We start from the raw sequence: 228,712 nt of genomic DNA on the forward strand, positions 1-228,712 counted from the left end.
TGTCCGCCAGCCGCTCGTCCACCTCGCGCGTCTCGCGCGCGTGCGCCTCGCCCGCCGTGCGCGCCGCCGCCGACTCGGCGTCCAGGACCCGGTGCGCGATGTGCTGTTCCCAGCCCGCCCGGAACTCCGCGATCGCCTCGTTGGCCCACTGCCGCGCCCGTGCCCGCGCGCCCAGGTGCGCGCGGGCACGCACGATCCACCAGGCGACGAGCCCGCCCAGCACCAGCGTCACCGGCCAGGCGAGCGCCGCCCACGGCCCGTCGGCCACCAGTCCGCCCGTCAGTGGACCCGCCGTCACGAGCCGACCGACACCCAGCCCGCCCGACGCGCCCATGAGGATCATCAGCCGGTCCTCCGTGGCACGGCGGCGATGCCCGGGCGGCGCGGGCAGCGCCGGCAGGGGCGCCGCCGCAGACCCCGGGAGGGCGGCGGCGGAGCCGGGAACGGCGGCGGCGATGCGCTGCTCGACCAGGCCCGCGAACTCGTCGCCCATCGCCGCCAGCCGGCGCTCCAGCACCGACGGGTAACGGCCCACCTGTCCCCGATCCGCCAGGTCCAATTCTTCGCGCACGTCCGCGGCGGCCTTGCGGCTGCGGGCGGCGATCTCGTGCCCGAGCTCCACCCGCGCACGCGAGAGCCCCGTGCGCAGGGCCGCCATCCGTGCGGGAAGACCCTCCGTCGTCCGCAGCTCCGCCCTGCGCGCGGCCCACACACGCCGGTGCCCGCGCAGCACCGACGATTCCCGGCGCGCCGCCGCCCCGGCGCGCTCCGCGATGCGGTGGCGGCGTGCGCGCTCCGCCGCGGCCCGGTCGGCGCTGAGCTCGGCGCCCGCGTCGCCGGCCGCCGCCGCGCGCTGCGCCCCTGCCAGCACCGCGCGCACCTCATCGTCCGACGCGGCCGCGGAGACGATCGGGCACTGTGCGTATCCGGGGGCGAACTCGGCCAGCAGCGCGCGGTGCCGGCGCACGGCCTCGTCCGGGTCCGCGCCCGCTCCCACACCGGTCGGCGGGCCCGCCAGCACGAACACCACCGCAGAGTGGGACGCCGCCGCCCGGTCCACCAGATCCAGTTCGTCGACGCCGAGGGGCACCCGTCCGGGCAGCACGATCGCCACCGCCCCGCCTCCGCCGCCGACCGGGGCCATCCCGCGGGCGACGGCGGACACCCACTCCGGCACGGGCGTGCCCGGCACCGCGACGACGTGTACTCCGCACACCGGGGAGTTCTGCTCACCCATCGGCGAGGTCCTCGACGCAGGCGCCGAGCGCCACGGCACGGTCGGTGAACCGGCGGCACCACTCCGCGGCCCGGGCACGCTCGCCGGGCTCCGTGGACACGGCCGCCACAGCGCGCCACTGCGCGGCCTCCCGCAACGCCGCCCGTGGGCCGTCGACCCCCCGGGCCCAATCGCCCGCACCCGCCGCCCGCATGCTCCGGGCGGCGGCCGAACGCAGGTAGCGTTCGGCCGCCTCGCGATCCGGCCCCTCGATCGCGGCACGCAGGAAACGCGAGCGGTGGGCGTCCGCGCGCGACACGAGAATCCGGCCGACGCCGGCGGACAAGCAGTCGGCCAGTTCGTCGATTCCCGTCGGCGTCGCTCCCGGCGGCAGCGAGACGGCCAGCACGGCTTGCGCCCCGGCAGCACCGCATGCCAGGCCATCGGCCTCCGACGGGGTGTCACCGCTTGCCCGGGAGTCACCGCCTGCCCGGTCACCGCCTGCCCGGGAGTCACCCTCTTGGTCGGCGCGCGCCCGCACGAGCACCACGGGGACGCCACGGCTGTGCTGAATCCCGACCGCGCGCAGGTCGGCCGGCGCGGGCGCGCCCAACACCATGTGCACCGCGATGTCGACGGGCACGGCAGACCCGCCCGAGGGTTCGACCGCGCGGCCGACTGCGACCTCCCCCTGCTGCTCCGCAGATTCGGCCTCCCAGGGATCGTTGCAGGCCGGAAGCTCGCCGATGGTGAGCGGGCCGCGCCCTGCCATCCGTTGCGCCAGCGCGTCGACCAGCGTGCTCCGACCGACGCCCGCCCGGCCGCCCACACCGATGCACACCGGTGGGGGCGCCTCCCGCCCCGCACCCGCAGATCCGTCCCCCACTGTGATCCCCCGTCCCCCGTTCCGGCCGGGCCCCGGACCCGGCTTCGGTGCAGCGGCGTGTCCCCCGACACGACCTGCGGCGCAGGATACCCTCCACCGTCCCGGCGGCCGGGCCGGGATGCAGCGGCTGCGGCGGATACGGGACCATGGTGCGGTGGAAACCCCCCAGGACCCGACGCACAGCGCCGTCCCCGGCGCCGATCATGCCGACGACCCCGGCACCGAGGCCGACCGCACCGGCGCCCCCGTCGCGCCGCTGTGGCAGCCCACGGGCGAGGACACCGACGGCGCCGTCGGCGTGGAACGCGACCAGTTCGGCCGCTCGCGCCTGCACCCGCGGGTGACGAGCTTCCGCACGCGCCGCGGCACGCTCACCGACGCGCAGCTGCGCACGTGGGATGAGACGTGGTCGACGCTGGGACGCGACGTCCGCGACGAGATCATCGACACCGGGGAATGGTTCGGCCGCTCGGCGCCCGTCGTCCTGGAGATCGGCTGCGGCACGGGCACCTCCACCGCGGAGATGGCGCTGGCCGAACCCGAGGTGGACGTGCTGGCCGTCGAGGTCTACCGGCCGGGTCTCGCACAGCTGCTGCACCGGATCAAACGCGAGGGGATCACCAACGTCCGGCTGCTGCGCGGCGACGGCGTCGATGTGATGGAGAACATGATCGCTCCCGCCTCCCTCACCGGGGTGCGGGTGTTCTTTCCGGATCCGTGGCCCAAGAAGCGACACCACAAGCGCAGGCTGCTGCAGCCCGCCACGTTCTCGCTGATCGCCTCCCGTCTGCGTCCCGGCGGCGTGCTGCACGTGGCCACCGACCACGCCGATTACGCCGAATGGATCACGGAAGCGGGCGCCACCGAGCCGATGCTGCGTACTCTCGACTCGACTGCCCCTATCAGCCTGGAGCGCCCCGTCACAAAATTCGAGGGCAAGGGTCTCCGTGCGGGCAGCACTATTACCGAAATGATCTGGAGACGAGTCGACTCATGACCGACCACCACGCAACCATTCCGGGCCGGCGGCTCCTGCTGGTGTGGGACGCGCCCAACCTCGACATGGGGCTCGGCGCGATCCTCGGCGGACGTCCCACCTCCGCGCACCGTCCGCGCTTCGACGCGCTGGGCAGGTGGCTGCTGGGTCGCGCCGAGGAGATCGCCGAACTGGAGGCCGAAGCCGTCGAGGAGTCCGGCGCCGCTCCCCCGGCGGAGGACGATCCGATCGTCGCCGAGGCCACCGTGTTCACCAACATCGCGGCCGGTTCGGCGGACGTCGTGCGCCCGTGGGTGGAAGCGCTGCGCAACGTGGGCTTCGCCGTGTTCGCCAAGCCCAAGACCTCGGAGCACAGCGACGTCGATTCCGACATGCTCGACCACATCGCGCTGCGCCGCTCCACCATGGGCCTGGCCGGTGTCGTCGTCGCCTCCGCGGACGGGCAGGCCTTCCGCGAGCCGATGGAACTGCTGGTCGACGCCGGCGTTCCGGTGCAGGTGATCGGGTTCCACGAGCACGCCAGCTGGGCGGTCGCGTCCCCCAAGCTCGAGTTCGTCGACCTCGAAGAGATCCCCGGAGTCTTCCGCGAGCCGCTGCCGCGCATCAGCCTGGAGAACCTGCCGGCCGGCGGTGCGTGGCTGCAGCCGTTCCGGCCCCTCACCTCGCTGCTCGAGGGCAGGTGAGCACCGGCGGACCGATGCCGCAGGCATCCGTACCGATTTCCGAGATCTTCCGGAGGAGCTAGCGTTGTTCAGCAGTTGGGGGCGGTTGGCCTACCGCCATCGTCGTCTCGTGCTGGTGGCGACGACGATCCTGTTGCTCGTCGGCGGCGTCTTCGGGCTGGGGCTCACCGGGCAGCTCAGCCAGAGCGGATACGACGACCCTGGCTCGGAGTCGACGCAGGCCGCGCTGCTGTCGGACGAGACCTTCGGCCGCGACCACATGTCCGACGTGATCGTGCTGTACACCGCGCCCGACGGCCTCACCGTCGACGATCCTGCGTTCGCCGCCAAGGTCGAGGACAGCCTCAACCGGATCAAGGCCGAGTTCCCCGACCAGATCGGCGGGATCACCAGTTACTGGACGGAGTCGTTCGGCAAGGCACTGCTGTCCACCAAGGACAAGCGGCACGCGTTCGCCAGCGTGCAGCTGACCGGTTCCACCGACACCCAGACGCTCGAGCAATACCACGACATCAAGGGCAGTTTCGCGCTGCCCGGCATCAAGGTGGAGGTCTCGGGGCTGCAGCCCATCGGCGACGCCATCGGCGTCGGCACCAACAACGACACCAAGCGTGCCGAGCTGATCGCGCTGCCCGCGGTCGCCGTGCTGCTGTTCTTCGTGTTCGGCGGCGTCGTCGCCGCGCTGCTGCCCGTCATCGTCGGCGTGCTCACCATCGCCGGTGCCACCGGGGCGCTGTGGGTGCTCACGCATTTCATGGACGTCAACACGTTCGCCCAACCCGTCGTCACGCTCATCGGGCTGGGGCTGGCGATCGACTACGCATTGTTCATCGTCAGCAGATTCCGCGAGGAACTGGCCGAGGGGTACGACGTGGGCGCCGCGGTGCGGCGCAGCGTCGCCACGGCGGGGCGCACCGTGGTGTTCTCGGCGACGATGCTCGTGGTGGCGTTCACCGGCCTGCTCATGTTCCCGCAGGGATTCCTCAAGTCGGTGGCCTTCGGCGGGCTGTTCGCCATCGCCATCGCCGCGTTCACCTCGCTGACGGTGCTGCCCGCACTGCTGGGCCTCCTCGGCCGGCGCATCGATTCGCTCAGCCTGCCGTTCCTCAACAAGCCGAAGACCAACGAGCAGATCGAGGCCGGGTTCTGGGGCAAACTCACCGACTGGGTCGGCAAGCACCCCGGCTGGGTGGCCACCCCCATCGTCATCGTGATGCTGCTGCTGATCGTGCCGTTCAAGAACGTCGCGTTCGGCGGCCTCAGCGAGAAGTACCTGCCCCCGGACAATCCCACCCGGGTGGCGCAGGAGCACTTCGACGAGCTGTTCCCCACCTTCCGCACCAACCCGGTCGACGTGGTGATCACCGGCGCGTCCGATTCGCAGGTCGTCGACATCGCCACCGCCGCCAACCAGATCGACGGGTTCACCGGGCCGTTCAAGGTGGACAAGTCCGCCGACGGCGTCACGGTGCTCTCCGCCGGCCTGGTGGACCCGGACCGGCCGGGCAACACCATCACCGAGCTCCGCGAGATCCCCGAGCCCCCGGGCGTCGACGTGCTCGTGGGCGGCGTGCCCGCCATGACGGTGGACACCATCGACGCCCTCGTCGACATGCTGCCGTGGATGATCCTGTTCCTCGTCGTCACGACGACGATATTGATGTTCCTCGCCTTCGGCTCGCTGGTGTTGCCGATCAAGGCCGTCCTCATGAGCGCGCTCGGCCTGGGCTCTACGCTAGGCATCCTCACGTGGATCTTCATCGACGGCAACGGCGCGTCGCTGCTCAACTTCACGCCCGGCCCGCTCATGCCGGCGGTAGTGGTGCTGCTGTTGGCGATCATCTTCGGCCTGTCCACCGACTACGAGGTGTTCCTGATATCGCGGATGGTCGAGGCGCGGGAGCGGGGCGCCACCACCAGAGAGGCCATCCGGATCGGCACCGCCCACACCGGCCGCATCATCACCGCGGCCGCGCTGATCCTCATCGTCGTCACCGGCGCCTTCGGCTTCTCCGAGATCGTGATGATGAAGTACATCGCGTACGGCATGATCTCGGCGCTCATCCTCGACGCCACTGTGATCCGCATGCTGCTGGTCCCCGCGGTGATGACGATGCTGGGCGACGACTGCTGGTGGGCCCCGCAGTGGATGAAGCGCATCCAGCAGCGCATCGGCCTCGGCGAGATCCACCTGCCCGACGAGCGCCCCACGCACATCGCCACGGGGGTGGCCGCCGCGGGCGCCGGTTCCGCGGCCGGCGCGGCCCGTGCCGTCCCCGTCCGGGTCGGCGCCGGTGCACAGCACCATGCAGGCGCCGCCACGACGGTGGGCGCAGCCCTGGCGGACACGCCGCCCGACGCGACCACGGTGATTCCACGGATCACCACGGAACAGACGCCCGCGTTCGCCGCCGAACAGGACGAGGCGCCGACCGTGCAGCGGCCGCAGGCGCGCCCCGCGTCGCCCGCAGCGCCCCCGCGGGCAGAGGCACCACAGGCAGGCGCACCACGGACAGGGGCACCACGGACAGAGGCACCACGGGCAGGGGCACGAACGGCGGGCGATACGGCGCCCGGCGACCGGAGCCGCGCCGTTCCGCCCCGTCCGCGGAGTCCCGGACCCCCCAGGCGACGCGCCCGACAAGCCGCCCGCGCGTCGGCCCGCTCGAGGCCCGTCCGGCTCCGGCGACACGCCTTCCCGGCCCGGAAGAGGACCGCCCGGCGCCCCGCCCCGGCCCAGCCGCCGAGCACAGCCCCCCCGCGGACCCCCCCGGCACCGGCGGCCCCTGCACGGACCCCGGATTCCGCGCCGGCCGCGCCTCCCGCGCACCGGTCCGGCGCCGAGCCGCCCCGGCGCAGCACGCCGGAACCCGCGGTGGGTTCGGACGCCCCCCGCCCCCGGTACCCGTGGGAGGAGCGCCCCACCGCGCCGCGCATGCGTGCGGGCGGAGGCGGGTCCGGCACTGGAACGCCCCGTGAGCGGCCCGGCGCGCATTCGGCACCCGAAGACGCTGCACAGGAAGCGGAATCCGTGCGGCACGGGCAGGATGAATCCGACGAGGCCACCGGCGGCCGGCACCTGCGTCCCGACGCTTCCGGCCAGGTCACCGTGGAGGAACTGCTGCGGCGCCACCGGAAGTAGCCGCGGCCGGAGTACGCCGGTCCCTACCGTGGCACACGTCGCAGGACCGGCCGCCGGTGGTGGCCGCCACCGGCGGCACCCCCGGGCGATACGGTGGGTCCGTGGCCTCCTTCCGCGACATCCTCGCCCGCGGTGTCAAGAACCGTTGGATGCTCTACATCGCGAGCATGGCCGCAGCGAACGTTTTCGCGGGTGTGGTCGCCGCGGTGCTGTTGCTCTGGGTGCTGCCGATCCCGCGGGACGTGCTCAATCTCAATCGTGGCGACGTGATCTTCTACACCGCCCTCACCTACCTCGTGGCCGGCGCCGTGATCAGCATCGGCACCGCCGTGGTGCTGCTGGGCCCGGTGACGCGATGGCGCAAGCGCGGAGGCCCGCCCACCACCGCTGAGCAGTCCGCCGTCATGCTTCTACCGCTGCGCCAGGCCCTGGTGCACACGGTCGTGTGGCTGATCGGAGCCGTCGCCTTCATCGCCTACAACTACTCGGACACGCCGAACCTCGCCATCACCGGCGGCATCGTGCTGGCTCTGGTCTCGGTGGGCACGTTCGGCGCCAGCTACATGCTCGGCGAGCGCATTCTGCGCCCCGTCGCGGCGCGCGCCCTGTCCGACGCCGAGTACGCCCCGCTGTACGCGCCGCCGATCAGCATGCGCCTGCTGCTCACGTGGGGACTGGGCACGCTGGTTCCCACCATCGGGCTGCTCACGCTCGCCATCGGCCAGCTCACCGGCTGGGTGGACGCGAGCAGCACCACCTTCGCCGGCGCCGTCATCGCGATGTGCATCCTCACGGGACTCACCTCGCTGGTGCTCACGCTGCTCGCCAGTGCGCACCTGTCCGATCCGGTGCGGCAACTGCGGGCCGCGCTGCTCGACGTGCGCAACGACGTGCGCGACGCCCGCGTCAACGTCTACGACGGCAGTGAGCTGGGCATGCTGCAGGTCGGCTTCAACCGGATGGTGACCGCAGTGGACGAACGGCGCAGGCTGCGCACGCTGTTCGGCAAGCACGTCGGCGACGACGTCGCGCGGCTCGCGCTGGAGAACGGCACCGAGCTCGGCGGGGAGACCCGCTTCGTGGCCGTGCTGTTCGTCGACATGATCGCCTCCACCCGCATGGCGGCGGCCCGCCCGCCCACCGAGGTCGTCGACGTGCTCAACCGCTTCTTCGAGGTCATCGTGGAGGTGGTGCACCGGCAGGGCGGCTTCATCAACAAGTTCATCGGCGACGAGGTGTTCGCCGTGTTCGGTGCGCCGCTGGAGATGCCCGACCCGTGCACGGCGACGCTGCGGGCGGCGCGCCGGATGCGCGCCGAGCTGGTGGAACGCACCGGCGTCGACGCGGGCATCGGCGTCTCTGCGGGCGTGTGCGTGGCCGGCAACGTGGGCGCCGCCGAACGGCTCGAATACACGGTGATCGGCGACGCCGTCAACGAGGCGGCGCGGCTCACCGAACTGGCGAAGATCCACCCGTCACGGGTATTCGCCTCGCAGCGCACCGTCACCGCGGCCTGCGCCGAGGAACGGGCGCACTGGACTGCGGGCCGCAGCCTGGTGCTGCGTGGCCGCAGGATGCCGACCGAGATCGCATACCCGGCGGACTCGGGCGCGGCCGCGGGCGGAGCCGCCGACGCGTGCGGATCCGCCGCGGCCGCCGGCCGATCCGCAGACACCGACGACCAGGGGCCCGCCACCGCGCCCCAATACCGGCCGCGCCCGGGCGAAACCGGTTGAGCCGCGACGGCGCCGGTGGCGGACCTGGACACGACCCCCACCCGCCCGGTGCGGGGCAGGGGCCGAGGCCACGCCGGTGCCACCTGCGACACGGACATTGCACGGTGGGCAGATAGGCTGGGATGATGCCCGCCCGCGACTCTGCTGCGCCCGCACCCCGGCAGCGCCCCCGGTTCTGGTGGGTACGGTGGGTGCTCGGCGTCGGGCTCGTCGCGTTGCTCACCGCGGAGGGCTTCTACCTGTGGCCGTCGCTGAACAATTCCTGGCACGCGCTCAGCGAGATCCACTGGGGCTGGGTGGCCGCATGCATCCTGGCCCAGGCCGCGTCGATGAGCAGCTTCGGGCGCGTGCAGAAGGTGCTGCTGGGCGCCGCGGGCGTGAAGATCAGCCAGCTCAAGTCGCTGGCCGTGATCTACGCGAGCACCGCGATGAGCCTCACCCTGCCCGCCGGCCAGGTGTTCTCCACCGCGTTCACGTACCGACGCACCCGCCGCTGGGGCGCCAGCCCGGTGGTGGCGTCGTGGCAGGTGGCGATGTCCGGCGTGCTCGCCGCCGCCGGCCTCACCGTTCTGGGGGTGGGCGGTGCGCTGTTCGTCGGCACGGCGGTCAACCCGTTCACCGCCGTGTTCAGCGTGGTCGGCCTGTTCGCGCTGGCCTACGCGGGCCGGTATGTGGCCAACCACCCGGATTCGCTCGAAGACCTCGGCCGGTGGGCGCTGCGCTGGTTCAACTGGGCGCGCAGCAAACCCCGCGAGACCGGGATCGACCGCTGGCGCGGCATCATCGAGCAGCTCAAGTACGTCCAGCTGGGCGCCAAGGACGGCGCGGTCGCCTTCGGCTGGTCGTTCTACAACTGGGTCGCAGACATCGCCTGCCTGGGGTTCGCGTGCTGGGCGGTGGGTGCGGATCCCAGCATCTCGTCGCTGGCCATCGCGTACGCGGCCGCCAAGGCCGTGGGGGCGATCCCCGGCATGCCCGGCGGGCTGGTGTTCGTCGAGGGCACCCTGATCGCCGCGCTCACCGCCGGCGGGCTCACGGGCGGCGAGGCGGTGGCCTCCGTACTCGTCTACCGCATCGTCAGCTTCATCCTGGTCGCGATCGTCGGATGGATCATCTTCCTCGTCCTGTTCCGCAGCCAGGACCACGAGGACCTCGCCGCCGACCGTGACCTGCGCGAACGCGAACTGGCCGCGCTCGAAGACGAACGATCCGGCCCCCACGGCGCTGCCGCGGCCGCGCAGGACGCCGACGACCCGCCCCGCGACGCCCCGCCGTGTGACCCACCGCGCCGTGACTCCCCGCCCCGTGACACCCCGCCCGTGACACCGCCGCGCGCGCAGACCCTGACGCTCAGATGCCGCCCGAGCGCCCCAGGCCCGCGCCGCCACCGGCCGAGCGCCCGCCGTACGACCGCCACCATCCCAGCGCGCGGTTGCGCGACTGACTCTGCTGGTCGTGGGCGGCGCGCGTCACCCCTTCTTGTGCGCCGCGTACCAGTCGATGAGATCCGGCTCGTCCACCGCGGTGCGGTCGACGGCGGTGGACGGATCGGCTCCCAGCAGCAGCCGCTTCACCGGCACCTCGAGCTTCTTGCCAGTGCGCGTGTGCGGCACGCCGGGGGCCGCGATGACCTCGTCGGGCACGTGCCGCGGCGACGCCTTGTCGCGCACCGCCGCCTTGATCCGGCCGGCGAGGGCGTCGTCGAGTTCGGCGCCGTCGCGCAGCACCACGAACAGCGGCATCCAGTATCCGCCGCCCGGCTGCTCCACGCCCAGAACCATCGCCTCGGCCACCTCGGGGATCGACTCGACGGCCTGGTAGATGTCGGCGCTGCCCATGCGGATGCCGTTGCGGTTCAGCGTGGAATCGGAGCGCCCGTGGATCTCCACGCTGCCCCGGTCGGTGACGGTCACCCAGTCGCCGTGCCGCCACACGCCGGGGTAGGTGTCGAAGTACGCATCGTGGTAACGCGCGCCGTCCGGGTCGTTCCAGAACCGCACGGGCATCGACGGCATCGGGCGGGTCACCACCAGCTCGCCGACCTCGCCGACCACCGGCTCGCCCGCCGGGTCGAACGCGGCGAGCGCGACGCCGAGCAGGCGGCAGGACAACTCGCCTGCCCACACCGGCACGTTCGGCGCGGCGCCGACGAAGGCGGTGACGACGTCCGTGCCGCCGCTGATCGAGTTGATCTGCACCCGCGCGCCCACCTCGTCGCGCAGCCACTCCGCGGAGGATGCGGGCAGCGTCGCCCCCGTCACGCCCACCATGCGCAGCGCGGACAGGTCGTGCTCGGCGGCGGGGCGCGCGCCCGCCTTGATGCACGCGAGCACGTAACCGGGGCTGGTGCCCAGGAAGGTCACCGCGTTCTCGGCCGCCATCCGCCACAGCCCGTCCGGACCGGGATGCGCCGGGCTGCCGTCGTAGGTGACGATGGTGGCGCCCGCGAGCAAGCCCGCCACCTGGAAGTTCCACATCATCCAGCTGGGCGAGGTGAACCAGAAGAACGTCTCGCCGGGTCCCAGGTCCGAGTGCAGCACGCCCGCCTTGAGGTGCTCGAGCACCACCCCGCCGTGCCCGTGCACGATCCCCTTGGGCAGTCCGGTGGTGCCCGAGGAGAACACGACCCACAGCGGATGGTCGAACGCCACCCGCTCGGTGACCAGCGCGTGCTCACCCGCGGTGGCGGCGGCCCAGCCCACGACCCTGTCTCCGCCGGGGGCCAGCGAGGACACCGCGTCCTGCTCGTCGCCGCCGGAACGCGCCACCAGCACCGTCAGCGTCAGGCCGGGCAGGCCCGCACGCAGCTCGTCCACTGCGGCGCGCTGGTCACGCGGCTTGCCGCCGTAGTCGTAGCCGTCGGCGGTGATGAGCACCGTCGGCTCCAGCTGGCCCAGCCGGTCCACCGCTGCGGGCGCCGAATAGTCCTGGCCGCACGCGCCCCAGACTGCGCCGACGCTCGCGGCGGCGAGGAACGCGATCACCGTCTCGGAGATGTTCGGCAGGTACCCGACGACGCGGTCGCCGGGGCGCACACCGACCTCGCGGAGCGTGTGCGCCAGCGCGGCCGTCCGCGACCGCAGCTCCGCCCAGGTGACCGCGCGTGCGGCGCGCCCCTCCCCCAGGTCGACGATCGCGGGACGGCCCGCGGCGTCCTGCGCGGCACCGTGCCGGAACACCTGGTCGACGTAATTGATGCGCGCATCCGGGAACCACACCGCCCCCGGCATGCGGTCCTCGGCCAGCGCGGGCCCCGGGTCGGTGTCGGAGACGACGTCGAAGTAGTCCCACACGGCCTGCCAGAACGCGCCCAGGTTCTCCGTGGACCACTGCCACAGCCGGTCGTAGTCGGAGGCGTCGGTGGGCACGCCGGGGCTGTCCGGATTCGCCTGCCGGACCAGATCCGCGAACTCGACCATCGCGCTGACCGCCACCGTGTCCGCGTCCGGTTCCCAGAGCATCGCCGCCGCGCTCTCGCTCGCCTTCGTCACTATCGCCGCCCTCGCTTCGCTGTGGTCCGGGTCTCAGGAAAGGCTATCGCGCGCGATCTCCCCCACCGACGTGAGCCCGGCCAACCCCAAGGTCAGGTCGAACTCGGCGATGATGTTCGCCACCGCGTCGCGCGCGCCGTCGCGGCCGCCGAGCGCCAGACCGTACAGGTGCGGGCGGCCGACGGTCACCGCGTCGGCGCCCAGGGCGAGCGCCTTGAACACGTCGGCGCCGCCGCGCACCCCGCTGTCCAGCAGCACGGCCGCCCGACCGTCGACCACCGGGGCGATCGCCTCGAGCGCGTCGAGCGACCCGATCGCCCCGTCCACCTGACGGCCCCCGTGGTTGGACACGATGATGCCGTCGAGACCCTCGTCCACCGCCCGGCGCGCGTCGTCCGGATGCAGGACGCCCTTGAGCAGCACCGGAAGCCGGGTGCGGCCGCGCAGCGTGGCGATGTCCTCCCAGCTCAACGACGGTCGCGAGTAGATGTCGAGGAACGTCTCCACCGCGGCCCGCGGCTCCGGTGAGCGCAGGTTGGCCGCCAGCGCGCCCGGGTAGCGGCGGCTCATCGCGATCAGCGACCGCACGGCGCCCCACGTCACCTCGACGTCGGGCTTGTTCCCGGCCGCCGCGCGCACCCGGTCCTTGACGATGCGCACGAACCGCGGGTCCGAGGTGTACTGCGCGATGCCCTCACCACGCGCGAACGGCAGCGACCCGATGTTGAGGTCCTGCGGCCGCCAGCCCAGCATCGTCGTATCCAGGGTGACCACGAGCGCGTCGGCGCCGCTGCGCTCGGCCCGGCCGATGAGGCTGTCCACCAGCTGCTCGTCGGTGCTCCAGTACAGCTGGAACCAGTGCGGGGCGCCCCCGGGGCCCGCCGCCCGGTCCATCGCCGCGGCCGCGTCCTCCATCGGCGCGCAGCCCTGGTTGGAGAAGATGTAGGGCACGCCCAGCTCGGCCGCCGCCTCCGCGATCGCCACGTCCGCCTCAGGGTGCACCAGCTCGGCGGCGCCCACCGGGGCGAACAGCACCGGGGCCGGGATGCGGCGCCCGAACAGCTCCACCGAGAGGTCGCGGCGCGAGACGTCCCGCAGCATGCGCGGCACGATCCGATGCCGGTCGAACGCCGCACGGTTGGCGTCCATGGTGGTGCCCGCACCCGCGCCGCCCGCCACGTATGCCCAGGCCCGGCGCGACATCCTGCGCCGGGCCGCCTTCTCCAGGGCGGCGAAGTCGGTGGGGATCGCGGGGCGCCGGCCCAGCACCCCGTCCCGGTAGATGCGGTTCTGGCGCGCCCGGCCCGGGCCGGGCTCGGGGGATGCTGGTGCGGGGGATGCGGGCTCGGAGGATGCGACTGTCATGCCCCGCAGGATAATGGCCCGATGAGCGATTTCCGGCCCGACGGCGCACTCCGCCCGGACGCGCCCTGCCCCTGCGGATTCGGCCCCGCCTACCCCGAGTGCTGCGGACGGTTCCACGCAGCGGAAGGGGCCGCCGCCCCCACCGCCGAGGCCCTCATGCGGTCGCGGTACACGGCGTTCGCCGCCGGTGACGCCGCCTACCTGCTGCGCACCTGGCATCCGGACACCCGGCCGCGGTCGCTCACGCTCGACCCGGACGTGCAGTGGACTCGGCTGACCATCGTCGCCACCACCGGCGGCGGGCTGCTGGAGCAGACGGGCACCGTGGAATTCGTGGCCCAGTACCGCACCCGCGGGCCCGACGGGTCCCTCCACCGCGGACGGCAGCACGAGGACAGCCGGTTCGTCCGGATCGACGGCGCGTGGGTGTATCAGGGCACGGCGTAGGGAGACTCTTGCCCCGAGCTCCCCATTCTCCGCAGCTACTCAGCAGTACGGGCACATTCGGAGCCCCCGGATGTACCCGTACTGCTGAGTAACCTCACAGGAAGTCACGCGCCGAGGTACCCGGTCAGCCGTACATCCACCCGCGCGTGCGCGGCATGCCGCTCTCGCCGCCCGGGCCCGGACGCACCGCCAGAGTCTGGTTGAGCCCCAGCCGGTGCGGATACTCGAAGCCGATGGCGCTGGCCGCAAGGTACATCAGCCAGGTGCGCGCGCGCTCGGCCCCGACCAGCGCCACCGCCCGATCCCACTGCGCGGTCAGGTTCGCCACCCAGGCGCGCAGCGTCAGCGCGTAGTGCTCGCGCAGCGATTCCACGTCGCGCACCTCGAAACCGCCCCGCTCCAGCGCGTCGACGGTGGCGCTGAGCGGCAGGATCTCGCCGTCGGGGAACACGTAGCGGTCGATGAAGGTGCGCGCGGCCCTGTGCCCCGAGGACATCACCCGCGCCCCGCCCTGCACGCGCGCCCGCGCCGAGTGGCCCGGCGGCAGCGGCCGCACCGAGGAGATCTGATGGTTGAGCAGCCGGCCGCCGTCGCACAGCAGTCCGTACAGGTCGTCCGCATACACCCGCAGGTGCTCGAGCCCCACGTGCTCGGCCATCCCGATGGAGCAGATCGCGTCGAACGGCCCGTCGCGGACCTCGCGGTAATCCTGCAGGCGGATCTCCACCAGGTCCTCGACGCCGGCCTCGGCGACCCGCCGGCGCGCCAGGTCCACCTGCTCGCGGCTCACTGTCACACCCACCGCCCGCGCGCCATGCTCGCGCGCGGCGTGGATGGCCATGGTGCCCCAGCCGCAGCCCACGTCGAGCAGCCGCATCCCGGGCCGCAGCCCCAGCTTGCGGCTGATGTGCTCGCACTTGGCCCACTGGGCGTCGTCGACGGAGCCGCACCCTTCGGCCCAGTACCCGCACGAATACACCATGGTCGGCCCCAGGAGCAGCCGATAGAACTCATTGCCGATGTCGTAGTGCGAGGAGACGGTGACGGCGTCGCGATGCGCACTGTGCCGGCCGCCCGTGCGCCTGCGCAGCTCCGTCGCGGGCGGCCGCGGCGGCGGCCCGATGACGCCGTGGCGGATCATGCGCGCGACGCCCCTGCGGATCGAGCGCGCGTCGACGCCGCGCACTCCGTGGCTGGAGACCCTCTCGATGATCTGCGGCATGTCCAGCAGGTCGAAGACGCTGCCCTGCACCTGCAGGTCTCCGGAGACATAGGCGCGCGCCAGGCCCAGCTCGTCCGGCGAGTAGAGGATGCGGCGCAGCGCGCGGCGATTTCGGAACACCACGCGGACCGGGGCGTCCGCCGGTCCCGCTTCGGAGCCGTCCCAGGCCGCCAGCCGCAGCGGCAGCGGCGCCTTGAGCACGTCCTCGAACGTCGCCAGGATGCCCGTCGCTACCGAACCCACAGAGACGATTGTGCTCCGGCGGAGCGCCGTTCGGAGCGGTTCCGGGAAGTCGGGGCATTGTGCTGGAGCAACACGGAACGGTTGACTTCACACCGACGAGACCGTCACGGCAATCTCCGTCGGCAGATGCGATTCGTTGGCACTCACCGCCGACGGCGCCGTGGCCGGGTGGGGTCTCAACAGTTCGGCGCAGATCGGCCCGACGTTGAGCGTGCCGCCGGAACTGTCGGGCGGGAACGACGGTGGGATGCCCGGGGTCGGCAGCCTCAGCGATGCGCTGGGAGACCTGCCCCGAAGCTGACGCGACACTTCCGCACTCCCCCACCGGGCCGTGGGGAAGCGTAAAGGTCGACAACCACACCCTTCGCTACTGTAGATCGCATGTACAAGATCATGCTGGCGCTGCACCTGGTGTTCGCCATCTTCGCCATCGGCCCGCTGATCCACGCGACCACGACCGCCTCGCGCGGGCTGCGCACCGGCGACGCCGGCGCCGTCGCCACGTCGTCCAAGTCCACGCGGATCTACTCGTACGCGTCGTTCCTGGCGGTGATCTTCGGTTTCGGGCTCATGTCGTCGAAGTACCCCTGGAACGATCAGACGGTGGCGTCGTTCTCCGAGCCGTGGATCTGGATCTCGCTGATCCTGTGGTTCGTCGCCATCGTCGTCGCGCTCATCGTGGTGGTGCCCGCGCTCGACTCGGCGGTCGAGAAGCTCAAGGCCGGCGAATCCGCGTCGGCGCTGATCGGCAAGGTCGCCGGATCCGGCGGAGCGATCGCGCTGCTGTTCCTGGCGACGGTGTTCCTCATGGTCTACAAGCCGGGGGCCTGAGCCGGGATTTTCGGCAGGGTCGCTCAGTACGGCCAGCTCGGCACCGCGGGCAGACCCTCGCTGGTGGGGCGCCCGATCAGCCAGGCGAGCAGTTCCGCCTCCGGCAGGTCGGGCGCCTCGCCGTCCCATCCGGTGCCGCGCAGCGCGGGCAGCTCGGTGGCCAGGGTGCGCGTGACGAACGCGGCCGGCCAGTCCGCGGGGGCGTACCCCAGGCCCAGGTCCACATGGTGGATCTCCAGCTCACGCCACCGCAGCACCGGGATCATCCGCGCTGGCACCGTGTGCTTCCAGCGGATGTCCGTGTCCAGCGATGCGGCGTCGATGCTCCCCATCGCCCGGGCCGCCCGCACACCGGAGAATTGCAGGTCCGCCCGCAGCAGCTCCACCGGCCGGTCTGCGCCCTCCTCGATCGCCGCCGCCCGCGCCTCCGGCCCGCCCGGGTACATCTCCGGCGCCGGTGCGCCGTCGATGACGCCGCGCGCGAACCGCCACATCGCGTCCGCATTGCGCGCCAGGTGCGTCACCACGTGCCCCCGCGTCCACCCCGGAAGCCGCGACGCCTCCCGCGCCTGCTGCTCGGTCATGCCGGCGAGTGTGGCCCGCAGCCGCTCCCCCGACGCGCGCACCTCGTCGACCAGTTCGTCGAAGTCGTCGCCCATGCACCGAGGCTATCGCCGGGCGGCGCGTCTTCCGCGGAACCGCCGTCATCGTGAAGCCGTGCCGCGTAATCTGCGCAGTTTCGCCGCAGAATCACTGCAGTCTCGCGTAGCCTGGGAGATATGGAAACCGCATACGAAAGGGGCACGGCGACGACGCGGAAGCGTCGCGCGGCAGCCCCCGATGGCGCGGCCAAGACCAGAATGAAGCCGGGGCAGGCCACCGGGGGCAAGTTCAAGATCACGTCGGCGTCGCCATCCCGCGCGAAGAAAGGCCGCTCTGGTCTTCGCGGCGAGGCTCAGCGAATTGCGGCAGTCCTGCCGGCAGACGTCATCGCCGATGCGGTGGGGGTCAGTACACGCACGGTGCACGCCTGGGTCACGGGCGGCACGACGCCGACGGGTGTGCGTGCGCGGCGCCTGGCTGAGCTCAGCGCTGTCAACGAACGCATCGGCCGTGTCCTCAACGAGGACTACATCCCCGTATGGTTGATCAAGCCGAATGCAGCACTTGACGAGCAGACTCCGGTGGAAGCCATCGCGGCAGGCGAATCCCGGGAAGTGCTGCGGCTGATCAGCAGCCTCGAATCGCCCGGCGCCGCATAACTGCCGGTGCGCTTCGACGTTGAAGCCACCACCGTCTCCGGCGCATGGTGGCGCCACATCCCCGGCTGCGGACGCCCCTCTTACCGTCCGCAGCCGCCGTCGGACAACCGGTGGCAGCGCGGCACCGTGGTCGACGCGCTCTATCTTTCGGGTGACCGGGATGGCATGTGGGCCGAGTGGTATCGGCACCTCGCCGAGCTCGGAATACCGCCGGCCGAGACGCTGCCGAGGGACGTATGGGAGTACAACGTCGCCACGCTCACTGTCGCCGACCTGTCCACAGAGGAACGTCTCGACGGGGTCGACCTCCCGCCGCCGTCCCCAGACCGGAAGGAGTGGCGGCGGTTTCAGCGCGTCGGTGAAAAACTGCACGCACAAGGGTTCTCCGGGCTGGTCACGATCAGCGCCGCTCGCCGGCAAAGCCTCGTCTTGGCCGTATTCCTCGGATCCGGGCTCCCCGCGGGGTTGACGGCGGTGCAGCATACGCGCGTCGACGCCGTCCCGCCCCCGCCGCGCGGAATGGTCACCTGACGGCGCACCTCGTCGACCGGCATCCGGTAATCGGCATCCATGCACCGAGGCTATCGCCGCGCGGTACGTTCTTCGGTGCCCGCGCGCCCCGGATCACCGAAAAACGCACCGCACGATGCTGAACTGGCCGCGCCCGGGTGTCGCCTCTTCCGCTCCACAGGCGAACTCGATACGTTTCAATGGCCGGGCGGACACCCGCCCAATTCACCGCATGCAGGGCCCGCCCGACCCCGAGGAGCGCAGATGACCCAAGACGCCGACGTGATCGTGGTGGGGGCCGGGTTGGCCGGCCTGGTCGCCACCTACGAGCTCACCCGCGCGGGCAAGCGGGTGCTGGTCGTGGACCAGGAGAACGAGGCGAACCTGGGCGGCCAGGCGTTCTGGTCGCTCGGCGGGATCTTCCTGGTCAACAGTCCCGAGCAGCGGCGCATGGGCATCAAGGACTCCTACGACCTGGCGCTGCAGGACTGGAGCGGCTCGGCCGGGTTCGACCGCGACGACCAGGACCGCTGGCCGCGGCAGTGGGCCCAGGCCTACGTGCAGTTCGCGGCGGGAGAGAAACGCGCCTACATGCACGACCTGGGCATGCGGTTCATGCCCACGGTCGGTTGGGCGGAGCGTGGGCGCGGCACCGCCCTGGACCACGGCAACTCGGTGCCCCGCTTCCACATCTCGTGGGGCACCGGCCCCGAGGTGGTGCGCATCTTCGCCGAGCCCGTGATGGCGGCGGCCAAGCGGGGGCTGGTCTCCTTCCGGCACCGGCACCAGGTGGACGAGGTGATCACCTCGGACGGCGCCGCGGTGGGCGTGCGCGGCACCGTCCTGGCCCCGTCCACCGAATCGCGGGGCGTCAAGTCCAACCGGGACCGGGCCGGGGAGTTCGAACTGCGGGCGCAGGCGGTGGTGGTGACCTCCGGCGGCATCGGCGGCAACCAGGAGCTGGTGCGCAAGAACTGGCCCGTCGACCGGCTTGGGCGCATGCCGCAGAACATGATCTGCGGGGTCCCCGCGCACGTCGACGGCCGCATGCTGGAGATCACCGAGAACGCGGGCGGCCACATCGTCAACCGCGACCGCATGTGGCACTACACCGAGGGCATCGTCAACTGGGACCCCGTCTGGCCGGACCACGGCATCCGCATCATCCCCGGGCCGTCGTCACTGTGGCTCGACGCCGAGGGCAAACGCCTGCCGACGCCGCTGTTCCCCGGGTTCGACACGCTCGGCACTCTCAAGCACATCCTGGGCACGGGGCACGACCACACGTGGTTCATCCTCACGCAGTCGATCATCGAGAAGGAATTCGCGCTCTCGGGCTCCGAGCAGAACCCCGACATGACCGGCAAGGACCTCAAGCTGCTGCTGGGGCGCGTGGGCAAGGGCGCCCCGGGCCCGGTGGACAGCTTCATGCGTTACGGCGAGGACTTCGTGGTGCGTGACGACCTGCGCGCGCTCGTCGACGGCATGAACGCCATCGGCTCGGGCCCCACGCTCGACTACGCACAGGTGGAGCGCGAGGTGCTGGCCCGCGACCGCGAGCTCGACAACACCTACTCCAAGGACCTGCAGCTCATGGCCGTGCGCAACGCACGAAGTTACCTGGCGGACAAGGTCACGCGGGTGGCCCGGCCGCACAAGCTGCTCGACCCGGCGCACGGCCCGCTGATCGCGGTGCGGCTGCACCTGCTCACCCGCAAGACGTTGGGCGGCCTCGAGACCAACCTGGATTCGCAGGTCATGCGGTCCGACGGCACAGCTTTCGACGGGCTCTACGCGGCCGGGGAGGTCGCCGGGTTCGGCGGCGGCGGGATGCACGGGTACAACGCGCTGGAGGGGACGTTCCTGGGCGGGTGCATCTTCTCCGGCCGGGCCGCGGGGCGGGCGCTGGCGCGCGACTTGGGATAGCGGCCGAACGCGCCGAGGAATCCGCCTGAACGCCGACCACAGCGGCGGCTACTCAGCAGTAGGGGTACGGCCGCGCCGCGGATCCGTACCCGTACTGCTGAGTAGGCGCGGAAACGGGCGGGGCCCTCACTCCCCTGGCAGCCAGGCCCCGTGCAGCCCCGCCGGCACCCGGTGCGGCAGCCGCACCCGGGCGCGCGGGCCCGCGGCCGGCTCCTCGCCGTCGAACACGTGGAACCAGCTGGTCCGGTCACTGCGATCGGTGACGATGCAGCCCCAGTAGTGCGCCCCATCGTCGGCGGGCAGGTGCACGGGTTCGCCGAACGACAGCGCAGCGTCGCCCCACGTGACGCCCGCACCCGTGTCGAGGTCGTACCACCGGAGCAGGTCCGCGTCGCCGCCGACGAGGTCCGATCCGTCGCTCTCGCCCACCGTCGCCACCTGACGGTGGGGACGCCCGATGAGGCGGTCGTCGATGCGCGGGAACTCCATGGTCCCGCCGGCCACCTCGGTGCGCGTCATCCGCCCCGTCGCCGGGTCCAGCACCGCCCGCACCAGGGCGCTGGCGGCCGGTTCCTGCGCTCCGACCACGATCCCCGGGTGGTCCCACTGGACGTAGTCAAGCACCACCGTGCCGTCACCGGCGTCGTAGGCGTTCGCGGTGTGCCACATCCAGAACGCCTCGTCGGCGCACCAGCGCACCGGCGAGCCGTCGCGGGGGATGAGCGCGATCCGCGCCCCCGCCTCCGGATGCCACTGCAGCACCGACCCGCCCGCCATGGCCGCGGAGATGTCGAACACCAGCGGGCATACCGGCACCACCAGATACGTCGCGGTGAGCGCCATGTCGTGGATCATCACGGGTGCGTCGAGGCCGTCCACCGTCGTCACCGGTCGCGTGGGCACGCCGTCCCGTCCGATGGCCGTCCACGTGAGGTACGGCGCCTCGAGCGAGTAGCAGAACGAGAACATCTCCCCCGTCGCCGGATCCACCTTGGGGTGCGCGGTGAGCCCGGCCGGCACGGCGCCGTCGAAGGTCTCCTTGCACACCGTGCGCAGGTCTGCCGGGTCGAGGCGGAACGGCGGGGCCGATTCGGCGAGAGCCAGCAGCCGCCCGCCGTGCCGGACGACGTTGATGTCCGGCAGGTCGCGGTCGCTGTAGGCCAGGTCGTCGCCGACCAGCTCCGGGCCCGGCCGGTAGGGCGTCATGATCCCCGGCCACAGTGCACGCCCCGCCGCCTCCTCCGCGACCAGCGCCGGGGTGCGGACGAAGGCGTTGCGGTACCGCGCGCGTCCGCCGTCGAGCTCGATGCGGTGCACCATGGCGTCGCCGTCGATCGGGTACAAGTACGACCCGATGGGGTCGAAGCGCATGTTGGGGCCGTTGCGCAGGTAGCTGCCGCGCAGCGTGGTGGGCAGCTCGCCCTGCACCTCGAGCTCCACGGCGTCGATCTCGGCGCGCTGCGGCTCGAAAACCCCCCGCAGGTGCGGGTTCGTGGCCGGGTCCACCGGGGCGGGCAACTCGTCGAATGCGGTCATCGTCTCTCCTCGAAAGGTGCCGTCCGGCGACGTCGGCTCCGATTATGCGCGCGCAACGGCGCCGTCATGCGGGTTCCGGCGATTCCGCGGCGGGCATTTGTCCCACTGATCACATACCGCGCACCCACTGGACACCAGTCCGGCCTAGCATGGCGCGACGGACCGGATATCCGATGACCCCCCACGACCCCGGGAGCAGCGCGTGCGATTCACCTTTGCCGATGCCATGACGGACCCTCAGTACTACGTGCCCTTGGCGCAGGCCGCCGAGGACGCGGGCTACCACTCGTTCGCCGTGGCGGACAGCATCTGCTACCCCGAGGTCTCCGACTCCACCTACCCGTACACCCCGGACGGCAGCCGCGAGTTCCTGGAGAACAAGCCGTTCATCGAGGCGTTCATCCTCATCACGGCGATGGCGCAGGCCACCGAGCGGATCCGCTTCGTCCCGTTCGTGCTCAAGCTGCCGGTGCGTCCGCCCGTGCTCGTCGCCAAGCAGGCCGCGTCCATCGCCGCGCTCTACGACAACCGCTTGAGCCTGGGCGTGGGTCTGAGCCCCTGGCCGGAGGACTTCGACGTGATGGGGGTGCCGTTCCCCAAGCGCGGCAAGCGGATGAACGAGGCCATGCAGATCATCCGCGGGCTGACCTCCGGCGGGTACTTCGAGCACCACGGCGAGATCTACGACCTGCAGTCGATCAAGATCAACCCGGTGCCCACCAAGCCGGTCCCCATGCTGGTCGGCGGCCACAGCGACGCCGCGCTGCGCCGGGCCGTCCGCCTGGGTGACGGATGGATGCACGCCGGCGGCAAGACCGACGAGCTCGACGAGATCCTCACCCGCCTGGCCGCGGTGCGCAAGGCGGAGGGCAAGGAGGACGATCCGTTCGAGATCCACGTGGCGTCCATCGACGCGTTCTCCGTGGACGGGGTCAAGCGTCTCGAAGACAAGGGCGTGACCGATGTGACGGTCGGGTTCCGCATGCCGTACCAGATGGAGCAGGACACCCAGCCGCTGGAGGAGAAGATCACCGCGCTACGGAAGTTCTCCGACAAGGTCATCGCCCGGTGCGGCTGATCCCCCGCCCGGTGGGGCCGACGTGAACGATCCCACCGGTCACGGCGTGGCGGCCGACGCACGCAACCGTTAGCTTGGGTGTATGCAAATGCAAGCATTGCAGGTCCGCGAGCTGGTGCGCCGGCCGGTCCTGGCCTACGCGGCCAAGCTCATGCTTGCACACCTCATCGGCGGCGTCGTGGTGTTCCTCCTGGTGCTGGAGGTGCTGCCGCTGCCCACCGGTGTCACCCCACTGCGCCTCGACCGCGCCAACGCCGTCGTCTTCTTCATCTTCATGCCCATCGCGGCGGTGATGCTCCTCGGTGGCGGGCTCATCGCGGGCCGGCCCATCCTGGCGTGGACGGCCCGCGGCGGGCCGCCCACGCCGCGCGAACGGCGCGCCACCCTGCGACAGCCGATGCGCCAACTGGCCGTGCAGGTGGCCACCTGGGCCGTCGGCCTCGTCGTCTTCCTGGCCACCAACCTCCAGGGCGGCACGCAGCTGGTCACACTGGTGACCGTCACGATCACGATGGGCGCCACCACGGCGTGCGCCATCGCCTACGTGATGGGCGAGCGGGAACTGCGCGGGCTGGTCGCCCTGGCCGCTGCATCCGACCCGGGCGCGACCTGGCGGACGTCCGGCGTCAAGACCCGCGTGATGGTGATCTGGGCTCTCAGCTCCGCGATGCCGGTGTTCGGCATCGTACTGCTCGCATTCCCCGATGCCGTCGGCCTGAGCGACCGGCAGACGGGCTCCATCGGCTCGGCGGTGTTCGCGTTGGGGGTCCTCGCCATCGCGGTCGGCGGCGTGGGCATGCTCTACGTCGTGCGCTCCATCGCCGATCCGGTCCGGCAGGTCAGCGATGCGATGCGCGAGGTCGAGAACGGGTCCACCCATGCGCGGGTGAGCGTGTACGACGGCTCGGAGATCGGCAAGCTGCAGGCCGGCTTCAACCGCATGGTGGCCGGGCTGGCCGAGCGCGAACTGGTGCGCGACCTGCTGAACAAGCATGTCGGCGAGGACGTCGCACGGCACGCCGTGGAGCAGGGCACCGCACTGGGCGGCGAGATCGACGACGTGGCCGTGTTGTTCACCGACATCATCGGCTCCACCGGGCTGGCCACCGTCCACCACCCCGACGAGGTCGTCGGCATGCTCAACGAGTTCTTCCGCGTGGCCGTCGACGTGGTGGACCGCAACGGCGGGTTCATCAACAAGTTCGAGGGCGACGCGGCGCTCGCGATCTTCGGCACCCCCGAGCACCTGGGCGACCCGGCCGGGGCGGCCCTGCGCGCCGCCCGCGAGCTGCGCACCGAGATCATGCGGCTCGGCATCGCCGACGCGGGCATCGGCGTGTCCTCCGGCCCCGTCGTGGCCGGGTACGTGGGGGCGTCGAACCGCTACGAGTACACGGTGATCGGCGACCCGGTCAACGAAGCGGCCCGGCTCACCGACCTGGCGAAGAAGCGCCCGGGCCGGGTGCTCGCGTCGCAGCGCACCATCGACGCCGCGGGCCCGTCGGAACAGTCGCACTGGCGCCTGCGCGAACGGGTGCTCCTGCGCGGGCGCGGGGCCCGCACCCGGCTGGCGACGCCGCGGCGCTCGTCGTACCCGCCGGACCTCGTCGGGCTGCAGGTGCGGTAGCCGCCGAGTCAGCCACCGCGCGTGAACAGCCCACGCACGCCGCGGACCATGCGGCGGAGGAAGCGCTGTATCGCCTCGGTCTGCCGACGGTTGCGCTCGGCGATCATCTGCTCCTCCGCAAGCATCGCGTGCTGCGTCTCCTTGCTGTGCCCCGGGGCCCACTTGGGCCCGCCGCCCATCACCACTGCCCTCGCCCCTTTCTCAACCGTCCCCCTCAACCGTCGCAGACTCCGTCACCGTACCGCCCGCATCGCATCGCACCGTGCGTCCGCAGTGGCGTTCGTCACTACGGGATTACATCGCCGTCCTCTCCGGTTAGCCTTGTTGAAACGTCAATCATTGCGGAGGAAACAAACCATGACGACATCCGTTCGCGACGCGGGACTGACCGCCGGCACCTGGAACCTCGACCCCGTCCACTCCAGCATCGGATTCAGTGTGCGGCACATGATGGTAAGCAAGGTGCGCGGGAACTTCGACGAGTTCACCGGCCAGATCACCATCAGCGACGAGGGCGAGGCCACCGTGGTGGCCGACATCAACGTCGGCTCCATCAACACCGGCAACGACCAGCGCGACGCGCACGTGCGCTCGGCCGACTACTTCGAGGTCGAGACCCACCCCGTCGCCACCTTCCGCTCCACCGGCATCCGCGCCAAGGGCGACGCGCACGTGCTCACCGGCGAGTTCACGCTCCGTGGCGTCACCAAGCCCATCGAGATGGACCTGGAGCTCACCGGCGTCAACCCGGGCACCGGCGACGGCCCCATCGCAGGTTTCGAGGCGTCGACCGTCCTCAACCGCAAGGACTTCGGCATCACGCTCGACATGCCGCTCGACGGCGGCGGCGCGGCCGTGGGCGACAAGATCACCATCAGCATCGACGCCCAGGCCCGGCTGGCCGCCTGACCGGCCCCGACCGTCGGGGGCTCCCATCCCCTCGGCCCCCGACCCCGCCTGCGCGCGGCCCCGGCACCCCGGCGGCCGCGCGCAGGCGTCTGACGAGCACCCCGCCGTCGCCGACTACGGTGGTGCCCGTGAGCGATAACGGAGCACGCACCGGTACTGCGACGCCCGACGGCAAGGCCCCGTGGGGCGCCGTCGTCACCCCCGCGGTCGTCGCAGTCGCCGCCGTGACCGACGCGTGGCTCGTGATCCTGTTCGCCGCGATCGGGCGGCAGTCGCACGACGAGGCGAACGGCGTCGTCGGCGCGCTGTCCACCGCGTGGCCGTTCCTCGTCGGCCTCGCCGTCGGCTGGGTTGTGGTGTACGCCCTGTCCCGCCGCGGCGGACGCACCGTGCGCCCCCAGCGCGCCTGGCCCGCCGGCGTCACCGTGTGGGTCGCGACGGTCCTGTGCGGAATGCTGCTGCGCGCGGTCACCGGAGAGGGCACCGCGTTCGCCTTCGTCATCGTGGCGACCCTGTTCAACCTGCTCACACTGGTGGGCTGGCGGCTGCTGGCGCAGCTCGTCGCGGCGCGCCGACGGTGAGCCCGCGGTGCCCCCGGCGAGCGCATGCGCGCCCCGCCGGATCCGGCGGGGAACCGGCGGTAAGCGCATACGCTCGACCGGCACGCCCGCTCACCGCACGCAGCGCACGCAGCGCCAAGCACCCGCGCAAGCCGGGAATCGCCGCCGCACGGGTCCACATGTCGCGGACATCCGAGGCGTACTCCGGTGCGCGGTGCGCTTCTCGATGGAACGCGGGTAACACTTTCATAACGGTGCACGCCCCGCGCGAACTTGCCGGCAAGGCCCCCGCCGCGCGGCCACCAGTGCCACGCTTGTCCCCATGAGTACCGCGCCCTCGCCCCCGCCCCCGGAGGCCGACCGCTCCGACCGCGCCTTCTTCGGACAGCCGCTGGCGCTGACCAACCTGTTCGGCGTCGAGATGTGGGAACGGTTCTCCTTCTACGGCATGCAGGGGATCCTGCTGATCTACCTGTACTACCAGACCACCGACGGCGGGCTGGGGATCTCGGAGCACACGGCCACCGGCATCGTCGGCGCCTACGGCGGCATGGTCTACATCTCCACGATCGTCGGCGGATGGATCGCGGACCGGGTGCTGGGCTCCGAGCGCACGCTGTTCTACAGCGCCATCCTGGTCATGGGCGGGCACATCGCCCTGTCGGTGCTGCCGGGCCTGCTCGGGGTGGGCGTCGGCCTGGTGCTGGTGGCGTTCGGCAGCGGCGGCGTCAAGGCCACGGCCACCTCCCTCGTCGGCGACCTCTACGACGAGCACGACGAGCGACGCGACGCCGGGTTCTCGCTGTTCTACATGGGCATCAACATCGGCGGACTCGTCGGCCCGCTGCTCACCGGGCTGCTGCGCGACAATGCCGGCTTCCACTGGGGCTTCGGGCTCGCGGCCATCGGCATGGCGCTGGGACTGATCCAGTACACGGTGTTCCGACGCAACCTGCACGGCGTCGGTGCCCGGCCCAGCGACCCGCTCAGCCGCAATCAGCGCCTCGCCTATGCGGGCGGCACCGTCGCCGTCATCGTGATCGTCGCCGTCCTGTCCCTCACCGGAGTCATCACCGCCGACAGGCTCTCGGACATCGTCGTCGGCATCGCCACCGCGGCCACGCTCCTGTACTTCCTCGTCATCCTCGCCAGCCGCCAGGTCACCCGTGTAGAGCGCCGGCGCGTGATCGCGTTCATGCCGATGTTCCTCGCCTCGGTCGTGTTCTGGTCGCTGTTCCAGCAGATCTTCACGGTGCTGACGATCTACAGCGACAAGCGGCTCGACCGCAACCTGTTCGGCTGGGAGTTCCCCGTGTCATGGGTGCAGTCCATCGAACCGGTGTGGGTGGTCGTCGGCGCCGGCGCCTTCGCCGCGATGTGGACGAAGATGGGCGACCGGCAGCCCGCCACACCCATCAAGTTCGCGATGGGCACCGGCGGCATGGGCGTCGCGTTCCTGCTGTTCCTGCTCATGCCGGCGGGACAGAACACCGCGCCGGTGTGGGGGCTCGTGCTCATCCTCGGCATCTTCGCGGCCTCCGAGCTCATGCTCTCCCCCGTCGGCCTGTCGTTGGCGACCAAGCTCGCACCCCGGGCATTCCACACGCAGATGGTGGCGCTGTTCTTCCTCTCGGTGGCGCTCGGCACCGCACTGTCCGGCACTCTGGCCCGCTACTACGACGAGGACAACGAGGCGCCGTACTTCGCCACGCTGGGGCTCGTCGCTGTGGCCGTCGGCGTGGTGCTGGCGGTCGCTTCGCCGTGGATCAAAAAGCTCATGAGCGGGGTGAAGTAGGGGGCGTCACGTCAGGATGAGCACCCCGCCGAGCGCCAGGGCCGCGACGAACACCGTCTGCACCAGGGCGAGGACGAACGGCTTGGGCCCCACCTTCTTCATCGTCGCCACCCGCACGCCGGTGCCCAGCGCGAACATCGCGGCCGTGAGCAGCGCTGTCTCGACGGTCTTGCCCACCGAGAGCACCGGGTCGGGCAGGATCCCCGTCGAGCTGATCGCCACGAACACGATGAACATGACGACGAACAGCGGCACCAGCGGCGGACGCTTCACCGCGGCGGGCGCACCCTCGGCAGCCCCGTCCCCGGCCTCCGCGCCGGCACCTGTGCCCGTATCCACGGAGGCGGCCTGCGCCCTGTCGGCCCGTCGGCGCATGAGCCCGATGGCGGTGAGCACCGGGGCCAGCATGAGCACGCGCCCCAGCTTGACGACGACCGCCACGGCCAGCGCGCCGCCGCCGATCGCCCCACCGGCCGCCACCACCTGGGCCACCTCGTGGATCGACGCGCCCGCCCACAGGCCGCCCTGCTCGTCGGTGATCCCGGTCAGGTCGGTGAGCAGCGGGATCGCCAGGATCATGAGTGTGCCGAAGATGACGACGAGCGCGATGGCGGTGATCGTCTCCTCTTCCTCCGCATCCACCACGCCGTCGGCGGCGGCCACCGCGGCGGCACCGCAGATCGAGAACCCGCAGGCGATGAGCAGGCGCTGGGTCCAAGTGAGGCCCAGCAGCTTTCCCGCCCACATGCCGAAGACGATGCCCAGGCCGACGACCGCCACGATGAGCCCGATGACTCCCCAGCCCAGGTCGAGGATGTCGCCGACCACCAGTTGCAGCCCCAGCAGGGCGACGCCGACGCGCAGCAGCCGCTTGGCCGAGAAGGTCAGCCCCGGCTCGATGCGTTGCGGCAGCGGGACGACGTTGGCGAGCACCGCCCCCAGCACGATGGCGATGAGCAGGGGGCTCACTGTGGGGGTGAACTGACCGATGAGCATCGCCAGGCCGGTGCACACCGCCACGACGGCGAGCCCGGGCAGCGCGTCGCGACCCCACGCCGCGAGGCGCTGCGGCACGGACGGCCTGCCCGCACCTTTCCGGTCGGTGTTCGTGCCCGCGCCACGCGTGGCGCCCGCCGGCTCGCGGGCCCCGGTGTCCACATCTGCTTGCGTCATGCCTCCAGGTTGCTGCGGATCCGCCCCGTCCAGTAGCCCCCGAAACCGGATGGACGCATATCAACACGGCATGTCTCATCCCGGAGGCATACGATCGACGCATGACGAAGGAGTGGCCCGACCTCACGGTGCTCGAGCTGCTCGTCGGCATCGACGACCTCGGCAGCCTGGGCGCCTCGGCCCGTCGCATCGGGATGGCCCAGCCCAATGCCACCCGCCGGCTCCGCGGGCTCGAGCGCAGGCTGGGGCTGCCCCTGCTGGACCGGCAACCCCGCGGTTCCCGCCTCACGCCGCAGGGCACAGTGATCGCGCACTGGGCCCGGGAGCTGCTGGCCGACGCGGAGCGTCTGCTCGACGCCGCATCCGCGCTGCGCGGCGAGCGCGAATCGGAGTTGGGCATCGGCGCGTCGATGACCGTCGCCGAACACCTCGTCCCGTCGTGGCTGGGCGCGTTCCGCGAGCAGCACCCCGACGTGCGCGTACACCTGCGCGTGCAGAACTCCACGGAGGTGGCGGCCGCGGTCCTCGCGGGCGGGCACGACGTGGGCTTCATCGAGTCCCCGCACGTCGCCAAGGGCCTGCACGCGACGGTGGTCGGCCAGGACCGGCTCACCGTGATCGTGCACCCGGATCACCCGTGGGCCCGGCTGCGCCGCCCGCTCACGGTCACCGAGCTGGCCGCGGCCCCGCTGGTGGTGCGCGAGGCCGGTTCGGGCACGCGCACCACGCTGGACGTCGCCCTCGCGGACTTCCCGCGGCCGGCCCCGCTGCTCGAGCTGGGCAGCAGCGCGGCCGTGCGCACCAGCGTGCTCGCGGGCGTGGGCCCCGCGGTCCTGTCGACCCTGGCCACTGCGCCGTGGATCGCCAGCGGCATGCTGCACGAGGTCCAGGTGCAGGACCTGGATCTGCGCAGGACGTTGCGCGCGGTGTGGCGCGCGCCGCGCACCCTGGGCGGCCCCGCCGGCGACTTGGTCAATCAGGCCCGGCGGTCACGGCTGCCGCACTACCTGCCCGAACACTGAGCGCGGGCGACCCGGCGCGGCCTACTCCGACGGCGGCCGCTCCAACCACCGAAGGAACTGGTCGGCCACGATCACCGCGTTGGAGGCGCCGTCGGTGGACGCCACGTAGACGGCGAACGCCAGGTCGCCCTTGATGCCGATGAGCCAGCTGGGCGGGTTGGGCTTGGTGCTGACGACCTGACCGGTCAGCGCGTCGAGCCCCTCATGGCGCCGGAGCGAGGTCAGCGCGCCCGTCTGCACCGATTCGTGCATCAAGGTGCGGTACTTGTCGCGCAGTTCGCCGGGCAGCGCCGGCGGGTCGCCCTGCGGGGCGCCCGCGTCGCCGGCGAACAGCACCGGGTGCGGCAGCGCGCCCACCGAGATGGTCGCGGCCGCCACCGCCATGCCGTACGTGGTGGCGGTGACGCCGTCGTCGCCCGCGTTCCCGGTGCTCACCTCGAGCCCGGGCACCGGAATGTCGACGCCGATGCCGAGCTGGCGCGCCGCCTTCGTGACCGCGTCCTCGTCGTTCTGGTCCACCCCCGCGGCGTCGAGGAACGCCTGGAAGATCACGCCCGGCTCATCGGCCTGTTCGAGCGCGACGATGCCCTCCTCCTGCTGCGCCTGGTTGTTCTGCGCCACGGCCACCAACTGTCCGGTGGACGGCCGGAACGCCACGAGCGCCGCGGGCGGGGCCACCCCCACCACCCCGTTGCGCGCGGCGATCTGCACGTGCGGGTCCACGGAGGTGGCCAGGTCCGGCGGCGGGGGCCCCTGCTCCCCGGCGACGCGGTGGCGGGTGCCGTCCGGGTCGTTGATGGTGACTTCCCACCCCGCGGTGGCGTCGCGGCTGGCCTGCCACCGCGCGGCGATCGCCGAGGTGACCGGCGAGGAGGCCAGCCTGTTGACCAGCACCAGCTGCGGTTCCTCCGCCACCACGACGCCCGGGATCGAGTCCAGGGTGCTCTTGAGCACCGCGTAGTCGCCGTCGCGCAGCGCCACCACGTCCACCGTCTTGCCCTGCGCGTCCGCGAGCTTGGAGGTGAGCGAGGCGTCGGTGACCAGCGGCGCCACCGGGGCGAGCGCCGCGGCGAGCCGCCGGGCGGTCTCCGCCGGATCGCGCACCTGCGCCGGGTCGAGGCGCACCTCGTGCACGTTCTGTTCCTGCATGTAGGGCGCACCCGCGGCGTCGAGCACCGTGGGCGGCGCGGCGTCGGTGCGGTTCAGGTGCACCGTCTGGCCCACACCCAGATTGGGCACCATCAGGCTCGGCGACCACACGATCCGCCAGCCGATCGAGAGCTGGGTGAGCTGCCCGTCGGTGGTGTACCGCCAGGTCCGGCCGTCGCCGAAGTCCCACTTGGCCTCGAGGCTGACGTTGCCGGACCGGCCGCCGGTGGTCGCCACCTGTTCGATCGAATAGTCGATGTCCTCGGCCGGAAGGTCGGCGAGCATCTGCTCGATCACCGGGCGCGCGGCCGCGGGGTTGTCGGTGAGATTGGCGGCCGACGCCGCATTGCGGCTGTTCATCGACGCAGTGAACTGCCGGACGATGTTCTCCGCCGACGACGGGGTGTCCGCACACGCGACGAGGCCCGCCACCAGCGCCGCCGCCACCGCCAGTACCGCGAGTGCGCGGCGCCTGCTCCCCCGGGTTCCCACCGTCGATGTCCTCCTCACGCCACGATTGTCCTATGCCCGTGCCCTTCTGCAGGTGCAGGGTGCCCGGGCGGTGTGCAGAACACCATCGTCACCTGCATGTTCCCCCGCCCGACGGCGTGGCGCGGCGTGTTTCGCGGTATGCGCGTCCGGTTCAGGCCCCGAAGGTGGCGTCCAGCGCGTGGCGGATGTCCTCCACCAGGTCCTCGGTGTCCTCGATCCCGGCGGAAAACCGCAGGTGACCGTACTTCCGAAACTCCTCCGGGTACGGCGCCGTGCGCGGCCCGTCGCCGGAGACGTGCACGATCAGCGACTCGTCGTGGCCCAGCGACACCGCCGAGGTGACGATACGCAGGTGGGAGACGAACCGGTTCTGCGCGTCGGAGTCGCCGTCGACCGCGAAGGCCAGCATGCCGCCGAATCCGCCGCGCATCTGCCGCGCGGCCAACTCGTGCTGCGGGTGCGACGCCAGCCCCGGGTAGTACACGTAGGCGACCCGCTCGTCCGCCTCGAGCAGCTCCGCCACCGCCTGCGCGTTGGCGCAGTGCTGCCGCATGCGCAGCGGCAGGGTGGTCGCCCCGCGTCCGATCAGCCACGCGTTGAACGGGCTGATCACGCCGCCGACGTCGACCATCGCGTCCGCCTTGATCGGTTCGATCAGCTCACGCGACCCCAGCACCGCGCCGCCCATCGCGTCGCCGTGCCCGTTGATGTACTTGGTGAGCGAGTGCACCGCGAAGTCGGCGCCCAGTTCCAGCGGCCGCAGCAGCAGCGGCGTGGCGAACGTGGAATCGACGGAGACGAGCGCGCCGGCCTCGTGCGCGATGGCCGACACCGCCGCGACGTCGGTGATCTTGGTGGTGGGGTTGGCGGGCGTCTCCAGGTGCACGAGCCGCGTGTTCGGCCGGATCGCCGACCGCACCGCCTCCGGGTCTGCGATGTCGACGAAGTCGGCCTCGATGCCGTACTTGCGCGGCAGCAGGTCGGAGAACAGCCGGAAGATCGCCTCGTAGCTCACGTCCGCCACCACCACGTGGTCGCCTGCCTGCAGGTGCGTGAAGAAGATCCCGTGCAGCGCGGCGACGCCGCTGGCGAGCACCACCGCGTCCTCCGCCCCCTCGAGTGCGGCCAGCTTGCGCTGCAGCGCCAGCTGGTTGACACCGCTGTTGCGGGTGTAGAACGGCACGTCGGTGCCCGACCAGCTCATCTGCGACGGGTCGTAGGGCAGGGCGTACGAGTTGGCCAGCACCAGCGGGGTGCGCACCGCGCCCGTGCCGCCGTCGATCTCGTTGCCCACGTGCACGGCCGTGGTCATCGGCCCGGCCTGCGCGCCCGGCGGCATCGTCCCGGATCCGTAGCACCGCGCCGCGGCGGGAGAATCGGGGCCGGAGCCGGCAGCGGTATCGGGGGCGGCGGATGCATGCGTGTCAGGGTCGTCGGCGTTCACGCGACCAATCTATGCCCGGCCGCCGTGCGGACGTGCGGGCCCGGGGGCCGCGGCGGACATGGCGGACGTCCAAGTCCGGGTCCGCCGGCCCTGCGGGCGGGCGCGCGATGTGTCGTCTATTACAGAACCCGAATCGCTACCGGCGGGTACGCCGCCGGATACCCGTCGGTAGCGATTCCCGTACCTACCGGTAACAATTCCACTACCCATTGGTAGGCGATTTCGAAACACGTCGGACCCAGCTGAAACGGCAGTTCACAGACATTCTTGACACAGCCTGAGGCGCCCGCCCCGCGCCCATATCGAACGTGTTGCGGCGCCGATTGCGCAATCGGACTCAGATATGACACGCGCCACGGGAATGTGCATTATTGATGTGGTCTCCCGCGCCGGCGGCCCGGTCCGGCCGCATCGCGGTGCCCGGGCGCACCGGCTCTCTGGCCCGCCCGGGGCCCCTGCGGGGGCCGATACGCCGTCGACGGCGGGCGGATCCCCGACAATGGCGGGAGCGCGCGGACCGCCGGGGGTGCGGCCACCGGCGGGCCCGCAGGCGATCCTGCGGAACACGGCGGGGGACGCCGACGGGGACGGGCACAGCACACCCGCCATGCGGGACCAGGACAGGGCGACGACGAGAGCGATGGTTCAGATGACGACGATGTTCAAGCGGATTGCGGTAGTGAACCGAGGCGAGTCTGCAGTACGCCTCATCCGCGCCGTGCGCGAGCTCAACGCCGAGCACGGTTACGGCATCCAGTCGATCGCCATGCACACCGACGCCGAGCGCCGCGCGATGTTCGTCCGCCAGGCGGACGACGCCGTCTGCATCCGCCCCACCGGCACCGGCAACGCCTACCTGGACCACGAGGCCCTCGCCGACGCGCTGCGCCGCTGCGGGGCCGACGCCGTCTGGGTGGGCTGGGGCTTCGTCGCCGAGGACCCGGCCTTCGCCGAGCTGGTCCGGTCCATGGGCATCACGTTCATCGGCCCTTCGCCGGAGGCGATGAAGCTCCTCGGCGACAAGGTCGAGGCCAAGCTGCTCGCCGAGAAGGTCGGCGTCCCCGTCGCCCCGTGGAGCGGCGGCCCCGTCGACACGCGCGCGGACGCCCGCCGTCACGCCCAGGCCATCGGCTACCCGCTGATCATCAAGGCGCGCAGCGGCGGCGGCGGCCGCGGCATCCGCAAGGTCTACGCCGAGGACGAGCTGGAGCTGGCCCTCGAGCGCACCCAGGGCGAGGCAGAGCGGTCCTTCGGCGACCCGGTCGTGTTCATCGAGCGCCTGGTCACCGACGCCCGCCACGTCGAGGTGCAGGTGATCGCGGACAAGCACGGGTCCGTGTGGGCGCCGGGCGTGCGCGACTGCTTCCATCCAGCGCCGCAACCAGAAGGTCATCGAGGAATCCAGCTCGGTGCTCATGACCGAGGAGCAGAAGGACCACCTGCGCACGGTGTCCGCCGACCTCGTCCACGCCGCCGGCTACCACGGCGCGGCCACCGTCGAGTACCTCTACCAGCCCAGCCAGCAGATCTTCACGTTCCTCGAGGTGAACACCCGCCTGCAGGTGGAGCACCCGATCACCGAGATCACCACCGGCCTCGACCTGGTCAAGATGCAGATCCTCACCGCCGCGGGCGAGCCGCTCGAAGGCGACTGCCCGCCCGAGTTCGGGCACGCCGTCGAGGCCCGGCTCAACGCGGAGGACGCGGAGAACGGCTTCGCCCCCGCACCCGGCACGGTCAAGCTGTGCAAGTTCCCGCTGGGATCCGGCCTGCGCGTGGACACCGGCATCGCCCAGGGCGACGTCATCCCGCCCGACTACGATTCGATGGTCGCCAAGATCATCGCCTGGGGACACGACCGCGACGAGGCCCTCGCACGCCTGCGCACCGCGCTGCGCGAGACCACGGTGGTCCTCGACGGCGGCACCACCACCAAGTCGTTCCTGCTGGCCCTGCTCGACGAGCCCGACCTGCTCAGCGGCGCGGCCGACACCGGCTGGCTGGACAAGACAGGCGCCGGCGTGGGCGGCGAGCCCGGCGCGACCGCCGAGGTGGCGCTGCTCGCCGCCGCCGTGCACGCCTACGACGTCGAGGAGTCCGTCGAGCGCACCAACTTCCTGTCGTCGGCCCGCGGCGGCCGCCCCCGCGCCTCGCACACCATCGGCCGCACCGTGGAGCTGAGCTACCTGGGGGCCGGCTACAAGCTCACCGTCGGCCAGATCAGCCCGCGCACCTACCTGATCGAGGGCGAACACGGCGAGGTCGAGGTGGGTGTGGACCGGCTGGGGCTCTACGAGTCGCGTCTGGACGTGCACGGACGCCGCCACCAGGTGGTCACCGTGGCCGGGCCCGCCCAGTACCTCGTGGAGGTCGACGGCGTCAGCCACCAGATCAGCCAGGACGAAGCCGGCGTCGTCCGCGCGCCCGCGCCGGCCGTCGTCGTCGCCGTGCCCGTCGCGGCGGGCGACCTGGTCGAGGCCGGCGACCAGCTCGTCGTCCTCGAGGCGATGAAGATGGAGACTTCCGTGCGCGCGCCCATCGCCGGTCGCGTCGGCGAGGTCGTCGCCACCGTCAACTCGCAGGTCGACGCCGGCGCGCCCCTGATCCGCATCGAACCGGAAGGCGAGGAGGGCGCTGCGGCCGCCGCGGCCCCGCGCATCGCGTTCACCCCGTCCGCCGTCGACTCCGCCGCGCACGACCCCCGCGAACGCGCCCTGCACCTCATCGATGTCATGGCCTCGATGATCACCGGCTACGACGTGCCCGGCGAACGCGCGCAGGCGCTGCTGGACGAGTACCAGCGGCTGCGCGCGGGGCTGGCCGCCGACGACTCCGCCATCGTCGACGCGGAGCTCAACCTGCTCACCACGTTCGCCGACGTGTGCGAACTGTCCCGCAACCGGCCCACCTACGAGGAGGAGTCCGGCGACGAGTCGGTCCACAGCCCCCGCGAGCACTTCCACACGTTCCTGTACTCGCTGGACGCCGAGCGCGAGGGCCTGCCCCCGTCGTTCCAGGACAACCTGGCCCGCGCGCTGCGCCACTACGGCGTGACGCCCAAGGAGGTCGAAAGCGACGCGTCCGACCGCCAGGGGCAGACCCTCGAAGAGGCCGTCTACCGCGTGTTCCTCTCGCTGCAGCGCACCGAGAACCAGATCCCGGTGGTCGCGGCGCTGCTCGAGCGCTGGCTCAGCGACGCCGCGGGTTCGGCCCGCCCGGCCGATTCGGGCGCCGCCCACGACGCCGCCGACCCGCTGGCCCCGGCCGACGCGGACGCTGCCGCCACCGCGCCCGAGCAGCTGGCCGAGGTGCTCGACCGCCTCATCGTCGCCACGCAGCTGCGCTACCCCGTCATCGGCGACGCGGCGCGCAACCTGCGGTTCCGGCTGTACGACCAGCCGCGCATCGCGCAGACCCGGCAGGATTCGTTCGACCGCATCCGCGGCGTGCTCGCCCGGCTCGCGGAGAACCCGCGCGCCACCGACTACACCCGCCGCATCGCGCGCCTGATCTCCACGCCCGAGCCGCTGACGGACCTGCTCGCCGCGCACGTGGCGCGCGACGCCGCCGAGGCCGGCCCGCTGCTCGACGTCATCACCCGGCGCTACTACGACATCCGCCACCTGACCGGGGTGGAGCTCACCAGCCGCGGCAGCCACCACTTCGTCACCGGCTCCTACACGCTGCAGGGCGACACCCTGCGTCTGGTGTCGGCGCTCGGCTCGCACGACACGATCACCGAGCTGCTCGACGAGGTCGACGGGATCACCGCCGGGATGTACCAGGACGGCGAGGACGGCGCCCGCACGGACACCCTCGTCACCGACCTCTACCTCACCTGGCCGGAGCCCATCACCGATCCGGACGCCGTGGGCGAGGAGCTCCGCGGCCTGCTGGCGTCGCGGCGGACCACCGGCGACTGCCGGCGCGTCACCTTCACCGTGTGCTCCGACGCGGGCCCCAACCACCAGTACACGTTCCGCCCCGACGCCGACGGCGCCCCGCAGGAGGAGGCCGTCATCCGCGACCTGCACCCGCTCACGGCGCAGCGGCTGGACCTGTGGCGGCTGAAGAACTTCGTGGGCACTCGCATGGCCGCCGCCCCCGGGACCTACCTGTACCACCTGGAGGGGCGCGAGAACCCCAGCGACGAGCGGCTCATCGCCCTCGCCGAGGTCCGCGACGCCACGCCCGAGCTCGACGCCGCCGGCGAGGTCGTCGGCATGCCGGAGATCGAGCGCACGCTCACCGCGTGCCTGGACGGCATCCGCCGGGCTCAGGGCGCGCGGGCCGGCAAGCGCCGGCTCGACGCCAACCGCGTGGTCCTCTACATCTGGCCCACCATCACCCTGGCCCCCGACCGCATCGAGAAGATCGCCCGCAACATCGCGCCCATCACCCAGGGCGCGGGCATCGAGCAGATCATCCTCATGGCGTCGATCAGCGACGCCACCGACGCCGGCGCCGGGCAGGCCGGAACGCGCGACGTCGCCGTCCGGTTCTCCTACCGTTCCGGCGCGGGCGTGGTCATGTCCATCACCGAGCCGCCCGCCGCGCCCATGCAGCCGGTGTCCTCCTACACCCAGAAGGTGCAGCGCTCCCGGGCGCGCGGCACGGTGTACCCGTACGAGCTGATCCCGCTGCTCACCGGCCCCGACGGCAGCTTCGTCGAACACGACCTGGCCGACGACGGCACGCTCACGCTGGTGCCCGTGGACCGCCCGTACGGCGAGAACAAGGCCGGCGTCATCACCGGCGTCGTCACCACCCCCACCGCGCGGTACCCGGAGGGCGTCCGGCGTGTCGCCCTGTTCGGCGACCCCACCCGGGCACTCGGCACCGTCGCGGAGGCCGAATGCGCCCGCGTGGTCGCGGCGCTGACACTCGCCGAGGAACTGGGCGCCCCCGTCGAGTGGTTCACCCTGTCCTCCGGCGCCACGATCGCCATGGACTCGGGCACCGAGAACATGGACTGGGTGTCGCGGGCGCTGCGCAAGATCGTCACCTTCACCCAGAACGGCGGCGAGATCAACGTCGTCGTCGCCGGCATCAACGTGGGCGCCCAGCCGTACTGGAACGCCGAGGCCACGATGCTCATGCACACCAAGGGCATCCTGGTGATGACCCCGGACAGCGCCATGGTGCTCACCGGCAAGCAGTCGCTGGACTACTCCGGCGGCGTGTCCGCCGAGGACAACTTCGGCATCGGCGGCTACGACCGCGTGATGGGGCCCAACGGCCAGGCCCAGTACTGGGCGCCCAACCTCAGCGCGGCCTGCGAGGTGCTCGCCGCCCACTACGCGCACTCCTACACCGCGCCCGGCGAACGCTTCCCCCGGCGCGCCGCCAGCACCGACCCGGCGGACCGCGACGTGCGCAGCTATCCGCACGTGCACCCGGGCAGCGACTTCGCCACCGTCGGCGAGATCTTCTCCGCAGAGAAGAACCTCGAGCGCAAGAAGCCGTTCGACATCCGCACGGTCATGCGCGCCGTCGTCGACCAGGACCACGCGCCGCTCGAACGCTGGGCCGACATGAAGGACGCCGACACGTCCGTCGTGTTCGACGCACACCTCGACGGCAACCCGGTGAGCGTGATCGGCATCGAGTCGCGGGCCATCCCCCGCAAGGGCTGGTTCCCCGCCGACGGGCCCGACACCTGGACCGCCGGCACCCTGTTCCCCGCCTCTTCGTGGAAGACGGCGCGCGCCATCAACGCGGCGTCGGGCGTGCGGCCCATCGTCGTGCTGGCCAACCTGTCCGGATTCGACGGCTCGCCCGAGTCGCTGCGCAACCTGCAGCTGCAGTACGGCGCCGAGATCGGCCGGGCCATCGTCAACTTCGACGGGCCCATCGTGTTCTGCGTGGTCTCCCGGTACCACGGCGGTGCCTTCGTCGTGTTCTCCGGCGCGCTGAACGACAACATGGAGGTGCTCGCCGTCGAGGGCTCCTACGCTTCGGTGCTCGGCGGCGCCCCCGCCGCGGCCGTGGTGTTCACCCGCGAGGTCAACAAGCGCACCAAGGCCGACGAGACCGTGCGCCGGCTGGAGGCCGAGCTGGAATCGGCCACCACCGAGGCCGAGCAGGCACGGATCGGCGTCGAGCTGTCCGCCGCCTGGGCCGAGGTGCGCTCCGCCAAGCTCGGCGAGGTGGCCTCCGAGTTCGAGGCCGTGCACAACATCGAGCGGGCCCGCGAGGTGGGCTCGGTGCACACCATCGTCACCGCCGAGCAGCTGCGGCCGCAACTCATCGCGGCCGTCGAACGCGGCATGAAGCGGGCCGGCGAGCAGTAGCGGCGTCCGCATAGCGGCGGCCCCGGGGACCTCGGTTCCCGGGGCCGTTGCCGTCAGTCGGGCACCGCAAGGTCGACCAGCAGCACCTCGTTCCGCACGGCCGAGGTGTCTTCGCCGGGGGGCCGATAGTGATGCAGTGTCGGCGGCGGCTCCGCGAGCTCATAGATCCATTCCGCGCCCGGCGCCGGCTCCATCCGGATCCAGCCCTCGCGCTTGAGCTCCCAGTCGATGAGCATCGACACGAGGCGCAGCCGCGTCACCTCGCCGAACGTCGCGAACCCGGGGGTCGGTGGGAGTGCGTCACGCCTGCCCGGCCGGGGGTTCGTCGTGGCCAGCACCCGCACCGCGCCGTGCATCGTCAACGACAGGGGGACGGGGGCCGCCGTCTCATACCGGACCCGCAGGCCGCCGCTGGACGCGATCGACGGTTGCACCGCGACGCGCTCCTGCATGTCGCGGCCACCCAGCATCATCACCGGATCCTCGTCCGCGGGCCGCAATGCCGTGGTGATGCGCCACCCCGGCTGCAGCGCGCTCCACCACCGTCCCATCGACTCATTCCAGACCAGTTCCCAGCACACGCGCTCACCCACGGCCGGGGGCAGCGAGTACGAGTACTGCACGGCGTCGAACACCGCGGGGACGATCATCGCTGCAGTCTGTCAGAAGTCTGCCGGAACCGCTTTTCTCACAGGTTGCTCACAGCCTGCGCACAGTCGGTTGCGAATTCCCCGCGTTATCGTTCCGGCATCGGCCGCATACGCCGCAGGACCGGGCTCGGCGACTCGCGTGCACAGAGCGCCCGCCTCGATGTTTCACGGGGAACATCGCCGCCCCCGGTCCCGGAGTCGGCGCGCGGCGACGGACCGGAAGGAGTGCCGATGCCGAAGCCCGGCCATCACCGCCGCGGGGTGGACCCCCGCTCAACCGCGCCGGGTGCGCGGTTCACCCGGCCCGCGCGCTCGGGCTCAGCGGCTGCTCGGGGCGACGGGCCTGCTCGCGGCGTGCGGCTCGCAGACTGCGCCCCAGGCCGATGCCACGGCCCCCGCACCGTCCGGCGCGGCCACAGGCGGCATCGATGAACAGCTGACGGCGATGCTCGCCTCCGCGCCGCAGTGCGTGATGACCACCGAGGAGACGCAGGGGCCGTACTGGTTCGACGTCGACGCGATCCGCAGCGACATCCGCGAGGACCGCACCGGGATGCCGATGGAGCTCGCGCTGCGGGTGCAGGACCTCGCCCAGTGCACCGCCGACCCGGCGTCCGGCGGGGTCGCGAACGCCGTGGTCGAGGTCTGGCACTGCGACGCTATGGGCGTGTACTCGGGGTTTCGCAACGGGTTCGGCGCGCCGGGCTCCGGCGCTCCCCCGGGACCGCCACGGGAGGCGAGGGTGCGGGCCCCGGGCCGTCCGGAGCGCCGCCCGGCCCGCCCGCCTTCGACTCCAGCGGCGCGCCCACCTCGGGCGAGACCTCGGACGGGAGCTACAGCGCAGGCGATGTGGAGTCGACGCCGTCGGGCACCGCCACGTTTCTGCGCGGCGCCCAGGTGACGGACGCGGACGGCGTCGTCCGGTTCACCTCGATCTTCCCCGGCTGGTACAGCGGGCGGGCCGTGCACGTGCACATCAAGGTGCACATCGACAGGAAGACCGTGCTCACCACGCAGCTGTACTTCGACGACGGCCTCACCGACGCCGTCTACAGCGACACCGCGCCGTACTCGCTGCGCGGTGAGCGCGACACCCGCAACGGCACGGACGCGATCTACGACCCCACCGGGCTGTCCGTGAGCAGGCGGTCCGACGGCACCATGCTCACGGCGCTGAACCTCGGCATCGACACCTGAGCCGGCGTCACGCGCGCCGCCCGTGCGCGATCCGCCGCCCCGATGGAAGTATGGGTCCCATGAGCGATTCGCAGCGCCCCGCAGACCGCCCGTCGGGCATCGACCTGTCGTTCCGGAACCCGGACGTGCGCCCCCAGGACGACTTGTTCGCCCACGTCAACGGCACGTGGCTGGACGAGCACACGATCCCGGCAGACCGCGCCGTGGACGGGGCGTTCCGCACCCTCTACGACCAGGCCGAGAAGGACGTGCGCGTCATCATCGAGGAGGCCGTGGCGGCGGCGCGCGCCGGCGCCGAGGACTCGGACCAGCGCAAGATCGGCGACATCTACCGCAGCTTCATGGATTCCGACGCCGTCGCGCGCGCCGGAACGGCCCCGCTGGCGCAGGAGGCCGCCGGGATCCGCTCCGCGGCCACCCCCACCGAGTTGGCCGTGGCCGTCGCGCGCCTGCAGGCCGGCGGCGTGCGCGGCGTCGTCGGCCTCTTCGTCGACACCGACGCCAAGGATTCGAGCCGGTACCTGCTGCACCTCAACCAGTCGGGGCTCGGCCTGCCGGACGAGTCGTACTACCGGGGCGACGAGCATGCCGAGACCCGTGCCGCGTACACCGCGCACGTCGGCCGGATGCTGGAGTTGACGGGTCTCGCCGCCGGCACCGACGCGGCGGCCGCCGCCGCGCGCATCGTCGACCTCGAAACGGCGATCGCGGCCGCACATTGGGACCGCGTGCGCAACCGGGATGCCGACCTCACCTACAACGCGTCCTCCGTCGCCGAGCTGGCCGCGCAGCACCCGGGCTTCCCCTGGCAGCAGTGGCTGGCCGCGACCGTCGAGGCCGCCGGGGCGGACGCCGCGGCGCATCCCGAGCAGCTCATCGTCCGGCAGCCGAGCTTCCTCGCAGGGCTGGCCGAGCTGTGGTCGCAGCGCCCGCTGGAACAGTGGCGCGAGTGGGCGCTCTGGCAGCTGGCCCACGCGCGGGCGCCATATCTGACCGACGAGGTCGTCGACGAGAACTTCGACTTCTACGGCCGCACCCTCACCGGCGCCGAGGAACTGCGCGACCGGTGGAAGCGCGCGGTATCCCTGGTCGAGGAGCTGATGGGCGAGGCCGTGGGGCGGCTGTACGTGGAGCGCCACTTCCCCCCGCGGGCCAAGGAGCGCATGCAGGTTCTCGTCGAGGACCTGCTGGAGGCCTACCGCCGCAACATCGCCGAGCTGGAGTGGATGACACCGGCTACACGCGGTAAGGCGCTGGCCAAGCTGGAGAAGTTCACGCCCAAGATCGGGTATCCGGCCCGGTGGCGCGACTACTCCGCGGTGACGGTGACGGCCGACGACCTGCTCGGCAACGTGCGCAGCGGCAACCTGGCCGAGTCGCGCCGCGAGCTGGACAAGCTGGGCGGGCCGGTGGACCGGGACGAGTGGTTCATGACGCCGCAGACGGTCAACGCCTACTACAACCCGGGCATGAATGAGATCGTCTTCCCCGCAGCCATCCTCCAGCCGCCGTTCTTCGACCCGGACGCCGACGACGCCGCCAACTACGGTGGCATCGGCGCGGTGATCGGGCACGAGATCGGCCACGGCTTCGACGACCAGGGCGCGAAGTACGACGGCGACGGCAACCTGGTCGACTGGTGGACCGACGACGACCGCGCCGAGTTCGGCGTGCGCACCCGGGCGCTGATCGAGCAGTACGGCAAACTGTCGCCGCGCGGCCTGCCCGAGCACAAAGTCAACGGCGAGCTGACGATCGGCGAGAACATCGGCGACCTCGGCGGGCTGTCCATCGCGCTGGCCGCCTACCGGATCGCCCTCGAGCGCACGGGCGGCGCGGCCCCGGAGATCGACGGGCTCACCGGAGTGCAGCGCGTGTTCTTCGGCTGGGCGCAGGTGTGGCGCACCAAGGTCCGCGATTCCGAGGCGATCCGCCGCCTGACCATCGACCCGCACTCGCCGCCGGACCTGCGCTGCAACGGCGTGATCCGCAACATCGACGCGTTCTACGAGGCGTTCGGGGTGTCCGAGGACGACGCGCTGTACCTGCCGCCGGACGAGCGGGTCGGCATCTGGTGAGCGGCCCGGACGGCATGCCCGGCGGGCACGCCCCGCCGCCGCCCGCCGATCCGGGCGTGCACAGGCTCGACCGCCACACGCGTCTGTGCATCTCGCTGGCGGCGCGGCCCAGCGACGTCGGCACCCGGTTCCACAACTTCCTCTATGCGGAGCTGGGGCTGAACTTCGTCTACAAAGCGTTCACGACGGGCGACCTCGCCGGCGCCGTGACGGGGATCCGCGCGCTCGGCATCCGCGGGTGCGGGGTGTCGATGCCCTACAAGCAGGACGTCCTGCCGATGCTCGACCAGGTGCACGCGTCGGCCGGGGCGATCGGTGCGGTGAACACCATCGTCAACGACGACGGCAGGCTCACCGGCTACAACACCGACGTGCTCGCCGTGCAGGCGCTGCTGCCCGACGGCGCCGGACGCAGCGCGCTCGTCGCGGGCAGCGGGGGCATGGCGGCGGCCGTGGTGGCGGCGCTGCGCCGCGCCGGGTTCGACGACGTCGTCATCGCCGCTCGCAACGAGGGGACGGGCCGGGCGCTGGCCGCGCGCTTTTCCGCCCGATGGATCCCCGACAGCGACGAGCACCGGGCGGACGTGCTCGTCAACGCCACGCCCATCGGCATGGCCGCGGCGGACGGGGCTGCGCAGGATCCGGCATTCCCACGCGCCGCGGTGTCGGCCGCGCATACCGTGGTGGACGTGGTGGCGTCGCCGCCGCGCACCCCGCTGATCGCGCTGGCCGAGCGGTGCGGCGCGGAAACGGTCACAGGCGACGCGGTGATGGCGCTGCAGGCGGCCGAGCAGTTCCGGCTGTACACGGGCATCCGCCCAGGCGACGAGCAGGTACGCCGCGCGCGGGAGTACTCGCGCCGCACGTGATCCTGGCGGTGCACCGTGCGACGGGCTCGCTCCTGCAGGCGGACGCCGAGCGGACCGGCGTGAAAGGAGCGGGCAATGGTCGACACGCCGCGCGACGATGAGCAGGACGGCAGCGACACGGACCGCGGCAAGCAGGACGGCACCGGCGCCGAACATGGCGGGGCGGCCGCGCGTCCGACGCCGCCCGCCACCCCCGTCGTCGCCCCGCACTGGCTGCCCCGGGTGAACCGGCGGTTCACCAACCGGATCCAGGGCGCGTGGGCGCCGTATCTGCCACCATGGGCGGTGATCCTGCATGTCGGCCGCCGCAGCGGGCGGTCCTACGAGACGCCGGTGCTGGCGTTTCGCCACCACGGGTCGGTCAGCGTGGCCCTCCCGTACGGTGCGCGGGCGGACTGGGTGCGCAACGTCGTCGCGGCACAGGGCTGCCGGATGCGGCGCCGCGGCAAGATCGTCGAGCTGACGCACCCCCGCATCGTCACCGACGGCGCCGGCAGTGACCTGCCGCGGCCGGTGCGCATGGTCGCCGGCCGCGTCGCCGTCCTGGTGTTGGACGAGACGGCCCCGCCCAACTGATCCGCACCGCCCGCTCGGCTCGCACCGATCGAACGGGCCGCGCCGCCGAGCGGCCGCATCGGGCCGCGCGGCGCCCCGGCCGATTATCATCGGGGCATGGCAGAAGGGGACAAACGACGCCCTACCCTGGGCGAGCTCATCCGCACCCAGCGCGAGATGGCCTCGCTTCCCATGCGCCGCCTGGCGGAGATGGTGGGCATTTCCAACCCGTATCTTTCGCAGATCGAGCGGAACCTGCGCGCGCCCAGCGACAAGGTGCTCGAGGCCATCGCCGAGAACCTCAAGTTGTCCTCGGAGCTGCTGTTCAGCACGGCCCGCCCCTCCGACCCCGAGGGCCAGCCCGAGGTGGTGGCGGCGATCCGGCGCGACCCCGACCTCACGCACGCCCAGCGCGCCACGCTCGAGGAGATGTACTCGACGTTCCGGCACGTCACCGTCGAGAATCGCCGCCGCGGCCGCGGCACCGGACGGGACGCCGGCGACGTCGGCTTCCCCGCGAAGGCCGCCACCGCACGCGACGGTGCCGCATCCGGAGACGACTGAACCGGCGCGGCACCCGCGATGATCGCGGGCCCCGCGCCGGTGCAGCGCCAGCTCAGGGGTGCGTCAGGAAAGGACCCCGCGCAGCAGGTTGGTGGCAGCGCCGCTCACGCCCATGACCACCTTCTCCTGCGTCTCGACGAGCGTGCCGTACGGCTTGACGCCGGTGATGCCCGCGATCTTCTTCTGGAACCCGAAGCTGCGCTCGAGCGACTTCTCGTAGGTCTCCACGCCGTAGAGCCCCGCCTGCTTGACGACGGACACGATGCGGCCGGCGACGTTCGCATCGGAGTCGACGGAGCCGTCGATGACGGTGGTGTTCTTGCCGGTGTCTGCCATGGGTGCTCCTCAGCTCAGGTGACGCGGTAGGTCGCGCGCGGTAGCGCGGCCCTCCGCCGCATGGTTAACAGATTAGCATACTGACTGCTAACGCGCATCGGCCTCGCCGCCCCGCGTGTCCCGGCCCCGGCCCGCACCCGCTCCCATCCGGGTCGCGCGGGATGGATCACGTCTCGACGAAGGCGTCCTGCAGTGCGGCGATCCCTGCCCGCACGGTCGGCCGGTCGTTGTCGCGTCGCGACAGCGCGAACACCTCGCGGTAGAGCTCCGGCTCCGTATGCACCACGCGGACGCCCTCGGGGGTCGGCAGGTGTGCCAGGCGGGGGATGAGCGCCGCCGCCAGCCCGCGCGCCACGAACTCCAGGTGCGTCGCGAACTCGGCCACCCGGAAGTCGATCCGCGGCTCGACGCCCTGGCCGCGCAACGATTGCACCAGCCAATCGTGGAATCCCGTCCCCTCACTCCAGGCGGCCCATGGCACCCCGGAAAGGTCGGCCAGGCGCACCACCGTCCGCTCCGCCAGTGGATGGTCGGCGGGCAGCGCCAGGTCCGCCACATCGCGGTGCAGGAAGTGGATGGAGACGTCCTGCGGGATCTCCAGCGGAAGCGTGGACCAGCTGTCCACCACGGCGAGGTCCAGCTGCCTGCGCAGCACGTGCGGTATCAGCCACTCCGCCTCCCCCTCCGCGAGCGTGACCTCCAGGTGCGGGTGGTGCGCCTGGAGCGACGCGACGGCTCGCGGGAGCACGGTGCGGCTGGCGGAGACGAACGCCCCCAACCGCAGCGCGCCCACCACGTCGCCGTGCATCGAGGCCACCTCGGATTCCGCCCGCTCCAGCAGCGACAGGATCCGGTGCCCTCGGCGTGCCAGCAGTGCGCCGGCGTCGGTGAGCCGCACCCCGCGCCCCTGCCGCTCGACCACCGCCACGCCCAGTTCCTTCTCCAGCCGCCCGAGCTGCTGGGAGACCCCCGACGCCGAGACGTGCAGCGCATCGGCCGCCGCCGCCAGCGATCCCAGGTCTGCCACGCTGCACAACGCCCGCAACCGTTCCACGTTCAGCATGTGATCGATGATACATGACAGTTATTGATGCAAATCGGTGAAAACACGTCACTTGTGCTGGATTGTTCACGGCGACATCATTGACGCATGGCCTTCCGTTCCCCGTCGCGCACGCTCGCCCCGCACACCCCGGCAACCCCGACCTCCGCGACGGGGGCACCCACCGTCCGCCCCGGGCTCGACCCGCGTCTCATCGCCGCCGCCGGTGCGGCCTCGATCTCACTCACCGCGGTGTTCACCAAGCTCGTGGACGCCTCCACGGCCACGGTCGTGTTCTACCGTTGCCTGCTCGCGGTGCTGCCACTCGCGTTCCTCGCCTACGCCGAGATCCGCCGGAACGGCACGCCGTCGCGCCGCACCGTCGCCTTGCATGCCCTCGGCGGAGTGTTCCTCGGTCTCGATTTCGCGCTGTGGACGCAGTCGATCGCGATGATCGGCGCAGGCATCGCGACCATCCTCAACAACGTGCAGGTGCTCGTCGTGCCGCTGCTGGCCTGGGCGTTCTTCCGGGACAAGATCCCGATGCGGTTCGTCATCTCGGTTCCGGTGATGTTCCTCGGCATCGCACTGGCAGGCGGGGTGCTCGGCGGCGAATCCGCCGCGGGCTCCGATCCGCTCGCCGGCACCGCGCTGGGCCTGCTCTCCGGCGTCGCGTTCGCCGGGTACATCATCATCATCGGCCGCACGGGCAAGGCGAGCGGCGGCGGGGCCAACTCGCAGGTGCTCGTCGCCACGATCACCGCCGGCATGGTCGGCACCGCGTTCGGCACCGCGTGGGGCGGCATCGATTTCACGCCCGGCTGGGGCGCCATCGGCTGGCTCGCCGCGCTGGCCCTGGTCGGCCAGGTGCTCGGCTGGGTGCTGCTGGGCGCGTCGTTGCCCAAGCTGCCGTCGCAAGTGGGCGCGTCGATGCTGCTGCTCCAGCCCGCCCTCGCCGTCGTGTTCGCCATGATCATCCTGGGCGAGCGGCCCACGTCCGCCCAGCTGCTCGGCTGCGTCGTCGTGATCGCGGCGGTGGCGGTGGTGGCCTTCGAGCCGCGGCGCCTCGGAACCCGCAGCTCCGGGTCCGGGCCCACCCCCGTCGACGTCGGGGACGACGCCCGTACCGCCCGCTGGCGCCGTCTGCGGGGCCGCCGCGCCACCGGCATCCGGCCCGTCGAGATCATCGAATCGGACAGCGCCGCCCCGGCGAAGAGGCTCTGAACCTCCGTTGCCGACCGCTCCGCCGACCAAGCGGAATATGCACACCAGCGGGCCAGAACGTGCCAGAAACGCTTGCTCGGCGGGCCCGCTACGAACAAGCGCGCCGGCCACCCGGAGATCCCGGGTGGCCGGCGCGCAACGGCAGGATCGGCGCTCGGCGGCGCCCTGGCGGGTCAGCCCGCCCAGGTCCCCCACGGCATCGAGAAGTCGGTCAAGCCGTCGTGCCCGTTCAGCTGGCCGCCCTGCGTGTTGACGACGATCACCGGGTCGCCGGGCTTGGCGTTCTCGAAGAACCACTTGGCGTCGGCGGTGCTCACATTGAGGCAGCCGTGGCTCACGTTCGTGTTGCCCTGGGCGCCTACCGACCACGGTGCCGCGTGCAGGAAGATGCCGCTGTTGGACATCCGCGTGGCGTACTCGACCTCGAGCCGGTAACCCTCCGGCGAGTCGATCGGCACACCGTAGGTGGACGAGTCCATGATCATCGTCCGGAAGCTCTCACCCACGGTGTAGATGCCGTTGGGGGTCTCGTGGCCGGGCTTGCCCATGGACGTGGGCATGGTGCGCACCACCTGGCCGTCGCGGGTGACGGTGATCGTCTTCGTCGCGTCGTCGGCGGTGGCGATGAGGGCGTCGCCGATGGTGAAGTGCCGGACCGCGTCGCCCGCCTCCACGGTGACCTGTGTGTGCGCGGGCCACAGGTTCTCGGGACGCCAGCGCACCTGCGAGTCGCCGAACCAGTGGAACGCGCCGGTCACGCCGTTGTCGGTGGTCACGCGCATCGCCCGCTCCGCTGCGGCGCGGTCGCCCACCGGCGCGGGGAAGTTGATGATGATCGGCTGCGCGACGCCCACCACGGCGCCCTCCGACGGCGTGATCTGCGGTGTGGCGAAGTTGGCCGGTTCCAGCGGCGCCGGGCCGGTCTGGCCGACGGTGGCGCCGTCGGGCCCGTGCGCGACGGGCACGCCGACCTGCTCGAGCACGCCGGCGAGGTTCTGCCCGCGGGCAGGGGGACGTCGGGCACCGGGACGGGCGGAACCTGCGGCAGCTCGGGCGCGGGGATCTGCGGCAGCTCCACGGAGCCCGGCGCGCCGCCGAACAGCGGCTGCGCGGTCGCCGTGCCGCCTGCCAGCGCGAGGCCCGCGCCCAGCCCCACGGCCGCCGCGAGTGCGACGCCTGTGCGCAGCACGCCGGCGCGCACGCGGCGCAGCGGGCCCCGCCCCGTTCCCGCGCGGGAACGGCGGCGGTCGGGTCCGGTCGGTTGTGTCGGCATTCTCATCCACCTCGGTCGGTCCGGCCGTCTACGATTTCCGCGGGCCGCAGCCGCGGCCGATCACGTGCACGACATTGTCCCACTTCCGGGCCCGACGCGCGCGACACCCCCTTCCGGACACCGTCTCCGAGCGCGCCCCCGGCCTGCGGTCCACGGCCCGCGCTGTGTAGCGTCCTGCCGCGGCGGGGCGATAGTCCTCCATACAGGTCGTGAACGCCTGTCAAACAATTTGATAACGATGTGATGCAGAACACGTGTCAGTGTGGCATTGTTTGCTCGCGGCCCCGGAACGACGCCCGACCCACGCCCTCAAGGTACGACGCCTTACAGGTACGACAAGGTACATCGCCATACAGGTACGACGCAGTATCCCGCGGTCGCCTCCGCAGTCCGGAGGCGACGACGCAGTCCGACGTTGCAGGAGGAGGACGCCATGACTCGCAGTAACGTTCTGCGGCTCATCGAGCCCGGCCGGGGTTCTGCGCGCCGCTCGGATCCCGCCGTGCGCACGCCGTCGTCGGCCGGCGGTGCCGCCCCCGCCGCGGGTGTCGCCACCACCGTCCGCCGCCAGCACATGCGCGGAGTCAGCCTCCAGTCGCAACTCGTCTCGCGCGCGCTCAGCGTCACGGCCCGCCCCACGTTCTCGCTCTGGTCCTACACGAGCCGCCTGGCCTGGCCGGTGGGGATGCTCGACGCCGCCGCCACCGCCCTGCCCGCCGTCGACGGCACGCAACACCAGCCCGTGCGGCTGCAGAACTGCGACGCCGAGTGGATCCAGGGCCCCGGCGCCACCACCGACCACGTGGTCCTCTACCTGCACGGCGGCGCCTTCCTGTGCTGCGGGCTGCGCACCCATCGGCGCATGGTGTCGCGCATCTCCGCGGTCAGCCGGTCGTCGGTGCTGGCCGTCGACTACCGCATGCTGCCGCACCACACCATCAGCGATGCGATCGCCGACGGCGTCGACGCCTACAAATGGTTGCTGGCCAACGGCTACAGCGCCGAGGACATCGTCGTGGCCGGAGACTCCGCCGGCGGATATCTGGCCTTCGAAGTGCCGCTCGCCATCGCCGAGGCCGGCCTGCCGGGGCCCGCCGGCATCGTCGCGATGTCGCCGCTGACGGAGATGGACCCCACACGCAAGCTGGCCCACCGGAACTCGCGGCACTGTGCGATGTTCCCGCGGCGCGCCGTCCCCGCCCTGTCCAGGCTGTCCGACCGGCTGGACGAACAGGCGATGACCAACCGGGGCCAGCTCCCGCGCGTGTGCCCCGTGGACGCGGACCTCACGCAGCTGCCGCCCACGCTCATCCAGGTGGGTTCGCACGAGATGCTCTACCCGGATTCGGCGCTCATGGCCGAGCGTCTCGCCGCTGCGGGGGTGCCGTGCGAGCTGCAGGTGTGGGACCACCAGCCGCACGTGTTCCAGGTGTTCGCGGACGTCATCCCCGAGGGGCACGACGCGATCGCCGAGATCGGCCGCTTCCTCCGCTCGTCCTGGGGCCCGCTGCTCACCGCCGTCGAGTAGCCCGAGAACACCGCCGCGGCGGCCTACAGTGGGCGTCGAAACCCGCCCTCCGACCGGGAGCAGCCCCATGTCCACCGCCCACAACGCCGCCCCGGCCGTCGCGTCGCCGGCGCTTCTCGACGCGCTCGCCGCCCAGCTGCCCGCCGGGGCGCTGCTCACCGACCCCGACACGACGGCCGGCTACCGCCAGGACTGGGCCCAGCAGCCGGACGCCGGTTCCCCCGTCGCCGTGGTCCGCGCCACCTGCACCGAGGACGTCCAGGCCGTCATGCGCTGGTCGGACGCGCACGGGGTGCCCGTGGTGCCCCGCGGCGCCGGCACCGGCCTGTCCGGCGGGTCCAGCGCTGTCGACGGCTGCGTAGTGCTCAGCCTGGAGAGGATGCGCGCCATCACCGTCGACCCGGCCACCCGCACCGCCGTGGTGCAGCCGGGCCTGCTCAACGCGGAGGTCAAGAAGGCCGTCGCCGAGTACGGGCTGTGGTATCCGCCGGACCCGTCGTCGTACGAGATCTGCTCCATCGGCGGCAACATCGCCACCAACGCGGGCGGGCTGTGCTGCGTCAAGTACGGCGTCACCACCGACTACGTCCTGGGCCTGCACGTGGTGCTGGCGGACGGCACGCTGGTGCGGCTCGGCGGGCCGCGGCTCAAGGACGTGGCGGGGCTGTCGCTGACCAAGCTGTTCGTGGGCTCCGAGGGCACGCTCGGAGTGGTCACGGAGATCACGGTCCGCCTCATCCCCCGTCAGGATCCGGCCGTGACGATGGTCGCGACGTTCGCGTCGCTACGCGCGGCCGCGGACGCGGTGCTGGCGATCACCCGGTCGATGCGCCCCGCGATGCTCGAGTTCATGGACAAGGTGTCGATAGGCGCCTGCGAGGACTACCTGAGGATGGACCTCGACCGCGACGCCGAGGCCATGCTCATCGCCCAATCCGACGCGCCCGGCGGGCATGCGGCCGCCGAACTCGACCGGATGGTGGCCGCGTGCACGGACTCCGGCGCCACCGAGGTGTTCCACACCGACGACGCCGACGAGGGCGAGGCGTTCTGCGCCGCCCGGCGCGCCGCGTTCCCCGCAGTGGCGGCGCTGGGCGATCTGCTGTTCGAGGACGTGGGCGTGCCGATGACCCGGCTTCCCGAGCTGGTCACCGGCATCGCGGACATCGCCGCCCGGCGCGACGTGACGATCGCCGTCGTCGCCCACGCCGGCGACGGCAACACGCATCCGCTGATCGTGTCCGACGCGCACGACTCCGCCGTGGCCGCACGCGCCGAGCAGGCCTTCGGCGAGGTGATCGAGCTGGCACTGTCGATGGGCGGCACGATCACCGGCGAGCACGGCATCGGGCGCATGAAGAAGGCGTGGCTGCCGCAGTACCTGGGCGCGGACGAGATGGAGCTCAACCGCCGCATCAAGACGGCGCTCGACCCTCAAGGCCTGCTCAACCCCGGCGCGGTGTTCTGAGCGTACCCGCCGTTGGGGCTTGTCACAGCGCGCCGCGGGGCGCGCCGCTCCGGGGAATGTCGCCGCCACCCGTTATGTTGTGCGGTGGTGAGGGCGCGACCCCGCCACGGCGACCCCCGAGGTCGGCGCGGCCCGGGCCGCGCCGAGTGCAACCGACCCGCTCACGGCGGGAAACCCGATTGGAGCGGCCATGGCCACCCAGGACCTCACTGCCGACACCTTCGAGCAGACCATCACCGACAACGACATCGTCTTCGTCGACTTCTGGGCCGATTGGTGCGGCCCGTGCAAGCAGTTCGCGCCCACCTACCAGTCCGTGGCCGAGCAGAACCCGGACGTCGTGTTCGGCAAGGTGGACACCGAGGCGGAGCAGCAGCTCGCCGCGGCCGCGCAGATCTCGTCGATCCCCATGCTCATGGCGTTCCGCGAGGGCCAGCTCGTGTTCGCCCAGCCGGGCGCGCTGCCCAAGCAGGCCTTCGAGCAGCTCGTCCAGCAGGTCAAGGACCTCGACATGGAGCAGGTCCGGGCCCAGATGGCCCAGGAGGGCTGAGCCGGCCGGGGCGCCGGCCCGATCATGCAGCACCGCAGACGAGGCGGGGCGCCGGAGACGGCGCCCCGCCTCTTCGCACGCCCGCCCCGTCGTGCGTCGGTCCCGCCTTCGCTGTGCACCGCGCAGTGCGCGTTTCCCCGGCGGGCCTTGCCGACCACCGCGTGCTCCGGGTTATGTAGTGGGCAGTGAGTGTTGGTGCTGTCAACCGATAGGGGAGCACGATGGCAGAGCAGAACGCGGCCCAGGAGTCCACACCTGGGGCCACGGCGACGCACGACGTCAAGCCGCGCAGCCGCGACGTCACCGACGGGCTGGAGAAGACGGCCGCCCGCGGCATGCTCCGCGCCGTCGGCATGGGCGACGAGGATTGGGGCAAGTCGCAGGTGGGCGTCGGCTCGTCGTGGAACGAGATCACCCCGTGCAACCTGTCGCTGGACAGGCTGGCCCAGGCCGTCAAGGACGGGGTGCACGCGGCCGGCGGATATCCGCTGGAGTTCGGCACCATCTCGGTGTCCGACGGCATCTCCATGGGCCACGAGGGCATGCACTTCTCGCTGGTCTCGCGCGAGGTCATCGCGGACAGCGTCGAAACGGTCATGAACGCCGAGCGGCTCGACGGCTCCGTGCTGCTCGCCGGGTGCGACAAGTCGCTGCCGGGCATGCTCATGGCCGCCGCCCGACTGGACCTGGCGAACGTCTTCCTCTACGCCGGCTCCACCCTGCCCGGGGTGGCCAAGCTGTCCGACGGCAGCGAGCGCGAGGTCACCATCATCGACGCGTTCGAGGCGGTGGGCGCCTGCTCGCGCGGCCTGATGAGCCGCGCCGACGTCGACACCATCGAGCGCACCTTCTGCCCCGGCGAGGGCGCGTGCGGCGGGATGTACACCGCGAACACGATGGCGTGCGTGTCCGAGGCCCTGGGCATGTCACTGCCGGGCAGCGCCGCCCCGCCCGCATCCGACCGCCGCCGCGACGGGTACGCACGCCGCAGCGGCGAGGCGGTCGTCCGGCTCATCGCGGACGGCATCACCGCGCGCGACATCATGACCAAGGAGGCCTTCGAGAACGCCATCGCGGTGGTCATGGCCTACGGCGGGTCCACCAACGCGGTGCTGCACCTGCTGGCCATCGCGAACGAGGCCGAGGTGGAGCTCACCCTCGACGACTTCGTGCGGGTGGGGGCGCGGGTGCCGCACCTGGCCGACGTCAAGCCCTTCGGCAAGCACGTCATGCTCGATGTGGACCGCGAGGGCGGCGTCCCCGTGCTCATGAAGGCGCTGCTCGACGCGGGCCTGCTGCACGGCGACTGCCTCACCGTCACCGGCCGGACCGTCGCCGAGAACCTCGCGGACATCAACCCGCCGGACCCCGATGGCCAGGTGCTGCGCGCCCTCGACGACCCCATCCACCCCTCCGGCGGTCTGACCATCCTCAAGGGCACCCTCGCCCCGGGCGGTGCCGTGGTGAAATCGGCGGGTTTCGACGATTCGGTGATACGCGGAACGGCGCGCGTGTTCGACCGTGAGCGGGCCGCCTTGGACGCCCTCGAGGACGGCACGATCCAGGCGGGCGACGCGGTGGTGATCCGCTACGAGGGCCCCAAGGGCGGGCCCGGCATGCGCGAGATGCTCGCGATCACCGCGGCCATCAAGGGCGCCGGGCTGGGCAAGGACGTGCTGCTGCTCACCGACGGCCGGTTCTCCGGGGGCACCACCGGCCTGTGCGTAGGCCACGTGGCGCCCGAGGCCGTCGACGCCGGACCCATCGCCTTCATCCGCGACGGCGACCGGATCACGCTCGACGTCTCCGGCGGCACCCTCGACCTGGAGGTCGACGATGCCGAGATGGCCCGCCGGCAGGAAGGCTGGCAGCCCCTTCCCCCGCGGTACACCCGCGGGGTGCTGGCCAAATACGCGAAGCTCGTGCAATCGGCCTCCGTGGGCGCTGTCTGCGGGTAGCGGGAGGCGGTGGAGCCGGGGCCTGTTGTGTGCCGCGCGCCTGTTGCCGCGACACGCCGGGACGATGCGCGCGCGGTGGGATGAGGGGCGCGCGGTGGGATGGGGGGGCACGCGGGCGCGGGCCCGCCCGCTACGAGCCCAGGGAGCGCAGGGTCTTCTTGGCCTCGGCCAGCTCGCGCGCGAGCTCCTCGACCCGCCGTTCCGCCTGCGCCCGCGCCGACACCAGCACGGCGTCCACCGCCTTCGACGCCGCCGGAACCCCCAGCGCATCGACCGCCTGCACCACGGACTCGGCACGCACCGGAACCGGCTTGCCGGACCGTGCGCCGCCGCCGACCACGGTGACCGCCCACTCGTGCGGAGCGCCCGAGGCGGCGCCTTCGATGGTCACGGTCACCGACGCGGGCCCGCGGCCGCGCGGCCTGCGCCGGGGCTCCGCCGCAGCGGGGGCCTTCGCCCGGCCGGACCCCGCCGGCGCGGACGGCTCCCGCTCCGGCGCAGAGGATTTCGCCGGGGCCGCTGTTCTCGCCGGCGCAGCGGGTGTGGCCGGCGCGGTGGCCGCCTTCTTCGCCGGGGCCCGTTGCGCGGGCGCCTTCTTCGCCGGGGCCCGTTGCGCGGGCGCCTTCTTCGCCGGGGCCGCAGGCGCTGTGCGCGTCATGCGGAGCTCGTCGGCCTCGTAGGGCAGCTCGTCGTCTATCCGGCGCGGCTTGACGGTCACGGTCTTGCCGTCGATCGATTGCACCTTGGCCGAGGCGCCGGCCGGTACGTCGAGGCTGGGAATGGGGTCCCGCAGATACACCGTCGGCCTCTTGCCGTCCGCCAACGCCGCACGAAGCGCGTCGAGGTCGCCGTCGGTGAGCGAGGCCGCCGCGGTGGCGGCCGAGCGCGTTGCCATTGTGCCTGTTCCTTCCGATGCCGGGGTCGGTGCCGGTGCCCGCGATATGCGGCGTCCGTCTCCGTGGTGCAGCCCGAGCCATGATAGGCATCCGAAGCGACATCCTCGTCCGCCGCAGGCGGTCATCGACGGTGGTCGGCCGAAATCGGCGTGGCCTCGGCGATAGGATCGAACGGCCCGGAGCCGAATGGACCGACAGCGCGGAAGGGAACGCAGTGGCACGTCAACAAGGCCCTTCGCGGTCCGGCGATGCATCAGGCCCGCCCGGGCCGGCCCCCGACGCGCCTGCGTCCGGTATGCCCGATCCCGACGAGCCCGCCGGGTCCGACAGCAGCCGCGCCCTGTCGCGTGAGGCCGCCCGCGCCCGCGCCCGCGCCGCCGAATCGTTGGCGCCGCCCAGCGTCGTCGACGCCACCCGCAAGGCCATCGAGGTGTCGCTGCTGGGCGGCGAACGCAAGTACGACCGCTACGAGGTCGCCGAGTTGGCCGACGTGCCGGTGGAGCGCTGCACCGAGCTGTGGACCGCCATGGGCTTCGCGATCCCCTCCGACCCGGACGCCGCGAACTACACCGACTCCGACGTCGCCGCGCTGCGCGTGCTCAAGCGCCTCACCGACTCCGGCGTGCTCCGGTCCGACGTGATCGCGCCGATCTCCCGCGCCACCGGCCAGGCCATGTCCCGGCTCGCCGAGTGGCAGGTGTCGTTGGTGACCGAGTTCGTGCTCCACGCGCTGATGGAGAACCGTCGCTATCCGGGCAAATGGCCCGGTGCCCCCGCGTCCGATTCGGCACGCACCCCGGAGACGGACCCCGGAACGGAACCGTTCGACGAGGAGACCGTCACCTCCATCGTGGTGCAGACGGCGGATGCGCTCCTGCCGATGATCCGCGACTTGCAGGACCATGTGTGGCGGCGGCATCTGGCCGCCACCTCCGAGCGCATCCTGCTGCGCACCCGCGAGGGCGACGACAGCCGTCCGTTCGCCGTCGGCTTCGCCGACATGGTCGGCTACACGCACCTGACCCGGCGGATCGACATCACCGACCTGGCGGCGCTGCTGGACGAGTTCGAGTCGATCTGCGCACGGGTCATCGCCGAGCACCACGGGCGCATCATCAAGAACGTCGGCGACGAGGTCATGTTCACAGCCGACGACGCCGACACCGCCGCGCTCATCGGCGTCGCGCTCCAGGACGCCATCGGCGAGGCCCGTACGCTGCCGAAGATCCGCGTGGGCATGGCCTACGGCGACGTGCTGGTGCGCTACGGCGACGCCTACGGCGCCGTGGTGAACATCGCCGCCCGCCTCACCGGGGCGGCGCGGCCGGGCACCGTGCTGGTCGACGAGTCGCTGGCGCAGCAGCTCACCCCGCCGAACGGCCTGTCCACCCGCATGATCCGGCCGGTGAAGGTGCACGGATACTCACGGCTGCGCGCACGGCAACTGCGCAGGAAGACCCGGTGGGTGCGTTCCGACGGCGAGCGTTCCGCGCGCGGCGGCCGATCCGACGACGACAGCGACGAATGATCACCGGACAGTCGGCGGGTTGCCGCCGGATAGTCTCGGCGCATGACCCAACCTGTTGCTGTGGCCTCCGGGAGCATCGAGTGGTCGCTGGGGGTGGACGCCAAGGTCACTCTGCTGTGCGCAGGGTTGATCTTCCTGTGGGCGCTGGCCCTCGGGGTGTGGAAGTACCGGCAGATGGCCGTATCGCCCACCCACCTGGCCCACCCCTACGTCGACATCGCCCATCGCGCGGCACTGATGTACTCGTTCGCGACGTTGCTGCTGGCGGTGTTCGCCGAGCTCAGCGCATGGCCGACCGCGGTGAATCTCGTCGCCGCGCTGGTCGTCATCGCCTTCTTCGTGGCCGCGATCGGCAGCTACGTGGTCCACGGCGTCCTGCGGGACACCGACAACCAGTTCTCCCACCCCGTCCGCGGCACGCACGCGTTCATGCTGGCGCTCATCGTCGGCGAGATCGGCGGCACCGCAGTGCTGGTCGCGGGGTTCGTCGCCGACTGGGCGTGATCACGCGGCCGCCTCAGTCGCCGTCGGTCTCGAGCCCGCCCTTCTCCGTGATGGGCTGGTCGATCCGGGAGTTGTCGGCGACCTCGGTGATCACCCGGCGTGCCTCGTCGACGGTCGCGTCGTCCGGCGCCTTGAGCGTGGATTGCAGCAGCATGCCGACGCAGTGGGTGGAGCTGAGCTGGATGCTCGAGTAGTACTGGACGTACCGGTATTCGACACCGTCGATCTCGCGCGTGGATTCTCCGAGCTTGCGGTGGTCGCCCAGGCCGCTGCCGGCGTCGTCGATGGAGTCGAAGTCGATGGGGTCGCGCTGCGCCTTGAGCATCGATTCCACCTTGTCGCACGGGGTGATCTCGGTGAACTGCGCGGTGATGGCCGCGCCCTGCTGCGCCTGGGCGGCGAAGGTCGACCGCGCCGCGTCGTCGCCCGCGACCTTGCCGCCCAGTTCCTCCGGGATGCGCGAGCGGTCCAGCAGTGCGTAGGTGACGCCGCTCTGTCCGGTGGCCTCGGCCGGGTCCGACGGCAGGAAGTCGTTCTGATTGATCATGCTCCAGCCCTGCGGCACGAACATCTCGATCCGCTTGTCGGTGCCGAAGCCGAGGGGCCGGTACTCGCCGTCCGGCGCGGGCGCATCCCCGCCGGACCCGCAGCCCGCCAGCACCGCCGCGGCGAGGACACCACCTAGTGCGGCGACGCTCCGTTTCACGGCGATCCTTCCTGCAGGGGCTGCACCCGCGGGCCGGCCGTCGCGGACGCGCCGCACCGACCGCCCGGGCTCGGGTATCCAGGCTAGAACAGGGTGAGCTCTTCGTTCTCGGGGGCGGCGAACAACGCCGGCTGGTCGGGCTGGTCGATGCGCGCCGGGGCCACAGCCTCGGTGGTCTCGGGCTCGGGCAGGGCCGTCTCGGCGGTCTCGGGCTCGGGCGTCTCGGTGGACTCGGGCTCGGGCGCGGCCGCAGCGTCACCGAATCGATCCGCCCCGGGGGCGGGCGTCGCCACGATCTTGCCGTCACGCGCAGCCCGGGCCGCCTTGCCGGCCAGCGAATCCGCCATTTCGTTGAACTCGTTGCCCACGTGGCCGCGCACCCAGCGGAACCGCACCGGGCCCGGGCGTTCCGCGATGGCGGCGTCGATGGCCCGCACCAGCTCGACGTTCTTGACCGGGGTTCCGCCGGCGGTCTTCCATCCGCGGCGCTTCCATCCGGGCAGCCACTCGGTGGAACACTTGATGGCGTACTGCGAGTCCGACTCGATCATCAGCGGCTCATCACCGGGGTGTGCACTGATCGCCTCGAGGACCGCGCGCAACTCGGCGATCTGATTGGTGCCCTCCGCGGCCCCGCCGGAATGCGCACCGCCGCGATGGTCCACCCATGCCCAGCCGATGGCGCCACCAGGGTTCTTCAGGCAGGACCCGTCCGTGCTGACCATGATCACGCACCAGACCATACGTTCGCATCCCGCGTGTGGCCACCCCTCCACGCCGCAACCCTCCGCGACATGCATCACAGCGAGGCACACGCGTTTCGGTTCGACGACACCCTGCCGGGGTTCGCGCCCGAAGTTCGAGCGCGAAGCCAAGTGCCCCGCCCTCAAGAATGGCCGAGGCGCGGCCCGGTGACCCGGGCCGCGCCTCGGCATGCTGCGCAGAGAGCCGGCTACTGCGTGGTGACCACCCGCGTGCCGCCTGCCATCTCGTCGTGCTTGCCCTGCTTGGTGGGGCTGCTGTTGATCGTCACCGCGATGATGATGACGATGACGAGCATGGCGATGTCGATGATCCAACTGATGATCGTGCCGATGATCGGAATGATGCCGATGATCATCCCGATCGACCCGAGCACCACATAACCATTGCGGCGCAGCGACTCCTGTGTCGTCGGATTGCCACCGGACGCCCCCACCACTCTCAGGTGCAGGAGCTGCTTGCCCAGGGTCTGCCCCTTCGTCGTCTCGAACCACACGAAGTAGGCGGTCCATGCGAAGGCGAAGACGATCGCGATGATGGCGGAGACAACCCAGTAGCCGATGCCCGGGGAAGTGTTGTCGAGCAAGGCCTGCCCCACGCCGAATGCGGCACCGACGATCATCTGGACGATGAGCATCGGGATGCCGATGATCAGGCTGTCGATGATGCGCGCACCGAACCGCGGCGCCAGCCCGCCCGGCGTGCCGCCGCCGCTCATCTGGTTGGCGCCGGTGGGATAGGCCTGGTAGCCGCCGGCCGGCGGGGGCGGCGGATAGGCGTTGCCGTACCCGGACGGCGAACCGTAGTCCGGGGAACCGTAAGGCTGGGAACCGTATGGTTGGGCGCCGTAGTCCGGGGAGCCGTATTCGGGTGCACCGTACGGCGCGGCCCCGTACTGGCCGCCCCCGTATTGCCCGCCGTCGGCGCCGCCCGGGTCACGCGTCCCGTCGTCGCCTTCCGGCCGCTGGTCGCCGGGTCCTGTCGTCATCGGCAGCATCCTTCCGCAATGTGTCCCTCAGCACAGGGAGTTGCTGAGGACACTACCGGCAGCGCGGGGCCGATGCCATGGAGGACACACCGCGACGGTCCTGCTCACCCGCGCGGACGCAACCCCCGCAGCGTCCGCGAGCAGAGGACGCCCACCAGCAGTGCCGCCCCGAGCCCGGTCATCACCAGGCCGACGCGGTGGAATCCGGCGTCGTCGATGGCGCCGCCCATGCAGATCTCGATGATGACGGCCGCGATGTTGGCCGCGATGTACTGCAGCGTCCGGTACATTCCGAGCGCCACCCCCACCTCTTCCGTGGTGGTGACGGCGTTGACGATGTTCTGGTTGCCGATGTTGTTGAACGAGTTGGGTACGCCGAGGATCATGGCGATGCCAATGATGGCCGCGATCGTCACCGTCGAATCCGCCACCGTCGCCAGCAGCGCACCACCGACGACGAGGCCCACGGTGCCGATGAGCAGCGCCGGCCGCGGTCCGTGGTCGGTGTAGACGCGGGTGGCCGTGACGGTGGAGGCGATGCTCACGAGCGCCAGCGGCAGCATGATCAGCCCCGCGTGACCGGCGTCCATGCCTCGCCCGCCCTGCAGCCACTGCGGCAGCCCGAAGTACACCAGGTAGAAGGCGGTATAGGTGACGGTGGTGCGGCCGAGGGTCATCGCCAGCGGCCGGTTGCGGAGCATGGCGCGCACGTCGATGAAGGGTTCGGGCGCCCGCAGCTCCCGCCACACCAGCAGCCCGCCCGACACCAGCGCCACCGGCAGGAACGCCCACTGCGGCCGCTCCGCCAGCGACAGCAGGAACACCATCGTCGTGGTGATGCAGACGAGGAACAACGCCGTGCCGGGCAGGTCCATCCGGCGCAGTACGGCGCGCGCCCCGGGGTGCTCGCGGGGCACGTCCGGCGGGGCGACGCGCAACACCCACAGCCCGGTCAGCGCCGCCATCGGCAGGTTGACCCACATGATCGCCTGCCAGCCGAAGACGGTGGTGAGCAGCCCGCCCAGGGTGGGCCCCAATGCCACCATCGACTGCGAGCACACCGTGAGCACCGCGAGCGCCGTCCGCGTCTCCGCGCTCTTCTCCGCCGCCACCCGGCGCACGATCATCATGGCGGTGGGGTACTGCGTGGCGGTGCCGACGCCGAGCAGCGCCCGCGCCACGATCAGCCAGGTCAGCGAGGGGGCCAGCGCGCCGAACACCGACGACGCCGCGATGATCGCCAGCCCCGTCAGATACATCCTGCGGGGGCCGAACAGCGCGCCGAGCCTGCCGGCCGCCGGCGAGACCACCGCGGTGGCGATGTACATCCCGGAGATCACCCAGGCGGTGCCCTCGAAGGTGCCGAAGTCGTGGGCGATGGCGATGACGGCGACCGCGATCATCGACGAGTTCAGCGGCTGCAGCATCGAGCCGGTGCCGAGCCCCGTCGAAAGGGGCAGGGGCACCCGCGTGCGTTCCGGCGCCGTGGTGGCGCGCGAAGAGTTCCGCTTCATCACACTCCCAGGGCACCGATGCTGCGCAGGGTCAGCACTTCGCGGCGTGCGCGCGCCGCCCTGCGCGTGCCACGATCTCCACTATGACCCACGGTTCCCGCAGCGGATGGTCCGCCCCGTCGTCGCGGGGGCTCGGCACGCTGATCGTCATGGGCGTGTCGGGGTCGGGCAAGACGACGGTGGCCGCGCTGCTGGCCGAGCACCTGGGCCGGCCGATGCTGGAGGGCGACGACCTGCATTCGGACGATGCGGTGACGAAGATGGGTTCGGGGCACGCGCTCACCGACGCCGACCGGTGGCCGTGGCTGCGGCGGGTCCGCGCCTGGATCCTCGCCTCCGCCGCCGACGGCGCGCCCGGCGTGGTGGCCTGCTCCGCTCTCCGGCGCACCTATCGGGACCTGCTGCGCGGCGCGGACGGCGGGCGTGAGCCGGGGCCGGCCCCTGTGCTCTTCGTCCACCTGCACGTCGGCCGCGCGGAGCTGCACCGGCGACTCGAGGCACGCGAGGGGCACTACATGAAGGCCCCGATGCTCGACTCGCAGCTCGCCACGCTCGAGCCGCCGACCGCCGACGAGCCCGCGATCACCGTCGACGCCGCAGGCACTCCCGGGCGGATCGTCGACGAGATCCTCCGGCGGCTCGACGCGCGGTGACCGCCTGAGCGCACCAATCCCGTGGGCGCGCCGTCAGCCCGCGGGCGGCTCCCCAGCGCGCGGGCCGACTGGCCGCCCGGTCGCGAGCCGATCCGCCACCAGCGCGCCCGTCAACAGCCCACCCGCGAGCGGCGCGACTTCCAGCGAATCGGTCATCCGCAAAGCCCAGGTGAAACAGCCCGCGCGGCGCTGATCGGCCCGCGAGCTCTCCAAGCGCCCGCGAAGCGCAGACCGGCTCGCGCACGACACCCGTCCGCCGCTCACCACCCGGGCACCGGCGGTTTGACCCACATGATCCGTTCTTCGGGGTGGGCGCGCGCCGCCTCGTCACGGCCCGGATTGCGCTCGGCCCAGTCCTGCTTGCGCTCGAGCAGCTCCACCGTCGCGTCCCACGTGGCGCGCGAGCTCGGCGGGTGCACGCCGGCGGCCCGCGCGAAGCGGCGCAGCGTCGCCTCGTCCAGAGCGGCCAGCTCCCCGGCCGCGATGCGCCGGTCCCACGCGTACCGCGCGAGCGCGACGGCCTTCTCGTGCCGGCGGCGCCGGGCGAGCTCACTGTGCGCGAAGCCGTCCGGATCATCCACGCGTCCACACTATCCTCGACTGCCCGGCGATGTCGCTGATCACACCACTCACCTGGCCTTTGTCGGTACTTGTCGGTGGCGGGGCGCAGGGTGGAGCAAACTGATGTTCGCATCGCGCGCAACCCGCTCCGCGATACGCACCGACGGGCGGCCCGCCGGTACCGGCAGCTGCACCGCGCAATGTTCCACCGCTCACGGAAGAGGCCCCATGAACACCTGGTCCGACCAGCCCGTCTGCGCGTTCGATCTGGAGACCACGGGCCCCGATCCCCTGTCGGCGCGGATCGTGACGGCGTGTGTCGCCATGCTCTCGCCCGCGCCCCGCACAGGGCCCGCCGCGAGCGTCCCGGCCCCGGATTCGGTCCGGACGTGGCTGGTCGACCCGGGCATTCCGATCCCGGCGGGCGCCACCGCCGTCCACGGGGTCAGCACCGAGGCCGCCCGGGCCGGCGGGGCCGAATACCGTTCCGGCTACACCGAGATCCGCGACGTGCTGCAGCAGGCATGGGAGGCGGGCGCGGTGGTGGTGGCGTTCAACGCCAGCTTCGACCTCACCCTGATGGACGCCGAGGGTCGCCGCCAGGGGTTCCCGCCGCTCGCGCCCGCCCTGGTCGCGGATCCGTACGTGATCGACCGTGAGATGGACCGGTACCGCAAGGGCAAGCGGACCCTCGGCGACGTGTGCCGGCACTACGGGGTGCGGCTGGACAATTCGCACGAGGCCCGGGCGGACGCCGTCGCCGCCGCGCATCTGCTGACCGCGCTGGTGCACAAGTATCCGGACCTGCGCACCCTCGACATCGTCGCCGAGCAGACCCGCTGGCACGCCGAACGCCAGCGGAGCTTCGCCGAGTACCTGGTGCGCGTCGGCCGCGACGCCGCCGACGTCAACGGCGAGTGGCCGATCCGCCGCGCCGCCTGACGGCATCCGGCCCGCCCCGCCTGCCCGCCGCTACCCCAGCAGGTGCGTGTACCGCGGCGCGTGCTCGGGCACGATCAGCCCGCCCAGCAGCAGGCGCAGCTGGGCGGCGCAGTATTCGCCGAGAGTCCACCGGGGCGAGAAGTGCCAGCGCTTGAGCGCCCACGCGTGGGCGAGCATCATCGCGTCGAAGGTCACCAGGTCCACGTCGACGTCGGCGACGGCGCCGGCCCGAATCGCGTCGGCCAGCGCGCCGCGCAGCGGTGCCGCCGTGGAGATCTCGAGCTCCTTGATGCGGGCGCGCCCCGCGGGGGTGAGCGTGCGGCTCTCCCGGTAGGTGAGCACCACGGCGTCCAGGTTCTCGTCGACGATCTCCACATACCGGCGGAATCCGGCGGCGAACCGCTCCACCGGGTCGTCGCCGGCGCCGGCCATGGCGGGTTCGAGCATGTCCTGGAACGCGTCGAGGATGCCGACGATGGTGCCCAGCAGCACGTCCTCCTTGCCGCCGAAGTATTTGTAGATCAGCCCCACGCTGACCTGCGCTTCGTCGGCGAGCGCCTGCATGGACATCTGGTGGAACCCGGTGCGTTCCATCACCCGCACCGCGGCGTCGAGGATCTGCCGGCGCCGCGAGCTCACCCGCACGGCGCGCACCGCCTCATCGACGGCCGCCGGACCGGTCTCCGTCGTGCGTGCCATCGCCTCCGCGCCTCCTTCCACCGCTCACTGTGTTTCCGCCGCTCACCGCGTCGCTCCCGCCCCGCTATAGTCCCAGGTCCTTGGCGACGATCGTCTTCATGATCTCGGTGGTGCCACCGTAGATGGTCTGGATGCGGGCATCGACGAACGCCCGGGACACGGGGTATTCGCGCATGTACCCGTAGCCGCCGTGCAGTTGGAGGCAGCGGTCGGCGACGCGCACCTGCAGCTCGGTGGTCCACCATTTGAGCCGCGCCGCCCGCCCCGCGGTGAGCTCGCCGCGCACGTGGGCGGCGATGCAGTCGTCGAGGTAGGTGCGCGCCAGGTCCAGCTCGGTGGCCAGTTCGGCCAGCACGAACCGCGTGTTCTGGAACCGCGCGATCGGCGCGCCGAAGGCGGTGCGTTCCTGCACGTAGTCGAGGGTCTGCTGCAACACCCCCTCCGCGGCGGCCACCGCGCCGACGGACAGGGACAGCCTCTCCTGCGGCAGGTTGTGCACGAGCATCCCGAAGCCGTCGCCCTCGGCACCCAGACGGTTGGCCGCAGGCACCCGCATGTTCTCGAACGCCAGCTCGCTGGTGTCCTGCGCGTGCAGCCCGATCTTGTCCAGGTTGCGGCCGCGCACCAGGCCCGGCGTGTCGCCGTCGACGACGAGCAGGGTGAGCCCGCCGTGGCGGTCGTCGCCGGTGCGCACCGCCACGACGAACAGGTCGCCGTTCTGCCCGTTGGAGATGAACGTCTTCGCCCCGTCCACCACGTAATCGTCGCCGTCGCGGACCGCGCTGGTGCGGATGCCGGCCAGGTCGCTGCCGGCGCCGGGTTCGGTCATCGCGATGCCGAGGATGGTCTCGCCGGTGACGACGCCCGGCAGCCAGCGGGCCTGCTGCGCGGCGTCGGCCTGGTCGGTCAGATACGGCAGCACCACATCGTTCTGCAGGGACAGCCCGATGGCGCAGGCCGCCGCGCCCACCCGGGCCACCTCGTCGATGACGATGGCGTTGTAGCGGTAGTCGCGGACGCCGGGGCCGCCGCAGGACTCGGGCACGGAGAACCCGAGCATGCCCTGCCCGCCTGCCCCGGTGAAGAACTCCCGGGGCAGGGTGGCGGCGTCCTCCCACGCCTCCTGCCGGCCGGCCACCGCGTCGCGCACGTATCCGCGGACGGCCGCCCGGAAGTCGCGGTGCTCGTCCGCCTCGCCCAGCCGTGTCGACGGAATCGACTGCGCCGCAGCCGGGTCGGTGATCGTGCCCATCACGCGTCTCCGTCTCCGCCGCCGGTCCGGGTGAAAAGCCCCTGTGCCATGTCGTCGCGAGCCGTGGCAGTCGCCTTGTAGTGCAGCTTCTTTCCGGTGGCCGACACCGGCAGCGCGTCCACCATCCGGTACGCCCGGGGCCGCTTGAACCGCGAGAGCATCGGGTGCGTGCGGCAGTGCGCATCCAGCGCGTCGGCCGCCGCCCGCCCGTCCTCCGGCAGGCCCGCGCCCGCGCGGGGGACGATGTAGGCGACGACCAGCTGGCCCCACGTGTCGTCGGGCACGCCCACCACGAGCGCGTCGGCGACGCCCGGGTGCTCGCACAGCGCGGCTTCGACGCCCACCGGGTGCACGTTCTCTCCGCCGGAGAGCAGCATGTCGTCGCGGCGGCCGACGATCGTCACGTATTCGCCGTCGTCCCAGGTGGCCAGGTCGCCGATGTGCAGCCAGCCGTCGTGGAACTTGGCCGCGTCCTGCTCGGGGTTGGCCGAGTACTGGCCGGCGCTCTTGGGCGAGCGGACGATCACCTCGCCCACCTCCCGGCCGTCCCGGGCCACGGTCTCGTGCGGCTGGGCGGGCCGGTCGTCGAACAGCTTGACGACGGCCACGTCGTCGTCGATGCACGCCCGTCCCGCCGTGCCCGCCATCTCCGGCAGGTCGACGGGCCGCAGGAAGGTGTTCCAGAAGCCCTCGGTGCTGCCGTAGCCGTTGAAGATCCGCGGGTGCAGCAGACGCTGGTACCGAAGGGCCGCCTCGCGGTCCAGCGGGGAGCCCATCGTGACCACCCCGCGCAGGGTGGACAGGTCGCGGGCCCTGGCCTCCTGCGCGTCGGAGAGCATCGCCAGGTTGGTCGGCGCGCCGATGAGGAACGTGAGCCCCCGTGATGCGACAAGGTCCAGCACCGTATCGGCGTCGAAGGTGCGCAGCGGCACCACGGAGCCGCCCACGTAGAACGACGGGTTGGGGCCCGCGCAGTACAGCCCGCCGCGGTGGAACCACGGCGACATGTTCAGCGTCGCGTCCTCGGGCGCGAGGGGGAACTGCATGATCACGTCGTGCGCGCTGAAGATCTCGATGGCGCTGTTCATCGGCACCCCCTTGGGCATGCCGGTGGTGCCGGAGGTGTAGAGCCGCGTCGTCTCCTCCCAGATCGTCCGGTCCACCTGCGGCACAGGGCCCGTCGATGCGGCGACGTCGTCGAAGCGCACCACGCGTGCGCCGTCGGGGGCCGCGATCGGCTCGCCGGGCCCCACCGCCACGATGGTCTCGGGGACGTGGCCGCTGCGGTTCAGCGCTTCCGCCGACATGGCGGCGTTCGCGCTGTCGTAGAAGAACACCCGCGGCCGGTTGTGGGTGAGGATGTAGGAGGTCTCGCCGGAGGCCAGGCGGAAGTTCATCGGTGAGCCGACGGCGCCGGCGACCTGGGTGGCCAGGTAGAGCTGCGCGAACTCGGGGCCGTTGAACAGCTGGTAGGCCACCACGTCGCCGCGGCCCACGCCCAGCTCGGCCAGGCCCGCCGCCAGCGCGTCCACCGCCGCGCCCAGTTCGCGGTAGGTCCACGTGCGGCCCGACGCGGGATCGTCGATGGCGGTCCTGCCCGCGAACCGCCGGACGTTGCGCCGGAACCCGTTGATGTAGGTGAACGCGTTCTCGAAATAGGTGCGGTACGCCAGCGCGTCGTATGCTCCGTCCCCCGCCGACTGTGACTGTGACTGTTGCGCGGTTGCCATCGTGCTCGCCTCTCTCTACCCGGCCATGGTGAGGCCGCCGCTGACGCTCAGCGTCTGGCCTGTGATGTAGGAGGTCTCGGGCGAGACGAAGAACGTCGCCGCGGCCGCGACCTCCTCCGGCTGCGCGAGCCGGCGGAACGGGATCGCCTTGACCAACGCTCCCTGCAGCTTCTCCGGCAGCGACCCGAACAGCGGGGTGTCCGTGGGGCCGGGGCACACGCAGTTGACGGTGATGCCGGCACGCGCCATCTCGCGGGCCAGCGACTTGGTCAGCGCGATGACCCCGCCCTTGGCGCCCGCGTAGATGGTTTCGCCCGCGCTGCCGACGCGCCCGGCGTCGCTGGCCAGGTTGACGACGCGGCCGTGGCCGGCCTCGGACATGGTGGGCAGGAACGCGCTGCACATGTTGACCGGGCCCAGGTAGTTGATGGCCGTGACCTTCTGCGCGAACTCCGCGTCCGCCTCGAGGAACGGCGCGATACGGTCCCAGCCGGCGGCGTTGATGAGGATCGTGGGCACGCCCACCTCGGCGAGCACCCTGTCCCGCAGGGCGTCGACCCGGGCGCGGTCGGCGATGTCCACGCCCATCACCGTGATCCGGTCGGGGTGGTGTTCGGCCGTCGCGGCGGAGCCGGCCTCGTCCAGGTCGGCGGCCACCACGCGGGCGCCCCCGGCCGCGAGCCGCAGCGCGATGGCGCGGCCGATGCCCGAGCCCGCGCCGGTGACGACGGCGATATCGGTGCTGTTCCCCCCGGTGCTGTTCCCGCCGGCCATCACTTCGCCTCCTCGGCATCCGCTGCCGCAGAAGGGAACCGCGGCGCACGCTTTTCGCGCAGCGCGGCGGCGCCCTCGACGACGTCGGGCGTCATGAAGCTGAGCATCTCGTAGGCGGCGGACTGGTCGAAGATGGGACCGGCGTCGCGCACCCAGCTGTTCAGCGCACGCTTGGTCCACCGGATGGCCTTCTGCGAACCGCTGCCGAGCACGTCCGCCACGCGCAGCGCCTCGTCCAGCACCTGGTCGCGCGGGAGCGCCTTGGAGACCAGGCCGATGCGCTCTGCCTCCGCGCCGGTGACCATCTCGCCGGTGAGCAGGTAGTACTTGGCCTTGGCCAGGCTGGCGAGCAGCGGCCAGATGATGGCGGCGTGGTCGCCGGCCGCGACGCCCAGCTTGACGTGGCCGTCGCCGATCTTCGCGTCCTCGGCGACGATGGAGATGTCCGCCAGCAGGCCCACCACGGTGCCGGCGCCCACGGCGACGCCGTTGATCGCGGAGACCACCGGCTTGTCGCAGTTGACGATGCCGTAGACCATCTCGCTCATCTCGTCGAGCATGTGCGCGACGGCGTCGTGGTCGCCGGCCATGCGCTCGACCATCGCCAGGTCGCCGCCCGCCGAGAACGCCTTGCCCGCACCGGTGACCACGACGGCGCGCGTCTGCGGGTCCTTCGCGACGTCGTGCCACACCCGGGCGAGCTCGCCGTGCATCTCCTCGTCGGTGGCGTTGTACTTCTCCGGCCTGTTGAGGGTGATGAGCAGGACGCCGTTGTCCCGTCGCTCGAAGGTGAGCTGCTGATAGTCGGTGTAGTCCATGGTGTCCCTTCCTGGTCCGCCGATCTCCGACCCGTTGCGCGGCCGGAGCAGCTGACGTGAATATCGACTCATTTGTAATGAATAGTCATTCACCCCTTCTCAGTGAACCCCGTCACGTCCGATCCGTCAAGGGGTGCACGCCTGCGCGCTGCGGGTCGACGCCCGGCGGCCGCGCGAACATCTACGCTGGCCGGGTGCCCCGCCGTCCCCGTTCACAGCGCCGCAGACCGCCCCTGCCCGTGCGCGACGGGGTGGGCCCCAGCCGGGTGCGGGTCCCGCACGGAATCAGCGAGCGCGCACGCGACGGTTCCGCAGCCGACACCCCCGCGACCATCGCCGGGTACCTCACGGCCCGCTTCCCCGCCGGCGCGCTGCGCATCGCGGAGAAGATCGCCGCCGGCGAGGTGGTCGACGCCGACGGCGCGCCGATCACCGCGGGGACGCCGTGCACCCCGGGCGCGGAGGTCTTCTACTACCGCGACCCGCCACGCGAGGAACCGGTGCCGTTCGCGCTGCAGATCCTGCACCGGGACGCGCGGCTGCTCGTGGTGGACAAGCCGCACTTCCTGGCGTCGATGCCGCGCGGGCGGCACATCACGGAGACTGCGCTGGTGCGGCTGCGGCGCAGCACCGGGATCGGCGCGCTGGCCCCGGCGCACCGGCTGGACAGGCTCACCGCCGGGGTGCTCGTCTTCACCGTGGACCCCGGCGCGCGGCGCGCCTACCAGGAGCTCTTCGCAGCGGGCGCGGTGCGCAAGACTTACGAGGCGGTGTGCTCGGCGCCGCCGTCCCTCGCGTTGCCGACGGTGCTGCGCAGCCGCATCGTCAAGGAGCGCGGCGTGCACCGCGCCTACGAGACCCCGGGAACACCGAACGCCGAGACCGCCGTGGAGCGCGTCCCCGGCGGGGCACACGTTCGCATGCGGGTGCGCCCGGCGACGGGCAAGACGCACCAGATCCGGGTGCACCTGGCGTCCATCGGCGCGCCGATCATGTGGGATCCGCTATACGGCGCGGGCCCGGCTCCTGGCACCGGAGCCAGGGATGGCTCCGTGCAACACGACTTTTCACGTCCGCTGCAGCTGCTGGCGCGGTCGCTGGAGTTCACCGACCCCTACACCGGGGCCCGGCGGCGGTTCGTCAGCGCACGCGCGCTGGAGCGGTGGTAGCGACGAACCCCGCAATCGCCTCCCTCATGGGTGCGGGCCGGACACACGGCAGCGCACCTCAGTGATCTCACTATTCACACTGGTCACGCGCGTGTTGTTACCATGCGACCATGGACGCCCTGACCGAGCTGCTGCAGACTTCCACGACGTTGTGGGCGGCAGGGTTGATCGGCATCGTCGTCGGACTGCTCGTGGGCGTCCTGCTGGGGATCGTGTTCGGCGGACGCCGGGGCCGCTCCGCCCGGGGCTCGGCGGGCCATGCCACGCCGGGCGACACGAACCCGGGTGTCGACATCACGGGGGCGACGGTGCGCTTCATCGACGCGGCCGATACCGCGCACAACGCCCTGCTCGCCGTGGACCAGAAGGAGCTGGCGGACACCGAACTCGAAGACGCACTGCAGTCCGGGCAGCCGGCCATGCGGCGGCTGGCCGAGTCGATCATGACACTCGCGGGCATCCACAACGAGCTGCGCGTGCGGGCCCCCGGGGACGTGCTCGCGGCGGCCGAATCCGTCTTCACCCACGTCACCTACAGCGCCATGGACGGCGTGTCCGACGCGGAGGCCTTCAGTTCCACCTATCAGGAGCGCAAAACCGCGCTGGTGAAGGCGGCGCGCGCGGAGGCCCGAGCCTGAGCCGCACCCGAGGTCGCAGGAGGAGCACAGCATGTCCGAGTATCTGACCGGCCTCGACGACGAAGAGCGGATGCTCGTCGACACCGTGCGCCGGTTCATCGACCGCGACGTCAAGCCCTCCGTGCGCGCGGTGGAGCACGCGGACGAGTACCCCGAGCGCTGGATCGAGCAGATGAAGGCGCTGGGCGTCTACGGGCTCGCGGTGCCCGAAGAGTACGGCGGCACCCCCGTCTCCATGCCGTGCTACGTGCGGGTCACCGAGGAGCTCGCCCGCGGCTGGATGAGCCTGGCCGGCGCGATGGGCGGCCACACCGTGGTGGCGAAGCTCCTCAGCCTCTTCGGCACCGAGGAGCAGCGCCGCCGCTACCTGCCGCGCATGGCCACAGGCGCGCTGCGCGCGACGATGGCGCTCACCGAGCCGGGCGGCGGATCCGACCTGCAGGCCATGACCACGGTCGCGCGTGCCGAGGGCGACGATCTGGTGATCTCCGGCGCCAAGACGTGGATCTCCAATGCCCGACGCTCCGGGCTCATCGCGCTGTTGTGCAAGACCGATCCCGCGGCAGTGCCGCGGCACACCGGCATCTCGGTGGTGCTCGTCGAACACGGACCGGGCCTCACCGTGTCGCGGGAGCTGCCGAAGCTGGGCTACAAGGGCGTCGAGACGTGCGAGCTCGTGTTCGACGGCTACCGCACGTCCGCCTCGTCCGTGCTCGGCGGCGAGCCCGGCCACGGGTTCGGGCAGATGATGAAAGGCCTCGAGACCGGGCGCCTGCAGGTGGCCGCGCGGGCGCTCGGGGTGGCGTCGGCCGCGCTCGAGGACTCGCTGGCCTACGCGCAGCAGCGCGAAAGCTTCGGCGTGCCCATCCACAAGCACCAGGCCGTCGGGAACCTCCTCGCCGACATGGCCACCAGGCTCACCGCAGCCCGCCAACTCACCCGCTTCGCCGCCGAGAAGTACGACGCCGGCGAGCGCTGCGACATGGAGGCGGGCATGGCCAAGCTGTTCGCCTCCGAGGCCGCCATGGAGATCGCGCTGTCCGCCGTCCGCGTCCACGGCGGCTACGGGTACTCCGCCGAGTACGACGTGGAACGCTACTTCCGCGACGCGCCGCTGATGATCGTCGGCGAGGGCACCAACGAGATCCAGCGCAACGTCATCACCGCACAACTGGTGGCACGCGGAGAGCTGTAGGCGGTCGACGGGCCAGCGCTGCTGCGCCGGGCCGGGCCACACCGCGAACGCGCGCCTATAATCGCAGGTGACGCCCCCTTGCAACGGGGCCCCTTGGGAGGTGCCCCGATGAGTGCACAGCACCCCGTCTCCGCCCGACGGTTTCTCGAGTGCGTCGAGACGGCGCTCGAGCCGCCCCTCCGCGCGCTCGACAGGGTGGGCATCATCCACGTCTCCTGGGCCGACGCCGCGCGCATTGCCGTCCCCACCACTCCTGCGGAGCTGCAGCCGCCCGAGGCGGCCCTCGTCGCCGGGCACATGGTGGACGACGACGTGCTCGGGCGGCTCGGCGACCGCGAGTACGCGTTGCTCACCGTCGCGCGGCCGGCCACGATCATCGCGCGTGCGGCCCAGCTGGCGTCCGCGCTGCAAGGCCGCCCGGGAGTGACGGCCACCGTCGACGTCGCCATCTCCACCGGCGGATACGAGCCGGCGCGGCTGCTCCTCGCCCGCGCCCGGGCAGCGACCCCACCGGACGACGCCGGGCCGTCCACTGCGCCGATCCCCGTGGCGCGGTAGCCGCTGTGCCCCGCAAGCGCTTCGCGGCAATGTTTGCCGGCTCCGCACCTGCGTTCGCCTGCGGCCGGGCCGGGCGTGGTGCTTGACTGATTCCTGTCGAATCTGCCGTCCGATAGGTGGTGACCATGGCCTCGTCCGATACGGAAGCGCTGCGCAATCGCATCGACGTGCTCGCCGCCGAGGTCGAGCGCAAGGTCATCGACTGGCGCCACCACCTGCACGCGCATCCGGAGTTGTCGAACCGGGAGACGCGCACCGCCGCTTATGTCGCCGAGCATCTTCGAGCCCTCGGACTCGACGAGGTACGCACCGGCATCGCCGACCACGGGGTGGTGGGGGTGCTGCGCGGGCGGCGGCCCGGCCACCGGGTCATGGCGTTGCGGGCGGACATCGACGCGCTGCCCGTGAAGGAAGCGTCGGGGGTGGACTTCGCGTCGACCGTGGTGGACGAGGACTATCCGGGCGGGCCGTTCCCGGTGGCGCACTCCTGCGGGCACGACACGCACACCGCGATGCTGATGGGCGCGGCCGAGGTCCTCTCCGCGGTCCGCGACGAGGTGACGGGCACCGTGCTGTTCGTGTTCCAGCCGGCGGAGGAGGGCCCGCCGCTCGACGAGGACGGCGGCGCCCGGGCGATGCTCGCCGCGGGAGCGCTGGACGATCCGTCTCCGTCGATGGTGTTCGGCATGCACATCGGCCCCACGCCCCTCAACACCGTCGCCTACCGGCCGGGCGTGCAGTACGCGGCGTCGTCGGTCCTCAAGATCACCGTGACGGGCCGGCAGGTGCACGGGTCGACCCCGTGGTTGGGTGTGGACCCCATGCCGGTGGCCGCCGCCATCATCACCGCGATGGGCCAGCTGTACCGCCAGGTGCCGGCCACCGACCCGTTGACGATCAGCATCGGGCACGTCGAGGACGTGGGCCGGTTCAACATCATCGGGGGCACAGTGACGCTGATGGGCACCATCAGGTGCCTGAGCCCCGCGGCCATGGAGAAGGTCTCCGCACTGGTCGAGCGCACCGTCGACCACCTGGCGCAGGCCTACGAGGCGAGCGCCACCACCGAGCTGCTGCAGCCCGTGCCCGCAGTGTTCAACGCGCCCGAGTGGGTGGACGCGGCGATACCCACGCTCCGGCGCGTGGCCGGTGAGGACAGGGTGTTCGAGGTGCAGCCGAACCTTGGCTACGACGACGTCTCCGAGTTCGTCAACAAGTACGGCGGGCTGTATGTGATGCTCGGCGCGCAGGATTCGCAGTTCAACGCGGAGGGCACCGGGCTGGAGCCGGTGCCCGGCGGGCGCGGCATCGTGCCCAACCACAACCCCGCATTCTACGCCGACGACGCGGCGCTGGTGACCGGAGTGCGGCTGCATGCGCACACGACGGTGGAGCACCTGGCGGGGCGGTTGAGCGTAGAGGATGGCGGGTAGTCGACGCCCGCATTACCGGAACAGAGTCGGCCCGCGTCGACGCGATGCGCCGCGGCCCTCAACATGTGGCTGACTTCCGGATCTGCTCGGCGAGGCCCCCGAAGTCGGTTTCGACGGGGCGGATCCTCGCCAGCAGCGATCCGAGGGTGATCGACGCCTGCGATCCGAGGACGGCGTCGAGGCGTGTGGTCAGCGCAACATAGAACCTGAGTTGCACAGGTCAACATTGTTGTAGCGATTGTGGCGGGTAACTGTGCTGGTAGGGGCGGTGCAGGTGCTGGATTCGGGGCACTAATAGGCCGGTAGAATCCGGGGTCGTGGCTGCTTACATCCGCAAGGTGCGCACCGCCTCGGGGGCGACGGCCGTGCAGATCGCGGAGAAGACCGGGGGCCGGCGCAGGATTGTCGAGCATCTCGGCTCCGCCCACACCGACAGCGAGCTCGCCGCCCTGCTCCACACCGCCCGCGGCAGGCTCGAGGCCGGTCAACTGCAGTTGGGTCTGGACTTCGCCGCGCCGACCGATGCGCCCATGCCGGCGGGCGCGCCGTCGGTGATCACCGGCAAACGCGCCCGGTGGCTGATCGCGGTGATCGAATCGGCGTGGCAGCGGCTCGGCTTCGACGTGGTCGACGACGCCGCGTTCTTCCAGCTGGTCCTGGCCCGCATCGTGGAGCCGACGTCGAAGTCGGACTCGGTGCGCGTGCTCGGCGACCTCGGCGTCGCCGCCGCCCACCGCAACACCTTCGCCGCGGCGCTGCGCCGGTGCGCCGCCCGCGGCTACCGCGACCGGATCGCCTTCCGGTGCTTCGACTACGCCGCCGCCACCGGCGGGCTGTCGCTGGTCTTGTTCGACGTGACCACCTTGTACTTCGAGGCGGAGAAGGAAGACGGGTTGCGCAAGGTCGGCTACTCGAAAGAGCGGCGCGTCGACCCGCAGATCGTCGTCGCCCTGCTGGTCGATCGGTACGGGTTCCCCCTCGAGATCAGCTGCCACGAGGGCAACCACGCCGAGACCCGCACGATCGTGCCGGTAGTGCGGCAGTTCCTCGCCCGCCACGACCTCGAAGGCACCGAGCTGGTCATCGCCGCCGACGCGGGCATGCTCTCCGCGTCGAACCTGAAAGACCTCGACGCTGCGGGACTGAAGTTCATCGTCGGCTCGCGGATGACGAAAGCACCCGCGGATTTGGCCAGCCACTTCCACTGGCACGGCAACGCGTTCACCGACGGGCAGATCATCGACACTGTCACGCCGCGCAACGCCCGCTCCGCCGTCAACGACATGAAGAAGAGGGCGGAGCCGGTGTGGGACCCGGCCGACGAGAAGGCGTGGCGGGCGATCTGGCAGTACCGCCGGAAACGGGCCCTGCGTGACGATCAGACGCTCAACGCCCAGGAGGCCCGGGCCCGGGAGGTCGTCGACGGGAAGCGGGCGGGCAAGCAGGTGCGGTTCGTCAAGGCCAAGGGCAGCGCGAAGAGCCTGGATGCGGCGAGTCTGCAACGCGCCCGGGACCTGGCCGGGCTCAAGGGATACGTCACGAATGTTCCTGTGGCCCTGATGGATCCGGGTGAGGTGATCAGCAAGTACCACGACCTGTGGCATGTGGAGCAGTCGTTCCGCATGTCGAAGACCGACCTGCGGGCGCGGCCGATCTTCCACCGCACCCGTGACGCGATCGAGGCGCACCTGACGATCGTATTTACCGCCCTGGCGGTCTCCCGCTACCTGCAGGACCACGCCGGCGTGTCGATACGGCAGCTCGTGCAGGTGCTGCGGCCCCTGCAGGAGATCACCGTGGTGATCGCGGGCCACGAACACACCGCGGCCGATCCGATCGGCCCCGAGGCCGCCGAGATCCTGCACAAACTCCAGATCCCGGCTGACTCGCCAGGGCACTAAACCTGTGCAACTCAGGTGATCGACGCCTGCGATCCGAGGACGGCGTCGAGGCGTGTGGTCAGCGCAACATAGAACGTCCATTGGTCGGTGTTCAACGGATCGACGGTGGACTTCTCCAGGTGGTGCAGCAGGCAGAACACGTAGACGTCGGCCTGCCGCCGACGCTCGGTCGAGTAGGCGTTGGTGCGCGCGCCCCACCCGAACGTCGGCCCGACGCCGAAGGACACTCGTGTCGGCTCGGATTGATGCCACGACCGCAGGTGGGACGCGGACTTGACCTCCACGGTGATGCCGTCGATAGCGCGGAGATCGTAGGCGTCCCATTCGGTACGTACGATCCCTTCCACGCAATCGAGTGCGGTGCCGACCAGGAACTCGGCCACAACGCCTCGCGTCGCATTGTCGAGCAAGTTCGAGACGTACCAACGCCAGAAGTCGAAGAGCGTCGGACCCACCGGCCGGCCGCCAGCGGTGACCGGCTCACCACGTAATAGATCATGCCCAGTTCGACGAGGACCTTCCGTCGTCATTTCCCTACGCTGGTTTTGATAGCGATAGCTGATCCGTCAGGGGGGAACCCGCATCAACTCAAACAGGTGTTCTTTTTCTACCGAAACACCCGAACGGTGCGCTTCTGAGTACGATAACAAAATTGATAGCGCGACGTTGACATTTACATCCGCCTGCATAGGCGCAAGTCTCCACCCACCTGGCATCCGCCGCGAGGCGATTCCAAACTTCGTTTCTACACCATGGGATTCGCAACTTGAATTGAAATACAATTCGAACCACGGGATAGATCCTACAAAATTCTCTACCTGATAGAACCCACTAATACTCTACATAGTCGTCCATGACGCCGTACTCGAATATCGACGACGCGGCGTAGCCCAATGCGTCGCCACAAATCGTACTCCAGATTTAGAGACGACTAGCGCAGAATTCGGTATCTGAAATAGCACGAATATTGCCACCGCACCGAGAGGAATGCTGATGACCCAACAGTAGGAGAGAATCAGGGTAAATCCGTAATCTGCAACCGCGTCCGTAAAGACAATTACAGATGCAGCCGTCATTGCGCCAGCTATAAGTACCGCGATACCATACATGCAACGCATCCTCGATGCATTTGCGTTGATGCTCACTATCGCCGACCCATCCTCATCGTCGTCAATGCGTGGTGGTAGCGACAACGAGGGGATGTGCATCCCGACTGACATTCTCACTGTCAGGCATAAAAGAACGAATATTGCCGCAAGCGCCGCAAAGACTAAAGCTATCGCAACGCCATCTTTATACGCCCAAGCAGATAGCACTACGCACATTGCAGCGAGGGCTACGCACCCGAATCCCGCCACTATCTGACGCGGAACCAAACTAGCCGACAAGTGCTGCACCCACAGCGGATACTCACTGGATCCGTTTGTATTCATTCCTGCATCACCGGTAACTACCCATTCACAGTTCGCGTTTATCTGACGCGCTTTGAGCGGCTGCGAGTCAAACTCACGGAGCCCCAGCCACCCGGCGTTACATCTATGGGAAAATTCACCCATCAATCTACTATTTTGCCGAATAGCCAGGTAGCTCCATATGCAACGACGGCAGCGCCAGCGACACCGCCGCCCACGAGAAGCCAGACTGGCGCAGTTACGGCAGCAGCTCCAGTAGGAGCCCCCATTGCCGCAGTCCCCAGCACAGTTCCTCCAGCTGCACCGGCCACACGTGCCGCGCCTTTCGCCACCGCGTATGGCACCAACCGCCCATTTTGCAGATCAATGACGACGCCCGGCACCGCGCCCAAAGGTCCCAGTGCCTTACCGAAACGCCCCACGATCCGCAACGCCGCCATATCACCACTCGCCCTGGCCGCGCCCTCCAGCGGTTTTGCTATCGCTTGGCCCGCACCGTCGATGACCACCCCGGCGATAAAAGAGCGCCAGCCATCGGTCATCTGCAGGCCACCATCCTTGTCCACGACGATGTGGCCCTTCATGATGCCCCGGTCGATCATCTCCTGAGTCGGTTCCATCCACTGCCCCCGATACGGGTCCCAGTACGACAGAGGTGTCGGTGGCTCCCCCACCGGCTGCAGCACGAACCGGCGCCACACTCCCTCGTCGGCGTCATACTGAAGATCCCGCGTCCCGAATCGGTTGTCCGCCGACACAGGCACATGGTCCTCATCGATGGCGATGGAATCGCCGTCCGGCCCGACGACCCGCCTGCCATCCTCATCCTCGATCAGCGTATGCACCTGCCCGCCAGCGTTCCTGGCGGATTGGGCCGTGCTGCGACTGCCATCCGGGTTCTCCACCGCCAACAGGTACTCGTTGCCGTCCGTACGGGAGTACTCGCCGGTCGAGTCGGTGCCGCCAGGGCTATGCGCCGTCACCGTCCCCCGCGAGTTCGTCGCATCTCCCTCGGAAGTCACTGCAGGCGCATCCGCACCGGGCGTCTGACCGCGGCTGAAATGCTCGGTGCGCCAGCCACCCGCAGCTCCGTCCTGCGCGGCGTACCCCTGCGACCCGTCCGAGTTGTCCGTCCACGTCTGCGAGCCACCCCGGCCATCGTCGACCGACCGGATATCAGTGGACGTTCCGTCCGGCCGCAGCGCGTATGTGTCCACAGTCTGCCCGCCCGTCCCCTCCGGGATCGTGTGAACGAGTACCTCACCGTCCGGCCGCGTCTGCGTCCACGTGTCGCCGTCGTTCCCCTGAAATGACCAGCCCGCCCCCCTACGAGGCGGAACACCGGCAACGAACCTAACGGCCGGGGACAGCGTGAAACAAATCCAAGGAAGGCGACCGGCTCTCTCCGGGGCCCGAGGATTTCGACTTCAAGACGTGATAGCGGACCACCGCCTACCGAACCAGCGCTGTTCCCCATCAGCCTCTGCCGCAATTTCTTTGAGCGGGCAGCCGCGCTTGACCGCGACCATTCGCTGACGTCGCGTAGACTCCAGCACCGCCCAGTCCCCCTCGTCCAGCTGAGTCGGCTTTGTGCGAACTCAACTCGGATCCCGGGACATGTGAGTGAGGAATCAGACCTCGCTGATCGCGCAGATCGGGTGGTGCTCTTGAGGTCCGATCGCGTCACAGCAATCGGACCTCAAGAGGTAATGGGCTTCGGTGTCTCGGGCGCGTCGATCGTCATCAGAACCGGACAGCCCGCTCGACATCGAAGAACCCTCATCCCCCCACGTCCGCGCTGCAGGTGGCCACCGCGAAGACGCCCTGTGCGGTGTTTTCGGCGAGCACGTCCCCGCCGTCGCTGAGGATCCGGCAGGTGACGCCTCCGCCGTCAGGCCCCGCCATCACGGAAAGATAGGCGCCGAAGAGGTTCGACGCATTCGCGCCCTTCTTCCACGGAGTCTGCACGTCATTGCTCAGCGATGTTCCGCCGCTGGAACCGATGTCGTAGCTGACGGTCGCCTGGCCGCCGGTCGACTCGGCCTCGTAGGTGACCGCCGTCGTCCCGCTGACGCTGTTCACCGCGGAGTTGATCACGAGGAACAGCAGCAGCGAGGTGATGATGCCGGCGACGATGGCCAGCGCGGACAGCACGATGCCTGCGATTGAGACGCCACGGTTGTCCGCGGTGCCGCTGCGCACCTTCGACAGTGCCACGATGCCCAGGACGAGGCCGATGATGCCGAGCACGATCCCGCCCGGACCGATGAACGGGATGATCCCGAAGAGCAGCGCAATGATGCCGACGATGAGCGCGGCGATACCGAAGCCGTTACGCGGCGGAGTCGATTGCGGCCCACCGGGATACCCGTACTGGCCATACCCCGGGGGTGCGGGCGGCACAGCCCCCGGCGGTGGCGGATACCCCGGCTGACCCGGCGGGGGATAGCCCTGCCCGCCCTGCGGCGGATACGGCTGCCGACCTCGCCCCGCGTATGCGGGCCCCACGGGTGGCGGGTATCCCTGCCCTGCCGGCGGCGGGTACCCCTGCTGACCGGAGTGCGGCGGATAGCCGCCGCCCGCGGGCGGATAGCCGGCGTTTCCCGGCGGTGGGTATCCGGCACCGCCGCCCACCGGGCCGCCGCGACCTTGTGCATCCTCCGGGTGGTCCCCGCCCTGCGGTTGCCCGGGCCGGCCGCCCTGCGGTTGCCCGGACTGCCCTTCGTGCGGATCCTGTTCGTCACTCATCGCCGACCCTTCCCTCCCATGCCGCAAATGGCCGGCGCCGCAGACGGCGCGCCGACCCCGTCCCCTCAAGGATCGGGGCCCGGTAGACATTCGCAACCGCAGTTACCGAATCGTTACGGCCGCCCCGTTTTTCGCGGGCGCACCGGCGTCGGTACTCGGAGGAAGAGCCGTCACGCCCCGTTCCCTCGCCGCCCGATCAACACCGGGCACGCGGCGTTGCGCAGCACCCGGGCCGCCGTGGCCCCCAATTGAAGTCCCGGCACCCCGCCGCGCCCGCGCGCCCCCAGCACCAGCAGCTGTGCGATCTCACCCCACTGGATGAGCACCTCCTGCGGGCTGTCCTGCACCACCACCCGCTGCACCTCGACGTCCGGAAAGTCGGCGCCGAACCCGGCCAGCCTTTCCCCCAGAACCGCCTGGGCGATGGAGGTCTCGTCGTACCAACTTGTCACGTCGGCGGCCGAGAACACCGACAGCGGAACGTCGCTCCACGAGTGCACCGCCACCAGCGGCACCTTCCGCAGCGACGCCTCGATGAACGCCGCCTCCACCGCGGTGGCACCGTTCTCCGATCCATCCACCCCGACGACCACCGGCCGCGCATCGCGATACAGGTCACCGTCCCTGGCACGCACCACGACCACCTGGCAGGTCGCCAGCCGCACCAGCATCGAGCTCAACGAGCCCAGCAGCCCGCGGGCGACGCCGCCCCGGCCGCTCTCTCCGACGACGATGGTTCCGGCGCCCTGCGCGTACTCGAACATGGTGTGCCCCACAGGACCAGACCTCACCTCGGCGGCCACCTCGAGGCCGGGGGCGGATTCAAGCGCCTGTGCGACGGCGGAGTCGGCGACCTCCTGCGCCGGCCGGTCGAGCGAATCGACCGCATTGCGCAGCAGCCGCCCCGTGAACCCCACGCCCAGCGGGGTGGGAATGACGACCACGATCTGCAACGGTACCCCGTGCAGCCGCGCGAAATCCGCGGCCCACCGCACGGCACCCTCGGCATGATCCGAACCGTCCGTCCCGACGATCACGGGCCCGGAGGTCCTCATCTACGGCCCCTTCCACGCGCTTGGTGTGCAGCGTTCGTGCTCCACTGCTTCGACCCTAAAGCCCTTGCACGCCCCCCACTGGCCTTTGCGCACTGCTGTGCCAGGTCGGCTACCCGTAGACCCGCGCGTCGTCCTCGTGCGCCAGGGCGTCGGCATCGTGCGCCAGGGCGTCGGCATCGTGCGCCGGGGCCTCAGCGTCACTTCCGCCGTCGTGCACGCACGCCGCGAGGCGCTTCTCGAGCTTGGCCACCCACCGCGCCGGCAGCACATCCGCCGCCGTCAACACGTGCTCGATCCCCGCCGCATCCTGCTTGTCCACGTTCATCACGCGGTTCACCTCGAACGCTGTCACCCCGTGCCGCGCCCGCTCCACCACCTGCACCGCATCCCCGGCGCGCACCTCGCCCGGCTCGAGCACTGCCAGGTAGAACCCGGTGCGACCGGTGGCCTGCACCCGCACCGGCATCTGCGTGTGCCCGTGCGCGAGGCCCAGCTTGTAGCAGGGGCGCCGCGGCGCCGTCACCCGCACGAGCGCGGTGCCGACGCGGTAGACGTCCCCCGGCATCACCGCGCGCTCGTCCCATGCGACGCCGCCGACGCCCGAGACGCGCAGGTTCTCGCCCAGCCCCCGATCACTGATGTCCCTGCCCAGCTCGCGCTCCCACTCCGGGTAGTGCTCGGCCGGATACACCAGCACCGCCTTCTCTGTGCCGCCGTGGTTCTCGCGGTCGGCCTGCGCGTCGCCGCCGAATCCGAGCTCCTCCAGCCGCACCGCGCCGGCCCGCGGGCGCTTGCCCAGCGCCGAGTCGACGGTGCCGCTGCGCCCCACCGTGGCCCGGTCCAGCGTTCCGATTCCGCCGGTGCGCACCTGCAGCACCCGCGCCACGACGGCCGCCTCCGCTCTGCTCATCCCGGACTTCCCCTTCCCCGACCGATCACGCCGGCACCGCAGACGTGCCAGGTCGCGTCCTCGCCACGTCCCGCAGTTTATCGCCGGACTCGTCCGGCTCAGCGTGCGACGGTGCCGCCGGTGCGCTCCGCGAGCACCCGCGCGCGCCGGTCGAGCGCCTCCCAGCGCTCGGGCGGTGCGACGGCCCGCACCTCCGCGAGCATCGCGGCGATGCGCACGTGCACGCTGCGGATCGAGCGCATCCCGTCGAACAGCTCGTCCACCGCGTAGCCGACGAACTCGTCCCAGGTGGGCGGGTCGAACACCAGTCGGACCTCGCCGTCGGCGTCGCACAGCTCGCCGATGCGCAGTTCTCGGGTGGCCAGCGCACGCAGCAGCGCCTCGATCTCGTCGATCGCCTGGACTGCGGTGTACGGGTCGTTGATCGCCGACGACAGGGCGCGCAGGGCGATGTCGTTGAGCAGACGGAACCCGAACACGGGGTCCTGGTCGAAGTTCCGTTCCAGGCCCACCTCGAGGTGTTCGAGCAGCCCTTCCGCTATCCGGCCGCCGCCATCGCCATACACCTCGACAACGACGTCGCCTTCCCGCAGTAATCGCCCCGGCGCCGTCACCAGCCGGGCCCGGCAGCCGCTGTCGGCGAGGGCGCGGACCATCGCCGGAAAGTCCGCCTGACGCAGCCGCGCCGTCCTGTTGTGCCACCGCACCTCGCACCGCGGCGCGTCGTCGAAGCCCTCCGTCCGCGGCACGGCGACGGTCCCGGCCTCGGGATACAGCGCGTCGATCACGTCCCGCGCCCGCGCGCCCACCGCCTCGAGGATCGGCGCCAGCTGCACCGCTCTGATCGCGGCCACCTGCACGATGCGCAGCAGCAGCAACGACACGATAAGCAAAACGACGACCACCGCGGGAACGGCCACCGAGACCGTCTGCTTCTGGTACACCATCGCCCCGGCGACCACCGCAGTGACCAGCACACCCAGCATCAGCGCGTACAGGTGCGTGTTCAGCGGATTGTCGCGGAACAGGTTCAGGCGCGGGGACTGCGCCGTCACGGCGAACTGCACCACGAGGAACAGCAGGGAGATGACGATGCCGATGAGCGTGAGCAGGCCGCCGGCGACGGCCGCCAGCAGCTGCACGACGGGTTGGACCTGCACCATCGGCCCGGTGCGCAGACTCCCGGCGGCGACGCCGATCCCGGCGCCCACAGCCACGTAGGCCACGGTGACCACGCCCGCGCGGATGCGGCGGCGCCGCTCGATCATCCGCAGGACGGGGCGCCTCCTCCGAGGCACGCGCTGCACTCCGGCCGTCCTACGGCGTGACGATCGCGAAGTCCGGGTCCGGGGAGTCGAGGTACCCGACGAGTTCGGCGAGCGTGCTCACGTCGCCGTCGGCCGTCACCCGCCCGTCCGCGATCATCCGCTCCAGATCCGCGCCGCCGACGACCGCGCCGGTCAGATCGGCTTTCGTCATGGCGAACGTCGCATCGGCCGCAGGGAGCCGAGCGCCGGCGTCGACGTCGAAGTGCACGAGCAGGCCGTTGCGCAGCTCGGTGCGGTGCACCGCACCGGTGTCGGTGAGCCGCCAGTCGATGGTCACGTGCGCGTCCCACGCCAGCGGGCCGTCGACGCGCAGGGCTGCCGCGTCGAAGACCTGCTCCACGCTCAGCGCCGCGGCGATGTCCGGCGACGCTGCCACCGTCGGCGTGCCGACGGGGCCGTGGCGCAACTCGTAGGCGCCCGTCAGGAAGAAATTGCGCCACGTGCCGTTCTCGGACCCGAACCCGAGTTGCTCGAGGGTGTCCGCCTGCAGCGCCTTCGCCTCGGCATTGCTCGGGTCGGCGAAGATCACGTAGTTGAGCACCTGGGCCACCCACCGGAAGTCGCCGGCGGCGAACGACTCGCGGGCCTTGGCGATCACCGCGTCGGCCCCGCCCATGAACTCGACGTGCCGCGTGGCGGATTCCACCGGCGGATGCTGCCACAGCGACGCCGGATTGCCGTCGAACCAGCCCATGTAGCGCTGGTAGACGGCCTTCACGTTGTGGCTGACCGACCCGTAGTAGCCGTGGGTGTGCCAGGCCTGCTCGATGGCGGGCGGCAGCGCGAAGTCCTCGGCGATCTCCATCCCCGTCGACCCCTTGTTCAGCGCGCGCAGCGTCTGGTCGTGCAGGTAGCCGTACAGGTCGCGCTGCAGCGCAAGGAACTCGGTGAGCCGCTCGGTGCCCCACGTGGGCCAGTGGTGCGAGGCGAACAGCACGTCCGATCGTGAGGCGAAGGTGTTGATCGACTCGGTGAGGTACTTGGACCACACGTGCGGGTCGCGCACCAGCGCGCCGCGCAGCGTGAGCAGATTGTGCAGGGTGTGCGTGGCGTTCTCCGCCATGCACAGCGCACGCTTGCCGGGGAAGTAGAAGTTCATCTCCGACGGCGCCTCGGTGCCCGGCGTCATCTGGAATTCGATCTCCACGCCGTCCACCGTCTCTGTCTGCCCGGTGTGGTCGATGTGCACGGTGGGCGAGATGAGCGTCGGCGTACCTGTTGACGTGGTGGGCCCCAGGCCCGCGCCGACGCTGCCCCTCGGCCCGCGCGGCAGCGCCGCGCCGTACATGTAGGCCGCGCGGCGCGCCATGGCCGTTCCGGCGTAGACGTTCTCCGCCACCGCGTGCTCGACGAAACCGACGGGGGCGAGGATGGGGCAGCGGCCCGCCGCCACGTCCGCCTCGGTGACAACCCCCTTGACCCCGCCGAAGTGGTCGATGTGCGAATGCGTGAAGATCACGGCCGTGACGGGCCGCTCCCCGCGGTGCCGGCGGTACAGCTCCAGGCCGGCCGCCGCCGTCTCCGCGGAGATGAGCGGGTCGATCACCACCACGCCGGTGTCGCCCTCGACGAGCGTCATGTTCGACAGATCCAGACCGCGCACCTGGTAGATGCCGTCGGTCACCGCGAACAGGCCCTGCATCGTGCACAGCCGCGACTGCCGCCACAGGCTCGGATGCACCGATTCCGGGCAGTCCTCTTCGAGGAAGGCGAAGCCGTCGCTGTCCCACACCACATCACCTGCGCCGTTGCGCACCACGCCGGGGTCGAGGGTCGCGACGAAGCCGCGCCGCGCATCGGCGAAATCCTCGTCGTCGGCGAAGGGCATCTCCCGCGCCGCACGGACGTGCGCGGCGCGGACCGTATCCGACACCGGTGCCTGCTCGACCATGTGCCCTGACCTCCCTGCGGGCCGGCGCAGCGCCGGCGGCGGACGCACCTCCGGATGCGCGGCCTCATCGACTCCGCCCCGACGCTCCCACCGCCGCCGGGCACGCCGCATCACCCGGCGAGGGTGAACGTGCGGAGCCGCGGGTGGGAATACGCCGGATCAGAGCAGGCCAGTCGACCGCGCGGCGTCGACGGCGTCGCGCCGCGACCCCACGTCGAGCTTGCGGTAGATGCTGCGCAGGTGCGTCTTGACCGTGTTCACCGAGACGTACAGCGACGCGGCGATCTCCTCGGTGGTCCGCATCGACGGAAGTTCGACGAGCAGCTCCAGCTCACGCCGGGTGAGCGGCACGGCGCTCCCCACTGTCGCCCTGCCGAGCCTGTCCAGCACCAGCTGCGCGAAGCCGTCCCGGTGCCCATAGCGCCCGATCCCCTCGGCGAGGAGCCGCGCCGCCACCGGGCCCCCGTCGCGAAACGGCCGCACGAGAGTCTCCGGCATCGCCTTCGCCAAGGCCTGCGTCATGGCGCCGTGCGCCCGGGCGGCGTCACCGTCGTCCGCAGCGAGCGTCGCGGCGACGACCAGCGCATCGACGGGCACGCGTCGGGTCAGCCCCGGCGCCCCGTCCCGCAGCGCATCCTCGAGCCGCTCCCGCGCCGCACCGTGACGACCGTGCTGGAGCTGCATCCCGACGCGCGCAAGGACCGCCTCCATCGTGCCGGGGACGATCCGCTCGGCGTGCGCTGCGCTCTCCGCCGCCCAGGCGACCTCACCCACGCGCAGGGCTGTGCGCACGTGGATGAGCAGCCCGCATCCGCTGGCGCGCAAGGGCATCCGCGACCAATCCACCTCGCGCACCACCTCGTGCAACGCGCACGCGGCCCGGTACGGGCGCGCGGCGCCGTCCAGCTCGATCACCGACCGGATTCCGCGGGTCAACCCCTGCAGCGCCGGGGGAACCCCGGGCCCGCAGGCGCGCACCGCCGCGGCGATCCGCTCCTCCGCGGTCGCGCACTCGCACCGCTGATAGGCGACCCAGGCGGCCACCACATGCGCCGTCACCGCGGCCGGATCGTCGTGCAACCCGTTCCCGTGCGCATAGTCGAGAGCGGCGCGGCTGCGCCGGTCCATGGCCACGACGGTGTCGGAGGCAAGCGCCGCCATCGACAACGCCGACAACGCGGAAAGCGCCACCCGCGCGACGCCTGCCGACCCGGCGAGCGCGACGGACCGTTCGAGTTCCGCGGTGGCTCCGGGCGGGTCGCCGCGGATCAGCAGCAGCCATCCCCGGCACAGCAGCCTGTGCGCGTCGAGGAGCTCGTGCCGGCCCGGGCCGGGCCCGGGGGCGGGCGGAGGGACCTCCGTACGTGAGAGTGCAGGGCCGCTCCACAACGCACGTTGCAGCCGTATCGAATCCGCAATGCCACGCACCGCCCGGGACGCGTCCTGCTCCACGTACTTGTCCAGGGACACGTCGGCGGCCGCCGTGTCCCCGCACCCCAGATGCGCGGCCGCCTGTGCAAGAACCGAACCCGGCAGGGACATCATCTCCGCCGGCAGCGTGGCGAGAAAGGTGCGCACCGCCGACGCGTGCCCGTCCATCACGGCACCGACCCCCGCGCACGCGAGCATCTCCGACAGCCGCACCGCGGGGAACCCGGCCGCCACCGCGTGTTCGAGCACCCGCAGCGGCGCCCCCTCGGCGGTGAACCAGTCGACGGCGCGGGCGTGGATCGCCGCGCGCACCGCGTGCGGTTGCCGCTCCATCTCCGCCACGAGATAGCTGCGCAGCAACGGATGCAGGCAGAACACGGGTTCCGGCCCCTCGTACCGGGTGACCAGGCAATTGCGGCCGGCGAGCCGGTCGAGCATGCCGCCGGCATCGCGCTCCCCGCTCAAGGCCTCGGCACAGCGGACGGAGATGCTCTCCTCGTGCGCGGTGGAGAGCAGGACGCGCCGGACGTCCGCGGGCAACGCGGCGAGGATCTCGCCGGTCAGATAGTCGGCCACGGCGCGGGTGTCGCCCGAGAACTCGGCGAGGCGCGTGCCCACATCGTCGCACCCCGCCAACATCACCGCAGCCATGCGCACGCCCGCCGCCCACCCCGCGGTGCGGGTCATGAGGCGGTCGAGGTCGTCGTCCGCCAGCTCCAGCGCGTGCTGCGCGAGGACCGCGCGCGCCTCCGCGCTGGTGAAGGCGAGGTCGGCCGTGTCGAGTGCGGTCAGCGTCCCGTCCAGTGCCAGCCTGTGCAGTCCGACGGCCGGTTGAAAGCGGCCGGACAACACGAGGGTCACCTGCTCGGGAAGGAACCGGCCCATGTGCACGAGCAGGTCGAGCGCCGCACGCTCGTGGAGCTGCTGGACGTCGTCGACCACGATGAACAGGCGCCCCGCTCCACGGTGAACCGCGTCAGTGGTGGCGGCGAAGACCTCGTCCGGGGCCGCTCCGGCCGCCCGCGCCCGCCCGGGCCCCGTTCCGTCCAGCACCGCGCACAGCTCGCCGGCCAGGAGGTGCGGGTCGTTGTCCGCCGGCGCCAGCGTCAGCCACACCATGCGCTCGCCACGCCCGGAGGCGCCCGCCGCCCACCGCACCAGCGCCGCGGTCTTGCCCGCGCCGGCGGGCGCCGTCACGGTCACCACCATCGGTCCGCGCGCCCCATCGCGGGACGCGAGCGCGCCCTCGACCCGAGTGCGAGGAATGAGCCCGCAGCCGAAACTCGGCGGGCGAGAACGCGCAGCGACCGGCACCGGCACGGCCGGATCGCGGACGGCCCGGATTCCGGACGGAACGGTCATATCCACCCCCGACGGTGAATGGTCGTGTCCGGATCGTTACACGAGTCTTCTCCGCACGTCAGCGGATCGGATCAATTCCCGGCGGCTTCGGGCCGACCGGAGGAGGCCGACGGCAACTGCCGCACCTCGATGAGCTCGAACCCCATAGTGTCCAAGCGCGCCATGATGCTGCGCAGATGACTCCGGTCGTCGACGGTGCCGAACAGCGAGGTCGTGTCCCGCGCCCGGGAGTACTCGGCGACGAGCTCCGGGAAGGCCGCCGCCGCGCGGTCCGACATGCACGCGGCGACGACGAACATGTACTCCACGCCGACCACCCCCTGCTCCCTCGGACGGCTTCGCGTTGTGCGGACAGCCTGGCCCGGACGCCGCAGCCGTTCATCACCCGCGGCGGATGAGGTCCCCGCCACCGGCATGACGGCACGATGACCGTGGTGGTCGGCGCCACGGGCGCCGCGCACCACGCTCACGCAGCACGACCCCAACATCGCACAGCCGAATGACCGTATAAGGCGAAGGGAGTCACGTCATGACGACAGGGCAGCATGTCGGAACCGGGGGTGGCGGCGTTCGACAGGGGTTCGCCGCGTTCGGGACGATAGCCGCGGGCGTAGTCCTCGTGGCGAACGGCACCTTGCAGTTGCTCGAGGGGATCTCCGCGATCGCCGCGGATGACCTCGTCGTGGTCGGCAGGGAGTACACCTACCAGTGGAACACCACCGGGTGGGGATGGGTGCACGTCGTCATCGGCGCACTGGTGATCATCGCCGGCGCCGCCCTGATGACGGGCGCGACGTGGGCGCGGATCCTCGCGGTGATCCTGGCGACGATCGCGATCATCGCGAACTTCCTGTGGCTGCCCTACTACCCGTGGTGGTCGCTGATCCTCATCGCGCTGTACCTCTACGTGATCTGGGCCGTCGCAAACTGGGCGCCGCGGGACCAGTCCTGAGCCCGTCCCGCACCCGTGCGCCCGCGATCAGTGCCCCCGGTCGATCCATTCCTGCAGGTGCGGGGCCTCGGCGCCGATCGACGTGCCCTCGCCGTGCCCGGTGTACACCTGCACCTCGCCGGGCAGCGTGAGCAGCCGCTCGCTGATCGACTGGATGATCGTGGGGAAATCCGAGTAGGACCGCCCCGTCGCTCCGGGGCCTCCCTGGAACAGCGTGTCGCCGCTGAACAGCGCGGCCTTCGCCGGCTGGTACAGGCACACCGAGCCGGGCGAGTGGCCCGGGGTGTGCATGACCTCCAGCGACGTGCCGGCCACGGGGATCCGCTGGCCGTCGTGCAGCGGCTTGTACTCCACGCCCGGGTGGGTCTTGCGCCACAGCACGTCGTCGTCGGGGTGCAGCAGGATCGGGGCGCCGAAGCGCCGCGCCAGCTCGGGGGCCACGGTGACGTGATCGTTGTGCGCGTGCGTGCACAGCACTCCCACGACCGTGCGGTTGCCGACGGCCGCGGCGATGGGCGCGGCGTCGTGCGCGGCGTCGATGACGAGCACCTCGTGGCCGTCGCCCACCAGCCAGATGTTGTTGTCGACGTCCCAGCAGCCGCCGTCCAGGCAGAACTGCCCGGACGTGACCACACGGTCGATGCGCAGCGCGCTCACAGGACCACCACCGATCGCAATACGGAGCCCTCGTGCACCGCAGCGAAGGCCTGTTCCACGTCGCCGAGCCCGATGCGCTCGGTGACGAACTTGTCCAGCGGCAGGCGCCCCTGCAGGTGCAGGTCCACGTACCGGGGGAAGTCGCGCTCGGGCAGGCAGTCGCCGTACCAGGCGGATTTCAGCGCGCCGCCGCGCGAGAAGAAATCCACCAGCGGCATGTCCAGGCGCATGTCCGGGGTGGGAACGCCCACCAGCACCACGGTGCCGGCCAGGTCGCGCGCGTAGAAGGCCTGCTCGTAGGTCTCCGGCCGGCCGACCGCCTCGACGACGACGTCCGCCCCGAATCCGCCGGTGAGATCCTGCACGCCCTGCACCACGTCGGCGGTCGAGGCGTCGATGGTGTGCGTGGCGCCGAGGCCCTTCGCCCACTCGAGCTTCTTGGCGTCGCGGTCGACGGCGATGATCGTCGACGCGCCCGCCAGCCGTGCCCCCATCACCGCCGCGTCGCCCACGCCGCCGCAGCCGATGACGGCCACCGTGTCGCCCAGCGAGACGCCGCCGGTGTTGACGGCGGCGCCGAGCCCGGCCATGACGCCGCAGCCCAGCAGGCCCGCCACCGCGGGATCGGCCTGCGGGTCCACCTTGGTGCACTGGCCCTCGTGCACCAGAGTCTTGTCCGCGAAGGCGCCGATGCCCAGCGCCGGCGTCAACTCCGTGCCGTCCTCGAGGGTCATCGCCTTCGACGCGTTGAAGGTGTCGAAGCAGTACCAGGGGCGTCCGCGCTTGCAGGCCCGGCACTCGCCGCACACCGCGCGCCAGTTGAGCACGACGAAATCGCCGACGGCCACGTGCCCCACCGCGGAGCCGACCGTCTCCACGATCCCGGCGGCCTCGTGCCCCAGCAGGAACGGGAACTCGTCGTTGATGCCGCCGTCGCGGTAGGTCACGTCCGTGTGGCACACCCCGCACGCCTGGACGCGCACCACCACGTCATGCGGCCCCGGATCGGGGATGGTGATGGGGACGAGCTCGACGGGCGCATCCTTGGCGCGCGCGATGACTCCCTGAACCTGCTGCGACACTGGCGTGGACCTCCAAGACGGTCGGACGGGGCCGGCCGCGGGGCATGCCCGGGCCGCTGATCGTCATCGTCTCATCACCGGAGGGTCCGCGCCACGGCCTTGCGGCACCACACCCCGCGGGCTAGAGTGCCGCGCCACCGACGGCGGAGGAGATCAGGCCGCGCCCTCGTCCCGCTTGTCGCTGAGGCTGAGCACGGCGATCAACAGCGGCACCAGCACGTCCGTCACCTCGCCGATCGGCGCCCGCGGCTCCCCCTTCGCCCAGTCGGCCACCACGGCATTGACTGCGCCGGCATAGGCGACCATGGCCGTGTGGAAGCCGCCCAGCGGCGCGCTCCCCTCCGGGAGGAGCTCGCGGCCGGCCGTCTCGATGAGCACCGTCCACTCCGCGCGCTGCCGCCCGCGCTCCTGGTCCACGTTGCGGTTGACTCCCACAGCCTCGGTGAGGGCCAGGCGGGCGCGGCGCGGGTCGTCGCCCATCGCGTGGATGTACGCGGTGACACCGGCGCGCACGTGCGCCCGCACGTCCTCGCCGTCCACCTGACGCATCGCCTGCAAGACCAGGCTGCGGGCGTCCTCGTTGATCCGCTGGTACAGATCGAGCAGCAGGCCCTCCCGCGAGGTGAACTCCTCGTAGAACTGGCGGGTGGACAGCCCTGCGACACGGCAGATCTCCGGCACCGACGAGCTCATGTAGCCGATGTCGGAGAAGACGTCGAGCCCCGCCTCCCGGAAGCGTCGTCGCCGGTCCGCCTGACGCACCTCAGGCGGCAGCCCACGATATCGACGCTCGGAAAGACGCTCGGTCATGGCACCAGGTTACGGCACAAACCGGACAAAGTCAGCACATAAAGAGACGGACGTCCAACCCATTATCGGCGTCCGCCGCGCCGCGAACCCGTGCGCGGCGCGGCGCGGCGGATGCCCGGCCCGCAGCGTCAGGCCAGCAGACCCTTGGCGATGTGCGTCACCTGAATCTCGTTGCTGCCCGCGTAGATCATCAGCGACTTGGCGTCGCGCGCGAGCTGCTCCACCTTGTACTCACTCATGTAGCCGTTGCCGCCGAAGAGCTGCACGGCCTCCATGGCCACCTCGGTGGCGGCGCGCGACGCGTACAGCTTCATCGCCGACGCCTCCGCCAGCGTGATCTTGTGGCCGTCGTTGATCCGCTCGATCGCGCTGAACACCATGTTCTGCACGTTGATGCGGGCGATCTCCATCTCCGCCAGCTTGAGCTGGATGAGCTGGAAGCTGCCGATGGGGTTGCCCCACAGCGTGCGGTTCTTGGCGTAGTCGACGCACAGCGCGTGGCACTCCTCGATGATGCCGAGGCCCAGCGACGCGATGCCCACCCGCTCGGCGACGAAGCTGTCCTTCGCCGACTCCTTGCCCGACTTCTTGGCGGTCTCCTCGCTCTCGCCCAGCAGGCGGTCGGGCGTCAGGCGCACGTTGTCGAAGAACAGCTCGCCCGTGGGCGAGGAGTTCATGCCCATCTTCTTCATCGGCTTGGACTGCGTGAGCCCCTCCATGCCCGCGTCGAGCACGAACGTGAGCACCTTGCGGTCACGCGGGTCGACGGCCCCCTCTGCGTCTTCCACGAGCTTGGCGAACACCACCATCGTGTCGGCGTACGGGCCGTTGGTGATGAAGGTCTTCTGGCCGCGCAGGATGTAGTCGTCGCCGTCGCGGCGCACTGTCGACTTCATGCCGCCGAAGGCGTCGGAGCCGGAATCAGGCTCGGTGATCGCCCACGCGCCCACCTTCTCGAAGGTGACGAGCTCCGGCAGCCAGCGCTTCTTCTGCGCCAGCGTGCCGCGGCTGCGGATGGTGCCCACCGCCAGGCCCACCGACACGCCCATCGACGCCACGAGCCCCAGGCTCACCTTGGCGAGCTCGCTGTTGAGGATCATCGACATGCTGCTCGCGCCGCCGTATCCGGAGGACTTGTCGTCGCCGTCCGTCTCGGGCACCGCCTCGCCGGCCTCCTTGGCCAGGGCGCGCTCGAGCGATTCGCGTGCCATGTCCGCCATGCCGAACGTGGAGTAGAGCTTGCGGAGCACGTCGAAGGGCGGGATCTCGCCGCTCTCGAGCTGGTCGGAGATCGGCTTGATCTCCTTGTCGATGAAGCCGCGCACCGCATCGCGCACCATCAGATCGGTCTCGGACCACTCGTACATCTGCATCCGCTCCGCTCGCCGAGGGCCGGGCGCACAGCACCCGGCGTGAACACCGTCACCCCGGATTAGAACATGTTCACCTTGGTGTGCGCACCCTGCGACCCCCCGCCGAAACGCCGGCGGGGACGGCGCGGCGCCCCGGAGGGCCCGCCCATCCCTCGTCGTTCACCCCTCGTCGCGCGGCGGGAAGCCCGCGACGAGGGGAGTGTCGACCCCCGTCGGGCCCGTCTTGGCGGCGCCGCCGGGCGAGCCCAACGGCGCCTCGCGCCCGGAGAGCGGCTCCTCGAAGAAGCGGCCGTTGTCCGCAACGTAGCCGGACCACTCGTCGGGCACGTCGTCCTCGTAGAAGATGGCCTCCACCGGGCACACCGGCTCGCACGCGCCGCAATCGACGCACTCGTCCGGGTGGATGTAGAGCGATCGACCGCCCTCGTAGATGCAGTCGACGGGGCACTCTTCGACACAGGCGCGGTCCATCACGTCGATGCACGGCTCTGCGATGACGTATGCCATGGGACGTCCCTCCTTCGGGGCCGACTGGACAGGCGACCCGCCACGCATTTTATTTGATAAAAACCATATTTAATAGTTATGGTGCAGAATAAACACATGGCTGCTTCATCACGCGCCAAGACCCACTCGGCGCTCGCATCGCCGAGCCGCGTTGCGCTGCTCGATCACATCCGCGGGGCCGACGAGCCGCTCGACGCGCACCGCCTCGCCGACGAGTGCGAACTGCACGTCACCACGGTGCGGTTCCACCTCGACGCGCTCATCGGCGCCGGGCTCATCACGTCGCGCCCCGCCCCCAGCAACGGCCGCGGGCGGCCGCGGCTCATCTACTCGCCGGTGGCGCAGGCGCGGCCCGAGGAGGAAGACCCGTACATCGAGCTGTCGCGGCTGCTGCTCATCGCGCTCGACGCCGAAGACGGCGCCACCGCCGCGGAGAAGGCCGAGATCGCCGGGTACCGGTGGGCCGAGCAGAGCCTCAACGGCAGCGCGCCCGACGACCTCCGCGCAGACCTGCCCACCGCGGCCGGCAAGATCAACGCGCTGTTCACCGAGCTGGGGTTCGAGGCCGACTACACGACCGACGACGACGCGCGCACCGCCGAGATCACACTGAACGACTGCCCCTTCGGCGCGGTGGCGCGGGAGAAGCCCGGCATCGTGTGCCGGATCCACATGGGGCTGCTGCGCGGCGCGCTCGACCGCCTCGGGGTCGACGGCCACACCGAGGAGATCGAACCGTGGGTCACCCCCACCACGTGCCGGGCCGTCATCCGCGACGGCGGCGCCGCCCCCGCGTAGGCCGCCGCACGCCGGCAGGCCGCATCACACCAGCCGCGCTCCCCACACGCTCGTGAACTCCTGGCCCGGTTCCAGCCGCACCAGCGCCTCGCCGCTGGCGAGGGCGTTCGGCGGGGCGGTCATCGGCTCGGCGGCGAGGGCGGTGCGCCGCCGCGCGGGCGCCAACGTGTCACCGCTGAACAGCTGCAGGTAGCCGAAGCTCCGGTCCGCCCACTGCTCGACGGTGCGGCCGTCGCCCCCTGTCAGCCGCACCCACGACAGGCCGCGCCCGTCCCGCCGCAGGCCGGTGAACGGATCGTCCAGCCGCAGCCCGCCGAGGATCCGGCCCCCGCGGAAGTCGTAGTCCGTGCATTCGGTGGGCGCGGTTCCGGACGGCAACGCACGCTCGCCGTCGACGAGGATGCGCGTGCCCGCGTCGAACTCGAGCACGCACCGGTCCAGCATGCCGGCGCCCGCGGACAGGTAGGGGTGCTGCCCGTGCGCGTAGGGCAGCGCGTCCGCGCCCACGTTGCGGGCGGTGGTCGCCACCGTCAGTCCGTCGTCGTCCAGCCGGTACTCGATCTCCACGTCGAGCGCGAAGGGGTATCCGGGCGAGGGGTGGACGACCGCGCCCACCGTCACCGCGTCCGCGGCCGCACGACGCAGCGCGTACGGCCGCCAGCGCAACAGCCCGTGGATCGCATTGCCGCGGGCCGGCTCGGTGAGCGCCGTCCGGTGCTCCGCGCCGTCGAAGGTGTAGCGCCCGCCGTCCAGTCTGTTGGGCCATGGGATCAGCGGCGCCCCGTGCGCCCCGTCGCACATCGCCCCCACCGGATAGCTCTCGAGCACCTCACGCTCGCCGCAGGTGAAGGTGCGGATGCCGCCGCCGACCTCCACGATCACCGCGCGCAGGCCACCGTGGCGGATCTCCCACTGCCGGCCGGACGGCACGAACCGCGGCAGCGCCCCGGCGTCATCGGACATCGTTCACACCAGCCTGTGGGAGGGGCTCTTGGTCTTCGCCGGGTCGCGCTCGATCACCTGCGTGCCGTCGAGCTCCAGTGCCCGGTCGACGGCCGCGAGCACCTCGTCGGTGAGCTTCAGCTCGGCGGCCTTGACGTTCTCGGCGATCTGCCCCGGCCGGGACGCACCGACCAGTGCCGACGTCACATTGTCGTTGGCCAGCACCCACGCGACCGCCAGCTGCGACATCGTGACGCCCAGGTCGTCGGCGACGGGCTGCAAGCGCTGCACCGCACTGAGCACGTGCGGCTCCATGAAGTGGGCGATCATGTCGCGGCCGCCTTTGTCGTCGGTGGCGCGCGAACCCGCCGGCGGCGGGGCGTCCGGCCGGTACTTGCCGGTGAGCACGCCCTGCGCCATCGGCGACCACACCACCTGCGAGATCCCGAGCGCGCGCGAAACGGGCACGACCCGGTCTTCGATCACCCGCCAGAGCATCGAGTATTGCGGCTGGTTGGACACGATGCGGAAGCCGGCCTGCCGCGCCAGCTCCTGACCGGCGCTGAGCTGCTCGGCCGACCATTCCGACACCCCGATGTAGAGCGCCTTTCCGGAACGGACGACGTGTGCGAACGCCTCGATCGTCTCCTCCAACGGCGTCTCGTGGTCGTAGCGGTGCGCCTGATACAGATCCACGTAGTCCATGCCCAGCCGGCGCAGCGACCCGTCGATGCCCTCGAGGATGTGCTTGCGCGACAGCCCCGTGTCGTTGGGTCCGCCCTCCCCCACCGGGAAGTAGACCTTGGTGAACACTTCGAGCGACTCGCGACGCTGCCCCGCCAGGGCCGTGCCGAGAACCTCCTCCGCACGTCCCGCGGCATAGACGTCGGCGGTGTCGAACGTCGTGATACCCGCGTCGAGTGCCGCGTGCACGCACTCGGTGGCCACCTCGTTCTCCACCTGGGAGCCATGCGTGAGCCAGTTGCCGTACACGATCTCCGAAACCTTCAGCCCGCTGTCGCCCAAGAACCGGTAACCCATCGCTCCCTCTCCGTTCGCCGCTGCGGTCCTGCTCCCCGCGTGTATGCCTCCCCGCCGACCACAGTAATCACGGAACCCGCCGCCGGACTGCGCTCCGTCCCGTCCGAATCGGACAGTGTGCGGCATGCTGGACCTCATGCAGATCTTGCCGATGTTCCCGCTCGGCGGTGTGGCACTCCCCGGGGAACGCCTGCCGCTGCACATCTTCGAGCCGCGCTACCGGCAGTTGCTCGAAGACTGCCTCGACGCCCCGGACGGCCCGCTGTTCGGCAGCGTGCTGATCGAACGCGGGTCCGAGGTGGGCGGCGGCGACGCGCGCACCGCCATCGGGTCGCGGATGCGCATCACCGGACATCGCGGCATCGCGCCCGGGCGGCACCTGGTCGAATGCATCGCCGAATCCCGCATCACCGTGGTCCGCTGGCTCGACGACGACCCGTATCCGCGCGCGGAGGTGCGGGACTGGCCCGACGAGCCCGGCCCGCCCGACGTGGACATGAGCGCCCTCGTCTCCGACATCGCCGACCTCTACAGCGCCATCGACCGGCTCGCCGAGAAGCAGGAGGCCGACTCGCCCCCGCCGCCCCGGTTCGACGAGCTGCCGATGGACCCGGGCGATCGCCTCTACGCCCTGGCCGCGCAGGTGCCGATGGGGCAGTCGGACCGGCAGTCGGTACTCGCCGCGCCCGGCATCCTGGAGCGCCGCGACGCGCTGCGTGAGGCCATCGCCGGCGTGCAGTCCATCGTCGACTTCCAGCTGGCCTGACAGCGCGAACCCTCGCGGAGGGTCTGAATTCTCCGGCGAATCAGCGCAAACCCTTCCCTCGACGGCCCAGGTGCGCCATAATTCAATCGGGATAACGTTCAGGCGACGAGTCAGCAGTCAACCACTCACCCTCCGACCGACACACGGGGGCCTTATGAGTTCCGAACCCGAGGTCGCCGGATCCGCAGCCAGTGATGCGCCCGGCCACGCCGAGCACACACTCCGCAGCCGGCTGGATCGGGCCCTGTCCGGCCCCTTCGTCGGGATGGTGCCGTGGATCATCCTCGGCATCTTCGAGGGCCCCGGCCGCACCCAGTGGGCGGTGCTCGTCGGCCTGCTGTTCGCCCTCGGATTCCTCGCACTCGACCGGGTCCAGGGGCGATCGCTCAAGCTGCTCAACGCGGTGAGCGCGCTGTACTTCCTGATCCTGCTCATCGTCGTGTTCACCGTCAGCGACCAGGCCGTGGACTGGCTGGAAGTCTGGCTGGGCGAGATCTCCAACATCTCGCTGACCGCCATCGTCCTGTGCTCGATGGCGGTCCGCCTGCCGTTCACCCTGCAGTACGCGCGTGAGCAGGCGCCCCGCGAGTTCTGGGAAAACCCCGTCTTCCTGCGCATCAACTACGTGATCTCCGGGGTGTGGGCGCTGGCGTTCCTCATTTCGTCCGCGGCGGGGTTCTACGGCGACTACGTGCTGGGCGACAACAACAACCTGTGGACCGGCTGGATCATCCAGGTCGGCGCCATGCTGGTGGCCGTCGAGTTCACCGCCTGGTATCCGGACTTCGCAAGCGCCCACGCGGTGACGCGGGCCGGCGGCACCCCCGACGCGCCGGCACCCCCGGTGAGCGAGCTGTTCGCGCCGCTCACCGTATGGTTCGTGCCCATCGGCATCATCAGCCTCGTGGCCGACGCCGCACCGATGTGGCTCGGCATCGCGTTCATCGCCGTCGGCGTGGTGCTGTTCCGTGTGCTGCGCCGCGACGTCGAGAAGGAGCGCGCCCCGACCGGTGACGGCCGCTGACGGTCCTGGCCGCCGCTCCCGCCGACCAAGCGGTTTCTGCACCCCCGGCGGCGGGATCGTGCACTTTCCACTTGGTCGGCGGAATCCGGCAGCCGCCCCCGCGCTCTTACGCCTGCACGAAATCGCGCGAGCGGATGAGGACGATCGCGAGCACGGCCCCCACCAGCGCCACGATCCCGCCGGTGAGCAGCAGGTCGTCCATCGAGCCGGCGAACCCGGCGAGCAGCTCGTGCGCCAGCGACGCCTGCTGCTCCGGGGGCGCGGATCCGACGATCGAGGCGACGCTGCCGTGCTGCACGGCGCCCGCCAGCTGCGCACCCTGCCCCGTCGCGCCCGCTCCCTCGAGCGCGCCGCGCATGGAGGTGGCGAAGATCGTGCCGTACACCGCGGTGCCCACCGCGATGCCGACCTGCCGACACGTGTTGTTGATGCCCGAGGCCATGCCCGAGCGCTGCGGGGCGACGACCCCGATCGCCGTCGACGCCAGCGGCGGGTTGACCAGGCCCGCGCCCAGGCCCGCCACCACGAACCCGGCGATGAAGTGGGTCCAGTCGCTGCCCGCGTCGAGCCCCATCATCAGGAACAGGCCCACCGCCACCAGGGCCAGGCCGGGGCCGATGAGCCACTTGGTGGACACGTGCGCCGACGCACGGCCCGCCACGGTGGCCGCCACCAGCGTCATGCCCGAGACCAGGAGCATGCGCACCCCCGTCTCCAGCGCCGAGTAGCCGAGGCCGTTCTGCAGGTAGATGACGACGTAGAGGAACATCGCGAACAGCGACCCGTTCATCGCGAACGCCGCGATGGAGCCGCCGAGGAAGGTGGGGATGCGCAGCAGCGACAGGTCGAACATCGGGTGGGCGACGCGTCGTTCCACCACGACGAACGCCGCCAGCAGCACCACGGCCGCCGCGAAACAGCCGAGCACGGCCCCGTCGGTCCAGCCCTCCTGCCCGGCCCGGATGAGCCCGTAGACCAGCGCCACGAGTCCCGCGGTGAATGTGGCGGCGCCCGTCCAGTCGGGCCGCGCCGCGTGCGGGCTCTTGGATTCGGCCACGTAGCGCAGCGTCGCCACGACGGCGATGACGCCGATGGGGATGTTGATCCAGAAGATCGCCCGCCAGCTGACCCCCGTGGTGAGCGCCCCGCCCAGGATGGGGCCCAGCGAGGTGGCGACCCCGGTGACCGCACCCCACACTCCGAACGCCATGCCGCGGGCCTTGCCGTGGAAGTTCACCGCCAGCAGCGCCAGCGACGTGGCGAACAGGATCGCGCCGCCGATGCCCTGCACGGCCCGCGAGAGCACGAGCATCGTCGCGTCCTGCGCCCCCGCGCACAGCGCCGAACCCGCCGTGAACACGACCAGGCCCACGGTGAACACCAGCCGCAGCCCGAAGCGGTCGGCGAGCGAGCCGGACACCAGCAGCAGTGCCGCCAGAGTGAGCGCGTAGGCGTCGATCACCCACTGCACCGCGGTGAAGCTCGCGGAGAGCTCGTGCTGGATGTCCGGCAGCGCCACCGTCACGATGGTCACGTCCAGCAGCAGCATGAACGTGGCGGCGCAGACGACGAGCAGGGTCCAGATGTTGTGCCGCCCGATCGAGCCCGCGCCCGCCGCAGCCGTTCCTTCGGCAGCGTTGCGACCGGCCACCGCAGCGTCCGCGGCGTCTCCCGGCTCGCGCGTCGTCTCGTCCACCGTCGTATTGTCCACCTGCCGGCTCCTCCTCCACTGCCGTCCGCGCGCGGCCGCACACCGCGCGTTCCGGCCTTCCAGTGTCCGCCGCGCCCGCCGATCCGCCCGCATCGGCCCGCGTTCTGCGAAGATTTCCTCCATGACGAGCGACCGGACGCAGTTCTCCCCGAATCTGGACACCGTGGACAAACAGATCGTGCGCGCACTGCAGCTCCGCCCGCGCGCGCCGTTCAGCCTGATCGGCAGCGTGCTGGGGCTTTCCGAGCAGACGGTGGCGCGCCGGTTCCGCCGGCTGCAGCGCGATGGCCTGGTGCGCGTGACCGCCGGTTTCCATGCGCGTGCGTTCGGCTTCACCTCGTGGATGGTGCGCGTCCGCTGCCGTCCGGAAGGCGCGCCCGCCGTGGCCGACGCATTGGCGCGGCGCGACGACGTCTCCTGGGTGACGATCATGTCCGGCGGCTGGGAGGTGACGTTCAACCTCAGCGCGCACAGCGACCGCGACGCGGAGGAATTGCTGGTGCGCCTACTGCCCAAGGCCACCACCGTCATCGACGTGTCCGCCGCCGCCGTCCTGCACTCGTTCGCCGGCGAGGACCCCGCGGACTGGCAGGGATGGCGGGACGTGCTCGACGCGGACCAGACGGACCGCATCCGGACGCCGCCGGCGGCCGCGCGCCCGCCCGCGCCGCCGCGCACAGCCTGGTCACCGCGCGACGGCGACCAGGCGATACTCGACGCGCTGGTACTCGACGGGCGCACGGAGTACGCGGCGCTCGCCCGCGCCGCGGGGACCACGCTGGGCAGGGTGCGCCGGCGCGTCGGCGCGCTGCTGGCCGCGGGCGTGATCTACCTGGACGTGGACATCGCCCCGGCCGCCACCGGCAACACCGCCCCGGTGGTGCTCTGGCTGACGGTGACGCCCGGACGGCTCGACGCGGTGGGCCAGGCCGTCGCCGCCCACCCCGCCGTGCCGTTCGCCGCGGCCCTCACCGGACCCGCGAACATCATGGCCTCGGTCACCACCGCCACGCTGGACGACGCCTACCGGTTCATCACCGACGCGCTGGGTCCGCTCGACGGCATCACCGGTTACGAGGTGACGCCGATCCTCCGCCGGGTCAAGCACGCCGGCACCTACCTGGTGGACGGGCGGCTGTCGGTCAGTCCGGCGCCCCGGGCTCGCCCAGCCACGGCTCCTGCCAGGAGGGGTGGCCGCTGACCAGCCCCTCGGCCTCCGCAGGGCCCCAGCTGCCGGGTGCGTACCCGATGACGGGCGGCGGGGCGTCGATGAGCGGCTCGAGCACCCGCCACGTCTCCTCCACGGCATCCTGGCGGGCGAAGAGGCGGTGGTCCCCGGTGAGCGCCGCGTGCAGCAGCCGCTCGTAGGGTTCCAGCGGCTCGCCGAGCTCCCGCGCGAACGCCGTCTCCAGGGGCACCTTCTTCCAGGTGTCGTCGTCGTAGGCCACCAGCTCGATGCGCATCGCCGCGTCCGGGTCGATGCGCAGCACCACCTGGTTGTCGGCCGCCGCGTCGAGGCCCGGCATGAACGGCAGTCGCGGGGTGTTGCGCAGGAACAGGCGCACCTCGGTGGCGGTGGCGGCCAGGCGTTTGCCCGCGCGGAGGAACACCGGCACCCCCTCCCAGCGCCAGTTGTCGATCGCCAGTTCCAGCGCGACGAACGTCTCGGTGGTCGAGCCGTCCGCCACGCCGTCGATCCCGCGGTAGCCCGTGTACTGGCCGCGCACCACCTTCGACGCCTCGACCGCGGGCATCGCTCGGAACACCTCGCTCTTCTTGTCGCGCAGATCATCTGCGGACGGTCCGGACGGCGGATCCATTGTCACCAGGGCCAGCACCTGCATCAGGTGGTTCTGCACCACGTCGCGCAGCGCACCCACGGGATCGTAGAAGTGCCCGCGATCCTCCACCCCGAACGTCTCGCCCAGCGTGATCTGGATGCAGGTCACCGAGTCGCGGTCCCACAGCCGCGACAGGGCCAGGTTGGCGAAACGCATGAACTCGAGCTCGATCACCGGTTCTTTGCCCAGAAAATGGTCGACGCGCAGCAGTTGTCCCTCGTCCACCACCCTGTGCAAGCGCTCGTTCAGTGCGCGCGCCGACGCCAGGTCGTGGCCGAAGGGCTTCTCCACCGCGATCGACGCGCCCTCGGTGAGGCCGGCCTGTCCCAGGTGCTCGACGATGGTGCCGAACAGGCTCGGCGGCATCTCCAGGTAGAACAGCGCGCCGGGCCGGGTCTGGTCCCGCACGCGCGCCATCTGTTCGCCCAGGCGCCAGTACACGTCGGGGTCGGTCACATCGCCGGAGAGGTAGCTCCAGCGGGCGGCGAAGCGCGCGAAGACGTCCTCGTCGAGCTGTTCGCCGGTGTCGACGATGGCCGCGCGGGCGCGCTCCATCAGCCCGTCCACCGTCAGCTCCTCGGACGCCACGCCGATGAGTGGATAGTCCAGCAGCCTCCTGCGCTCCAGCCGGTACAGCGAGCGGAAAGTCATCTTCTTCGCCAGGTCTCCGGTGATGCCGAAGATGACGAACACCCCCGCCCGGTCACGCCGCCCCTCGACTGGATCCGCTGGCTCCGACACGCTGACCTCCGCATGCAGCTCGACTGCCGCCCACACTAATCAGCGGGCCGGATCCGCGCAGGCGCTCGCGCCGGTTCCCTGCCGCCGCGCGCGCCGCCTACCCGACGACCCCGCCGATCGCGAGCCCCAGGCCGTAGGTGACCAGCGCCGCCGCGAGCCCGATCGCCAGCTGCCGCATGCCCCGGCGCAGCGGCGGACCGCCGGAGAGCATCCCGCCGATGGCGCCGGTCATCATCAGCGCCAGCGAGGCCAGCACCACCCCGACGGCGATCGCGGTCCAGCCGGCCAACCCGAACAGGAAGGGCACCACGGGGACGAGCGCGCCCAAGCCGAAGGCGCAGAAACTCGACAGCGCGGCCCCGCCTGCCGAGCCCACCACATCCGGCTCATCGTCGCCGTCCTGTGCGACCGCGTCTCCGGGCTTGCCCCCGCGCAGCAGCCGCAGGGCCGTCGACCTGCTGATCTGACCGGCACGCGTGCCGCCGGGGCGCTTGCGTCCCGCACCGTGCAGCCGTGCGAGCACGTCGTCGGCGTGCGCCTGCGCCTCGTCCGGGTCCATGCCGCGGGCGCGGTACACCAGCGGCAGCTCGTTGGCGTCCACGTCGAGGTGCTCGAGCACGTCGACGGTGTCGTAGTTGGGCTGCGACGCCTCGATGAGCTCGCGCTGCGACCGGATGGACAAGAACTCGCCGGCCGCCATCGACAGCGCGCCGGACAGCAGCCCGGCGATGCCGGTGAGCAGCACCGTCCCCGCGGCCACGCCGCCCGCGCTCACCCCCAGGATGAGCGCCAGGTTGCTCACCAGGCCGTCGTTGGCGCCGAACACCAGGGCCCGGAAGGTGCCGGACACCTGCGCCCGGCCGCGCGCGGCGAGCCCGCGCAGCACTTCCTCGTGCACGCGTTCGTCGGCGGCCATCGCGGGCGTGGCGTCGGGGTCCACGTCGTAGGGCGAGCGGTTCTCGGCCCGCTGCGCCAGCGCCAGGATGAACACGGACCCGAACCACTGGGCCAGCCACCCCAGCATGCGCAGCCGCACGCCCCCGCGGCCGACGGGCCCGGCCTCGTCGCCCAGCAGCCCTTCCCAGTGCGCGATGTGCCGCTCTTCCGCCTCGGCGAGCGCGTTGAGGATCTCACGATCGTTGCCGTCACGCCGCTGCGCCAATTTGCGGTAGAGGCGGGCCTCCGCCCGCTCGTCGGCCAGCCGTTTGCGCCGGCGCTTGATCTGGGCCGGCGAGGCGCTGATCTGCTGCCCCGTCACCGCGCGTCGCCTCCCGCAGACCCGGGGCGCCGGATGCTCGTCGTCCTGCCCGGTGCGTCCATGATCGCCGACGCTACCGCCCGCGCTCCAGGTCAGGACGACCGTTCACCGGCGTCGATGCATCCGGCCGTGCGTCGCGGCGAGTTCGGGCGGCCGAAACCCGCGAGCACCGCACGCCCGGCGCTCAGTCGGCCTGGGCGCGCAGATACCGGCCGAAGTGCGGCACGGTGAACCCGATGGCGCCGCGCTCGGCGGAGTAGATGAGCCCCTTCTTGATCAGTCCGTCGCGCGCGGGGGACAGCGACGCGGGCTTGCGGTCGAGTTCCTTGGCGATCAGCGCCGTGGCCACCTGCCCGTCGTCGCCGGCCACGTCGGCCATCGCCCGCATGTATTCGCGCTCGGCGGGCGTGGCGCGCTCGTAGCGGGAGCCGAAGAATCCCACCGCCAGCTCGTCCTCCGCCAGCGGCGACGCGACCCGGACGTCGTCGGTGGTGATGGGGCTGGCCGCCGCCTGGTCCCACACCACCTTGCCGTAGGCCTGCACGAAGTACGGGTATCCGTCGGCGGCGGCGTAGAGGGCGTCGAGCGCGTCCTGTTCGAACTCCACGTCCTCCCACTCCGCGGGCACGGTGAGCGCGCGGTCGGCCGACTCGCGGTCGAGCCGGTCGATACGGTGGTAGGCGAACAGCCGCTCCGAGTAGCTGCGCGACGCCGAGAGCACCGCGGGCAGGTGCGGCAGCCCCGCGCCGACGACGATGAGCGGGGCCCCGTCCTGGCTGAGCTCGTGGCACGCGCCGCAGATGGCGGAGACGTCGTCCGGCGCCAGATCCTGCATCTCGTCGATGAACACCGCGATGCCCACGCCCACGTCCCGCGCCAGCTCCGCGGCGTCGAGCAGCAGCTCGACCAGGTCGATCTCGATGTCGCCGGAGTCCGCGCGCCCCTTCACCGCCGGGACGTCGATGCCGGGCTGCCAGCGCTCGCGCATGGACTTGTCCGCCGTGGCGCGCAGCGCGAAGGACTTCAGCACGCCCAGGAACCGCTCGACCCGCTCGGGGTCGCGGTGCGCCGGCGCCACCTCACGCACGGCCATGTGCAGGGCCGACGACAGCGGTCGGCGCAGATCCTGGCCCGGCCGCGCCTCGATTTTGCCCGTGCCCCACTTGCGCGCGATCGCCGCCGACCGCAGCTTGTTGAGCAGCACCGTCTTGCCCACGCCACGCAGACCGGTGAGCATGACGCTGCGCTCGGGCCGTCCGCGGGAGATGCGCTCGAGCACCACGTCGAACGCGTCGATCTGCTTCTCGCGTCCCGCCAGCTCGGGCGGCCGCTGGCCGGCGCCGGGCGCGTAGGGGTTGCGTACCGGGTCCATGAGCAGACGGTAACAACGGCGCTACGCGATTATGCGCCCCTCTTGCGCGTGTCCTAGAAGATTTTAGAAAGGCTGATTGCAGAGAACTCTCAGAGCCGCGCCAGGATCAACCCGATGGGCATGCTGATGAGGATCACCGCCACCACCACGCGGTAGAGGTGCAGCCAGACGCCGCTGCGGGCACCGCGGACCAGGTACAGGAACAGCCCCATCGCCGGTATCAGCGCCACGCCGCCCACGTCGACCAGCGCGACGTTCCAGCCGACGACGCCGTCGAGCCCGGTACCCGTGATCACCAGCGCGCTGCCCGCGTTGAACAGGGCGAAGGCCGACGCCACGACCGCCGCACGCACCGGACGCACCGCCAGCACGCCCGCGGCCAGGCCCAGCGCCACCTGCACGACGCCGACCACGAGCACCAAGTAGGCGTTCGCCCACACGGTGAACTCGCTCGGGCGCGACGCGGTGGCCGCCGCCAGGACGCCCGCCCCCACGATCGCCGCGACGCCGACCACGACGAACGGCAGCGACCAGCGGGGGAACCGCAGCGTCACAGTGTCGCCGCCGTCCGCGACCCCCGCACCGTCGGGCCTCCGCACGTCGCGCTCCACGACCCCGTCACCCCGCATACCTGCAGTCACGGCCACGATTCTAGGTCCGCCGCCGCGAGTGCGCCGTGACGGCGGACACCGGTGCGAGCCCCGGAGCCGGACCGGCGAGACGTAAGGACATCAGCACCCATTGCCCTGCCGCACTTCCCGGCGGTAGGGTTGAGACATGAAGCGACTTCTCGTAGTTCACCGCCGTAGCGGGGTCTGACTCGACCGACCCCTCGCTACGGGTCGTTGAGCTACACCGTCGGTCACCCTTTCTCGCCAAGGAAGACCGCATCATGAACGCTCAGCCCGTCACCGAAGTCCTTTCAGCCTTCGACGCCCGCTCCTCCGCGGACGCTCAGGCCCCGACCGACCGCGAGTCCGGCTGCAGTTCGCGTCCGCTCGGCGAGTTCCGGGCCTTCACGCAAAAGCGCAGCCTCCCGCACCCCGCCACACCGCGCACCGGGGTGGGTCGTGCCCGCTCCCGCTGCGGGTGCCGCACGTCGGGCCTGCGTGACCGGTCCGCAGCGCAGCCCTGCACCGAGTGCCGCGACGCCGGCACCGTCGACTCCTGCCCGGCCGACCCGTTCGCCGCCCGCTACGGCCGCCCCCTGCCCAAGGGGATGCGCGATGCGGCGGCGCACATGGGCTGGGACGAGTTCGCCGCCACCTTCCGCCCCGCGCACGGCCCGCTGGAGCTGCTCGACTTCACCGCACGGCGCGCCGGCTCCGGGTGCAGGACCATCACCGCCCGCCTGCGCATCGACGGCGAGACCCACACGGTGGAGGCCACCGGCGTCGGGACCATCTCCGCGATGACGGCGATCGTCTACGCGGCCGGCCATCCGCTGGAGATCAACGCGTTCCACCAGCAGCGGGCCGGCGCCGCGATCGCGACGTTCGTCGAGTGCTCGCGCGGGTACCAGCGCCGGTGGGCCATGGGCATCGGCGAGAGCACCGCCGCGTCCATCGTCGACGCGTTCATCGCCGCCGCCAACCGGATCAGCGAGGTCGAATAGGCGGCACCGCCCCGCCGCCGACCTGGGCGTGCGCCCGAGCCGCCGCGGCCGGCGCCCGGCCCGACGGCCTTTCCGGGGGATCGCGTTAGGGGATCCACGACGCACCGCGTAGGGTGAGCGGCGAATGTACGGCACGCCGGTGGCCCGCCGCCCGGCTGCGGTACTACCCGCTACTCGGCGCGCGCACCGTCGGCGCCATGTTTATCGGCCGTGGAGGATGAGCTGTGGACGCAACTGAATTCATGTCGGGCCTGGGCACGATCATCATCATCGCGTCCGTCGTGATCGCCGCGCTCACGTCGCTGCTGCTGCTCGTCGTATCCATCAAGCCGGACTTCATGAACAACTGGAAGACACCCGGCGAGTCCCGTAAGGCCGACGTCAAGACCACCGCCGACGTCAAGACCACCCACGCGCACAGCGGGCACAACGAGTAGCCCACGCATTCGATTCTCCCGGCCGGCCGCCTGCACAGGCGGCCGGCCGGGTGTTTCCGGGCCGGCTATCGGCCCCGCCGCCCGCGCAACCGTTCCATCTCGCGGCGGTCGCGCTTGGTCGGCCGGCCGGCGCCGCGGTCGCGCACCGGCACGGCCGCGCGGTGCTCCTTCGGGGGCGGCGGCGGGCTGCGGTCGATCATGCACTCGGCCGCCACCGGCGCCCCGACCCGCTTGCTGATGAGCCGGGTGACCTCCACGATGCGCTCGCGGTCTGCCACGCGTGCGCGGATCTCGTCGCCCACGGCCAGCAGCCGCGCCGGCTTGACGACGGTGCCGTTGACGCGCACGTGTCCCCCCTTGCATGCGGCGGACGCGGCCGCCCGGGTCTTGAACAGCCGTACCGACCAGAGCCAGCTGTCCACCCGGCAGGTGCCGTCGGCCATGCGCCCTCCTCACTTCTCGTACTGCCGCTGACGGCCATTGTCCCCGACGCCCGCACGGTGCCGCCGCCCCGGAGCCGAGGCCCGCCCTCCGGGTGCTTGCTATAGACAGCACCCACTGGAACGTGTTCTACTTCAGGGGATGGTCTCCCGACAGTGAGGGAAGTTTCGTATGAAGGTCGCAGTGACCGGCGCCGCCGGATTCATCGGCACGAACCTGGTGGAGCTGCTCGTGCAGCAGGGCAACGAGGTCGTCGCCATCGATCGCGTGGAATCCGCCCACTGGCCGGAGACCGGGGTGACCTGGGTGCAGGGCGATGTCCTCGACCCGGCCTCCATGGAGTCCGCTTTCGACGGCGCCGAGGTCGTGTACCACCTGGTGGCGATGATCACGCTCAAGCAGACGGACAAGGTCGCCTGGCGCCTCAACACCGCGGGCGTGCGCACGGTCGCGGAGGCGGCGCTGAAGAAGGGCGTGCGCCGGATGGTGCACTGCAGCTCAGTGCACTCGTTCGACCAGTACGACTGCGGCGGCTACCTCGACGAACAGTCGAAGCGGTCCGAGACCGACGACATCCCCGTGTACGACCGCTCCAAGTGGGCCGGCGAGCAGGAGCTGCAGGAGGTCATCGCACAGGGCCTCGACGCGGTGATCTGCAACCCCACCGGCGTCTACGGACCCAAGGACTTCGGCAGCCAGGGGGCGAAGCTCTCCCGTATCAACGACATGCTGCGCGATTCCGCCCGCGGCCGCGTGCCCGCGGTGATCACCGGCGGATTCGACTTCGTCGACGTCCGCGACGTGGTCCAGGGCCTCACCTTGGCCGCGGAGAAGGGCGCCACCGGCGAGAACTATCTGCTCACCGGGCACAACCAGGACATGCTCTCGATGTTCCGGCTGGCCGCCCGCGTCACCGGCCGGCGCGGCCCGCTGTTCGCGTTCCCGCTGTCGATCATCGAGAAGATCCTGCCGGTGGCCGAACCGCTGGCCGCCAAGTTCGGCTCCGACGTCGTCTCGAAGGCCGCGATGGGCGCGCTCATCGCGCAGCCGCAGGTGGACGGCGCGAAGGCGGTGTCCGAGCTGGGCTACGCACCCCGCCCGGCCGCACAGACGGTGCGCGACCTGGTGACGTTCCTCATCGACACCCAGCAGCTCGGCGACTGACCGCCGGCAGGAGCCCGAAGACCGCAGCAGGAGCCTGAAGCCATGGACAAGCGGCCTCCCCGCCTGGACTCTCCAGTGGTCCCGGCCGTCATCAAGGCGATGTCGCGCGCCCAGACCCGGATCTACCGGGCGACGGGCGGGCGCATCGGCGGCACGTGGCGCATCGGGGCGGGCTTCCGCAAACCCGTGCCCACCCTGCTGCTCGAGCACCGGGGCCGCAAGTCCGGCACCACCCACACCGTGCCGCTGCTGTACCTGGTGCTCGGCGCCGACGGCCCCGGCACGGGCGACCCGCTCGCCGACGACCTGGTCGTGGTCGCCTCCCAGGGTGGATTGCCGGCCAATCCGCAGTGGTACCGCAACCTGGTGGCGGACCCGGACGCCGCAGTGCAGATCGGCGGCACCCGCCGCACCGTGCGCGCACACGTGACGGGGGCCGACGAGCGTGCGCGGCTCTGGCCCGCACTGGTGGCCCTGTACGCGGACTTCGACGCATACCAGTCGTGGACGGACCGCACGATTCCGGTGGTGGTGCTCCGCGCGCGTTAGGCGTCGGCGCGGCCCCTCATGCGCGGGCCGCGATGGCCACGGCGTCCGCCCCGTCGGGCAGCGTCCCGTATTCGAACCCGCCGTCGCCGCCCAGCCGTGCCGCGACGAACCCGTCGGCCACCGCTGCCGGCGCCTCCCGCACCAGCAGCGACGCCTGGAACGCCAGCGCCATCGACTCGACCAGGCGCCGCGCCCGTGATTCCGCGCTCGCCGGGTCGGCCGCCGTCGCCGCGATCATCCTGCGCATCGTCGCCAGGTGGGCGTCGAACGCCGGCGACGAGCCGGCCGCCAGCGCCACCTCGGCGTCGAACGCCTCCATCGTCTCCGGTTCGCGCGCCATGGCCCGCAGCACGTCGAGCACGATCACGTTGCCGGATCCCTCCCACACCGCCATCACGGGCTGCTCCCGGTAGCGGCGGGCCAGCGGGAAGTTCTCGATGAAGCCGTTGCCGCCCAGGCACTCGAGCGCCTCGTAGGCGTGATGGGGGCCGCGCTTGCACACCCAGTACTTGGACACCGCCGTGGCCAGCCGGCGCAGCGGCCCCTGCTCGCCGGTCTCGTCGTCGTAGGCGGCGGCCAGGCGCATCGCGGTCCACGTGGCCGCCTCCGCCTCGAGGTGCAGGTCGGCGAGCACGCTCGTCATCGCCGGCTGGTCGATGAGCGTCCGCCCGAAGGCGCTGCGGTGCCGCGCGTGCCACGCGGCTTCCGCCACCGCCTGGCGCATCCCGGCCGCCGATCCGTACACGCAGTCCAGACGGGTGCGCCCGACCATCTCGATGATGGTGCGCACCCCGCGGCCGACCTCGCCGACGAGCCACCCGACGGTGCCGTCCAGCTCGATCTCCGAGGAGGCGTTGGACTTGTTGCCCATCTTGTCCTTGAGCCGCTGGATGCGGAAGACGTTGCGCGTCCCGTCCGGCAGCACCCGCGGCACCAGGAAGCAGGTCAGGCCCGCGTTCGCCTGCGCCAGCACCAGGAACGCGTCCGATTGCGGCGCCGAACAGAACCACTTGTGCCCCGTGAGCGCCCAGGTGCCGTCGGCGAGTTCCTCGGCGCGGGTGGTGTTGGCCCGCACGTCCGAACCGCCCTGCTTCTCCGTCATCGCCATGCCGAAGATCGCTCCCGGCTTGTCGAGGGTCAGACGCGGGTCGTACTCGCGCGAGAAGGTGCGCGGCACCCAGAAATCGGCCAGATCCGGGCTGAAGCGCAGCGACGGCACCGCTGCGTGCGTCATCGACACCGGGCAGGCGTGTCCCGGCTCCACCTGCGAGAACTGCATGAACACGCCGGCGCGGGCCACGTTGGCCCCCGGACCCGGCTCCGCCCAGGCGCTCGTGTGCGCGCCGTGTGCGATCGCCGCGCCCATGATCCGGTGGTAGGAGGGGTGGAAGTCGACCTCGTCGACGCGGTTGCCGTAGCGGTCGTGAGTGCGCAGCTCCGGGGTGAACCGGTGCACCAGCTCCGCGTCGCTCTGGAACTGCGCGCCGCCCACGAGCGCGCCCACCTCGGTCAGATGCTGCGTCGCCCAGCCGCCGCCGTAGCGCTGCACGGCCTCGGCGAGCGCCGCATTGGACGTGTACTCGTTGATGTCCGTGCGCGGCGGCGGCTGGTTGAACACCTCGTGGGTGGGGTGGCCGCGGCGGGCGGTGTCGGCCTGTGCGCCGGCATCGGTCCGCGCCTCGGCGTCGGTTGCGGTCATGTCCTCGCTCCTGCCGTTCGACGCCCCATACCCTCATTGAACCAGCATTCACCGAATGCCGACACCGCCGCGCGATGCGGCTCAGGGGCGCGGGCCCCGCCGCGCCGCGCGCCGATGAGCGTCACACGCGCGCGTTGTCGGAAGTTGTCCAGGCGTGTCGCGGCAATCTGCGCGCGGCGTACCGGCTGGCGTGCGGCGCCACGGCGGGACCGGACCACCCCCGCGGCAGCCCGGACAGGCCGACGGCCCCGCCTGTTCGGGCGGGGCCGCCGGCCTGCGAGTGCGTGCGCCCGGGCTCACACGTCGGCGAAGCTCCCGAAGCCGCCGCGGAAGAACAGCAGCGGGTCCACGTCGCGCCCCGCCTCCAGTGCGGTCACCCGGCAGATCGCGATGGTGTGGTCGCCGGCCTCGTGCTCGAACGCCAGCTCCGCCTCGATGCGCGCCAGCGCCCCGCTGACGGCAGGGGCGCCGTTGCCCCCGCGGTACCACTGAAGGCCGTCGAACTTGTCGCCGCCGCTCACGGCGAACCGCCCGCAGACGTCCTTCTGGTCGGCGGCCAGCACGTTGATGCACACCGTCTGCGCGGCACGCATGGCCGGCCAGCTGGTGGACGTCTTCGCCGGGCAGAACGAGATGTACGGCGGCTCGAGCGACAGCGACGTGACCGACTGGCAGGCGAACCCCAGCGGGCGGTCGCCGTCGTGCGCGGTGATCACGGTGACCCCGGTGCAGAAGTTGCCCAGCACCGTGCGCAGCGTCCGCGGGTCCACCGGCGTATCGGTGGCCTGCTGTGCCACCGCCACGGGGGTCATCGGAGCACCCCCGGCACCGGCTCGCTGCGCATCGAGAACCCGATGAGCCCGTCGCGCGCGGCCTGGTCGATCGTCGAGTGCAGCGCCGGGCACACCGACCCGGCAGCCCCCGCCGCCGCCCCTGTGGGCCGCACCTCGCCCGCCCGCATCAACGGGCAGGCGTCGTGCGCGTCGCCGAGCCACTGGATGCTCGTGTGCTCATCGCTGTACTTCTCGGCCAGCACCGTGGTGCCGCACTGCGAGCAGTCGATCGCCTGCATGATGACCTCCTTACGAGCCGGCCGCGGCCAGGCGCTGCTTCTCGGCGCGCTTGCGCTCGACGTTCTCGGCCACCTCGCGGTCCCAGTACTCGTTGGCCTTGGTGACGTCCACGTCGAACTCGAAGCGGCGCACCATGTCCTCGGTGATGTCGTCGCGATCCACGTAGAACTGCTCGTACCAGCGGCGCAGCTGGTAGACAGGGCCGTCGTCTTCACACAGCAGCGGGTTGTCGATGCGCGCCTTGGTGTCCCAGATCTGCACGTCCTGCTCGAAGGTCTCCATGGTGCCGTTGCCGAACTGCTCGGCCAGCGCCTGGGCCTCCTCGTCGGTCATGCCCGGCAGCTTCGAGACCATCACGCCGTACTGCAGGCGGAACGCGTCGGGACGCACCGGCACGTGGCAGTTGATGAGGATCACCTCGAGTCCGTCCTGCGCCGTCAGCCGGTTGATCATGTAGGACGGACCGAAGTAGGACGCGGTGGATTGGGTGACGGACTCCTCGCCGAAGTTCACGTAGTCCTCGCCCGCCATGTCCGCGCGCGGTTTGAACGACATCTCCTGGGTGGCGATGTGGCCTTCGAAGATGTTGCGGAAGTGCAGCGGCTGGTTGAGGTGCACGTAGAAGAAGTGCGCCATGTCGACGACGTTGTCCACCAGTTCGCGGCAGTTGGTGCCCTCGATGAGCACCGAGTTCCAGCTCCACTCGGTCCACTTGTCGGAGCCGTACCCCTCGATCTCGGGGATCGTCTCCTCCTCGGTGGGCTTGCCGCCCTCCGGGTCGTTCCACACGTACAGCTGGCCGTTGCGCTCGAGCGTGGGCCAGGCCTGGGTGCGGGCCCGCATGGGCACGCGCTTGGCGTAGGGGATGTCCTTGCACTTGCCGTCGCCGCCCCAGCGCCAGTCGTGGAACGGGCAGGCGATCTCGTCGCCCTTGACGGTGCCCTGCGACAGGTCGCCCCCCATGTGCCGGCAGTACGAGTCCAGCACGTTGAGCTCGCCCTGGGTGTCCTGCCAGACGACGAGCTTGCCGCCGAACGCCTCCACCGAGTGCGGCGCGCCGTCGCGGAAGTCCTTGGCCAGGCCCAGGCAGTGCCAGCCGCGGGCGAACCGCTCGGGGTTGCCGCCCGATTCGATCACGCGCACCTCGTCGCCGACGGGCTGCCCTGCCCCGGCCGACGCAGAATCCTTCACATCTCCGCTTACCGTCATGGTTCACTCCGATCTCGAACGTGGTGCCCCTCACAGTGGCCCTGCGCACGATGCGGTCACAGAAGATTCCCGCCCAGGGGGATGCGCGGCCACCGGGGGCCGCGCGGATTGGAAGGCTGCGGTGGGCCGATGGTGGACACTGTCCCTGCCGGACCGGCACCGAGGAAGCGGACGAAACGAAAGGCACAGTTATGAAGATCGGCATCTTCTCGCCGGTGGTGGTGCACCACCCGGCGTCGGCCAGCGCGTGGGAGGCGGAGGCCGGCATCGCCGAGCTCGCCGACATCGCCGCCGAGGCCGACGACCTCGGCTTCCACCACATGACCTGCAGCGAGCACGTGGCCATCCCCACCGACGTCGCCGCCGAGCGCGGCGGCACCTACTGGGATCCGCTGGCCACCTTCGGCTACCTCGCCGCCCGCACACGGCGGATCAAGTTCGCCACCCAGGTGCTGGTGCTCGGCTACCACCACCCGCTCGACGTCGCCAAGCGCTACGGCACGCTCGACGCCGTCAGCGGCGGTCGGCTGATCCTCGGCGTCGGGGTGGGAAGCCTCCAGGAGGAGTTCGAGCTGATCGGCGCGCAGTTCGACGGCCGCGGCGCGGCGGCCGACGACGCCATGCGCGCGCTGCGCGCCTCGCTGGGGCGCACCGCGCCGTCGTACTCGGGCACGCACTTCACCTACGACGACTGGATCGTCTCGCCCGCCGCGGTGCAGGAGCGGGTGCCGATGTGGGTGGGCGGGCGCACCCTGCGGTCGCTGCGCCGTGCCGTCGAGCTCGGCGACGGGTGGGTGCCGTTCGGCCTGCCGCACGCCCGCCTGTCCGAGATGCTGGCGGGCCGCGACCTTCCGGGCGGGTTCGAGGTGGTGCTGTCCGCCGAGTCGGCCGTCGACCCCGCCGGCGATCCGGCCGGATGCCGGGCCGCGCTGGAGGCCACCCGGGACGCGGGCGCGACGATCGCCACGATCACCATCGCCGCGCGCAGCGCCGCGCACTACCGCGAGCAGCTCGCGGCCCTCGCGGAGCGCGCGCGCGAGGCGGGCGCCCAGCTCGGCTGAGCACCCGCCTCGCGCCGGCTTCGGCCTGGCGGCCGCCGGCTACTTCTTGACCCACGCCTCGTCGAACAGCATCACGCTGTCCATCGTCGGCGTCACGCCGTAGACGTTCGGCGACCAGGCGACGAAGTTACTCCCGGAGGCCATCGGCACCATCGGCGCGTGTTCGGTGAACTGCTGCTGCAGCTCGGCGAACGCCGCCCGCTTGGCGTCCTCGTCCGGCGCCTGCTGGATCTTCGCCAGCAGCGCGTCCATCTGCTCGCTGTGATAGCCGGACGAATTGTTGGTGGACGTGCTGCTGAGCGCGCTGTACAGCCGGATGTACGGTGCCGCGTCCGGCAGGCTCAGCGCCGTGTAGCCGATGTCGTAGTCGTGGTCGACGTACAGGCGCCGCACCATGTCGGTGACCGTCGGGACGAAGTCGATGTCCACCGTCAGGCCCACGTTCTCGAGCATCGCCTCCGTCGTCAGGGCGTACTTCTGCGAGCGGTCGTCCTGGACGCTGACGTAGGTCAGCCGGGTGGCCGCCCCGTCCGCCTTGGCCTCCTCGACCAGCGCACGCGCCTTGTCCGGGTCGAAGGTGGGCGCGGCCTGCGCATCGTCGTGCCACTTGGACCATTCCGGGAAGATCTCCGTGCCGGGATCCCCGATCCCGCCGTCCACCCGCTGGTTCACGGCCTCAGGATCGAGCGCATACTGCACCGCCTGGCGGATGCGTTCATCCGCACCGGGCCTGCCGGGCCGGCTGTTGAGCTGGATCTGGTCGGTGAGGCTGTAACGGTGCAGGTAGCCCGGGAACTTCTGCTTAGCCTGCGCCACATAGGTCGGATCGCGCAGGTAGGCCATCTCGATGTCGCCGTTGGCCAGCGAGTCGATCTTCGGCTTCTCGCCTGCGATGGTCACGAACGACAGTCCGTCGAGATGCGGCGCCCCATCCCAGTAGTCCTCACGCGCGACGAGTTTCAGCTCGTTCTGGCCCAGGGACTCCACCGTGAACGGACCCGCGCCGATGGGGGTGAAGTCCGCACCCTCACCGGCGGACGGGGCGACGATCATCCCGTGCCCCAGCGACAGCATCGCCGGGAACTGGTGCCACGGCTGATTCAGCGTATAGACCACCGTCGACGGGTCCTTCGCCTCGACGGAAGCGACGCTATCGGTGAACACCTGGGCGTCCGGCCCGTTGAGCCTGTTGTACCGCTCGGTGCTGGCCACCACGGCGGCGGCGTCGAGCGGCGTCCCGTCGCTGAAGGTGATCCCGTCGCGCAACTTCAGAGTCCAGGTCAGGCCGTCGTCGCTCTCCTCCAGCGACTCGGCCAGGCGCGGCTCGTACTCGTCCTTCACCGCGTCGTACCGCACCAGCACGTCGTACACCGCGGCCAGCTCCGTGCCGCCGGTCGTGCCCGACGCCTGCGTCTTCACCGGGTCGAGGCTGCGCACGGGAGCGTAGGACGCGAAGCGCAGCACGCCGCCGTCCACGGGGTCGCCGCCGTCCGGCTGGTCGCCGATGATGCCGACCGTGACCTCGCCGTCCGACGCCGTCGCCGCGGTGGCACCGCCGTCGGACCCTGCACTCACGCAGCCCGTGAGCACCAGCGCGGCGCCGCAGAACACCGCGGCGGCCTGCGCTCCTCGTCTGATCCCTTGCCGTCTGATCCCTTTGACCATGATCGTTCTCCCTGTTTCCGCATGAAGGCAGGCGTCATCGCCCCCGTGCCCGCCGGATGGTTCCCCTGGCCGGCGGGCCGCCCCGCCGGCCCGCCGCTCCCCCGTCTGCGCCCCGTACTCCTCGTCGCCGCCGCGGCGACAGATCAGCGCATGAGCACCTGCCCGCCGTCCACGGGCAGCGAATGACCGGTGATGTACCCGGCCTCGTCGCCGCACAGGAATGCGACGGCCGCGCCGATGTCGCTCTCGGGATCCCCGAAGCGGTGCAGCGGCACCGTGCTCAGGTAGGCCTCCGCCTCGTCGGGGCGCTGCTCGGCCCAGGTGGCGAGCCCCGGCGAGGTCGACAGCGGCAGGATCGCGTTGACGCGGATGCCGTCGTCGGCCCACTCGCACGCAGCGGTGCGGGTGAGCGCCCGGATAGCCTCCTTGGACGCCGCATAGATCCCGTATCCCGAAGGGTCCCAACGGACTCCCGCGGCTGAGCCCAGGTTGACGATCGCGCCGCCGCCCGACAGGTGCGGGTGGCATGCGCGCATGAGCCGCAGCGTGGCCAGCGGCCCGGAGTCCATCACCATGGCGTAGTCGTCGTCGGTGATGTCGAGCAGCCGGCCGTTGATCACCGTCTGGGCGTTGTTGACCAGGATCGACAGCGAACCGAAGTGGTCCACCACCTTGTCCGCCAGGGTCGCCACCTCGTACTCGTCGGTGACGTCGCAGGTGAACGCCTGCGCGTCGCGCCCGCGTTCACGGATCTCCTTGGCGGTCTGCTCCACCTTCTCGTAGGTGCGGCCCGCCAGCGCCAGCCGCGCACCGCGCTCGGCCAGCGCGAACGCGATGCCCTGCCCGACCCCCTGGCCGGCGCCCGTCACCAGGGCGACCTTGTCCTTGATCGGCATGTCCACCGGTCCTTCCATTGATTCTGTCGATAGTGCAGCGCGTGGGTTCGATACTGCGGCGAGACGGTTCCGCATCGCGGCGCGGTCAGGCGTGTGCGGCCAGGCCGGCGATCGAGGCGGGAGCCGCCGCGGCGGGCGCCTCCGTCGCGGGGCCGAACGCGGACTCCGGGTCCAGCACACAGTGCGTCCGCCCGTAGACCGTGTACATGCACCGGTTGCAGTGTGTGCACAGCGTCTGCTTGTCGCGGTCCTCGCGGACCGCGTTGACGAGGCCGGGCTCACGCAGCAGCGCCCGGCCCATGGCGACGAAGTCGAACCCCTCGCGCATCCCCGCCTCCATGTGGTCACGGTTGGTGATGCCGCCGAGCAGGATCAGCTTGCTGTTCTTCACCACCGGGACGAACTGGCGTGCCGCCTCGAGCATGTAGAGGTCCTCATACGGGAACTCGCCCAGCACCTTCTTGCCGAACAACCGCACCCCGGTCTTCACCGGCTGCTTCATCAGCGCGGCGAAGTCCTCCACCGGCACCTCCCCGCGGAACAGGTACATCTGCCGCACCACCGAGGACCCCTCGGTGAGCAGGATCGCGTCCAGGTTCGCGTCGGCGTCCAGCAGCTGCGCGGTGCGCAGCGACTCCGCCAGCTTGATCCCGCCCGGCACCCCGTCGATCATGCTGATCTTCGCGGTCACGGCGATCGCGTCGCCCACCCGCTCGCGCACGGCCCGGGCGATCTCGCGCACCAGGCGCGACCGGTTGTCGATGCCGCCGCCGTACTCGTCCTTGCGGCGGTTGAGCAGGGGGCTCAGGAACGCGCTCGGCAGGTAGTTGTGGCCGAAGTGCAGCTCCACCGCGTCGAGCCCCGCGTCGACCGCCACCTGGGCGGCCGCGGCGAACTGCTCGGTGACCCGCGCGATCTCCGCCCGGGTGATGGGGCGGCAGTACTCGAACGAGGTGGGGTTGACGAACTTGCTGGGGGCCGTGGGCGTGACGCCGGTGATCTTCTTCGAGCCCACCGGGCCGGCGTGCCCCAGCTGCGCCGACACGGCCGCGCCCTCCGCGTGCACGGCATCGGCCAGCCGGCGCAGCCCCGGCACCGCCTCCGGGCTCATCACGATCTGGCCGGGGGCCGACTTGCCCTCGGGGCTCACGCAACAGTAGGCGATGGTGGTCATGCCCACGCCGCCCCGGACGAAGCCCAGGTGGAAGTCGATCAAGTCCTGCGTGACCAGGCCCTCCGGGGAGCGCCCCTCCGACGTCGCCGCCTTGATGATCCGGTTCGGCACGCGGACGGGCCCCAGCGTGGCCGGGTCGAACGGGCTCGGCGTCGACGACGCGGTGATCGGGATCGTGCGCACGGGACGCGCGTCCGGAGATTGCGGGGTGGAAGACAACAGCGGCACCTCTCTCATAACGTGATGCCACTCACATTGCCTACCTGATGTGGGCCGCGCCGGAAGAATCCCGCCCAGGGGGATGGCCCGTCGCACCGGCGCCGAACCCGCGCCCCGCGCAGGCCCGGCAGGCCGATGCGCACAGGCCCGTGACCGTCAGTCCTTGTCCGCCGGCTCGGTCATGGGGTTGATGCGCGCCGCGTCGATGATCTGCTTCTTCGCCGAGAGCAGCGGCGCCACCAGTCGCACATCCAGCCGGTCGACCGGGACGCACACCGAGATGGCGGCGGTCATGCGGTACGCGTTCACCGAATCGTCGGCGCCCGCCTGCACTGCGGTGGCGTAGCAGCCGACGCCGCGCAACGCCTCGCCGCGGTCCAGGGCGTATCCGCGTCGGCGCACCTCGTCCAGCTCCTGATGCAGGGCGGCCGGGGTGCAGACGGTGCGCTCGGTGGCGGGCGCGAACGGCGCGAGACTGTCGACCATGCCGCGCGGCTGCACTGCCAGCAACGCCTTGCCGAGCGCTGTGGTGTGCGCCGGATTGCGGCCGCCGATCCGTGTCGGCACCGCGGCGCCGAACCGCCCGGGCCCGATCTTCTCCCAGTACACGACCTCGGGCCCGTCGAGATAGGCCATGTGCACCACGAAACCCGTCTGCGCGTGCAGGCGATGCAGCGCGGGCAACGCGCCACGGTAGAACCAGTGGTTGCGCACGCCCTTGGTGCCCAGGTCGAACAGTCGCGGGCCCAGCTCGTAGTTGGAGCCCACCCGGAACAGCCAGCGCTTGCGTTCCAGGTGTGTCAGCAGCCGGTGCGCCGTCGAGCGGGCCAACCCGGTACGTTCGACGACACCGGACAGGGTGAGGAATCCGGCGTCCTCGACCACGTCGAGGATCAAGTCCAGCCTGTCGAGCATCGACAGGCTTCCGGCCTCATCCTTCCGATAGCCCATCGCCGGCCTCCGCTCCCTCCGCAGTCGATACCACTGCGACTGTCATCACCGCCACCATCGCCCTCCGACGTTAACGCGGTCACACGGATCCGTCGGCCCGCGGTCCCACTGCACAGCACGCCGGCCGCCGTCGCCGGGGCTGTACGCTCCGGAAACGGCGGCCGGTGTGCGGCGGGCGCAATCGGCACCGACAGATACTCAGCGCCCCGTCGACTTCGTGCCTCAGCGCCCCATAGACTTCGTGCCCTAGCGCCCCATCATCTGCGCGACCTCGGCGGCCTCGGCGAGCACCTGCTCGTCGCGGGGGAAGCTCGAACGTTCCACGGCCTTGCCGTAGTGGTCCTCGACGATCCAGACCGGGCCGTCGGCGAGGTGCTCCAGGCCCTCGCGGGCCACGTCCGCAGGATCCGACACGTTGAGGCCGGGGGTATCGAACCGCAGACCCGCGCGCTCCATCGCCGGGGTGCGCGTGACGCCCGCTGTCAGGGCGAGCACGTCCACGTCGTACTCCCGCATCTCCAGCCACAGACCCTCGGTGAAGATCCTGCTGAACGCCTTGGCCCCCGAGTACACGCTCATGTGGGTGCAGCCGACGAAGCCGGTGACCGAGCCGAGCAGGATGATCCCGCCGCGGCCTCGTTCACGCATCGGACCGCCGAACAGGTGGGTGATCTCGAGTTTGCGGTCGATGTTCAGCGTCAGCACCTTGCGGAACGCGTCGAGGTCGCTGGTGACGAACTCATGTCCGTAGGTGTTGGCGCCCGCGTTGACCACGAGCAGCCCCACCTCGAGGTCCGCCGTCGCCGCCGCGATCGCCTCGATGGCGCCCGGGTCCACCAGGTCCACGCTGAGCGTGCGGACCTCGGTGCCGTGCGCACGGACGGCCTCCGCGGTCTCCTCGAGCGGGCCCTCCTTGCGGGCGATGAGCAGCAGATTGAGCCCCGCCTTCGCGATCAGGTGCGCGAACTCGGCGCCCACGGCCTCCGAACCGCCGGCGATGACCGCCCACGGTCCGTACTTCCGCGCGTCGAGCTCGACGGCGCTCACGAGATCACCGCCAGCGGTTCGGAGCCGGACCAGTCGTGGCCCCAGTAGCTGTCGGCCGTGATCTCCTCGGCCGTGTAGTGCTCCTCGTCGACCAGCATTCCCTCGCAGCCGAACTCGATGTCCCAGCCGCCCGGTGCCCGCACGTAGAACGACACCATCTTGTCGTTGGTGTGCCGGCCGATCGTCGACGACAGCGAAATCCCCTCGGCCACCACGCGATCCTGTGCCTGGCCCACCGCGTCGAGAGTGTCCACCTCCACCATCACGTGGATCAGCCCCGGCCCCTGCTTGGGCGAGGGCATCATCGCCAGCGAGTGATGGCGCTCGTTGACCCCGAAGAACCGGATCCGCAGAGGGCCATCGCCCGGCGCGGCGTGCTCGGCCGCCGCCAACTCGGCCTCCGTGGGCTCGGACGCGCCCATCCGGTAGGCGCCGCGCGGCAGGAACCCGAGGGTCTTGACGTAGAAGTCGTAGGCGGCACCCTGATCCGGCACCGGGATCACCACATGCCCCAGCCCCTGCGCGCCGGTGACGAACTTCGCCCCGAACGGCGTCACCACCGGGCTGTGATCGAGCAGCGCCCCGTGGAACACCTCGAGTTGCGTGCCGGCCGGGTCGGTGAACGCGATCGCCGCCTCCACCCGGCGCCCATCCGCCTCCTGCTGCGTCAGGTCCCGCACCTCGATGCCCGCGGCGCCGACCTGCTCGCGCACCCGGTCGAGCGCCTCCTGGTCGCGCACCTCCCAACCGACCACCGTCACGCCATCGGTCTCGCCGGGCGTGACGATGATCCGCGCCGCCCGCTCGTCCATCCGCAGGTACAGCGCCCTCTCATCGGGCCCCGCCCCCTCCGCGAAACCCAGCACCCCGAACGCCAGCTTCCGCCAGCGCTCCATGTCGTTCGTCTGGACCTCGATGTAGCCCAGCGCGCGAATCTCGCGCGGGTTCGTCGCGCCGGCTCTGTTCACGTCGGCCATGATGTGCTCCCGTCCTTCCGTGCTGTGTCAGGTCGCCCGTCAGATCATCTTCCGCAGCGGCCCCTGCGGCTCCGCGCCGAGCGCGCTGAGAGTCGCGGCGTGGTAGACGGTGTTCGGCGAGTGGATCGCATGGTGGATGCCCGCCTGCGCATCACGCCAGAACCGCTGCATCGGCTTGTCCATGCGCAGCGCGTTGCCGCCGCAGCGCGCATAGATCGCGTTGGCCGCCTCCACGGCCCGCCACGCGGCACGCACCTGCGTCGCACGGCCCTGCGCGCGCTCGGCGAACGTGGCCTTGCGCCCGCTTTCCGTGACATCCCAGAAGAAGTCGGCGTTGGCCAGCAACTCCGCGCGCGCCGCCCGCAAATCGGCGGTGAGCTCGCCGAACTCGTACATGGTGTACGGGTCGTCCTTGACCTTCGCCCCGTTGGCGTCGATGCGCTCGGCCTGATACTCCTCGGCCAGCCGCAGCAGCCCCTCGCAGATGCCGATCGTGGCCGCGGTGATGCCCATCGGGAACATGGCCGACCATGGCACCTGGTAGAGCGTCTCCGTCCGCCCGGACCGCTCCTGCCCGGTCCCCTCGGAAACGTCCTCCCAGGTCATCGTGCGGTACTCGGGCACCACGGCGTCCTTGATCACCAGATCCTTGCTGCCCGTGCCGCGCAGGCCCACCACGTCCCACGAATCGTCGATGATCTCGTAGTCGCCGCGCGGCACGATCACGTGCACCATCTGCGGCGGCTGCACCATCGCGCCGTTCTCGTCCGCGAGCATGGCCCCCAGGAACGCCCACCTGCAGTGGTCGGTGCCCGACGAGAACGACCAGTTACCGCTGAAGCTGTAGGTGCCGTCGCCGCGGGGCACCAGAAGCCCCCCGGGCATGTACGGCGAGGCCATCCAGATGCTGCTGTCCTCGCCCCACACCTCCTCACGCACCCGCTTGTCGTTGTAGGCCAACTGCCACGGGTGCACCCCGCACACCCCCAGCACCCAGCCCGCCGCCGGATCCAGCGACGCCAGGCGCATCACCGTCTCCGCGAACTGCCGCGGCCGGTATTCCAACCCGCCGTACTCGGCCGGCTGCAGCATCCGCATCGCGTCCGCCTCCACCAGCAACCGCACCGTCTTGTCGGTGAGTTTGCCGATCTTCTCGGCCTCCGCCCCCTGCGCGAACAGCTCGTCCGCGTGCTCCTCGATGTAGTCGAGAACCTTGTTGCCCATTACGCCTCCCGAGGCCGTGTCGTCACCGGTGCCGACGCGGTGGACCACGCGGCGCCTATGCCACAACACTCACAGCGGGCTGTGTCCCCCAACACAAACTTCCCGCCCCACGGGACGGGTTCGTACCACCCTGCGGGACGGCCCGGGCTTCACTCCACCACGCCCTCGCTCGGCCTTCCCCCACCACCACGCAACGCCGGCAGGCAGCCGGGCCTCACTCCACCACGCCCTCGCTGAACTCCGTCGGATCGCCCAGGAACCCCCTATGCGACGGCGGCTGCCCCCCGTCGATGTCGGTCACGCCGAGCTCGCGGGCCACCTCCGCGCCGATCAGCACCTCCCCCGAGCGGTCCATCAGTTGCGGGTCGCGGGCCAGCGCGTCGATCACCCGGCCGGGGAACTCGGCGCTCTCCGCGTGCGCCGCGAACTGCTTGTACGCCTCCGCATTCGCCTCGAACGCCGCGGCGGTGCGCTCGGTCTTGAGCATGCCCATCCACAGCGACAGCGCCGCGACCCCGTACGGCCGCAGGTCGTGCGCCATATCGTGCGCCATCTTGTCCACGGCGGCCTTCCCGGCGCCATAGGCGGGGCCGTGCATGTAGCACCGCGCGCCGAACGACGAGGTGTTGACGATCAGCCCCTCACCGCCCGCCACCATCAGCGGTGCCGCATGCCAGCTCGCGACGTACGTCGAACGCAAGCCCACGTCGAGCACCGCCTGCATCGACAGCGGCTTTTCCCAGAAGGGGCCCTTCTTGGCCAGATCGTCGTGCACCACCAACGCGTTGTTGACCAGGATGTCGAGCCGTCCATGCTCGGCCCGCACGCGTTCGAACAGCGCGGCCACCTGCGCGTCGTCGGCGTGGTCGCAGATCACGGGCACACCCGTGCCGCCGCGGGCGGTGATCTCGTCGGCCGTGGCCTGCACCGTCCCCGGCAATGGAGCGTCGCCCTCGTTGCGCGTGCGGCCGGTGACGTACACGGTGGTCCCCGGCCCCGCGAGTCCCAGCGCGATGCCTTTGCCGGCTCCCCGGCTCGCACCGGTCACCACGATCACCCTGTCCGAAGTCAAGCCCATTCCCCACTCCTTCGCCGTCGGCCGCGCCTGGCGGCCGTGCTGTGCCTGCGATCGATCACGGCCGTGCCAGCGATCACTGCGACTCTGTCACGGGCAGGGGCGACGGCGCGCGGGCTTCTCCGGCCGTGTGGGACGTCGTGACACCCACTTCACATTCTGTGGCCCCCGGACGGTGGTTTCCCACCGTCCGGGGGCCACAGAATGTGAATCTAGTGTCATTCCCGGATCCTCGGTGCCTACAGACGATGCGCATCCGGCCCGCGGGCGGCACCATCGGAGTCATGATCGATTCCGCAGACAGCAACGCAGATCCGCAGATCGCCCTGAACTCGGGCCGGAGCATCCCGCAGCTCGGCTACGGCACCTTCAAGGTGGCCCCCGCCGACGCCGCCGCCGCGGTGGGCGCCGCGCTGGAGACCGGCTACCGGCACATCGACACCGCGCAGATGTACGGCAACGAGGCCGAGGTGGGCGCCGGGATCGCCGCCTCCGGGATAAGCCGCTCGGACCTGTTCCTCACCAGCAAACTCAACAACAACAACCATCGGCCCGACGATGCCCGCCGCTCGTTCGAGGAGTCGCTGGCGAAGCTCGGCACCGACTACCTCGACCTCTTCCTCATCCATTGGCCGCTGCCCACCCGATACGGCGGCGATTTCGTCAGCACGTGGAAGGTGCTCGAGGAGTTCGCCGCGGACGGCCGTGCCCGCAGCATCGGCGTCTCCAACTTCCAGGTGCCGCACCTGCAACGCCTGCTCGGCGACGCCGACACGGCCCCCGCGGTGAACCAGGTGGAGGTGCACCCGCGGTTCGGCAACGAGGAGGTGCGCACGTTCTGCCGCGAACAGGGCATCGCCGTGGAGGCGTGGTCGCCGCTGGCGCAGGGCGCCGTGATGGACGAGCCGGTGGTGCAGGAGCTCGCGGAGTCGCTCGGCCGCACCGCCGCGCAGGTGGTGCTGCGCTGGCACCTGCAGCGCGGCGACATCGTCTTCCCCAAGTCCATGTCACCGGCGCGGATGCGGGAGAACTTCGCCTTGTTCGACTTCGAGCTGGGCGGCGACGCGATGGCCCGGCTCTCCTCGCTCGACCGCGGCGCGGACGGCCGCGTGGGCCCGGACCCGGACACCTTCGACCGGGTCTGACCCGCACCGGGTGCCGGCCGGTCAGGCGGTCACGGCCATGCCCAGCCGGTCCAGGATGCCCGACACCCAGTCCGTGTATCCGATACCGCCGGGCGGGGTCTCGGCCACCTCGACCACCGGGACCCCGGCGGCCTCAGCATCCTGGCGCACCGCGCGCGCGGCCGGGCCGTCCGCCTGCGTGTTGTACACCAGCGCGGCCACCGTCCCCTGCGCCAGGAGCTCCCGCATCCGCGCGATGTCCGCGGGAGCGGGGTCGCTGCCGTGCTCCATGGCCTCGCCGAACCCCGGCGGCGTGAGGTCCTCGACGCCCGCTCGCTCGAGCAGGTAGTGCGCCACCGGTTCGGTGGACAGCACCGGGGCCGGCGCCTGCGCGGCGATCGCGTCGGCCTGCTCTCCGAGTTCCGCCAGGCGCGCGCGCAGCGCCGCGGCCCGCGAGCGGTATCCCGCCGCGTGGTCCGGATCGCGCTCCGCCATGCCCTCGGCCAGGGCGTCCGCCGCGGCACCAACGGTGTCGAAGTCGAACCAGACGTGCTCGTTGACACCGCGCTCGCCGGCACCGTGATCGTGCGCCGCGTGCCCGTCGCTGCCGGCGGCACCTCCGTGGCCGGCGTCCCCGTGCAGCGCGTAGGCGTCGATGATCTGCGCGCCGCCGCCCGCGCTGCGGACCAGGCCTGCGACGAAGTCGTCGTACCCGCCGCCGTTCATGACGACGATGTCCGCGTCGGCCACCGTGAGCACATCCCCGGCGGCGGCCTCGAACTCGTGCGGGTCCGCCCCGGCGGGGATGATCGTCGTGGTCGTCGCCGTGTCTCCGCCCACGGCCGCAGCGATGTCCTGCCACACCCGCGTGGATGCGACGACGGTGACGGCGGCCCCGTCCGCCGCGCCGCCACCGGATCCGGTCCCGGACCCGCATGCCGATGCGCCCAGCGCGGCGACGACGGCCGCCACCGCCAGGCCTGCCCGTCCGGCGCGGCCCACCCTGCACCGCGGTACGCGCCGCGCAGCGGCTCCATCCGTGTCCATCGTCCCGGTTGCACGTACTCGCTTGAACATCCGCATCCTCACGCCCGTGGGCCCGCGGCCGCGGGCCCGTCCGGCATCACTATTGCATATGATAATCATTAACAATAGTGGAGACGCCGGGAACCGGACATGCCCCGGCCCTCCCCTCGTGATGACGACGGGGAGGGCCGGGGGTGTGCGGTGATTCCGGGGGCTACCCGCCCGTGACCTCCTTGCGGATGCGCTCGACCACCGACGAGTCGGCGAGCGTGGTGGAGTCGCCCGGCTCGCGGTTCTCGGCGATGTCGCGCAGCAGGCGGCGCATGATCTTGCCCGAGCGCGTCTTGGGCAGTTCCTCGACCAGCATGATCGAGCGGGGGCTGGCGATCGCGCCGATCTCCTCGCGCACGTGCTGACGCAGGATGGCGACGATGTCGTCGCCGCCGCCTTGCGCGCTCTCCTTGAGGATCACGAACGCCTCGATCGACTGGCCGGTGGTGGCGTCGGCGGCGCCCACCACGGCGGCCTCGGCGACGGCGTCGTGGGAGACCAGCGCCGACTCGATCTCGGTGGTGGACAGGCGGTGGCCCGAGACGTTCATGACGTCGTCGACGCGGCCGATCACCCAGATGTCGCCGTCCTGGTCGCGCTTGGCGCCGTCCCCGGCGAAGTACACGCCCGGGAAGCGATCCCAGTAGGTGCGCTGGAAGCGGTCGTCATCGCCCCACAGGGTGCGCAGCATGCCGGGCCAGGGCTCCGTGACCACCAGGTAGCCGCCCTCGTTGTTGCCGACGGGCTGCCCCTCCTCGTTGTAGACGTCGGCGACGATGCCGGGCAGCGGGCGCATGGCGGCGCCGGGCTTGGTGGCCGTGACGCCGGGCAGCGGGCTGATGAGGATCTGCCCGTTCTCCGTCTGCCACCACGTGTCGACCACCGGGGTGCGGTCGCCGCCGATGTTCTTGCGGTACCAGACCCACGCCTCGGGGTTGATGGGCTCGCCCACCGAGCCGATGAGGCGCAGCGAGGAGAGGTCGTACTCGGCGGGGATCTGGTGGCCCCACTTCATGAACGTGCGGATGGCCGTGGGCGCGCAGTACAGGATGGTGGCCTTGTACTTCTGCACGATCTCCCACCAGCGGCCCTGGTGCGGGGTATCGGGCGTGCCCTCGTACATGATCGAGGTGGTGGCGTTGGCGAGCGGACCGTAGACGATGTACGAGTGCCCGGTGACCCAGCCGATGTCGGCGGCCGTCCAGAAAACGTCCGTCTCGGGCTTGATGTCGAACACCGCGTAGTGCGTGTACGAGGTGCCCACCATGTAGCCGCCGGTGGTGTGCAGGATGCCCTTGGGCTTACCCGTGGTGCCCGACGAGTACATGATGTACAGCGGGTGCTCGGCGTCGAAGGCTTCGGGGGTGTGCTGGGCCGACTGCCCGTCGACGGCGTCCGACCACCACTTGTCGCGCCCCTCGGTCCAGTCGATCTCCTGGCCGGTGCGCTTGACCACCAGCACCGTGTGTACGTCGGGGCAGCTCTTGAGCGCCTCGTCGACGGCCGCCTTGAGCGGCGACGCCTTGCCCTTGCGGTAGCCGCCGTCGGCGGTGATGACGAATTCGACGCCGCAGTCCTGGACGCGGTCGGCGATGGCCTTGGACGAGAAGCCGCCGAAGATGACGGTGTGCGGGGCGCCGATGCGGGCGCACGCGAGCATCGCGAACACCGTCTCGGGGATCATCGGCATGTAGATGGCCACGCGGTCGCCGGTCTTGACGCCCAGCTCGATCAGCGCGTTGGCCGCCTTGCACACCTCGTCCTGCAGGTCGGAGTAGGTGATGGTGCGGGTGTCGCCGCCTTCGCCTTCGAAGTGGTAGGCGACGCGATCGCCCAGGCCGGCCTCCACGTGCCGGTCCACGCAGTTGTAGGTGGCGTTGAGCTTGCCGCCCACATACCACTTGGCATGCGGGGCGCCCGACCAGTCGAGGACGTCGGTGTAGGGCTCGGCCCAGGTGATGCGCTGCGCGGCCTCGTCCCAGAAGCCCAGTCGGTCCTTCTCGGCGAGCTCGTACGCGTCGGCCTTGACGTTGGCGTTCGCCGCGAAATCGGCCGGCGGCGCGAAGGTGCGACTCTCGCGGGCGAGCGCGGCGATTGTCTGCTCTGTGGACACTGTCATCGTCTCCTTAGTGATGTCCGTGCCGGGTACTTTCCATCGTGCTCGCACGGGAGCGGTCTGTGGGACGGAACATGCCGACTGCCGGGCCGAAGGGCCCGGCCCGGCAGTCCGGGGTTCAGCGCGGCCCCACCGGCAGCACCGTCTTCTTGAAGGTCGCGTTGGTCACGACGGCGAAGGACGTGTACCAGGCGGCGATGGCCGTGAGGATGCCGAGCCAGCCGCCCGCGTGCGCCACGGCTTCGCTTCCGGAGAAGTCTCCGGCGGCGAGCACGAAGTAGGTGGGGGCCAGCAGCAGGAGGACCGTGAAGATGGCCCAGTTGGTGCGCAGCGACGCGACGAGCATGTAGGTGGTGAAGATGCCCCATGCGAGCAGATAGACCGCGACGCCGTGTTCGGCACTGTTGCCGGGGAGGCCGGTGAGGTCGGTGTAGCTGGTCAGGTACCAGAACGAGATCCAGAACCCGCCGTACGAGCAGAACGCGGTGGCGCCGAAGGTGTTGCCCTTGGCGAACTCCCACAGCCCCGCCGCGAACTGCACGATGCCGCCGTACGCGAGCGCGAGACCGAAGACCACCGGCTCCGCGTCGACGAGGCCGGCGTTGACGACGCTGAGCACGAAGGTGGTGAGAGCGAACGCGCCCAGGCCCAGCGCCCCGGGATCCGCTATGTGCGCACCCGGGATGCGGCTGGTCGATGGCTGTGTCATGGCCCCTCCTCGATCATTCCTATCCAGTGAACAACTGCACTTCAGCGTAGGCATAGTGACGTGGAGCACAAGGGCCGAAGGCGCGCCTCCCCCCTAACGGGGGTGGGGTTCGGCCCGCTGCCGCGCGCGCCTGAGCATTGCGTGCTCGCGACACCACAACGCAAGCCCCACCAGCGGGAACGCTCCGCCCGCAAGGCAGACGCCGGCCCAACCGAATGCGGGGTAGATCAACGCGGACGCCACCGAGCCCACCGACCCGGCGGTGAAGTACGTGGTCATGTAGGCGGTGTTGAGGCGGCTGCGGGCCTCCGGGCGCAGCGGATAGAACACCGACTGGTTGCTGATGTGCGTCCCCTGGATCCCCAGGTCCAGCAGAGCCACGCCGACGGCCAACAGCACGACATGCGTCCGTCCCGCACCCAGCAGTGCGAACGATGCCACGGTGAGCGCCAGGAAGACGCCGGTCTGAATGTGGGCGAATCCGCGGTCGGCGAGTCGGCCGGCGAATCGCGCGGCCACAGCCCCGGCCACACCGAACAGCGTGAAGAGGCCGATCCGCGCATCGGACCACCCGTAGTCCGGGCCCGCCAGGACGAATCCGATGGACGTCCAGAACACGCCGAACGACGCGTAGGTGGCCATGCCGTAGCCGATGCGCAGCCGCAGCACCGGCTCCTCGGCGACGATGGTGATCACCGAACGCAGAAGCCTGCCGTAGGTCAGCGGGGCCCCGTCCGCATCGCGCGCGGTGCCGGGCGACGACGGCAGCATCCGCACCAGCACGCAGGTGACCAGCATCAGACCCGCAGCGACCACGAAGACGGCGCGCCAGCCCGCCACCGACGCGATGAGCCCCGACACCACCCGCGACAGCAGAATCCCCAGCAGCAGGCCGGTCATGACGTTGCCGATCACCCGGCCGCGTTCGTCCTCCCGCGCCAGTTCGGCGGCCAAAGGCACAAGAACCTGGCCGACCACCGAGCCGAGACCCACCAGCACCGCCGCCGCCGCCAGCACCTGCCAGCCCGGCGCGAAGACCATCGCAAGCAGGCAGGCGAACGTGCCGAGCAGCAGCACGGTGAGCATGCGCCGCCGATCGACAAGGTCGCCGAGCGGCACGAGCAGCGCCAGACCGAGCGCGTACCCCACTTGCGAGGCTGTGACCACCAGCCCGACCGCAGTGGTCGACGCATGCAGGTCGCCGGCGATCGTGTCGACCAGCGGCTGGGCGTAGTAGCTGTTGGCCACCACCAGGCCCGAGGCGAGGGCCATGATCAGCACCAGGCGCGGGTCGAGCCGTCCATGCGGCCGCGCCGGCCCCTGCTGTTGCGGTGCCGACGCCGTCGGGTCCTGCGCCGTCGCCTTCCTGTTCCGTGGTTCCGTCATAGGTCGATCGTCGACGTCCGTGATTGCACTGTCCAACACATCAATGCGATGTGATTAACCACAATCGCTTGTGACTGCAGGTAGGTTGACCGGATGGACCCACGCAAGCTCGAGCACTTCGTGGCCGTGGCGGAATCCGGCAGCTTCACCCGGGCCGCGGCGGAGTCCCGCATCTCCCAGTCCGGGCTCAGCGCGTCGATCCGAGCGCTGGAGGACGAGCTGGGCTTTCTCCTCTTCGAGCGCACCACGCGGCATGTGCTGCTCACATCCGCCGGCGCGGCGCTGCTCCCGCATGCCCGTCGGATCCGGCTCGAAGTCGCGGCGGCGCGTGCCACGGCCGCCGCAGTCCGCAGCGCGGACTCGGGTTCCCTGGCGCTCGGAGCGGTCCAGACGTTCACCGCCGTCGACCTGCCCGCCGCCATCGCCGGCTTCCACGCCGCCCACCCGGCGGTGGAGGTGACGTTGCGCGAGGCGCCCACGCTCGACCTCATGGCCGATGTCATGGCGGGCAGGCTGGACCTGGCATTCGTCGCCCTCGACGCCGCCCCCGTCCCAGCGGGCCTGAGCACGCTCGTCGACTACGCCGAGACGCTCAGCCTCATCGTGGGCGACGATCACCCCCTGGCGGGGCGGGACGAGGTGCGGCTCGACGAACTGGCGCGCGTCCGATTCGTCGACTTCCAGGCGGGCCTCGGGCTGCAGACGTTCGTCGAGTCGCTTTTCGACAACGCCGGTGTCGGCAGGAACATCACCTTCCGCACCTCCGAGATGGACCAGGCGCTGGCGCTGGTGCGGCACGGACTCGGCGCAGCGGTCGTACCCGCGCCCATCGCGCAGCGCAGCGGCCTGCCGTGTATCGCACTCGCACCGGGGCCACCGGCGCGTACTCTCGCCCTCATCGGCCGCGCGGCACTTCCACTCACCAATCCCGCGGCACGCGCTTTCACAGCGATGCTGGGCCTTCCCGCATGATTCCCGCCGCACGGCGCACACCCGTGCACTCCTGGGCTCCAACGACGCATTCAGCACGCTGAACAGCACGTTCGCGGCGTAATCGGGGCTCAAAATCCGTGACGTGATGCACAGATGACCTATGGCCTCCATCACAATTCCGGCGAATTCAGACCGCCGGCTGCGCTCCATTCCCGGCGCCCACCAGCGACGATTCAACCCGCTATGCGGCACGTCACGAATAACGGCGTGTAGATCTGCCCGTGACCTTCTCGTGATCTTCCCCTAGTGTCGTCGGCAGCCCGAACACAGCGGGTGAACGTCGGACCGCCGCCGCATCCTGCCCCGCGATCCGACAGACCGAAAACCTTCGAGGGCAGGGTGCGCACGCGGAATCAGCACAGGCGGGCACAGCGGACCGGGCGATCGCCCCGTCGACGCGGCCCACCACCCGCATCACAGCGGCACGGAGAGGAAAGACTTCACATGACCGGAATCACCATCAAGCGCACGCTCGGCACCGTCGCCGCCGCCGGGATCGTCATCGGCGCCCCCCTGGCCATCGGGGCCGGCACCGCGTCGGCGGCCGACTGGTCCGGCGTCGCCCAGTGCGAGTCCGGCGGCAACTGGTCCACCAACACCGGCAACGGCTATTACGGCGGGCTCCAGTTCAGCCCGTCCACCTGGGCGGCCAATGGCGGCACCGGCAGCCCCGCCAACGCCAGCAAGGCCGAGCAGATCCGCGTGGCGGAGAACGTCCTGCAGACCCAGGGCCCCGGCGCCTGGCCCGTGTGCGGCCAGTACCTCAGCGGCGGCGGCACCGGCGGCGACGGCGGGCAGCAGACCCAGACCACCTCCTACCAGGAGACCTCCTACGACCAGTCGGGCGGCCAGCAGGACACCTCCGACAGCACCTCGTACGAGCAGGCCCCCGCCACCGATACCGGCTCGTCGGCCTCGCAGCTGACCCAGAACGCCGACGGCACCTACACCGTCAAGCTGGGCGACACGCTCTCGCAGATCGCCCTCGCCTTCGACGTTCCGATGGGCGAGCTGGCACCGCAGGTGGCCGACATCAACCTCATCTTCCCCGGCCAGATCATCGACCTGGTGAAGTGACCCCGGCGTCGCCGGTCGCATGACCCGCGCGTCTGCAGCATGAACCACGCGTCTGGGACGCGCACCTGATCGCGGACGATCACACGAGACCCCCGGGCCCCGCCCGGGGGTCTCGCGCGTCCGGTGATGCCCCCGCGCCGTTGCCCGCACTCTTCCCCGGGCGGCGCTCCGGGAAAACCTGGCCGCCGTCCCATCTCTACGTGGGCAATCGGTAATTCAACCTGAACATCCGTCCCATTTTGTACCGCAAGCACAAACCATCACGGAAACTCGGTCACGCGCGCACATGCGCGGATCATGCCTGCGCAAGTACTGTCAAAGGCAGGGCGCCCGACGAGCGGCTCGACTCCCTCATGAGGCGCCCGATGTGCGTGAACCCGCCGGCAGGCACAGCCGCCGCGGGCTCCGGGCAGCGTAACCCCCCGATGCTGCGCGTGAGACGCACACCCCGGCCGCGCCCACCCCTCCCCCCATTGGGGTGCGGCCGGGCCCCAACTTCCCCGCCAGGACGCGACGGGCCGCAGCCACTCCTCAGGCGACGAGCACCTCGGACCCCAGCCAGTAGCAGATCAGCACCGCCAGTTCGATGCTCGACCGGTTCTGCTGCAGAGGCCGCCCCAGCATCTCCTCGGCGCGCCGGATCCGGTACTTCACCGTGTTGGCGTGCAGGTGCAGTGCCGTCGCCGCCGACTTGTGGCTGGCGCCGTGCAGGTAGAACATGCGGATGGTTTCGCGCAGACGCGCGGCCGACTCATCATCGTCCGCAAGCGGTCCCAGCGTCTCCGCCACCCACGAGGACGTCGCGCGCAGGTCGGTGCACAGCATCGCGACCGCGGACAGGCCGGGCTCGTCGTAACCGGTGGCCCTGCCGGCCGGGCGGTCCGCCATCGCCGCCACCGACCGCGCGAGCATCGCGTGCTCGTGCGAACGCCGGAAACCGTCGATCCCCTGACCCACCGTTCCCAGGGCCACGGACACCCGCGGGCCCGGGCGCGGAGAACGGCCGGCGGCGTCGGGCGCGCGGTCCCACGCCGCGCGCACCCGCCCCCCGTCGAGCAGCATCCCGGTGATCTGGTCGAGCGGGTACCACGCCCAGACGCTCAGCTCGTCGGCCGTCACCGCCAGCGGCGCACCCGCCGCGCCCACGATCCCCCCGAGCGAACGCACCGCACGCTCCAGCGTCCCCGGTCCGCCCGCGCGGTCCGCGTCCTCGGGCAGCCACAGCACCGCCGCGATGTGGGCCTGGTCGAGGTCGTAGTGCAGGTACGAGGCGGCATCGCGTTCACCGTCGCCGTCGAGGACCCTGCGCACCTGTTCGACGCGCAGGCTGTTCCCACCTGTGTGCCAACGGTCTCGCTCCTCGCAATAGATCCCGGTGAGTTGCTCGGTGATCGAGTCGATGTACTCGTACGACAGGCGCAGCGTGTGGCGCACCGCGGCGAGGATGACCTCGGGTTCCGCCCGGCGGCCACGCTCGGCGGCGTCTCCCGGCGCGCCCGGACCGGTCAGCAGCACGGTCATGCGCCGCAGGAAGCCGTCCTGCATGGCCGCGAGCCCCATCCGGTACGAGCGGACGAGCACCTCCACGGGGACCTCGTGCTGCGCCATCCGACGGGCGAACTCCGCCGCCGCGGCGGGCGGAGAGATGCCCCCGGCGGGAATCCCGTGCCGCAGCGCATGCAGCACGGTCTCGACATTGCTGGCGATGCTGGCGCGCAGCAGATCGGCCCAGTGCCGGTCGCCGCGCATCTCCGGGAAATGCGACTCCAGCAGCTCTTTCACCTCGGCCGAGTTGGCGTCGAGATCACGCTCCATGTTCGCCGCCACGTCGACGACGACGTCGCCGACCAGATCGCCTGCCGCGTCCGCGTGCGGATCCATCACCGGATGCGCGCGCTCAGAGCGACCGTTGATGGGTACTCCCGCCATGGCTCCCAAGATAGTCGCACGGAGCGCCGCCACGCACCGGCGGCCCGCACGGACGGCAGGCATTCCGCCTCCCTGCGCAGGCGCCGCATGGTACGACCGTTCATGACGAGTGGAGGCACACGTGACGCCCGAACCGACCGCACCCGGACTGCCCCCGGTCACCGGCAGCCTGTATCCGGGCACCGTCGCCGAGTCGACGCCGGACAAGGCCGCGGTGATCCGCCCCGCGACGCAGGAGGTGCTCACCTACCGGGACCTCGAAAGCCGCTCGCGACGGGTCGCCCACTATCTGCGCGGCGCCGGGCTGCGCCCCGGCGACCACGCCGCCATGATGTCCGGCAACGACGTGCGGATGATGGAGGTCTACTGGGGCGCCCTGCGCAGCGGCCTCTACATCACCGCCGTCAACTGGCAGCTGACGGCGGCGGAGGCCGGGTTCGTCATCGACGACTGCGGCGCCCGCGCACTGTTCGTCTCCGCCGAGGCCGCCGCGGCCGTGGACGGTGAGCTTCCCGCAGTACCGCACCGTGTCGCGTTCGGGGGCGCCGTCGCCGGGTACGACGACTACGACACGGTGCTCTCCGCCCAGCCCGACGCACCGCTCGACGGGCAGCCGCGCGGCCAGGACATGCTGTACTCGTCGGGCACCACGGGGCGGCCCAAGGGAATCCGGCCGCCGCTGCCGGAGGGGGCGGTCGATGAGGTACCGGACCCGTACACCGCGGTGTTCAAACCGATCTACGGATTCGACTCCGACTCGGTGTACCTGTGCCCCGCGCCGCTGTATCACGCCGCGCCGCTGCGATTCTGCGGAATGGTGACGTCCATCGGCGGCACCGTGATCCTGATGGACCGCTTCGACGCCGAGGACTCGCTCCGGCTGATCGAGCGCCACCAGGTGACGCACAGCCAGTGGGTGCCCACGATGTTCGTGCGCATGCTCAAACTCGACCCGGCCGTGCGGGAACGCTACGACGTGTCCAGCATGCGCTGCGCGATCCACGCGGCCGCGCCCTGCCCCGCGGAGATCAAACGCCGGATGATCGAGTGGTGGGGGCCCGTCATCAACGAGTACTACGCCGCCACCGAAGGCGTGGGGGCCACCTTCATCGACTCCGCGCAGGCGCTGGCGCATCCGGGATCGGTGGGGGTCAGTGTGCTCGGACCGGCGCACATCTGCGACGAGCAGGGCGTCGAACTGCCGGCCGGCCAGGTGGGCACCGTCTACTTCGAACGCGAAACCGCCACCTTCGAATACCACAACGATCCGGGGAAGACGCAGGCCACCCGGCACCCCGACCACGACAACTGGGCCACCACCGGCGACATCGGGTACCTCGACACCGACGGGTTCCTCTACCTCACCGACCGTGCGGCCTTCACCATCATCTCCGGTGGCGTCAACATCTACCCGCAGGAGTCCGAGAACGTCCTCACCGTGCATCCCGACATCCTCGACGTCGCCGTCATCGGGGTGCCCGACGACGAGCTGGGCGAGGTGCCCCTCGCCGTCGTCGAACCCGCGCCCGGAGTGCGGCCGGGACCCGAACTGGCCGACGCACTGCTCGCCTACGTCCGTGCCGAGATCGCCCACTACAAGGTGCCGCGGTCCGTGGTCTTCGTCGACGAGCTCCCGCGCACCCCCACCGGCAAGCTCGTCAAGCACCGGCTGCGCGAACGGTTCGGTTGACCGGGCCGCGCCCTACCCGCCCGTCTGCGCCCGGTACGCGCCCGGCGGCGTCCCGATGACCGCGGCGAACTCCCGCGCGAAGTGCGCCTGGTCGCTGTACCCGAGCTCCTGCGCCACGTCCGCCAGCGGGGCGTGCGGGTCGTCGCGCAGCACGGTGGCCGCCTCCTGGAGTCGGCGCCGGTTGATGAGCCACTTGGGCGAGTAGCCGATGCGCCGCCGGCAGATCCGTTGCAATCGGCGCTGGTCCAGCGCGAACCGGGCGGCGATGTCCGCGACCCGGACGAGCGTGGCGTCCGATTCCACGGCGTCGACGATCGCGTTGATCAGCAGCCCTTCGTCGTCGATGACGAACTGCCGCAGCCACTCCGCCACCAGAGTCACCACGGCGTCGTCCACTGCGGTGTCCACCGCCGGACCGGGATCGGCAGTCTCACCCGCCATCACCGTCCGGACCGCCGGCACCAGCCGCCCGCTCCCGGGCACGTCGTGCACCGCTCCCGCGATCTCGTCCATGGGGCGGCCGGTGAGGATCGTGCCGGCCGCCGGCCGCAACAGGATCCCCACGCCCCAGGACCTTCCGCGCAGGTCGATCGTGGACAGGCCGCGCTGCGGTCCGTACAGCGCCGCGGCCGCCGGTTCGATGACCACGTTGGCGCCCGGGTATTCCAGGACGGGCTGCGTCAGGACCTCGCCGGCGGGCAGGTCCCACCGCGGGATCCACACGTGCCGGGCCAGCGCCGCGACGTCGTCGGGCACGCTCAGACGCCGCATCGTCACCCGCCGGTCCGGCCGCACGACCCCCTTGCTCAGCGGCGGTCCGCCCGCGGCCCCGCCAGGCTCCTCAGCGGCCCTGTCAGCGCCCCCATACCCCGTCCGGTCCACCCCGCCAAACTACCCCCGGTGCTGTCGCATTAGTTCAAGATCGCGGCCCGCATGCGCTTCTAGCGTGGTTCCCATGAGTACAGCCACGAACAGCACCGCACCTATCGCCGCCGACGGCCCCCACACCGCGAACGGCACGCCGCGCGGTTTCACCGCGCTCACCCCGTTCCTCGTCGTGCCGGGCGCCGCGGCGGCGATCGAGTTCTACGTGGCCGCGTTCGGCGCCACCGAGGTCTCACGGGTCGAGGCGCCCGCACCGGACGGCACGGGCACCGTCGTCGCCCACGCCGAACTCGACTTCGGCGACGGCCGCCTGCAGCTGGGCGACCCCAACCCGCAGTACGGCCTGGTCGCCGACGCGCGCCCGGAGGGTGCGGACGCCGACTGCGTCAGCCACTCGATGGCGCTGTACCGACCGGACGTCGACGCCGTGGTCGAGCGGGCGATCGCCCGCGGCGCGACGCTGCGCGAGCCGGTCGCCGACTTCGTGTCGGGTGACCGGTTCGCCTCGTTGCTCGACCCCTTCGGCCAGCGGTGGAGCGTGATGACCCGCACCGTCGACCTCAGCCAGGAGGAAAGCGCTCGCCGCGTGGACGAGTGGGCCGCGGCGGGCTTCCCCGCGCTGGATTGACGGCGGCGGGGCGGACGCGACGAGGGCGCGGGGCCGGCCGCGCCACCACTCAGCACACCCGGCCCCGCCGCCGCTCGGTCACGCCGCGTCGCGGTCCAATCCCAGGGCATCCGTCATCGTGAAGAAGAGGTCCGTCTGATCGCTCAGACCCACGACGTTCGCCGCACCGGGGCCGTAGGCGGCGACGCGCAGCTGCGTGCCGGTGTGCCCCTGCGACGCGTCGGCTTCGCCTGTGCCGTAGAGGATCCCCATCTCCGCGCCGTCCGCCGTGACGAGCTTCGAGGTCAGCGCCGGCGACTCGGTGCCGGTGGAGACGATCTGGCTGGTGTGGGCATGGTCGGCGGTGACGATCACGAGCGTCTCACCGTCCTTCTCCGCGAACGCGAGCGCCTCCTGCACCGCCTCGTCCAGGTCGACCGTCTCGCCGATCTGCCCGCACGGATCCGCGGCATGGTTCTGCTTGTCGATGGACGCGCCCTCCACCTGCAGGAAAAAGCCGTCCTCATCGCCGGAGAGCAGCTCGATGGCCTTGGCCGTCATGGTTTTCAGGTCCGGCTGGGTATCGGCATCACGGTCCGGGTTGGGTACGCATGTCTGCGCCGGCTTGTCCATTCCGCCCTGCGTCGCCTTCTCGCCCGTCCAGCGCACCTCCATGTTGCCGGGGGCGAAGAGCCCGAGCAGCGGCGCGTCCTGCCCCGCCGTCTGCACCGCGTTCAGCTCGTCGAGAGTGCGGACCACGGCGAAGCCCCGTGCCTCCGCCTGCTCGAACAGAGTCTGCCCCTCGTACTCCCCCGCGTGCGCGCGTTGGTCGAAGGTCTCGGCGCCGCCGCCGAGGACGACGTCCGGCCGGGTTTCCAGCAGCTGCTCGGCGATGGACCCGGCCCCGCCGTTCTCCAGCGCGTTCTCCGGGCACTTCTTCGCCGTTTCGTCGGGGCCGTAGCACTTGCGTTCGGTGACGTGGGAGAACTGCACGGCGGGCGTGGCATCCTCGATCTCCGCCGTGGACACGTTGCCGGTGGCCAGGCCGTTGGCCTGGGCGATCTCCATGATCGAGCGCTGCGGCGTCCCGTGGATGTCGACGGAGACCGCGCCGTTGTAGGTCTTCGTGCCGGTGGACCACGCGGTGCCGGACGCCGAGGAGTCGGTGACGTAGTCCGGCTTCCCGGTCTCCTGGTCCAGCGAGTAGTGCGTGTACTGGCCGGTGAACGGCAGCGCGTCGATTCCTGCGAACATCCCGCCGGCGCCCTCCGCCACGTTCCGCGCCGCGGTGATCTCCGAGTCGCCCATGCCGTCGCCGATCATCAGGATGACGTTCTTGGCTCCGGAGGCGTCGATCGCGCTGCGCAAGGCCTCCGACTGGTCGCCGGACAAGCGCCGCGCGCCGCCGTTCGCGGTGATGTCGCCGTGCGCGGCCCGGGAGTCGGATGCCAACTCCACTGCACCGGAGCCTGATCGGCTCTCTGTGGTGTCGCCGGTCGCCGACGGATCGGCGTTGCCGGCTCCGCATGCGGCGGTGGCCAGCAGCGTGGTCACCGCCGCCGCGACACCGACGACACGCGCCCGGCGGGCCGCGGGGTGGACTCGTGGGGTGGACTGCATGCGTCGAGGCAAAGATCTCTCCCGGTCGGCCCCGCTGTGGACGGGGCGGAATACCCTCCGCCGCAGCGGAGGCCGGTCGCTCTCGTGCGACCACCGGCAGTCTTTCCGCGCGATGTTGCCCGATGGCCACACAGACGCGGAGGGCGCGTGAACCCCGGATGAATACTCCGGGAGATCACGCGCCCTGCCCGAGTCCGCGCCGGCGGCGCCGGCGCGCACGCGGGTTACACGTTGTGGCAGGCCACGAAGTGGTTCTCGCCGATCTCACGCATCTGCGGTTCCTCTTCCTTGCACCGGTCCGTGGCCAGCGGGCAGCGCGTGTGGAACCGGCAGCCGGACGGCGGGTTGAGCGGCGAGGGCATGTCGCCCTCGAGCGCGTCGAACTCGTCGTCGACGCCCCGCTCACGATCCGGGTCGGGAATCGATGCGATGAGCAGCCGCGTGTACGGGTGCTTGGCTGAGTGCTCGACACCGTCGCTGGGCGCGATCTCGCACACCTTGCCCAGGTACATGACCATCATCCGGTCGCTGATGGACTTGACCACCGCGATGTTGTGCGCGATGAACATCATCGTCAGGCCGAACTCCTGCTTGAGCTCCTCGAGCAGGTTGAGGATCTGCGCCTGCACCGAGACGTCGAGGCTCGACACCGGCTCGTCGCAGATGAGCATCTTGGGCTTGAGCATCAGCGCGCGCCCGATGCACACGCGCTGGCACTGCCCGCCGGAGAGTTCACCGGGGGTGCGGTCCCAGACGGCGTCCGGGTCCAGCCCCACGTTGGTGAGCATTTCGCGGCCCAGCGTTTCGAGCCGCTTCTTGTCGTGCACGCCCCAGATCTGCAGGCCCTCGGTGATCAGGTGCTTGACCTTGCGCCGCGGGTTCAGCGACGACACCGGGTCCTGCATGATCATCTGCATGTGGTTGCGGAACTGCCGCAGCGCCTTGGGGCTGAACTTCTGCAGCTCGTACCCGTCGAGGGTGACCGTGCCGCTGGTGGGCGTGGGCAGCTGCAGCACCGCCCGCCCCGCGGTGGACTTGCCGCAGCCGGACTCGCCCACCACGCCCAGCGTCTCTCCGGCCAGCAGGTCGAAGCTGATACCGGACACGGCGTGCACCTTCTGCTTGCCCGCGTCGAACTCCACGACGAGGTCCTCGACGCTGAGCATCGGCTTGTCGTCGGGGCGCAGGTGCGCCTTGCCTGTACCCGCCATCAGACGGCCTCCAACTTCAGCTCGCGGCCGGCCGCGGTGCGTCCGGCCTTCTCGTTGGCGGCGAGCGCCGCATCGCCCTCGGGGGTGCCCACGGGGAAGTGGCACGCCACCCGGTGCGGGTGCTTCGGGTCCGCGCCCGGTTCGCCGTCCGCGGCCTGCGTGACCTCGAGCGCCGGCGCCTCGGTGAGGCACCGCTCCTGTGCGTACCGGCAGCGGTCCGCGAAGGCGCACCCCGGGATGGGCTTGGTCATGTCCGGCAGCCCGCCCTCGATCGACTCGAGGGGAGTGTGCGGCGGGTCCTCCAGGTCGGGGATCGCGGCCAGCAGCGCGGTCGTGTAGGGGTGCCGGGGCCGGGCGAACAGCTGCTTGGTCGGCGCCGTCTCCACGACCCGCCCCGCGTACATCACCGCGACGCGGTCCGTCTGCCCCGCCACGACGCCGAGGTCGTGGCTGACGAGGATCGACGCCATGCCCATCTCGTGGCGCAGATCGTCGAGCAGGTCCAGGATCTGCTTCTGCACCGTCACGTCGAGCGCCGTGGTCGGCTCGTCGGCGATGACCAGCGTGGGATCGCAGGCCAGGGCGATCGCGATGACGACGCGCTGGCGCATGCCGCCGGACAGCTCGTGCGGATACTGGTCGATGCGGCGTGCCGGCTCCGGGATGCGGACCTTGCGCAGCAGGTCGATCGCCCGCTCACGCGCCTTCTTCTTGTCCAGGCCCATGTGCACGCGGATCGACTCGGTCAACTGGGTCCCGATGTGCTTGAGCGGGTTCAGCGCCGTCATCGGGTCCTGGAAGATCATCGCGATGTCGTCGCCCCACAGCTGCCGCTGCTGCTTGCGGCTGAGCGCCTGCATGTCGTGCCCGGCGAAGCGCACCTCGCCGGTGATCTTCGTGGCGGTGTCGCCGGAGATCAGGCCCATGGCCGTCTTGCCCAGCACGGACTTGCCCGAGCCGGACTCGCCGACCAGTCCCAGCGTCTCGCCGGCGTCGAGGGACAGCGACACGCCGTCCACCGCGTGCAGCCACCCCCGCTTGGTGCGGAAGCGGGTGGACAGGTTGTCGATGGACAGCAGCGGCCCGTCCTGCCTCGGCGTGGCGGCCGCCGCACCGGTGCCCGCTCCGGCGAGCCGGTCGGCACCGTCGTTGGTCTCGGCGGTGGTGCTCATCGGTGACCTCCCTGTCCGCGCGGGGCGGAGTCTGACTGGTGTACGGGGGTGGGCCCGCGGCCCGTGGCGATCACAGCTTCACCCCTGCCCGGCCGGCGGTGGCCTTCTGCGCCTTCTCGCCGACGATGTTGAACGCGAACACCGTGAGGAACAGGAACACGCCGGGCACCAGGACGATGAACGGGTGCTGTTCGAACACGCCGCCCTGGCCCTCCGCGATCATGTTGCCCCAGGTGGGGTTCGGCGGCTTGATGCCCAGGCCCAGGAAGCTCAGCGATGCCTCGGCGACGATCATCACCGAGATCATCACCATCCCGAGCGACAGCAGCGGCAGCGCCACGTTGGGCGCGAGCTCGCGCACCATCACGCGCCACCGGCTGGCGCCCATCGCCCGTGCCGCCAGCACGAACTCGCGGGACGCGAACGCGATCGTGTTCGCCCGGGCGATGCGGATCATGCTGGGGATCGCCAGCAGCGCCAGCGCGAACGAGATGTTGCGCAGGTTCGGCTCGAGCACCGAGGCCAACGCGATCAGCAGGATCAGCGCGGGGACGGCCAGCAGCGAGTTGGTGAGCACGCCGATCACCGTGTCCGTCTTGCCGCGGAAGTAGCCGGCGCAGATTCCGATGGCGCCGCCCACGACGATGCCGATGACCACGGCGGCCACCGCGACGATCAGCGACGCCTGCGCGCCGTAGATGCAGCGGGCCAGCAGGTCCAGGCCGAAGTTGTTCGTGCCCAGCGGGTGGTCGGAGAACAGGCTCGGCGGCTGGTAGCCCTTGGCGCCCAGTGTCGCGGTGGTGTCCTTGTACTCGCCCAGCGGCAGCAGCGGGGCGAGGATCGCCGCGAGGATGAGCACCACCAGCCACACCCCGGACAGCACGAAGGTGAGGTCGAAGTCGCCGCCGAACCTGGCCAGGCCGATGCGGCGCAGGCCCGTGTAGATGCCGACCAGCCCCAGCAGCACGGCCGGGACGCGCACGCCCATGACGATGGCGGACGCGGCGAGCCCGAACAGCAGCAGCGCGATGCCGACGACGAGCAGGATTCCGCCGAGCCGGTAGAGCTTCTTGCGCTCGCCGGGATCGTCGCCGATGAAGGGGTCGTCGGGCCCGGAGCCCAGGGGCCCGTCGGGTCCGCCGAGGGACGGTTCGTCGATCAGGATGTCAGACATTTGCGCGTCGGCTCCTCGGGTCGAGGTATCCGTAAGAGATGTCGATGATGCCGTTGATGACCACGTAGATCACGGCGATGACGAGGACCGCGCCCTGCACCATCGGCATGTCGCCCTGCTGGGCGTGACGGACGATCAGCGAGCCCATGCCGGGGAGGGAGAACAGGACCTCCACGATCACGGTGCTGCCGATCATCGAGCCGATCGAGATGCCGAGCATCGTGATCAGCGAGAACGACGACGGTCGGAGCGCGTCGCTCACCAGGAGACGGAAGTTGGACATGCCCTTGGCCTTGGCCACCAGGATGAAGTTCTCCCGCAGAGTGGAGCACAGGTCGCTGCGCAGGATGCGGGTGAACATCGCCATCTCGAGCAGGCTGATGGTGACGGCCGGGAGTATCGCGTGGTACAGGTTCTGCCCCGGGTCTTCGGAGAAGCGCACCCACTGCGAGCGCGGGAACCAGCCGGCGTAGTTGACGAACACGATGATCAGCAGCATGCCGGACAGGAAGCTGGGGATGGACAGCACGCCGAACGTGCACGCGCTGATGGCGCGGTCGACCCAGCCGCCTTCGTGCCGGGCGGACCACATGGCGACGGGGACCGCCACGACCAGCGCGATGATCAGGCCCATCAGCGCCAGCTGCACGCTCACGGGCAGCGCGGCGGAGATCTGCGAGGTCACGGTGCTGTTGGGCGGGAGGAGCGACTTGCCCAGGTCGCCCTGCAGCGCCCCGGAAAGCCAGTCCCAGTAGCGGGTGAGGAACGGGTCGTTCAGCCCCATCTCCTCGCGCGCCGCCGCGTATTCGGCCGGCGTGTGCCCCTCGCCGAGCGAGGCCACGGCGGGGTCGCCGGGTATCAGCTGCACAAGCGAGAATGTGCCGATACTGACGACGAACAACACCACGACGAGCTCGACGATCTTCTTGATCACGACTCGTGCCATCGTCGTTGTCGCCTCCTTTCCGTTCTTGGTTCGTCCGGTTGTCCGCGCACGGTGCTGCGCTCCGGAGCGGATGCCACCGCCGTCCGCCGCCCTCGACGCCCCACAGGGGAATCAAGCTGCGCAAATACGATTGTGACCACTGACTTGTCGCCCCACATCTTGTGATGTCAACCACGTTGAATCGTGGTCCGTCTCACTGGGCGAGACATGCCCCCGGGAGGGTGTGCACAATGCGTCGCCGCAGGCCTCTTGCAGGTCCGATGCGCCGCTCGCGCGGGGCCCCGCAGCCCCTGGACTGCAACGAGGTTCCAGTAATGCGCCGCCGTGGCGTCCGGGTTCGTATACGTTCGCACGGGATGTGACAACAGTCACCGACCCGTCCCGCTCAGCAGGCGGCCTCCGCGCCGCCATCCGCACCCGCCGGCCGGGCCCCGTCCCGCCGCACCCGACCACGCCCCCTGAAGGAGAATCCCGTGACGTCGATGCCCCACCGCACCCGGCGCAGCGCCCGCCGGGCGACCCGACTCGCCGCCGCACTTGCGGCGGGCGCCCTGCTGGTGACGGGGTGCTCGTCCGCGTCGGACACCGCGCCCTCCGCGTCCGGAGGCGGGTCGGGCACCGTCGACCCGGACGCCGTCGCCACCGGATGGGTCGGCGCCGCGCACGGCTCCGTGGGCGGCACCACCGACGGCGGCAGCCTCTCGTACGCCACCTACAGCTCGGTGACCACCCTCGACCCGGCGAACCGCCAGGACGGCGGCGCCACCGGGGGCACCGAGATGGCCGCCATCTACGACGTGCTCATGCGCTACGACAACGCCACCCACGAGTACGTGCCGCAGCTCGCCGCATCGCTCACCCCCGACGCCGACAACAAAGTGTGGACCCTCAAGCTCCGCGACGGCGTCACCTTCTCCGACGGCACCCCGCTCAACGCCGACGCCGTCGTGTGGAGCATCGGCCACTACCTGGAGAAGCGGGGCACGCACTCGCAGATCTGGAACGCCAGCGTGGAATCGACGGTGGCGCAGGACCCCTCGACCGTCGTCTACACGCTCAAGCGCCCCTGGAAGGACTTCCCGGCGATGCTCACCACCGGGCCGGGCATGATCGTGGCCCCGTCCTCGATGGCGGGCGGCGAGTTCACGCCCGTCGGCGCCGGCCCGTTCACCGTGAGCAGCTTCGCCCCGCACGACGAGCTGGTGCTCGCCGCCCGGCAGGACTACTGGGGCGGCACGCCGCACCTGGCCGAGCTGCGCTTCCCCTCGATCGTGCAGGAGCAGGGCAAGGTCGACGCGATCAAGTCCGGCGGCGTGCAGGCCGGCTACATCCGCAACGTCGACGTCATCCACGGGGCGATCACGGGCGGGATGTCCGGCTGGTCGTACGCCGCGAACATGTCCAAGGTGCTGTTGATCAATAACCGCGAGGACCGCGCCGGCGCCGACCCGCGCGTGCGCCAGGCGATCGTCGCCGCGATCGACCCCGAGGTGTTCGACACCCGTGTCGAGGGTGGATTCGGCGCGCCGAACTCGGCGATGTTCCCGCCGTCGTCGCAGTGGAGCCAGGACGGCGACGCGCCCCGGTACGACCCCGACAAGGCCCGGAAGCTGCTCGACGAGGCCAAGGCCGACGGGTTCGACGGCGTCCTGAGCTACGCGGGCGTCAACGAGGCCGCGGCGCAGAAGAGCGCGCTGGCCTTCCAGGCGATGCTGCAGAACGTGGGCTTCACCGTGGAGCTCAACCTGTCGAGCAGCATCAGCGACCTGGTGAAGACGATGTACGCCGAGCACGACTACGACATCGGCTACGCCGCGTTCAACGTGCTCGACGACGCCCCGTTCGTCCGGCTGTTCGGCAACCTCTACAGCACGTCCAGCGCCAACCCGATGGGCTACGCGAACCCGCAGATGGACGACCTCTTGATGCAGCTGCAGTCCGCCCCGGACGACGACGCCAAGCGCGACGTGCTCGCGAAGATGCAGCAGCTCGTCGACGACACCGCGCCGTTCGCCACGCTGGGGGCGGGGCGCGCCTTCATCGCGATGGCCGACTCGGTGCAGGGCGTCAAGCCCAGCATGGACGGCATCATGCTGTTCGACCAGGCGTGGATCAAGGGCGCCTGACCGCACACGACACACCCCGCGCACACGACACACCCCGCGCACACGGCACACCCCGCGCACACGGCGCTCCTGGCGCCCCGGGATCACCGGGGCGCCAGGAGTTCCCGGGCGATGGCGTTCTTCTGGATCTCCGATGAGCCGGTGAGCACCCGGAACATCCGGATCTTCCGCCACAGCCGTTCGACCTCGGAACCGCGCACCATTCCGGCCTTGCCGTGCAGTTGTACGGCGCTGTCGGCGATCTGAAAAGCCTTCTCCGCCACGAACAGCTTGCACATGAACGCCTCCACCTTCGGGGTGCGGCCCGCGTCGAGATCGGCGAGCGCGTCGTAGGTCATGGCACGCGCCGCGTAGTAGTCGGTGGCCATGTCCGCCACCGTGTGCTGGATCGACTGGAGCGCCGCCAGCGGTCTCCCCTGCACCTGGCGCTGCTGGACGAATGCGACCGTCAGGGCCAGTGACCGTCGGGCCATGCCGAGGATCGTCGGGCAGTGCAGCAGCCGGTTGACCGTCACCCGCCCCAGCCCGATGCGCAGGCCCTTGCCCTCCTCGCCCAGCAGCTGCTCCGGGCCCACGTACACCTCGTCGAGGATGATGTCCGCCTCGATGTGCTGCCCGGACATGGGGGTCTCGCCGTCGTCCACGGTCACCCCCGGGGCGTCGAGGTCGATGAGGAACGCGGAGTACGACTCCGGGAACTCCCCGTCGGGTGCGCCGGAGGGCGGGCCCATGCGGGCGATGAGCACCGAGAAGTCCGCGAACGGACCGGCGGAAGAGAACACCTTGTGGCCGGTGATGCGCCAGCCGTCGCCGTCGGGCACCGCCGTCGTGCGCATGCCGCGCACGTCCGAGCCTGCGTTCTCCTCGGTCATCGAGAAGCAGCACGCCCGCTCGCCGCGCAGCAGCGGCAGCAGGTACCGCTCCCGCTGTGCGTCGTCGGCGACGCCGAAGATCGCGCCGGCGCGCAGCGGGCCGCCCATCTCGCCGAGCACCGACGACGCCAGCAACCTCGACGACGCGGCGATCTCCTCCTTGAGCGCCCCCAGCTGCACATTGGTGATCCCCTGCCCGCCGTATTCGGGGCCCAGGTTGATGCCGTAGAAGCCGAGCTCGCGGCTGCGCTTCCACACCGGCTCGAGCATTGCGCGGGTATAGCGCTGCTCGGGCTGCAGGCCCAGCCCGGCCTCGTACTCGGCGAGCTCGCCGTCGAGGTACCCGCGCAGCGCGTCCACCCGGTCCTGCAGGACCGGGTCGTCGTAGTGCGGTGTGAGGGTGAATCCCATCGTTGCTCCTGGTGATCGTGATTGCGTGCGGTCGCGGCGTGGGCGGGGGCGGCGCGGTTCTCAGTGGACGCGGCGCCCCGCGCCCGCCCAGTACCGTTCACGCACGGCCTTGCGGTCGGTCTTGCCGTTGCGGTTGACCGGCAGCGCGTCGACGAAGTCGACCGAGCGCGGCTTCTTGATGCGCGCCAGGTGCTCGGCGCAATGCGCGACGAGTGCGTCCTCCGTCGCCGTGGCCCCGGCGCGGCGGACGACGACGGCCTTGACCGCCTCGCCCCAGGTGTCGTCGGGCACGCCCACCACGCACACGTCGGCGACCGCCGGGTGCGAGGAGAGCGCCGTTTCCACCTCGCTGCAGTAGATGTTGAATCCGCCCGAGACGATCATGTCCTTGACCCGGTCGACGATGAACAGGTAGCCGTCCTTCCGGAAGTAGCCCAGGTCGCCGGTGTGCACCCAGCCGCCGCGGAACGTCTCGGCAGTGAGATCGGGCGCCCGGAAGTACTCGCGCACGCAGTCGGGCCCGCGGGCGGTGATCTCGCCGATCTCCCCCGGCGGCAGCGGCGCCCCGTCGTCACCCACCACCCGCACCTCGGTGTCGAACATCGGCCGCCCGCACGAGCGCAGCAGTTCCTCGTCCTCCGGGGTGGCCGCCGCCGCGCCGCGGGCCACGTCGTCCCGGGTCAGGACGGTGATGCCACTAGTGGTCTCGCCCAGCCCGTAGCCCTGCATGACGATGGGCCCGAAGGCACGCACCGCCTCGCGCAGGCGGGTGGGCGAGACAGGCGCGCCGCCCACCCCGATGGTCCGCAGGCTCGACAGGTCGGCCGCGTGCAGGTCGGGGTGGTCGAGCAGCATCGTCAGCATCGTCGGCACGACGAACGCGGAGGTGATCCGCTCGCGCTCGACGGTGCGCAGGAACCCGCCCGCGTCCCAGCGGGGCAGCACCACCACCGCGGAACCGCGCGACAGTGTCGCCAGGATCGTCATCCCCGAGGCGTGCGTGATGGGCCCGCCCGCCAGGTAGCGGTCGCCGGGGCCGGGCCGCTCGTCCGGGTTCATCAGCCGCTTGCGCATATTGGCCAGCCGGTTGCCCTGCGTCTGCACCGCGGCCTTGAGCCGGCCGGTGGAGCCGGACGTGAAGTTGAGGACGCACGGATCACCGGCGTCCACGTCGACGGCCACCGCCGCGTCCGCCTCGCCCTCGGCCAGCAGCGCCTCGTACTGTCCACCCAGCTCGACCACCGTGCAGTCCAGGCCCGCGTCGGCGACGGCCCGGCGCGCGGTGTCGACGTGCACGGCGTCGACGACGAGCAGGCGCACGCCGGCGTCGCCCAGCACGTGCGCCAGCTCCTCCGCCCCCAGGCGCGCGTTGACGGGCACGCGCACGGCGCCGCACTTGTACAGCGCGAACTCGACCTCGACCAGCTCCGCCCGGTTGTCCGCGTAGGTGCCCACCGCAGCGCCGCGGCCCAGGCCGCGCGCCACCAGGGCCGACGCGAGGCGCCGGCAGTTGCGTTCGAGCTCGTCGAAGGTGCGGCGCTGCTCGCCGCACACCAGCGCTTCGGCGACGGGCCAGTACGCGGCGCTGCGGGTGAGGTGGATGCCGAGGTTCATCTGTGCTCCTTCTCGATCGCGTGCGCGAGGCACGCCGCGGCGGCCGGCGCCGTCGCCGGACGCGGTGTGACGATGGGGAAGTCGGGCCGCAGCACGTCGCACAGCCCGAACAGCGTGGCGACGGCGTCGCCGGATCCGGCCATGACGGCGATCCGCCCGTCGTCGAAGGCGTCGCCCGCGTCCGCCGCGCCGAAGGCGAGCATCGCGAGGTCCGCGCGCGCCAGGCGGATGTGCGCGTCGATACCTGCGTCGCCCGGCGTCGGCGCTGCGCCCGCCACGCGGGCGGTGCGGGTGAGGGCGCCGCGCCGCAGCCGCACCAGGCGGGTCTCGCCCGTGTCCGCCACCTCGAGGAGCAGGGTGATCCTGCGGTCGGCCGCCGCCGGGCCGTCCAGCCGGATCGCCACGTAGTCCAGCAGCATGTCGGTGGTCATCGCGCCGAGCACGTCGCGGGCCGCGGACCCGCGGCCGCGACGTTCGGCCCGCCCGTGCCGCAGTTCCCGCGCGCCGGACAGGTACACGTTGCGCCAGGCGGTGGACTCGGACTGGTAGCCGAGCTGCTCGAACGCGTCGGCCTGCAGGGCCCGAGCGACGGCGTCATCCGGGTCGGCGAACACCACATGGCCCACCACCTCGGCCACCCAGCGGTAGTCGCCCTCGTCGAAGGACCGTCGCGCGCGCTCCAGCACAGCGTCGGCGCCCCCCATGAACTCGACGTACCTGCGCGCCGCGGCCGCCGGCGGATGCCGGTCCAGGTGCGCCGGATTGCCGTCGAACCAGCCGAGGTACCGCTGGTACACCGCCTTGGCGTTGTGCCGCACCGTGCCGTAGTAGCCGCGACCGGGCCAGAAGCGTTCCAGGGCCGCCGGCAGCGTGAGCTCCTCGGCGATCTCCTCCATCGTCAGCCCGTGCGCGGCCAGGCGCAGAGTCTGGTCGTGCAGGTACTTGTACAGGTCCTGCTGGCAGGCCAGGAACTCCGCGATGCGCGCGCTGCCTCGCACCGGCCAGTGATGCTGCAGGAACATCACGTCGGACTCGGCCGCGAACAGCTCTGCCGCCTCGCCCAGATGGAAGCTCCACGCTGCGGCGTCGCGCACGGGGGCGCCGCGGAGCGTGTAGAGGTTGTGCAAGGTGTGGGCGGCGTTCTCGGCCAGGCAGAGCGCGCGCCACCGCGGCAGGTGGAAGTTCATCTCCGCCGGCGCCTCGGTGTCGGGGGTGAACTGGAAGACGAACTCCACACCGTCGAGCACCATGCGGGTACCGGTGGCGTCGACGACGTCGGTGGGTTCGATGAGGCTCACTGTGCCCCGCGACAACCCCATGCCCAGCCCCGCGGACACCTGGCCGCGAGGGCCGGGCGGCACGAGCGCGCCGTACATGTACTGGGCGCGGCGCGACATGGCCGTACCCGCGTGGACGTTCTCGCTCACCGCGTGCTCGAAGAACCCGGCGGGCGCCACCACCGGCACCCGGCCCGATCCGGCCGGGCCCGCCTCCGCGGGATCGACCACGCCGCGCAGTCCGCCGAAGTGGTCGGAGTGGCAGTGCGTGACGATCACCGCGGTGACGGGGCGTTCGCCGAGTTCGCGGCGGACCAGGCCCAGCGCCGCAGCCGCCGTCTCGACGCTCAGCAGCGGGTCGACCACGATGTACCCGCTGTCGCCGACGATGACGGTCATGTTCGCCAGGTCGAACCCGCGCACCTGGTAGATGCGGTCGGCGACCCGGTAGAGGCCGTGCCGCAGGTTGAGCCGCGCCATCCGCCACAGGCTCGGGTCGACGGTGTCCGGGGCGGGGGCGTCGTCCCTGTCGCCGCCTGCTGCACCGCCGCCTTCGAGGAACGCGTACGGGCGCAGGTCCCACACGACGCGGCCGTCCGCGGCGGTGATGACCGGCTCGTCCAGCGTGGCGACGAAGCCGGCCTCGGCGTCGGCGGGCCCGGTGTCCTCGTCGAACGGCAGCCTGCGCCGCACCTCGGCCTGCCTCGCTGCCGTGGCCGCGGTGGCCGGGCGGGGGGCACCCGGATCGGCGGCGCCCGACACGGTGCTCACGGCGCTCACTTCTTCCACGCCGAATCGAGGAGCATGATGCCGTTGTCGGTGGGCACGATGCCGTGCACGTCCGTGTTCCACGAGACGAACGAGCGGTTGGCGCCCCACACCGCGAACGGCTGGTCGGCGTTGACGCGCTGCTGGATCTCTTCCAGCGCCGCCGTCTTGGTCGCCGTGTCCGGTGCGGCCAGCACCTTGTCCAGCAACGCGTCCATCTTCGGGCTCGTGTAGGCGGAGATGTTCGCGGCGGAGTCGCTGCGCAGGGCGCCGTACAGCCTCACGCCGGGCGCCGCCTCCGAGACGTTGTACGACGAGTAGCTGATGTCGAAATCGTGCTCCGCGTACAGGCGCCGCACCAGGTCGGTGGCGTTGTTGACGTAGTCGATGGTCACGTCGAAGCCCACCGCGTCGAGCATCGCCTGCACCGCGACGGCGCGCTGCTGGCCGGAGGGCGCGTTGACCCCCACGTAGGTGAGGTGCCCGTCGTATCCGTCGGCCTTCGCCTGTTCCAGCAGCTCGGCCGCCTCGGCCTCGTCGGGGGTGACGCCCGCGGTCCCGGTGTGCCAGCGCGACCACTGCGGGAACATCGTGGTGCCCGGCAGCCCGGCGCCCGCGTCGACGCGCTCGTCGATGACGGCGGGGTCGACTGCGAGTGCGACGGCCTTGCGCACCCGCGGATCCGCGCCCGGACGGCCGGGGGCGTTGTTGATCTGCCCGACGGATCCGAGCGCGTCCGTGCGCAGGAAACCGGGCGTCTTCGCAGACTGCTCGCCGGCCTCCTTCGGGTGGAACAGGTAGGCCACGTCGGCACCGCCGTTGGCCAGGGTGCTGATTCGCGCGTCGTCGTCCGCGAGCGCCACGAAGTCGATCTTGTCCAGGTGCGGCTTTCCACCCCAGTAGTCCGTCCGCGCCACCAAGGTGAGCTTCTGCTGCGGCGCCAGATGTCCCACGGTGTAGGGGCCGGCGCCGATGGGGGTGAACGTCGCGCCCGCGTACGCGGCGGGGGCGACTATCATGCCGTGACCGTTCGCCAGCAGCGCGGGGAACTCCGGCCAGGGGGCCTTGAGCGTGATGGTGACCGTCGCCGGATCGGTGGCCACGGTGGAGGCCACGCGGTCGGTGTACAGCTCCGCATTGGCGCCGCGCTGGGAGTTGTAGCGCTTGATGCTGGCGACCACGGCCTGCGCGTCCAACGGGGTTCCGTCGGAGAAGGTCACGCCCTCACGCAGTGTCACCGTCCACACCGTCGCGTCGTCGTTGGCGGTGATCGACTCCGCCAACTGGGGAACGAACTTCCCCGACGCGTAGTCGTAGCGGGCCAGCACGTCGTACACCGCTGCCAGTTCGGTGCCGCCGGAGGCGCCGTCCGGCCGCGTGACCGTGGGATCCAGGCTCGCGACCGGCGCGAACGAGGCGAAGGTGAGCGTGCCGCCGTCGACCGGATCGCCGGCACCCCGCTGCACGTTCACCAGACCGGTGGAAACCTCTTGCGCCCCGGATTGCGGTGCACCGCCCGAACCGTCGCCGGCCTGGGATGCGCATCCCGACAGCGCCAAGAGCGCCGCCGCGGCGACCGCCATGACGGGCGCGGCCCACCGGCGGCGGTGGCGCGTGGTGTTCGGCAGCATCGGACCTCCTCAACACTGGCCCGGTAGCCCGGGCGCTTTCGCCGTCCGCACGGGTGGGGTTCCGCACACGCCGACGTTTAAGTGATCTGAATCATCACTGTAAAGCAGTTGGTTTAATCTGACAACGTCTGGCACGATCTGTTGCATGACCACGGCCGCGACATCGACCAGTGAGCGGATCATCCTCACCGCGGAGCGCCTCTTCGGCGAACGCGGACTGGGCTCCGTGTCGCTCCGGGAGATCGCGGTGGCAGCCGGTCAGCGGAACTCCGCCGCGGTCCACTACCACTTCGGAAACAAGGACGCACTGGTCCAGGCGGTGTTCGACCATCGGATGGCGGGCACCAACGCGCACCGGCTGAGCATGCTCGCCGCCATGACAGCCGACGGCCGCGACGCAGACCTGCGCGCCCTGCTGGAGGCGCTCGTCACCCCCCTGGCGGCCGCCACCGGCCACGCGGACAGCCACTTCGGCGCGTTCCTGCTGCAGCTGGCCAGCGTGCCGCCGTACCGGATCAACTGGGACTGGGAGTCCGCCGAGAGCGTCCGACTGGTGTGGCGGGGAATCGCACGGTGCCTCGCACTGTCCGGGCCCGTGGCGGACGAGCGCAAGAAGATGCTCACCAACCTCGTGATCCACACCGTCGCCGACCACGAAAGGTCGGAATCGGACGTGTGGCAACGGCAGCTCATCGACGCCGCGGCCGGGTTGCTCTCCGCCCCTGACAGCACCGGGTGAGTGCGGGCGATCGGTGGGCGCCGGCCGCGGGTGACTGTTGCGTGTGCCGGTCGCGCGGAGGGGTAGCGAGCCTGTCGGCCACCCGAGTGCAGGTCCGCGGCCGACGCGCGAGCCGTTCTGCACCCCGCGTGCCGGTTCACCGCCAGTGCGCGAGCCGCTCCCCCACCCGCGAGCGGATCTGCCGAAACCCCCCGCGAGAACGGCCCGCGCACTCCAGACCGGCTCGCGAGGTGCGGAGCGACCCGCGAAATCCAGACCCGCTCGCGCACGGCGCGGCAGCCCACCGCACGGCGGACTCGTCACGCCCACGCCGCGGCCGGTGATAGAACTGGTTCCCATGAGCACCACGCCCGACGCCTCCGCCCTCGTCGCCACCGTCGAGAGGTCCCCCGCCGCCGTCGCCGCGCACGACCGCGACGGCTGGCTCGGCCTTTTCTCGCACGACGCCGAGGTGTGCGACCCGGTCGGCTCGCGCCCCAACCGCGGGCGCGCCGAGCTCACCGCCTTTTACGAGACCTTCATCGCGCCGAACGACATCACGTTCCGCGTCGAGCACGACACCGTCGCCGGCATGACGGTGTTCCGGGATCTCACGCTCGAGACGGTGATGGGCGGGCGTATGGGCCCCGGCGGGGCGACCGCGCCGGGCGACGTGGCCCTGCAAGTGCCCATGCATCTGCGTTACGACCTGGTCGACATCGCCGGCGAGGGCCGGAGCGCGGACCTGCGCCTGGCGCTGCTGCATGCGCACTGGGAGTTGCCGTCGATGATCGGGCAGCTGCTCGAGCACGGGATCGTCGGCGCCGGGGTCGGCGCCAAGCTGGTCCCGCGCCTGCTGCGCAATCAGCGCGTCGGGGGCACCGTGGGGTTCGGCCGCGCACTGCGCCGTGCCGGCCGGGAAGGCAAGTCGACGGTGGAGGGCCTGCTGGGCGCGCTGTCCTCCGGCGACGCCGCCGGCGCGCGGGAACGCCTCATGCCCGGTGTCTCGATCGAACTGCCCGGCACCGACCGGAGCATGACCATCGAGGAGTTCGCGGGCGCGCCGCGCGGGCTGCGCTGGCGCAAGCTCCTGTCCGCGGGGATGACCGTCACCGCCACCATCGAGTCGGAAGGGGCACGCGGCGTGGGCCTGTTCGAGTTCGACGACCGGCGCGACCGGGTCAGCCGCGCGCGGTTGTACCTTCCCGGCTGACCGAGCCCTCCACCGTCCAACTCGTCGCCGCAGGCGCGTCCCGCAGCACTCGCGCACCGGAGGCGAAACGTCGCACCTGCTCTCCGGCCCACATCCGGGCCGGCACCGCCCCGCGCAGCAGGGCCCGCATCGTGTCGGGCGACTCCCCCAGCGGCGCATCGGATCCCGCGATGACGATGTTTCCGGTGCGGCGCCCCGCCAGCATCGCCGGATCGGAGATCACCACCACGTGCGCGAACGCCTGCAGCATCGTCGCGGTCTCGCGCCGCGCCACCGTGCGATCCGGCGTGTCGCCGCAGTTGACCATGTAGATGCCGCCGGGCGACAGGACGCGGACGGCTTCGGCCGTGCACTCGGCGGTGGTCAGCCGCTCCGGCGTGACGGCCCCGGAGAACACGTCGCGGATGATCACGTCGCGGGTGTCCTCACGCAGGGACTCGAGCACCGTCCGCGCCTCCCCCGCGCGCAGCCGGAGGCGCGGTGCGCGCGGCAGGTCGAACCACCCGCGCACCAGCACCGCCATCGCCGCGTCGATCTCCACGACCACTTGTCGCGCTTCGGGATACCCGGCCGCGAGGTACCGCGCCATCGAGCACGCCCCGCCTCCCAGGTGCAGCACCCGCAACCGGTGGTCGGCCGACCACCGCGGCGCGATCAGCGCCGCGAACCACCGCATGTATTCGAAATCGAGCCGGCGCGGGTCGTCGAGGTCCACGTGCGAGCTTTCCACGCCGTTGACCTTGAGCACCCACCCGTGGGGAGTGAATCGGTCGGGGACGAGCTCACACGTGCCCGTGTCGATCTCGTACACCCCGGCCACCGGTCCGCCGGCATCCGGACCCCGCTCGGTCGGCCGGTCGCCGCGCCGAGACCGGCCCTTGCGTTCACCGCGCCCCATCAGACGCGCTCGCGGAGCTCCCGCTTGAGCAGCTTGCCGCTGGCGTTGCGGGGCAGCTCGTCGACGAAGACCACGCGCTTGGGCACCTTGAACGACGACAGCCGGCCGCTGACGTGGGAGAGGAGGGACTGCTCGGTCACCGGTGCACCGTCACGCAGCACCACCACGGCCGTCACCGCCTCGATCCATTTCTCGTCGGGCATGCCGATCACCGCAGCCTCCGCCACCGACTCGTGCGTGTAGAGGGCGTCCTCCACCTCGCGGGACGCCACGAGCACGCCGCCGGTGTTGATCACGTCCTTGATGCGGTCGACGACGGTGATGTAGCCCTGCGCGTCCCGCGTGACGAGGTCCCCGGAATGGAACCAGCCGTCGCGGAACGCCTCCGCGGTGGCCGGCTCATCGTCCCAATACCCCTCGCACAGCTGCGGCGAGCGGTAGAGCACCTCCCCCGGCTCGCCGTCCGCGGCCTCGTCGCCGTCTGCGTTCACCACCCGGGATTCGACGTAGAACACCGGATGCCCGCAGGATTCGGGCCGCTCGTCGTGGTCCTCGGGCCGCAGCACGGTGGCCAGCGGACCGATCTCCGACTGGCCGAAGCAGTTGTAGAAGCCCAGCTCCGGGTACCGTCCGCGCAGCCGCTGGAGCACCGTCACCGGCATGATCGAGGCGCCGTACTGCGCCTTGGTCAGCGAGGACAGGTCACGGGCCGCCAGGTCCGGGTGGTTCGCCAGCGGCACCCACACCGTGGGCGCCAGGAACAGCGAGCCGATCCGTTCGGCCTCGACCGTCCGCAGGATCTCCGCCACGTCGGGCGCCGGCAGCAGCGTGATCTCCGCGCCCACCGCCAGGTACGGCAGCATGAACACGTGCATCGCCGCCGAATGGTAGAGCGGCATGCAGATCAGCGGCCGGTCCTCCGCGGTGAGGTCCAGCGCCATGATGCAGGAGACGTACTCGCACATCAGCGCGCGCTGCGTCATCATCGCACCCTTGGGCCGGGACGTGGTGCCGGAGGTGAACAGCAGCTGCGCCAGGTCGCCGCCGCCCACGTGCCCCGCCTCGGTGAGCTCCTCGTACGTGGGCACCGCGCCTGCGCGGACCGCGTCGAGCAGGCAGGTTCCGCCGTCGCGCAACAGCAGGATCGTCTCCACGCCGAGATCGCCGCACACCGGGGCGGCCGCGTCCTCCAACCCAGGGTCCACGAGCAGCGCCCGCGTCGCCGTGGTCCGCAGGATGTGCGCGAGTTCCTCGCCGCGCAGCGCGTAGTTGACGGGCACGTGCACCAGCCCCGCGCGTGCGCACGCGAGGAACCCGATCAGGTACGCATCGGAGTTGGTGCCGAACGCCGCCACCCTGTCGCCGATGCGCAGCCCCTTGGACCGGAGCCACCCGACCCCGCGGGACACGGCGTCATCGAGCTCCCGGTAACTCCACCTGCGCCCTTCGAAGACGAGGGCTGTGCGATCAGGGTGGCGCGTCGCGGAGCGGCGCAGCACGCCGTCGACCGTGTTGGCATGCGGGTCCAGGCTCATATTCGCAGATCGTAGCCGGGTTCCGCAGCGGCCGGAACCCGCAGGGTGCGTGGCAGGCCCAAGGCGGGACGGCGGGCCGCTCAGCCGAGCGGCTGGACCCGCGCCCGCGCGTGCTCGACGTCGCCCACCAGGAACCACAGGCCTACGCCGCGGTCGGACGCCGCCGTGCGCACCCGCAGCGCCGCGCCGGGCTCCACCGGCCGCAGATACTCGACGATCACCCGGTGCGGCGCCGTCCGCAGTGCCGGGTCCTGCGCCAGCAGGTCCTCCACCGCGTGCAGGTAGACGGCGTTGTTGAGGTGCCGCATGGGATCGATGTCCGCCGCCCGCAGCGCGAAGTCCCGCTCTTCCGCCCCGTCGGCGAGCGCCGGCGCGGTGCCGGTGAGCATGGGCCGCCAGCGCAGCTGGTGCTCGGTGCTGCGCGCGAGCAGATCGGCCTCCAGCGCGTCGCTGATGCGCATGGGCGCGCCGGTCTCCGGGTTGATGCTGATCCAGAACGCCTCCGTCTCGATCAGGCCGCCGGGGTCGTCCGCATCCCCCTCGCTGGTCAACCGCACCCGCATCGTCGCCCAGCGGGTGGACATCGCCGAACACCAGCGCTGCAGGTGCACCTCGGAGTGCCAGGGGATCGGCCGGAGCACGTCGATGACGCTGCGGCGCACCACCCACACCGGGTTGACGTCGCCGGGCATCTGCGCGATGTGGTCGAACGCGATGTCCTGCAGGAAGCGGGCGACCCCGTCCAGGCGCAGGCGCTCGTCCATGTCCACGTCGCCCGTGCGCACCCGGCGGTGGCACTCGAACATGGGCCCCGACTCCGGCATGGGCTGCAGCGGCTCCACCACGGATCGTTCCGCCGCGCCCGTCATCGCGCCGCCGGGGACATCGTGGAGGCGCCGGGGCGCGGGCGCAGCGGCACGGGCTCGGCCCGGTGCGCCTCGAGCCGCCTGCGCAGCGCGTCGTCGATGGGCTCGGAGCCGGTGAACGCGGCGTCCGTGATGACGACGACGGACTCCGTGCGCACCAGGACCTGCTCGGCCCCGGCGGCGCGGACTTCGGCGTCGAGGGTGAAGCTGGACCGGCCGACGTGGCCGATCCAGAAGTCGAACCGCAGCGGTTCGACGGAATACCGCACCTCCTCCGGGTACTCGATGGTCTGCTGCACGATGAGGTAGACGCGGTCCGCGCCGTCCACGTCGAGGAGCCCGCCGACAGGCGAGCCCGCCGCATCCTCCGCGCCGTAGCGCAGCAGCCGATTGCGGGCCTCCTCGATGAGGCCCAGCACCGCGGCGTTGCTCACGTGCATTGCCGGCGTGATGTCCTCGTAGCGCATGGGCACCCGCACCGTCAGCGCGCAGGACGGCGCGCCCGCCGCACCGTGTCGTCCGGTCATCGGTCCTCCGTCCCGCGCGTCCCGCACCCTGTCGAACACCCCGTCGGCCGCGCATCCGCCGCGCCCGCATGCGATCGTACGCAGCGCCGATGCGGCTACAGCGACGAGGAAAGCTTGTCGCCCAGCAGCTTGGCGAACCCGGCCGGGTCGGACAGCTCGCCCCCCTCGGCCAGTACCGCCATCCCGTAGACCAGGTGTGCGGTGTCCGCCAGGCCGGCGTCGTCGGGGCGTGACTCGTGCGCGGCGCGCAGGCCCGTCACCAGCGGGTGCGTGGGGTTGATCTCGAGGATCCGCTTCATCTGCGGCAGCTCCTGCCCCATGGCCCGGTACATCTTCTCCAGCTGCGGGGTCATGTCGAACGTGTCGCCCACGACGCACGCCGGCGACTCGGTGAGGCGTGTGGACAGCCGCACCTCCTTGACGTCCTCGGAGAGCAGCTCCTGCATCCACCCGGTGAGCCCCGCGAACTCGCCGGAGCGCTTCTCGCGCTCCTCCTCCGCGGCCTTGCGCTCGTCCTCGCTGTCCAGGTCCACCTCGCCCTTGGCGATCGATTGGAAGCGCTTGCCGTCGAACTCCTGGACCGCGTCCACCCAGACCTCGTCGACGGGGTCGGTGAGGATGAGCACCTCGACGCCCTTGGCGCGGAAGGCCTCCATGTGCGGCGAGTTCTCCACGGCCTGCCGCGATTCGCCGGTCATGTAGTAGATGACGTCCTGGTCGGCGCCGGCCCGCTCGATGTATCCGGCGAGCGTGGTGCGCGCCGGCGCGGTGTCGCCCGCGCCCTCCGCGGCATTCTCATCGGCGTCCGCCGTGCCGCCCGCCGTGGTGTGCGTCGACTCGAACGAGGAGACTTCGAGGATCTTCTTCTGATTGTCGACGTCGGAGAGCAGCCCCTCCTTGAGTACGCGGCCGAACTGCTCCCAGAACGTCGCGTAGTCGTCGGGCCGGTTGTCCTTCATCTCGGCGATGGTGGACAGGACCTTGCGCACCAGGCCCTTCTGAATCCGGCGCACCTGGCGGTCCTGTTGAAGGACCTCGCGGGAGACGTTGAGCGACAGGTCCTGCGCGTCCACGACCCCCTTGACGAAGCGCAGATACTCCGGCATGAGCTCTTCGCAGTCGTCCATGATGAACACGCGCTTGACGTACAGCTGCACGCCGCGGCTGTGTTCGCGCTGGAACAGGTCGAACGGCGCCTGCGACGGGATGAACAGCAGCGCCTGGTACTCGAAGGTGCCCTCCGCCTTCATGGGGATGACCTCGAGCGGGGAGTCCCAGCCGTGGCTGACGTGCCGGTAGAACTCGGCGTACTCCTCGTCGGTGACCTCGCTGCGCGGGCGCGTCCACAGCGCCTTCTGCGAGTTGACGGTGACGACCTCACGCGTCGGCTCGCCCTGCTCCTCGCCCTCCTCGGGCGGCGGCGCGGGGACCGTCTTCTCCATGCGGATCGGCCACGCGATGAAGTCCGAGTGACGCTTGATGATGCCGGTCAGCGTCTGCTCGGAGGTGTAGTCGAACAAGTGGTTCTCGTCGTCGGCCGGCTTGAGGTCCAGCGTGACGGACGTGCCCTGCGGCGCGTCGGCCACGTCCGCGATGGTGTAGGTGTCCTCGCCGCGCGACTGCCACTTGGTGCCGGCGTCCTCGCCCGCCTTGCGCGTGACCAGGGTGACCGTGTCGGCCACCATGAAGGTGGAGTAGAACCCGATGCCGAACTGGCCGATCAGCGCCTCGGCCGCCGCGGGGTTGTCCGCGTCCTTGGCCTCCTTGGCGGCGGCGAGCGCCTCGCGCAGCTGCCCGGTGCCGGACTTCGCCAGAGTCCCGATGAGGTCGACGACCTCCTCGCGCGTCATCCCGATGCCGTTGTCGCGGACCGTCAGCGTGCGCGCCCCCGGGTCGGCGATCACCTCGATGTGCAGGTCGGACGTGTCGACGTCCAGATCCTTGTCCTGGAACGCGGCCAGCCGCAGCTTGTCCAGCGCGTCGGAGGAGTTCGAGATGAGCTCCCGCAGGAACGAATCCTTGTTGGTGTAGATCGAGTGGATCATCAGATCCAGCAGCTGACGCGACTGCGCCTGGAACTCGCGGGTTTCCACCGAGGGGGCCACGGGTGTGTCCTTTCGAGCGAACTGTGCTGTCTGCGCGCCGCCGTGCGTGCTGGCTCACGCATGCGTCGACGCCCGGCATGGTAGCGCGCGCCTCCGACACCGCTGCCGCGCGGACCGGCCCTCGTCGTCGGCGAGGCGGCGCCCCTCTGCGGATATCCGCCGATCGACGGCCGCCGGCGGCCGAACCGTCCCGAAAGGCCGACGATTGTGCTTGGATCACATCGGTAACATTCAGTTCGATCGGGGAGTTCTGAACATGTCGTTCTGGGAATCCATCTGGCTCATCATCGTAGTGTTCGCGTTCGTGTGCTACCTGATGGTCCTGTGGACCATCATCACGGACCTGTTCCGCGACCATAAGCTCAGCGGATGGTGGAAGGCCGTCTGGGTGATCTGCATGTTCATCTTCCCGCTGCTCACCGCATTGGTGTACCTGGTGGCCCGTGGCCAGGGCATGGCCGAGCGCCAGCGCGAGGCAATCGCGGCCGCCAAGACCGCGCAGGACGACTACATCCGCAACGTGGTGCAGCAGACCGGCCCCGCCCAGCAGATCGCCGACGCGAAGGCCCTGCTGGACGACGGCACGATCTCCCAGGACGAGTTCGACACGATCAAGAACAAGGCCCTGGCATGACACGCGCAGGCCTGACGCCCGAAACGGCGACGCGATGAAGAACCTGCTCTCCAAGATCAGCTTCGCACAGTGGCTCGGCCTCGTCCTCGCGATCCTCGCCGTCATCTTCGTGTTCACCAACACGAACACGACGAAGATCACGCTGTACGGGCTGCACCTGAGCGGACCCACCTGGCTGATCCTGCTGATCATCCTCGCCATCGGCTGGCTGATCGGTCTACTCACGGGCAGAAAGAGGTACCGGGGCAATTGAGCGGTCCCCGGCGGGCGGCCGTGGACGGGTGAATCGGGAGGTGGCGGCATGCACGACGGCAACGACGGCGCCGGCGACGCCGCCGCGCCCGCGATCGAGGTGGTCCGGGGTGACATCACCCGGGTCCGGGTCGAGGCCGTGGTCAACGCCGCGAACTCGTCGCTGCTCGGCGGCGGAGGTGTCGACGGCGCGATCCACCGCGCGGGCGGGCCACGGATCCTCGCCGCGTGCCGCGAACTGCGTCGCACGTCGCTACCCGACGGGCTCCCCGCGGGGCAGGCCGTGGCCACCACGGCCGGCGACCTGCCCGCGCGGTGGGTGATCCACACGGTGGGCCCCGTCCACGCCTCGGCCGGTGGTGAGCGGCAGGCGGCACTGCTCCGGTCGTGCTACACGGGCAGCCTGGCCGTCGCCGACGGGTTGGGCGCGCGCACGGTGGCGTTCCCGCTGGTCTCAGCGGGCGCCTACGGCTGGCCTCTCGACGATGCGGTGGCGCAGGCGGTCTCGGCGATCCGCGCGGCCACCACCGCCGTCGGGACCGTCACGCTGGTGGCCTTCGACGAGCAGGTGGCGGGGCTGATGCGCCGGGCCGTGGCGTGACGTCCCCGCCCCGCTAGCTCCAATGCCGCGCAGTTAGTTGTCGTGTCTGGTGTCAATGATGCCCGGTAGGTGTGTCGTGATGCGGGTCCGATAGTTCGTGCGGTCGACGTTGCCTTTCGCGCGGTGTTTGGAGATGGCCCGTTTCGTGACTCTGGGGCTCGAGCGTGATCGGCGGGCGGGCATGACCGCTGCCAGTGCTGCTCGCCCGATGCGGCCGGTCAGGTCGGTGCAGGGCCCGGCGAGGATGAGACCCGCATCGTGGATAGCGTCGCGGGCGGTGGTCAGGGCGATGGTGAAGCTGAGCCGGTCGGGAGCGATGTCGCCGGCGGCCAGGGCGGTGTCGGCGATCGCGGTGCGCAGCGCCTGGTGGACGATCAGGACGGCGTAGACCTCCTGGGCGACGCCGGCCGGGGTGCGTGCTCGCAGGACCCGGCCCGCGAGGATCGTCGCTTTGGTCTCCCGGTAGCTGGTCTCGATCTCCCATCGCTGGTGGTAGAGCTGCACGATCTGCCGTGCGGGGTAGCGGTCCGGGTCGGTCAGCGTGGTGATCAGACGGTAGGTGCCGGTGCGCCGGCCGCCGGCCGGGTCGAGATCGACGGTGATCTGGGCGTCGATCAGGCGCACCCGCAGATCGCCGATGGCCACGATCTGGGTGCCGTCGTCCAGGCGCTCGAGGACCTCGAACCTGCGGGCGTTCTTGCACCGTATGAGCAGGTCTGCGCCGGTGGCGGCGAACTGCTCGATCAGGGCGGCGGCGGCGAAGTTGCGGTCGCCCAGCAGCAGCATGCCGGGGCGCAGACTGTTCGTCAGGGCGGGGGCGTAGGTGGTCTCCCCGGCCCGGTAGGAGCCGAACACGGCGTCGATGACCGTGCGGGTGCCGCATGCGACGATGCTCACCAGCCGCAGCATCGGGTATCCGGCCGGTGCGTCAGGGCGGCCGGACTGGCGGCCGAACGCGCCGGTGTTGGCGCCGGTGTCCGCCACGAACATCGTGGTGCCGTCGATCGCGCACACCAGCAGGCCCCGCCAGCGCGAGGACCCGGCCGCCGGGCCGCGGACCAGGTCGAACAGTTCGGCAAGCGGGCCGGTGCCGATCCGCCGGAACGCCTGGGACAACGCCGAGCTACCGGGCGTGGTCAGGCTCAGGCCGGCGCCGCGGGCCAGGCGCGCCAGTACCTGCTGGTAGCCCACGCCAGTGAACAGCACCCCCGCGAGCAGCACGTACATCACCACCCGGGTGGGCAGGCGGCGCACCCGTTTCTGCGCCGCTCCGGCAGCCTCGATCGCCGCGTCGACCAGATCGAATGACACGATCCGGGTCAACTCGCCGAGATGACCCGCGGCGAAGGGATCCGCCGGCGCGGGCAGCGGGGCAGGGATGACAGACTGGGACGGCAACGGAACTCCTTTGGTAGCAGGGCGTCTTGTGAGGACACCCCTTGCCTACCGTGGAGTTCCGTTGCTCTTCGCCCGACACGCCGCAGTCACACTTGCCACACCAGCCACACCACTAACTGCGCGGCATTGCCGCTAGCTCTGGCCGGTCCCCCCGCCCCGCTGCTCCTGGATCGACTCCTCCCGGCTGCGTTCATGCTCGTCCTCGCGCGCCCGCCGCGCCGCGTCGCGCAGCTCCAGGCCGTCGGTGAGCATGTCCCCCACCTCCCGCGCCACGTCACGGACGCATGTGGTGATGATGGTGGCGATCCGCCCCACCCGTACCGCCGTCGATTCGGTCAGCTCCTGCGCGATGTCCTTACGCGATTCGAACTTTCCGACCATCACGCGCCCCTCCCGTCGTTCCGCATCCCGCCGGCCGGCGGCTTCGCGGGCCTGTCCGCACCATCATGCCGCACGCGCGGACCGCTCGATCACCACCTCAGGCACCTTCGGCCGCCCGACCAGCGTATTCGGCAGCGCGAAGCGGAAGATCTTGCCCCACACGGAGCCGACCTGCCGGAAGAACCCTCCGGTGTTGTAGGGCAGCCCGTAGCGGCGGCAGATGTCCTCCACGCGCGGGGCCAGCTCGGGATAGCGGTGCGCGGGGAGGTCGGGGAACAGGTGGTGCTCGATCTGGTGCGACAGGTTGCCGGACAGGATGTGGAACAGGGGGCTGCCGGAGATGTTGGCGGAGCCGAGCATCTGCCGCACGTACCACTCGCCCTTGCTCTCGTCCGCCGTCTCCTCCTCGCTGAACGACGCGACACCCGTGGGGAAGTGGCCGCAGAAGATGATCGAGTACGCCCACAGGTTGCGGACGAGGTTGGCGGCGCCGTTGCCCACCAGCGTGGTGACGAAGAACGGGCCCGACAGCGCGGGGAAGACCACATAGTCCTTGAGCACTTGGCGGCCGGCCTTGCGCCACCAGCCCACCGCCAGCGGCTTGACGTCCACCCAGCCGCGCTTGCCCTGCACCACGTTCTCGATCTCCAGGTCGTGCAGCATCACGCCCCACTCGAACAGCACCATGAGCAACGTGGCCCACACCGGGTTGCCCAGGTAGTAGGGGTTCCACTTCTGGTCGGGGTCCATGCGCAGGATGCCGTAGCCGATGTCGCGGTCCTTGCCCACGATGTTGGTGAACGTGTGGTGCATGTAGTTGTGCGAGTGGCGCCACTGGTCCGCCGGGCAGACGGTGTCCCACTCGAACTCCCGGGAGCTCAGGCCGCGCTCGCGCATCCAGTCGTACTGGCCGTGCATGACGTTGTGGCCGATCTCCATGTTGTCGAGAATCTTCGACAGGCTCAGCGCGCCCACGCCCGCCAGCCACACCGGCGGCAGGAACGGCACGTACATCGCCGCGCGGCCGGCCACTTCGAGCCCGCGCTGCGCCTTGATGACGTTGTAGATGTACTCGCGGTCCTCGGCGCCGAGCTTGGCGACCGTCTCGGCGCGCAGCGCGTCGAGCTCGCGGCCGATGGCCTCGATGTCGTCGCGGGTGAGGACGACCGGATCGGCCGTGCCCGGCCGCGGCGCGCCTGCGTGCAGGGCCGCGTCGCGGCGGGTGATCGTCCGGCCCAGCGGGCCTGAGAGTGCGAACATGTCTTCTCCTCGTCGATGGTCGAGCGGGTTGGATGGCCGTCGCGTCACGCGGACCCGGCGTCAGACGACGATGTCGACGTCGCCGACGGGCCTGTTGATGCACAGCTGGATCGGCTGGTCGGGCTCCGCGTCCGCCTCGCCGGTGAGCGCGTTGCGCGTGCAGCCTGAGCGGCGGACCGCGGTGCAGGAGAAGCAGATGCCCATGCGGCAGCCGTGCTCGGGGCTCAGCCCCGCCGCCTCGGCCTGTTCCAGCAGCACGTCGCCGGTGTTCGCGGCGTCGATGCCCGACGCGGAGAAGGTCACGGTGCCGTGCACCTCGTCGTCGGACGGGACGGCCGCGGGCGCCGCGTCGAACGCCTCGGTGTGCAGGCGCGCCCCGAGGCCCATGCCGTCGTAGACCTCGCGCACCGCTGCCATCATCCGTGCCGGTCCGCACAGGTACGCCTGCGCACCGCGCACCCAGGGCGCGGCCAGCGCCAGGTGCCCGGCGCTGAAGTGCCCGTCCACGTCGCCGGCCCCGTCCGCCGCCGTGCAGCCCACGATCACGGCCACCCCGCGCGCCGCCGCCAGCCTGCGCAGCTCCTGCGCGTGCACGAGCTCCTCCGGCCGGCGGACGTAGTGCAGGAAGGCCACGCGGCCGTCGTGCCGTTCGTCGACCAACGTCCGCAGCATCGCGAGCACCGGGGTGATCCCGCTGCCGGCGCTGATGAGGACGATGTCCCGTGGACGGGGCATGGGCAGGTGGAACTCACCGGCGGCCTGGGCCAGGTCCACCATGAGGCCGGGCCGCGCCCGCTCGAGCAGCTCCTGCGAGACGAGCCCCGACGGGTGCGCCTTCACCGTGAGTTCCAGCCGGCCGTCTGCCCCGTGTTCGGAGCCGCACGGGGAGAAGCAGCGCGTGTGCCGCACCCCGTCGACCACCACCCCCACCCGCACGAACTGCCCGGCGCGGAAACCCCGCCACTGCCGCGTGGGCCGTAGGCTCAACGTCACCGAACGATCACCCTCCCGGCGAACAGCTGTCACCTGTGCGCGCAGGTCGTTCACCGTCACCGTCGGCGCGATCAGTTCGGTGTACCGGTCGACGCCATGCGGCGTGGCCATCGCTTCCGCCAGGCCCACGAACCGCCGAAGCAGGGGAACTCTGCGCTTGCCACCTGCGATAATATCCGTCATGCCACACCCTCCTGCCGCCCCTCGCGACGTCTCGTCACCGCACACCTGCACGGGTCATCGGCTGCACCGTGCCACCAGCGGGATGTGATCATCAACTTTCAGTGCACATCCGTACACTGGGTATTGTGACAGTAGAAGCGACGGCGGGGTCAAGGGTGACGCCCTGTGATCTGCGCTACGGACATAGACTCGGCGCCATGGTCGAGCCCCTCGGTGCGGCGCGGGTCTCGCGCGCGGAACGCAAGCAGCTCACCCGCCGTGCGCTGCTGGACGCGACGCTCGACCTGCTCGAAGACCGCAGCTTCTCCGGCCTGAGCCTGCGCGAGGTCGCTCGGGCTGCCGGGATCGTGCCGACCGCCTTCTACCGGCACTTCGCCTCGCTCGACGACCTGGGCGTGACGCTCGTGGAGGAGTCGATGCGCGTGGCCAGGCAGGCGCTGCGGGACGCGCGGTGCGGCGGCGGCCCGCCCACCATCGACGCCGCGCTGGGGGCGCTCGACGCGAAGGTGCGCGATCACCCCCGCGAGTTCCGGTTCCTCGTCCGTGAACGCCACGGCGGTACGGCGGAGATCCGGGACGCCATCGGAGCCGAGCTGCGGGCGCTCGTCGGCGAACTGGCCATCGACCTCGCGCGCACGCCGGCGCTCGACGCGTGGTCGCCCGCGGAGCTGGACACTGCTGCGGACCTGCTCACGGTGACCGCCCTCGAATCCGTCCCCGGCCTGCTGGGGACGCCACGCGACCATGCCGCGGCGCTCGGGCGTGCGGGACGGCAGCTGCGGATCATCGCGGCCGGATTATCGGCCCGGCCGCCAAGCGCCTGAGTCGGCACCGCACCGTCTCAAGTTGAGGCGCGGCTCCTTGTGTCCTAGCGTCGGGCGGATACCGGCATACGCGCCAGACCGACACCGACACTCCGTCCCGGCACCCTGCGCGGGGCCGGGACGGCGCAGGGAGAGGCCTCCGTGAAAACCATCCAAGACGCCTGGCGGGGCATCCGCAAACCCGTCTTCATCCCGGCGTCGCTCATCATCTTCGGGATGATCGCCTTCGCCGTCATCTATTCCGGCACAGCAGAAGACGCCTTCACTTCGCTGAAGGACGGCATCGCCGACGGCGTCGGCTGGTGGTACATCCTCTCCGCCACCGGCTTCGTCCTGTTCGCCGTGTACTGCGTGTTCAGCCGCGTCGGCAGCATCCGCCTGGGCCGCGACGACGAGAGGCCGGAGTTCGGCGTGTTCTCGTGGTTCGCCATGCTGTTCAGCGCCGGCATGGGCATCGGCCTTGTCTTCTACGGCGTGGCGGAGTCGCTGTCGCACTACATCATCCCGCCGGAGTCGGGCGGGATCGAGGGCGGTACCGACGCCGCGGCCAATCAGGCGATGCAGCTGACCATGTATCACTGGGGGCTGCACGCGTGGGCCATCTACGTGGTCGTCGGACTGGGTCTGGCGTACATGACCTACCGCAAGGGGCGTCCCATGTCGGTGCGGTGGCTTCTCGAGCCGCTGCTGGGGCGCAAGCGGATCGAGGGCCCCATCGGTCATGCCATCGACGTCGTCGCCGTCGTCGGCACGCTCTTCGGCATCGCCACGTCGCTGGGCTTCGGCGTCCAGCAGATCTCGGCGGGCCTGGAGTACCTGGGCTGGCTCACCGTGGACAACCCGGTGAAGATCATCATCATCGTCGTCGTCACGGCGATGGCCACCTTCTCCGTCGTATCGGGTGTGACCAAGGGCCTCAAGTGGCTGTCGAACATCAACATGGTCCTCGCCGCACTGCTGGCACTGTTCGTGCTGGCATTGGGCCCCACGCTGTTCCTGGCGCAGGCCTGGGTGCAGAACCTCGGCGGCTACGTCCAGGCGCTGCCGCAGATGATGCTGCGCACCGCGCCGTTCTCCGACGACTCGTGGCTGGCCGACTGGACCATCTTCTACTGGGGCTGGTGGATGAGCTGGGCGCCGTTCGTCGGCATGTTCATCGCGCGGATCTCGCGCGGGCGCACCATCCGCGAGTTCATCGCCGGCGTGATCCTGGCGCCCACCATCATCGCGTAGCTGTGGTTCACGATCTTCGGCGATTCCGGGATCCTGCGGCAGCGCGACGACGGCGACATGCTCGTCGACGGCGCGGTCGACACCAACACCACGCTCTTCCACATGCTCGACGGCCTGCCACTGGGCATCATCACGAGCGTGCTGGCGATCGCCGTGGTGGTGTTCTTCTTCGTCACCTCCTCCGACTCCGGTTCGCTGGTGATCGACATGCTCTCCACCGGCGGCGACATGAACACGCCCAAGATCACGCGCGTGTACTGGTCGGTGCTCGAGGGCGTCGCCGCCGCGATCCTGCTGGTGGTGGGCGGCGCCGGGTCGTTGACGGCCCTGCAGACCGCGTCCATCGCCACGGCGGTGCCGTTCTCGATCGTCCTCGTGCTGGCGTGCGTCTCGATGCTCAAGGCGTTCCGGTTCGACCTGGCGCACCGCCCGCGGTACATCCACGTGTCGACTCCCGGCGGCGGCGGTTCCACCGTGCTCGCCACCTCCGACAGGCCGGGACCGGACACGGCCGCGCAGGCGTCGACACCGCCGGAGCGCGAGCTCGTCGGGGCCGCACCGGCCGGGGAGGGCGCCGCGTCCGAGCACTGGTGGCGCCGGTCCAAGGTCTCCGCGACCTTCGCAGGGTTGTCGCCGTCGGACCGGCCGACGCCCGAGCCGCAGGACGACTCGATCGTGGTGCGTGTGCACGAGATTCCGGTCAGTGCACTCGAGGTGGACCCGGAGACCGGCGCCGTCGGCTTCGACAGATCCGCAGGACCGTCGGACCCGCTGGGCGGCGAGGTGTTCGACACCCAGGAGTTCGCCGAGTCCGCCATCGGCGCCGAGATGCTGGGCAACGGCAACGGGGGCAATGGCAACGGCGCCGGCCCCGCGCCCGGCCACGATGACGGAGGCGCCGGGGACCGTCCCGACGGCCCCGCCCCGCGAGGCTGACGCTCCCGCTGCCCCGACCACGACCGCGGCCCGCCGACCACACACGTCGGCGGGCCGCGGTCTTTCGCGTCCTTGGGTCCGTGCACCGCCCGCTGGGTCGACTCGCGAGAGACGGAGAGGGAACCCACAACGCCCTCGCGCTTGTGCTCTGACTCACCAGTAACTATGGTCGTCTGCGACATTGCAAACGTACGTCCAATGCGTACGTCCGTCTCATAACTCAAGGAGTTTTACAATGGGTTCACTTCCGGGCCTCATCGACCTGCTGCCGATGATCAACATCCTCAACGGCTTCGACACGATGTCGCTCAACGGCATCGGGTCGGCACAGACCCAGTCGCTCGACGCCGTCGGCTCGCTCGAGGGCCTCATCGGCGGCAAGTAGCCACACCCCCTCACCGGCCGGGCGCCGGCCGTCAGTCTCAAAGCACAGATCCAGGAGAAACACATGCTCACGCAGTCCCTCACCGACGTTTTCGGCGTCTTCAACACCAGCATCGAGAACGGCACCGGCTCCATCAGCAAGCTCGGCGGCGAAGGCATCGGCAGCCTCGGCGACATCCTCAAGCCCTTCTTCGCCGGCCTCGAGACCATGAGCGGCGCGGCCAAGTAGGACCGCCTGCACCCGCGGGGCGCCCACCGACCGGTGGGCGCCCCGCAGTGTTCGTCCGTGCCACTTCACTTGCACTGCCGTACGGTATTTTCAATACGGCTGAAGTCATCCACCGCGATCCTCCGAACTGCGGCGCCAACCTCGTGCGGACACCTGTCCGGCCGCTGCTCTAGGCTGACGCTTGCGGTGCAGGCACCGGCCTCACCGGCCTGGCCGCAACCGGAGAACCCGCGAGAAGCGAGGAGCCGCCGTGCGTTTCGGAGTCACCCTGTTCACCAGCGACAGGGGCATCACCCCCGCCGCCGCCGCCCGCGCCGCCGAGGACGCGGGTTTCGACGCGTTCTACGTGCCCGAGCACACCCACATCCCCGCCCGCCGCGAGGCCGCGCACCCCGCCACCGGCGACGCCTCGCTGCCGGACGACCGCTACATGCGCACGCTCGACCCGTGGGTGGCGCTGGGCACCGCGATTCCGGTGACGTCGACGATCCGCCTGGGCACGTGCGTGGCACTGCCCGTGGAGCATGATCCGCTCACCCTCGCGAAGACCATCGCCACGGTCGACCACCTCGCGGGCGGGCGGGTGACCCTGGGCGTGGGCTTCGGCTGGAACCTGGACGAGCTGCGCGACCACGGCGTGCCCATCGGGCGCCGGCGGACGATGCTGCGCGAGTATCTCGAGGCCATGAAGACACTGTGGGACGACGAGGAGGCCGAGTACCACGGCGAGTTCGTCGAGTTCGACGCCGCGTGGGCCTGGCCCAAGCCCGTGCAATCGCGGGTGCCGGTGATCGTGGGTTGCGCGGGCAACGAGAAGAACTTCCGGTGGATCGCCCGCAACGCCGACGGATGGATGACCACCCCGCGCGAGGACGGGGTCGACGCCGGGATCGCAGGCCTGCGCAGGGCGTGGGCGGAGGCCGGCCGCGACGGCGCGCCGCTGATCCACGCCCTGGTTCCGGGGCGCCCGGACCCCGACGAACTCGCCCGCTGGCGCGATCTGGGCGTCACCGAGGCGATCTGCGGCATGCCCGACGCGGACGAACCGACCGTCGCCGCCTACCTCCAGCACCTCGCCGGGCGCGTCGCGCACCTGCGCGGCTGAGGCCCGGAGGCCGGCCGGAACCGCCGCCGGCCGCTGCTCACTCCTCGCGCGCCGCGGCCTTCTCGTGTTGGTGGACGACCTTGCCGACAAGCTGGTCGAACTTGGTGCCGATGGGCCAGCCCACGTAGTGGCACAGGAAGATCGCGACCTCGCGCAGCTGCCGTTCGTCGAGCTCGCCGTTGCGCAGGGCCGCGCTGATCTGGATCTCGGCGATGTCGAGCACTCCCTGCGCGGCGATCGAGCCGAGCAGGATCAGGCGCCTGTCGCGCACGCTGAGTCCGTCGCGCTCCCAGATGTCGGCGAAGAGGTGGTCGACGGTGATCCCGTAGAAGTCGCCGGGCAGGTCGCCCAGCTCGAAGCCGTAGACCTCGCTCATCCTGGCCAGCCCCCGCGCCCGGCGCGCGGTGCCGGGGCCGCCCTGGTCTTCCGGGTCCGTACTCTGCTGTCCGCTCATACGTTTCCCTTCCGTTCGTCGTCGGCCGCCTCGGCGAGGAAGCCCGGCCCCACGCCCAGCCCCGCGCCGAGCCCGGCGAGCGCACAGCGGGCCAGCGGCAGGTCGACATGCTCGCGCCCGCCGAGGCCCAGGGCCAGGTCGAGGTCCTTTTCGCCCAGGTCGCGCACGTGCACGAGGATCGGGTGCAGCGGATCGCCGGGGTCGACCGGCACCGTGCTGCCGCGCAGCATGATGGCGCCCGGCCCGCCGGTGACGGCGTCGGAGTGGCGCACCACCGCGCCGAGCGCGGCCACGTCGAGCCCGCAGGCCTCGGCCAAGCGCTGCGCCTCGGCCGCCCGCGGTGAACGAGACGAAGTGCAGCAGGTTGCGGGCGAGTTTCATCCGCGTGCCCGCGCCGACCGCACCCGCGTGCACCACCAGCCCCGCGAACAGCGCGAACGGGCCGCGCACCGCCGCGAAGGCCGCGTCGGTGCCGCCCACCATCACCGCCAGTTCCCCACTGCGGGCGCCGGCCGCGCCGCCGCTGATGGGCGCGTCCACCAGCTCCACCCCGGCGGCCCGGCACTGCGCCGCCAGTTCGGCGGCGGCGGTGTCGGAGATCGTCGAGTGCACGGCCACCACGGCGGGCGGCCGCGCGGCCGCCAGGATGCCGTCGGGGCCGGCGACGACCCGGCGCACCTGCGCGTCGTCGAGCACGGTGACGCAGACGATCCCCGCCCCGTGCGCCGCCTCGGCCGGGGTGTCCGCCAGGTGCGCACCGGCCGCGGCGAACTGCTCCATGGCCTCGGCGCGCACGTCGCACACCGTCAGTCCACCCGGGTGCGCCAGCAGCCGCCGCGCCATGGGCGCCCCCATCGAGCCCAGGCCGATGCACCCGATACGGGTCGACTGCGCGTCCGCGGCCGCGGGAACGCCTCCGTCCGGCCCGGTCTCACCGCTCGGCATACGCCACCGCCTTCGTCTCCAGATACTCCTCGAAGCCGGCCACGCCCATCTCCCGGCCGATCCCCGACTGCTTGTAGCCGCCGAACGGCACGTCGGGCGAGTACCAGAGCCCGCCATTGACGCCCAGCGTGCCGGTGCGGACGCCGCGCACCACGCGGTCGACGCGGGCCGGGTCGTCGCCCCACACCGCGCCGGAGAGCCCGTAGGGCGAGTCGTTGGCGATGCGGACGGCGTCGTCGTCGCCGTCGTGCGGGATGATCGCCAGCACCGGGCCGAAGATCTCCTCGCGCGCGGCGCGGGCCGTGTTGTCGAGGCCCGCGATGAGGGTGGGTTCGAGGAAGCATCCGCGCTCGCGCCCCGGCGGCCGCCGCCCGCCGCACACCACGGTGCCGCCTTCCTCCACCGCGAGAGCCAGATACGACTCGACCCGCTCGCGCTGGCGCTCGGAGATCAGCGGCCCGCACACCGTGCCCGGGTCGGCCGGGTCGCCTGGCGGCAGGCCGGTGAGAGCGGCGGCCGTGGCGGCGGTGGCCTCGTCGAGCCGGTGGCGCGGCACCAGCAGCCGGGTGGTGATGGCGCAGCCCTGGCCCGCGTGGGTGGCCACCGTGAACGCGGCGGTGGCGCAGGCGGCGCGCAGCCGGTCGGCGTCGAGGCAGTCGAGCACGACGAACGCCGACTTGCCTCCGAGCTCGAGGAACACCTTGGTGAGGTTCTCCGACGCCGCCACCATGACGGCGCGGCCGGTGGCGGAGGAGCCGGTGAACGAGACCACGTCCACGCGCGGGTCGGCGGCGAGCTGCGCGCCCACGCCGTGGTCCGACGAGGTGACGACGCCCAGCACTCCGGGCGGCAGGTCGGTCTCCTCGGCCGCGATCCTGCCCACGAGCGCCGCGCACCAGGGGGTGTCGGGCGCGGGCTTGAGCACCGCGGTGCAGCCCGCGGCCAGGGCGGGGCCGATCTTGGCGAGGGTGATCTGGTGCGGGAAGTTCCACGGCGTGATGGCGGCGACCACACCCGCCGCCTCGCGCAGCAGCGTGCGGCGGGTGGGTATTCCCATGGGCGTGGCGGGCCCCAGATCGGTGCTCCAACGGTAGCTTTCGGCGAGGTCGGCGAAGTAGCCGAGATCGGCGACGGGCCCCTCGAGCTGAGGTCCCGCGGTGAGCAGCGCGGGCGCGCCGGCCTCGGCGATGGTCACCTCGCGCAGCTCCTCGACATGCCGCTGCAGCCCGTCCCGCAGCTGACGCAGGCACCGGGCACGGAACGCGTGGTCGCCCGACCAGCCGGTGGTGTCGAAAGCGCGGCGCGCCGCGCGGATGGCGGCATCCATGTCGTCGCCGCCGCCATCGGCCGCGCGCCCGATCGGCTCCTCGGTGGCCGGGTTGAAGGTGGCGAAGGTGGCGCCCGATGCTGCGGGCACGAGTGTGCCGTCGATCAAGAGGTCGGTGCTGGCGTCGGGGCGCAGCGGCATGTCTCACCGGCTTCCGGGGGGAGAGCGGGTGGCCCCGCTCGAGGTCGTTCGGACAGGTGTCTGGACTCTAGTGCGCCGTGCGTCGTACCGCACCGGCTTTCGACCGGATGACCTCTTCCCGGACATCTGTCTGGTCACCTGTCGACATTCCACGCGCACCGGTCTACGGTGGGCGGCACGCGGTCGCGCCGGGCGGCCGCCGGACAGCGAAAGGCGCGGTGATGGTGCACTCCACTCCCGGCCTCGGCACCCCCGGTGCCGTAGCGTCCGGACACATGTCCGCTGATGACCGGTTCGAATCCACCCGTCGCCGCCTCACCGCCCACCAGGCCGAGACGGTCGCCCGCCTCGCCGACGCCGCCGTGACGGTGCTGCGTGAACGCGGGCATGCCGCCCTCACAGTGCGTCTGGTCGCGGCCGAGGCCGGCGTCGCGCCCGCCACCGCCTACACCTACTTCTCGTCGAAATCCCACCTGCTGGCCGAGGTCTTCTGGCGCCGGCTCGCCGCGCTGCCGCAGCCCGAGAGCCGGGACGGCACCCCGGTCGCGCGTGTCACCGAGGTGATGCGCGCGGTGGCTCTGCTTGTGGCCGACGAGCCCGAGCTGGCCTCCGGGGTCACCGCTGCCCTGCTCGACGACGACCCGGAGGTGGCCCACCTGCGCGTGCGCATCGGCACCCGCATCCACGAGCGCCTGTCGCACGCCCTCGGCCCCGGCACCCGGCCCGAGGTGCTCGAGGCGCTCGAGGTGATGTGGGACGGCGCGCTGCTGCGCGCCGGCATGGGCCACCAGTCGTACGCCCGCATCGCTGATCGCCTCGAGACCTACGCCCGCCTCATATTGGAGTAGCCGATGCCCCAGCCCGCGCAGCCGCCCACCCCTGGTGAGACGATCCCGGTCCCGTACCCGCTGGACCCGTACAGCTATGTCCTGCACGAGGACCCGTACCCGGCCTACCGGTGGCTGCGCGAACACGAGCCCGTGCACCACTCGCCAGAGCTGGGCTTCTGGGCGGTGTCGCGCCATGCCGATGTGCGCGCGGCGTTCCTGGACAAAGAGCGCTTCTCGAGCGCGAACGGCGTCACACTCGACCCGGCCGCATACGGCCCGCATGCGCACCGCACCATGTCGTTCCTGGCGATGGACGACCCGAAACACCTGCGCATGCGCTCGCTGGTGTCGCGCCGGTTCAATCCCCGATTCATCGCGCCGATGCGCGGGCGGATCACCGAGATCACCCACGAGCACCTGGACCCGGCGCTGCGCCGCGGGGAGTTCGACTTCATCGGCGACGTCGCCGCCCGCATCCCCATGGACGTCATCTCTGAGATGATGGGCGTGCCGCCCCCCGACCGGGTCGAGATCCGCCGCCTGGCCGACGCTGTGGTGCACCGCGAGGACGGCTCCACCGATCTGCCGCAAGCGGCAGTCGAGGCGGCGATGACGCTGCTGTCGTACTACGTCGACCTGCTGGCCCGCCGCCGCGCGCACCCGCAGGACGACCTGACCTCCGAGCTGGCGCAGACGGAGGTCGACGGCGACGCGCTCACCGACGCCGAGATCATCGGGTTCCTGTTCCTCATGGTGGTGGCGGGCAACGAGACCACCACCAAGCTGCTGGGCAACGCCGCATACTGGGGGCACCGCCACCCCGGCCAGCTCGCGATGCCGTTCGCCGACGCCGCGCACGTGCCCGGCTGGGTGGAGGAGACTCTGCGCTACGACACCTCCAGCCAGATGCTGCTGCGCACCACCGCCGCCGACGTGACGATGCACGGCGTGACGATCCCCGCCGGCCAGAAGGTGCTGGTGCTGGTGGGCTCGGCCAACCGCGATGAGCGGGTGTTCGATGCTCCCGACGCCTACCGGATCGAGCGCGACAGCAGTGCCGGCCTGCTCAGCTTCGGCGTGGGCACGCACTACTGCCTGGGAGTGCACCTGGCCCGGCTCGAAGCGACGGTGGTGCTCACCGCGCTGCGCGACGCCGCGAGCGGGTTCGCCCTCGACGAGGCCGGCTGCGCGCGCGTGCACTCGTCCAACGTGCGCGGCTTCGCGTCGATGCCGATGCGCGTCACCCTGCGCTGAGCGACCCCGCGCCCCACCCTCCCCTCGCCGGCCAGGCCCCGCCCGCAGCAGGAAGGTTGACCATGCCCCGTTTCGCCCCGCACCCCGCCCGTCGCCCCGCGATCATCAGCGGCGCCTCATCCGGCATCGGCGCCGCCACCGCACAGACCCTCGCGGCTCTCGGCCACCCGGTGGCGTTGGGCGCCCGGCGCGCCGACGAGTGCGAGCGGCTCGCGCAGAAGATCCGCGACGCGGGCGGCGAGGCCTGCGCCGGATTCCTCGATGTCACCGACACCGCCGCCGTGGACGCGTTCGCCACCGCCGCCGAACGCACGCTTGGGCCCGCCGAGATCCTCGTCTCGGGCGCGGGGAGCCTGCAGGTGGGCCGGGTGCACGAGACCGACCCGGACGTGTTCGCCGCACAGCTCGACGTGCACCTGGCCGGTGCGCAGCGCCTGGTGGCACGGGTGGCGCCCGGGATGGTGGAGCGCCGCCGGGGCGACGTGGTGCTCATCGGCTCGGACGTGGCGGGCGCGCCCAGGCCCCGGTCCGGTGCCTACACCGCCGCCAAGTCCGGGCTCGAGGCGCTGGGCCGGCAGATGCAGATGGAACTCGAGGGCACCGGGGTGCGCACCACGGTGGTGCGGCCCGGGCAGACGCTCACCGGCATGGGCATGGACCTCGCCCCCGAGGACATCGGCCCGCTGCTCGAGGACTGGCGACGCTGGGGCCTCACCCGGCACCCGCACTTCCTGCGCGCCTCCGACATCGCCGACGCCGTGGCCGCCTGCGTGTCGACGCCCCGGGGAGCACACGTGACGCTGATCGAGGTCGAGCCGGAGGCTCCCGTGAAGGAATGATCCGGAAGTGCCCGCCCGCCGGCACGCCGGGCGGGCGGGCGCTGCGTCACCGGATGTCGGTGGCGATGATGCGTTCCATGTTGCGCTCGGCGAGCGCGGTGATCGTGACGAAGGGGTTGACGCCCACGTTGCCGGGCACGAGCGCGCCGTCCACGACGTACAGGCCCGGGTACTCCGGCAGGCGGCCGTAGTTGTCGGTGGCCTTGTCCAGCAGGGCGCCGCCCAGCGGGTGGTAGGTGAAGTCGTCGCCCCACGTCTTGTACACGCCGAACAGGTCGGTCCGGTAGATCGTTCCCTCCTTCCTGTTGATCTTGTCGAAGAGCGCCTTGGCCATGTCGATGCCCGTCTGGTTCTGCGACTGCGACCAGGTGAGATCGACCTTCCCTGCGGCCGGATCGAACCGGAAGCGCGCACGCTCGGGGTTCTTCGTGATCGCCAGGTACAGGCTCACGTAGGTCTCGAGCCCGGCCGGCAGCGGCGCGATCTCCGCGAACACCGGCGCGACCGGATCGCCCCAGTTGTCGATGCCCATCGTCGGGATCGTGGCCTGCTTGGCGCCGGTCGCGTCCCACATGTGGTTGGCCCGGCCCACCATGATGTTGCCGTTGTTGCCCCAGCCCTCACCGACCTGCGGGGACAGGTTCGGCAGGTGCCCTTGCCCCTTCATCGACACGAGCAGCTTGCTGGTGCCGACGCTGCCGGCGGCGAAGAACACCCGGTCGGCCGTGACGGCCGTGGTGGCGACGACCCCGCCCTGCTCATCGATCTGTTCCATCGTCACGCTATAGCCGCCGCCGGCGGCCGGCGCGACCGCGGTGACACGGTGCAGGGGCGTGACCGTCAGCAACCCGGTGGCCGCGGCCTGCGCCAGGTAGGTCTTGTCGAGCGACTTCTTGCCGGCGTTGTTGCCGTAGATGACCTCGCCGTCGAGCGCCGACCGCGTGACGGCGCCCGCGGCCTCCTGCTCCATGTACTCGAAATCGTAGACGTTGGGGACGAACTCGGTGGTGTACCCGGAGCGGTGCGCGGTCTTGCGGGCCGTGCGCGTGAACTGATACCAGGGCGTCGATTCGAACCAGTCCTTGTCGATGGTGTTCACGCCCAGCGCGGCGTTGGCGCGCGGGAAGTAGGTCCCGTACATCTCGTTCGCATCGACCGACGGCAGGATCTCCTCGAACCAGGCGCGCTTGGGCGTCACCGCCATGCCGCCGTTGACGAGCGATCCACCGCCGACGCCGCGCCCCTGGTAGACGCTGATGCCGGAGAAACGCTCGCAGTCGAGGACACCGGTGTACTTCTCGATGTCTTTGTCGATGCCGAAACCCATGAAGTTGCTGACCGGCTGGGCCGTCCTGTCGGACAGCCACATCGAGCGCTTGTCGGGCTGGAGCATCCCGCAGAAGATCTTCCCGTCGGGGCCGGGGGTGTCCCACCGGCGGCCCATCTCGACGATCCGTGTGGGGATGCCGGCCTGCGTCAGGCGCAGGGCCGCGACGGCGCCGCCGTACCCGCTGCCGATGACGAGGGCGGGGATGCGGCCGCCTTCGCCGCCGGCGGCGCGGCCGGGGGCCGCCGAGGCCGTGCCCGACATCGACGAGAGCGCGGCGGCCCCCACGGTCAGCCCTGCGCCCGCGAGGAAGCGGCGGCGGGAGACGGATGCGGCCCCTCGGATCGCATCGTCGGCTCGGCGTGCCCGGCTATCGGTCATGGATCTCCTTCAGTCAGCGGTGGGATCCGTCAGTCGACGGGGGATTCGTCGGCGATGACGCGGGTGGTCCACGTCACGACCGACTGCCAGAATTCATACAGCCTGCTGAGCAGTTCGTGGCGCGATTTCGCAGATACCCGCACACGCCTCACACCCGCGCCCATGATCGGACCCGCCCCCGGCCCGCCCTTGACGCCCGGGACACACCGCAGGAGCCCGAGCTATTTCATCATCTTTCGTTATTTGATCGTTATATACCGGCGGGAAAAAGTACGTCAATTGGCGGATACTTTTCACATCCGTTCGGTCTATCGTCGTATCCGCATCGACTAACGACCGCCCCGGAGCAGACCATGAGCCCACTTTCCCCTGTCACGGCACCGGCGACCTTCCCCTCCGTTGTGCACACCGGACATCCCGACATCCACGTCGCCGACTTCACCGGTGCCGGGATCATCACCGCCCGCTTCACCGACGGGACCCCGCACACCGCACGCACACCCGCGTCCGGGCAGCCGCTGTCGGCGGCCGCGGCCGGCGACGACCTCTACTTCACGACCTGGAGCTCACCCCTGGGCGACGGCGCCCTCCGGAGGATGCCGCGCGCAGGGGGGCAGGCGGAGACCGTCGCGACCGGACTCCGCTGTCCCGTCGGAGTCGCCGCCGACGACCGCGCCGTCTACGTGGCGACCTTCTACGGCATGCTGCACGTGCTCCCCCACGCGGCGGCGCCCTTCCGGATCGACCTGACAGAACGCCTCACCAGCCCCAATGGCGTCGCATTGCACGACAGCACGCTGTACCTGGTCGACTGGGACGCCGGGTCCGTCGCCGCTCTCGACACCGGCGCGCTGACCGGCCCCGGGGCGGCGCCCGTCGTCCGCACCGTCGTCCGCCCCGGCGGCCTGACCCAACCCGGGCACATCACCGCAGGCGACGGCGCCCTCTACGTCACCCAGGCCGGCAACGCGCGGGGCCTCGACGGCACCATCGAGCGCATCGACCTGGACACGGAATCGCCGCGGCCCGAGACCCTCGCCGATCGCCTGCCGTATCCCACCGGAATCGCGCTGCACGACGGCACGCTCTACACGTCGGCGGTCGACGGCCGCTGCGTGCTGGGGATCGGCGTCGACGGCACGGTGGCCGCCGACCCGGTAATCACCGGGCTGGAGACGCCGTGGGGGCTCGCCCTCTGAGCGCCGGGGCCCGCCGGCGTTGAAGACGGGCGTTGTCCGGACACGTGTCCGGCGTCTAGGATCACTCTGCATAGAACACGTTTCACCGCCGAGGCGATCAGGCCGCCGCAGCGGTCCCGGCCTGCGACGCGCCGAAGGAGCCCCATGAGCAACCCCAGCACCGCGCCGGTCCCGGCGCAGTCCGTCACCGCGTACTCCGACGAGGTCGACGTCCTGGTGATCGGCTTCGGCATCGCCGGCGGCTCGGCCGCGGTGGGTGCCGCCGAGCGGGGCGCGAAGGTGCTGGTGCTCGAGCGCGCGGCCGAGGCCGGCGGCACCACCGCGATGGCCGGCGGCCACTTCTACCTGGGCGGCGGCACCGCGGTGCAGCGCGAGACCGGCCACGACGACTCGCCCGAAGAGATGGCCAAATACCTCATCGCCGTCTCGCGTGAGCCCGACGAGGCCAAGATCCGCGCCTACTGCGACGGCTCCGTCGCCCACTTCGACTGGATCGAGTCGCTGGGCCTGAAGTTCGAGCGCAGCTACTACCCCGAGAAGGCCGTGATCCAGCCCGGCACCGAGGGCCTGATGTTCACCGGCAACGAGAAAGTGTGGCCGTTCAAGGACCAGGCCGTCCCCGCGCCGCGCGGCCACAAGGTTCCCCAGCCGGGCGACACCGGCGGCGCGAAGATGGCCGTCGACGTGCTGCTGCGCCGCGCCGAGGAACTCGGAGTGCAGATCCGCTACGAGACCGGCGCCACCGCGCTGGTCACCGACGGCGGGCGGGTCGTCGGCGCCGCGTGGAAACGCTTCGGCGACACCGGCGCGATCAAGGCGAAGTCCGTGGTGATCGCCGCCGGCGGGTTCGTCATGAACAAGGAGATGGTGGCCGAGCACGTCCCGCAGCTGGCCAAGAAGCCGTTCACACTGGGCAGCACCTACGACGACGGCCTGGGCATCACGTTGGGCGAGTCGGTGGGCGCCGCCACCGAGCACATGGACCAGGCCTTCATCACCGCGCCCGTCTACCCGCCATCGATCCTGCTCACGGGGCTGATCGTCAACGCCGAGGGCCGGCGCTTCGTCGCCGAGGACTCGTACCACTCGCGCACCTCCGGCTTCGTCATGGACCAGCCGGGGCAGAAGGCCTTTCTCATCGTCGACGAGGCGCACATGCAGCGCCCCGAGTTCCCGCTGTGCCCGTTCATCGACGGCTGGGAGACGGTGCCGGAGATGGCGGACGCGCTGGGCGTCCCCGCGGACGCCCTCGTCGCCACGCTGGACCGCTACAACACGCACGCCGCCCGCGGTGAGGACCCCGACTTCCACAAGTCGCCCGAGTGGCTGGCGCCGCAGGACCACGGGCCGTGGGCCGCGTTCGACATGACCCTGGGCACGGCCCTGTACGCGGGGTTCACGATGGGCGGGCTGCGCACCTCCGTCGACGCGCAGGTGCTGCGCCGCGACGGCAGCGTCGTCGACGGCCTGTACGCGGCGGGAGCCTGCGCCTCGAACATCGCCCAGGACGGCAAAGGCTATGCCAGCGGCACGCAGCTGGGCGAGGGGTCGTTCTTCGGCCGGCGGGCCGGGCACCACGCCGCCGGCGTGCATGACCGGTGAGCGATTCCGCCGCCGATGCCCGGCTGCCGCAGATCGGGATAGGGGCGTGACCGTCCCCGCGCGCCCGTGAGAACCTGAAGCCGAGAGCCCCCGGCCCACCGCGTCCGAGCCCGACGCACCCCGATTAGTGAGGTTGTCAATGACCGAGACCGCCATTCCGGCTGTCGCGGGCTGGTTCACCACCGGCCCCGAGCCCGCGCTGGTGGGCACAAAGTGCACCGCGTGCGGCAACATCGCGTTCCCGCGTGAGACCACGTTCTGCAAGAACCCCGCGTGCTCGGGCGAGGACTTCGACGATGTCGAGCTCTCGCGCCGCGGCACCGTGTGGTCCTACACCGACGCCCAGTACCAGCCCCCGGAGCCGTTCATCCCCGCGACCGACCCGTACGTGCCGTTCGCGCTGGCCGCGGTCGAGCTGTCGGAGGGCCTCGTCGTGATGGGCCAGGTGGCCGACGGCTACGGCGTCGACGACCTGACGGTGGGCGCCGAGGTCGAGCTGGTGGTCGAGCCCCTCTACACCGACGACGAGGGCGTCAAGACCATCTGGCGGTGGAAGCCGGTCGGGTCCGCATCGGCAGCGAAGGAGCAGCAGGCATGAGCAAGCACGATGTCGCCATCGCGGGCGTCGGCATGCACGCGTGGGGCAAGTGGGGCCGGCCCTTCGTCGAATACGGCACGGCCGCCGCGCGGGACGCGCTCAAGGATTCCGGCATCGCCTGGGGCGACGTCGATTTCATCGTCGGCGGCGAGACCGTCCGCAACGGCTACGGCGGATACGTCGCCGGCTCCACGTTCGCACAGGCCCTGGGCTGGAACGGCGCGCGCGTGGCCACCTCGTACGCGGCCTGCGCCACCGGCGCGCAGGCGCTGGACACCGCCCGCACCCGCATCCTCGCCGGGCTGAGCGAGGTGGCGCTGGTCGTCGGCGCGGACACCACGCCCAAGGGCTTCCTCAAGCCCAACGCGGGCGAGCGCTGGGACGACCCGGACTGGCTGCGCTTCCGACTGATGGGCATGACCAACCCGGCCTACTTCGCGCTGGGCGCCCGCCGCCGCATCGACCTGTACGGGGCCACCCAGGAGGACTTCGCCGCGGTCAAGGTGAAGAACGCCAAGCACGGCCTGGCCAATCCGTACGCGCGATACCGCAAGGAGTTCTCCGTCGCCGACGTCATGGCCTCGCCGGTGGTCGCCGACCCGCTGCACCTGATGGACATCTGCGCCACCTCCGACGGCGGCGCCGCCGTGGTGCTCACGTCGGTGGAGTACGCGCAGCGTCACGGGCTCACCGGGCCGCGCATCAACGCCATCTCCACGGTCACGCCCACGTTCCCGCAGACGCAGCTGGACATGCCGTACTTCTCCTCGGAGTCCACCGCCGCCGCGCCGGCCCCGCAGTACACGCACAAGGAGTCGCTGGCCCGCGCAGCCTTCGAGGAGGCCGGGATCAGCCCGTCCGACGTGGACGTCGCCGAGGTGTACGACCTGTCGACGGCACTGGAGCTGGACTGGATCGAGGACCTGGGCCTGGTCGAGCGCGGCACCGCCGAGACGCTGGTGCGCGCCGGCGACACGTCCATCGGCGGAAAGCTGCCGGTGAACCCGTCCGGCGGGCTGGCCTGCTTCGGCGAGGCCGTTCCCGCACAGGCGCTGGCACAGGTGTGCGAGCTGACCTGGCAGCTGCGCGGGCAGGCCGAGGGCCGCCAGGTGGAGGGCGCCCGCGTGGGCATCACCGCCAACCAGGGGCTGTTCGGCCACGGATCGTCGGTGATCCTCAGCGCGTAGCACCCCGCCGCACGATGAGCGCGTGCCTTCGGTTCCCCGCCCGGAACCGAAGGCACGCGCTCACTCGTCGGCAGACCGAAGCCCCGTCACGCCTCCACGGTGCGCATCATCCGGTAGCCCACGCCGAACAGCACCGCGCCGAGCACCGCGGGCACGGCCAGCAGGAGCACCGCGATCGGCGTGTCGACGAAGAAGCGCCCGACGGCAGGCCAGCCGCGTTGCCACGTGATGAGCAGCGCCGCCACGGCCGCCGCGAAGGCCAGGATCAGGGCCGCGGTGAAGAGGCCGTTGGCCCGCCACTTGAGGTAGATCACGCCGGCGAACACGCCCAGCGCGGCGAATGCCATCGTCACGAGCACCACGGAGAGGAACACGAGTGCGGGACTTCCGGTGAGGCGGTACACCACCGAGAGCACTTCGAGGTGCACGCTGTAGCCGTCGGTGGCCCGTTCGACCTGCGCGAAGACCAGCACCAGCACACCGTTGACGACGCCGGTGCACAGGGACGTCAACGCCGTGCCGAGGTAGAAGTCGCGCCGCGTCACGCCCAGCCCCATCGCGAACGGGAAGTGCTGCGTGGTGATGGACGCGAACATGGCCAGCGAGAAGAAGAACAGCGTCGATCCGACCCCGTTGAACCCCTCGTCCGGAATTTCCACGCCCTGCGAGCGGATGATGGCGAGGATCGCCGCGTGCGCCCACGTCACCACGAGGACGATCGCCCACGGCATGGCGAACAGCATCCACTGGCGGCTGTTCATGCGGGTCACCGCCCACGCCCGCGCGAGTGCGACGTTGCGCACGCCCGCCACCGCGTCCGGTCGGTCCATCGTCGCTTCCTGCATGTTCATCGTCTTCCGCCCCGTCCCGTGGGTGTCCACCCCGTCGTCCGGCCTGGTTCCCGCTGTCCTGGTTCCGATGCTCTCGATCCCCGAGTTCATGACGCCTGCCGTCCTTCCGTGCCGGTGGCCCCGATCATCAATTGCTGCAGCGACGCCGGCGCGATGTCGACTCCCCGTTCCCGCGCCCGGGCCAGGTCGTCCTCGGTGAAGTCGCCCTGCAGAGTGACGCGCGCCTGCGTGCCCAGGGTTTCGCGTCGCAGCTCCGTACGCCCCGCCGCGAGGCGGTCGATGTGGGCGGTTCCGCCCGTCGCGACAACCGCGCTGCGCCGCAGGTTCTCGGCGCAGTCGTCGATGAGCACCCGGCCGCCGTCGATGAGCACCACGTGCTCGAGCAGGTTGGCGACCTCATCCACCAGGTGTGTCGACAGCACGATGGTGCGCGGGTGGGCGGTGTAGTCGGCCAGCAGCTCGTCGTAGAACATCTGACGCGCGACCACGTCGAGGCCCAGGTACGGCTCGTCGAACAGCGTCACCGGCGCCCGCGACGCCAGCCCGATGATGATGCCGAGCATCGAGTGCATGCCGCGGGAGAGCTTCTTCACCCGGCGCCCCGTGGGCAGCTCGAACCTGCCCAGAAGCGTGTCGGCGAAGCCCTGGTCCCAGTGCGGCAGCAGGTCCGCGGCGGCGGCCAGCACGTGCTTGACCTTGAACTCGTCCGGGTAGCACTGGCTTTCCTTGACGAAGCACATCGACGACATCGCCTCGCGGTCCTCGAACGGCGCGCGCCCGTACACGTCGACCGTGCCGGAGGACGGCATCGCGTGGCCTGTGATGATCTGCATCGCGGTGGTCTTGCCAGCACCGTTGCGGCCGAGCACGCCGCAGATCGTGTTCTGCTGCACGGCGAAGGAGACGTCGTCCAGGGCGGTGACGTCGCGGTAGGTCTTTCCCAGGCCTGCCACGCTGATCGCTGCGGTCATGACTGCTCCTCGGTGGTTGCGGATTGGGCGGCGGCGACGGCGTCGCGTGCGGTGTCGCCCTTGTCGAGCTGCGTTACGAGCCGGGCGATGTCGGCCGGGGAGATACCGAGCTTGCGGGCCTCCTCGACCGCCGGCGCGAGGTAGCGGGCGACGAAATCCTCGCGACGGCGGAACCGGAGCTTCTCGCGCGCCCCGGGACTGACGAACATGCCGATACCGCGGCGCTTGTACACGGTGCCGTCGGCGACGAGCGTGCCCAGCCCCTTCGCGGCCGTCGCCGGGTTGATGCGATGGAACAGCGCGAGTTCGTTGCTGGAGGGCACCTGCGCGTCCTCCTCGAGCGATCCGTCGATGATCGCGTTCTCGATCTGCTCGGCGATCTGCTGGAAGATCGGCTTGTCCGACGTCAGCATGTCCCCGCTCCCGTGCTCCCACCGCGGCCCGGCGGCCCCGACGCGCGGGTGCACCTTCCAGGTCGGGCCATCGGTTCATTACTCATGTAATGAACCATAGCGCTAGTGGACCAGCGGGGCAAGGGGCTCGGCGCGTCCCGGGTGGACAACTCAATGAAGCGCCGCTCACATCAGGTATTGCCTGTGGCGCAGAGCACCGTTAACCTGAACCTGCGCTCACCTTCAATCACGGGTCGCCCGCGTACCCGTTCACTCTTCCGATGGAGGGATTCCCGGTGCATACACCCACGCCACCCCCGGCCCGCGCAGTGATCCCCCGACGCGACGTCGCCCTACTCGTCATCGTCGCCGCAGTGTTCGTCGCCGCCATCCTGCCGCCCGTGTCCTCGAAGGCGATCGTCGACGTGTCACTGACGGCATGGCTTCTCTGGGGCCTGATGTTCCTGGCACCCGCGGGAGGACTGCTCGCAGTTCTCAGCACCCCACGTTCGGATACCGAGGCCGAAACGGACAGCAGCAGTACGGATGCCGCAGTGGAGGATCGCCCGTGACACTCACCATCGTGCTCATCTACTTCGCCGCCGTGGCCGCGATCGGCATCGTCGGATACTTCAAGGTGCGCGGCTCCACCGACCAGTACTTCGTCGCCGGGCGCGGAGTCGGCACCTTCGCCAACTCCTGGGCGTTCCTCGCCACACTCGCCAGCGGCGGATCCGTCATGGCGGCATTGGGAACCGGCCTCGCTCTCGGCTACCCCTACGGCGCGGCCCTGGTCGCCGGCGCGCCCGTCGGATTCGTCGTCGCCTCGGTGCTGGTCGCGCGGCACCTACGATCGATCGGCAAGTACACGGTGCCCGACTTCTTCGCCGCGCGGTTCGGCAGCCGGACCCTCGCCTGGTTCACACCGATCGTCATCATCGTCGCCAGCGTGGCCTACATCGTCGCCCAGCTCAAAGGCGCCAGCATCGTCGCGTCGCATCTTCTGGGCTGGGACACCGACATCGCCCTGTGGGCCGTGGGCATCGTCTTCGTCCTGTACGTCTCCCTCGGCGGCTTCCTCTCTGTCACATGGAACGACATCTTCCAGGGCATCCTCATGTTCGCGATGGTGATCGGCTTCGGCATCACCGCGTTCGCCTCCGTCGACGATTTCGGGGCGAGTTTCACCAATCTGACGCAGTCCTTCCCCGAAATCGGACACCTGACGCCCGCCGTGCCGCTGGTCTCGATCATCGGCGGCTTCCTCACCTGGGCCACGGCCATCTCGGTGACGCCGCACGTGATCATGCGGGTGTACTCGGCGCGCAACGTCCGTTCCGCGCGTCTGTCGTTGAACTGGGCGATGCTGATCTTCGCCGTGATGATGATCATCATCTCGCTCGTGCTCACTCCCGTCGCCGCCGAATTGATCGCCGACGCCGGGGAACTCGACGCGGACGCCGTCCTGCTGACCCTCGCGGACCGGGTGCTCAACTCCTTCGGCCAGGGAGTGGTCACCGCAGCGATCCTTGCCGCGATCATGTCCACCACCGCAGGCCTGCTCATGGCCTGCAACTCCGCTGTGGCACACGACATCTACAAGAAGCTGCTGCGCCCGGACGCGTCCGAGAAGGCGGTCGTGCGCGTCGCGACCGTCGCCACCTGGATCATCGGCCTGGTCTGCATCCTGCTCACGCTCAACCCGCCCGAGTTCCTCGTCGTCCTCTACACGGCCGCTGTCGCGCTGCTCGCGTCTTCGTTCTTCGCGCCGATGGTGCTGGGCATCTGGTGGCGCCGTACCACGACGCAGGGCGCGGTCGCCGGGGTCCTTTGCGGCGCCATAGTTTTCGCCGTGCTGTTCGGCGCTCTGGACATGCCCGACTCTTCGCAGATCCTCGTCAGCTTGCCGGTCTCGTTCCTCGCGACGATCGGCGTCAGCCTGGCGACCGGCTCTCCACGCCGGTCGGACCCCGGCGAGGAGACGCATCGCGCCACCGCTGACGCGCGCGCATGACGACGTAGCAGGCCGCACGCCCCGCACCATCCCACGCCCATCGAGGAGGCCCCGCCCATGCCCGTCCGTTCCGCCGCCGAGTCGGCCGACACGCTCGAATCCGCCCTGGCTCGCGTCCAAGCGCTGCAACAGAAGAACTGGCCTTCCGAGGTGCCGCGCAGCGTCGACTATCCCGCGGGCACCGACGGCGTGGTCGACTACTTGCGGCACTGGGCCGCAGTGAAGCCCGACCACCCCGCGATCGTCTTCTATGGACGCACCGTCACCTACGCCGAGCTCGACGAGCTCACAGACCGCTTCGCCGGCTGGCTCGCCACGGTGGGCGCGCAACCGGGGGACCGCGTGGGCGTGCATCTGCCCAACTGCCCCCAGTTCACGGTGGCCATGATGGGTATTCTCAAGGCTGGCGCGGTGCACGTGCCGGTCAATCCGCTGTTCCGCGAACATGAACTGCGCCACGAGCTCATCGACGCGGGTGTCACAGTGCTGCTCACTGGGGACACCTCCGCGCCCCTGGTCGAGAAGGTACGCGCCGACACCCCGGTGCGGCACGTGGCGACGACAAACCTCGCGGACATGCTCGACGCTGCTCCGGTGCCTGCGGCTCCGTTCCCTCACCCGTCGCCGGAAGACTCGGACTGGGACGTCATCGTCGGTGCGAACCGAGCGCCCGCACGGCCTACCGACCCGCACGTGCTCGCCGCGCTCAACTACACCGGCGGCACCACCGGGCTGCCCAAGGGGTGCGAACACACTCAGTGGCACATGCTCTACACCGCCGCGACCGCTGCCGTGGGCGACGGAATGCAGCCGGGCACGAAGGATCTACGCGTCGTGTCCTTCCTCCCGGTGTTCTGGATCGCCGGGGAAGACCTGGGGATCCTGTGCCCGCTGGTCAACGGCGGCACAGCGATCCTGCTGACCCGCTGGGACGCCGACGCGGTGCTGGAAGTGGCCGCGCGCCACGGCGCCACCGACATGGTGGGCACCGTCGACAACTACCTGGAGCTGCTGGAGCACCCTGGGTTCGACGGGGCGGCGCTCGCCGGGCTCACCAACCCCAAAGCCGTCTCGTTCGTCACCAAGCTCAGCCCCGAGATCCGTGCCCGCTGGCGCGACGCGACCGGGCAGACGCTGCGCGAGGCCTCCTACGGGATGACAGAGACCCACACCGTGGACACGTTCACGCTGGGCTTCCAGGACGACGACGCCGACTTGCACAGCGAGCCGGTGTTCTGCGGACTGCCGATGCCCGGCACCGACATCGTCCTCGTCGACGGGGACGGCCGGCCGGTGCCCATCGGCGAGGAAGGCGAGATCCTGCTGCGCAGCCCGTCCGTGCTCACCGGGTACTTCGGCCGCCCCGACGCCACCGCCGACGCGATCGTCGACGGCTGGCTGCACACCGGGGACGTCGGCCGCTTCGACGAGCGCGGGGCCCTGCATTACCTGGCCCGCGCCAAGGAGATGATCAAGATCAACGGCATGTCGGTGTTCCCCGCCGAGGTGGAAGCGCTGTTGCTGATGCATCCCGACGTGGAGTCCGCCGCGGTGGTGCCGCGCCCCGACGCCCGCCGCGGGCAGGTCCCCGCCGCCTTCGTGACCCTGGCCCCCGGCGCACAACTCACCCCGGACGATGCCGGCGCGGCCGGGCTGCGCGCCTGGGCAGCGGAGAACATGGCCGGCTACAAGGTGCCTGAGGTGACCGTCCTCGACGCGCTGCCCATGACCGCCACCGGCAAGGTGCGCAAGGGCGACCTCTTCGAGCGAGTGCAGAAGGAATCCTGAATGAGCATGCACGAAGCAACACACGCCGCCCCGGCCACGGTGCTGGTGGCCAACCGCGGCGAGATCGCGGTGCGGGTGATCCGCACGGCCCGGGAACTGGGCCTGCGCACCGTGGCCGTCTACGCAGCCGACGACGCCGCCTCGCCGCACGCGTCCGCCGCCGACGAAGCCGTCGCGCTGGACGCTGCCGGCCCCACCGCCTACCTCGACCGGGAGGCGTTGGCGCGCATCGGCGGCCGCCTCGCCGCTGCGGGACGCACCGTGCTGGTACACCCGGGGTACGGGTTCCTCAGCGAGGACGCCGCCTTCGCCCGCGCGTGCGCCGACGCGGGCCTCGTCTTCGTCGGCCCCGCCCCGGACGCGCTGGAACGCTGCGGGGACAAGACGGCGGCGCGCGCGCTCGCCGAGGCGGTGGGTGTCCCCGTGCTTCCGGCCACCTCGGGCGACGGCGGACTCGACGAGGCGGTCGCCTTCGCCCGCGGACGCTCCGCGCTCATGATCAAAGCGCGGGCCGGTGGCGGCGGGCGCGGAATGCGCGAGGTCCACGCTCCTGGCCCCGGCCAGCCCCTCGACCCCGACGCGGTCACCGCCGCCTTCCGCGCCTGCAGCGCCGAGGCGCAGGCCGGATTCGGCGACGGCGCCGTGTTCGCCGAGGAGCTCCTCGCCGACCCGCGGCATGTCGAGGTGCAGATCGTCGGCGACGGATCGGCCGTCCGCGCCGTCGGCGATCGGGACTGCTCGGTGCAGCGCCGGCACCAGAAGCTCATCGAGATCGCCCCCGCCCCCGACCTTTCTGCACAGTTGCGCGCCGAGCTGCACGAGTGTGCGGCGCGGCTGGGCGCCGCGGTGGGCTACCGGGGCGCCGGCACCGTGGAGTTCCTCGTCTTCGGCGACGGATACGTGTTCCTGGAGATCAACCCCCGGTTGCAGGTGGAGCACACCGTCACCGAGGAGGTCACCGGCATCGACCTGGTGGCCGCGCAATTGCGCATCGCGTGCGGCGCGACGCTCGCGGAAACGGCGCTGCCCCACGGAATCAGCGCGCTCGCCGACGGGACGGCCGACGGAGAGCCCACAGCGGCCTCGGGCACCGCGCTGCAGGCGCGCGTGAACATGGAGACGACGGCGGCGGACGGCACGACGACGCCGACCGGGGGCACGCTCACCGCATTCTCCCCGCCCTCCGGCCCCGGCGTGCGGGTGGACACCTTCGCCCGGCCCGGCCTCACTCCGAGCCTGCGCTACGACCCGCTGCTCGCGAAGGTGATCGTGCACGCCCGCGACGGCGGCCTGCCGGTGGCCGCGCGCAAGGCGGAGCGCGCGCTGGCGGAATTCGGCGTGACGGGTGTCGGCACCAACATCCCGCTGCTCCGCGCGATCCTCGCCGACGACGAGTTCGCCGGCGGCGCACCAGTGTCCACCTCCTACCTGCCGCGGCGGCTGCCGGAACTGCTCGCGGACGCCCCGGCCGCGGACAACCCCCTCGGCGGCGACGTCGACACGGCGGGGGAAGCCCGGACCCCCGCCGTGCCCGACGCCGAGGTGGGTCCCGGCGAGATCGCGCTCACCGCGCCCATGACGGGGACCGTCATCTCCGCCGTCGCCCCGGGTACGGCGGTCGACGCGGGGACGGAGGTGCTGCTGCTGGAGGCGATGAAGATGCACCACGGCGTCAACGCGCCCCGGGGCGGCACCGTCATCCGGACGCTCGTCGCGCCGGGTCGCACGGTGGTCGCCGGGCAGCCGCTGGCGGTGCTCGCCGCAGATCTGGCCGCCGCCGCAGATGTGGACGGCGCGGAGGGCGCCGTCGACCTGGACCGCGAGCGTGCCGACCTGGCGCTCATCCGCGAGCGGCACGCGCGCACCCTCGACGGGGCGCGGCCTGAGGCGATGGCGAAGCTCGAAGCCCGCGGCCGGCGCAGCGCCCGCGATAACATCGCCGATCTCGTCGACAAGGGCAGCTTCACCGAGTACGGCGCCCTGGCGCTGGCCGCGCAGCGCTCGCGGCGCAGCGAGGAGGACCTCATCGCCCGCACCCCCGCCGACGGCATGGTGTGCGGCATTGCCACCGTGGGCGCGGACAGGCTCGGCCGGGCCGCCGCCGAGACCGCGGTGCTCTCCTACGACTACACCGTCCTCGCCGGTACACAGGGAAGGCAGAACCACGCCAAGACGGACCGGGTCATCGCGGTGGCGTCGCGACGCCGGATTCCACTGGTGCTCTTCGCCGAGGGCGGCGGCGGCCGGCCCGGGGACACCGACGCGGGCGGGGCCGCCGGCCTCGAACTCACCACATTCCGTGCCCTCGCGGCGCTGAGCGGCCGGGTGCCGCTCATCGCCGTCGTCTCCGGGCGCTGCTTCGCCGGCAACGCCGCGCTGGCCGGGGTCTGCGACGTGCTCATCGCCACGCCGGACGCGAACATCGGTATGGGCGGCCCGGCGATGATCGAGGGCGGCGGGCTCGGGACGGTCCGCCCGGAGGAGATCGGGCCCGTCGACGTGCAACGGCGCGGCGGGGTGATCCACCTGTCCGCCCGCGACGAAGAGCACGCGGTGGCGCTGGCGCGGCAGTACCTGTCGTACTTCCAAGGGCCGGTGGATGACTGGGAGGCGCCGGATCCGCGGCGCGCCCGCCACGCGGTGCCCGAAGACCGGCTGCGCGCCTACGACGTGCGCACGGTGCTGGACGCGATCGCCGACGCGGGCAGCGTGCTCGAGCTGCGGCGCGACTACGGGCACGGCGCCGTCACCGCGCTCCTGCGCGTCGAGGGCGTCCCCTACGGGGTCATCGGCAACAGCGGCACGCACCTGGGCGGGGCGATCGACGCCGAGGCGGCCGACAAGTTCACCGAGTTCCTCACCCTGTGCCAGGCGCATGGCCTGCCCGTCGTCTCTCTGTGCGACACGCCCGGATTCATGGTGGGCCCCGCGTCCGAGGAGGAGGCGACGGTGCGCCGTTTCGGCCGGATGTTCATCGCCGGCGCTCGGCTGACAGTCCCGTTCGGCACCGTGATCCTGCGCAAGGGGTACGGGCTGGGCGCGATGGCCATGGCCGGCGGCTCGTTCCACGCCCCGCAATTCACCGTGGCCTGGCCGACGGGCGAGATCGGGCCGATGGGCCTGGAGGGCGCGGTGCACCTGGGGTTCCGCAAGGAACTCGAAGCCGAACCGGACCCGCAGGCCCGTCAGGCGCTGTTCGACTCGCTGCTCGCCGAGGCCTACGCGCGCGGCCGGGCCCTCAACGCGGCGACGACCTTCGAGATCGACGACGTCATCGACCCGGCCGACACGCGCGCATGGATCCGCACGCTCGCCACCGGGTAGGACAGGACGAGACAGGACGACACGGGCCCGCACCCCAATGTGGGTGCGGGCCCGTGCGCGGGGGTTCCCGCTGCTTCGCCCGTGCTATTTCACCTCGGAGCGCATGATGGCGCGCACACCGATGGCCAGCGGGATCACCAGCCAGATCACCCCGGAGACCGCCAGCGTGGCCCAGGACTCGGCGGGCGCGTTCTCGTACATACGGTTGAGCGAGTAGTTGAAGTCCACCCACGGCTGCAGGTCCGCGAACCAGTCCTGCGCTCCGGCGAGCGCGCCGAAGATCGTCGGGACCACGAACGAGTACACGAAGTACCCGACGATGGCGGCCGGCGAGTTGCGGATGAGCACGCCCAGCATGAAGCCGATCATCAGCCCCAGCACGTTGATGAGGACGATGCGCGCCACGTCCGCGACGGTGACGTTCCAGGTCATGTCCGCGCCCCGGATCAGCGAACCGATCACGTTGCCGAGGGCGCCGATGGCGAGCGCCAGCAGCATCGACACGGCGCCGACCACCACCGAGGTGATGGCCTTCGCACCGATGATGCGCCCGCGGTGCGGCACCAGCGTGAAGGTGGTCAGACCCGTGCGCTGGCTCCACTCGCTGGTGACCGAGAGGATGGCCATGACCGGCAGCAGCACGGCCATGGGCACGCCGATCGCGGTGGCGAACGCGCCGTAGTTGAGGTCGGCGCCGTCGATGAACGCGATCACGGCGATCGTCGCGACCAGCGCGAGCACGCCGATGCTGACCATCAGCCAGAAGCCGGAGCGGGTGTCGAACATCTTGCGCGCCTCGACCTTGACGAGCCGGCTCATCGGAACCGGCGGCGCGCTGCGGTCGATGGTGATGGCGGGCGTCCCGGCGGCGCCCACGGTTCCTGCGGTGGTGCTCATGCCTGTGCTCCTACGGTAGGCGCGGACACGGCGGCGGGCGCGCTGCCCTCGCGCTGCGATTCGGTGGTGAGCTGCAGGAACATCTCCTCCAGCCCGGCGGACTCGGCGGGGCGCAGTTCGATCAGGGGGATGCCCGCCGCTGCGGCCACCTTGCCCACCTGTTCGGGCGCCGCCTCGGTGGTGAGGCCGCCGCCGGAGCGCGGCGCGGACGTGATGCCCGCAGCTCTGAGCGCCACAGCCAGTGCGGTGTCGTCGCCGGCCTTCACCAGCGCACCCGACGCCTGCAGCAGCTCCTCCTTGGTGCCCTGCGCGATGATCTTCCCCTGGCCGATGACGATGATCTCGTCGGCGATGACCTCGATCTCGTGCAGAAGGTGCGACGAGAGCAGCACCGTGCCGCCCCGGTCCGCGTAGCCGCGCAGCAGGGTGCGCATCCAGTGGATGCCGGCCGGGTCGAGGCCGTTGGCCGGTTCGTCCAGGATGAGGATCTGCGGGTCGCCCAGCAGCGCGTTGGCGATGCCGAGGCGCTGGCGCATGCCCAGCGAGTAGTTGCGCACGCGGCGCTTGGACTCTTCGGGGGTGAGGCTGACCAGGTGCAGCATCTCGTCCACCCGCGACATGGGCAGCCCCATCGTCATGGCGCTGAGCGTGAGGATCTCGCGGCCGGTGCGCCCGGCATGCTGCGCCGAGGCGTCGAGCAGCACGCCCACCTGCGTCCCCGGGTTGGGCACGCTGCCGAACTCGACGCCCGACACCGTGGCCGAACCGCTGCCGGCCGGGGTGAGCCCGGCGATGATGCGCATCGTCGTGGATTTGCCGGCGCCGTTCGGCCCCAGAAAGCCGGTGACCATGCCCGGCTTGCAGGTGAACGAGACGTCGTCGACGGCGGTGAAAGCCCCGTACGTCTTCGTAAGGTGTTCAACGGTGATCATGGTGCCCACTCTGCCGCGCGCGGGCACCCGCGCACATCGGTCCACAGCCTGATTCTGCGCAGCCGAAAGTATGAGACAGTTCAGGGGGAAGTAGGGGTTGTCCCCCGGGTCACCTCTCCCGGAGGCAGCGCTACCGGGGGCTCATCAGTCGACCATCGTGCCGACGAACGGCAGGATCACCCCGCACGGAACCGTCCGCGGATGCGCCGGGTCGAGCGCGTTGAGCACGAACGCCACTGTACGGGGCGACGCACCGATTCCGTCGTGCTCCGAATAGTCGGTATTGCAGCCGTCCTGCACCACTATGTTCGTGACCTGCTGCCCCGGAACCAGCCCGCTCGAGTAGTCGATGCCCCAGTTGTAGCGGGTCACGATGTTGGTGTACTCCACCCCCGGCGCGTAGGGGGTCCCTCCCGCGTTCAGCGCCTCGATGACGTCGCTGCCAGTCATGACCTGCATGAAATACGGCATCTGGTCGTACACGGCTGCGCGCCACTGCGGAGGTATCCGATCCGCGTACCGTGCCGCCACGTCGCCGCCCGCCCCCTGCCACGTCGGCGCCAGGGAGACGATCTCGTGCACGCTGTCCGCCCCGTTCAGGACATTCGCGTAGTAGCCGGCGACGAGAGTCCCCTCGGCGTGCCCGAGCAGGTCCACCGTGCCGTCGCCGATGCCGGCCGCCGCCGCGCGCCGCGTGCCGGGCGCTTCCAGCACGCCGTCGACGAAGTCCGCCAGCTCGCCGGCGCTCACGGCGATCGGCGCCGTGCCGCCCAGCGGCTGCCCGTTGGATGCGAACCCCTTGCCCGGAACCACGCCGTACGTCACTGCGTACACGCAGTAGCCCTCGTTGGCGAGGGCCGGCACGAACGTCGCCCAATTGGACTGCCGCGTGGCGCCGAGGTCGTGCAGAAGGATCACCGGACGCGGGTGGTCCTGCGTCGGCGCGCAGTCGTAGTCGTTGGAACCGGGCAGCGAGCCCCCCCGGATTCGCCAGCTCCGCCGCGACGCCCGCATAGAAGTTGTCCGGCACCGGCAACGGCGCCGCCACAGCGGGCGCGCCTGCACCGAACACCGACGCCGACACTCCGAGCGCTCCTATGCAGGCGCCGGCGAACCCCGTCCAGCAGGCACGCCATGCTCTCGCCGCCGCGAATGACTCGCCCCTACTCCACAACTTTCTCCCCCTTGGCGTTCTCCCCATCGGCTGAATTTATCGCGGCGGGGCACGATGCGAACCGGTTCGGCGGAATCGGCCACCCCTGTTCCCCGCCTCGAACCCGCGTCCCCGCCCCCGGCGCGCAATAATCGACGGTGTCGGCACCCACGCGTCGGCCCCGATGTGTCAGGTGAGGAGGCCCCTTGCTGGTCTACGTGCTCGCGCTCCTCACGGCCGTGGCCAATGCGTCCGCGTCGGTGCTGCAGCGCGCCGCCAACCGCAAGCGGCCCGCCGACGAACTGTTCCATCCGCGTCTGATCATCCGGGTGCTGCGCGAGCCGCTGTGGTTCGCCGGCATCGCCGCGCTGATCATCAGCTTCTTCCTGCTCGCCGGGGCGCTGGGCAGCGGCCCGATCTCCATCGTCGAACCATTGGTGGTGCTCACGCTGCCGTTGACGCTGGTGATCGCCGACATCACGTTCGGGCGGCACACCCGGCCCGCCGAGTGGGGCGCCGCAGCGGCCATCACCGTGGGCCTGGTGGGCGTGCTGTTCTTCCTCGCCCCCGAGGCCGGCCCCGGCGCGCTGATCCCCGTCGCCACCTGGGCCTGGGGCCTGGGCGCCGCCGCGGCGTGCATCGCCGTGCTCGTGGTGCTTGCCGCCCGCGCCGCCGTCGGGTCGATGGTCCGGCCGGCGCTGCTGGGCGTGGCCACGGGCATCGGTTTCGGCACCAACGCGGCACTGATCAAGGCGATGACGGCCGCGCTCGAACGCGGCGGCTGGGCGGGGCTGGCCACCACATGGCAGACCTACGGCGTCGTCGTGTGCGGCGCGTTGGCGTTCTTCCTGCTGCAGGCGGCGCTGGGGTCCGGCCCGCTCATCGCCGCGCAGCCCGGGCTCACCGGCGCAGAGCCGATCGTGTCGATCCTGTGGGGCACGATCGTCTTCGGCGAGCAGGTGCGCGGAGGCCTGTTCTACATCGGCACCGGTGTCTCGGCCGCGATCATGGCCGCCGGCATCATCGCACTCACCCGGGCGTTCGCGGCGGCCGTCGAGCCGGAGGGAATCGCCGCCGCGGTCTCGGACGACCGTTTCGCGACGCGCCGCCTGCACTCCGCGCCCAACCCGCACGGCGCCTTCGGGTTGGGCGACGACCTCTTCCGCGACGACGACCTGCTACCGGACCACCAGCAGTTCCCCGATGCCGACCTCGCGGCGGACGACGAGCACGCGCCCGCGGTCCGCCCCGTCGGCGGAGACGAGGAGCCACGCGGGGTCCGGCGCGGCGCGGCCGGACGGCACCGGCCGGAACTCGAGCCGGACTGACCGCGCGGGGCCCGCACAGTGCTCGTCTACGTGCTCGCGATCCTCACCGCCGCGGTCAACGCGGCCGCATCGGTGCTCCAGCGCGCCGCCAACCGCAAGCGCCCCGCCGACGAACTGTTCCATCCGCGGTTGATCGCCCGCATCCTGCGCGAGCCGATGTGGTTCGCGGGGCTGGCGGCGATGATCGCCAGCTTCGTTCTCATGGCGGCGGCCCTGGCCAGCGGGCCGATCGTCGTCGTCGAACCGCTGCTCATGCTGGACCTGCCGTTCACCCTGGTCATCGCGCGGGCGTTCTTCGGCCGCCGCACCCGGGCCGGCGAATGGCGGGCGGTCGCCGCGATCACCGTCGGCCTGGCCGCGCTGCTGTTCCTCCTGGCCCCGTCGGGCGGCGACGCGGCGCATGTGCCCGGCGCGCACCTGGCTGATCGGGCTCGGCGCGTCCGCCGGGCTCATCGCCGTGTTCGCCGTGCTCGGCGGCCGCGCCCCCGTCGGTTCCCTGGCCCGGCCCGCGCTGCTGAGCCTGGCCGCCGGCACCGGCTTCGGCGTGACGACCGTGCTCACCAAGGCGTTCACCACCGACCTCGTCGACGGGGGCCTGGCCGGGGCCTTCGCCACATGGCACGTCTACGGGCTGCTGGCGGCGGGAGCGCTCGCGTTCTTCCTGCTGCAGGTCACCTTCGGCTCCGGCCCGCTCATCGCCGCCCAGCCGGGCCTGACGGGCACCGAGCCGGTGGTGGCGATGGTCTGGGGCGTGGTCGTGTTCGGCGAGCAGGTGCGCGGCGGCTGGTACGCGACGCTCGCCGTGCCGGCGGTGGCGCTCATCGCGGCCGGGGTCGCGGTGCTGGGCCGGTCGTTCGCCGCCGCCGGGTCGCGCGACTGATCACGCCCCGGCCGCGTGCTCGCCGAGCGGCCCGACGCGCAGCCCCTGTGCGCGGCAGGCGCCGACGATGCGAGGCAACGCCGCCAGCGTCGCCCGCCAGGAGTCCGGCTGCGCGTAGGTGTCGGTGTCGTGCAGCAGGACCGTGGCGCCGCCGCGCAGCCCGGGTTCCACCACGCGCAGCACGTCGCCGGCGGTGACGCCCGCCGTCCAGTCCTTCGCCCACGCCGACCACAGCACCGGGGTCAGGCGGGCGCGCCGCGCGGCCAGCGCCCCCTGCCCGGTGAGCACCCCGTAGGGCGGGCGGTACCAGCGCGGCGGGCGGCCCGTCACACCGTGATCAGGTCGCGGGCCGCCCGCAGTTCGGCGCCGACGGGGCCGGGCCGCAGCAGCTGGTTGCGGTGGCGCCACCCGTGGCAGGCGATCTCGTGGCCTCGTTCCGCCGCCGCGCGCGCCACCCGCGGATGGCTGCGCACCTGTTCGCCGACACAGAAGAACGTGGCGCGCACGCCCACCCGGTCGAGCGCGTCGAGGAAGTACGGAGTGGACGCCGCGTCGGGGCCGTCGTCGAAGGTCAGCGCCAGGTGGTCGGCGGCGCCGGGCCCGCACAGCGACGGCGCGCACACCCTGCGCACCGGAGGCAGCCACGTGCCCGCGGGCAGGATGTGCGCGGCCGCCGCCGTGCTGAGTCCGGCGCCGAGCATCCGCCGGACGCCCCGCGCTCCGGCCATGCGCCCCATACCCGAAGCCTAGGCTGGAAGGCATGCAGGGGCAGCGGATTCTGCTGGTCTCGGCGGGCATGGGCGCCGGGCACGACCAGTGCGCCCGCGAGCTGGCCCGCCGTTTCGCCGAGCGCGGCGCCGAGGTCCGCGTCGTCGACCTGCTCGCCCTGCTTCCGCTGCGCCTGGGGCCCGCGCTGCGCGGGTTCTACGGCGGGATGCTCGCGCACGCGCCGTGGCTGTATTCGGTGATCTACCGGGTGTTCATGGCGACGATGGGGGCGCCGGGGCCCGGCCGGCAGCGGCACGGCCGCCACGGTCGCGCCCGCTCGCCCGGCTGGGCGCCCGCGCGCTCGCACCGGTCGTGCGCGATTTCGCGCCCACCGCCGTCGTCTCCACGTTCCACCTGGCCGGCCAGGCGGTGGGCGAGCTGCGCCGCCGCGGCGTCACCGACGCGCCGTCGATCGTCGTGATCACCGAGATGGTGGCGCACGCGATGTGGCTCGGCGGCGGGGCCGACCTGTACTGCTGCATCTCGGAGCCCATCGCCCGGCGGGTGCGCACGGCGACGGGGGCGGACGCGATCGGCCCCGGTCCCCTCGTCGACCCGCGGTTCCGTCGCGATCCAGACGCGCGCCGGACCGCCCTCGCGGCCGGGGATGACGCCACCGTGCTGGTCTCCACCGGGTCGTGGGGCATGGGCGACATCCTCGAGACTGTGGCTGCCCTGGCCGCCGCCCCCGGGGTCCGGCCGGTGGCGCTGTGCGGGCGCAACGCGCGGCTGCGCCGACGGGTCGCCGCCGTTCCGGGCGCGACGGCGCTGGGCTGGCGCGACGACATGCCCGCGCTGCTCGCCGGCGCGGCGGTCGTCGTCGACAACGCGGGCGGGTCGATGTGCATGGAGGCCCTCGCCGCGGGCGTCCCCGTCGTCGAATACCGCCCCATCGCCGGCCACGGCGTGCCGGTGGCGCGCGCCCTCGTCGGGCACGGCCTGGTCACGGGTGTCGCCGACGCGGCCGCGCTGGTCCGGGCGGTCGACGTCCTGCGCCGGCCCGGACCGCGCCGCTCCGTCCAGGTCGAGCACGGCTCCGCGCTGTTCCACGCCGACCCCGCCGCGGAGATCGCCCGGTGGCTGGAGCAGCACCGCGGCTGACGGCCGCGCCACCCCTGCGTCCGGCGGTCCGCGCATGCACGATTGACTGACACTCACAGTTACGTATACCGTTCGTTCTACTTCGTCGCGTGCATCCGCCGCGACGACGCCGAACCCCGAGGAGACGGGCATGAGCGTCCTCACCGCACCCCGGAGCACGCCGCCGCACGGTGGCGCACCGTCGGAGACGACGAGCCTCCCGCGCCGCGCCGCGATCCTCGTCGTCGTCTGCCTGGCCGAGCTGCTGGTGCTGCTCGACAACACCGTCGTCAACGTCGCCCTGCCGTCGATGGGGGTGAGCCTCGGAGCCGACTTCGCCGGCCTACAGTGGATCGTCGACGCCTACACGCTCACCTTCGCCGGATTCCTGCTGGCCTGCGGGCACCTCGGCGACAGGTATGGCCGGCGCCGGGTGATGATGATCGGCCTGGCCGGGGTGGCGGTGATGTCGGTCGGCGGCGCGCTGGCGACCGGCGTCGGCATGGTCGTCGCCGCGCGCGCCGCGATGGGCGTGTTCGCCGCCGCCGTGTTCCCCGCGACCCTGGCGATACTCACCGCCACGTTCACGTCGCCGAAGGCGCGCGGCGCGGCGATCGCCGTGTGGACGGCCATGGCCGGGTTCGCCGTCGCCATCGGCCCCACGGCGGGCGGGTGGCTGCTCGAACACTTCTCGTGGCACTCGGTGTTCTGGATGAACGTGCCCATCGCGCTCGCCGTCCTCGCCGCGGCGGCGCTGGTGCTTCCCGAGTCGCGGACCCAGGCGCACGGGCGGCTCGACGTGCCCGGGCTCGTCCTGTCGCTCGCGGGCATCGCCACCCTCGTGTGGTCGATCATCGAGGGCCCGCGCAACGGCTGGCTCTCGCCGATCACACTGGGCGCCCTGGCCGGCGCGGTGGCGCTGCTCGCGGCGTTCGTGTGGCGCGAGATCCGCGCGCAGAACCCGGTCTTCGACGTCACGCTGTTCCGCAACCGCCGGTTCTCGCTGCCCGCGCTGTCGATCACCGTCGCCTATTTCTCGATGTTCGGGTTCCTGTTCCTCATCACCCAGTACTTCCAGGGCATCCAGGAGTACTCGCCGCTGGAGTTCGGCATCCGCTCGCTGCCGTTCGCGGCGGCGGTGCTCATCGCCGCGCCCGCCGCGACCATGCTGGCCCTGCGCATCGGCACCACCGCCGTGCTCATCGGCGGGTTCGTCCTCCTCGCCGCCGGCATGGGGCTCGCCGGGCAGGTCACCGTCGACTCGCCCTACGCCGGCATCGTGCTCATCTCGATGATCCTCATGGGCCTGGGACTGGCCGTGGTCCAGGGCCCGGCCACCGAGTCGGTCATGGCGTCGGTGACCGCCGACGAAGCGGGCGCCGGATCCGCCGTCAACGACACCACCCGCGAGATCGGCGGCGCGCTGGGCGTCGCGGTGCTCGGATCCATCGTCGCGTCCACCTACACCGCCACAGTGACACCGCTGGTGGACCGGATCCCGGACACCATGATGGACCCGCAGCAGAAGGAGTACGCCCGGCAGTCGGTCCTGACCGTCCTGGAGATCCGGCAGCACGACGTGCCGTCGCTGTTCTCCGGCACCAAAGACCAGCTGATCCTCACCATGAAGTCCGCCGCGCTGGACGGATTCCAGATCGCCTCCTACGCCACCGTGGGTCTGGCGGTGCTGTGCGCGATCGTCGTCGCCGTGCTGTTGCCGTGGCGGCGCCCCGAGGGCGGCTCCGTCCTGCTCGGCTGGATGGCCGCCCCGTCCCCCGATGCGGACGCCGGCGGCGTGCCGGACGCGCCGGCCGAGACCGAGGGCGGCGTGCACACCGCCGATACCGGCGCGCCACGGCCGGACCTGGAACGATCGGACCCATGACGGAATCCGTACGTGAGCGCCTGATCGGCAGCACCGTCGAGCTCATGCAGCGGCATGGTGTGGCGGGCACGTCGATCTCGGAGCTCCTCACACACAGCGGCGTCTCCCGCCGATCCGTCTACCTGCACTTTCCCGGCGGCAAAAACGAACTGATCGCCGCATCGGTGTCCGAGTCCGGCGACGCGATGGCGTCGATGATCGAGGAGCTCGTCGCAAGCATGCCGCCCGGCGACGCCCTGAGCGCGTTCATCGGTTTCTGGAAGAAACTGCTCGAGGGCTCGAGCTTCATCGCGGGCTGTCCCATCGCCGCCGCCGCATACGGGGGGCAGGACGCACCCGAGGCACGTGCGCAGGCCGACGCGGTGTTCTCGCACTGGCGCCGGCTCATCGCACCCCGTCTCGCCGCGCACGGCATGGACGCGGCGGCGGCCGCCGCGATGGCGACCACCGTCGTCGCGGCAGTCGAGGGCGCGGTGATGCTGTGCCTCGCGGCGCGCGACACCGCCCCGCTCGACCACGTCCATACGCAGCTCACCACGCTGCTGGCGGCGCAGACCGGCTGACGGACCCCCCGTTCCCGTCGCCACCGCCTACTCTTGCCTCGTGGATCCCGCCGACTACCAGCCGCCCCTCACCGTGTGGGGGCACGTCTGGCGGACCCTGCTGGCGATGGCGATCGCCGGGGCCGCCTGGTCGGCGATAGCCGGATGGCAGTGGGACCACGCGCGGTGGTGGTTCTTCCTCGACCTCGGCCTGGGGTTGGGGTTGATCGTCCTCAGCTTCGCCCGCCGCCGGTTCCCGGTTTCCGTCGCCGCGGTCACCGCCGTGCTCTCCGCCGCCTCCGCGTCCGCCGGCGGGGCGGCGACGCTCACGCTCGCATCCTTGTCCACCCGACGCCGGTGGCGCGAGATCCTGCCGGTCGCCGTGCTGTCGCTCGCCGCCGCGATCGTCGTGGAATACGCGGACCCCACCTCTGTGGACGACTGGCGCGTCATCGTCCCCCTGTCTGTCGCCTTCGTCGGCATCACCGTGGCCTTCGGCCTGTACATCGGCTCGCGCCGCGAACTGCTCGCCACCCTCCGCGAGCGGGCCGAGCGCGCCGAGACGGAGCAGTCGCTGCGCGTGCGCCAGGCCCGCATCGCCGAGCGGGCGCGGATCGCCCGCGAGATGCACGACGTTCTGGCCCACCGGATCTCCCTGCTCACCCTGCATGCGGGCGCGCTGGCCTACCGGGAGGACCTCGACTCGCACGAGGTGCGCAAGGCGGCGGGCATCATCCAGGACACCTCGCACCAGGCGCTCGTCGAGCTGCGCGAGGTGCTGGGCGTGCTGCGGGAGGGCCCCGGCGACGCACTCCCCGAGCTGCCGCAGCCCGACGCCGACGACCTGCCGGAGCTCATCGCGGAGGCGCGTGCCGCCGGGCTGCGCATCCACTACGAGGACGCACACTGGCCCAGCGCCATCCCCATCGCGACCGGGCGCACGCTCTACCGGATCGCCCAGGAGGGGATCACCAACGCCCGCAAGCACGCCCGCGACACCCTCGTCACCGTCGTGCTCACCGGGTCCCCGCGCGACGGGCTCACCCTTCGGCTGGACAATCCGCTGCGCGTCGGCACCGATCCGCACCGGGCGCCCGAGTCGGGCCTGGGCCTGGTGGGCATCGCCGAGCGCGTCGAGCTGGCCGGCGGGCGCCTGACGCACTCGGTCACCCCCGCACGGCGCTTCGTCCTCGAAGCCTGGCTACCGTGGCCGTCATGACGATCCGCGTGCTCATCGCCGACGACGACGCCCTGGTGCGGGCCGGGCTCGCGATGATCCTGGGCGGGGTGGGTGACCTGGCCGTGGTGGGCGAAGCCGACGACGGCGCCCACGCCTGCCGGGTCATCGAGGAATCCGCGGCCGGCGCCGAGCCCGTGGATGTGGTGCTCATGGACATCCGCATGCCGGTGCTCGACGGGATCTCCGCCACCGCGCGCATCGCGACGATGCCGCGGCCGCCGAAGGTGATCGTGCTGACCACCTTCGACGCCGACGACTACGTGGTGCGCGCCCTCGCCGCCGGCGCGCACGGATTCCTGCTCAAGGACACCGCGCCGCCCGCGATCGTCGACGCGGTGCGCAAGGTGCACGTCGGCGAGCCGATGCTCTCACCCACCGTCACCGCCCGGCTGATCCGACAGGTCGCCGACTCCGCACCCGACGGCCGTGCGCTGGCGGCCCGTGAACGGGCCGCCGCGCTCACCGGCCGGGAGCGGGACGTCGCGATCGCCGTGGGGCACGGACACTCCAACGCAGAGATCGCCGAGAACCTGCACATGAGCCTGGCCACGGTGAAGGCGCACATCGCGCACTGCTTCACCAAGCTGGAGGCCACCAACCGGGTGCAGGTGGCCATCACCATGCACGACGCGGGGCTGTTGTAGCGGGCGGTGTCGCGGCGGGGTTGTCGTGGCGGGGTTGTCGTGGCGGGGTTGTCGTGGCGGGGTTGTCGCGGCGGGGTTGTCGCGGCGGGGTTGTCGCGGCGGGGTTGTCGCGGCGGGCCCTCGCCCTCGCCGAGTGGGGCGTTCCTCGGTGCTCCACCGTCGGTCGAGCACCGATAAACGCCCCACTCGGCGTCGAGCCAGGAACCAAAGACCGACCGCGAGCCGGCGGGGGTCGGGATCAGCCGCGGTCGGCCTGCACGAACTGGGCGAATCCGCGCATCTGCTGTGTGATCCGCGTACAACCGGCATCGCGCAGCAGACCGGTGATCTCATCGCGGCCGAAAAGCCGCACCCCGCCCACGCGACGCCCGCCCCAGGCGCGGTGCACCGCCCCCGGCAGCCGGGCGCAGGAAGTCATCACGCACAAGCGCCCTCCCGGTGCGAGCACGCGCACCATCTCCGCAAGTACCCGCTCCGGCTCGTCCACCAGATACAGCGCCGCGTAGCAGCACACCGCATCGAACTCCGCGTCCGCGAACGGCAGCCGGGCCGCGTCGCCGCGCACGTAGCCCACACGCGGGCCCGCATTGTGGTCGACCGCCTGCTCGAGCATCGCCGCCGACATGTCGATGCCCACCACGAGCCCACCGGCGCCCAGCAGATCCGCGAACCGTCCGCTGAAGTTGCCGGGCCCGCAGGCGACGTCCAGGACCGTCTGCGACCCGCCCACCCGGAGGTCGCGCACCGCCTTGTCGATCTCGCTGCGCATCGTCATGCCGGCGGCCAGCAGAGGAAGCGCCCCCTGACGCCACGGGCCCTCGTAGATTCGCGAGACGAAGCCGCTGTTCATAGCGACCGAGGCCACCGTCCGGCGCTGCGGGGCCGGGCCCGGGCCGAGCGTGTCCAGGTAGCCACGATCCGTCGGCGCCGCCCCGTCCGGGAGCACCAGCATCGCCTCGATACGGGCCGCAGGCATGGGTGCAGTGCCCGGGGTGTTCGTCATGAATGCCTCCCCTGAGTGCCGGTCGGCGCAGAAATCGTCGGCCCGCCGGTATCGCGCCGATCCTCCACCGCGGCCGGGCGCAGTGAACGCGAGGCCCCCGGCGACGAAACCGGCATGGCCGATCACCGCGACAGTCTAAGCGCGTTCGGCGTGAATGCAGACGAGAAACTGCGCCTGCCACCGGTCGACAAAGCCCCGTCCCCTCGCCGAGTGAGGCGCTCTTCGGTGCTCGACCTGCGGTGGAGCACCGAAAAACGCCCCACTCGACGCCAGAAGCCAGAACTATCCAGCCGCCGCGTACCCGCCCCGCCGGTGCTGCACCGCCACCACGACGAGCCCCACCACCAGCCACAGCGCGCCCACCACCTGCGCGACCCCGTTGGCCTCCACGAGCACGACCACGAGGACCGCGGAGCCCACCACCGGCGCGATCAGGTGCGATGCCGTGCGGCGCGGGCCGCCGAGGCGCCGCACCCAGTAGTAGCCGATCACCGACGCGTGCAGCAGAAGGAACGCGCACAGGGCGCCGACGCTCACCACCGAGACGAGGATGTCGAGCCCGTCGTCCTCCGACGCCGCCCACACTGCGATGACCACGTTGAACGCCGCCGCGATGAGCACCCCCACGGCCGGCACCCCGGTGTGCCCGTCGACCTTCGCCAGGAACCCCGGCAGCCGCTTGGCGCGCCCCATGTCCATGAGGATCCGCGACGCCGCCGCCTGGCCGACCATTGCGGAGAACGCCGCACCCGCCGCCTTCGACACCGCCAGGGCCGTGGACAGCCATTCGGCCATCCTGTCACCGACGAGCCGGTAGTAGGCGTCGCCCTGCAGGTCCGGGTTGGCCGCGAGGTACTGCGGCGTCTCGGTGGTGATCAGCGCGGCCACGTACGTCTGCGCCGCGAACAGCAGGCCGGCCGTCACCAGGCAGACGACGAGCGCGCGGGCCACCATGCGCGACGCGCCGATGGTCTCCTCGGCGAATGTCGCGATCGCGTCGAAGCCCAGGTAGGACAGCATCGCCACCGACACCGCCCCCAGCACGGCCGGCAGCGACAGCCCGCCCACGCCGGTGAGCGGGGAGAGCGGGTCGCGCACCGTGCCGTGCTCGGCGATGACCCGGACGCCGCCGGCGAGGACCATGGCCAGCACGACGCACTCGGCGGCGACGACCAGCGTGGCCACGCGTGCGGCGATCCGCACCCCGGCCAGGTTGAGCCCCGTCGTGAGCACCACGGCCATGGCCGTCCAGCCCCACGTGGGCACCGCCGGCAGGAACGAGTGCATCGCGATGCCGGTGAACAGGTAGGCCACCGACGGGATGAGCAGGTAGTCCAGCATCACCATCCAGCCGCCCATGAAGCCGGTCCGCGGCCCGATCCCGGCGCTCGCGTACGCGAACACCGACCCCGCACGCGGCACCCGACGCGACATCAGCGCGTACGAGTAGGCGGTGAACGCCATGGCCACCGTCGCCACCAGGTACACCAGAGGCACTGCGCCGTGGCTCTGCGCGTCGAGCGGGCCGAAGATGCTCACGGCCGCGGCGGGGCCGATGAACACCAGACCGTAGACGACCAGTTGGAAGAAGCTGATGCGCCGACGCAGCGTCGGCGCCTGCCCGTCCGGCGCGTCCCGGGGCGCCGGGCAGGGGTGTTCCGCGAGGCTGTCCTGGTCGGTCATGAGCGTGGGTCGATCCTTCCGGGGCCGGGCCCGCACCGGCCCGGAGAAAAGTGAGAGTGCGTACGCAGGGGTGAGACCCCGCGACAGGGCGGGGAACGAGGCGGGGCGAGCGACGCGCGGCCCGCGGGCGCCGGACGGTCAGGCCGGCGGCTGGTGCAGGCGCGTCGGGGTCAGGCCGGACAGAGCGCGGAGGCGGAGCGGCACTGGTCGATGTGGCGGCGGCACACCAGCGCGACGCAGCAGTGTCCGCGACCCATCCCGCTGCCTCCGTCCGCACTGTGATCGACGGGCGCCGACATGCGCGCCCCGGATACGCGCGGCGCGCTCACGGCCGTCCGCGTACGCGTCTCAGGATACGCACCGCGGGCGCGCGTCCGTCACTCGGCGCGGGCCGTCCTGCGCGCCACGTCGGGCTCCGTCGACGGCCCGGGTTCCCAGTGCGCGATCCACGGGCCCGTGCCCTCGCTCTGGTCGAGGATGCCGGCTTCGAGCCAGGTGTAGCGGTCGTCCAGGACCTTGTGCGCGAGCGCCCGGTCGGATGCGTCGGTGTTGTGCCACAGCGCGTGCTGCAGACTCTCCACCCGCCCCGCGGCCTGGCGGCAGAAGGCGTCGGCCAGCTCGTGGGCGCCCTCCCCCTGCACCGGGTCGTCCTGCCGCTGCGCCTCGGCCCGCACGCACGCCGCGGACATGGCGAACAGCTCGGCGCCGGTGTCGACGACCCGCCCCAGGAACGCCTGCCGATTCTCCATGCCCGCCTGCCAGCGCGCCATCCCGTAGAAGGTGTTGCGGGCGAGCTTGCGGGCCGCGCGTTCGACGAAACGCAGGTGTCCGGCCAGGTCGCCGAACTCGGCGTAGCCGCCGGGCACGTCGCCGCGGCCTGCCACGAGCGTGGGCAGCCACCGGGCGTAGAACTCGCTCGCCCCGGCCGCCGCCTTGGCCTTGTCCTGCAGGCCGGATTTCGGGTCGGCCAGCGCGCCGGCCGCCGTCAGGTGCGCGTCCACCGCCTCGCGCGCGATGAGCAGGCGCATGATCTCGCTGGAACCCTCGAAGATGCGGTTGATGCGCAGGTCGCGCACGAGCTGCTCGACGGGCACCGCGCGCTCGCCGCGGTCGCGCAGCGACGCCGCCGTCTCGTATCCGCGCCCGCCCCGGATCTGCAGGAGCAGGTCCGCCAACTCGCAGGCCTGCTCGCTGGACCAGAGCTTGCCCAGCGCCGCCTCGATGCGGATGTCGTTGCGCCCCTCGTCGGCCATCTGACCGGACAGCTCCACCACCGCCTCGAGGGCGTAGGTGGTGGCGGCGATGCGGGCGATCATCGTCGCCACGGCCTCGTGCTCGCCCACCGGCTTGCCCCATTGCACGCGCTCGCGCGACCATTCGCGGGCGATCTTCAGGCACCACTTGCCGCTGCCGGCCGCCATGGCCGGGATGGCCAAACGGCCCGCATTGAGGGTGGTGAGCGCGATCTTGAGCCCGTCGCCCTCGCGCCCGATGAGGTTCTCGCGCGGCACCCGCACCTTGTGCAGCCGGGTGACGCCGTTCTCGATTCCGCGCAGGCCCATGAACCGGTTGCGCCGCTCGACGGTGATCCCCTCCGACGCCGCCTCGACGACGAACGCCGACACCCCGCCCCGATGGTGTTCCCCGGACGCGTCGTCCCACTTCGGCACCCGCGCCATCACCACGAGCAGGTCGGCGATCACCCCGTTCGTGGTCCACAGCTTGACGCCGTCGAGCTCGTAGGCCGCGCCGTCGTCGACAGGTGTGGCCGTGGAAGCCAGCCGCGCCGGATCGGAGCCGACATCCGGCTCGGTGAGCAGGAATGCCGACACCTCACCGCGGGCGCAGCGGGGCAGGTACTCGTCCTTCTGTGCGTCGCTGCCGGCGAGCTTGAGCGGCTCGGGCACGCCGATGGACTGGTGCGCGGACAGCAGCGCGCCGATACTCGGGTGCACCGAGGCCACCATGGTCAGCACCCGGTTGTAGGCCACCTGGGACAACCCCATGCCGCCGTGGGCGCGGTCGATCTTGAGCCCGAACGCGCCGGCGTCCGCCAGCATGCGCACGTATTCGTCGGGTATCTGCGCCTCGGCCTCGATGCGCTGGCCGTCCAGCTTCTCGCACACCCCGCGTAGCCTCCGCAGGTACTCGTCTGTGCGGGCGATGTCCTCCGCGGGCGGACGCGGGAACGGGTGCACCAGCTCCAGCGGGAACCGGCCCAGGAACATCTCCTTGGCGAACGAGGGCTTGTCCCAGCCGCTCTCGCGCGCCTGCTCGGCGACCTCGCGCGCCTCCTCCGCGGTGACCGCGGGCCGGCCGTCGCCGGTCGCCGCCTCTCCGGTGTCCCCCGCCGCGCGTGCCGTGGTTTCACTCATGGTCAGCCTCCTCGCGTGGATGCCTCAACCCCTGTCTACCCCTTCGCCGCAGGGTGTATGCGCGATTGCGGCCGCCACACCGCCGCCAGCGCCAGGGTGACCACCGCGAGCCCCACCATCACCGGCACCATCACGCCCCAGTGCTCCTGCGTGGCGCCGGGCCCGAAGACCACGCCGATCACCGCCGTCGCCGAGATCGCGCCCAGGTACCGCGAGGTCTGCAGGATGCCGGCGGCCACTCCGCTGTCCTCGGGCCGCGCCGAGGCGTACATGCCCTGGTTGGCGGCGATGCTCACGATGCAGTACGGAACACCTGTGAGCGCCAGGAGCACCGCGACGACGGCCGCCGCGATGGACAGCGTGAGCAGCCACAGCAGCCCCGCCGCCGCCACCAGCGCCGCCGACCCGACGAGCATCACGGTCCGCACTCCCCACCGGTCGATCGCGCGCGCAGCGAACGGGGTGCCCACCACGGAGACGGCGGCCAGCGGCAGCATGAGCAGGCCGACGATCTCGGGGTCGTAGCCGCCGGACTGCTGCAGGAGCTCGGGCAGCCCGTAGAACGCGCAGTAGTACACCCCGTTGAACACCGCGAAAGCCGCGTACACGAGGATCAGGGGCCGGTTGCGGCCGAGCATCCGCAGGTCCAGGAACGGTGTGGGGCATCGCAGCTCGCACCACCCGAACGCCGCCATCGACACCACTGCACCGGCCCCCAGCCACCACGTGGCCCCGGGGATCGCGCCGAGCACCGCGGTGAGCGCGCACACCAGCATGGCCGTGAACAGCGCGATACCCGGCACATCGGATTCGATGACGATCGCGCGCAACGGCTTGCGCTCGCGCGGCGGATCGGCGGGCGTCAGCCACAGCACACCGGCGGCCGCCGCCAGCCCCAGCGGCACGTTGACGAAGAACAGGGCGGGCCAGCCGAACAGGCCCACCAGCACGCCGCCGAGCACCGGCCCCACCGCCGCGCCCGCCGTGTTGGCCATCTGGATCATCCCCAGCGGCCGGGTCGAGCTCACCTGCGCCCGAGCCGTCAGCGCGCCCACCATGGCCACGGCGCTGGGGTAGGCGGTGGCCGTGCCGAGCGCCATGAACACCCGCGCCACGCACACCAGCGCGAAGCTCGGCGCGAACGTCGCCAGCGCGCAGGTGACCACCACCAGCACCATGCCCACGGTGAACAGGCGCTTGGCCCCGAAGCGGTCGGCGAAGCGCCCCATCACCGGCTGCATCGCCGCCGAGCACAGGTAGAACGAGGTGATCACCCAGGTGACGGTGGCGATGTCGAGGGCGAAGTGCCGCTGGAAGTCGACGAGCGCCACCGCGATCATCGACGAGTTGAGCGGATTGAGCACCGTACCGAGGCACAGCGCGGCGACGCTGGGGCCGAGGCGCCGCGGGCCCGGACTGCTCTTCCCGGGGATGCCGGAACCCTTCCGACGGGATGTGTTCACGATCGCCCCAGCATAGGTCCACGAGCGTCGCGCACCCCCCCGCGCCGCACCCGCGTCCCCGAACCGCCCGCGCACTGCTCCCGGCTCTGCGACGCTGGTGATCGGGAGGGCACGCTCGCAACTCGGAGGCGCGGATGCGGATCGCACTGTTCATCGCCTGTTTCAACGACGTGATGTACCCGAGGACGGGCAAGGCGATGGTGCGCCTGCTGCGCCGCCTGGGCCACGAGGTGGTCTTCCCCCGTGGGCAGACGTGCTGCGGGCAGATGCACTTCAACACCGGCTACCAGGACGATTGCATCCCGCTGGCCGAGCATTTCTGCGACGTGTTCGACGACTACGACGTGGTGCTCGCCGCGTCGGGCTCATGCGCGTCGATGGTCAAGGAGTATTACCCGACGCTGGCCGACCGGGCGGGCTCGCAGCGCCTGCACCGCCGTGTCGATGCGGTGGGAGCCCGGCTCTACGAGCTGTCCGAGCTGCTGGTGGACGTGCTCGGCGTGACCGACACCGGCTCGTACTTCCCGCACCGCGTCACCTACCACCCCACCTGCCACACCCTGCGCATGCTGCGGATCGGGGACAGGCCGACGTTGCTGCTGCGCAATGTCGAGGGCATCGAGCTGGCGGAGCTGCCGGAGGCCGACGAGTGCTGCGGGTTCGGCGGCACGTTCGCGATCAAGAACGCCGACACGTCCACGGCGATGGGGTCGGACAAGGTGGCCAACGCGATGCGGACCGGCGCGGAGGTGATCACCGCGGCCGACAACTCCTGCCTCATGCACATCGGCGGGATGATGTCGCGCGGCCGGTCGCCGATGCGGCCCCTGCACTATGCCGAGATCCTCGCCTCCACCCGCGCGGACCCGCTGGGCACCGGCGGCCCGGTGCGCGCGGTGGACCGGCCGACACGGGAGTTCGCGCCGTGAGCCCCAGGACCGCCGCAGAACCGCCCGCCGCCGGCCGGGGCGCACGCCGCCGCATCGCCGCCGCCGGGGCCGTCGTGCCCCCGCAGCGCGAGCACTTGGGCATGCCGCCGTTCCCCGAGGCCGCCGCGCACGCGCTGCGCGATTCTCAGCAGCGCCACAACCTGCACAAGGCCACGCGCACCATCCGGGCCAAGCGCGACGCGCTCGTCGCCGAGCGTGACGACTGGGAGCAGCTGCGCCTGTCCGCCGAGGCGATCAAGAACCGCACGCTCGCCCATTTGGACGAGTACCTGCTGCAGTTCGAGGAGGCCGCCACCGCCGCCGGTGCCACCGTGCACTGGGCGCCGGAGGCGGAGAGCGCCAACCGGATCGTCGCCGGCCTGGCCATCGACGCGGGCGCCGACGAGGTGGTCAAGGCCAAGTCGATGACCACCGAGGAGATCGGCCTGGACCGGGCCCTCGCCGCGGCCGGCGTGGACGCGTTCGAGACCGACCTGGCGGCGCTGATCGTGCAGCTCGCGGGCGACGTCCCCTCGCACATCGTCGTGCCCGCCATCCACCGCAACCGCGCGGAGATCCGGCAGATCTTCGAGCAGAACATGGGCGCGTTCGGCAGGCCCGCCCCGGACGGGATGACCGACGACCCCGCATCGCTGGCCGCGGCCGCCCGCGCCCATCTGCGCGAGAAGTTCCTGCGGTCCGACGTCGCCGTGACGGGCGCGAACTTCGCCGTCGCCGAGACCGGCACGCTCATGCTCGTCGAGTCCGAGGGCAACGGGCGCATGTGCGTGACCATGCCGAAGACGCTCATCAGCGTCGTGGGGATCGAGAAGATCATCCCCACCTGGCGCGACACCGAGGTGTTCCTGCAGCTGCTGGCCCGCTCCGCCACCGGCGAGCGGATGAATCCCTACACCTCGACGTGGACGGGGGTGCACCGCGCCGGCAGCGGATCCGGGGCGTCCGTCATCGACGGCCCCGAACAGGTGCACATCGTGCTGCTCGACGAGGGCCGCACCGACGTCCTCGCAGATCCCGCGGGGCGCTCAGCGCTGCGCTGCATCCGGTGCGCCGCCTGCCTGAACGTGTGCCCGGTGTATTCGCGGACGGGCGGGCACGCCTACGGGTCGGTGTATCCGGGGCCCATCGGGGCGGTGCTCACCCCGCAGTTGCGCGGGCTGCGCAGCGAGCAGGACCGCAACCTGCCGTACGCGTCGTCGCTGTGCGGGGCGTGTTTCGACGCTTGCCCCGTGCGCATTCCCATCCCGCATCTGCTCACACACTTGCGGGCCGAGGTGGTCGACGACGAGCCGGCGTTCCCGCCGTCGCCGGAGCGCGTGGCGATGAAGGCCGCGTCCGCGATGTTCGGCCGCCCCGCCGCGATGGGGCTCGGCGAGCGCCTGGCGGGCTTGGCGCACAAGGTGATCCGCGGCGGGCCCGACGCCACGGTCCCGTCCGTGCCCGGCCTCGCCGGTTGGTTCGGCTCCCGCGACGTGGCCGTGCCGCCGGCGGAGAGCTTCAGCAACTGGTGGTCCCGCACCGACGGCGGCACACGCGAGAGCGGAGACGGCCGATGAACGCCGACGGCCAGGCTCTCGACGGGCGGGCTCTCGACGGGCGGGCCGTGATCCTGGGCCGCATCCGGCGGGCGCTGGGCCCGGACCGCGACGCCCCGCCCGTCCCCCGTGATTACGCGCCGGCGTCGCTCGAGGTCGGCACCCCGGAGCTCATCGCCCTGTTCGCCGAGCGGATGGAGGGCGCGCACGCGACGGTCCGCCGCGTGCACGACGCCGAGGTGGCCGCCGCGGTCGCCGACATCGCCGGGCGACGCGGTCTGCGCCGCATCATCACGCCGCCCGGACTCGACCGGCGGTGGCGGCCGGAGGCGGGCGCCGAGTGGCTCGCCGACGACCCGCCGCTGACCACCGGGCAGGTCGAGGGGGCCGACGCCGTGCTCACCGCCGCGACGGTCGCAGCCGCCGACTCGGGCACGCTGGTGCTCGACGGCGGCCCCGGCCAGGGCCGGCGGGTGCTGTCGCTGCTGCCCGACGCGATGATCGTCGTGCTGCGCGCCGGGCAGGTGGTGGCCGACTTCCCGGCCGCCGTCGCGCGCATGGACCCCGCCCGGCCGCTCACCGTCGTCTCCGGGCCGTCCGCCACCGTGGACATCGAGCTGAGCCGGGTCGACGGCGTGCACGGGCCGCGCGAACTCGACGTCGTCATCATCGAGGACGCGGCGGCGGAACCTCCGCTGGCGGGCGGGCGCGGTTAGCGCACCGCTCAGCGGCCGCGGGTGAGCCTCGTCGTCATCGTGTAGTCCTTCGACGGTCCGGCCACGTCCCAGCGCACGGTCCAGCCTTCCGGCCCGGCCAGTGCGATCCGCCCGCTGTAGAGGTCCGCCCCGCACAGGTGCTGCACCTGCTCCCCGGTCGTCCACGGGTGGAAGTCGTGCCCGTCCTCGAAGACGACGAACCAGCCGTCGCCGCGCGGCTCTACGAACATCGTGCGCGTCACCGGCAGGTCCTGCGCGCCCAGGTGCAGGGTGCCGTCCTCCTGCCAGCGCACCCGCTCGCCGTCGATGCTGAGCGTGATGCTCCCGTCCACCGTCTTGGTGTCGCCAGCGATGCGGTCGTCGATGGTGCGGGCGAAATCCCAGCGCCCCAGGAGCGAGCGCGGGTCCGATACCTCGCCGCCGTGTCGGTCCACGCGGCCCAGTCTAGGCAGCCCGGGCCGCGCGTGGTCCGCCGTGCCGGACATCACCATGACGGACAACGGACGGCCGACGCCGGCGGGCCGGGCGGTGGCAGAATCGGCAGGAACGCCCGCAGCAACCGCGCACTGCCCCGCGCACACCCGCGCGCCCCGAGGAGAGCATCCGCATGGCAGACCATTCCCCGCTCACGCTCGCCCCGCACGACACCGTGATCACCCCCGACGGCATCGCCCTGGGCGCATGGTGCCGCGGCGAGGGACCCGCCGTGCTGCTCATCGGCGGGCTCGGCATGCCGTCGATGGTGTGGGAGATCTGCGGCCTCGCGCCGGCGCTGGTCGACGCCGGCTTCCGCGTCATCCGCTACAACGCCCGCGGCCTGGCCCCGTCGATGGCCCCGCCCGCGCCGTACTCGATGGACGACATGATGGTGGACGCGGTCGCCGTGCTCGACCACTACGGCGTCGACCACGCCATCGTCGTCGGCTACTCGATGGGCTGCTACACCACGCAGATGCTGCTGCGCTCGCACCCCGGGCGCGTCTCGGCGGCCGTGCTGTTCGCCGGCCTCCAGCCCACCCCCGTCGGCGAGATCGTCGGCGAGATGGAACTGGGGTTGATCGACAAGTACGGGGAGGTCCCCCGCGAGGTGCTCGTGTTCGAGCAGCTCATGACCACGCTGCACCCCAGCCTGTTGCAGGAGCCGGCGGCCGTCGGCGGCTGGCGCGACGTGTTGGCGCACGGCGACGGCGGCTGGGCGGATCCGGAGGGGTTCCGCGGCCAGCTCACCGCCTCGCAGCAGTGGATCACCTCCCGCGAACCCAAGCCGGAGCATCTCGCGCAGATCCAGGTGCCCACGCTGGTGCTGGCGTTCGAGTTCGACCTGTTCTTCCCGCCCGGCCAGTGCGCGGCCACGGCCAGCCTGATCCCGGGCGCGAAGTTCGTGCAGATCGACGGCGCCGGCCATGGCGGGCTGTTCACCGGGCCGGGCGACAGCGCCAAGCGGATCACCAAGTTCTGCACCGCCCACCGCGACGATGCCGACGGGCACCATGCGGGCTGACCCGCGCCGTCACGTCGGCAGCGGCCGGCCGTCCCACTCGTTCTCGTACATGAACGCCTCGGGCACGTTGACGCGGTAACGCACTGCCTGGGCCAGGATGTTGCCCACCGCCAACGGCACGCCGAACGCCGGGCCCAGGTCGTCGCGCTGGGTGATCACTTCGTCGGTGCGCCGGAAATCGCGCAGGAAGCCGCGCAGCGTGTTGCCCTCGAGCGACGACTTGCGCCAGCCGTACATGGCCATGCCCGGCCCGAGCATCTTCGCCACCCCGGGCCGCGGCCTGATCACCTCGTCGTTCTCGCCGAGGAAGGCGCGGTCCACGCGGTCCTCCGGCTCGAAGAGCATCACCCCGCTGGTGGCACGCGGGTTGCATTCGATGGTGAACAGCCCGCGCTCGGGGTTGTCGATGAAGTCGAAACCCACCTGGCCGGTGAAGTTGAGCTCCTTCACCCGCTGGCGGATCCACTCGGCGATGCCCTCGTGTTCCACCTGCTCATAGCTCAGGCAGGAATGGCCGTCGATCGCGTAGTGCACCGGGTAGAGCGCGTCGGCGTACACCTTGCCGTTGTGGCAGATCGAGTACGAGCAGTACTTGTCGCCGCTGAGCCACTCCTGCGCGATCCACGGGTTGGCCGGGTTGAAGCTGAGATCGCGCGGCTTGGCGTCCGGGTGGACCTTGTGGATGTCCTGCGCACCCCGGGAAAACACCTGCTTGAGCGCGAAGGTGAAGTCGAAATCGAGCGCGTCGAGGTCCTCCTGGCTGCGCACCAGCGCATAGCGCAGCGTGGGCACGCCGATCGAATCCAGCAGCTGCTGGTACTCGTACTTGTTGTGCATCGAGTGTTCGAGCTCGAAGTCCGACAGCAGCAGACGGCACGAATCCGGGAACAAGTCGGGGTAGCGCATGATCACCTGGGCGAGGATGTCCGTCTCCTCGTGCACCGTGACGAGCAAGTCGATCTTCTGCTCGCGCACGATCCCCGCGATCGCGAACGCCCACTCGAGCGGCTCGTACTTGGGCCGCGGCGTGCGGTGCATCCTGGCCACGCGGTTGGAAAAACGACTCACCGCGAACGGCACCGCGTCCGCCACGTGCACCGTGTGCCCCGCCGAGCCGAGAAGCCGGGCGATGGACAGCGACAGGAACGAGCGGCCGAAGGTGACCAGTACACGCTTCGGCGTCTCCGCCGACATGGCGGACGCTGCGGCGCTGGCACGGTCGGATGCGGACATTAGACCTCCGGTCTCTCGGGGGTGCCGGCAGTCCCCTGCATGCGGCGGACTTCCACTGTGTTCCACGGGCGGACTGCGGCCGTCGTCCTCTTCGGACTCCGACTCTGCCACAGCGCGCCCCCTCGCCGACGGAGCCACCCTCCGCCCACGATATCCGGTAGTCCGTGCGCTTTGCGCGCTTCGCGGGTCCCCGGCGCAATCGTGTTCCCGCCTCGCCGCCGACTATGTCAACTAGCTCAGGATCAGCGTGTTCCGTACAATTCGCTCCCAGCCCGAAAGTCTGCGCGACGGGGTGCCGGCGGGGACCGCGCGGTGGTGCGGAGACGGATGGCGCGCGGGGTCGGCAGGCACGGGTGCAGCAGGCGCGGACCGCCCCGGTCCGACCCGGCCGCGCGACGTGATCCGGGTGACCATCTTGCCCGGAATGTACGGACCTCACCGGATGTTGACACATAGGGTATGCGGGTGGAGACACCCGGCTAGACCGCACGAAGTACGACTGCACGCACGACCACACTGACGCACGACGAAGAGCGGCCGGCAACAGCCTCCGCGCGGGAACCGGATCCGGGGAACCCGCCGGGGCCGCGGCGGATGACACGGGATCGGAGGTTGCCTGTTGTTCCTGATCGGCGTGTTCTTCGCCAGCGGCGCGGCAGTGGCATACGGCGTGTCCACCGTGCTGCGCGCGCTGGGGGCGCGTTCCGCGGCGATCGAGGAGCGCAAGACCAAGACCCCGGGCACGGTCACCGAACACGACGGCCCCACCCTGACGTCCACCGTGGACACCTTCCGCAGCAGGGAGTTCGTGCTCGGCACCATCTTCCTCCTGGTCGGCTTCGCGGGGGGCGCGATCGCCGCGCGGTTCCTCCCGCTGTTCCTGTCGCAGACGATCGTGTCCGCCAACCTCATCGTCACGGCCCTGCTCGGCGCGGTGATGCTGGAGAACAAGCTGCACACGCGCGACTGGGTCGCGATGATCACCGTCATCGCGTCGCTGCTCATGCTCGCGCTGTCGGCCGATCACCACGCCGGCGGCGGCGAGCAGCGCAGCTTCCACTGGTACCTGTTCCTCGCCACGGCGATCCTCAGCGTCATCGGCTGCCTCGCCGCCTACAAGCTGGGCAGCCGCGGCGCCATCCTGGACGGGGCGCTGGCGGGTGTCATGTTCGGCATCATCGCCGTCGGCGTGCGCGTGCTCGACGGCGTGAACCCGTTCGATCCGCTGCGCATCCTCATGGACCCGGCCGCGTGGACCATCGCGCTGGCCGGCGTCGTCGGCTTCTACGTGCAGACGGTGGCGCTGCAGGTGGGCCACGTCAACGGGGTCACCGCCGTGCTCGTCGTGGGGGAGACCGCCGCGCCCGGCATCATCGGCGTCGTCTTCCTCAACGACGACGCGAAGCCCGGCATGGCGATCGTCGCCTTCATCGGATTCATCGGCGCCGTCGTGGGCGCGGTGCTGGTGGCGCTGTACAGCTCCACCGAGGCCGACCATCTGGGCGAGCTCGAGCCGCCCTCCGGCGGCTGGAGCCTGCGGGGCCGCTTCACCAAGCGGCGCAGGCTGGCCGAGTTCGCGCAGGCGATCACCGGCGACATCCCGATCCTGCGCCGGTTCGAGGCACAGCGCCCGGCCGCGCCGCCGCCCGCCGCGGCCGAGTCGGCCGACCCTGCACCCGACGCGTCAGGCGCGCCGGGTGCTGCGACCGACGACGCGCAGCCGGAGACCGGCACGGCCGACGGCCGGACGGACGCACCGCCCGATACCGACGCGTCCCAGTCGGACAGCGGCCCCGACGCCGACAAGCCCGCCGAACCCCATCGCAGTTCGCGTCACTGAGCTCGGCGGTCGGGCGCGGACCGCCTGCCGGGAGGTCGCGCAGTACGCTGAACGGGCAGGCCTTTCGGTTCGACGGCCCGCCGCAACGGCCGAGCAGGCGCGAAGTCCGCCGACCTGCCATCCGCCGACCCGCCATCCGCCGAATGGCCCTCCACCTGCGGGTGCACCGCAAACCCGCGTGCCAAGCGCCGCTCGACCTTCATCGCCCCCGGGCCGAACTCCGGGAACACCACGGGCAGGTAGGCGCAATAAATGCCGTGCGGATCGCCGCGCAGCACCGCCTCGTGCTGGCGCATCGCGCGCGACACCAGCGCGTTCTGCGCCGCCAGTGCGCCGGCCCGCCGCACGCGGCGCGCCTTCACCTGCCGGTCGATGACCCACATCGCGAACCAGCACACCGCGATGACGCCCACCGCGATCGCAATGGCCACGATGTACTTGATGATGAGGCTGATGACGGCCAACACCAGGACGACGAGGACCCAGCCCCCGCCGGAACCGCTCGAGCCGCGCCTGCTCATCGCCGGACCTCCGATCCCTGCGCTCGCCCCTTATTCAGCACAGTGATAGCACCTGGGTCCGACAACTCCACCTGGCCTGCGGCTACCCCCAGGTCGCCCGCACACGGAGGGCGCGCGCCAGGTGGTCGCCCTGCTCGATCACGAGCCTGCGCAGGGCACCCGGCGCGTCCGGATGCGCGGCGAGCCACCCGTCCACGGCGTCCGTCGACTCGCCCGCCGGGAACAGGCCCAGCACGATGCGGCGCGCGATCTCGATGCTGCGCCCGCGCCACACCCCCGTCAGACCCGCGAAGTAGGCGTCGTCGTACTCCGCGAGGAGGTCCCGGCGGCGGCCCGCACGGAATCCGGCGATGAGCGCGTCGACCTGGTCGTTGGTGAGCGTGACGTCGTCGAGGATCCGCCGGCGCGCGTCCCGCTTCACCCCCGCGTCGGGTCGCGCCGCCAGGGCGCGCAGGTGGGCGGTGCGGCCGCTGGCCGTATCGTCCGCGGCGAGCTCCGCGCCCAGCTCGGCGGCCCCCGCGTGTCCGGTCGCGGCCAGCGCCGTCCACAGCGACCAGCGCAGATCCTGGTCCAGGCGCAGGCCCGCCGGAACCGGGCCGGAGCCGTCGAGCAGCGCGCGGATCCCGGGAGCCCGGCCGTCGGCCACGGACGCCGCGCCCGCGAGTGCGCGCGCCCACGGGAGCCCGCCGCCGGCCTGCACCGCCGACCAGGCCGTCTCCAGCCATGCGGCGCGGCGGTGCGCGCGGTCGGCCGCGGGCACGTACCGGTTCACCGCGTCGTCCGCGTTGGCCAGGGCCGAGGCGAGCAGCGCGGTGTTCGTCTCACCCCGGGCGTGCCGCGCAACGACGGCCAGGTAGCGCGCGGGGTCCAGATCGCCGTCGCGCACCGCGTTCCACAGCGCCGACCAGATCTGGCCGCGTGCAAGCGGGTCGGCGACCCGGCTGAGCCCGGCCTCGACGGTGGCCAGCGACTGCGCGTCGAGGCGGGTCTTGGCGTAGGTGAGATCGTCGTCGTTGAGCACGATCAGCGGGGCCGCCGCGAGCCGGACGGGCGCATTCTGCGGCGTACCGGACAACTCGACGTCCGCCCGCCCGACGCACACGAGCGCGTCTCCGTCGTACTCGTACCGGCCGGCGCCGAAGCGGTGCGGGCGGGTATCGGACTGCGCCGCCACCGTTTCCCCACCGGGTTCGTCCTGCTCGAGGGTGAGCGTGGCGACCCCGGTCGTCTGCAGCCAGGCCCGCGCCCACGCGTCCAGGTCACGGCCGGACGCGGCGGACAGCTCCGCCAGCAGGTCGGTCAGCGTCGTATTGCCGTACTCGTGCGCCCGGAAGTAGCGGCGCGCACCGTCGAGGAACGCCTCGCGGCCCACGTAGGCGACGAGCTGCTTGAGCACCGCGGCGCCTTTGGCGTAGGTGATGCCGTCGAAGTTGAGCTTCGCAGCCTCCAGGTCGACGATGTCGGCGACGATGGGATGCGTGGTGGGCAGCTGGTCCTGCCGATACGCCCACGCCTTGCGCCGTTCCGCGAACGCCACCCACGCCTCGGTGAACTCCGTGGCCTCCGCGCACGCGAGCGTGCCCATGTAGTCGGCGAACGACTCCTTGAGCCACAGATCGTCCCACCAGCGCATGGTCACCAGATCGCCGAACCACATGTGCGCCATCTCGTGCAGGATCGTCGTCGCCCGCGCCTCGTACTGTGCGCGGGTGGCGTCCCCGCGGAAGACGTACTTCTCGGTGAAGGTGACGCAGCCGGGATTCTCCATGGCGCCCAGGTTGTATTCGGGCACGAACACCTGGTCGTACTTGCCCCACGGGTACGGATAGTCGAACGCGTCGTGGAAAAAATCGAGCCCTTGGCGCGTCACCGCGAGGATCGCGTCGGCGTCCAGGTGCTCGGCCAGCGACCGTCGGCACAGCACGCCCAGCGGCACGGTGAGGGTTCCCCCGTCGGGTCCCGCGCTGGGCCTGCTCCACTCGCCGGATACGCGGTGGTACGGGCCTGCGACGACCGCGGTGATGTAGGTGGGGATCGGCAGGGTGGGCGCGAACTCCACCCGCACCGCGCCCGGACCCGCGTGTTCCGCAGCGGCGGGCTCCGTCGTGGCCGCCTCCCGGTTGGAGATCACCTCCCACCCCTCGGGCGCGGTGATCTCGAAGACGAACGGCGCCTTCATGTCCGGCTGTTCGAAGCAGGCGAACACGCGGCGGCAGTCGGCCGGCTCGTACTGGGTGTACAGGTACGTTGCGCCGTCGGCGGGGTCGACGAACCGGTGCAACCCCTCGCCGGAGCGGCTGTAGCGGCCGGTCGCCTCGACGCGCACCGAGCTGCGCCCGTGCAGATTCCGCAGCGCGATGCGCGCCCCGTCGTACTCCACCGGCACCGCGGCGCCGTCGATCCGCACCGCCTCGACCGACGCACCGAGGAAATCCAGCCACGTATCCCCGTCCGCCTCCAGCTCCACGGTGACCGCGGTGGGGAACCCGTCGACGGCCGCATCCGGTGCGCCGGTGACGTCGAGCTCGACGCGGTAGCCGTGCACGGTGACCTGTGCGGACCGGGCCGCCGTCTCGTCGCGGGTCAGATTGGCCGTGGTCGGTTCGCTCATGGGCCCGATCCTGCCATCCCACGGGGAGCGGGCGGGCGCGTCACCGGGGCGCGTCCAGGACCACACCGAAGTCGTCGAAAAGAGAGTCTTCGACAAGATCACGCGACCACCCCGGACGGCCGAGTTCGCAGGTCTCGAGAATCTCGATCACCGGGGCACATTCTCGTTCGACCAGCAGCAACGACCGTTCCTCGAAACCATTGCGGCATGAGTATCGAACACCATGAGCACCAGGGGTCCCCACGAGAATATCGGTACAGATGACGCGGCTGTTGCGATACTCGCGCCATGTGCAGGCGACCAACGAAGCATCCTGGTTCACCGCGACCAGACCCACCTGCGTGTCCAGCACGGCGACCGCCACGTCTTCGCTCGACACCATTCGTGTCAACGAGAGCTCCGACAGCGCTGCCGCCGAAAGAATTCCAGAGGGTGGGATGTCGGTCGAACGGAGGATGCCTTCTGCGACCACTGCACCGACCGTCAGGCCCACATACAAGTACCCGCCGAGCGAGCCTCCTCCTGGGCACACGCACTCGTCATGGACCGGGTCGAAGCGCCCTTGCCTGGGGATCCGCTCTTCTCGCAGGTCGATTGCGGACGCATCGACCAGGGGCGCGACATTTGTCGAGTTGAAGCAATTCGCAGGATGGATGCTGTCGGTGCGGTGGACACGCCACAGTTCGGTCCCTTCGACGACGGTATCAGTGATGGCGGGTGCCCAGTTGTATGCCCGCACCCGGTCACATACCTCGGCGTGCGTTGTCGAGGACGTTGTCGATCGCGACTCTTGTGAGATTCCCGGCTTCCAGGTCCTCAAGCGGGCTGCGATCGTCGAGCACCGCTGTCGGCGTGAGCCACCAGCTCGCGGCGCCATACGGATCGTTTGCGACGTCGAGGCTCCGATTGGCATGCACGACCAACGAACGGACCTGATGCCGTGCGCGGTCGAACTGGAAGTCCGGATAGCGGAAGTCCGGCCGCTTCCCCACCGGGAGTCCGATCAGTTCACCTGCCTTCCGCCGCTTCTGTGCCACGCTCCGGGCTGGCGCGCTGGTCGGCGCGAGGATGCAGGAGACCGCCTTCGAGTCGAGGACGTCGAACGCCCGGAAGATCGACTCGCGCCCTTCCTCCCGGACCTCCTCGCGCTGGTCCGCATTGTGGCTGGTGACCGTGCCGATGAGGTCCCGCGCGAGTTCGAGTCGCTGCCGTTCGGACAGCGTGGCCACTCCGAGGTCCACGAAGACGGAAACCAGATCGTGGGGTCGTCCGGCAGCGCGTCGCGTGTTGATCTGCTGAATGCGGCCCGCCGTCGTGATGGCGTCTTCACGCAGCGCAAATCCCGACTCCACAAGGGCGTCAGCAAACTTCTGAAGCGCTTCGACTCCCACTCCGTCATCAACAATTTCCTGTGCAGCACCCCCTGTGGGAACAGGCTGTGTCGCCATGCCACACTCCCATCAGGTACGAAATTGAACTAACGTACCTATCGTACCTCAGAAGATCGTCCCTGTTGCAGTGACGATGGGAACAGTTGGAGCAGCAGTAGCGGACTTCCCCGGGCCACATGTCGGATACGGTGGCGCGATGCGGACCCTCCAGGGCACCTCCGCCGTTGCCGCGGTGTGCTCCGTGCTGATGTGGGGCTTCCTGCTGGTGCAGCCCGTCTTGCCCGTGAGCGCATTCGTGGCCGTCGATGCCGGATTCGCCGTCTTCGTCGGGGGCATGCTCGTCGGGCTTCTCGCCGCGTTCGTCGGCCTCGTCGCCAGCGCTTCGCTGGGCCCGCGCCCCGCGTGGCGGCTCCGGATCCTGGCCGGGGGTCACGCACTGACGCTCATCCTGACCGGTGTCGTCGTCCTGTGGGCGTTCGTGTTCCCGCGGTCCGGATGGGAGCTGCTGGCGCTTCCGGGCGGCGTCATGATCGGCCAGCTGCCCGCGGTCTGCATCCTCGCGGCGGGCCTGTGGTCGCGCCGGGCCGGGGTGCCGCGTGGCCAGGACCGGCCGATCGGGTGATCCCCGGCCGACGGTCTACCCGAACATCCCCAGCGCCTGCTCCATCAGACCGAAGACGTAGTTCTGCTCGATGACCCCGATCGGCTCGTCGGACGCCATCTGGAACACCAGTACATGCGACGCGCCGTCGGCGCCGGTGACCAGCCAGCTTCCGGCGAGCTTGCCGGGCGTGCTGCCGCCCTTGTAGGCGACGTACCGCAGCCCGTCGACGTTCTGCACGCCCGGGTTCTCGGCGAGGATGCCGCGGATCGGCGCGGCCGCATCGTCACCGGCGGCCAATCGCTGCAGCGCCACGTGCGCGCGGCACACGTCCTGCGCGGAGGCGAACCACCCGATGTCGCGCGGACTCAGCGGCGTGCGCATGAGCTGCTGCAGGTCCACGTCGTCGAGCGACCGGGTGTCCGCCTCAGCGAGCACCGCGCGGCGCTCCGCCTCGGCCGCGGCCGCGTCAGGCAGATCGGCGGCATCGGCCCACCGCTGCCGCAACGACGGATCCGGGCCCCACCCGATGATGAACATCTCGCGCGTCGTCGGGAACGGCGTCAGCGCCGCGGGGTGCCCGTCGCCCATCGAGCGCACGGCCGCCTCCACCCTGTCGCGGCCCACTGCGTGGATGAGCATGTCGGCCGCGGTGTTGTCGCTGATGGAGATCATCTTCTCGGCGGCCTCGCGCACCGTCACCGTCGACCCGGACGGCAGGTTCTGCAGCTCGCCGGACGGCAGGGACTTGACGTCGTCGGTGATCGTGAGCGTGTCGTCCCACCCGATCTCGCCGGCCTCCACCGCATCGCCCAGCGCACCGAGCACGTAGAGCTTGAAGATCGAGCCCAGCGGCATCACCTCGTCCGCGCCCGACGCGAACACGGCGCTGCACTGCGCGCCTGGGTCGGCGGCGTTGAGGTCCGCGTCGGCCGCGAGCATCGACACCCGTGCACCGACGGCGGCGACCGCGTCATCGACCTCTTCGAAGCCGGCGGGCTCCGGTACGTCCGGCAGCATCGTGATGCCGTCGATGAGGCCGACCGGGCCGACGTGCACCGTGAGCGTCGCCGGCACCCCGCGCACCGTCTCGAGGTGCGTCACCGCCGTGGGCCCCTCGTCCTCGATGCCCGTCACCGTGAAGGGGCCGCTGGCCTGCCAGGCGGTGAGCGCCGACGCCAACGACTGCGGATAGAGCTCCGCGGCGAGCGACGGCGCGGACATGGCCAGCACCTCGACCGGGTCGACGGGCGCATCGGAACCGATGATCTGCAGGACCCGACCGGCGCGGTCGCGCGCCGGCTGCCACTGCAGCGAGCCCTGCGCCGCGATCGACTCGGCGGGCGCGGCGGATGCCGGTGCCGGTGCCGCAGCGGCGGGCACCGCCATCCCCGTCGCCGCGAGCGCCACGGCCGTCACCGTCGCCGCCGCGCCTCTGACCGCAGTGTTCCTGACCGCCGAGCTTCTCCGAATGGACACGGATCGACACCCTATTGCACGGCGGTTCATCGCCCTCCCACGCCTTCCCGCTCCGCGTAGCATCGCCTGTGGGGTGGACACGGCACGGAGGTGGAGTGTGACGATCAGCGAACGCGCCTCGGCGGCGGCCGCCGAGCGGCCGACGGCGGTACGGAAATCCCTCGACGCGGACACCGGGATCGGCCGCGTCGTCCTCGACAACCCGTCCCAGCGCAACGCCCTGTCCACCGCGGTGATGCGCACGGTCGCCTCCGCCCTGCGCTCCTTCGCCGCCGACCCGCATGTGCGCGTCGTGGTGATCACCGCGACAGGGCCGGTGTTCTCCGCAGGCCACGACCTGTCCGAGATGATCGACCGCACCGTCGACGACGAGCGCATCGTCTTCGACGCCTGCACCGAGATGATGGAGACGATCCAGCGGATCCCGCAGCCGGTGATCGCGTCCGTCCCCGGTCCGGCCGTGGCCGCGGGCTGCCAGCTGGTGGCGGCGTGCGATCTGGCGGTGGCCTCGTCGACGGCGGTGTTCGGCACCCCCGGCGTGCGCATCGGGCTGTTCTGCTCCACCCCGATGGTCGCCGTGACACGCGCCGTGGGTCGCAAACGCGCCATGCAGATGCTGCTCACCGGCGAGACCATCGACGCGCACACCGCCGCCGACTGGGGGCTGATCAACGAGGTGGTCGGCCCCGACGAGCTCGACGCCCGCACGGAGGCGCTGGCGTCGACGATCTCCGCGTCCAGCCCGCTCACCCTGCGCATCGGCAAGGAGGCGTTCTACCGCCAGATCGACCTGCCCCAGCACGAGGCGTACGAACTGATGGGGGAGACTATGGCCACGAACGCGATCACCTGCGATGCGCAGGAGGGCATGAGCGCCTTCCTGGACAAGCGCACCCCGCAGTGGACCGGGCGCTGATCCGCCCGCACTGACCGCAACGCCCGCGTCGGCGCCGGGATCCGGTGCCCGCACCCCCGTCGAAAGGCTCTGACATGTGCTATCCCGCCCCGTGCGCACGCTGCGGAAAGACCACCTGGGACGGGTGCGGCGAGCACGCGCAGGAAGTCATGGCCACCATCCCCGAGCCGCGCCAGTGCACCTGCGGGCCCGACCGCACGCCGGCGTCGTAGGCCCCGGCGCCGGCCGGCCTGGGTGCGCCGTGCCGATCACGCAGAAACTGCACATTCCCGGGCCGGAACTGACACTTTCTACTGGGTCGGCGGGGCGCAGACTCCGTCTCACCCGGCCCGGGCCGTCAGCACCAGCGGCTCGCCTTCGGTGACGGCGATGGTGTGCTCGCTGTGGGCGGTGCGTGAGCCGTCGGCCGAGCGGATGGTCCACCCGTCCGGGTCGTACACGATCCCGTCGGTGCCGCGGGCGAACCAGGGCTCGAGCGCCAGAGTGAGCCCCGGCCGCAGCGCCATGCCGCGCCCGGCCCGCCCCCGGTTGGACACGTGCGGGTCCTCGTGCATGGTGCGGCCCAGCCCGTGCCCGCCGAACTCCGTGTTCACCGGGTAGCCGTACTCGTCGGCGACGGCGCCGATGGCCGCCGAGACGTCGCCGAGCCTGTTGCCGGCCTGTGCGGCGGCGATGCCGGCGGCGAGCGCAGTCTCGGTGGCTTCGATGAGCCGCCGGTCCTCGGCGCGGGGTGTTCCGACGATGACGCTGCGCGCCGAGTCCGCCACCCAGCCGCCTATCGAGACGGCGATGTCCATGCTGAGCAGGTCGCCGTCGCGCAGGGCGTAGTCGTGCGGCAGCCCGTGCAGCACGGCGTCGTTGACCGAGAGGCAGATGACGTTGCGGAACGGACCGCGGCCGAACGACGGGGCGTAGTCCCAGTAGCAGGACTGCGCGCCGCGTTCGGTGATCAGTGTGCGGGCACGGCGTTCCAGGTCCAGGAGGTTCACGCCCGCTTCCACGTGCGATTGCAGGTCGTCGAGCAGGCCCGCGATGAAGGAGCCGGTGACGCGCATCGACTCGATCTCGCGGGGCGTCTTCAGTTCCACCATGTGCATCCTCCTCAGCCACGCCATCAAAACGGTATATAAATACCAGCCTAGCCTTGCGTCGGTATTTTCATACCGGGGGGGGCGGTAGAATGTGCGCATGGTGCGATCCCCCCTGACCCCGGAGCAGCGGGCGGCCGGCAAGCGGCTGGGCGCCCGCCTGCGCGCAGCCCGCGGCGATCGCCGGCCGGATGAGGTGGCCCGTGCCGCGGCGATCTCACCGGAGACCCTCCGCAAGATCGAGACCGGCCGCCTGGCCACCCCGGCGTTCACGACCGTGGCCGCGCTCGCGTCGGTGCTGGGCATCCCGCTGGACGAGCTCGCCCGCATCGCCCTGCCGAACCTGGGCCTGCAGCGCACCGGGTGACCGGGGACATCGCGGTGCCGTGCCGCGCCGATCAAGCGGATAGTGCACGTTCGCGGGCCGGAATCGACCTTTTCTGCTTGGTCGGCGGTGCACGCCGCGCACCCCCACCGGAGCCCGGCCCGCCCGTCAGTCCTGCCGGTAGTACACGTGCGTCCCGGCCGGCGGCCGATCGGTGGACACGATGTCCTTGCCGAACGGGAAGCAGGTCACCGGGATCATCTTGATGTTGGCCAGCGCCAGGGGGATGCCGATGATCGTGATCGCCTGCACGAACGCGGTGGCGATGTGTCCGAGCGCCATCCACAGCCCGGCGATGACGAACCAGATCACGTTCATCACCAGCGAGGGCGACCCCGCCTCGGGCTTGTCCACCACCGTGCGCCCGAACGGCCACAGCGCGAACACGCCCATGCGGAATGCCGCGATGCCGAACGGGATGGTGATGATGAGGATGCACAGCACGATGCCGATCGCGAAGTAGCCGAGCGCCAGCCACAGCCCGCCGAACACCAGCCAGATCACGTTGAGCAGCAGGTTCATCGCACTCCCCTCCCGAGTGTCCGGGCGCGAGCCGACCCACGCGCCGCCTGGGCCCCATCATGCCCGAATCCGCGGTCCGGCCGTGCGCTTCCGGTCAGCGCAGCGGATCGAACGCCGCGATGTCCTCGGGGGTGCGGCCGGTGTCGATGGCCTCGGCGAGCAGCATGCCCGTCGCCGGCCCCAGCGTCATGCCCCACATGCCGTGGCCGCCGGCGACGAACACGCGCTGCGAGCCCGTCGCCCCGATGAGCGGCAACCCGTCGGCGGTGCAGGGGCGCGACCCCACCCACTCGTCCCGGCGGTCGTCGAGGTCCACGCCCGTGAGCAGGGGGCGCACCGAGTCGACGACGGCGGCGATCCGGCGCGGGTCCATGGGGGCGTCATGATGCCGGAACTCCATCATCCCGGCCACCCGCAGCCGATCTCCCAGCGGAGTGCAGGCGACCCGCGAGACCGGGAAGTACAGGGGCCCCGGCGGAGTCCTGTCCACCGGCACGCTGAAGCTGTAGCCGCGGCCGGCCCGCACCTGGGCGCGCACGCCGAAGCGGCCGGCCATCGCGTTGAGGTCCGCGCCGTCGGCGAGCACCACCGCGTCGGCTTCGAAATCGACCGCATCGCCGGCGGCCACCCCGGCCCCACCCGCACCAGCACCATCGACGGCTTCGCCGACCACCGCGGACCGCCGCCCCCGGTCCCGCACCGCGTCGATCCGGACCCCGCCGCGCACCGCGCCGCCCCGCGCAGTGACCGCGTCGGCGAGCGCGGCGACGAACTTCGGCGGATGCAGGTACCGCTGCCCCTGGAGCAGCAGCGTGGCCCGCACTGCGGAAGAGAGCATGGGTGCACGCCGCCGCGCCTCGTCGATGGGCAGCTCGTCCACCTGCACCGGCTGGCCAGCGTCGGTGATCTGCCGGGCCTCGTCCACCATCGACTGCGTCTGGGAGGGGTCGGTGTATCCGACGATGAACGGGTCGGCCTCGTGCAGGCAGCCGGCCATCGCCTCGTCGTCGCGCACCATCTTGTCGAACGCCTCGAGGGCATGGCGGTTGATGCGCACCAGCGATTCCATGGCCCTGCGCCATCTGCGGGGCGTGCTGTTGCGCGCGAACCGCGCGAGGAACCCCACCAGTCCCGGGTCGAGCGCGGCCGACGGCGGCACGTACACCGGCGACGACGGGCGCAGCAGCTGCCGGAGACCGTAGGCGAGGACGGCGGGCTCGGGCAGCGGGGTGCTGAGCGCGGGCGTGATCCACCCGGCATTGCCCCACGACGAGCCCGCAGCGGGCCCGTTCTCGTCGAACACCGTCACCTCGATGCCCCGTTCCTGCAGGTGCCACGCGGTGGACAGGCCCACCATCCCCGCACCGACCACGGCGACACTGCGCAATTCACCGTTCCGGACCGTCATCGCCCGCTCCTTCCGACGTGCGGCGCCCCTCCCCCGATCATGGCCCTTCGGCCGCCGGCCCGGCCACCCTCGGTGGAATGCCCCGCCGCCGGGGCGAGGGAGTCCCGGTCAACCGTCAGCGTTCAGCCTTCTATGAGCAGTTGGATCGAGCGGCCGTAGTACCGCACGATCTCGCCGTCGGATGCCGCGGCCAGCCCGGGATCCTCCACCACGTGCATCGACGTCATGAGCCCGGTGAGCTGCGCGGCCATGAGCCGGGCGCGCAGGTCCGCGTCGGCGCCGGCGAGCCTGCCTGCCACCAGGCCGACGAACATCTCCTCCACCGTCTCGGCCAGGTGCGCGCGCACGGTCGGCCGGTCGGAGGCGCGCAGCAGCGCGGCGAAGACGCCCGCCGAGTAGGACCGCTCCCCGTCCGCCCCGCCGGGCCGCGTCCGTTCCAGGACGAAGTCGACGGCCCGCTCGCCCAGCCCGTCCAGCGGGCCCGCCATCAGGTCGGCGAAGTCCACCGACATCGTCATGGTCCGCAGAAACAGCTTCTCCTTGGAGCCGAAGTAGCGGATGACCAGCGCGGGGTCCACGCCCGCCTCGCCCGCGATCTCGCGCACGCCGGTCGCGGTGAACCCCTTCTCGCTGAACAGCCGCGCCGCGGCCTGCTGCACCGCGTCGCGATGATGCCGGGGCCCCACCGCCGTGCCGTCGGACTCCTCGCCGCTGCCCATCGGGCTCATTCCCACCTCCGTGTCGTGCCGTCGCCGTCGTCCCGCCCCCCAGTCAACTCTGCGCACACCGGCACCGCACAGCGTGCGATGCACCCCCGCATGGTCAACATTGTTGAATAATCGTACCGGCTCGAAATCGGATGACGTCGACTAGTTTCATGGCCATGACATCACGGGGCCCGGAGGCGACGGACGGGGAACTGCAGACGGTGCACCGCGAGGTCGTCGTCATCGGGGGAGGATTCGCCGGGCTCGCGCTCGCCGAACGCCTGG

At 71.2% G+C, this 228,712-nt stretch carries 204 protein-coding genes and 4 pseudogenes (2 of these 208 only partly in view); 92 read left to right on the top strand and 116 right to left on the bottom strand.

Going from position 1 to position 228,712, the window contains the following annotated elements; translation table 11 throughout:
* Positions 1-1,237, bottom strand: the 5' portion of a protein-coding gene (locus tag H4F70_RS18045; protein ID WP_182358210.1) for a hypothetical protein. Its footprint begins 131 nt before the window's first position; only the first 1,237 of its 1,368 coding nucleotides appear in the window; its start codon is at positions 1,235-1,237; its stop codon lies beyond the left edge, outside the window.
* Complete coding sequence (locus tag H4F70_RS18050) at positions 1,230-2,102, bottom strand: hypothetical protein (protein WP_182358211.1); 873 nt, start codon at positions 2,100-2,102, stop codon at positions 1,230-1,232. The genes H4F70_RS18045 and H4F70_RS18050 overlap by 8 nt, the downstream gene beginning before the upstream one ends.
* Before the next feature lie 154 nt (positions 2,103-2,256).
* Between H4F70_RS18050 and trmB the strand changes: the two genes are divergently transcribed.
* The 5 genes and pseudogenes from trmB to H4F70_RS18075 all read left to right on the top strand — a co-directional run.
* Positions 2,257-3,099 (top strand): tRNA (guanosine(46)-N7)-methyltransferase TrmB, encoded by an 843-nt coding sequence (gene trmB / locus H4F70_RS18055; RefSeq protein ID WP_372497567.1) that lies wholly within the window; start codon positions 2,257-2,259, stop codon positions 3,097-3,099.
* Positions 3,096-3,782 (top strand): NYN domain-containing protein, encoded by a 687-nt coding sequence (locus tag H4F70_RS18060; protein WP_182358213.1) that lies wholly within the window; start codon positions 3,096-3,098, stop codon positions 3,780-3,782. The genes trmB and H4F70_RS18060 overlap by 4 nt, the downstream gene beginning before the upstream one ends.
* A 64-nt stretch (positions 3,783-3,846) precedes the next feature.
* Positions 3,847-6,924 (top strand): MMPL family transporter, encoded by a 3,078-nt coding sequence (locus tag H4F70_RS18065; RefSeq protein ID WP_182358214.1) that lies wholly within the window; start codon positions 3,847-3,849, stop codon positions 6,922-6,924.
* Positions 6,925-7,025: 101 nt separating this feature from the next.
* Positions 7,026-8,660, top strand: coding sequence for an adenylate/guanylate cyclase domain-containing protein (locus H4F70_RS18070; RefSeq protein WP_235681207.1), 1,635 nt, complete (start codon positions 7,026-7,028; stop codon positions 8,658-8,660).
* A 122-nt stretch (positions 8,661-8,782) separates the two neighbouring features.
* Positions 8,783-9,934: pseudogene (locus H4F70_RS18075) on the top strand (lysylphosphatidylglycerol synthase transmembrane domain-containing protein); the annotation flags it as partial.
* Between the two features lie 76 nt (positions 9,935-10,010).
* Here the strand turns inward: H4F70_RS18075 and H4F70_RS20885 are convergent.
* From H4F70_RS20885 to H4F70_RS18085, 3 genes are all read right to left on the bottom strand, one after another.
* Positions 10,011-10,133 (bottom strand): hypothetical protein, encoded by a 123-nt coding sequence (locus tag H4F70_RS20885; RefSeq protein WP_268968342.1) that lies wholly within the window; start codon positions 10,131-10,133, stop codon positions 10,011-10,013.
* The gene (locus H4F70_RS18080; protein WP_182360513.1) at positions 10,130-12,121 is read right to left on the bottom strand and encodes an acetoacetate--CoA ligase; all 1,992 of its coding nucleotides are present in this window, start codon (positions 12,119-12,121) and stop codon (positions 10,130-10,132) included. The genes H4F70_RS20885 and H4F70_RS18080 overlap by 4 nt, the downstream gene beginning before the upstream one ends.
* Before the next feature lie 63 nt (positions 12,122-12,184).
* A complete protein-coding gene (locus tag H4F70_RS18085; RefSeq protein ID WP_182358215.1) occupies positions 12,185-13,516 on the bottom strand; it encodes an alpha-hydroxy-acid oxidizing protein in 1,332 nt (443 codons plus the stop codon).
* 21 nt (positions 13,517-13,537) lie between these two features.
* On the opposite strand from H4F70_RS18085, the gene H4F70_RS18090 reads away from it, so the two are divergent.
* Positions 13,538-13,963 (top strand): YchJ family protein, encoded by a 426-nt coding sequence (locus H4F70_RS18090; protein ID WP_182358216.1) that lies wholly within the window; start codon positions 13,538-13,540, stop codon positions 13,961-13,963.
* A 124-nt stretch (positions 13,964-14,087) separates the two neighbouring features.
* On the opposite strand, the gene H4F70_RS18095 is transcribed toward H4F70_RS18090, so the two are convergent.
* On the bottom strand, positions 14,088-15,428 hold the full coding sequence (locus tag H4F70_RS18095) for an SAM-dependent methyltransferase (protein WP_182358217.1): 1,341 nt from the start codon (positions 15,426-15,428) through the stop codon (positions 14,088-14,090).
* Between the two features lie 112 nt (positions 15,429-15,540).
* Between H4F70_RS18095 and H4F70_RS18100 the strand changes: the two genes are divergently transcribed.
* Together H4F70_RS18100 and H4F70_RS18105 are read left to right on the top strand one after the other, a co-directional pair.
* The gene (locus tag H4F70_RS18100; protein WP_182360514.1) at positions 15,541-15,729 is read left to right on the top strand and encodes a hypothetical protein; all 189 of its coding nucleotides are present in this window, start codon (positions 15,541-15,543) and stop codon (positions 15,727-15,729) included.
* Positions 15,730-15,809: 80 nt separating this feature from the next.
* Positions 15,810-16,259 (top strand): conjugal transfer protein TrbL, encoded by a 450-nt coding sequence (locus H4F70_RS18105; RefSeq protein ID WP_182358218.1) that lies wholly within the window; start codon positions 15,810-15,812, stop codon positions 16,257-16,259.
* A 23-nt stretch (positions 16,260-16,282) separates the two neighbouring features.
* On the opposite strand, the gene H4F70_RS18110 is transcribed toward H4F70_RS18105, so the two are convergent.
* Entirely contained in the window at positions 16,283-16,918 is a 636-nt protein-coding gene (locus H4F70_RS18110; RefSeq protein WP_182358219.1) for a maleylpyruvate isomerase N-terminal domain-containing protein, read from the bottom strand.
* Between the two features lie 120 nt (positions 16,919-17,038).
* Here H4F70_RS18110 and H4F70_RS18115 point away from each other — a divergent pair, with 120 nt between their 5' ends.
* The 3 genes from H4F70_RS18115 to H4F70_RS18125 all read left to right on the top strand — a co-directional run bounded on the left by H4F70_RS18115 (position 17,039) and on the right by H4F70_RS18125 (position 19,957).
* Entirely contained in the window at positions 17,039-17,521 is a 483-nt protein-coding gene (locus tag H4F70_RS18115) for a hypothetical protein (RefSeq protein ID WP_182346420.1), read from the top strand.
* A gap of 6 nt (positions 17,522-17,527) precedes the next feature.
* A complete protein-coding gene (locus tag H4F70_RS18120) occupies positions 17,528-18,052 on the top strand; it encodes an RES domain-containing protein (protein WP_182358220.1) in 525 nt (174 codons plus the stop codon).
* Positions 18,053-18,295: 243 nt separating this feature from the next.
* The gene (locus tag H4F70_RS18125; RefSeq protein ID WP_182358221.1) at positions 18,296-19,957 is read left to right on the top strand and encodes an FAD-binding dehydrogenase; all 1,662 of its coding nucleotides are present in this window, start codon (positions 18,296-18,298) and stop codon (positions 19,955-19,957) included.
* A gap of 126 nt (positions 19,958-20,083) precedes the next feature.
* Here H4F70_RS18125 and H4F70_RS18130 read toward each other — a convergent pair whose 3' ends face one another.
* Entirely contained in the window at positions 20,084-21,493 is a 1,410-nt protein-coding gene (locus H4F70_RS18130) for a carotenoid oxygenase family protein (protein WP_182358222.1), read from the bottom strand.
* Between the two features lie 202 nt (positions 21,494-21,695).
* Here H4F70_RS18130 and H4F70_RS18135 point away from each other — a divergent pair, with 202 nt between their 5' ends.
* Both H4F70_RS18135 and H4F70_RS18140 read left to right on the top strand, forming a co-directional pair.
* Positions 21,696-22,571, top strand: a complete 876-nt coding sequence (locus H4F70_RS18135) for a TIGR03619 family F420-dependent LLM class oxidoreductase (RefSeq protein ID WP_182358223.1) — start codon at positions 21,696-21,698, stop codon at positions 22,569-22,571.
* A gap of 82 nt (positions 22,572-22,653) precedes the next feature.
* Positions 22,654-24,198: an adenylate/guanylate cyclase domain-containing protein gene (locus H4F70_RS18140; RefSeq protein WP_182358224.1), complete on the top strand. Its 1,545-nt coding sequence runs from the start codon at positions 22,654-22,656 to the stop codon at positions 24,196-24,198.
* An 8-nt stretch (positions 24,199-24,206) separates the two neighbouring features.
* Here the strand turns inward: H4F70_RS18140 and H4F70_RS18145 are convergent, their stop codons facing one another.
* Positions 24,207-24,383 carry a hypothetical protein gene (locus H4F70_RS18145; RefSeq protein WP_182358225.1) on the bottom strand — a complete coding sequence of 59 codons (177 nt, stop codon included), beginning with the start codon at positions 24,381-24,383 and terminating at the stop codon, positions 24,207-24,209.
* Positions 24,384-24,555: 172 nt separating this feature from the next.
* Here H4F70_RS18145 and H4F70_RS18150 point away from each other — a divergent pair, with 172 nt between their 5' ends.
* From H4F70_RS18150 to H4F70_RS18160, 3 genes are all read left to right on the top strand, one after another.
* The gene (locus tag H4F70_RS18150) at positions 24,556-25,107 is read left to right on the top strand and encodes a YceI family protein (protein WP_182358226.1); all 552 of its coding nucleotides are present in this window, start codon (positions 24,556-24,558) and stop codon (positions 25,105-25,107) included.
* A gap of 128 nt (positions 25,108-25,235) precedes the next feature.
* Positions 25,236-25,688 (top strand): DUF3054 domain-containing protein, encoded by a 453-nt coding sequence (locus tag H4F70_RS18155; protein ID WP_182358227.1) that lies wholly within the window; start codon positions 25,236-25,238, stop codon positions 25,686-25,688.
* A 301-nt stretch (positions 25,689-25,989) separates the two neighbouring features.
* Positions 25,990-27,462: a peptide MFS transporter gene (locus tag H4F70_RS18160; RefSeq protein WP_182358228.1), complete on the top strand. Its 1,473-nt coding sequence runs from the start codon at positions 25,990-25,992 to the stop codon at positions 27,460-27,462.
* A gap of 6 nt (positions 27,463-27,468) precedes the next feature.
* On the opposite strand, the gene H4F70_RS18165 is transcribed toward H4F70_RS18160, so the two are convergent.
* A complete protein-coding gene (locus tag H4F70_RS18165) occupies positions 27,469-28,458 on the bottom strand; it encodes a YeiH family protein (protein WP_235681601.1) in 990 nt (329 codons plus the stop codon).
* A gap of 278 nt (positions 28,459-28,736) precedes the next feature.
* Here H4F70_RS18165 and H4F70_RS18170 point away from each other — a divergent pair, with 278 nt between their 5' ends.
* Entirely contained in the window at positions 28,737-29,657 is a 921-nt protein-coding gene (locus H4F70_RS18170) for a LysR substrate-binding domain-containing protein (RefSeq protein WP_182358230.1), read from the top strand.
* 21 nt (positions 29,658-29,678) lie between these two features.
* On the opposite strand, the gene H4F70_RS18175 is transcribed toward H4F70_RS18170, so the two are convergent.
* Together H4F70_RS18175 and H4F70_RS18180 are read right to left on the bottom strand one after the other, a co-directional pair.
* Positions 29,679-31,316, bottom strand: a complete 1,638-nt coding sequence (locus tag H4F70_RS18175) for an NTF2-like N-terminal transpeptidase domain-containing protein (protein WP_182358231.1) — start codon at positions 31,314-31,316, stop codon at positions 29,679-29,681.
* Between the two features lie 133 nt (positions 31,317-31,449).
* Positions 31,450-32,637 (bottom strand): trans-sulfuration enzyme family protein, encoded by a 1,188-nt coding sequence (locus H4F70_RS18180; protein ID WP_182360515.1) that lies wholly within the window; start codon positions 32,635-32,637, stop codon positions 31,450-31,452.
* A gap of 763 nt (positions 32,638-33,400) precedes the next feature.
* Between H4F70_RS18180 and H4F70_RS18185 the strand changes: the two are divergent.
* Positions 33,401-39,035, top strand: a pseudogene (locus H4F70_RS18185) (ATP-binding protein).
* 53 nt (positions 39,036-39,088) lie between these two features.
* Here H4F70_RS18185 and H4F70_RS18190 read toward each other — a convergent pair.
* A complete protein-coding gene (locus H4F70_RS18190) occupies positions 39,089-39,685 on the bottom strand; it encodes a hypothetical protein (protein ID WP_182358232.1) in 597 nt (198 codons plus the stop codon).
* Between the two features lie 318 nt (positions 39,686-40,003).
* Positions 40,004-40,219: a hypothetical protein gene (locus H4F70_RS21010; protein WP_182358233.1), complete on the bottom strand. Its 216-nt coding sequence runs from the start codon at positions 40,217-40,219 to the stop codon at positions 40,004-40,006.
* Positions 40,220-40,534: 315 nt separating this feature from the next.
* On the opposite strand from H4F70_RS21010, the gene H4F70_RS21015 reads away from it, so the two are divergent.
* The 5 genes from H4F70_RS21015 to H4F70_RS18220 all read left to right on the top strand — a co-directional run bounded on the left by H4F70_RS21015 (position 40,535) and on the right by H4F70_RS18220 (position 44,948).
* A complete protein-coding gene (locus H4F70_RS21015) occupies positions 40,535-40,882 on the top strand; it encodes a peptidase associated/transthyretin-like domain-containing protein (RefSeq protein ID WP_182358234.1) in 348 nt (115 codons plus the stop codon).
* A gap of 59 nt (positions 40,883-40,941) precedes the next feature.
* Positions 40,942-42,960 carry a M13 family metallopeptidase gene (locus H4F70_RS18205; protein ID WP_182358235.1) on the top strand — a complete coding sequence of 673 codons (2,019 nt, stop codon included), beginning with the start codon at positions 40,942-40,944 and terminating at the stop codon, positions 42,958-42,960.
* 14 nt (positions 42,961-42,974) lie between these two features.
* Positions 42,975-43,829: a shikimate 5-dehydrogenase gene (locus tag H4F70_RS18210; protein ID WP_182360516.1), complete on the top strand. Its 855-nt coding sequence runs from the start codon at positions 42,975-42,977 to the stop codon at positions 43,827-43,829.
* Between the two features lie 75 nt (positions 43,830-43,904).
* On the top strand, positions 43,905-44,405 hold the full coding sequence (locus H4F70_RS18215) for a nitroreductase family deazaflavin-dependent oxidoreductase (RefSeq protein ID WP_182358236.1): 501 nt from the start codon (positions 43,905-43,907) through the stop codon (positions 44,403-44,405).
* Between the two features lie 96 nt (positions 44,406-44,501).
* Complete coding sequence (locus tag H4F70_RS18220) at positions 44,502-44,948, top strand: helix-turn-helix domain-containing protein (RefSeq protein ID WP_182358237.1); 447 nt, start codon at positions 44,502-44,504, stop codon at positions 44,946-44,948.
* 63 nt (positions 44,949-45,011) lie between these two features.
* Here H4F70_RS18220 and H4F70_RS18225 read toward each other — a convergent pair whose 3' ends face one another.
* Together H4F70_RS18225 and H4F70_RS18230 are read right to left on the bottom strand one after the other, a co-directional pair.
* Positions 45,012-45,284, bottom strand: coding sequence for a hypothetical protein (locus H4F70_RS18225; protein ID WP_182358238.1), 273 nt, complete (start codon positions 45,282-45,284; stop codon positions 45,012-45,014).
* Between the two features lie 166 nt (positions 45,285-45,450).
* On the bottom strand, positions 45,451-46,347 hold the full coding sequence (locus H4F70_RS18230) for a LysR family transcriptional regulator (RefSeq protein ID WP_182358239.1): 897 nt from the start codon (positions 46,345-46,347) through the stop codon (positions 45,451-45,453).
* Positions 46,348-46,434: 87 nt separating this feature from the next.
* Between H4F70_RS18230 and H4F70_RS18235 the strand changes: the two genes are divergently transcribed.
* Positions 46,435-47,550, top strand: coding sequence for a DMT family transporter (locus tag H4F70_RS18235; protein ID WP_182358240.1), 1,116 nt, complete (start codon positions 46,435-46,437; stop codon positions 47,548-47,550).
* A 173-nt stretch (positions 47,551-47,723) separates the two neighbouring features.
* Here H4F70_RS18235 and H4F70_RS18240 read toward each other — a convergent pair whose 3' ends face one another.
* Positions 47,724-48,533, bottom strand: coding sequence for a L,D-transpeptidase (locus H4F70_RS18240; protein ID WP_420883136.1), 810 nt, complete (start codon positions 48,531-48,533; stop codon positions 47,724-47,726).
* A 723-nt stretch (positions 48,534-49,256) separates the two neighbouring features.
* On the opposite strand from H4F70_RS18240, the gene H4F70_RS18245 reads away from it, so the two are divergent.
* The 4 genes from H4F70_RS18245 to ilvD all read left to right on the top strand — a co-directional run bounded on the left by H4F70_RS18245 (position 49,257) and on the right by ilvD (position 54,327).
* Positions 49,257-50,351: an alpha/beta hydrolase gene (locus tag H4F70_RS18245; RefSeq protein ID WP_182358242.1), complete on the top strand. Its 1,095-nt coding sequence runs from the start codon at positions 49,257-49,259 to the stop codon at positions 50,349-50,351.
* 67 nt (positions 50,352-50,418) lie between these two features.
* The gene (locus H4F70_RS18250) at positions 50,419-51,819 is read left to right on the top strand and encodes an FAD-binding oxidoreductase (protein WP_182358243.1); all 1,401 of its coding nucleotides are present in this window, start codon (positions 50,419-50,421) and stop codon (positions 51,817-51,819) included.
* A gap of 190 nt (positions 51,820-52,009) precedes the next feature.
* Entirely contained in the window at positions 52,010-52,369 is a 360-nt protein-coding gene (gene trxA, locus H4F70_RS18255) for a thioredoxin (RefSeq protein ID WP_182346398.1), read from the top strand.
* A gap of 221 nt (positions 52,370-52,590) precedes the next feature.
* Positions 52,591-54,327: a dihydroxy-acid dehydratase gene (gene ilvD, locus H4F70_RS18260; RefSeq protein WP_182358244.1), complete on the top strand. Its 1,737-nt coding sequence runs from the start codon at positions 52,591-52,593 to the stop codon at positions 54,325-54,327.
* Positions 54,328-54,457: 130 nt separating this feature from the next.
* Here the strand turns inward: ilvD and H4F70_RS18265 are convergent, their stop codons facing one another.
* Positions 54,458-55,222 carry a hypothetical protein gene (locus H4F70_RS18265; protein ID WP_182358245.1) on the bottom strand — a complete coding sequence of 255 codons (765 nt, stop codon included), beginning with the start codon at positions 55,220-55,222 and terminating at the stop codon, positions 54,458-54,460.
* 296 nt (positions 55,223-55,518) lie between these two features.
* Here H4F70_RS18265 and H4F70_RS18270 point away from each other — a divergent pair, with 296 nt between their 5' ends.
* Positions 55,519-56,751: an adenylate/guanylate cyclase domain-containing protein gene (locus H4F70_RS18270; protein ID WP_182358246.1), complete on the top strand. Its 1,233-nt coding sequence runs from the start codon at positions 55,519-55,521 to the stop codon at positions 56,749-56,751.
* 42 nt (positions 56,752-56,793) lie between these two features.
* Positions 56,794-57,255 (top strand): hypothetical protein, encoded by a 462-nt coding sequence (locus tag H4F70_RS18275; RefSeq protein ID WP_182358247.1) that lies wholly within the window; start codon positions 56,794-56,796, stop codon positions 57,253-57,255.
* 13 nt (positions 57,256-57,268) lie between these two features.
* Here H4F70_RS18275 and H4F70_RS18280 read toward each other — a convergent pair whose 3' ends face one another.
* The 4 genes from H4F70_RS18280 to H4F70_RS18295 all read right to left on the bottom strand — a co-directional run bounded on the left by H4F70_RS18280 (position 57,269) and on the right by H4F70_RS18295 (position 61,225).
* Positions 57,269-57,961 (bottom strand): hypothetical protein, encoded by a 693-nt coding sequence (locus H4F70_RS18280; RefSeq protein ID WP_182358248.1) that lies wholly within the window; start codon positions 57,959-57,961, stop codon positions 57,269-57,271.
* 83 nt (positions 57,962-58,044) lie between these two features.
* Entirely contained in the window at positions 58,045-58,692 is a 648-nt protein-coding gene (locus tag H4F70_RS18285) for a ribonuclease H family protein (RefSeq protein WP_182358249.1), read from the bottom strand.
* A 221-nt stretch (positions 58,693-58,913) separates the two neighbouring features.
* Positions 58,914-59,711 carry an RDD family protein gene (locus H4F70_RS20890; RefSeq protein ID WP_268968343.1) on the bottom strand — a complete coding sequence of 266 codons (798 nt, stop codon included), beginning with the start codon at positions 59,709-59,711 and terminating at the stop codon, positions 58,914-58,916.
* Between the two features lie 104 nt (positions 59,712-59,815).
* Positions 59,816-61,225, bottom strand: a complete 1,410-nt coding sequence (locus tag H4F70_RS18295) for an MFS transporter (protein ID WP_182358250.1) — start codon at positions 61,223-61,225, stop codon at positions 59,816-59,818.
* A gap of 83 nt (positions 61,226-61,308) precedes the next feature.
* Between H4F70_RS18295 and H4F70_RS18300 the strand changes: the two genes are divergently transcribed.
* On the top strand, positions 61,309-61,878 hold the full coding sequence (locus H4F70_RS18300; protein WP_182358251.1) for a gluconokinase: 570 nt from the start codon (positions 61,309-61,311) through the stop codon (positions 61,876-61,878).
* A 33-nt stretch (positions 61,879-61,911) separates the two neighbouring features.
* Here H4F70_RS18300 and H4F70_RS20895 read toward each other — a convergent pair whose 3' ends face one another.
* Both H4F70_RS20895 and H4F70_RS18305 read right to left on the bottom strand, forming a co-directional pair.
* Positions 61,912-62,034: a hypothetical protein gene (locus H4F70_RS20895; protein WP_268968344.1), complete on the bottom strand. Its 123-nt coding sequence runs from the start codon at positions 62,032-62,034 to the stop codon at positions 61,912-61,914.
* Positions 62,035-62,138: 104 nt separating this feature from the next.
* Positions 62,139-62,459: a hypothetical protein gene (locus H4F70_RS18305; protein ID WP_182346387.1), complete on the bottom strand. Its 321-nt coding sequence runs from the start codon at positions 62,457-62,459 to the stop codon at positions 62,139-62,141.
* A 208-nt stretch (positions 62,460-62,667) separates the two neighbouring features.
* On the opposite strand from H4F70_RS18305, the gene H4F70_RS18310 reads away from it, so the two are divergent.
* A complete protein-coding gene (locus H4F70_RS18310; RefSeq protein WP_182358252.1) occupies positions 62,668-63,381 on the top strand; it encodes an exonuclease domain-containing protein in 714 nt (237 codons plus the stop codon).
* A 30-nt stretch (positions 63,382-63,411) separates the two neighbouring features.
* On the opposite strand, the gene H4F70_RS18315 is transcribed toward H4F70_RS18310, so the two are convergent.
* The 5 genes from H4F70_RS18315 to H4F70_RS18335 form a co-directional block, all read right to left on the bottom strand.
* Positions 63,412-64,080, bottom strand: coding sequence for a TetR/AcrR family transcriptional regulator (locus H4F70_RS18315; RefSeq protein ID WP_182358253.1), 669 nt, complete (start codon positions 64,078-64,080; stop codon positions 63,412-63,414).
* Positions 64,081-64,144: 64 nt separating this feature from the next.
* On the bottom strand, positions 64,145-65,332 hold the full coding sequence (locus H4F70_RS18320) for an acyl-CoA dehydrogenase family protein (RefSeq protein ID WP_182358254.1): 1,188 nt from the start codon (positions 65,330-65,332) through the stop codon (positions 64,145-64,147).
* Complete coding sequence (locus H4F70_RS18325) at positions 65,332-67,062, bottom strand: class I adenylate-forming enzyme family protein (RefSeq protein ID WP_182358255.1); 1,731 nt, start codon at positions 67,060-67,062, stop codon at positions 65,332-65,334. Before H4F70_RS18325 ends, H4F70_RS18320 begins: the two co-directional genes overlap by 1 nt.
* A gap of 15 nt (positions 67,063-67,077) precedes the next feature.
* On the bottom strand, positions 67,078-67,836 hold the full coding sequence (locus tag H4F70_RS18330; RefSeq protein WP_182358256.1) for an SDR family NAD(P)-dependent oxidoreductase: 759 nt from the start codon (positions 67,834-67,836) through the stop codon (positions 67,078-67,080).
* On the bottom strand, positions 67,836-68,654 hold the full coding sequence (locus tag H4F70_RS18335; RefSeq protein WP_182360518.1) for an enoyl-CoA hydratase/isomerase family protein: 819 nt from the start codon (positions 68,652-68,654) through the stop codon (positions 67,836-67,838). Before H4F70_RS18335 ends, H4F70_RS18330 begins: the two co-directional genes overlap by 1 nt.
* A 194-nt stretch (positions 68,655-68,848) precedes the next feature.
* On the opposite strand from H4F70_RS18335, the gene H4F70_RS18340 reads away from it, so the two are divergent.
* The 5 genes from H4F70_RS18340 (at position 68,849) to H4F70_RS18360 (ending at position 73,647) form a co-directional block, all read left to right on the top strand.
* Complete coding sequence (locus H4F70_RS18340; RefSeq protein ID WP_235681208.1) at positions 68,849-69,823, top strand: pseudouridine synthase; 975 nt, start codon at positions 68,849-68,851, stop codon at positions 69,821-69,823.
* Positions 69,824-69,933: 110 nt separating this feature from the next.
* Positions 69,934-70,461: a hypothetical protein gene (locus H4F70_RS18345; RefSeq protein WP_182358258.1), complete on the top strand. Its 528-nt coding sequence runs from the start codon at positions 69,934-69,936 to the stop codon at positions 70,459-70,461.
* 31 nt (positions 70,462-70,492) lie between these two features.
* Positions 70,493-71,656, top strand: coding sequence for an acyl-CoA dehydrogenase family protein (locus tag H4F70_RS18350; RefSeq protein WP_182358259.1), 1,164 nt, complete (start codon positions 70,493-70,495; stop codon positions 71,654-71,656).
* Between the two features lie 108 nt (positions 71,657-71,764).
* Entirely contained in the window at positions 71,765-72,214 is a 450-nt protein-coding gene (locus H4F70_RS18355; protein ID WP_182358260.1) for a hypothetical protein, read from the top strand.
* A 125-nt stretch (positions 72,215-72,339) separates the two neighbouring features.
* Positions 72,340-73,647 (top strand): M20 metallopeptidase family protein, encoded by a 1,308-nt coding sequence (locus tag H4F70_RS18360; protein ID WP_182358261.1) that lies wholly within the window; start codon positions 72,340-72,342, stop codon positions 73,645-73,647.
* A 58-nt stretch (positions 73,648-73,705) separates the two neighbouring features.
* Here the strand turns inward: H4F70_RS18360 and H4F70_RS18365 are convergent, their stop codons facing one another.
* The gene (locus H4F70_RS18365) at positions 73,706-73,864 is read right to left on the bottom strand and encodes a hypothetical protein (RefSeq protein WP_182358262.1); all 159 of its coding nucleotides are present in this window, start codon (positions 73,862-73,864) and stop codon (positions 73,706-73,708) included.
* 100 nt (positions 73,865-73,964) lie between these two features.
* On the opposite strand from H4F70_RS18365, the gene H4F70_RS18370 reads away from it, so the two are divergent.
* Positions 73,965-75,548 carry an IS1634 family transposase gene (locus H4F70_RS18370; protein ID WP_182358263.1) on the top strand — a complete coding sequence of 528 codons (1,584 nt, stop codon included), beginning with the start codon at positions 73,965-73,967 and terminating at the stop codon, positions 75,546-75,548.
* 11 nt (positions 75,549-75,559) lie between these two features.
* Here H4F70_RS18370 and H4F70_RS18375 read toward each other — a convergent pair whose 3' ends face one another.
* The 9 genes from H4F70_RS18375 to H4F70_RS18415 all read right to left on the bottom strand — a co-directional run bounded on the left by H4F70_RS18375 (position 75,560) and on the right by H4F70_RS18415 (position 88,002).
* Positions 75,560-76,003 carry a hypothetical protein gene (locus H4F70_RS18375; RefSeq protein WP_182358264.1) on the bottom strand — a complete coding sequence of 148 codons (444 nt, stop codon included), beginning with the start codon at positions 76,001-76,003 and terminating at the stop codon, positions 75,560-75,562.
* Positions 76,004-77,103: 1,100 nt separating this feature from the next.
* Positions 77,104-77,871, bottom strand: coding sequence for a hypothetical protein (locus H4F70_RS18380; protein ID WP_182358265.1), 768 nt, complete (start codon positions 77,869-77,871; stop codon positions 77,104-77,106).
* Positions 77,872-78,739: 868 nt separating this feature from the next.
* A complete protein-coding gene (locus H4F70_RS18385; RefSeq protein ID WP_182358266.1) occupies positions 78,740-79,363 on the bottom strand; it encodes a DUF4190 domain-containing protein in 624 nt (207 codons plus the stop codon).
* A 515-nt stretch (positions 79,364-79,878) separates the two neighbouring features.
* Positions 79,879-80,763 (bottom strand): universal stress protein, encoded by an 885-nt coding sequence (locus H4F70_RS18390; protein ID WP_182358267.1) that lies wholly within the window; start codon positions 80,761-80,763, stop codon positions 79,879-79,881.
* 109 nt (positions 80,764-80,872) lie between these two features.
* Positions 80,873-81,673 carry an MOSC domain-containing protein gene (locus H4F70_RS18395; RefSeq protein WP_182358268.1) on the bottom strand — a complete coding sequence of 267 codons (801 nt, stop codon included), beginning with the start codon at positions 81,671-81,673 and terminating at the stop codon, positions 80,873-80,875.
* A 98-nt stretch (positions 81,674-81,771) separates the two neighbouring features.
* Positions 81,772-82,941 (bottom strand): DUF2254 family protein, encoded by a 1,170-nt coding sequence (locus H4F70_RS18400; protein ID WP_182358269.1) that lies wholly within the window; start codon positions 82,939-82,941, stop codon positions 81,772-81,774.
* A 49-nt stretch (positions 82,942-82,990) separates the two neighbouring features.
* Positions 82,991-84,892, bottom strand: coding sequence for an alkyl/aryl-sulfatase (locus tag H4F70_RS18405; protein ID WP_182358270.1), 1,902 nt, complete (start codon positions 84,890-84,892; stop codon positions 82,991-82,993).
* Between the two features lie 159 nt (positions 84,893-85,051).
* Positions 85,052-87,685 (bottom strand): helix-turn-helix transcriptional regulator, encoded by a 2,634-nt coding sequence (locus H4F70_RS18410; RefSeq protein WP_338064874.1) that lies wholly within the window; start codon positions 87,683-87,685, stop codon positions 85,052-85,054.
* A gap of 71 nt (positions 87,686-87,756) precedes the next feature.
* Positions 87,757-88,002: a hypothetical protein gene (locus tag H4F70_RS18415; RefSeq protein WP_235681209.1), complete on the bottom strand. Its 246-nt coding sequence runs from the start codon at positions 88,000-88,002 to the stop codon at positions 87,757-87,759.
* Positions 88,003-88,214: 212 nt separating this feature from the next.
* On the opposite strand from H4F70_RS18415, the gene H4F70_RS18420 reads away from it, so the two are divergent.
* Positions 88,215-88,637, top strand: coding sequence for a DUF7144 family membrane protein (locus H4F70_RS18420; protein WP_182346367.1), 423 nt, complete (start codon positions 88,215-88,217; stop codon positions 88,635-88,637).
* Between the two features lie 27 nt (positions 88,638-88,664).
* Here the strand turns inward: H4F70_RS18420 and H4F70_RS18425 are convergent, their stop codons facing one another.
* The 5 genes from H4F70_RS18425 to fdxA form a co-directional block, all read right to left on the bottom strand.
* Complete coding sequence (locus H4F70_RS18425; protein WP_182346366.1) at positions 88,665-89,294, bottom strand: MBL fold metallo-hydrolase; 630 nt, start codon at positions 89,292-89,294, stop codon at positions 88,665-88,667.
* Positions 89,291-90,376: an S-(hydroxymethyl)mycothiol dehydrogenase gene (locus H4F70_RS18430; protein ID WP_182358272.1), complete on the bottom strand. Its 1,086-nt coding sequence runs from the start codon at positions 90,374-90,376 to the stop codon at positions 89,291-89,293. Before H4F70_RS18430 ends, H4F70_RS18425 begins: the two co-directional genes overlap by 4 nt.
* A 153-nt stretch (positions 90,377-90,529) precedes the next feature.
* A complete protein-coding gene (locus H4F70_RS18435; RefSeq protein ID WP_182358273.1) occupies positions 90,530-91,186 on the bottom strand; it encodes a TetR/AcrR family transcriptional regulator in 657 nt (218 codons plus the stop codon).
* 128 nt (positions 91,187-91,314) lie between these two features.
* Positions 91,315-92,553 (bottom strand): acyl-CoA dehydrogenase family protein, encoded by a 1,239-nt coding sequence (locus H4F70_RS18440; RefSeq protein ID WP_182360520.1) that lies wholly within the window; start codon positions 92,551-92,553, stop codon positions 91,315-91,317.
* A 165-nt stretch (positions 92,554-92,718) separates the two neighbouring features.
* Complete coding sequence (gene fdxA, locus H4F70_RS18445) at positions 92,719-93,066, bottom strand: ferredoxin (protein WP_182358274.1); 348 nt, start codon at positions 93,064-93,066, stop codon at positions 92,719-92,721.
* A 96-nt stretch (positions 93,067-93,162) separates the two neighbouring features.
* Between fdxA and H4F70_RS18450 the strand changes: the two genes are divergently transcribed.
* Positions 93,163-93,864, top strand: coding sequence for a helix-turn-helix transcriptional regulator (locus H4F70_RS18450; protein WP_182358275.1), 702 nt, complete (start codon positions 93,163-93,165; stop codon positions 93,862-93,864).
* A 24-nt stretch (positions 93,865-93,888) separates the two neighbouring features.
* Here H4F70_RS18450 and H4F70_RS18455 read toward each other — a convergent pair whose 3' ends face one another.
* Together H4F70_RS18455 and H4F70_RS18460 are read right to left on the bottom strand one after the other, a co-directional pair.
* Positions 93,889-94,827 carry an aldose 1-epimerase family protein gene (locus tag H4F70_RS18455; protein ID WP_182358276.1) on the bottom strand — a complete coding sequence of 313 codons (939 nt, stop codon included), beginning with the start codon at positions 94,825-94,827 and terminating at the stop codon, positions 93,889-93,891.
* A 3-nt stretch (positions 94,828-94,830) separates the two neighbouring features.
* Positions 94,831-95,847 (bottom strand): aldo/keto reductase family protein, encoded by a 1,017-nt coding sequence (locus H4F70_RS18460; RefSeq protein WP_182358277.1) that lies wholly within the window; start codon positions 95,845-95,847, stop codon positions 94,831-94,833.
* A 124-nt stretch (positions 95,848-95,971) separates the two neighbouring features.
* Here H4F70_RS18460 and H4F70_RS18465 point away from each other — a divergent pair, with 124 nt between their 5' ends.
* Entirely contained in the window at positions 95,972-96,613 is a 642-nt protein-coding gene (locus H4F70_RS18465) for an LON peptidase substrate-binding domain-containing protein (protein WP_235681210.1), read from the top strand.
* A 154-nt stretch (positions 96,614-96,767) separates the two neighbouring features.
* Entirely contained in the window at positions 96,768-97,637 is an 870-nt protein-coding gene (locus H4F70_RS18470; protein WP_182358278.1) for a hypothetical protein, read from the top strand.
* A 106-nt stretch (positions 97,638-97,743) separates the two neighbouring features.
* On the opposite strand, the gene H4F70_RS18475 is transcribed toward H4F70_RS18470, so the two are convergent.
* Positions 97,744-99,348 (bottom strand): MFS transporter, encoded by a 1,605-nt coding sequence (locus H4F70_RS18475; protein WP_235681211.1) that lies wholly within the window; start codon positions 99,346-99,348, stop codon positions 97,744-97,746.
* Positions 99,349-99,469: 121 nt separating this feature from the next.
* Between H4F70_RS18475 and H4F70_RS18480 the strand changes: the two genes are divergently transcribed.
* Positions 99,470-100,549, top strand: a complete 1,080-nt coding sequence (locus tag H4F70_RS18480) for an Lrp/AsnC family transcriptional regulator (RefSeq protein ID WP_182358279.1) — start codon at positions 99,470-99,472, stop codon at positions 100,547-100,549.
* On the opposite strand, the gene H4F70_RS18485 is transcribed toward H4F70_RS18480, so the two are convergent.
* From H4F70_RS18485 to H4F70_RS18500, 4 genes are all read right to left on the bottom strand, one after another.
* The gene (locus tag H4F70_RS18485; RefSeq protein WP_182358280.1) at positions 100,491-101,930 is read right to left on the bottom strand and encodes a glucose-6-phosphate dehydrogenase; all 1,440 of its coding nucleotides are present in this window, start codon (positions 101,928-101,930) and stop codon (positions 100,491-100,493) included. The genes H4F70_RS18480 and H4F70_RS18485 overlap by 59 nt on opposite strands.
* Positions 101,931-102,027: 97 nt before the next feature.
* The gene (locus tag H4F70_RS18490; protein ID WP_182358281.1) at positions 102,028-103,188 is read right to left on the bottom strand and encodes a VIT1/CCC1 transporter family protein; all 1,161 of its coding nucleotides are present in this window, start codon (positions 103,186-103,188) and stop codon (positions 102,028-102,030) included.
* Between the two features lie 184 nt (positions 103,189-103,372).
* Positions 103,373-104,560, bottom strand: a complete 1,188-nt coding sequence (locus H4F70_RS18495) for an ATP-binding protein (protein WP_182346356.1) — start codon at positions 104,558-104,560, stop codon at positions 103,373-103,375.
* Positions 104,561-104,649: 89 nt separating this feature from the next.
* Entirely contained in the window at positions 104,650-105,201 is a 552-nt protein-coding gene (locus H4F70_RS18500) for a hypothetical protein (RefSeq protein ID WP_182358282.1), read from the bottom strand.
* A gap of 251 nt (positions 105,202-105,452) precedes the next feature.
* Between H4F70_RS18500 and H4F70_RS18505 the strand changes: the two genes are divergently transcribed.
* Together H4F70_RS18505 and H4F70_RS18510 are read left to right on the top strand one after the other, a co-directional pair.
* Positions 105,453-106,175: an alpha-isopropylmalate synthase regulatory domain-containing protein gene (locus tag H4F70_RS18505; protein WP_182358283.1), complete on the top strand. Its 723-nt coding sequence runs from the start codon at positions 105,453-105,455 to the stop codon at positions 106,173-106,175.
* A 224-nt stretch (positions 106,176-106,399) separates the two neighbouring features.
* Entirely contained in the window at positions 106,400-106,612 is a 213-nt protein-coding gene (locus H4F70_RS18510; protein ID WP_182358284.1) for a hypothetical protein, read from the top strand.
* A gap of 65 nt (positions 106,613-106,677) precedes the next feature.
* Here the strand turns inward: H4F70_RS18510 and H4F70_RS18515 are convergent, their stop codons facing one another.
* Entirely contained in the window at positions 106,678-107,055 is a 378-nt protein-coding gene (locus H4F70_RS18515; RefSeq protein ID WP_182346352.1) for an RNA-binding S4 domain-containing protein, read from the bottom strand.
* Positions 107,056-107,224: 169 nt separating this feature from the next.
* Between H4F70_RS18515 and H4F70_RS18520 the strand changes: the two genes are divergently transcribed.
* Both H4F70_RS18520 and H4F70_RS18525 read left to right on the top strand, forming a co-directional pair.
* Positions 107,225-108,217 (top strand): NAD-dependent epimerase/dehydratase family protein, encoded by a 993-nt coding sequence (locus H4F70_RS18520; protein ID WP_182358285.1) that lies wholly within the window; start codon positions 107,225-107,227, stop codon positions 108,215-108,217.
* A 42-nt stretch (positions 108,218-108,259) separates the two neighbouring features.
* Complete coding sequence (locus H4F70_RS18525) at positions 108,260-108,766, top strand: nitroreductase family deazaflavin-dependent oxidoreductase (RefSeq protein ID WP_182346350.1); 507 nt, start codon at positions 108,260-108,262, stop codon at positions 108,764-108,766.
* A gap of 16 nt (positions 108,767-108,782) precedes the next feature.
* On the opposite strand, the gene H4F70_RS18530 is transcribed toward H4F70_RS18525, so the two are convergent.
* From H4F70_RS18530 to H4F70_RS18545, 4 genes are all read right to left on the bottom strand, one after another.
* The gene (locus H4F70_RS18530) at positions 108,783-110,465 is read right to left on the bottom strand and encodes an acyl-CoA dehydrogenase family protein (RefSeq protein ID WP_182358286.1); all 1,683 of its coding nucleotides are present in this window, start codon (positions 110,463-110,465) and stop codon (positions 108,783-108,785) included.
* Positions 110,466-110,761: 296 nt separating this feature from the next.
* The gene (locus H4F70_RS18535) at positions 110,762-111,277 is read right to left on the bottom strand and encodes a flavin reductase family protein (RefSeq protein WP_182358287.1); all 516 of its coding nucleotides are present in this window, start codon (positions 111,275-111,277) and stop codon (positions 110,762-110,764) included.
* A complete protein-coding gene (locus H4F70_RS18540) occupies positions 111,274-111,537 on the bottom strand; it encodes a hypothetical protein (RefSeq protein ID WP_182346346.1) in 264 nt (87 codons plus the stop codon). Before H4F70_RS18540 ends, H4F70_RS18535 begins: the two co-directional genes overlap by 4 nt.
* A gap of 10 nt (positions 111,538-111,547) precedes the next feature.
* Positions 111,548-112,747: a 3-ketosteroid-9-alpha-monooxygenase, oxygenase component gene (locus H4F70_RS18545; RefSeq protein WP_182358288.1), complete on the bottom strand. Its 1,200-nt coding sequence runs from the start codon at positions 112,745-112,747 to the stop codon at positions 111,548-111,550.
* Between the two features lie 191 nt (positions 112,748-112,938).
* Here H4F70_RS18545 and H4F70_RS18550 point away from each other — a divergent pair, with 191 nt between their 5' ends.
* Complete coding sequence (locus H4F70_RS18550) at positions 112,939-113,808, top strand: TIGR03619 family F420-dependent LLM class oxidoreductase (protein ID WP_182358289.1); 870 nt, start codon at positions 112,939-112,941, stop codon at positions 113,806-113,808.
* 39 nt (positions 113,809-113,847) lie between these two features.
* On the opposite strand, the gene H4F70_RS18555 is transcribed toward H4F70_RS18550, so the two are convergent.
* The 8 genes from H4F70_RS18555 to H4F70_RS18590 form a co-directional block, all read right to left on the bottom strand.
* Positions 113,848-115,473, bottom strand: coding sequence for an ABC transporter substrate-binding protein (locus tag H4F70_RS18555; protein WP_182358290.1), 1,626 nt, complete (start codon positions 115,471-115,473; stop codon positions 113,848-113,850).
* A gap of 143 nt (positions 115,474-115,616) precedes the next feature.
* Positions 115,617-116,369 carry an SDR family NAD(P)-dependent oxidoreductase gene (locus H4F70_RS18560; protein WP_182358291.1) on the bottom strand — a complete coding sequence of 251 codons (753 nt, stop codon included), beginning with the start codon at positions 116,367-116,369 and terminating at the stop codon, positions 115,617-115,619.
* Between the two features lie 85 nt (positions 116,370-116,454).
* Positions 116,455-117,726, bottom strand: a complete 1,272-nt coding sequence (locus H4F70_RS18565) for an NADH:flavin oxidoreductase (protein ID WP_235681212.1) — start codon at positions 117,724-117,726, stop codon at positions 116,455-116,457.
* A 192-nt stretch (positions 117,727-117,918) separates the two neighbouring features.
* Positions 117,919-118,713, bottom strand: a complete 795-nt coding sequence (locus tag H4F70_RS18570) for an IclR family transcriptional regulator (RefSeq protein WP_182358292.1) — start codon at positions 118,711-118,713, stop codon at positions 117,919-117,921.
* Between the two features lie 246 nt (positions 118,714-118,959).
* Positions 118,960-119,760 (bottom strand): SDR family NAD(P)-dependent oxidoreductase, encoded by an 801-nt coding sequence (locus H4F70_RS18575; protein WP_182358293.1) that lies wholly within the window; start codon positions 119,758-119,760, stop codon positions 118,960-118,962.
* Positions 119,757-120,728: a VOC family protein gene (locus H4F70_RS18580; protein WP_372497571.1), complete on the bottom strand. Its 972-nt coding sequence runs from the start codon at positions 120,726-120,728 to the stop codon at positions 119,757-119,759. Before H4F70_RS18580 ends, H4F70_RS18575 begins: the two co-directional genes overlap by 4 nt.
* A 48-nt stretch (positions 120,729-120,776) precedes the next feature.
* Positions 120,777-121,961, bottom strand: a complete 1,185-nt coding sequence (locus tag H4F70_RS18585; RefSeq protein WP_182358295.1) for an acyl-CoA dehydrogenase family protein — start codon at positions 121,959-121,961, stop codon at positions 120,777-120,779.
* Positions 121,962-122,175: 214 nt separating this feature from the next.
* Entirely contained in the window at positions 122,176-123,039 is an 864-nt protein-coding gene (locus H4F70_RS18590) for an SDR family NAD(P)-dependent oxidoreductase (RefSeq protein WP_182358296.1), read from the bottom strand.
* Positions 123,040-123,320: 281 nt separating this feature from the next.
* Between H4F70_RS18590 and H4F70_RS18595 the strand changes: the two genes are divergently transcribed.
* Positions 123,321-124,181, top strand: a complete 861-nt coding sequence (locus H4F70_RS18595) for an aldo/keto reductase (protein ID WP_182358297.1) — start codon at positions 123,321-123,323, stop codon at positions 124,179-124,181.
* 21 nt (positions 124,182-124,202) lie between these two features.
* Here the strand turns inward: H4F70_RS18595 and H4F70_RS18600 are convergent, their stop codons facing one another.
* The 4 genes from H4F70_RS18600 to H4F70_RS18615 form a co-directional block, all read right to left on the bottom strand.
* Entirely contained in the window at positions 124,203-125,162 is a 960-nt protein-coding gene (locus tag H4F70_RS18600; RefSeq protein WP_182358298.1) for a metal ABC transporter solute-binding protein, Zn/Mn family, read from the bottom strand.
* Positions 125,163-125,400: 238 nt separating this feature from the next.
* Positions 125,401-127,356, bottom strand: a complete 1,956-nt coding sequence (gene acs, locus H4F70_RS18605) for an acetate--CoA ligase (protein WP_182358299.1) — start codon at positions 127,354-127,356, stop codon at positions 125,401-125,403.
* 115 nt (positions 127,357-127,471) lie between these two features.
* Positions 127,472-128,062, bottom strand: coding sequence for an acetate uptake transporter (locus H4F70_RS18610; protein WP_182358300.1), 591 nt, complete (start codon positions 128,060-128,062; stop codon positions 127,472-127,474).
* Positions 128,063-128,155: 93 nt separating this feature from the next.
* On the bottom strand, positions 128,156-129,448 hold the full coding sequence (locus tag H4F70_RS18615) for an MFS transporter (RefSeq protein WP_338064875.1): 1,293 nt from the start codon (positions 129,446-129,448) through the stop codon (positions 128,156-128,158).
* A 93-nt stretch (positions 129,449-129,541) separates the two neighbouring features.
* Between H4F70_RS18615 and H4F70_RS18620 the strand changes: the two genes are divergently transcribed.
* Positions 129,542-130,420, top strand: a complete 879-nt coding sequence (locus tag H4F70_RS18620) for a LysR family transcriptional regulator (protein WP_182358301.1) — start codon at positions 129,542-129,544, stop codon at positions 130,418-130,420.
* A 465-nt stretch (positions 130,421-130,885) separates the two neighbouring features.
* Positions 130,886-131,518: a transglycosylase family protein gene (locus H4F70_RS18625; protein WP_182358302.1), complete on the top strand. Its 633-nt coding sequence runs from the start codon at positions 130,886-130,888 to the stop codon at positions 131,516-131,518.
* A gap of 531 nt (positions 131,519-132,049) precedes the next feature.
* Here H4F70_RS18625 and H4F70_RS18630 read toward each other — a convergent pair.
* Complete coding sequence (locus H4F70_RS18630) at positions 132,050-133,447, bottom strand: PucR family transcriptional regulator (protein ID WP_182358303.1); 1,398 nt, start codon at positions 133,445-133,447, stop codon at positions 132,050-132,052.
* A 169-nt stretch (positions 133,448-133,616) separates the two neighbouring features.
* Here H4F70_RS18630 and H4F70_RS18635 point away from each other — a divergent pair, with 169 nt between their 5' ends.
* A complete protein-coding gene (locus H4F70_RS18635; RefSeq protein WP_182360524.1) occupies positions 133,617-135,137 on the top strand; it encodes an AMP-binding protein in 1,521 nt (506 codons plus the stop codon).
* A gap of 12 nt (positions 135,138-135,149) precedes the next feature.
* Here H4F70_RS18635 and H4F70_RS18640 read toward each other — a convergent pair whose 3' ends face one another.
* Positions 135,150-136,019: an AraC family transcriptional regulator gene (locus tag H4F70_RS18640; RefSeq protein WP_182358304.1), complete on the bottom strand. Its 870-nt coding sequence runs from the start codon at positions 136,017-136,019 to the stop codon at positions 135,150-135,152.
* Positions 136,020-136,092: 73 nt separating this feature from the next.
* Here H4F70_RS18640 and H4F70_RS18645 point away from each other — a divergent pair, with 73 nt between their 5' ends.
* A complete protein-coding gene (locus H4F70_RS18645) occupies positions 136,093-136,650 on the top strand; it encodes a VOC family protein (protein WP_182358305.1) in 558 nt (185 codons plus the stop codon).
* 78 nt (positions 136,651-136,728) lie between these two features.
* On the opposite strand, the gene phoA is transcribed toward H4F70_RS18645, so the two are convergent.
* The 5 genes from phoA to H4F70_RS18670 all read right to left on the bottom strand — a co-directional run bounded on the left by phoA (position 136,729) and on the right by H4F70_RS18670 (position 142,752).
* Positions 136,729-138,249 (bottom strand): alkaline phosphatase, encoded by a 1,521-nt coding sequence (gene phoA, locus H4F70_RS18650; protein ID WP_182358306.1) that lies wholly within the window; start codon positions 138,247-138,249, stop codon positions 136,729-136,731.
* Positions 138,250-138,473: 224 nt separating this feature from the next.
* Positions 138,474-139,460: an ABC transporter ATP-binding protein gene (locus H4F70_RS18655; protein ID WP_182358307.1), complete on the bottom strand. Its 987-nt coding sequence runs from the start codon at positions 139,458-139,460 to the stop codon at positions 138,474-138,476.
* Complete coding sequence (locus H4F70_RS18660) at positions 139,460-140,632, bottom strand: ABC transporter ATP-binding protein (protein ID WP_182358308.1); 1,173 nt, start codon at positions 140,630-140,632, stop codon at positions 139,460-139,462. Before H4F70_RS18660 ends, H4F70_RS18655 begins: the two co-directional genes overlap by 1 nt.
* Before the next feature lie 70 nt (positions 140,633-140,702).
* Positions 140,703-141,806 (bottom strand): ABC transporter permease, encoded by a 1,104-nt coding sequence (locus H4F70_RS18665; protein ID WP_182358309.1) that lies wholly within the window; start codon positions 141,804-141,806, stop codon positions 140,703-140,705.
* Positions 141,799-142,752, bottom strand: coding sequence for an ABC transporter permease (locus tag H4F70_RS18670; protein WP_182358310.1), 954 nt, complete (start codon positions 142,750-142,752; stop codon positions 141,799-141,801). Before H4F70_RS18670 ends, H4F70_RS18665 begins: the two co-directional genes overlap by 8 nt.
* A gap of 482 nt (positions 142,753-143,234) precedes the next feature.
* Here H4F70_RS18670 and H4F70_RS18675 point away from each other — a divergent pair, with 482 nt between their 5' ends.
* Positions 143,235-144,878 carry an ABC transporter substrate-binding protein gene (locus tag H4F70_RS18675; protein ID WP_182360525.1) on the top strand — a complete coding sequence of 548 codons (1,644 nt, stop codon included), beginning with the start codon at positions 143,235-143,237 and terminating at the stop codon, positions 144,876-144,878.
* A gap of 83 nt (positions 144,879-144,961) precedes the next feature.
* On the opposite strand, the gene H4F70_RS18680 is transcribed toward H4F70_RS18675, so the two are convergent.
* The 4 genes from H4F70_RS18680 to H4F70_RS18695 are packed head-to-tail and all read right to left on the bottom strand — an operon-like array spanning position 144,962 to position 151,451.
* A complete protein-coding gene (locus H4F70_RS18680) occupies positions 144,962-146,161 on the bottom strand; it encodes an acyl-CoA dehydrogenase family protein (protein WP_182358311.1) in 1,200 nt (399 codons plus the stop codon).
* Positions 146,162-146,221: 60 nt separating this feature from the next.
* Positions 146,222-147,775, bottom strand: coding sequence for an acyl-CoA synthetase (locus tag H4F70_RS18685; RefSeq protein ID WP_182358312.1), 1,554 nt, complete (start codon positions 147,773-147,775; stop codon positions 146,222-146,224).
* Positions 147,772-149,823, bottom strand: coding sequence for an alkyl/aryl-sulfatase (locus tag H4F70_RS18690; RefSeq protein ID WP_235681213.1), 2,052 nt, complete (start codon positions 149,821-149,823; stop codon positions 147,772-147,774). The genes H4F70_RS18685 and H4F70_RS18690 overlap by 4 nt, the downstream gene beginning before the upstream one ends.
* A 5-nt stretch (positions 149,824-149,828) precedes the next feature.
* Complete coding sequence (locus H4F70_RS18695; protein WP_235681214.1) at positions 149,829-151,451, bottom strand: ABC transporter substrate-binding protein; 1,623 nt, start codon at positions 151,449-151,451, stop codon at positions 149,829-149,831.
* A gap of 145 nt (positions 151,452-151,596) precedes the next feature.
* Here H4F70_RS18695 and H4F70_RS18700 point away from each other — a divergent pair, with 145 nt between their 5' ends.
* The gene (locus H4F70_RS18700; RefSeq protein WP_182358313.1) at positions 151,597-152,190 is read left to right on the top strand and encodes a TetR/AcrR family transcriptional regulator; all 594 of its coding nucleotides are present in this window, start codon (positions 151,597-151,599) and stop codon (positions 152,188-152,190) included.
* A 337-nt stretch (positions 152,191-152,527) separates the two neighbouring features.
* Entirely contained in the window at positions 152,528-153,382 is an 855-nt protein-coding gene (locus tag H4F70_RS18705) for a nuclear transport factor 2 family protein (RefSeq protein ID WP_182358314.1), read from the top strand.
* Here the strand turns inward: H4F70_RS18705 and H4F70_RS18710 are convergent.
* The 5 genes from H4F70_RS18710 to htpG form a co-directional block, all read right to left on the bottom strand.
* Positions 153,351-154,280: a spermidine synthase gene (locus tag H4F70_RS18710; protein ID WP_182358315.1), complete on the bottom strand. Its 930-nt coding sequence runs from the start codon at positions 154,278-154,280 to the stop codon at positions 153,351-153,353. The two genes, H4F70_RS18705 and H4F70_RS18710, sit on opposite strands and share 32 nt — an antisense overlap.
* The gene (locus H4F70_RS18715) at positions 154,280-155,815 is read right to left on the bottom strand and encodes a fatty acyl-CoA synthetase (RefSeq protein ID WP_182358316.1); all 1,536 of its coding nucleotides are present in this window, start codon (positions 155,813-155,815) and stop codon (positions 154,280-154,282) included. Before H4F70_RS18715 ends, H4F70_RS18710 begins: the two co-directional genes overlap by 1 nt.
* 80 nt (positions 155,816-155,895) lie before the next feature.
* Positions 155,896-156,684 carry an acyl-[acyl-carrier-protein] thioesterase gene (locus H4F70_RS18720; protein ID WP_182358317.1) on the bottom strand — a complete coding sequence of 263 codons (789 nt, stop codon included), beginning with the start codon at positions 156,682-156,684 and terminating at the stop codon, positions 155,896-155,898.
* Complete coding sequence (locus H4F70_RS18725; RefSeq protein ID WP_182358318.1) at positions 156,681-157,208, bottom strand: acyl-CoA thioesterase; 528 nt, start codon at positions 157,206-157,208, stop codon at positions 156,681-156,683. The genes H4F70_RS18720 and H4F70_RS18725 overlap by 4 nt, the downstream gene beginning before the upstream one ends.
* 95 nt (positions 157,209-157,303) lie before the next feature.
* Entirely contained in the window at positions 157,304-159,313 is a 2,010-nt protein-coding gene (gene htpG / locus H4F70_RS18730) for a molecular chaperone HtpG (RefSeq protein WP_182358319.1), read from the bottom strand.
* Positions 159,314-159,569: 256 nt separating this feature from the next.
* On the opposite strand from htpG, the gene H4F70_RS18735 reads away from it, so the two are divergent.
* Genes H4F70_RS18735 through H4F70_RS18745 form a run of 3 tightly spaced genes read left to right on the top strand, consistent with a single transcriptional unit; the run spans position 159,570 to position 160,800 of the window.
* Positions 159,570-159,947, top strand: coding sequence for an SHOCT domain-containing protein (locus tag H4F70_RS18735; RefSeq protein WP_372497572.1), 378 nt, complete (start codon positions 159,570-159,572; stop codon positions 159,945-159,947).
* 34 nt (positions 159,948-159,981) lie between these two features.
* Positions 159,982-160,200, top strand: coding sequence for a hypothetical protein (locus H4F70_RS18740; protein WP_182358320.1), 219 nt, complete (start codon positions 159,982-159,984; stop codon positions 160,198-160,200).
* 48 nt (positions 160,201-160,248) lie between these two features.
* On the top strand, positions 160,249-160,800 hold the full coding sequence (locus H4F70_RS18745) for an O-acetyl-ADP-ribose deacetylase (RefSeq protein ID WP_182358321.1): 552 nt from the start codon (positions 160,249-160,251) through the stop codon (positions 160,798-160,800).
* A 33-nt stretch (positions 160,801-160,833) separates the two neighbouring features.
* On the opposite strand, the gene H4F70_RS18750 is transcribed toward H4F70_RS18745, so the two are convergent.
* From H4F70_RS18750 to H4F70_RS18765, 4 genes are all read right to left on the bottom strand, one after another.
* On the bottom strand, positions 160,834-162,198 hold the full coding sequence (locus H4F70_RS18750; protein ID WP_220471713.1) for an IS4 family transposase: 1,365 nt from the start codon (positions 162,196-162,198) through the stop codon (positions 160,834-160,836).
* A gap of 132 nt (positions 162,199-162,330) precedes the next feature.
* Complete coding sequence (locus H4F70_RS18755; protein WP_182360529.1) at positions 162,331-162,579, bottom strand: hypothetical protein; 249 nt, start codon at positions 162,577-162,579, stop codon at positions 162,331-162,333.
* Between the two features lie 63 nt (positions 162,580-162,642).
* Positions 162,643-163,839, bottom strand: a complete 1,197-nt coding sequence (locus tag H4F70_RS18760; RefSeq protein ID WP_182358322.1) for a fatty acid desaturase family protein — start codon at positions 163,837-163,839, stop codon at positions 162,643-162,645.
* A 60-nt stretch (positions 163,840-163,899) separates the two neighbouring features.
* Positions 163,900-165,015 carry a ferredoxin reductase gene (locus H4F70_RS18765; protein ID WP_220471733.1) on the bottom strand — a complete coding sequence of 372 codons (1,116 nt, stop codon included), beginning with the start codon at positions 165,013-165,015 and terminating at the stop codon, positions 163,900-163,902.
* A 197-nt stretch (positions 165,016-165,212) separates the two neighbouring features.
* On the opposite strand from H4F70_RS18765, the gene H4F70_RS18770 reads away from it, so the two are divergent.
* The 5 genes and pseudogenes from H4F70_RS18770 to H4F70_RS18790 all read left to right on the top strand — a co-directional run bounded on the left by H4F70_RS18770 (position 165,213) and on the right by H4F70_RS18790 (position 169,726).
* A complete protein-coding gene (locus H4F70_RS18770) occupies positions 165,213-165,839 on the top strand; it encodes a TetR family transcriptional regulator (protein WP_182358323.1) in 627 nt (208 codons plus the stop codon).
* 141 nt (positions 165,840-165,980) lie between these two features.
* A pseudogene (locus H4F70_RS18775) lies at positions 165,981-168,008 on the top strand (BCCT family transporter).
* Between the two features lie 235 nt (positions 168,009-168,243).
* On the top strand, positions 168,244-168,393 hold the full coding sequence (locus tag H4F70_RS18780) for a hypothetical protein (protein ID WP_182358324.1): 150 nt from the start codon (positions 168,244-168,246) through the stop codon (positions 168,391-168,393).
* Positions 168,394-168,456: 63 nt separating this feature from the next.
* Entirely contained in the window at positions 168,457-168,621 is a 165-nt protein-coding gene (locus H4F70_RS18785; protein WP_182358325.1) for a hypothetical protein, read from the top strand.
* A gap of 250 nt (positions 168,622-168,871) precedes the next feature.
* Entirely contained in the window at positions 168,872-169,726 is an 855-nt protein-coding gene (locus tag H4F70_RS18790; RefSeq protein WP_182358326.1) for an LLM class F420-dependent oxidoreductase, read from the top strand.
* 37 nt (positions 169,727-169,763) lie between these two features.
* Here the strand turns inward: H4F70_RS18790 and H4F70_RS18795 are convergent, their stop codons facing one another.
* The 3 genes and pseudogenes from H4F70_RS18795 to H4F70_RS18805 form a co-directional block, all read right to left on the bottom strand.
* Entirely contained in the window at positions 169,764-170,180 is a 417-nt protein-coding gene (locus H4F70_RS18795; protein WP_182358327.1) for a carboxymuconolactone decarboxylase family protein, read from the bottom strand.
* Positions 170,177-171,035, bottom strand: a pseudogene (locus tag H4F70_RS18800) (NAD(P)-dependent oxidoreductase). Before H4F70_RS18800 ends, H4F70_RS18795 begins: the two are co-directional and overlap by 4 nt.
* Positions 171,036-171,111: 76 nt before the next feature.
* Complete coding sequence (locus H4F70_RS18805; RefSeq protein ID WP_182358328.1) at positions 171,112-172,593, bottom strand: aldehyde dehydrogenase; 1,482 nt, start codon at positions 172,591-172,593, stop codon at positions 171,112-171,114.
* 275 nt (positions 172,594-172,868) lie between these two features.
* Here H4F70_RS18805 and H4F70_RS18810 point away from each other — a divergent pair, with 275 nt between their 5' ends.
* The 3 genes from H4F70_RS18810 to H4F70_RS18820 all read left to right on the top strand — a co-directional run bounded on the left by H4F70_RS18810 (position 172,869) and on the right by H4F70_RS18820 (position 175,516).
* Positions 172,869-173,441, top strand: a complete 573-nt coding sequence (locus H4F70_RS18810) for a TetR/AcrR family transcriptional regulator (protein WP_182346289.1) — start codon at positions 172,869-172,871, stop codon at positions 173,439-173,441.
* Positions 173,442-173,444: 3 nt separating this feature from the next.
* The gene (locus tag H4F70_RS18815; RefSeq protein WP_182358329.1) at positions 173,445-174,677 is read left to right on the top strand and encodes a cytochrome P450; all 1,233 of its coding nucleotides are present in this window, start codon (positions 173,445-173,447) and stop codon (positions 174,675-174,677) included.
* A gap of 62 nt (positions 174,678-174,739) precedes the next feature.
* On the top strand, positions 174,740-175,516 hold the full coding sequence (locus tag H4F70_RS18820; RefSeq protein ID WP_182358330.1) for an SDR family oxidoreductase: 777 nt from the start codon (positions 174,740-174,742) through the stop codon (positions 175,514-175,516).
* 46 nt (positions 175,517-175,562) lie between these two features.
* On the opposite strand, the gene H4F70_RS18825 is transcribed toward H4F70_RS18820, so the two are convergent.
* Positions 175,563-177,224, bottom strand: a complete 1,662-nt coding sequence (locus tag H4F70_RS18825) for a GMC family oxidoreductase N-terminal domain-containing protein (RefSeq protein WP_182358331.1) — start codon at positions 177,222-177,224, stop codon at positions 175,563-175,565.
* Between the two features lie 353 nt (positions 177,225-177,577).
* Here H4F70_RS18825 and H4F70_RS18830 point away from each other — a divergent pair, with 353 nt between their 5' ends.
* From H4F70_RS18830 to H4F70_RS18845, 4 genes are all read left to right on the top strand, one after another.
* On the top strand, positions 177,578-178,423 hold the full coding sequence (locus tag H4F70_RS18830) for an NHL repeat-containing protein (RefSeq protein WP_182358332.1): 846 nt from the start codon (positions 177,578-177,580) through the stop codon (positions 178,421-178,423).
* A 144-nt stretch (positions 178,424-178,567) separates the two neighbouring features.
* Entirely contained in the window at positions 178,568-180,025 is a 1,458-nt protein-coding gene (locus H4F70_RS18835) for an FAD-binding protein (RefSeq protein WP_182358333.1), read from the top strand.
* A 139-nt stretch (positions 180,026-180,164) separates the two neighbouring features.
* Positions 180,165-180,623, top strand: coding sequence for a Zn-ribbon domain-containing OB-fold protein (locus H4F70_RS18840; protein WP_182346283.1), 459 nt, complete (start codon positions 180,165-180,167; stop codon positions 180,621-180,623).
* Positions 180,620-181,810 carry a lipid-transfer protein gene (locus tag H4F70_RS18845; RefSeq protein ID WP_182358334.1) on the top strand — a complete coding sequence of 397 codons (1,191 nt, stop codon included), beginning with the start codon at positions 180,620-180,622 and terminating at the stop codon, positions 181,808-181,810. The genes H4F70_RS18840 and H4F70_RS18845 overlap by 4 nt, the downstream gene beginning before the upstream one ends.
* Positions 181,811-181,896: 86 nt before the next feature.
* On the opposite strand, the gene H4F70_RS18850 is transcribed toward H4F70_RS18845, so the two are convergent.
* Genes H4F70_RS18850 through H4F70_RS18860 form a run of 3 tightly spaced genes read right to left on the bottom strand, consistent with a single transcriptional unit; the run spans position 181,897 to position 184,045 of the window.
* Positions 181,897-182,751 (bottom strand): hypothetical protein, encoded by an 855-nt coding sequence (locus H4F70_RS18850; protein WP_182358335.1) that lies wholly within the window; start codon positions 182,749-182,751, stop codon positions 181,897-181,899.
* Positions 182,748-183,632, bottom strand: coding sequence for an ABC transporter ATP-binding protein (locus H4F70_RS18855; RefSeq protein WP_182358336.1), 885 nt, complete (start codon positions 183,630-183,632; stop codon positions 182,748-182,750). Before H4F70_RS18855 ends, H4F70_RS18850 begins: the two co-directional genes overlap by 4 nt.
* Positions 183,629-184,045 carry a GntR family transcriptional regulator gene (locus H4F70_RS18860; RefSeq protein ID WP_182346279.1) on the bottom strand — a complete coding sequence of 139 codons (417 nt, stop codon included), beginning with the start codon at positions 184,043-184,045 and terminating at the stop codon, positions 183,629-183,631. The genes H4F70_RS18855 and H4F70_RS18860 overlap by 4 nt, the downstream gene beginning before the upstream one ends.
* 275 nt (positions 184,046-184,320) lie before the next feature.
* On the opposite strand from H4F70_RS18860, the gene H4F70_RS18865 reads away from it, so the two are divergent.
* Genes H4F70_RS18865 through H4F70_RS18880 form a run of 4 tightly spaced genes read left to right on the top strand, consistent with a single transcriptional unit; the run spans position 184,321 to position 191,150 of the window.
* Complete coding sequence (locus H4F70_RS18865) at positions 184,321-184,596, top strand: hypothetical protein (RefSeq protein ID WP_182358337.1); 276 nt, start codon at positions 184,321-184,323, stop codon at positions 184,594-184,596.
* Entirely contained in the window at positions 184,593-186,038 is a 1,446-nt protein-coding gene (locus tag H4F70_RS18870; RefSeq protein WP_182358338.1) for a sodium:solute symporter family protein, read from the top strand. The genes H4F70_RS18865 and H4F70_RS18870 overlap by 4 nt, the downstream gene beginning before the upstream one ends.
* A 57-nt stretch (positions 186,039-186,095) precedes the next feature.
* Positions 186,096-187,826 carry an AMP-binding protein gene (locus tag H4F70_RS18875; RefSeq protein ID WP_182358339.1) on the top strand — a complete coding sequence of 577 codons (1,731 nt, stop codon included), beginning with the start codon at positions 186,096-186,098 and terminating at the stop codon, positions 187,824-187,826.
* Positions 187,827-191,150, top strand: a complete 3,324-nt coding sequence (locus H4F70_RS18880) for an acetyl-CoA carboxylase family protein (RefSeq protein ID WP_235681215.1) — start codon at positions 187,827-187,829, stop codon at positions 191,148-191,150.
* An 84-nt stretch (positions 191,151-191,234) separates the two neighbouring features.
* Here the strand turns inward: H4F70_RS18880 and H4F70_RS18885 are convergent, their stop codons facing one another.
* The 3 genes from H4F70_RS18885 to H4F70_RS18895 form a co-directional block, all read right to left on the bottom strand.
* Positions 191,235-192,047: an ABC transporter permease gene (locus H4F70_RS18885; protein WP_182358340.1), complete on the bottom strand. Its 813-nt coding sequence runs from the start codon at positions 192,045-192,047 to the stop codon at positions 191,235-191,237.
* Entirely contained in the window at positions 192,044-192,979 is a 936-nt protein-coding gene (locus tag H4F70_RS18890) for an ABC transporter ATP-binding protein (RefSeq protein WP_182358341.1), read from the bottom strand. The genes H4F70_RS18885 and H4F70_RS18890 overlap by 4 nt, the downstream gene beginning before the upstream one ends.
* Positions 192,980-193,123: 144 nt before the next feature.
* On the bottom strand, positions 193,124-193,897 hold the full coding sequence (locus H4F70_RS18895) for an esterase/lipase family protein (protein WP_235681216.1): 774 nt from the start codon (positions 193,895-193,897) through the stop codon (positions 193,124-193,126).
* Between the two features lie 441 nt (positions 193,898-194,338).
* Here H4F70_RS18895 and H4F70_RS18900 point away from each other — a divergent pair, with 441 nt between their 5' ends.
* Positions 194,339-195,460, top strand: coding sequence for a DMT family transporter (locus H4F70_RS18900; protein WP_182358342.1), 1,122 nt, complete (start codon positions 194,339-194,341; stop codon positions 195,458-195,460).
* 26 nt (positions 195,461-195,486) lie between these two features.
* On the opposite strand, the gene H4F70_RS18905 is transcribed toward H4F70_RS18900, so the two are convergent.
* A complete protein-coding gene (locus H4F70_RS18905; RefSeq protein WP_182358343.1) occupies positions 195,487-195,741 on the bottom strand; it encodes a hypothetical protein in 255 nt (84 codons plus the stop codon).
* A gap of 119 nt (positions 195,742-195,860) precedes the next feature.
* Between H4F70_RS18905 and H4F70_RS18910 the strand changes: the two genes are divergently transcribed.
* The gene (locus H4F70_RS18910) at positions 195,861-196,340 is read left to right on the top strand and encodes a DMT family transporter (protein ID WP_182358344.1); all 480 of its coding nucleotides are present in this window, start codon (positions 195,861-195,863) and stop codon (positions 196,338-196,340) included.
* Here H4F70_RS18910 and H4F70_RS20285 read toward each other — a convergent pair whose 3' ends face one another.
* On the bottom strand, positions 196,341-196,670 hold the full coding sequence (locus H4F70_RS20285) for a polysaccharide deacetylase family protein (RefSeq protein ID WP_220471734.1): 330 nt from the start codon (positions 196,668-196,670) through the stop codon (positions 196,341-196,343).
* Positions 196,667-197,077 carry a polysaccharide deacetylase family protein gene (locus H4F70_RS20290; protein ID WP_220471735.1) on the bottom strand — a complete coding sequence of 137 codons (411 nt, stop codon included), beginning with the start codon at positions 197,075-197,077 and terminating at the stop codon, positions 196,667-196,669. The genes H4F70_RS20285 and H4F70_RS20290 overlap by 4 nt, the downstream gene beginning before the upstream one ends.
* Before the next feature lie 23 nt (positions 197,078-197,100).
* On the opposite strand from H4F70_RS20290, the gene H4F70_RS18920 reads away from it, so the two are divergent.
* The 6 genes from H4F70_RS18920 to H4F70_RS18945 all read left to right on the top strand — a co-directional run bounded on the left by H4F70_RS18920 (position 197,101) and on the right by H4F70_RS18945 (position 202,499).
* The gene (locus H4F70_RS18920; protein WP_182358345.1) at positions 197,101-197,529 is read left to right on the top strand and encodes a hypothetical protein; all 429 of its coding nucleotides are present in this window, start codon (positions 197,101-197,103) and stop codon (positions 197,527-197,529) included.
* Entirely contained in the window at positions 197,421-198,209 is a 789-nt protein-coding gene (locus H4F70_RS18925; protein WP_182358346.1) for a glycosyltransferase family protein, read from the top strand. The genes H4F70_RS18920 and H4F70_RS18925 overlap by 109 nt, the downstream gene beginning before the upstream one ends.
* Positions 198,210-198,339: 130 nt before the next feature.
* Positions 198,340-200,073 (top strand): MFS transporter, encoded by a 1,734-nt coding sequence (locus H4F70_RS18930; protein ID WP_182358347.1) that lies wholly within the window; start codon positions 198,340-198,342, stop codon positions 200,071-200,073.
* Positions 200,070-200,636, top strand: coding sequence for a TetR/AcrR family transcriptional regulator (locus H4F70_RS18935; protein ID WP_182358348.1), 567 nt, complete (start codon positions 200,070-200,072; stop codon positions 200,634-200,636). Before H4F70_RS18930 ends, H4F70_RS18935 begins: the two co-directional genes overlap by 4 nt.
* A 40-nt stretch (positions 200,637-200,676) precedes the next feature.
* Entirely contained in the window at positions 200,677-201,834 is a 1,158-nt protein-coding gene (locus H4F70_RS18940; RefSeq protein ID WP_235681217.1) for a sensor histidine kinase, read from the top strand.
* Positions 201,831-202,499, top strand: a complete 669-nt coding sequence (locus tag H4F70_RS18945; RefSeq protein WP_182358349.1) for a response regulator transcription factor — start codon at positions 201,831-201,833, stop codon at positions 202,497-202,499. Before H4F70_RS18940 ends, H4F70_RS18945 begins: the two co-directional genes overlap by 4 nt.
* 238 nt (positions 202,500-202,737) lie before the next feature.
* Here H4F70_RS18945 and H4F70_RS18950 read toward each other — a convergent pair whose 3' ends face one another.
* The 4 genes from H4F70_RS18950 to H4F70_RS18965 all read right to left on the bottom strand — a co-directional run bounded on the left by H4F70_RS18950 (position 202,738) and on the right by H4F70_RS18965 (position 209,023).
* On the bottom strand, positions 202,738-203,502 hold the full coding sequence (locus tag H4F70_RS18950) for a class I SAM-dependent methyltransferase (protein ID WP_182358350.1): 765 nt from the start codon (positions 203,500-203,502) through the stop codon (positions 202,738-202,740).
* Positions 203,503-203,784: 282 nt separating this feature from the next.
* Positions 203,785-205,185, bottom strand: a complete 1,401-nt coding sequence (locus tag H4F70_RS18955) for an APC family permease (protein ID WP_182358351.1) — start codon at positions 205,183-205,185, stop codon at positions 203,785-203,787.
* Positions 205,186-205,562: 377 nt separating this feature from the next.
* Positions 205,563-207,560 carry an acyl-CoA dehydrogenase family protein gene (locus tag H4F70_RS18960; RefSeq protein ID WP_182358352.1) on the bottom strand — a complete coding sequence of 666 codons (1,998 nt, stop codon included), beginning with the start codon at positions 207,558-207,560 and terminating at the stop codon, positions 205,563-205,565.
* Positions 207,561-207,595: 35 nt separating this feature from the next.
* Positions 207,596-209,023, bottom strand: a complete 1,428-nt coding sequence (locus H4F70_RS18965) for an MFS transporter (protein WP_220471736.1) — start codon at positions 209,021-209,023, stop codon at positions 207,596-207,598.
* A 134-nt stretch (positions 209,024-209,157) separates the two neighbouring features.
* Between H4F70_RS18965 and H4F70_RS18970 the strand changes: the two genes are divergently transcribed.
* From H4F70_RS18970 to H4F70_RS18980, 3 genes are all read left to right on the top strand, one after another.
* Positions 209,158-209,952, top strand: a complete 795-nt coding sequence (locus H4F70_RS18970; RefSeq protein ID WP_182358353.1) for a (Fe-S)-binding protein — start codon at positions 209,158-209,160, stop codon at positions 209,950-209,952.
* A 101-nt stretch (positions 209,953-210,053) separates the two neighbouring features.
* Positions 210,054-211,529, top strand: a complete 1,476-nt coding sequence (locus H4F70_RS18975) for a lactate utilization protein B (RefSeq protein ID WP_182360534.1) — start codon at positions 210,054-210,056, stop codon at positions 211,527-211,529.
* A complete protein-coding gene (locus H4F70_RS18980) occupies positions 211,526-212,224 on the top strand; it encodes a LutC/YkgG family protein (protein WP_182358354.1) in 699 nt (232 codons plus the stop codon). Before H4F70_RS18975 ends, H4F70_RS18980 begins: the two co-directional genes overlap by 4 nt.
* Before the next feature lie 8 nt (positions 212,225-212,232).
* Here H4F70_RS18980 and H4F70_RS18985 read toward each other — a convergent pair whose 3' ends face one another.
* Positions 212,233-212,658, bottom strand: a complete 426-nt coding sequence (locus H4F70_RS18985; protein WP_182358355.1) for a DUF6314 family protein — start codon at positions 212,656-212,658, stop codon at positions 212,233-212,235.
* A 173-nt stretch (positions 212,659-212,831) separates the two neighbouring features.
* Here H4F70_RS18985 and H4F70_RS18990 point away from each other — a divergent pair, with 173 nt between their 5' ends.
* Positions 212,832-213,725 carry an alpha/beta fold hydrolase gene (locus H4F70_RS18990; protein WP_182358356.1) on the top strand — a complete coding sequence of 298 codons (894 nt, stop codon included), beginning with the start codon at positions 212,832-212,834 and terminating at the stop codon, positions 213,723-213,725.
* A gap of 9 nt (positions 213,726-213,734) precedes the next feature.
* Here the strand turns inward: H4F70_RS18990 and H4F70_RS18995 are convergent, their stop codons facing one another.
* Positions 213,735-214,958: an ATP-grasp domain-containing protein gene (locus H4F70_RS18995; protein ID WP_235681218.1), complete on the bottom strand. Its 1,224-nt coding sequence runs from the start codon at positions 214,956-214,958 to the stop codon at positions 213,735-213,737.
* A gap of 619 nt (positions 214,959-215,577) precedes the next feature.
* Here H4F70_RS18995 and H4F70_RS19000 point away from each other — a divergent pair.
* Positions 215,578-216,798: a DMT family protein gene (locus H4F70_RS19000; protein ID WP_182358357.1), complete on the top strand. Its 1,221-nt coding sequence runs from the start codon at positions 215,578-215,580 to the stop codon at positions 216,796-216,798.
* Here the strand turns inward: H4F70_RS19000 and H4F70_RS19005 are convergent.
* The 4 genes from H4F70_RS19005 to H4F70_RS19020 all read right to left on the bottom strand — a co-directional run bounded on the left by H4F70_RS19005 (position 216,792) and on the right by H4F70_RS19020 (position 221,378).
* Complete coding sequence (locus H4F70_RS19005) at positions 216,792-217,319, bottom strand: hypothetical protein (protein WP_182358358.1); 528 nt, start codon at positions 217,317-217,319, stop codon at positions 216,792-216,794. The genes H4F70_RS19000 and H4F70_RS19005 overlap by 7 nt on opposite strands.
* Before the next feature lie 82 nt (positions 217,320-217,401).
* A complete protein-coding gene (gene pepN, locus H4F70_RS19010) occupies positions 217,402-219,930 on the bottom strand; it encodes an aminopeptidase N (protein ID WP_182358359.1) in 2,529 nt (842 codons plus the stop codon).
* 40 nt (positions 219,931-219,970) lie between these two features.
* Entirely contained in the window at positions 219,971-220,669 is a 699-nt protein-coding gene (locus tag H4F70_RS19015) for a hypothetical protein (protein ID WP_235681219.1), read from the bottom strand.
* 4 nt (positions 220,670-220,673) lie between these two features.
* The gene (locus H4F70_RS19020; protein WP_182358360.1) at positions 220,674-221,378 is read right to left on the bottom strand and encodes a hypothetical protein; all 705 of its coding nucleotides are present in this window, start codon (positions 221,376-221,378) and stop codon (positions 220,674-220,676) included.
* Between the two features lie 139 nt (positions 221,379-221,517).
* On the opposite strand from H4F70_RS19020, the gene H4F70_RS19025 reads away from it, so the two are divergent.
* Positions 221,518-221,943, top strand: a complete 426-nt coding sequence (locus H4F70_RS19025; protein WP_182358361.1) for a hypothetical protein — start codon at positions 221,518-221,520, stop codon at positions 221,941-221,943.
* 15 nt (positions 221,944-221,958) lie between these two features.
* Here H4F70_RS19025 and H4F70_RS19030 read toward each other — a convergent pair whose 3' ends face one another.
* Positions 221,959-223,341: a serine hydrolase gene (locus tag H4F70_RS19030; RefSeq protein WP_182358362.1), complete on the bottom strand. Its 1,383-nt coding sequence runs from the start codon at positions 223,339-223,341 to the stop codon at positions 221,959-221,961.
* Between the two features lie 157 nt (positions 223,342-223,498).
* Here H4F70_RS19030 and H4F70_RS19035 point away from each other — a divergent pair, with 157 nt between their 5' ends.
* Positions 223,499-224,317 (top strand): enoyl-CoA hydratase, encoded by an 819-nt coding sequence (locus tag H4F70_RS19035; protein WP_235681220.1) that lies wholly within the window; start codon positions 223,499-223,501, stop codon positions 224,315-224,317.
* 320 nt (positions 224,318-224,637) lie between these two features.
* On the opposite strand, the gene map is transcribed toward H4F70_RS19035, so the two are convergent.
* Complete coding sequence (gene map / locus H4F70_RS19040) at positions 224,638-225,408, bottom strand: type I methionyl aminopeptidase (protein WP_182358364.1); 771 nt, start codon at positions 225,406-225,408, stop codon at positions 224,638-224,640.
* A gap of 97 nt (positions 225,409-225,505) precedes the next feature.
* Between map and H4F70_RS19045 the strand changes: the two genes are divergently transcribed.
* On the top strand, positions 225,506-225,772 hold the full coding sequence (locus H4F70_RS19045; RefSeq protein ID WP_182346252.1) for a helix-turn-helix domain-containing protein: 267 nt from the start codon (positions 225,506-225,508) through the stop codon (positions 225,770-225,772).
* Positions 225,773-225,898: 126 nt separating this feature from the next.
* Here H4F70_RS19045 and H4F70_RS19050 read toward each other — a convergent pair whose 3' ends face one another.
* The 3 genes from H4F70_RS19050 to H4F70_RS19060 all read right to left on the bottom strand — a co-directional run bounded on the left by H4F70_RS19050 (position 225,899) and on the right by H4F70_RS19060 (position 228,448).
* Positions 225,899-226,312, bottom strand: coding sequence for a YccF domain-containing protein (locus tag H4F70_RS19050; protein WP_182358365.1), 414 nt, complete (start codon positions 226,310-226,312; stop codon positions 225,899-225,901).
* Positions 226,313-226,406: 94 nt separating this feature from the next.
* The gene (locus H4F70_RS19055) at positions 226,407-227,720 is read right to left on the bottom strand and encodes an NAD(P)/FAD-dependent oxidoreductase (RefSeq protein ID WP_182358366.1); all 1,314 of its coding nucleotides are present in this window, start codon (positions 227,718-227,720) and stop codon (positions 226,407-226,409) included.
* Positions 227,721-227,842: 122 nt separating this feature from the next.
* Positions 227,843-228,448, bottom strand: a complete 606-nt coding sequence (locus tag H4F70_RS19060) for a TetR/AcrR family transcriptional regulator (RefSeq protein WP_235681221.1) — start codon at positions 228,446-228,448, stop codon at positions 227,843-227,845.
* A 155-nt stretch (positions 228,449-228,603) separates the two neighbouring features.
* Here H4F70_RS19060 and H4F70_RS19065 point away from each other — a divergent pair, with 155 nt between their 5' ends.
* Positions 228,604-228,712 carry the 5' portion of an NAD(P)/FAD-dependent oxidoreductase gene (locus tag H4F70_RS19065; protein WP_182358367.1) on the top strand. Its footprint extends 1,187 nt past the window's final position, so only the first 109 of its 1,296 coding nucleotides appear in the window; the start codon lies at positions 228,604-228,606; its stop codon lies off the right edge, out of view.

This window comes from Tomitella gaofuii (genome assembly GCF_014126825.1).
Taxonomy (GTDB): domain Bacteria; phylum Actinomycetota; class Actinomycetes; order Mycobacteriales; family Mycobacteriaceae; genus Tomitella; species Tomitella gaofuii.

Excerpts from the sequence above, each read along its gene's own strand:
- H4F70_RS18960 (WP_182358352.1), bottom strand. The coding sequence starts at position 207,560 with ATGAGTGAAACCACGGCACGCGCGGCGGGGGACACCGGAGAGGCGGCG.
- H4F70_RS18515 (WP_182346352.1), bottom strand. The coding sequence starts at position 107,055 with ATGGCCGACGGCACCTGCCGGGTGGACAGCTGGCTCTGGTCGGTACGG.
- H4F70_RS18555 (WP_182358290.1), bottom strand. The coding sequence starts at position 115,473 with ATGGTCAAAGGGATCAGACGGCAAGGGATCAGACGAGGAGCGCAGGCC.
- H4F70_RS18910 (WP_182358344.1), top strand. The coding sequence starts at position 195,861 with ATGTGCCCGGCGCGCACCTGGCTGATCGGGCTCGGCGCGTCCGCCGGG.
- H4F70_RS18665 (WP_182358309.1), bottom strand. The coding sequence starts at position 141,806 with ATGTCTGACATCCTGATCGACGAACCGTCCCTCGGCGGACCCGACGGG.
- H4F70_RS18585 (WP_182358295.1), bottom strand. The coding sequence starts at position 121,961 with ATGGGCAACAAGGTTCTCGACTACATCGAGGAGCACGCGGACGAGCTG.
- H4F70_RS19005 (WP_182358358.1), bottom strand. The coding sequence starts at position 217,319 with ATGAGCAGGCGCGGCTCGAGCGGTTCCGGCGGGGGCTGGGTCCTCGTC.
- H4F70_RS18990 (WP_182358356.1), top strand. The coding sequence starts at position 212,832 with ATGGCAGACCATTCCCCGCTCACGCTCGCCCCGCACGACACCGTGATC.
- H4F70_RS18315 (WP_182358253.1), bottom strand. The coding sequence starts at position 64,080 with ATGGCACGCACGACGGAGACCGGTCCGGCGGCCGTCGATGAGGCGGTG.
- H4F70_RS18525 (WP_182346350.1), top strand. The coding sequence starts at position 108,260 with ATGGACAAGCGGCCTCCCCGCCTGGACTCTCCAGTGGTCCCGGCCGTC.
- H4F70_RS18685 (WP_182358312.1), bottom strand. The coding sequence starts at position 147,775 with ATGAACCTCGGCATCCACCTCACCCGCAGCGCCGCGTACTGGCCCGTC.
- H4F70_RS18295 (WP_182358250.1), bottom strand. The coding sequence starts at position 61,225 with ATGAAGCGGAACTCTTCGCGCGCCACCACGGCGCCGGAACGCACGCGG.
- H4F70_RS18130 (WP_182358222.1), bottom strand. The coding sequence starts at position 21,493 with ATGACCGCATTCGACGAGTTGCCCGCCCCGGTGGACCCGGCCACGAAC.
- H4F70_RS20290 (WP_220471735.1), bottom strand. The coding sequence starts at position 197,077 with ATGGGGCGCATGGCCGGAGCGCGGGGCGTCCGGCGGATGCTCGGCGCC.
- H4F70_RS18105 (WP_182358218.1), top strand. The coding sequence starts at position 15,810 with ATGTACAAGATCATGCTGGCGCTGCACCTGGTGTTCGCCATCTTCGCC.
- H4F70_RS18210 (WP_182360516.1), top strand. The coding sequence starts at position 42,975 with ATGCCCGGCGGGCACGCCCCGCCGCCGCCCGCCGATCCGGGCGTGCAC.
- H4F70_RS18080 (WP_182360513.1), bottom strand. The coding sequence starts at position 12,121 with ATGCTCTGGGAACCGGACGCGGACACGGTGGCGGTCAGCGCGATGGTC.
- H4F70_RS18360 (WP_182358261.1), top strand. The coding sequence starts at position 72,340 with ATGGCCTCGTCCGATACGGAAGCGCTGCGCAATCGCATCGACGTGCTC.
- H4F70_RS18400 (WP_182358269.1), bottom strand. The coding sequence starts at position 82,941 with ATGATCGAGCGGCGCCGCCGCATCCGCGCGGGCGTGGTCACCGTGGCC.
- H4F70_RS18930 (WP_182358347.1), top strand. The coding sequence starts at position 198,340 with ATGAGCGTCCTCACCGCACCCCGGAGCACGCCGCCGCACGGTGGCGCA.
- H4F70_RS18325 (WP_182358255.1), bottom strand. The coding sequence starts at position 67,062 with ATGGCAACCGCGCAACAGTCACAGTCACAGTCGGCGGGGGACGGAGCA.
- H4F70_RS18535 (WP_182358287.1), bottom strand. The coding sequence starts at position 111,277 with ATGACCCCCGTGGCGGTGGCACAGCAGGCCACCGATACGCCGGTGGAC.
- H4F70_RS18670 (WP_182358310.1), bottom strand. The coding sequence starts at position 142,752 with ATGGCACGAGTCGTGATCAAGAAGATCGTCGAGCTCGTCGTGGTGTTG.
- H4F70_RS18625 (WP_182358302.1), top strand. The coding sequence starts at position 130,886 with ATGACCGGAATCACCATCAAGCGCACGCTCGGCACCGTCGCCGCCGCC.
- H4F70_RS18170 (WP_182358230.1), top strand. The coding sequence starts at position 28,737 with ATGACGAAGGAGTGGCCCGACCTCACGGTGCTCGAGCTGCTCGTCGGC.
- H4F70_RS18190 (WP_182358232.1), bottom strand. The coding sequence starts at position 39,685 with ATGATCGTCCCCGCGGTGTTCGACGCCGTGCAGTACTCGTACTCGCTG.
- H4F70_RS18090 (WP_182358216.1), top strand. The coding sequence starts at position 13,538 with ATGAGCGATTTCCGGCCCGACGGCGCACTCCGCCCGGACGCGCCCTGC.
- H4F70_RS18310 (WP_182358252.1), top strand. The coding sequence starts at position 62,668 with ATGAACACCTGGTCCGACCAGCCCGTCTGCGCGTTCGATCTGGAGACC.
- H4F70_RS18320 (WP_182358254.1), bottom strand. The coding sequence starts at position 65,332 with ATGGGCACGATCACCGACCCGGCTGCGGCGCAGTCGATTCCGTCGACA.
- H4F70_RS18855 (WP_182358336.1), bottom strand. The coding sequence starts at position 183,632 with ATGACCGCAGCGATCAGCGTGGCAGGCCTGGGAAAGACCTACCGCGAC.
- acs (WP_182358299.1), bottom strand. The coding sequence starts at position 127,356 with ATGACAGTGTCCACAGAGCAGACAATCGCCGCGCTCGCCCGCGAGAGT.
- H4F70_RS18810 (WP_182346289.1), top strand. The coding sequence starts at position 172,869 with ATGTCCGCTGATGACCGGTTCGAATCCACCCGTCGCCGCCTCACCGCC.
- H4F70_RS18235 (WP_182358240.1), top strand. The coding sequence starts at position 46,435 with ATGGCCTTCCGTTCCCCGTCGCGCACGCTCGCCCCGCACACCCCGGCA.
- H4F70_RS18395 (WP_182358268.1), bottom strand. The coding sequence starts at position 81,673 with ATGAGCAGAGCGGAGGCGGCCGTCGTGGCGCGGGTGCTGCAGGTGCGC.
- H4F70_RS18300 (WP_182358251.1), top strand. The coding sequence starts at position 61,309 with ATGACCCACGGTTCCCGCAGCGGATGGTCCGCCCCGTCGTCGCGGGGG.
- H4F70_RS18595 (WP_182358297.1), top strand. The coding sequence starts at position 123,321 with ATGATCGATTCCGCAGACAGCAACGCAGATCCGCAGATCGCCCTGAAC.
- H4F70_RS18085 (WP_182358215.1), bottom strand. The coding sequence starts at position 13,516 with ATGACAGTCGCATCCTCCGAGCCCGCATCCCCCGCACCAGCATCCCCC.
- H4F70_RS18250 (WP_182358243.1), top strand. The coding sequence starts at position 50,419 with ATGTCCACCGCCCACAACGCCGCCCCGGCCGTCGCGTCGCCGGCGCTT.
- H4F70_RS18495 (WP_182346356.1), bottom strand. The coding sequence starts at position 104,560 with ATGGACCCGGTACGCAACCCCTACGCGCCCGGCGCCGGCCAGCGGCCG.
- H4F70_RS18540 (WP_182346346.1), bottom strand. The coding sequence starts at position 111,537 with ATGCAGGCGATCGACTGCTCGCAGTGCGGCACCACGGTGCTGGCCGAG.
- H4F70_RS18885 (WP_182358340.1), bottom strand. The coding sequence starts at position 192,047 with ATGAGCACCACCGCAGGAACCGTGGGCGCCGCCGGGACGCCCGCCATC.
- H4F70_RS19045 (WP_182346252.1), top strand. The coding sequence starts at position 225,506 with ATGGTGCGATCCCCCCTGACCCCGGAGCAGCGGGCGGCCGGCAAGCGG.
- H4F70_RS18465 (WP_235681210.1), top strand. The coding sequence starts at position 95,972 with ATGCTGGACCTCATGCAGATCTTGCCGATGTTCCCGCTCGGCGGTGTG.
- H4F70_RS18740 (WP_182358320.1), top strand. The coding sequence starts at position 159,982 with ATGAAGAACCTGCTCTCCAAGATCAGCTTCGCACAGTGGCTCGGCCTC.
- H4F70_RS18410 (WP_338064874.1), bottom strand. The coding sequence starts at position 87,685 with ATGACCGTTCCGTCCGGAATCCGGGCCGTCCGCGATCCGGCCGTGCCG.
- H4F70_RS18345 (WP_182358258.1), top strand. The coding sequence starts at position 69,934 with ATGGACGCCCTGACCGAGCTGCTGCAGACTTCCACGACGTTGTGGGCG.
- H4F70_RS18180 (WP_182360515.1), bottom strand. The coding sequence starts at position 32,637 with ATGCCGCCGGGCGCGCAGGCCGGGCCGATGACCACGGCCGTGCACGTG.
- ilvD (WP_182358244.1), top strand. The coding sequence starts at position 52,591 with ATGGCAGAGCAGAACGCGGCCCAGGAGTCCACACCTGGGGCCACGGCG.
- H4F70_RS18645 (WP_182358305.1), top strand. The coding sequence starts at position 136,093 with ATGAGTACAGCCACGAACAGCACCGCACCTATCGCCGCCGACGGCCCC.
- H4F70_RS18815 (WP_182358329.1), top strand. The coding sequence starts at position 173,445 with ATGCCCCAGCCCGCGCAGCCGCCCACCCCTGGTGAGACGATCCCGGTC.
- pepN (WP_182358359.1), bottom strand. The coding sequence starts at position 219,930 with ATGAGCGAACCGACCACGGCCAATCTGACCCGCGACGAGACGGCGGCC.
- H4F70_RS18995 (WP_235681218.1), bottom strand. The coding sequence starts at position 214,958 with ATGTCCGCATCCGACCGTGCCAGCGCCGCAGCGTCCGCCATGTCGGCG.
- H4F70_RS18460 (WP_182358277.1), bottom strand. The coding sequence starts at position 95,847 with ATGGGTTACCGGTTCTTGGGCGACAGCGGGCTGAAGGTTTCGGAGATC.
- H4F70_RS18355 (WP_182358260.1), top strand. The coding sequence starts at position 71,765 with ATGAGTGCACAGCACCCCGTCTCCGCCCGACGGTTTCTCGAGTGCGTC.
- H4F70_RS18660 (WP_182358308.1), bottom strand. The coding sequence starts at position 140,632 with ATGAGCACCACCGCCGAGACCAACGACGGTGCCGACCGGCTCGCCGGA.
- H4F70_RS18745 (WP_182358321.1), top strand. The coding sequence starts at position 160,249 with ATGCACGACGGCAACGACGGCGCCGGCGACGCCGCCGCGCCCGCGATC.
- H4F70_RS18840 (WP_182346283.1), top strand. The coding sequence starts at position 180,165 with ATGACCGAGACCGCCATTCCGGCTGTCGCGGGCTGGTTCACCACCGGC.
- H4F70_RS18705 (WP_182358314.1), top strand. The coding sequence starts at position 152,528 with ATGAGCACCACGCCCGACGCCTCCGCCCTCGTCGCCACCGTCGAGAGG.
- H4F70_RS18805 (WP_182358328.1), bottom strand. The coding sequence starts at position 172,593 with ATGCCGCTGCGCCCCGACGCCAGCACCGACCTCTTGATCGACGGCACA.
- H4F70_RS18205 (WP_182358235.1), top strand. The coding sequence starts at position 40,942 with ATGAGCGATTCGCAGCGCCCCGCAGACCGCCCGTCGGGCATCGACCTG.
- H4F70_RS18450 (WP_182358275.1), top strand. The coding sequence starts at position 93,163 with ATGGCTGCTTCATCACGCGCCAAGACCCACTCGGCGCTCGCATCGCCG.
- H4F70_RS19025 (WP_182358361.1), top strand. The coding sequence starts at position 221,518 with ATGCGGACCCTCCAGGGCACCTCCGCCGTTGCCGCGGTGTGCTCCGTG.
- H4F70_RS18390 (WP_182358267.1), bottom strand. The coding sequence starts at position 80,763 with ATGAGGACCTCCGGGCCCGTGATCGTCGGGACGGACGGTTCGGATCAT.
- H4F70_RS18455 (WP_182358276.1), bottom strand. The coding sequence starts at position 94,827 with ATGTCCGATGACGCCGGGGCGCTGCCGCGGTTCGTGCCGTCCGGCCGG.
- H4F70_RS19020 (WP_182358360.1), bottom strand. The coding sequence starts at position 221,378 with ATGGCGACACAGCCTGTTCCCACAGGGGGTGCTGCACAGGAAATTGTT.
- H4F70_RS18785 (WP_182358325.1), top strand. The coding sequence starts at position 168,457 with ATGCTCACGCAGTCCCTCACCGACGTTTTCGGCGTCTTCAACACCAGC.
- H4F70_RS18480 (WP_182358279.1), top strand. The coding sequence starts at position 99,470 with ATGACGAGCGACCGGACGCAGTTCTCCCCGAATCTGGACACCGTGGAC.
- H4F70_RS19050 (WP_182358365.1), bottom strand. The coding sequence starts at position 226,312 with ATGAACCTGCTGCTCAACGTGATCTGGCTGGTGTTCGGCGGGCTGTGG.
- H4F70_RS18655 (WP_182358307.1), bottom strand. The coding sequence starts at position 139,460 with ATGGCGGGTACAGGCAAGGCGCACCTGCGCCCCGACGACAAGCCGATG.
- H4F70_RS18590 (WP_182358296.1), bottom strand. The coding sequence starts at position 123,039 with ATGGGCTTGACTTCGGACAGGGTGATCGTGGTGACCGGTGCGAGCCGG.
- H4F70_RS18150 (WP_182358226.1), top strand. The coding sequence starts at position 24,556 with ATGACGACATCCGTTCGCGACGCGGGACTGACCGCCGGCACCTGGAAC.
- H4F70_RS18615 (WP_338064875.1), bottom strand. The coding sequence starts at position 129,448 with ATGACGGAACCACGGAACAGGAAGGCGACGGCGCAGGACCCGACGGCG.
- H4F70_RS18160 (WP_182358228.1), top strand. The coding sequence starts at position 25,990 with ATGAGTACCGCGCCCTCGCCCCCGCCCCCGGAGGCCGACCGCTCCGAC.
- H4F70_RS18125 (WP_182358221.1), top strand. The coding sequence starts at position 18,296 with ATGACCCAAGACGCCGACGTGATCGTGGTGGGGGCCGGGTTGGCCGGC.
- H4F70_RS18165 (WP_235681601.1), bottom strand. The coding sequence starts at position 28,458 with ATGCTCATCGGTCAGTTCACCCCCACAGTGAGCCCCCTGCTCATCGCC.
- H4F70_RS18770 (WP_182358323.1), top strand. The coding sequence starts at position 165,213 with ATGGTCGAGCCCCTCGGTGCGGCGCGGGTCTCGCGCGCGGAACGCAAG.
- H4F70_RS18350 (WP_182358259.1), top strand. The coding sequence starts at position 70,493 with ATGTCCGAGTATCTGACCGGCCTCGACGACGAAGAGCGGATGCTCGTC.
- H4F70_RS20890 (WP_268968343.1), bottom strand. The coding sequence starts at position 59,711 with ATGACGACAGGACCCGGCGACCAGCGGCCGGAAGGCGACGACGGGACG.
- H4F70_RS18760 (WP_182358322.1), bottom strand. The coding sequence starts at position 163,839 with ATGTTCGCACTCTCAGGCCCGCTGGGCCGGACGATCACCCGCCGCGAC.
- H4F70_RS18845 (WP_182358334.1), top strand. The coding sequence starts at position 180,620 with ATGAGCAAGCACGATGTCGCCATCGCGGGCGTCGGCATGCACGCGTGG.
- H4F70_RS18955 (WP_182358351.1), bottom strand. The coding sequence starts at position 205,185 with ATGACCGACCAGGACAGCCTCGCGGAACACCCCTGCCCGGCGCCCCGG.
- H4F70_RS18950 (WP_182358350.1), bottom strand. The coding sequence starts at position 203,502 with ATGACGAACACCCCGGGCACTGCACCCATGCCTGCGGCCCGTATCGAG.
- H4F70_RS18720 (WP_182358317.1), bottom strand. The coding sequence starts at position 156,684 with ATGACGGGCGCGGCGGAACGATCCGTGGTGGAGCCGCTGCAGCCCATG.
- H4F70_RS18820 (WP_182358330.1), top strand. The coding sequence starts at position 174,740 with ATGCCCCGTTTCGCCCCGCACCCCGCCCGTCGCCCCGCGATCATCAGC.
- H4F70_RS18980 (WP_182358354.1), top strand. The coding sequence starts at position 211,526 with ATGAACGCCGACGGCCAGGCTCTCGACGGGCGGGCTCTCGACGGGCGG.
- H4F70_RS18505 (WP_182358283.1), top strand. The coding sequence starts at position 105,453 with ATGAACGCTCAGCCCGTCACCGAAGTCCTTTCAGCCTTCGACGCCCGC.
- H4F70_RS18920 (WP_182358345.1), top strand. The coding sequence starts at position 197,101 with ATGCAGGGGCAGCGGATTCTGCTGGTCTCGGCGGGCATGGGCGCCGGG.
- H4F70_RS18230 (WP_182358239.1), bottom strand. The coding sequence starts at position 46,347 with ATGCTGAACGTGGAACGGTTGCGGGCGTTGTGCAGCGTGGCAGACCTG.
- trxA (WP_182346398.1), top strand. The coding sequence starts at position 52,010 with ATGGCCACCCAGGACCTCACTGCCGACACCTTCGAGCAGACCATCACC.
- H4F70_RS18570 (WP_182358292.1), bottom strand. The coding sequence starts at position 118,713 with ATGGGCTATCGGAAGGATGAGGCCGGAAGCCTGTCGATGCTCGACAGG.
- H4F70_RS18835 (WP_182358333.1), top strand. The coding sequence starts at position 178,568 with ATGAGCAACCCCAGCACCGCGCCGGTCCCGGCGCAGTCCGTCACCGCG.
- H4F70_RS18440 (WP_182360520.1), bottom strand. The coding sequence starts at position 92,553 with ATGTACGAGTGGTCCGAGACCGATCTGATGGTGCGCGATGCGGTGCGC.
- H4F70_RS18890 (WP_182358341.1), bottom strand. The coding sequence starts at position 192,979 with ATGATCACCGTTGAACACCTTACGAAGACGTACGGGGCTTTCACCGCC.
- H4F70_RS19060 (WP_235681221.1), bottom strand. The coding sequence starts at position 228,448 with ATGAGCCCGATGGGCAGCGGCGAGGAGTCCGACGGCACGGCGGTGGGG.
- H4F70_RS18860 (WP_182346279.1), bottom strand. The coding sequence starts at position 184,045 with ATGCTGACGTCGGACAAGCCGATCTTCCAGCAGATCGCCGAGCAGATC.
- fdxA (WP_182358274.1), bottom strand. The coding sequence starts at position 93,066 with ATGGCATACGTCATCGCAGAGCCGTGCATCGACGTGATGGACCGCGCC.
- H4F70_RS18115 (WP_182346420.1), top strand. The coding sequence starts at position 17,039 with ATGGAAACCGCATACGAAAGGGGCACGGCGACGACGCGGAAGCGTCGC.
- H4F70_RS18700 (WP_182358313.1), top strand. The coding sequence starts at position 151,597 with ATGACCACGGCCGCGACATCGACCAGTGAGCGGATCATCCTCACCGCG.
- H4F70_RS18550 (WP_182358289.1), top strand. The coding sequence starts at position 112,939 with ATGAAGATCGGCATCTTCTCGCCGGTGGTGGTGCACCACCCGGCGTCG.
- H4F70_RS18225 (WP_182358238.1), bottom strand. The coding sequence starts at position 45,284 with ATGGCAGACACCGGCAAGAACACCACCGTCATCGACGGCTCCGTCGAC.
- H4F70_RS18060 (WP_182358213.1), top strand. The coding sequence starts at position 3,096 with ATGACCGACCACCACGCAACCATTCCGGGCCGGCGGCTCCTGCTGGTG.
- H4F70_RS18330 (WP_182358256.1), bottom strand. The coding sequence starts at position 67,836 with ATGGCCGGCGGGAACAGCACCGGGGGGAACAGCACCGATATCGCCGTC.
- H4F70_RS18735 (WP_372497572.1), top strand. The coding sequence starts at position 159,570 with ATGTCGTTCTGGGAATCCATCTGGCTCATCATCGTAGTGTTCGCGTTC.
- H4F70_RS20895 (WP_268968344.1), bottom strand. The coding sequence starts at position 62,034 with ATGACCGATTCGCTGGAAGTCGCGCCGCTCGCGGGTGGGCTGTTGACG.
- H4F70_RS18220 (WP_182358237.1), top strand. The coding sequence starts at position 44,502 with ATGGCAGAAGGGGACAAACGACGCCCTACCCTGGGCGAGCTCATCCGC.
- H4F70_RS18830 (WP_182358332.1), top strand. The coding sequence starts at position 177,578 with ATGAGCCCACTTTCCCCTGTCACGGCACCGGCGACCTTCCCCTCCGTT.
- H4F70_RS18265 (WP_182358245.1), bottom strand. The coding sequence starts at position 55,222 with ATGGCAACGCGCTCGGCCGCCACCGCGGCGGCCTCGCTCACCGACGGC.
- H4F70_RS18545 (WP_182358288.1), bottom strand. The coding sequence starts at position 112,747 with ATGACGGTAAGCGGAGATGTGAAGGATTCTGCGTCGGCCGGGGCAGGG.
- H4F70_RS18335 (WP_182360518.1), bottom strand. The coding sequence starts at position 68,654 with ATGGACTACACCGACTATCAGCAGCTCACCTTCGAGCGACGGGACAAC.
- H4F70_RS19055 (WP_182358366.1), bottom strand. The coding sequence starts at position 227,720 with ATGACGGTCCGGAACGGTGAATTGCGCAGTGTCGCCGTGGTCGGTGCG.
- H4F70_RS18850 (WP_182358335.1), bottom strand. The coding sequence starts at position 182,751 with ATGAACTCGGGGATCGAGAGCATCGGAACCAGGACAGCGGGAACCAGG.
- H4F70_RS18975 (WP_182360534.1), top strand. The coding sequence starts at position 210,054 with ATGCCGCCGTTCCCCGAGGCCGCCGCGCACGCGCTGCGCGATTCTCAG.
- H4F70_RS18680 (WP_182358311.1), bottom strand. The coding sequence starts at position 146,161 with ATGGGATTCACCCTCACACCGCACTACGACGACCCGGTCCTGCAGGAC.
- map (WP_182358364.1), bottom strand. The coding sequence starts at position 225,408 with ATGGTGGAACTGAAGACGCCCCGCGAGATCGAGTCGATGCGCGTCACC.
- H4F70_RS18470 (WP_182358278.1), top strand. The coding sequence starts at position 96,768 with ATGAGTTCCGAACCCGAGGTCGCCGGATCCGCAGCCAGTGATGCGCCC.
- H4F70_RS18630 (WP_182358303.1), bottom strand. The coding sequence starts at position 133,447 with ATGGCGGGAGTACCCATCAACGGTCGCTCTGAGCGCGCGCATCCGGTG.
- H4F70_RS18245 (WP_182358242.1), top strand. The coding sequence starts at position 49,257 with ATGACTCGCAGTAACGTTCTGCGGCTCATCGAGCCCGGCCGGGGTTCT.
- H4F70_RS18405 (WP_182358270.1), bottom strand. The coding sequence starts at position 84,892 with ATGGTCGAGCAGGCACCGGTGTCGGATACGGTCCGCGCCGCGCACGTC.
- H4F70_RS18755 (WP_182360529.1), bottom strand. The coding sequence starts at position 162,579 with ATGGTCGGAAAGTTCGAATCGCGTAAGGACATCGCGCAGGAGCTGACC.
- H4F70_RS18560 (WP_182358291.1), bottom strand. The coding sequence starts at position 116,369 with ATGCCGATCAAGGACAAGGTCGCCCTGGTGACGGGCGCCGGCCAGGGG.
- H4F70_RS18620 (WP_182358301.1), top strand. The coding sequence starts at position 129,542 with ATGGACCCACGCAAGCTCGAGCACTTCGTGGCCGTGGCGGAATCCGGC.
- H4F70_RS18710 (WP_182358315.1), bottom strand. The coding sequence starts at position 154,280 with ATGGGGCGCGGTGAACGCAAGGGCCGGTCTCGGCGCGGCGACCGGCCG.
- H4F70_RS18610 (WP_182358300.1), bottom strand. The coding sequence starts at position 128,062 with ATGACACAGCCATCGACCAGCCGCATCCCGGGTGCGCACATAGCGGAT.
- H4F70_RS18530 (WP_182358286.1), bottom strand. The coding sequence starts at position 110,465 with ATGACCGCAACCGACGCCGAGGCGCGGACCGATGCCGGCGCACAGGCC.
- H4F70_RS21010 (WP_182358233.1), bottom strand. The coding sequence starts at position 40,219 with ATGTCGCTGCGGATCGCGTCGACGTCGAACCAGTACGGCCCCTGCGTC.
- H4F70_RS18270 (WP_182358246.1), top strand. The coding sequence starts at position 55,519 with ATGCCCGATCCCGACGAGCCCGCCGGGTCCGACAGCAGCCGCGCCCTG.
- H4F70_RS18715 (WP_182358316.1), bottom strand. The coding sequence starts at position 155,815 with ATGAGCCTGGACCCGCATGCCAACACGGTCGACGGCGTGCTGCGCCGC.
- H4F70_RS18435 (WP_182358273.1), bottom strand. The coding sequence starts at position 91,186 with ATGACCGAGCGTCTTTCCGAGCGTCGATATCGTGGGCTGCCGCCTGAG.
- H4F70_RS18695 (WP_235681214.1), bottom strand. The coding sequence starts at position 151,451 with ATGCTGCCGAACACCACGCGCCACCGCCGCCGGTGGGCCGCGCCCGTC.
- phoA (WP_182358306.1), bottom strand. The coding sequence starts at position 138,249 with ATGCAGTCCACCCCACGAGTCCACCCCGCGGCCCGCCGGGCGCGTGTC.
- H4F70_RS18905 (WP_182358343.1), bottom strand. The coding sequence starts at position 195,741 with ATGACCAGGGTGAACGGCAGGTCCAGCATGAGCAGCGGTTCGACGACG.
- H4F70_RS18765 (WP_220471733.1), bottom strand. The coding sequence starts at position 165,015 with ATGACGGATATTATCGCAGGTGGCAAGCGCAGAGTTCCCCTGCTTCGG.
- H4F70_RS18935 (WP_182358348.1), top strand. The coding sequence starts at position 200,070 with ATGACGGAATCCGTACGTGAGCGCCTGATCGGCAGCACCGTCGAGCTC.
- H4F70_RS18215 (WP_182358236.1), top strand. The coding sequence starts at position 43,905 with ATGGTCGACACGCCGCGCGACGATGAGCAGGACGGCAGCGACACGGAC.
- H4F70_RS18945 (WP_182358349.1), top strand. The coding sequence starts at position 201,831 with ATGACGATCCGCGTGCTCATCGCCGACGACGACGCCCTGGTGCGGGCC.
- H4F70_RS18520 (WP_182358285.1), top strand. The coding sequence starts at position 107,225 with ATGAAGGTCGCAGTGACCGGCGCCGCCGGATTCATCGGCACGAACCTG.
- H4F70_RS18780 (WP_182358324.1), top strand. The coding sequence starts at position 168,244 with ATGGGTTCACTTCCGGGCCTCATCGACCTGCTGCCGATGATCAACATC.
- H4F70_RS18970 (WP_182358353.1), top strand. The coding sequence starts at position 209,158 with ATGCGGATCGCACTGTTCATCGCCTGTTTCAACGACGTGATGTACCCG.
- H4F70_RS18825 (WP_182358331.1), bottom strand. The coding sequence starts at position 177,224 with ATGACCGATAGCCGGGCACGCCGAGCCGACGATGCGATCCGAGGGGCC.
- H4F70_RS18140 (WP_182358224.1), top strand. The coding sequence starts at position 22,654 with ATGCAAATGCAAGCATTGCAGGTCCGCGAGCTGGTGCGCCGGCCGGTC.
- H4F70_RS18420 (WP_182346367.1), top strand. The coding sequence starts at position 88,215 with ATGACGACAGGGCAGCATGTCGGAACCGGGGGTGGCGGCGTTCGACAG.
- H4F70_RS18795 (WP_182358327.1), bottom strand. The coding sequence starts at position 170,180 with ATGAGCGGACAGCAGAGTACGGACCCGGAAGACCAGGGCGGCCCCGGC.
- H4F70_RS18725 (WP_182358318.1), bottom strand. The coding sequence starts at position 157,208 with ATGACCGGACGACACGGTGCGGCGGGCGCGCCGTCCTGCGCGCTGACG.
- H4F70_RS18675 (WP_182360525.1), top strand. The coding sequence starts at position 143,235 with ATGCCCCACCGCACCCGGCGCAGCGCCCGCCGGGCGACCCGACTCGCC.
- H4F70_RS18275 (WP_182358247.1), top strand. The coding sequence starts at position 56,794 with ATGACCCAACCTGTTGCTGTGGCCTCCGGGAGCATCGAGTGGTCGCTG.
- H4F70_RS18880 (WP_235681215.1), top strand. The coding sequence starts at position 187,827 with ATGAGCATGCACGAAGCAACACACGCCGCCCCGGCCACGGTGCTGGTG.
- H4F70_RS18110 (WP_182358219.1), bottom strand. The coding sequence starts at position 16,918 with ATGGGCGACGACTTCGACGAACTGGTCGACGAGGTGCGCGCGTCGGGG.
- H4F70_RS18875 (WP_182358339.1), top strand. The coding sequence starts at position 186,096 with ATGCCCGTCCGTTCCGCCGCCGAGTCGGCCGACACGCTCGAATCCGCC.